Origin of the sequence: Asaia sp. SF2.1 (assembly GCF_000505765.1) — a bacterium.
Classification (GTDB): domain Bacteria; phylum Pseudomonadota; class Alphaproteobacteria; order Acetobacterales; family Acetobacteraceae; genus Asaia; species Asaia bogorensis.
The window spans coordinates 1-180,975 of sequence record NZ_AYXS01000045.1; the positions used below are offsets into that span (position 1 = coordinate 1).

The window sequence follows — 180,975 nt, forward strand, 5'->3', positions numbered from 1 at the left end:
CTGCTGGATGTTGCGCCAGCCATCCATGTCACGCCCAACGCCGATCGCATGAAAGACGGTGCCGGACACACCCATGATGGCGGTAGCGCGCAGCCACCAGCGTGTCAGACGGCGGTCCGTCCGGGCATCGCCTAACGCGGCATGTGTGATGGCCACGGCAGCGGCAGGCGGCATGGCAACAGGCAGGACCATGAACGGGTCATGGAAACTCCCGCGGAAATGGAGCAACCCGGCCTCACCCGTTGTGCCGACCATGCCAGCGCCGGTAACCGCGCCGATGACGCGCCCTGCGGGCAGACCGAACAGTTTCGGCACGTCGCCGGATTTTGTCTCGCGCACTCGTTCAGAGAAAAAACCGAGAAGGCCAGAGAGGCCTATGGCCATGGGCGCACCGAGCGGCGCCCCGTAAAAAAGGTTTTGCCAGATGAATCGTCCCGGCTTCTGGACGACATTCCAGATGTGAAACCCGGTACCTATCAGCCCCACGAGCCCTGTCAGGGCATAAACCCCGTCGCGGACCAGATGCGCATGAGCGCGTCTATCCGCCGTGCCATGCGCCGAGACGGCGAGGGCGAGGGCCGAGGTAACAAGGGGGGTGTACATCGCCTTGTTCGCAAAATCGCCCCGGTAATGCTCGACGGCACTATCGAAAAGAACCGAAGCGGCCAGCGTGCCCGCGGAACGGTTGAGGCGTCTTGCGGCGAGATTGGCGCGATCCGCCGAGGGAGGCGGCTCGGCCGCAAGGGCAGGGAGGGCGGATTTCCGGCTCATGCGCCCGCCCCGTGTTGCGGCAGCGAAGGCTGCCGCTGTGAGCGCGCCGGTCAGGCCGAGGGCCCAGCCAACCGCGCCACGCGGGCCGCTATAACCCGGCACTCAGGATTTCTTCGAAGGCAGGAACGTGGCCAGCATTTCCTTCGCTGACCCACGGATGACATCGAGCAGTTCGGGTTCGGTCGGCAGGGAGGAGAGGAAAGCCTTGGCCTGTTGAAGGGTGATGTGCGGCGGCAAGGGCGGCACGTCGGGATCGGTGCGGGCTTCGAGGATAACAGGACGATCTGCGTCCAGGGCCTCTTCCCATGCACCGGCAATCTGATCGGGGTGATCGACCAGAATACCCTTGAGGTCGAGCAATTCGGCATATTTATGATACGGAAAATCGGGAATCGACTGCGTGGCGGTCGTCTTCCCCTCGCCAAGCTGCACGCGCTCTTCCCATGTCACCTGATTGAGGTCCTGGTTGTTGAGCACGAGAACGATAAGTTTGGGGTTTTGCCACTGCTTCCAGTATTTGGAGATCGTGATCATCACGTTCAGGCCGTTCATCTGCATCGCCCCATCGCCCATACAGGCAATGACGGTCCGTTCAGGAAAAGCCATTTTCGCGGCGACAGCATAGGGTGTGCCAGCCCCAAGCGAGGCAAGGCCACCCGAGAGCGAGGCCTTCATGCCACGACGGATTTTCAGATCTCGCGCAAACCAGTTGGCGACCGAGCCTGAATCGGCGGTGATGATCGCGTTTTCAGGCAAACGGGGTGACAATTCCCAGAACACGCGCTGCGGGTTGATCGGGTTGGCATCCGTCATGGCGCGGGCTTCGAGAACCTTCCACCACGTCTCGACTTCCTTCTCGATTTTTTCGCGCCAGCTCCGGTCGCTCTTGCGCTGCAAAAGCGGGATCAGGGCGCGCAGTGTAGCGGCGCTGTCGCCTTGCAGGCAGACCTCCATCGGGTAGCGCAGAGAGAGGTTAGAGCCGTTGATGTCGATCTGGACGCCGCGTGCCTGACCCGGATTGGGCAGGAACTCGCTATACGGATAGGCCGAGCCTACCATCAGGAAGGTGTCACATTCCTTCATCAGATCCCAGGACGGTTTGGTGCCGAGCAGGCCGAGTGAGCCAGTGACGTAGGGTAGTTCGTCTGGCACGGCAGCCTTGCCCAGAAGCGCCTTGGCAATACCGGCGCCAAGCAGGTCGGCAATTGCGATCAGCTCATCCGTGGCTTCCAGCGCGCCAGCGCCAGCCAGAATGGCAACTTTCTTGCCGGAATTCAGAATTTCCGCAGCGGCCTGCAGGCCGTGCATCTCCGGCACGGGGCTGATGACTGTCTCGCCAATGCCGGTATGGGTGAAGCCATGCGCGACAGGCGCTTCCTTGTAGGGTAGCTCCTGCAGGTCGTTAGGGACGATCACGATGGTGGGGGCACGTTTGTCACGGGCGATACGCACGGCGCGATCGATGGCGTGCCTCATCTGCGAAGGTTCGGTAACGGTAACGATATATTCCGAGCCGACATCCTTGCAGAGCGATTGCAGATCGACTTCCTGCTGGTAATTCGACCCGATACAGGTGCGCGCCTGCTGGCCCATGATGGCAACGACGCCCACATGGTCGAGCTTGGCGTCATAAAGCCCGTTGAGCAGGTGAATGGCACCCGGACCCGAGGTGGCAAAGCAAAGTCCGACCTGACCTGTGAATTTGGCATGGGCGGAAGCCATGAACGCCGCCATTTCCTCATGTCGTACCTGAACGTATTCCACACGCCCGGCATCGATCTCGCGCTGAAGCGCCACATCGATCCCGCCTGCACCATCACCCGGATATCCATAGGCCCTTTTCAGGCCCCATTCCTGAAGGCGTTTCCACATGAATTCGCTGACATTCATGGACATGGCTCTGATGCTCCGGCGATTGGCTGTGTGCCAGAGCAACGTCGCGTCAAGCGGGAATGTTCATTTTCATACTTTGTAAAATTATTTTATATTCATGAACCGGAATGATCAGAATTCGCTGTTTCCTGCGTTATCCGATGCGGAAAACGGGATGAACCGGGACAGGGTCAGCGTGGTGCGCGAGATGTCACTTTAACGTGACGATGCTGCAAAAGCGCCAGAAGCCTCCGGCCCCGTTCCTGCTTCATTGCCATCGTATCAGCATGAACCTTCGGGAGATCTTTTCATGTCCATCACGGCCAAACGGCGTTTGAAAGATATCTATCAGCTTACCGATTTCGAGAAGGCCGTTAAACGCTATCTGCCCAAGGCTGTGTATGAGTATGTGCGCAATGGCGCCGGGTCGGAAATAACCCTTCGCCGCAACCGGGCCGTCTTCCAGCGCTATTTGTGGCGGCCCTATCGCCTGCGCGATGTGTCCAGTCTCAACACCAAGATCACCCTTCTGGGTGAGACCTATGACCAGCCTTTCGGGTTCGCCCCGACGGGTGGTGCTGCCATGACCCGTTATGACGCAGACCGTATCGAGGCATCGACCGCGCGTCGCCATAACCTTTTCTATGCGCTCTCGGCCAATTCGCTCACACCTCTTGAAGAGATCATACGCATCAATCCCAGGGCCTGGTTTGCGGCCTATCTGCCCAGCGATATGGGCATCATCGATGGCATGATCGATCGTGTGCAGGAGGCGGGCTATCCCGTCCTTCTCATTACCTGTGACGTGCCTGTACCCGCGCAACGTATTGCCGAGACACGGGCAGGCTACTCCATGCCAATCCGGCCCAATCTGCGCGCTACACTCGGTGGCATGGCGCATCCGGGCTGGACATTCGGCACGCTGGGCCGCACGATCCTGCGTGATCGCAACCCAAAGATCGTGAACATCCGCCCTCAGGGTGGGCCAGGCCTCTTCTCCAATGAGATTGCCGCTGTCGGCGGGTCGCCTCACTTCACCTGGGACCATATCCGCCACATCCGGTCGCGATGGAAAGGCAAGCTCGTGCTCAAGGGGCTGCTGCGTCCGGAAGATATTGCCGAAGCGGCCCGGATCGGGGCCGATGCGGTTGGCATCTCCGATCACGGTGCCCGGCTGCTCGATTCTACCATCGCCCCGCTCGAGGCTCTTGGCGACATCAGGCAGGCAGCGGGCGATATGGCCGTGATTGTTGATAGCGGCTTTCGTTGTGGCGGTGATGTGCTCAAGGCCCTCACGCTTGGCGCCGATGCGGTCATGCTGGGGCGTCCGTTCCTTCAGGCCTGTGCGCTGGCGGGCAGTGCCGGGCTCGACAAGGCCATTTCCATTCTCAGCACCGAAATCAGCCGGGATCTGGCCCTGCTGGGTGTCACGGGTCTGGAGTCACTCAAGGAGGATCTGCTCAAGGATCTGGGCGATGTCCGTTTCGCCGAACAGGCGACGGAAAAAACCTGACCGACTGGGCAGAGGGGGTATCGGAACGCGGGGCAGCTTGTGTCATGATCGCGCCCACCTCCCACCCCTGGCGTGAAAGACTGGGCTATGAATGCGACCGAACGCGGCATACGTGAGCAGTTCTCCTTCTGGCGGGCGCTGTCGTCTCCCGGTTCTTCGCCCGAGCCCGGTTTTGCCCATGTGGTGATTGGCTGTGGCACTTCGGTGCATATCGCTGACAGCATTGCCTGTGCGCTGAACGAGGCCGGGTTTGCCGCGCGCGCGGTGCCGGGCAATGAGTGGACGCGTCGTGCCTCATCCTATGTACCGGCCGGGACACCCACCCGTATGCTGGCGCTGTCGCGCAGTGGTGAGTCGACCGAGACCGTGGCAGCCGCCGCGGCCGGGCTCAGGGCAGGGCTCGATGTCTTGGGCGTTACCTGTGCGCCCGGCAGCGCCCTGACGCGCGTTTCGAGCGAATCCTTCGAGGCTGAGACCCACCCCGAGGAAGGGATCGTGATGACCGCCTCGGCCAGTCTGATGTTGATGACGGGCCTGCGCTATGCCGGGTTGTCCATTACGCCTAATACGATCGTCGCTGCCGAGGCCCTTCTGGAGGCTTCCGACCCGCATCTTGTCTCACTGATTCAGGGCCGCTCGCATTTCGTGTTTCTTGGCGGCGGCGCCTATTACGGCGTGGCCCGCGAGGGGGCGTTGAAGATGCAGGAAATGAGCCTTAGCCAGAGTGAGGCGCATCATCCGCTCGAATATCGTCATGGCCCGACCAGCCTGATCGATGAACATTCCTTCGTGGTCATGCTCTATCATCCTGATACCCGTGAGGAGGAAGAGCAGGTAGCGCGTGAGGTGGTGGAGAAGGGAGCGGTCGTGCTCGGCCTTGGCGGTCTGGGTACGGTTTCCCTTCCCGTGGGCGGCGATCAGGGCGCGGGACCGCTGGTATGTCTGCCCGTGCTGCAACTTCTGGGCGAGTACGTGGCGCGCGCCAACGGGCTCGACACGCTGGCGCCGCGTCATCTGACCAAGGTCGTCACATTCGACGCTTGACCGGTTTATCCCGAGCAAGGTGTTCTTGCCCCGTGTTGCATCCGATGGGGCAGCCATCGAGCCACAGGTGGGGCCGTGCCTCGGGTGTGTCTGACACCGATGGCACGAGCCTATGGCAACCCGGACGGTCGCCAGACGCTGGGAGCGAGGAAAAATCGAATTCCTCGCCCAGACCTGCCGGAGCCGATCGATGCGCGCACCCATCGCCTACCACCCCGACATCGAGAAAGGCTCAACAGATGAAGGGGCCACTCACGAGCAACTGCGTCGGACATTCAGGCGCATCATTACGGCGACGCATCGTGATATCGGCACGGCTTCGCGCGGGGTTCATGCCAAGAGCCATGCCCTGCTTGAAGGGACATTGCATGTGGCGGCCAATCTTCCGCCGGAGCTTGCGCAAGGGTTTTTTGCGACACCCGGCGCCTATCGCCTGACGGCACGGCTTTCAGCCATACCGGGCGATCCGCTGCGCGATGCCGTTTCAGGGCCACGTGGCTTTGCCCTGAAAATTCATGACGTGCTCGGTCCGCTGCTGGAAGACAACAAGGGGGTGGCGGTACAGGACTTCCTGTTTGCCAACGGTGCCGTTTTCGGGGCACCCGATGCCAGGGGATTTCTTAAGAATCTGCGCGTGCTGGCGCTGACAACCGATCGGGCAGGGGGCGCCAAAGCGTGGCTTTCGCGCACGCTGCGCCTGATGCAGAGACTATTGACGCGCTTCGCCAGGCCCAGTGCCACGCTTGCTGCGCTGGGTGGATTCACACCCACTCATCCGCTGGGCGACCGGTTTTACTCGCAGGTGCCGGTGCGTTTTGGTGATTATGTCGCGAAGCTCGATCTCGTGCCTGAGTCAGAGAGCTTTCGTCGGCTGACGGGCCGTTTGATCGATATCGATCATGATCCGGTTGCGATACGTCGGGCAATCAGGCGCGTCATGGCGCAGGAAGGTGGGCGCTTCAGCCTGCGTGCGCAGCTTTGCCGCGATGAACAGCGGCAACCTGTCGAGAATGCCGCAACAGAGTGGAGCGAGGCTCTCAGCCCTTTCCACACTGTGGCAACGCTCGAATTTCCGCCGCAGGATAGCTGGAACGAGGCGCGATCATACCAGATTGATGAATGTCTCTCGTTTTCACCTTGGCACGGGCTCGAGGCGCACAGACCGCTTGGCAATATCATGCGCGCCCGACGGGCGGCTTATCCTTTCTCTGCGGGATTGCGGTCCAGGCTAAACGGATGCCCGATGAAGTTATTGCCGTGAAGGACGGTTGATCGTGCGTGTGTAATCGAAGCGTGTACCATGCGAGCCTTTATCCAGGCGATAGTGGGGATCGTCTGGTATAAGTGCTTCGGTTATTGTTCTACTGATTTTTACGACATAACATTTCTTTCATTTGATTGCAAAAAGTTCACTTTGTCATAAAACAGTCATTCAACTGACTTATTGGGTCGTTTATAGCATCGCGCATACGGTCCAGAAGCAAAGTCAGTCAATTTCATGCGCGCGCGTTCCCTTACTTCCCTGCTGCTTCTTTGCGGCGTTGTCATGCCGGAAACCGGTTTTGCCGCGGGGCAATCAGATGACATCGCCGCCCTGCGCCGTGAAATGCTTGAAATGCGGGCGCAGATGCAGGGGCAGATTAGCGATCTGCGTCGCGAACTGGCGAAGGAACGCACCCTGCGCCGTCAGTCGGAACTTGCGCAAAACAAGGCGGTGTCTAACCGTCATAGTCGTGTCACCGGCGTTGTTGGAACAGCCAGCTCTCATGATGTCGCTGATGCGCGACCGGGCTTGCATGTGACATCCGATGGGCCGCAGCACACCAAGCCTCATGAAGACGCCCCTGGTGTTCTCACGGCATCAGCCGGGGTGGGCGGCGCTGCCTCGCAAACCGCTAGGGCAGTGCATACCTCGGCGTCTCCTTCCAGCCCGGGGAGCGGGGCGGGCACTGCATCGCCCGGCCCTACATCGCCCGGTCAGGCGACTGGTGCTGGAGGGGAAGGCATACAGTTGGCATCGGCCCGGTCACATGGGGAGGGCAAGCCCTCTGACCCACAGGTGGCTTATGATACCCATCTGATCCCGCCGCCCGATCATGGTCTGAACATGTCACTGGCCGATTTCCGCCGGGCCACGAAATCTGCTGAAACGGTCGATATCGGCGGAATACGGATCGGCTTTCCTGCCGGGCGTCCGACCATCGCATCCAGTGACGGGCTCTATGCCTTTTCGGTGGGGCTGGTCATGCATCTGGATATTGGCGGTTTTCCGTCAACGGGCGGTACGGCTCAGGGGCAGACCGGTCGTTTCCCCAAGATGAACGAAAATGCCCGTCGCCTGCGTCTGCCGCTGACATGGCGTTACGGCAATCTTCTGGCCAACCTTACGCCAGAATGGGGGCGCACGGTCGACGGGACGGCTGGGCTGTATGAAGCCAATATGGTCTATAGTGGCATCCACAATTCGCAGTTCACCTTTGGCTATTATCAGCCGCGCGTGACGATGCAGGATTCAGAATCGTCCAACGGCTTCATTCTGATGGAGCGTGCCTCGATTTCGGAAGTAGTGCGTCTGATTGCTGCGGGCGATACCCGTATGAGCCTTGGTGGGCGCACGCATGAAAAGCGCTGGTATCTCGGCGCTTATCTGACGGGTCAGACTTATGGTGATCGCACCAATGACCCCACGGTGTCCGACAGCCAGATGGGTGGTTTGCTGCGTGTGGCAGGTCGCCCGGTGGCAACACCCAATGTCGATCTTCACCTTGGCATGTCCTCCACCATGTCTTTCAAACGCAACCAGACATCGCAGGGACGTGTCCTCTCGCTCAGCGATCGTCCTGAGACACGCCTGACCAATGAGCGTCTCGTTTCTACCGGGACCATCGCCGATATCGGCAAGGTCTGGGCGATCGGTCCGGAAATCGCCCTGCGCTACAGGGCCGCGCTCATCCAGGCGGAATATTATCATATCGGTGTCGACCGTACCGCAGCTGCAAGGGTCAAGGGTCCCGCGCCCAATCTCGGCTTTGACGGCTATTACGTGGCGGGCAGCTACACCCTGTTCGGACAGCCGCGGCGCTACAGCCCCAAGGATGCCGCGTTTTCATCGCCCGCCCCGACAGAGGATTTCGATATCTGGAACAACAAATGGGGCGCGCTCGAACTGGTCGGACGCTGGAGTGTGCTCGACTTCAACAGCAATCTGCGCGGCGATGCGCCTGCCTCGATGACGGGCGGGGTGCGCGGCGGCACACAGACCGTCTGGTCGGGTGGGCTGAACTGGTACATCAACCGGCATTATCGCATCCAGCTGCAGTACAGTCACATCGATGCCACGCGCTCCCAGACGGTCGGCACAGTCAATAACAAGGGCCGTTCGATCAACGCTGTGGGCAGCCGTATCCAGGCCGCTTTCTGAGCCGATGCCCCAGTTCGGAACGACCCGGGGCGTCAGGGGCATCTCCCTGGTTCAGGCGGTCTTCAGCGTTGGGACAGCGTACTTGCGATGCGGTCAGCTAGTTGCTCGAACAGTTTCTGCAGCAGGGCCGCCTTGGCCGCATCATCGGCCACACTACCCTGCACGCTGAGACTGGTACGGCCCTGACGCGCCGGGCGGGCGTCGTCGCCAGGGAGATCGGTCCATGAGGCAAGCAGAATAGCCTTACCCTGCCTGGTCAGATCCATACGCTCGATCGTGATGCTCAGGCGTGACTCCGGGGTTTCCAGAGGGGAATGGGCCGTGATCGTGCGTTGCGGCCAGTCCTGCGAAAGGCGCGCCACGATCAGATCGGTCGCTGATTGCGACAGGCGGCTGGCCCAGCGCCCGTTGCTGCTGCGTATCAATCGGCTGCCATCACGGACCAGGATGTCCTGTGTATCCAGATAGTCCGGCATGACGATGCGCGGAACATAGACCACCGCCGTTCCCGTGCCTGCCGGTAAGGCCGTGCCCGGATCCGGGGCAATTGTATAGAACTGTACGGGCGCCGAGGCACAGCCCGTCAGCAGGCCCAGAGCGATGGCCGGAATAAGCTGGCGCGTTTTCATTGGCGGCGTCCTGTCAGCAGAAGTTGCGGGTTGCGCTCCACATCATTGGCAAAGCCGCGCAAAGCTGCAGCCGCCGAGGCAATATCGCGCAAGCTGGCATCCAGATTGGCGCGATCAATCGAGCGGGGTGAGGTCATGCCTTGCAGGTTCGACAGTGTCTTGTTGGCGGTCACCATGGTTTCGCGGCTGTTTTGCAGCAGCAGACGCAATTCCTGCCCGCGAGCAGTCAATTGATCAGACCCGGTCGTGGCCAGCCGGTCCACGCTGGCCAGGGTGCGCAGCAATTGCGGCTGGACGGCTGTGATCATGTCATGTGCGGCATCGAGTGTCGCGCGTGTGCTCTGCGATGTCTGTTGCAGGTTGTCGGCAAGGGCCGGCAGGCGTTCATCGAGCATTTCGGCCAGATGGTGCATGATGGCGATGGTTGCAGCCGCGTCATCGCTGAGCTTGCGCAAAGGCAGGTGGGTGATGGTATTGGTAATGGCCTGAATGGACGATTGGCGCGTCGGGATCTCGGTCTCGTTCGTGAGTTCGGGATGCAGGATTGCCGGCGTATCGGGCGAGATGTCCAGATCGATCTGCGACGTGCCCGTGACAAAGCTCTTGAGGTTCATCTCACCGCGCAGACCATGATCGACGAGGCTTTTCAGGCTCGGAAGATGGCCATGCTTCTGCCCGGCCACCAGAATGTCGTCGCGTCGCAGCGTGACATAGACCGGGATATAGGCCTCGCGGTTTTTCGGATCGTATTCGATGGCAATGCGATCGACCGCACCGACCTGAACGCCACGGAAATTGACCGGCGCACCCACAGAAAGACCGTTGGTTGACCCACGAAAGATCAGGACTGCCCGATCTGTATGGGTGAACGGATGGAAATTGCCGAAAAAGACAAAGGCCGCCACCATGAGGGCCATACCACCCAGCACGAATGCGCCGACAAGGGCTTGCCTGTTCATGAGGGGGATCCTTCTTCGTTGCGTTGCCGGTTCATGAAAGCATGGACCTGACTGTCGTCGCAGTGATCGCGCAGAAAGCGCGGCGAGCCGTGGGCGATGGGTCTTTTGGTGATGGCATCGAGAAAAATGCCATCGTCTGCGATACTGAACAGACTGGGCAGTTCATGGCTCACGATGACGATGGTCGCGCCCAGACCGTCACGCAGATTAAGGATGAGGTCATCCAGACGCGCTGAGGTGATCGGATCAAGCCCCGCAGAGGGTTCGTCGAAAAACAGGATATCGGGGTCGAGGGCCAGAGCGCGAGCAAGGCCGGCGCGCTTGCGCATGCCGCCGCTGATTTCCGACGGTGCAAGATCGATGGCGTCGAGCAGGCCCACCAGAGCGAGTTTGAGCTCCACCAGCCGTCTGATGGCCCGGGCATCGAGAGAGGTGAACATCTGCAGGGGCAGGGCGACATTCTCGCCCACAGTCATCGAGCTCCACAGGGCACCGCTCTGGAACAGCACGCCAAAGCGGTGATTGATCTGCGTGCGATCGGCATCCGTGCCTTTCCAGTAGTCCTGCTCGCCAACCATGAAGCGGCCCGTAGTGGGACGCAGCAGGCCGATCATGCTTTTGAGCAGGGTGGATTTGCCGCAGCCCGAGCCCCCCATCACCGCGAAAATGCTGCCCCGCCGCACCGATAAATCGATATGCGACTGGATGACCTTGGGGCCGAAAGCGAGGGTCACGTCCTGCATTGTCAGGATGGCGGGAGCGGGGGGCTGTGTGTCTGTCTCATGGCTCATGGCTCAGACCCCCAGACTATTGGCGATGACAGCAAAGATGGCATCGAGCGCAATGACCCCAACAATGCCAATCACCACGGCCCGCGTTGCGGCAATACCGACATCTGCCGCCGATCGCCCGGCCTTGAGGCCGATGCGGCAGCTCGTCAGCCCGATGAACGCGCCAAACACGATGCTCTTGATGACCCCGAAGATGAACTGGCCGATGCCAAAGGCAATGACGGTCTGATGAAAATAGCCAAGGCTCGTGATGTCGAGCATCGATATGGCCACCACATAGCCGCCCAGCATGCCAATCAGGCAGCCATAGAGATAGAGAAACGGCATGGTGACAACGAGCGAGAGCACGGCGGGCAGGATGAGGTAGGAAGAAACCGAGATGCCGAAAACCTTCAGCGCGTCGATTTCCTCATTGCCCTGCATGGTGGATATACGTGCGGCATAGGCCCCGCCTGTGCGTCCGGCCATGATGATGGCCGTCATGACCGCTGCCATTTCGCGTACGGTCGCAATGCCGACCAGACTGGCGACATAGATACCTGCGGCGAATTTCTGCAGCTGCACGGCACCGACAAAGGCCAGAATGGCACCCACAAGAAAATTGACCACACCGACGATCAGCAGGGCTGACGGGCCAGCACTGAACAGATCGGAAGACAGGTCACTGCGCCGCAGGCCAACACGCCGGAACAGTGAGCGGAACGCTGCCAGCGCCGTGCCTGAGGCCATACCGGCCACGATACCCGTCTCGGCAAGCACATCAATCGCTTTGCCCCCGACATGCTCGAGGAAAGGCTGGCGGGGTTTTCTCCTCGGTGTCGCGGGGCCAGCCTGATCAGGAAGCAGATCAAGCAATTGCTGCATCGGATGTGGCAGGGGCGTGGTGTCGAACATGCGCTGTGATGCATCGCACAGGCGGCGCACATCCCACAGAAACGCGATCAGCCCGGTGTCCCAGTCCGTGACGCCTGAGACATCGCAGGCCAGTGTGGTGGCCTTGCCCATCGGGGCGAGTGCCTCAACCGTGCAGTCAGGCAACGCTGAATCATGGCTGAGCCAGGATCCGGTCAGGACGAGTCGTGCCGGGAGAGATGCCACATCCCGCGTCATGCGATCAGGGGGCGGGATGATCTCGAACCGGCCGGTTGGCGTCTCACCTGTCGTGTCAGCTATTGGATGCGCGCTCGAGGCAGGCGACGTTTCACGGGTGTCGGGGGTATGACGCATCAGGCCGTCACGCTGTCCGGTTGTCTAAACAGGAGGCGTCTTGTCGGGGCCGTACCGGAGGCTTTTGGTTTGCTGCCATCATAAGAGTGTATTGTGAGGGCAAGACTGCGCCCGCGCAAGAACAGCGGGCCCCACCCGGGGGCAGGCTGCCCGATATGTGATCACTGCAGATCATTCCATGTGGCGGTGGTCAGGTCGCTTACTTGCCCTGACATCCCGGTTCGGGCCAATCGATCAGTGTTCCTCCATATAGAATTCCACAGGAACGGTAAGGCTTAGCGTTGCACCCGATATGGTATCGGGCGGGGCAGGCAAAGGCTCGGCGCGCCGGACAAGCGCGAGGGTCTCGTCATCCAGCATGGCATAGCCGGTCGGTCTGACAAGACTGGCGGAGAGCACATGGCCTTTGCGGTCCATCGTAAAGCGCAGCATCACCGTTCCTTCCTGATGCTCGGCCTGTGCCTGTGCCGGATAGCGCTTGAAGCGTTCAAGCCGCGCCAGAAGACTGCCTTGCCAGCTTGCCTTGGCCTGCGACATTTCCCGCGTCGAAGGCGCTCCCTTGGCGCTGGTGGCCGATACGGTCGAAGGGGGCGCATCCGAAGGTGGGGGTGCGGTATTCGCTGTCGACTGCGTTGGCACGAGTGGAGCGACGTGGCGCGGTACGGGCGGTGTGGGCGTTACCTTGCGGCGCACCGGCGGCACCTTGATTTTGGCAGGCACCGGCACGGGCGGCAGGGGGGCGGGCGACGGAGGAGCCATGATTTCGGGAGGTTTTTCAGGCGCGGGCAGTTCCGGCGTGGCGACCTGAGGCGGCCCGGGCGGCCGCTCCTGGGGCGGCGAAGGAATACTGGCGGGCTCGGGTGCAAGATCGATGGCGATCGCAGCAGGCGGGGGCGCATAGGGAAGGGGCGGGGTTGCGCGCAGCGTCGAGGCTGCCCAGATCCCGAGACCCGTCAAGGCAAGGATGGCGAGTGCAGAGCAGCCACCAAGACGTCTTTGCCTCTGCCCCTCAAGCTTCTGATGAAGCTGGTAGACAGCGCGAAAGGACAGCATGTCTCCTGCTGCGGGTGAAGCCGCTGCCGGGGTGGCTGGCGCCGTGCGATAACGCCTTGCGGTCACGGTTCGTCGCCCTCCTCCTGACCCTGCAGATTGACGAGCGCCACCTTCAGGAACCCTGCCTTGCGCAGCAGATCCATGGTTTTCATCAGCGTCTCGTAATCCACGGTCTTGTCTGCGCGCAGGAAGATGCGCTCATCCTTGTGGCCGTTCGTCAGGGTCACGAGGCGCAGGGGAAGCGCCTCATTGCTGATATCGTCCTCACCCAGAGCCAGGGATTTGTCGGCTTTCACCGTGACGAAAATCGGATTGGCCGGACGCGGGGCAGGTTTCTGGGTTGAGGAGGGCAGATCCACCGGAACGTTGACCGTGCTCAGCGGTGCCGTCACCATGAAGATAACCAGAAGCACGAGCATGACATCGATCAGCGGTGTCACGTTCAGCTCATGGGCATCGAGCGCCGTGTCGTCGGCATGACGCATACGCAGCGCCATGATCAGCGGCCGGCCTGCTCGGCACGCGGTGTTGCAAAGCGCAGCACCTGCCCACCGCCGCCCTGCACATGCAGGCGGCTCAGGTCGCGTGAGACGAGACGCAGGATGAGCGCGGTGAGATCACCCACCTGCGCCTTGCAGCCAAGGCACTGTCGCGACAGGAAATTATAGATCACGACGGCTGGAATGGCCGCCACGAGTCCCAGCGCAGTGGCAAGCAGGGCCTCGGCAATGCCGGGGGCGACCACAGCAAGGCTCGTGGCCTTCGTGGCGGCAATACCGGTGAACGAGGTCATGATGCCCCATACCGTGCCGAAAAGCCCGATAAACGGCGATGTCGCGCCGATCGTAGCCAGAATTCCCGTGCCGCGCATCAGGCGACGCCCTTCTGCGGCTTCCAGACGCTCAAGATGCAGCATGATGCGCTCTTTCAGTCCTTCGCGGTCTTCCAGCACATCGGCAGAGCGTGTCCATTCATTGGAGGCTGCGAGCAGCAGGGCGCGGACGATGCCGATATCAGGGCAGAGCGACTGGGACTCGGCAAGCGAGGCTGCATTTTCCAGCTTCAGTTCGGCCTGTGACAGTGCACGCCTGACACGCATGACCTCAACGACCTTGGCGACAAACACCGCCCAGCTGATCACGCAGGCCACGATCAGCAGCATCATGACGAAGCGCACGACGGGGCCGGCACCGAGGAACATTTCCCACGGGGTGAAGGGAAGTGAGGCGAGGTCGCCAGCGGGCGCAGCCATGAGGCTCTCCTGTTCGTGTGAGGTGCGTACACCCCCATTCGGGGTTTTTGTTCTTGTTACGGGGTGTAACCAACCGCTCATTCCCTGTTAATCAGATTCATTCTCAATTACAAGAAGTCGATTGCACAGGAGAGCGCCCATGCTGGTTCACATTCCCAATGTCCTGACACCTGACGAGCTGCGTCATTGCCGTCAGACGCTTGAGCAGGCGTCGTGGCTGGACGGCAAGGTGACCGCCGGGCAGCAATCGGCAAAAGCCAAGCACAATCTTCAGGTGCCACAGGATTGCGAGGCCTCGCGCGAACTGGGCGAGATCGTGTTGCGGGCGCTGGGACGAAACCCCGTGTTCAATAGTGCCGCCCTGCCGCTGCGCGTCTTCCCGCCGCTATTCAACCGCTACGATGTGGGCATGAAATTCGGCGCCCATGTCGATAACGCCATACGCCCCATTCCCGAGAGCGGCTTCAGAATTCGGACCGATGTGTCCTCAACGCTCTTCATCACCGGGCCGGATGAATATGACGGGGGTGAACTGGTGATTCAGGACACTTACGGCGAGCAGCGTGTCAAACTGCCCGCTGGTGACATGGTTCTGTATCCGTCTACCAGCCTGCATCGCGTGAGTGAGGTGACACGCGGCTCACGCTGGGCCTCGTTTTTCTGGAGCCAGTCCATGGTGCGCGACGATACGAAGCGTGCGCTTCTGTATGACTTCGACCGTTCGATCATCGAGACCCGCAAGGCTCTCCCCGATGATCATCCGGGTGTGCTCGGGCTGACCTCGACCTATCACAACCTGCTGCGTCAGTGGGCGGAGCTCTGAGCCACCACCCGCCCGCGCTGCTGTCTTGCAGAAGTAGATGAAGGGGAGGTGCTTAGCCAGCGAGGCTGACGCCCTGTCTGCTTCATTTGTCTGATTGGCAATTCAGGCGTGATATTCAGGGCTGGCCCCATGATGGCACTTGCCGTTATGTCGGGCGTTCCGGTCTCCTGAACCCGAGTGTGCCATGTCGCCCCGCTTTTCCCTTCACGGGCAACGTCTCCTGCTGGTGGGAGCCCCGTTCTGCGCGGTTCTGCTGCCCATGCCTTTTCTTTATGGGGCCTCATGGCGCCTGCTTGGCGTGCCGGTGAGCCTGTGGTGGCTGTTTGCCTGTCTGCCGTTCACGACACTCTGCCTTGCCCTTGCACTCCGGCCCATGGGGCCCCTTAACGATGATGCTGCACCTGTCAGAGGGGCAGAACGTTGAGAGTGGCGGGTTTCGTTCTCGTCCTCCTGCTCGCTTTGGGATTGGCCTGCGCGCCGCTCAAAAGCGGTGTCAGCCGTGACCCTCGCGCCTTTTTTGCCGCACGAGGGCAGTTTGGCGTTGCGCTCTTTTTCCTGCTTTCAGTGGGCGAGACCTATTCGATCGGTTCGGTTTTGGGCTTTCCCGGAGGTATCGCCGCGAGCGGTTCCATCGACGTGGCATTGTGGTTTGTCGGGTATATCCTGCTCGCCTTCCCGGTCGGGATGGTGCTGTATCCCCGGTTATGGCGGGTGGGAAATCGTTTGGGTGCCATCACCTTGCCAGACCTCCTGGGGGGGTATTTCCAGAGTACGCTTGTCGGGCGTGTGACAGGGCTTGTGCTCGTGATTCTGATGCTCCCGCTGGGGACCATGCAGTTCATAGGCCTGAATACGGTATTCTCGACCCTTGCCCTACCGGTTTCCCCTGTCATGCTCAGTGCGTTCGCAGCATTGCTGGCGTTCCTTTTTGTGGCAGGTGCCGGATTGCGTGGTGCGGCGCTGAGTGCGGCATTGAAGGATGGCCTGATCCTGCTCTCCATCATCTGCGTGGCGTTTGCAGCCCTCCTGGCCTGGCCCCATCAGGCGACGCGACCTCTGGCAGCGGCGCTGCGGGGTGCAAGTCCACATCCTTTTTCGACCTGTGTGATGATCATGAGCACGATCGTGACGCAGGCTTTCGGCTTTTGCATCGCGCCACAAACTGCTGCCGCCGTCTTTTCGGCCCGTGATCCGCAAACCATCAGACGTGCCCAGATCTGGATGCCGCTTTATATGGTGCTGTTTCCGCTGCTGGTCGTCATTGCGTGTTTCGGCCTGACCCATCCCGTCATTATGGGACGGCCCGACTCAGTCTTTCTCTCGGTAGCGTCGCATCTGCTGCCGGGTTGGGGTGTCGGGATCGTCGCAGGCGCGGTGGCCCTGACCGCGCTCGTCTGGCTTGGGGCGGTGTGTCTCAGCCTTGCGGCGATCGTCACCGGCAGTTTCACGCCCCATCTTTCTGCTCCTGCGCAAAAGCGTACGGGTCTGGCCATCATTGCGCTCTATCTTGGCCTCTCCGTGCTGACAGCTGCCCTGCATACCGCGCTGATCGTGACACTCAACCGGCTGTTCTATGTAGGGCTGGTGCAGCTCCTGCCCGCCGTGCTGCTCTGCGTGACCGGATATCGCGTTTCCCCTGCACGGCTGCTTGCTGCCCTGTTCCTCGGACTTGTATCGGGTGGCGTGGTTTTCGCCTTGGGCTGGGGGCCCTTTGGTCTTAGTTCGGCTCTTCCGGGTTTGCTGGTCAATGGTGCGATACTGTTTCAGGCCGGATTGCCGCGCAGGGATACTGTCTGCCACGGCGAAATGGGGAGGAAGGCCAAAGGCGCCTGATCTCTGAAGGGTCAGGGCCGAATGCGGGAGAACGCTATCTGGGCGGCAAGAGCCACAAGAAGGGTTGTGACGCCGAGCACCGACAGGGACAAAAGCGGGTCCAGCAGAGCGTGGCCGGTCAGAGCGCCTCTCATGCCGTCAATGCCGTAGGTCAGCGGGTTGCTGAAGGCGAGCGCCCTTATAAGATGGCTCTGCCCTTCAAGGGGAAAGACAGCGCCGGAAAGATAGAAAAGCGGCGTCAGGATAAAATTGACGATTTGTGAAAAGCTCTGGGCATCGCTCATGACGGAGCCCAGCACCGAGCCGAAAAAGGCAAAGAGCAGAGCCAGAAGCAGGGCAAAGGCGAAGGCGAGCGCCAGATGGGCGGGTGAAGGGAGAACACCTGCCAGTATTAGGCATATCACACTCACGATGATAGCCTGGATCAACGCGACACTTGCCACACCCAGCGCACGTCCGAGCAGGACCCAGTGTCGGGAAACCGGCGAGACCAGTGTTTCCTTGATGAATCCGAACTGCCTGTCCCATAGCAAATCCGCACCTGAATAGACCGTGTTGAACAGGATACCCGCGCCCACCACACCCGGTGCGAGGAACGTGAAATAATCCCCTTCGCCCGCCTTGCGAAAAACCGGCGCAAAGCCCAGGCCGAGGGCAACGAGAAACAGGAAAGGCTGCGCCAGTGCCGAAATCAGCCGGCCTCGCGCACGCAAGAAGCTCCTGATCTGCCTGAGCCACAAATTATAGATGACATCGATCATCAACGCGGCTCTTCCCCGGCTGTCAGAGAGAGGAAACTGTCCTCCAGCGAACCCTGCTGGGCGTGATCCATCACAGCGCTGACCGCGCCTTGGGTCAGGATGCGCCCCTGTTTGATCACGGCGACGCTCTGTGCAACGCGTTCGACCTCATCGAGATAATGGCTCGTCAAGAAAATGGTCGTACCCTGATGGGCCTGCAACGCCTGTAGATGATCCCACAGCACACGCCGTGATTGCGGGTCGAGCCCGAGCGTCGGCTCATCCAGAAAAATTAGGGCTGGGCGGTGCAGCAGGGATCTGGCGATCTCGACCCGCCGCTTGAGACCGCCACTCAGGGTCCTGACCATCTGCCGCGCGTGGTCCGTCATATCGAACAGGGTTAGCGCGTCTGCAATACGTGACGCTCTCTCGGCACGCGGGATGCGGTAGAAAGCGCAATGGATCCAGAGATTCTCCTGCACGGTCATGGCAGGGTCCAGGGTACATTCCTGGAATACCACGCCGAAATGACGCCTTGCTTCCATCGGGTCATTGGCCAGATCAATGCCATTCAACAGGATGCGTCCGCTATCAGGGGGAAGCAGGGTGGTCAGCATCTTGATCGTGGTGGTCTTGCCTGCGCCGTTGGGCCCCAGAAAGGCGAAAATCTCACCGCGAGCGACCGTGAAATCCAGACCCGAGACAACCTGCCGATCCCCGTAGGATTTGACCAGCTTCTCCACCCTGATCACAGCCTGTGGCGCGCCTTCCATGCCTGAAGGCGCTGAGGGCACGGCATGCTCCGCTCTGCATGAGCGATCATGAGCTTGCTCGGTAGAGGGCGTGGCTGGCGTCAACGCGGTGATATCCCTGTGGTCAGGGTGGCAGTGCCGGTTTCCTGCCTCAACAGGCCCCAGCCCTCAAGTATGTCGATGGCGCTCTCGACACCCTGCTCTGCTTCGATCAGTGGACGCAATGAGGCGGCCTTGTCGCGCGGAGCGCGTGTTGTTGCGCGCCCGATGGCCTCGGCCAGCCTTTCGGCGGTGAGTGTCCTGCGCGACAGGCGTATCGGGCTGATACCGATAACCTTCAGGCGCCAGCTCCAGAAAAACTGGTCAGCCAGAAACGGTATGATCACCTGAGGCAGGCCGGCGCGCGTGGCAGCCGCCACCGTTCCAGCGCCCCCATGATGAACCGCAAGGGATACGCGGGGGAAAAGCCAGTCATGGGGGGCGTTGTCGATGAAAAAGATATCCCCCTCCTGGTCGGGCTTGAGGTTTTTGAGTGCCCCCCAGCCTGTCGCGACGATCGCGCGTCGCCCGGTCAGGCGCAAGGCCTTGAGAATGAGCGCGGTAAATTTCTCCGGTTTGCCGGTCATCATGCTGCCAAACCCGACATAGACCGGGGCCGGACCGGCGGCGAGAAATGCTTCCAGCTCCGGTGAGGGGCGCCAGCTTGTTTTCTGGTCGTAGAACCAGCTCCCGGTTACGGCAATGCGGTCACGCGACCAGTCAGCGGGTTGGGGCTGGATGTGCCGGCTGAAGGCATAAAGCAGATAGCGCCTGTTACCCGCGCTGTCCGTTTCGGACCACGGTCCCTTCCACCCGATGGGAGGCAGGGACAGCTCGCGACGCATGATCGCCACCGGAAAAGACATGAAACGCCAGATCAGGAATCGTGCCACATGGGTCAGCGCCTTGTGCAGGATACCGGGCAAGCGCAGGGCCGGGTTCGGCCACAGGGGAGGCACCCATTTCGACGGGGTCATGGGCATGAATTGCGCCTGAACGAACGCTATGCCCCGCCTCTGGGCAATCGAGGCTCCGAGTATCGTGCCGGAGCCCGATCCGATGACGAGTTCTGCCCCTTTCGTGGCTTCCATCGCCTGCCTGACCCAGAGAGGCATCCACCGACACAGGGCACGGGCGACCTGCCATCCCATGCGCAACTGGTTTCCCTTTTCCAGCACAGCATGTTCCTGTGTCATCAGATCGGCGAAATCGGACTCGATGGGGGCAAACCCGAGACCACCACCCCTTATGAGGGATTCGTGGCGCGCTGATGTGGCAATACAGACGTCGTGGCCCCGTCTGGCGAGGCCCTGCCCAAGGGCGACGAATGGACGCGCATCGCCCTGCGTACCGATGGTGAAGATCACGATTTTCATGGCGGCATCCGGTCAGGCTGCCGAGAGGCAGGATGCGGGCGTGCGGTCCTGCGCGAGGCTGATATTGATCCAACGCGCAACGGTCTCGACATGGCCGGGCAGCAGCATATCGCCATGACGGCAGTCAAGGTCATGGGCCGTGATATGGCCAGAGCTGTACGCCCTCCAGGCATACGGGTCGTCCGAGACGATCGTCACCTCGTTCTGGTTTCCCTTGTCCGCAGCCCTGAGGAACAGGATATCGGCATCATTGGGCGTCGGAACATGGGCGAGCAGCATCTCGATATTGCGTCTGGTAATCAGGCGCAGCTTCTCGGCAAGGCTGGTCAGGGCATTGAGGTCGATTTCAGGCAGATCCGGAAGCACCGTTGTGTCCAGCGTTTCCAGAAACAGATCGGCCAGGCCATCGAGCGTATCGGGCAAAGCTGCATCCTCGACCGGAGCGATCTGCAGGAATTGCAGGACAGCGCGTATGGCCTGGGGGCTATCTGGCGCAAGGCTCTGATCCTGGAGCAGGCAGGGATAAGAATCGAGCATGGCCAGTAGGGCTATGTCCTCCCCCTCCTGTCTCAGGAGAGACGCAATTTCATGGGCAACAACGCCACCCATGGACCACCCGACCAAATGATAGGGGCCGTGCGGCTGCAGGCGCCGCAATTCGGCAACATAGAAGGCCGCCAGGGCAGCGAGCGTTGCGGGCGCATCGTCCTTCAGCAGGAGTCCGGCATCCTGCAGGCCATAGACCGGATGGGACTCAGAAAGGAGTGGGGCCAGCGTGTTGAAGTTCCAGCTCATGCCGATCACGGGATGAAAACAGAAGACCGGCGCGTTTTGTCCCTGAGCCCGTATGGCAAGGCATGGTGCAAGCGGGTCGCAGGTGACCGAGCCCCCTTCGAGCAGGGGAGCCAGAAGCACAATTGTCGGAGCGGCAAAAACCTGCCCGACAGGAAGCGCGTAACCCTCGCGTGAGAGGCAGGCGATCATCTGTACGACCATGAGGCTGTCGCCGCCGAGTTCGAAGAAGCTGGTATGGATATCGACGCGTTCGAGCTCGAGCAGTTCGCCCCATAATGCGCTGAGCCTGCGTTCCGCCGGGGTGCGGGCTTCGGTGAAGGTTGTCGTCTCCGTCTCTTCACGCAGGGAGGCCAGCGCCGCCCGGTCGAGCTTGCCGCTTGTCATGCGCGGCAGTGTCTCGACGCAGACGATACGCACCGGGATCATCTGGGGGGGAAGGAGGCCAAGAAGGGTGCGTCTGATCTGTGAAGGGTCGAGCCTTGCGCCATGGGTCGCGGGTACGAGATAGGCGGCGAGGAGAGGCGCGCCGCGTGCAGGGTCTTTCTCGATCATCACGGCGGCCTGCAGGATTTCCGGCAGGCTGAGCAACGTACTTTCGATCTCACTGGGTTCAATACGCATCCCGCGTATCTTGATCTGCTGGTCGCCGCGCCCAAGGACGGTCAACGTCCCGTCATGTCCAATCGCCGCCCGATCGCCTGTGCGATAGGCCTTGCGTCCAGGTACCCCAAGAGGGTCGGGGATGAAGCGGCTCGACGTGAGTTCCGGCTGATTGAGATAGCCTGTGGCAACCCCGTCACCCGCAATCAGCAATTCGCCGATAACGCCATCTGGCAGAGGGGTTTGATCAGGCCCGATGATGTAAAGCTGTGTATTGGCCAGAGCATGCCCAGCGGCCGGCGTATCGGTTTCCTGAGGGTCGAGATGATGCGTTGTGGACCAGATCGTGGTTTCCGTGGGGCCATACAGATTATGCACCGCCCGGCCGAGATGCAGCATCTGGCGCGCCATATGGGCTGGCATCGCCTCGCCCCCGCTCATGAGCATCATACCCTGCAGGGCGCTGCTCTCGGCTGTGCCTAGCAGGGTCTGCCACAGCGTCGGGGTCGCTTGCATGGCTGTGATGCCATGTTCCCGAACAAGGGCTGCCAGACGGCCTGGCTCGAGGATATCCTCGCGGCTGGCAATGACACAGGCACCGCCGGATGTGAGCGGCAGGAGCATTTCGAGCACGGCAATATCAAATGTCCAGGCCGTGACAGCCAGAAGTGTTTCCCGCGCGCTATAGGCCAGTCTTTCCGTGATGGCATGTAGGAAGTTTGTCAGGGCCTTGCGGGGAACAACGACCCCCTTGGGTCGCCCGGTCGTTCCCGAGGTATAGGTGACATAGGCCGTGTCATCCGGGACGGGCGAGGACGAGGCCGTTTTCCCTCGCGAAAGTCGCTGAAGCGTGGACGTCTCGCTCGTAAGAGCCCATGCGGTGTATTCTGCCGCCCAGTCGATATGGGCAGCGTCCGGCACAATGACGGCACTGGGTTCAGCATCTTCGAGGATCAGTTTTGCCCGTGCCTGGGGCGAGGCGATATCGAGGGGCAGCCATGCGGCGCCTGCCTGCAGGACAGCGGCAACAGCAAGGATCATGCGTCTGTCGCGTGGCAGGGCCAGAGCGACCAGCTTGCCCGGCCCTATGCCTTCTGCCCGAAGCTGTTCGGCCAGTGCACGGCTTTGTCGAAGAAATACCTCACGCGTCATCACGCCATAGGCATCGCTGACGAGGGGGCCGGAGCCATGACCGACCCCTTTGTCGATAAGCTTTGTCAGGGGAGTGGTCGGCCAGTCGCGGCGGGTCGTTCGGTTTCTGGCTTCCTGCGCGGCGCGTTCTTCTGGCGTGAGCAGGGACAGATGATCGAGCGTGGTATCCGGTACGTTAGCGATCTGTTCAGCCAGACGCAGGATCCGGGTCAGATGGGCATCCAGTTCATGGGTCGCGTAAAGCGCTGGATTGGCATCGCATTGAAAACACAGGCCAGCGCCGTCCTTGCGGTCGAAGACGAAGATGGTCAGGTCTTCCATCGCGCCATTGCTCAGATTTTCGTTGCGCGCGGTGATGGGACCGAAGGAGAGATTATAGTCGAAAGGCTCGATATTGATGCCGATACGGCTGATCTGGGTGGTATTGCTGAACAGCCCGAGATCACGTCGCATATCCTCGTACCGATATTGCTGGTGGCGTAACGCATTACGCATGGCCCGACGTGCCATGCCGACCAGGTCGGCAAAACTGGTTTTGGGTGCGATCCTAAAACGCAGCGCTACAGCATTGGCGACCATGCCGGGCGTTTGTCTGAGCTGACGATTGGCGCGTGCACTGACGGGCATGCCCACGACAAGGTCGGATTGTCCGGTAACGCGATAGAGATAAGCCACGAGAAGGGCTGTGAGTGTCTGGGGGAGGGTCGCCTCCAGCGCACGGCCGATCCGGGTCAGACTCTCGGCGCGCTCATCCGACATGAAGGCGGCGCGGGTTATCGCGCCGCCAGCCTCACCACTGGGCGCACGTTGGGGGCGCAGCGACAACGAGACCGGCTCGGGTGCTTCTGAAAGCGCTTCGCTCCAGTAGGCTTTGTCCTTTTCGAAGCGTGGCGACTGCCGGTAGGCCTGTTCCTGCTCATGCAGGGTCGAGAGTGGCAGGAAAGCGGCCTCCGGGGGGGATATTCCGGCGTAGCGCGCGGTGTAGTGGGCTGCGACACGCGCCGCCACCATCCCGCCTGCAAATCCGTCCAGCACGGCATGATGACAGCAGTGAAACCAGATATGATACGTGTCGCTGAGCCGCAGTAAGGCGTTCTGCCACAACGGATCATGCTCCAGATCCAACGGGGCACGCAGGCGTTCAAGCATCCAGTCACGGGCGGACTGTTCCGGATCGGGCATGTCGTGGAACGCGATGACAGGACAGGCGACGGACCCTGGTGGGCGGATCGTGTAAACCGGCCCCTCTGGTTTCCTGACGATAGCGGTCCTGAGCGTCTCGGCCTCAGCCTGTACGCAAGTGAGTGACTCAATGAAGAGGTCTGTGCGGAGTTCGCCGCGAAGATGGATCGCCTCTGCAATATTCAGGCTCGATCCTGAAGGGGCGAGAAATTGCGTCATCCACAACCCGCGTTGTGCAGTGGTTAAAGGCAGCGTTTCAGCGCGGTTTTTGTGCAGCATCGTTCGGTGCCAAGGCCTCTTTGAGGTATTATTATTTTGGTGTGGCTCCTGCGAATTCTAGAGATGCATGGAATGTTTTACAATAACCAATACTACAAATGCAGCGTCACACTGGAACTTGATCGCCACTGGTGATCATGCCGCTGATACGTGCATGGTCGCCGTATGGCCTCGGGGACCTGCAAACAGGCCAATAGTCGCTGATCATGTGAAAAAGAACGGATAGAGTCTTTCAAACCATGGCGCGGGCAGGCGGAATGGTCCGGAAGTGACACGAAATATCACATTTGTTCAGTTTGATCAGATGAATGCCGGGTGCTCGCAGCAGGCGATCCAAAGGCCCCTTAATGGACAACATATTGACAAATATACATAATAAGCACAAAGCGCCGTAATTCACATGCGAAAACAGTAATCAGGATCGTTCTGGTCCCACATAATAGGTAACGAATATCACTCTCGTTAGTGTGATTTCGTTCATAACCGCTGTTACGGTTATGGTTCTTGGGCACTTAGGGTGTTTTCCCGGCACACAGTATGGGGCCCATTATGGTTCATTCAATCGTTCACGCAGCGCATACCGGCCATGTCGATGGCGCTTCATCCCAGTCTCCCGCAGCACGGCCCAAGTTGGACCGCATCTTCAACGACCCCGATGGCGTGGTCGAAGACGGCGTGCGCGGCGCACTTCTTGCCCATCCCGACATCATTGTCGAAACGGCCAATCCGCGTGTCGTCAAGCGCGCCAAGACCACGGGCCGTCGCAAGGTCGGCGTGATCACGGGTGGCGGTTCGGGCCATGAGCCGGCTTTCCTTGGCTATGTCGGTACGGGCCTTCTGGACTCGGTTGCCATTGGCGAGATCTTCTCTTCTCCGACGGCTGTGAGCTTCCTCGACGCCATGAAGGAAGCCGATATGGGCGCTGGCGTAGCCTGCCTGTTTGGCAACTACGCGGGTGATACGATGAATGTCCGCATGGCGGCGCGTGATGCGCAGCAGGCTGGCATCAAGGTCGAGACCGTGGTCGCTACCGATGACGTTGCGTCGGCTCCGGCAAGTGAAGCCGAGCGCCGCCGCGGTGTTGCTGGCGAAATCCTGATGTGGAAAGCCGCCGGTGCGCGCGCCGAAGAAGGCGGCTCGCTGGATGAGGTGATTGCCGTGGCCCGCAAGGCCATTGCCAATACCCGCTCCATCGGTGTCGGCCTCACGCCCTGCACCATCGTTGCCAACGGTCATCCGAATTTCTCGATCGAACTCGGCACCATGGAAGTCGGTATCGGCCATCATGGCGAGCCCGGCGTGTCGGTTCAGGAGCTCGGCCGCTCGCGCGATATCGCCAAGCTGATGCTTGAGCACATCCTGCCCGACCTGCCCTTCACCAAGGGCGACCGCGTGACGGTGCTGCTCTCGGGTCTGGGTGCCACCCCGATCATCGAACTCTATGTGCTGTACGCTGATGTTGCCGATCTCCTGAAGGAGAAGGGCATTGAGGTGGCGCATCGCTTCGTTGGCAATCTCTTCACCTCGCTCGAGATGAAGGGCGCTACCCTGACGATCATGAAGACCGATGAAGAGCTGGATCGCCTGATGGCCGCTCCCGCCGAATCCATTGGTCTGGTGCGCGTCGGTGCCGGTGCGGCACAGGTTCAGGCTGCTGAAGCGCCGACGGCCAAGGCCGACCCGGTCGAAGCACTGGTCAAGACCGCGACGGGCGAGAAATACGTGCCCAAGAGCGGTATTCCCGTCGCCGAAACCACGAAGGTCATCTCGGCCCTGGTCGATGCCATCGTCAAGGCACGTGACTGGCTGAGCGAGATCGACGGCAAGATCGGCGATGGCGATCACGGCATCAACATGGCCAAGGGCTTTGCCCGCTGCGGTGATGCGCTGGGTGCCAACCCGCCGGTCATGGAAAAGGGCCTCGATGCCCTGTCTGACTCGCTGATGGCCGGTATCGGCGGCTCGATGGGCCCGCTTTATGGCCGTTTCTTCGAAGGCATGGCGATCCCGCTGCGCAATGTCGAATTCCTTGATGGCAAGCTCTTCGCCCAGATGCTCGATGGGGCGCTGGCCGGGATCAACAGCCTGGGCAATGCCCGCGTAGGTGACAAGACCCTTGTCGATACGCTGCAGCCTTCTGTTGAAGCCTTCCACAAGGCACTGGATGACGGAAAGTCGTTCGAGCAGGCCCTGATTGCGATGTCGGAAGCGGCAGAACGCGGTCGTGACTCCACAATCGATCTGGTGGCCCGTATCGGCCGCGCCAGCCGACTGGGCGAGCGTTCACGCGGCGTGCTCGATGCCGGTGCAACCTCCTGCTGCCTGATCCTTCAGACGATCGCCAAGGAACTCGTGGTTCCGGCGCGTAACCACAACGCCTGATACGCCACGAACCGAAAGACCAAGACCATGAACAAGATTGTTACGCCTGACCTGGGTGCCCTGCAGAAAGAAGCAGCCAGCGCCGCTCTGCCGGAAAAGATGATGGCCGTCGTCGCCTACGAACCCGGCGATTATCGCTGGGAAGAGGTGGATGTCCCCCGCGCCGGTCCCGATGATATCATCATCGAAGTCGAAACCGTTGGCATCTGCGCCGGTGACATCAAGTGCTTCCTGGGCGCCCCTTCCTTCTGGGGCGACAAGGAACAGCCCCGCTACGTCAAGCCGCCGATGATCCCGGGCCACGAATTCATCGGGCGCGCTGTCGAAATCGGCGAGAACCTGCGCGGGCAGTACAAGGTGGGTGACCGCCTGATCAGCGAGCAGATCGTTCCTTGCGACGATTGCCGCTACTGCAAGGGCGGTCAGTACTGGATGTGCGAGCGTCACGACCTGTACGGTTTCCAGAACAACACCAACGGCGCCATGGCGAAGTACATGCGCTTCCCCAAGACGTCGCGCACCCATCGCGTTCCCGAGGACATGCCTGCCGAGGCGGCTGCCCTGATCGAGCCCTATGCCTGCTCCGTTCACGCTGTGAACCGTGCGAACATCCAGCTCGATGACGTGGTGGTTCTGGCCGGTGCCGGTACGCTGGGTCTGGGCATGGTGGGCGCTGCCCGCCTGAAGAACCCGAGCAAGCTGATCGTGCTCGACACCAAGCAGGACCGTCTGGATCTGGCCAAGAAGTTCGGCGCGGATATCGTGATGAACCCGCTTGAAGAAGACGTGGTGGCCAAGGTCAAGGAACTGACCGGTGGCTATGGCTGCGATGTGTATATCGAAGCAACCGGCCATCCCTCGAGCGTTCGTCAGGGCCTGCACATGATCCGCAAGCTCGGCCGCTTCGTCGAGTTCAGCGTGTTCGGCGATGAAGTGACCTGCGACTGGTCCATCATCTCCGACCGTAAGGAGCTGGACGTGCTCGGCGCCCATCTGGGCCCGTATTGCTACCCCTTCACCATTGCCGCCATTGCCGATGGTCGTCTGCCGGTCGAGGGTGTGGTGACCCACTCCCTGCCGCTGGACCAGTGGAAGGAAGGCTTCGACCTGATGAAGAAGGGCGACAAGTCCATCAAGACGGTCCTGATCCCATAAGATCAAACGTGTATCAGGCGGGAAAGGCGGTTCCGAAAGGAGCCGCCTTTTCTGTTTTCAGAGTGTCAGCGTGCCCGCAATCCGTGGCGTTACAGTTCCCCCGACCCAGATCGTCTCCCCGTTCTTGACGATTGAAACACGGCCATTGCGGCCCATGGCAGTACCCTGGCTCGCGATATAGCTCTCCGGGGCTGCGCCCTTGCCAATCATCCACTGGGCCATCGCGGCATTGAGACTGCCTGTCACCGGGTCCTCAAATCCCTGGTTCTGGCCGACAAAGGCCCTGATCTCGAAGGCAGCGCCCGTCTCATCACGGTTTTCCTGCCAGGGCGCTACGATCCCGTAGAGATTGTCGCCCATTCTCGACCAGTCAGGCCTGACCGAGAGCACATCCTTGCGCTCACGAAGGGAGAGAAGCTGCCAGGGTGGGCCATTATCCCCCCAGGCAGCATCCAGAATATCATCTGGAGCAAGGCCCAGCGCCGCGCAGGCGGTGTTGCGCTCCTCGATCGTCAGGGGGGTGGCCCGTCGCCTCGGTGGGGCTGCGAAAGCAAAACGTGTTCCGTCAACCCGCACGCGCACCAGCCCCACACCACATTCCTGCACGATGATGCCATCATGGGTGTTGCCGGGGAGGGAGGCCCATACAAAGGCTGTGCCGAGTGTCGGGTGCCCCGCAAAGGGAAGCTCACCGCCGGGCGTGAAGATACGCACGCGATACGAGGCCTCGGGCGTCGTGGGGCGCAACAGGAAGGTTGTCTCGCTCAGATTGGTCCAGTTGGCGATGCGGGCCATCAGCGCATCATCAAGGCCATCGGCATCCAGAATAACCGCCAGGGGATTACCGGCGAAGGGCGTTGCGGCGAAGACATCGACCTGCCGGAAGGGATGGTCGCTCATGTTCGACCCTTTCGTAGAGCGGGTGGGACAGAACACAAGCGTAACAGACAAAACATTGCTCAGGCCAGTCCGGCCGAAAATCGCCACAAACCGCCGCTTGAACCACGGGACGATAGAGAAGACCTGAAGGCAGGAGGAGCACAACCATGAGAGGCGTGTCTAAACTGGGCGTTACGCTCGGGGTCAGCATCATCATGGGTCATGCCGGGATTGCGCGGGCCGACGCCCTTGCCACGCTCGGTAGTCTCTCGGCGTTACGCGAGCACGGCGTGATGTTTCACGTGCAGCATACCCACGAGACGCAAGCGATGATCGGCTCCCCCACGCCCAGGCTGGGGCTGGAGAAGGGCGTCGGCAATGTCGGTATCTTCACCTATGGCAGCGATATCGACTGGGAACGTCTGGCGGGCCTGCAAGGTGTCTCGACGCATATCATTCTTGCCAGTGGCTATGGCAGCCCGACGAGCCACAAATTCGGAGATTTTCTGAATCCGAGCCAAGCCACCTATGGCGGTGTCGGCAATGTCGTGATCCATCTGGTATCGGTCTATGTCGAAAAATCCATGCTGTATGATCGTGTGAGTGCGGCCGTGGGGCGCATGACGTTCCTTTCCGATTTCTCGGCCAATCCGCTCTACTGCAATTTCATGAACGGCGCTTTTTGCGGCAATCCGCGTGCAGCATCGGATAACAAGGCTCATGCGCCATTCCCCATGTCGAACTGGGCGACACGGGTGCGGGTGCAGATTAGCGATGAGATGGCCATCAAAACCGGTCTCTACCTGACTGAAACCGAGGCGATCTATACGCACCATCAGACACGCACGGGCTTCAAATTCAACGGCGCCACGATCGATGGCATGGCCCTGCCGCTTGAGTTGAGTTGGACCCCGGCCTTCGGGCCGAGGAAGGGCCTGTCGGGTCTCTACAAGCTCGGCCTTGTTTACGACACGGCCCGTCATGACAGCCGTTTCGAGGGCATGGGGGGGCAGAACCTCTATCTGGTCAGCGCATCGCCACGCCAGATCAAGGGGGCATGGTCGGCATGGGTCATGGCGGATCAGATGGTCTGGCGCTTCAAGGGACGTGGCCGCGATGCCGGACTGACCCTGCTGGGGGCGGCTTACTGGAACGCGCCACGCACAGCCTTGCGCAAGGCCCAGTATTCTCTGGGGTTGTTCATGCGTGGCATGATCGCCTCCCGCCCGAGCGATGCCATCGGGCTTGATATGACGGTCATTCAGGTCTCACGCGCTGCGCGCCGGGCGCAGCTGGCCGCCTATGCGCAGGAGGGGCATTTGCGGGGGCATACCAGGCGACCTCAGGATTGGGGGGGTATCATCGAGGTGTTCTACCAACTGCATATCTGGCGTGGTGTCTCGATTGCGCCTGACATCCAGTATTACATCAACCCGGGGCTACAGCCCGGGCTGCGGAACCAGCTCCTGATGGGCGTCAAGACTCATATAGAGTTCATCTGACTCAGCGAACTCTGGCTTGCGTGAAGCAGGCGCACCTCGTTAGGCAAGCCTGCTCGTGCTGTGCCGGTGAAATGTTGCTGAAAAAGCACATATATGGTCCGAGTTAAGAAAGATTTTAAGAATCGTTTGCATCTGAATGTAACTTGACCGAAACACAGCATCGAAGGCCGAGCGCCGCGATTCTGAGTATTGATTCCTGCATTGGCAGGTAATGAACGAACATTCTGGAATTATATCTAGGTGTGTCAAAACATTTCAGGTCGTTCTGCGCCTCGCTTTCGCTGTCAATAACGGATTTCTGGTGAGTCGTATGCCTGAAGACTGCACGTTCCCTTGTGGAACGCTGAAAAATAGCGCCCCACGCACAGTGGTGTCCGGTAGTTACTCAGGAAAACAGAAACGTCTTCTGCTGCTGGCGCTCACGGCCGGTATGGGTCTTAGTGCTGCCGAGGACGCTGAAGCGCAGGATTCCGTCACGACAGACCAGAAGGCGAGTGATGGGCAGTCCATCGCGCTGCCGGCGGTGCGCGTACATGGCAAGGAGCAGATCAACACGCTCAACACCAACACGACGACGCTCGATATTGGCCGTATGCCGGATAACGTGCGTGAAACGCCCCAGACGGTCAGCGTCGTGCCCAAGCAGCTGATCGAGGAGCAGCGTCTCTTCACGCTCGATCAGGCGCTGTCCAACGTGCCGGGCATCACCATGTCTGCCGGTGAGGGCAATGGCGGCATGAACGGCAACCAGTTCCGTATTCGTGGCCAGCAGGCACGTGGCGATATCTATGAGGACGGTCTGCGCGATTTCGGCAATTATGTGCGCGACGTCTATAACACCGAGAGCGTCGAGGTGGTGAAGGGACCGTCTGGCGAGTATTTCGGTGCGGGCAACGTGGGCGGCGTCATCAACCAGACGCTCAAGAAGGCGCATAGCGGCAACGCTTTCGGGGCTGATCAGTCCTTTGGCAGCGGCATGCAGTATCGTGGTTCGGCGGATGCCAATTACGAGATCAATGCCCATACCGCGCTGCGTGTGAACGGCATGTATAACAAGCAGATGGTGGCAGACCGCAACAATGTCCGCACCGATCGCTATGGCGCTGCTGCCGATCTGGGTGTCGGGCTGGGCACGGAGAACACCTGGCATCTGAACTATCAGTGGCTCGGCAGCCGCGGTCGTCCGGATTACGGCGTGTCGATGATCCAGATTGGCAAGACCTATCGTCCAATCACGGAATACGGCCTGCCGCGCGACACGAATTATTCGCGCAATTTCGACCGCGACATGGGCAATGTGCACATGGTCACCTCGAAATTCGCTTCCGTACTGTCCAAATGGCTGACCCTGTCGAACGACACCCGCTACTCTCATTATACCCGCAATTTTGCAGCGACGACGCCCGCAGCCTGCTCAGGAGCGTGCGCAACCTCCTTCCTGACTGGCGGCAATCCGACACTGGCTTATGGCGCCGGTGGTGGCATGGGGTATGATCAGGCGGGCTGGGGCGTGCAGAACGTCAGCATGGCCCACTCCAAGTTCCGGACCGGTTTCATGCATCACGACATCCGTGCCGGTGTGGACATCAATTATACGAAGGATGACCGTCTTTACGGCACCTGGATCAACCGGGTGAACAACCAGCAGATCCGTACGCCGCAATTCGAATATCCGGGCACCATGCTGACCTTCCCGGCAACGGGCAGCCGCACGGCGGATTTCCGTGATCTGGGCCTGTTTCTGGCAGACAAGATCCACCTGACCAAACAGATCTCGGTCTATGGCACGGTGCGCTGGGACGATTACCGCTCGACCTATTGGAGTGCGGCGCAATCCGCGATTGGTGTGCAGAAGCAGAAATCGAACAAGTTCAGCCCGTCCGCCAGCCTGATGTACGAACCGCTGGAGAACACGACCTTCTACTTCACCTTCTCGCAGTCCTATAAGCCTGTGGGTACGGATGTTTCCTCACTGACCATGAGCTCGACAAGCATCGGCGATGTGGCGGCCAATGGGCGCGACCTCAAGCCGCAGCGCAGCGACCTGTATGAACTGGGTGGCAAGGCCGATTTCTTCAACAAGCGCCTTGGCGTGACTGGCGCGATCTTCCAGATCGAGCAGAACAACTCCTTCACCTATGACGATGACGGCAACATCATCACCGGCTTCCAGGATGCAGGCTCCGGTCGTCGCATTCGCGGTCTTGAAGTCAGCGCCACAGGCAAGTTGACCCACAACTGGGAGATCTATGGCTCCTACGCCTATATGGGTGGCAAGGTGACGAACAGCGCGCTTTATGGCGGTAATCGTGCACCGCAGCTGCCTGCGAACAGCCTGTCGGTCTGGAGCACCTATGATGTGTCCAGTCTGGTCCTGAAGCCCAATAACGGCAAGCTGCAGGCTGGCGGTGGTGTGCAGTATTCGTCGGGTTACTGGTCCAACGAAGGCCGTACAGGGCGTATGCCGGATAACGTGTCGCTCAATGGCATGATTTCCTACGACATTTCGCACTACCATGTTCAATTCAACGCCAATAACCTGACCAATCATCGCAACTACGCCTCGGCCTTCTCGACCTCGCGTGCTGTCCCGCTTTCGGGTCGGACATTCCTCGGTTCGGTCGGTCTGCGCTTCTGAGCCATGCAGGCTGACGTTCCTGAGCCGGATCGGGATAATCATGAAGGGGAGGCAGGCATAACGCCTGCCTCCCCTCAGGTCATTGCGCCGCGTTTGCCGCCGCTCGACAATTCGGTGGCGGCGCAACTCTATCTCGCACAATGGAATCTCGATCGTGGGGCGATGAGCGAGGCCTTCTGCCTTTTCTCACAGGCCGCGCAGTCAGAGCATCCGACATGTCTCAATATGCTGGGGCGTGTGTTCGAGCAGGGCTGGGGGACGAAACGCGACGTGCATGAGGCGCGTCGCCTCTTTGAGCGCGCAGCATCAGGCGGTGAGGGATGGGCGTTTTATAATCTGGCCGATCTTTATCTGAACGGTGATGGTGTGGTGCAGGACCGTGTTCGCGCCTGTACCCTTTACATGGAGGCAGCCCGCCGCGGTGTGGGCAAGGCATTCAATATGCTCGGGCTGATTCACGAGGATGGCTACGGTGCCTGCCCTGCCAATCCTCTTCACGCCAGAGACTATTATCGTGCCGGGCGCGATTGTGGCGACGCGGCAGCTGCTATCAATCTTGCCCGGCTCGGCGCCCTGAATGGCGTCTGAAGGATAGCCATCGGCCCGAGGCCGGATGCGCCGGGGCGATGTGCGGCGCTTAGTTGACCGAGGCTTCCTTGCGTTCGCCCATTGCAAAGGCCTTGAGAATTGACTCTGCAAGCAACTTGGCCGCTTTGGGCGTCAGGCGCAGATGAGCGGTCGGTGCCACGACAATCTCGTTACCATAAGGGCGCTCTGCCGCGAGTGTGACCGTGATAATACCTCCGACATGACCATAGACCGGCACGTTGTCGGCAAAGATGATCGGTGCGGATTCGGCACTGAGCGATGCAATCCCCTGTGCGATCTGATGCAAGATCTTGTCTGAAGTATTATCTGCCATTTGCAGAGTGCCTTTGATTATTGATTGAACGCAGCCGGGTCGAGGCGACGTTAAGAATGTCATAACGCCTTTACCCGAACAAGCACGGTTCTTGAGGCAAAAGCGTGGCGCGTCTTGCAGGCTTGGCGTGAAGCTTCGACGTCGTGTTCTAAATACGTGACCGACATGGTCTCAAACAAGGCCAATATGAGCCCATACCCGTAATGTGAGAAATGCTGGCGCGCATCCGACTGGCCTATCAGGAGCGACGTGTCGGATGCCGTCTTTTCAAGCCAGGCGTCAGATCATGCGGCTCATGCCTGTTGCGACGGGAGCCTGTGTATCACCCGAGAGAACGATGGCCGATTTCTCGGCAAGGATATTCTCCAGCGTCAGATCAGCCCGTATCTTGCCGCTGGGTGTGCGGATCACAAAGCCCTTGCGAATGAAATAGAAGGCGAAACGGGCGATGCGATAGCTGTTCATCGTCGCGACAATCCGCTGTCGTAGGGACGGGATAGCCTCGATATTGTCGTGCTCGATGATCAGACTTGGCAGGTCGCGCTCAGGCAGGGCGGGCGGCACCACGACGCAAAGCGCGCCATCGAGTGTCTGACTGAGTGAGAGGGCAATATCATTCGTATAGTAGACACTCCCCTCATAGAGGAATTTTTCCCTCAGGCGCCCGACATGGAAAAGCTCGCCATGGTAAATAAAACCGAAATCCTGCGTGCGGAGATACCGTTTGCCTCCGCGCTCAACAAAGAACTGGGCATTGCGAAGCGGACTGTTGAAATAGCCAACACTGACGCTGGGACTATCGATCCAGATTTCACCGACCGCGCCTTCAAGCAGGAAGGTCTGATGTTCGGGCTCGACGATATGGATATGCTGGTCCTCGTGGGGCGTGCCACAGCTTGCAAGAATGGAAACGCTCTCGCGGTCAGCCTCATTGCCTGGATTGGCGAGCGGCAGCGCCTTGCCGTGACTCAGGGCTTCGCGGTCGAATGCGACAAGACTGACACCGGCGCCTTTGCGTCCGGAGGTCACGAGCAATGAGTTTTCGGCCAGACCGTAACACGGGTAGAAGGACCCGCCTCGGAAGCCCTGTTTCTCGAAGCGCGTCTTGAATTTTTCCAGCGTATCGGGACTGATATTCTCTGAGCCATTGAAGGCAATGGTCCAGCGTGAGAAGTCCCAGTCAGGCGAAATGTCCTGCTCTGGCAGGCGGGCGCAATAGCGGTACGCAAAATCGGGGCCGCCGGAAATGGTTGCTCCATATCGGCTGATCGCCTGGAGCCAGCGCGATGGCTTCTCGATGAACTTGTCAGGTCCCATGAAGTAGAAGGGATTGCCCGCAGCCAGTGCAGGAAGCACGGCGCCAACCAGACCCATATCATGAGTAAATGGCAGCCAGCTCAGCCCGGTATCATTGTCCTGGTATTGAAACGAAATGAGTTGCGCGTGAATATTGTGGCAGATGTTGCGATGGGTGAGGCAAACGCCTTTCGGGTTTTCCGTCGAGCCCGATGTGTACTGGATGACTGCCAGTGTATCGGATGTGAGCGCGACCGGCTCATCAAGCGGCACCGCCTTGAGGGCACTTTCAAGCGGAATCCACTTCAAGCCACTTTTGGCGGCCTGCCCCTGATGGAAGAGGGTCAGTGTATCGCGTTTGCCCAGTACAGCCTTTGCCTCACTATCTTGCAGAATGAAAGTAAAGCGTTCCGTAGCCCCGATGGCGCTGGGATAGACACCTGAAACAGGCACATGCCCTGCATACAGGCACGCAAAGAAAGCCACGATATACTCAATGCCGTTTTCGAAAAGGAGAACGACATGAGCGCCCTTGGGCAGGGTACGTGCGAGATGGGCACCCGCCGACGCGGCGCGCTCATGCAACTCGATAGCGCTGAGCGTGTCGGTGACATTTTCTCCATCACCGAGGAAAAGGAAAATCCGATTTTCCTTTTTCGTCAGGCGGCGGAGCCTGAGCAGATCGACGAGCGTGCGTTCCTTCCAGGCCTCTGTTCCGACAATGGCCTGTTCGTCTTCATACATCTTGCAAAGCCTGTTCGCTGTCGTCGGAGGAAGGCACTGTCACCGTGGCGTGTTGCGCATGCAGTTTGTCGCAGTAAGCGATGACATGTTCGGGCGTGATCAGTTTAGTGCATTCGAACTGCCGGGGCGTGTCCGCATGGCGTGGGCAAAAGAGGATATCGCTGTGCTCGAAGGGTGTTCTGATATCATGCCAGCAACTGTTGCAGACATGAGGATTGAACACGCGATAGGGCGTATGAAACTCGTTCGACGGATGGGTAAATCCACTGATCATGACGACCGGCGTTCTGGCCGCCCAGGCGAGCCAGGACAGGCCACTTGAGAGGCCGATAAAGAATGCCGCGTGATGGAGCCACCAGGCGCGCTCCGCAAGCGGACGGTCCCCCGTTTCGTCACGGGTGCCATGCGGAATATAGTTCCAGTGATTGCGATGACCGCCCACCGGACTTTTGTCGATGCACACGACCTCGTAGCCAAGCATGTGCAGATGATCGATCACCTTGTGCCAGCCATGCGGGTTATTCCAGTACTTGCACTGGCTTGAGGCTTGGGTAGCGATCACGACATAAGGCTTGTCGATCGGGCGCGTGGTGACGGGCCATGGCGCGATACGCGGTGGTACTTCCTGATCGTCGACGCCCAGAATATGCGCGGCTGTCCGGTGCAGGCCCACCAGACGGAAATCCGAGGGCTGCCAATTATGGTCGGCATCGCTGAAAAAGAGGCCGATATAGTACGTGGCGTAGAATTTTTCGCGTTCGGCTGCATACTCGGCGAGTGTGCAACACCGAATCCCTAGATACTGACCGGCAAATAATTTGCAGGTTTCCGGATTCATGGCGACCGTCAATCGGCAGTGATGTTTTTCCTGGAACTTGATCGCATAGGAAAACCAACCGACAGCGTCGCCCAACGTGTTGCCAGGCAGCAATATGGCCACGTCCCGGTCACGGCAGTCATATTCGTGAACGAGAACGATCTCATTGGTATCAAGCGACTGCACCTCGATACGCATGGGGATGAAGTAGCGCTTTACCCCAAGGATCGTGCAGTTGCTGGCTTCATTGTTATAAAGATATATCGAGCGCTCCATGTCCATCATTTTGACCTGCCAGCGACCCGGCGGCACGCTGATGCGCGCCCCTGCGTTGAAGTCGAAAGCAATGTCGTGCTCGGTACGTTGCGTGGGCGACGGCGCTGGTTCAGGGAAAGCGCCGCCGTCAAGCAGCGCCGGGGTGCTCGATACGTTTGAACTCGATGATGTCTTAGTCGCGTCGCTCTCTGCCTGCGGATCGGCGTTTTCGTCGCCGTCCGCTGGATGGTTTGACGCCGCACCAGAGGTATCGTTTGGGTCGAAGTTCAGGATTGAATCAATGATGGCTTCAATCTTGCTCATATCAGCCTCGGCTCTGCCGGTCGGCGATGACCTGATTGATCATCAGTTCAACCTGTTCGTATGCGATCATCTTCGTGCATTCGAAGTCACGCTCTGTGTTGGCGTGACGGGGGCACCACATATAGTTCGTACGGTCGAACTCGATCGTGACGTCATTTGAACAACCATTGCAGACATGTCGATTGATTACACGGTATGGGGTCTCAAACTCGTTATACGGCTCGGTGAATCCGCTGATCATGATGACGGGGCAGGTACTTGCCCACGCTAGCCACGACAAACCGCTCGACAAGCCGATAAAAAAATCGGCGTGCTGGAGCCATCTTGCACGCTCGCTCAGCGGGATGGCTCCGGTCATATCCTCAGCGCCGTGGGGAATATGGTGCCAGATCGTTTCGTGACCGGCAACACGATCACGATCGATACAAATCACGCGGTAGCCCTTTTCCTTCAGATAGCTGACGGTGCGGCGCCAGCCCTCGGGATTATTCCAATATTTGTTATGGCCGGTCGCTTGGGTGCCGATACAGACATAGGGCTCCTCGATAGGGCGCCCTCCATCGGCAATGCGTATCCTTGGACGTCTTTCCTTTGGAGGCATTCCCAGGATGTAGGCTCCTGATACGATCAGGCCGACTTGCCGGTAGTCGGTGGGCTGATGATCGCGGTTCAGATCGTTGAAGAAGATAAGAACCTTGTAGCGCGCGTAAAAGCCTTGCTCGAGGATCGACTGGTCCTCGGTAACAATGAGTGCATCGTTTCGTCCCGCAAATAGATCCGCGAAACCCGGGCGTACAAGGCAATGTATACGACAACGATGGCGAGCGGCAAAGGCTTCGACATGCCCCATCCAAGCCAGATGATCCCCCAGAGCGCCAAGGTGCATATCAATCAGGATATCCTTGCCGACAAGACTGAATTCATGCTCGAATACAGTCACACCCCTGCGCTGGACACGGAAGGCAAAAGGAACAAAGTATCTCTTGGTCGTGCAAACCACGCCAGCCGCGAGATCTTGTGCGAACAAAAGAGTTTGGGTGGCGGTATCCTTGATTTCTACGCGCCATTTATCAGGAGGTAGGCCGATACGGCAGCCGTCCTGAAAGTCGTACTTAATTCCCTCGGGGCCGACCTGGCTCAGCGGAAGGTCCATTTTGATGCTCTCGGCTATACGGCGCGGCAGCGCGCGCTGTGTTCAGCACATATCTCGCCGTAAACCCGAAGAACGGCCTGACGTGTAGCGCTAACTGAATATTGACGAGCGGTCTTTTCAGCATTGTCGAGCATTCTGTCAATGCGTGGCGACCTCTGCTTGAATTCAAAAATAAGTTGAGCGAGACAATCGACGACTTCCTCACATTGTTCCGGTGAGAACCAGTGGCCGTTGCGGTGCGAGGCATAGTCCTTTCCGCCTGTTCCATGGAAGCCCACGAGCGCGCAGCGGGACGCCATAGCTTCAAGTGGGGTGAGCGGAAGTGCCTCTTGTCGTGACAAAGCTAGAAATATAGCTGACTTTCCCATGATGTCCGCGACTTCGCTTTGACTGCAGTTTTCCAAGAGGTTCCAGGGGACATTGCTGGTTTCAGGATATTTGAGATGCAGCATGCACATAATGATAAAAAAAAGCGGTGAATTCACGCTTTCTGCGGGCCATTTGCGCGGATTGGTTGTGATGCAAAGCTGTTTTTCCCTGGGGTGGAAGAGCTTTGTATCAACCGAATTCGGGATGATGTGTACGTCGGGAACGCGCAAGACCGCTTTGAGAGACTGGGCTGTCTCATTTCCTGGTACGATGAAATGCCGGAAACCCATGTCATGCAGAGCTTGGCCGCTCTGTCTGTAGCTATAAAGATAAAAAGGATTTTGGCAGAATAATACCTTCGTGCCCGCGAACGGTGTCATCGCCATTTCGAGCAGCCAATCTGCTAAAATTTCAGGGAAAATCAGAATATCGTCGTCCGCCGCGCTGAAATTGTCGCAAACGGTGATGTGGTCCGAGACCTCTATCCACGTTGGCTTGCCGGCCGGCTGGTAGATCATCACATCGTAGCCTGCCTGCGCGAGAATTTCGGCATGCTGATAGGTGACCTTGACCCCGCCCGAGATGACATCTGGGCTGAACGGATTAAGAAAAATAATCTTCACTCTCAGGGTCCCTTACCGGTGTGAGAAATTGTCATGCAGCGAGGTAGAAATTCTGGGCCCGATGTTCCAGTGACGAAAATACGACCTGCTTCCCGCCTGCATTGTTGCACGACACCTTGGCATTTCTGTTCCACCAAGGCCCAGGGGTATCCTTTCCCACGGTGCAGTCACTCGCGCTTGCATGCTGCTGAAATATCCCCGACAGAGCTTTATAAAAAGTAATTCAGACCACAACCCGAATGGGACGCAGTGATTGTCATTAGTGACAACGAAATCGCAGTAGTAACAATCTCAAATCAGGATTCTAACAGGACGATTTGACGTTCGCAAAAGTTAATTGATTACATTTGATTGACTATGACGAAGTATTAATTTCATTCCTTTGACGCGCAAAGCGGCGCTCTACGCCAAGGCCATCCACTTTTTGGATAGCGCAAAAGTGATAGCATTATACAAACACTTACATGTTGCATCGCCCGCGAGTTCATGACATCGGTTGTTTGCTAATAGACAACGTGCCTCTCTTTCAGGGGAGGCGCTGTCGATGGTCGGTAAATTGAGGCGTCTAAAAAGACCTCATCGCGCCGCACGCGATGGCTGGATGCATCAGACCGTTATTTGTTGAGGGATAAAGATGGCTATCACATCCAATGTCACCGCAAGCGGTGCGAAGATTTCTAGCGCAGCCGGTGTCTACTCGGTTCTCAGTGGCGCAACACTGACCGTGCAGGGCGCCGGGTTCGTTACCAATGGCGCAATTGTCTCCGGGTTCGGTAACGGTCCGAACAATTCGGGTGCTATCCCTGGCCAATCGGGTGGCACTAACTATCCTGCGTTGTTGCTTGCATCCGCCGGTGGCGTTGTTTCCGGCTCGACTGTAGGCTTTGGCGGCGTCGCCATGGGTGTTTATGGCGGCACCGCAGCTGGCGGAACGGCTATGAACAGTGGCTCCTTTGCAGCAGCAAACGGTGGTTTCGTAAGTGGCGTGACTATCGGTTCGAACGGTGGTTTGCTGGCTTCGACTGTCTCTGGCGAAGGTGGTGGCGCTGGAACTGTGATCGATTCCCATGTCTTGGCTGGCGGTTATGCGCTGGCTGGTGGTGGCTTCACCATCAAGGGGCAGGCTTTTGCAGGGTCTGGCGTCATCTCTAGGGGCACATTTGACGTCGGCTCCACGGAGATACTCGTCTCGGGCGGCACAGATGTAGGAAGTCTCATCGGCGGCACCCAGTTCGTTTCATCTGGCGCAAGTGCTCTCAAGAGCATATTCAGCGCGGGGACCCAGCTCATCTCGGCTGGTGGCGTTGCCAGCGGGTCGATTGCTTCGGCGGGTGGTCGTATCGAGGTTTACGCTGGGGGAGTCGGCTCTTCGTTTACGATCGGGTCGGGCGGAACGCTGCATGTAAATGCCAACGGTATCGTGAACGGGGTTCAGATCCAGGCAGCGGGGGCTGCGTCGGCGGATGCGGCCGCGGTGGTAAATGCGGCAACAATATCTGGCGGTGGTACGTTGACTCTCGCTTCGGGTGCAACGCTTGTGAACGGCGTGCTCGCTGGGACCACGAAAGACGGCGGCGCTGGTGGCCTGCTGGTACTCGAGTCTGGCGCGGTACTGAGTGGTGTCACCAGAATGGGCTGGAAAAGCCGATTGGATATTGATAGCCTCCTCTACAATTCCGGTGCGAGAATCCAGACGTCAGGTAATACGGTATCAGTCCTGGGCCCAGACGGCACGGTTCTGTGGACCGGTTCATTGACCGCCGGTGTGGCGTCTGACTATCACTTGGAGGCCGATCCTACTGACGGAAGCATGGTGCTCGTCTACGACAAGTGCTTTCTAAAGGGGACCATGATTCGCACCGATCGTGGCGAGATTGCGGTTGAGAATCTGGTCGTGGGCGATCAGGTGCTTGCCATGGTCAACGGTAAAGAAGTGCTACGTGAAATTATCTGGACCGGTCACCGCTCGACTACGGTTCGCCAAGGATTGCCCGACGATGAGGCCGGTTATCCGGTACGTATCAAGCAGAATGCGCTTGGTGAGAATGTACCGCACAAGGATCTGCTTGTAACGCCTGAGCACGCCATGTTCCTGAACGGTGCCTTTGTGCCGGCTCGTATGCTGGTGAATGGAAGTAGTATCTTCTATGATCGCACTATTACCCAGTTTGATTTTTATCATGTGGAAACGGACGAACATTCGGTTATTTGGTCTGATGGTGCACTGAGCGAAAGCTATCTTGACACTGGCGATCGCAAGACCTTTTCGCTGAATAGCCCGGTTGTGCGTTTGCTGAATGCCCCCCAGCGGGATTGGGCTCTCCATGCCGCTGCGCCGCTGAAGGTCGAGCGCGATTTTGTCGAGCCTCTCTTCAATGAACTCGAAGCGCGGGCGAAGGTTCTCGGTATGGAGCGAATGGCGCTTCCTGCGGCGACGACTGAGGATTCCGACCTGCATCTGGTTGATACATCCGGGCGTGTGATCCGTGCTCTGCGCAAGACGGGTCGTGCGCACGTCTTCATGGTGCCAGCTGATGCGAGCGAATTACGTATCGTCTCTAGGACTGCCCGCCCGGTCGACATGGTTGGACCGTTTGTAGATGACCGCCGTCACCTCGGTGTGCTCGTCGGGGAAATTCAGATTTGGGAAGCGGGTGAAACTCGCGTGCTCGATACGCACCTCAAGGCAGATGCTTTGTCTGGCTGGGCTAACCGCGAGCAGGGCGCTCATCGCTGGACAACGGGGAATGCAGTTCTTCCGTTGGCGGATATGCGTTCGGGCGTTGCTGCTATGCTTTCAATCGAGATCCAGGCGGGTGGCCCGTATCTGATTGAAAAGGAAGCAGACGTTGATCAGGCCGCCGCTGGGTAAGCGATCCTGATCAGTACGGCGGGGCGGAAGGGGGTATCGACCCCTTCCGCCCTTTTCCATGTTTGATGACCGACTACCGAGCCGTTTGGGTTCGGCTGTCAGGATATGCGGTCCTGCTCCTCGTGCGGAAAATTCACGTTTTTTTTAGCGCAAGAAACCAGTTGCGATATGCCGCCTCACCATTGAGGGGACATCTGAAAACACCGGGAAAACATGGACTTAGTTATCCGCCAAAATGAATGTTTGTATAATCAAAATATTGGATAGAATGCATCTATAATAAGTTCTGATATATCAGCTCGTTGCGTGTCGATTTCTTCTATGCCAGGGATTTATGAGTTAATTAATTGTGAACGATCACATGGTGTGCCCCATCTTCTGTATTTCTGTACGGAAGATACTGCCTATGCTTGTCGCCAACATGGCAGAGCGGCGCCGATGAGACGTTCCTGGCGGGGAGGATGGCACATGGGTATTACCTCTACAGGCATGAGCGGTAACGCGTCGATTATAAAGACGGGTCCGACCACATACCGCGTATTGAGTGGCGCGACGCTGATTACGACAGCTGCGCAATATTCAACGTCGAACGTGTATGTTGACGGGTTCGGCGCCGGTGGAACTAATAACCCTGCGATGCTTATTGCGTCCGCAGCGGCCGTTGCGTATGGCGCAACAGCAGTTTCAGGGGGGGTCGTCCTGGCTGGTGGCAAAGGCGTCGTCGCAGGCGGCACAGCCTATAACAGCGGTGGCTTTGCGGCTATCAATGAGGGCGTCGTTAGTGGAGCTACGATCGGAAATCAAGGCGGCGTCCTTGCCAGCCAGATATCCAATTATGGCGGTTCTGCGGGCCTTATTGTTGATACCCATGTGCAGTCGGGTGGCGTTGGGCTGGCAGGCGGGGGCTTTACCCTTAAAGGGCAGTCCTTCGTTGGTCCGGGGGTGATTTCCGCCAGTAGATTTGACATCGGATCGACCGAGGCGATTGCCAGTGGTGGCACGGATCTTGGTAGTATTGTGGGCGGGACACAGTTCGTCTCGGCTGGCGGATCGGCCGTTGGTACGCTTTTCAGTGCAGGCACTCAGCTGTTGGGCGCAGGTGCTTGGGCCAGCGGGTGTATCGCTTCCGCTGGGGGGCTTATTTATGTTGGCGGCGGCGCACGCAGCATTGCTGCGACCCTTGGCGCAGGCGGAAGCCTGGTGGCTGACGCCTCTGCCACGGTCGACAGGCTGACGATCCAGGCTGCCGCTGCTGCCACGCTTAAGGCGCAGTCCTACATGACGACAGCTCTCATTGCAGCGGGCGGCACATTGACCGTCAATTCCGGTGCGACCCTCGTGAATGCCGTTATCTCGGGCATCAGCACAGAGGGTGAGGGTCCTGGTGGTCTGCTCGTCGTTCAGTCTGGCGCTGTTCTCAAGGGAATTACGATCGGCTGGAAGGGGCGTATTGATGTGGATACGCTGAGTTGGACCGATGGACAACGTATTGTCTACGGCAATAACTCGATCAGCATTGTCGATGCGAGCGGAAAGATTGTCTGGACGGCTGATGTCCATGGGACGAAGGGCAACGCCGCGACGGATTATCACCTCGAGCGTGATCCGACAGACGGCAGTACGATCATCGTCTATGACAAGTGCTTCCTCAAGGGCACCATGATCCTGACAGATCGCGGCGAAATTGCCGTCGAGGATCTGGCGGTAGGCGATCGCGTGGCGGCTTTCGTTGATGGCGAGACCGTTTACCGTGAGATTGTCTGGCTGGGTCATCGCTCTACAATCGTCCGCACGTGGCTCGAAGATGACGAGGCGGGTTATCCCGTGCGCATCCTTCGCAACGCGCTGGGCGAGGGTGTGCCGAGTCGGGACCTTTTGGTGACACCCGAGCATGCCATGTATCTCAATGGGGCTTTTGTACCCGCACGTATGCTCGTCAATGGCCGTAGTATCTTCTACGACCGCACCATCACACACTTTGATTATTATCACGTCGAAACAGATGAGCACTCTATTATCTGGGCTGATAACGCCCTGAGCGAGAGCTATCTCGACACGGGCGACCGCAAGCGTTTTGCTCAGCCTGGCGCTGTCGTGCACCTTCTGAATGCTCCCGAAGCAACATGGGACGGTGATGGTGCTGCTCCGCTGCGTGTTGATCGTGGTTTTGTCGAGCCTCTGCATGCCTCTCTGGCGCACCGCGCCGCGTCGCTCAACCTCGGATCAAGCCAGCAAGCGCCTGAAATTACCGAAGATCCTGACCTTCACCTCGTGGACGAAAAGGGACGCATCATGCGCAGGATGCGCGTGGTCAATCGTTCCAGCGTGTTCATGCTTCCGCCCGATGCCAAGCGCGTAAGACTGGTTTCGCGTGTTTCGCGTCCGGTTGATGTGATCGGGCCATTTCATGATGATCGTCGTCATCTCGGTGTGCTTGTTGGCGAAATCCAGATATGGGAGGCTGATAGAACACGTCATCTTGCTGACCATCTGAGTGATGAAACTCTTGAAGGTTGGGCAAATATTGAGGATGGTCGTCAGCGGTGGACAACTGGCTCTGCATTGATTGATCTCAGTGATCGACAGTCTGATGCAGTTTGTATTGTTGCAATTGAAGTCTTGGCAGGTGGGCCATATCTTACACAGGCCCCCGCCCAACTTTGCGGAGCTCAGGTGGGCTGAGTTTCATGGTTTAATCGGGCCTCTTCTGAAAGGGGGACCCAGGGCGGCCATCATGGCCGCCCCGTTTGCGTTTGGGGATTGTTATTTATGTTTCATGTTATGGCCCTGCGGCATGCCAGGCAGAACCCGCAATCCCTGGCATTCGACAGCCTCGCACAAGATTGGTCGTTTGGTCAGCTTGATCATGATGTGACGGCGGTAACACAGGCACTGATCAAACTCAGAGAGGCCGATCCGAGACTGGTCGGAATCCATTGCGGCAATCTTTACTGGCATTGGGTACTGATTCTGTCTCTGGCATCGCTGGGGCTTGCAAGCGCCTCATTCCCCGAGAGTTCCGACCCCTCCTTTCTGCGTGATGTTCGCCTCCTGGAGCCGGATATCATGATTTCCCTGGGAGGCTTATCGTTGCAGGATGTGCAGGTTCTCGAAATCAGTGACGACTGGCTGGCGCGTGTCTGTCAGGCTGATGCGAAGCCCTACAATCACGCGATTGATTATGATGCCGTGTGCCGTTACGCGATTGCCGCAGGAACGGATGCCGAGCGCCAGGTTCTTGCCATGACGTTCCGTCAGGCGGAAATGGCGATCATGCATATGGTCATGCAGGACGAGTCCCTTACTGCCGTTGCCGCCACGCATCCCCATGTGCTTTCCACAATCGGCGTCATCTCGCTGACGGGCTTCATTGTTGGTTGCACCGGGTTGTGCAGCGGCTCACCGCTCAATTTTGTCAGTCACACCGATATTGGTATTCTGATTGCAAGAAAGATCCCGACTGTCGCCGTCGTCACGCCGGGTCATCTCGCACATATTCTCGAGGTTCTGCCGCCGGGCATGAGGCCGCTCGATACGCTCAGGCTGGTAGTGACGGGCGGTCGTCTTAACCATTTGCTGCGTGACAAGGCGCTGGCCCGGCTCACGCCTCATATCCTGTCAGCCTACGGGACGGATGAATGCGGCGCTCTTGCGCTCGGCGATGCCGCAAAATTTACAGCGGACGATATGGTGGGTGTTACCCCTCCCTGGGTCACGCTGCAGATTGTCAACGAGCAGGACGAACTGGTCGCACCCGGCGAGGAAGGTATTGTCCGTATCAGGAGTTCCGGTCTGCTCGACGGTTATGTCGATCGCCTGTCAGGTCAGGCCCGTCGGTTTGCGGAGGGCTGGTTCTATCCCGGTGATCGCGGGCGGATCGATAAGGAAGGCATAATTTGTATCACCGGGCGTGTGGATGATCTTGTATCCATTGGTGGTGAAAAATTCGATCTGGGCGTCGTTGATGACATCGCGCGGGATATGCTCGAAATGCGTGAACTTGGCAGTTTTCTCTCTCTTGATGAGACCGGGCGCACACGCATCAACATCGCCATTGCCTCTTCTTCGGAGTTCGACACGGAGCGTCTCGCTCAGGCGCTCAGGGCTTTCTATCCCACTCTGCCGCCCGTTCGTGTGATGTCCGTTGATCATATTCCCTGGTCGCTCGATGGTCGCGTGGATCGCGAGAGATTGTCGGGTGCCTTCCAGCGTTCGGAAAATACGCTGGGTTGAATAACAAGAAGGGTCGGCATTGTTCGGCCCGCAACAACAGGCACAGGATGAGAAATCCTGGCAGCGCCGTATAAAAAGTAAGGTTCGAGTTCCATCATGTCGCGCAACAAAAAATCTGATATCGCCATCATCGGGATCGGATGCCGGCTGGCACCCAACATCACCAATGTTGACGAGCTCTGGTCATTTCTTTGCGCCGAGGGGGAAGCGGTTACCGACATCCCGGAGGAGCGCTGGAGCGTCAAACGCTTCTATGCCGAGGAAATCGAGTCCCCGTCGAAAACCTATATGCGCAGGGGGAGTTTTCTTAAGCGCAACATACATGAATTCGAACCGCTCTTTTTCGGAATTTCGCCACGTGAGGCGCAGATCCTTGATCCCCAGCAGCGCCTGCTGCTTGAGGTGACGTGGGAAGCCATGGAGACGGCGCGTGTCCTGCCGTCTCGTCTGTCCGGTCACAAGACGGGTGTGTTCATCGGCATTTTTGCAATTGATGCCCATGCTCACACATCGAGCCCCTATAATCTGCCGACCGTGCGTGATCATTTTGCCGCAACGGCGACGCCCTCAACCATGCTCTCTGCCCGTCTGGCGCATGTGTTCGATTTTCAGGGACCATGCATGTCGATCGACACCGCATGTTCGTCGTCTCTTGTGGCCCTGCACCAGGCCTGCCGGGCTTTGAATGAGGGCGATATCGATGTCGCCATCAGCGGCGGTGTCAGCCTTATGGGGTGCCCCCAGACGTCGATTTTCATGTCCAAGGGGCATTTCATCGCGCGCGACGGTCGCTCGAAAAGCTTCGATGCTGCAGCCGATGGTTATGGTCGTGGCGAAGGCAGCGTGGTGTTCATTCTCAAGCGTCTGGAAGACGCCGAGCGCGATGGCGATACAATTCATGCCATCGTGGGCGCAACAGGCGTCAATTCGGATGGACGCACGCAGTTTCTGACGTCGCCCGATGCTGGCGCGCAGTCGCGTCTCATGACCGAAGTTCTGGAACGCGCCGATGTCGATCCGCGCGACGTGGCCTATGTCGAGACGCATGGCACCGGAACGCCGGCAGGTGATCCGATCGAGACCTACGCGCTGTCGCAATCCATTGCGCGTTTCAAGGACGAGAAACTCGTTATCGGTGCGGTTAAGGCCAATCTTGGTCATACCGAAGCAGCGGCCGGTGCGCTTGGTACGCTCAAGGCGGCACTCTGCCTGCGTCATCAGGCGGTCCCCCCCCAGCCAGGGCTCAAGACGATCAACCCCTCGATCCATCTGGACGAGTGGAATCTGGAGATCCCGCGCGGCTCGACACGATCGCTCGGTGAGGGGAAGATCGCGCGTTTTGCAGGCGTCAACTCGTTTGGTTACGGTGGTACCAACGCCATTGCGGTCCTGCGTCGCCCTGATGACAAGGCCCCCGTTCGCAGCGGGCACAATGCTGCCCGTCGCATCAACGGCAAGATTCCGTTCCTGCTCACCGCGTTTTCCAAGACCTCGCTACCGCTCATGGCAGCAGCCTATCGGGAGCGTCTCGATGGTGAGGCACAGCCTGTTCTGGGCGATCTCGCTTTCAGTCTCGCCACGTCACGCACCCTGTTTCGCCATCGCCTGCTCGTCATGGCGCGTGACGAACAGGAACTGGCGGATAGGCTTGATGCCTATCTGAAGGACCAGCGCGAGGAAGGGATGTTCCAGGCAACGGTCGAGGCAGAGTCCGGCCGTGGCATGGTGTTTGTCTATTCCGGCGTCGGCCCGCAATGGTGGGGTATGGGTCGTTACCTGCTGCGTGAGGCGCCGCAGGCTGTTCTGGACAAGGCACGCGCATGTGACGCCTTGTTCAAGGCGTTGTCAGGTTATTCGATCTGCGAGGAAATCCTGCGTGAGGAGGCCGATAGCCGTATCGACAACACGGCCATTCTTCAACCCGCCATTTTCCTGATCCAGGTTCTCGTCACCGAATATCTGGCCTTGCAGGGTATTCTGCCGGATGCCGTGGTTGGTCACAGCATGGGCGAGGTTGCTGCCGCCTATGTCTCTGGCGGCCTCAGCCTGGAAGATGCCGTCACCGTCATCTATTACCGCAGTAACCTTCAGGGTACGCTCGACGGCACAGGCCGCATGCTTGCTGTGGGCCTGTCCGCAGAAGCGGCAGCCGAGCTGATTGCGGCGGAAGCACCGGAACTCTGCGTAGCTGCCGTCAACGCACCGACCACCTGCACACTTGCAGGGCCGGAGGAGGCGATACGCCATCTGGCCGCGCACCTCACGCAGAAGGGGCTGTTCAACCGTGTTCTGAATGTGGATGTCCCCTTCCACAGCGCCGTGATGGACCGGATCGAGGGGGATCTCAAAAAGGCTCTCTCAGGGCTCGCACCGGGTGCGGCATCGACGCCATTTTATTCGACAGTTTACGGCAAGCTTGCCGATGACGACCACCGGGCAGACTCTGGCTACTGGTTCAGCAATGCCAGACAGCCGGTCCTTTTTGCCTCCGCTATTGAATCCTGCCTGGCCGATGGCTTTACGCAGTTTGTCGAGATCGGGCCGCACCCCGTCATCGGGCGTGCGCTTAAATCTGTTGCGGACAAGCAACAGGCCAAGCTGAGTGTCATCAGCACTCTTAACCGGCAGGAAAGTGAGGCAAAATGCCTCGAGAATGCCGTTGCCAATATCATCCTGCATACGGCGCGCCTCGATTGGGCAGCCATTACAGGAGGGACGCTGATCGACCTGCCGACCTATCGTTGGTCACGCGAGGTTTTCCATGCGGAAAATGAGCGCGAGCGACGGTTCCGCCTCGGCGGCACGGGTCATCCGCTGATCGGCTTTGGTGCCATGACACCGGGGAAATCCTGGGTTGTTGATCTTACCGAACTGGGCGTGCCCTGGCTCAAGGACCACTGCATCGACAATGTTGTGCTTCTGCCTGCCGCGGGATTTATCGAGTCCGCTCTGGCGGTCGGTCACGAGATCGAGGGTCAGACAGGTGTCGTCCTTGAAAACCTCGAGATCATGGCGCCGCTCGTGGTGCAGTCAGGCGATAACCCGATCTTGTATCTCGATTATGACGAAAGCCGCCGTGCGCTTCGTTTCCATAGCGCCAAGGAAGAATTCTCCGAAATGTGGATCGACCACGGCAAGGTCGATATCCTCTCCGCAGCGCCGTGGCCCATGCCGGTCATCGACCGTGCGATGGTCGAGCAGGCGCTCGAGCAGGGGGTGGATGGGGCCGGGCTTTATGAAAGGATCCGCAATCACGGTTTCCATTACGGGCCGCGTTTCCAGACCCTGCAGCGCCTTGCTGTGCAAGATCGGGTAGCCTATGCGCGTATCGGCCTGACTGAAGACGAAATAGGTTCGGCAGAAGCCTATTATCTGCATCCGGCCCTGCTTGATGGCGCAATGCATGCGCTGATCGGGCTCGTCCCCGAGAGCTTCTCTGATCATATGTATGTGCCAGTCGGCTTTGATCGTCTGAGCTGCTTCGGCATGGGCACGACCGAGGTGCTGGCACGGGTCGAGATCACGGCGATCACCAAGAGCCAGATCGAGGCGTCACTGCGCCTCTACTCCACGACCGGTATGCCGGTAGCCGAAGTCAAGGGCATGCGCCTTGCCGAAGTGCCGCGCATCCACAAGGAGGCTGCCACACGCGTCGAAACGCAAGAATATTACACCAAATGGATCGAGTCCGAGGCGTCGATCCTGTTTGCCGAGCCCAAGACCGTGCTCCTCGTTGGGCACAAGAGCACGGCACAGAAGAAGCTCTGTGCCTTGTTCGAGGAAAATGGCGTGACGGTTCTCTCGACGCCGCGCAGCGGAGAGATCACGCCCCAGACAATCGGGCTTGAGGCGGGCCTGACGCTGGATGCCATCATTTACATGGCAGGCCCGACCCCCGACGCGGATTTCGAAAAGCTTGTCGGACAGATCGATGACATGGTGACGTTTGGCACCCGTCTTCTGATGGAGGGGCAGGACAAGCAGCCGAAATTCATCTACGTGTCCGAAAACGCGATCTTCTTCGACCCGGAAGATGTGCTGGCCCACAAGGCCAAGGTGCATCCGGATGGGGCCGCGCTGGTCGGGTTCTTCAAGGGACTGGTCGATGAGCGCCCGGACCTTCAGGGCAAGGTCGTCGATGTCGATACATCGGCCGGTCAGGAGGCGCTGACAGCGCTCGCGGCTGAAATCCTACACGAGGATAACGAGGCTGAAGTCGCCCTGCGCGAAGGTCGCCGTTTCACGCCGCGTTTCATGCTTGTCGAAGGGCAGCCGGATCGCCCGCTTGCGCAGCTTCCCGGTACGCCTGGCATCAAGTTGCAGAAGAGCCGTACGGGCACGCTCGATGGCCTGTATTACAAGGCTTTCGATGTCCGCCCACCGGGACGTGGCGAGATTACCATTCGCGTGCTGGCCACATCGCTGAACTTCAAGGACATGCTCAAGGGCATTTCGGTCCTGCCCGACAAGTTCCTGCTTGATACCTATCACACCACCGAAATGGGCATGGAGTGCTGCTTCGAGGTTGTGGCCGTTGGCAAGGGCGTCAAGAATTTCGAGGTGGGCAAGCGTTATCTGACCTGTCATCCGGGGTGCTTCACCTCGCATATGACACTGCCGGTCAAGGGCTTCCGCGTGATGGCGCTCGACCTGTTCGAGACGGCCGGTCGCCCCCTGACTGTTGCCGAGGCAACGGGTCTGCCGATTGCCATTGCGACAGCGCTTTACTGTCTGCACGACCTTGCGCGCCTCAAGAAGAACGAGATCGTCCTGATCCATTCGGCGGCAGGCGGTGTGGGTCTTGCTGCGATCGAGATTGCCAAGATTATCGGCGCACGCATCTTTGCAACGGCCAGCAGTGACGAGAAACGCCAGATCCTGCTTGATCGGGGCTGTGAAGCGGTGTGGGATTCCCGCAGCCTCGCCTTCTATGACGGTATTCTGGAAGTAACCGGTGGTCAGGGCGTCGATGTTGTCCTGAACAGTTCCCCCGGTGAAATTCAGGCTCATAGCCTTGCGCTGTTGTGCAATACTGGTCGCTTTGTCGAAATCGGCAAGAAGGATATCTGGGAAAAGCGCGACCTGTCGCAGTTCAGCTTCAACGGCAACGTGTCTTTTCACGCCTTTGATCTTGACCTGATGATGGCGCGTGATCACCGCAAGGCGGTGTCGATCTTCGACCGGATTCCCTATCTGTCACGCAAGTTCGACACGGTCATTCTGCCGCACAAGGTCTATCCCGCTTCCGAAGTGCGCGATGCCTTCAAGTTCATGTCGTCCTCCAAGCATATCGGCAAGATTCTCGTGTCGTATGAGGATCTGACGAATGTGCGCGCGCAGCGTCAGCCGGTTCGGCCGGTCGATCCGGCGGCTGCCTATCTGGTGACAGGGGGGCAGGGCGGCCTTGGTCTCGCTACGGCGGCCTGGCTGGCGGCCAGTGGCGCACGGCATCTGCATCTGATGGGGCGCAGCGTACGCCGTGACAAGGAAACGCTCGACAAGATCAAGGCCCTGGAAAAGGCCGGTGCCCGCGTTACGCTGCATTATGGCGATGTCAGCGTTTACGAGGATGTGGCCCGTATCAGATCGGCCATTCTCGAGACGGGTATCCCGCTCAAGGGTGTGTTCCACGCCGCAGGTATTCTCGATGACCGACTGATTTCAAAATACTCGGAAGAGAGCCTGCGCAATGTGCTCAAACCCAAGGTACTGGGCGGGCACCATTTGGACGTGCTGACACGCGACTGCCCGCTGGATTACTTCGTGCTCTATTCCTCCATTGTGACGGTCACGGGTAATATCGGGCAGAGCAGCTATCTCGCGGCCAATGCCTATCTCGATGCGCTGGCCAGCGCCCGCCGCAAGGCAGGTTTCCCTGCGGTTTCTGTCCAGTGGGGCCCGATTGCCGAGGTTGGCATGCTGGCCCAGGAAGGCAGTGTCGTGCAGTTCTTCGAGAATGCAGGGTTCCGTCTGCTCGAAAGCAACGAGGCGCTCTCGCTGCTACCCACGCTCATCAATCGTGACCGCGATACCGTAGCGGCCATGGCGATCGATTGGGAGACATGCTTTGGTCAGCATGGCGCGATCGAGCGTAATCCCAAATTCGCTCTTATCCGGCGCGAGAAGAGCATCAAGAACACCTCGGCGCAGAAGCTGGCCCATCTCCAGAGTCTGTCACCCGAGGAGCGTTACGAGTTCGTGCTGGATAACGTGAAGTCGATCCTCGGCAATGTTCTCAAGCTCGAACCAGACAGCATCGATCCGGGTGCACGGCCAAACGAGCTGGGAGTCGATTCACTGGCTGGTGTGGAAATCCAGACGGCGATCAAGACAGAATTCAATGTCGAGATCTCTCTGCTTGTCCTGTCGCGCAATGAGCCGATACGTGAAATTGCCCGTAACGTGCTGCGTCAGATCAGTCTGAACATGGCGTCTGCCTGAGGCGGGACGGCATCGGGTGGGTTTGGTAAAAAGGCTGGTGGACGAGAGTCCACCAGCCTTTTCCGATATCTGACCGTATGAGGGCAGGGCGCTACGCTATTCGTTTTCCATCGTTTCGCCCGGAAGCTCGTCCGGCTCTGCCCACGCAATGGCGCCCACGATCACGCTGGACCCAATGACAAAAAGCTGTGCCGACAGCGGAAGGCCAAGGTTGCGCCCGAATACCGGAACAAGCTTGCCTGCAAGCCCCTGCCCAAGCGAGCCAATGGCATAGCTCAGCCCCATGCCGAAGCTGCGCGTGTCTGAAGGGAAGCGCTTGGCGAGATAATGCGGCACAAGGGCAAAGACGCCCGAGGCAGCAAGCCCCATGATCACGGCCGATACCAGCAGAACGGGATAGGTCTCCGCACTGAGGAAAGGATAGATTGTAAGGATCACCACAAGCAATGTGCCGATAATCACGCGCAGATCACCAAAGCGGCTGGCCAGGGCCCCACAGGACAGCTTGCCCACCAGCGAGCCGATACAGAAACAGCCGATTGGCCAAAACACGAGCGCCGGCGTCAGGTGATGAACATTGCGCAGGATCGTTGGATACAGGCTGTAGATGGCAGCCTTCTGAAACTCCAGAAACGACATGAGCGCAATGGCCTGCACGGCCGCCAGCGTCAGGATGAATTTGGCCTTGGGCTGGGGTGCCGCGCCATTGAGCCCCTTCTGGCGCTCCTGCTTGAGCGTCCATACCGGGCTTTCCTGAACGCCCCAGCGTATGAAGAGGGCGAGCACGGCGGGCGCCAGCCCGATAAAGAACAACAGGCGCCATGAGTAATGCGGCAGAATGACCGCCTGGGCTGCGGTTGCAGCCAGAAACCCGAGTTCATAACCCGACATCATGATGGCCGAGGCCATGGCGCGGCTTTTGCCGGGTACGCTCTCCATCAGAAGTGCTGCGGAAGCCGTCCACTCACCGCCAAAGCCGATGCCGAAAAGGAACTGGATGACAATCAGGCTGATCAGGCTGTGAGAGAATCCTGTGGCCGCAGAAAACACGCCAAACCACAAGACACCCAGCAGAAACGCCAGACGGCGCCCGTAACGGTCTGCCAGCCATCCCCACCCGGTATTGCCAACGGCACGCCCGATGCTTTGCGCCAGAAGTACCGTGCCCATGGCGCTGATGGTGACCCCGAAATCATGGGAAATGTCGGGCAGGGTGAGCAGCAGCGCTGTCTGGTCGAAGGCGTCGAGAAACCAGCCGAGGAAGGCGGCAAAGGTGACGCGCCAGAAGGGTTTGAGCGCGACCAGCGGGGGGTAAGTGAGGATCTGGGACAGGTAGGATTGGCGGGCGGAGGCCGACATGGTCTCGTCCTTGAAATGGGGGAGCGAAAGGAAGCAGGGGGATGGGAACGTCTGGAGAGAGAAGGAGTAAAATCGGTTGGGAGCGAAACGGTTCCATTTCGCCAATGGGCCGGCGAGACAGAGAGGGATGTTTTGAAGGGGCGTCAGGGGGTGTTGATAGAGGACCGATTCACTCCTCATTCTGCCCTGACAGCGGCGGGAAATCGAGTCCCGTTTGTCACCCGACCCTGATTATGCTGCACACTCTGAAGCAGGACGCGCGCGGGGCAGGTGCAAAGCGTTAAGAACATATTATCATTCTCACTTTAGCATCACCTCCTCCTACCCTTGCCGCGAGGAGCTGTGCCGCTTTGCCACGAGATAGCAGCCCGATCGACGATCCTGGCGTGGCAGGGCAAAGCCGTGTCGTCCTTTCGAAAGCGGCCCTCGAAGGGCGCGCGTTGTCAGGAGGGCCGGGTATCAGTGCTCTGGCCGTGCAGCCCGGCCTTTCGACCATGACGATGCCTGACAGAAATTTTCCGGAGAGTGATCGTGCCGGGGTGCGGGTGTCGTGCGTCACGCTCTCAAGCATCATGCTTCCCGATATCACGCGGCCCGACCTTGCCGAGCCGCGTCTTACGCCGGAATGCTGTCACGTGGCTGCCCTTCCGGCATCGGGAATGCCGACGCAGGGGGGCGGGTCGGAAGGCGAGGGGCGTACACGACGTCGTGTCCAGCCTGCCCGACGTTCCGGAGCGGGGGCAGGGTCGCCTGAGCTGCGCTGGACCGGTCGCTATGGGCGCAAGGGCGACTATATCAGGCTCATTGGCTGGGATGTCGCGCCTTCGGGCCTCCAGGGTTTTCGGCGTTCACTGCAGGACGGGCAGGACAGTGCGAAGGCAGATATCACTGTGCTGCGTGAGATCTGTCGTCGTATGGCACCCGTTGGAGGGCATTACAGGGCAAGCCTGACCCTGACGGACCCTCTGTCGCCTGACGAGCCCTTCGTACTGGCCATGCAGGCGGTCTTCGCGGAGACCGGCTTTTCGCCTCAGGCCCTGCGCCTCGTGCTGGATGAACGTCGTTTTACGCTCGCAGGGCGTGACGAGGCCTTGTGTCTGGCGGTTCTGGTCGATTGGGGGGTCGAGTTATGGGTCGGGCGTTTCGGTCAGGGGGTGTCGAGCCTTACCCTGCTGCGTGAGCGTGCCGGTACGGGATTGATCGCGGGCGTCAGTCTCGAAGCCGGACTGGTTTCTGCGCCATCAGGGCTATGGCGGCTGGCTCATCACAAGGAGCGGCAGTCCGAGGAGCGCCTCGATCCGATCGCCGCCAGATTTTTCTCTACCACATGCGAAGCTCTGCAAGCGCTTGGAATCAGGACTCACTTCGCCCGGATCTCCAGTTCTGCGCATTACGGTTTTGCGCTTGCTGCCGGGTTCGATGAAATGAGTGGCTTGTGTCCGGAACTGGAAGGCATTGCGATGGAAGCAGAGCCGCCCTGCGCCTGAAGCAGGGCTGGACGAAACGGCCTACTTGCGACAGGTTCCGCCCGTGTCTCCCTTCGCGTGGGTGCGCACCCATAACGTGAGTTTAACTTGCCCTGCAACGCGGTTAGCTGTTCTGCGCTATGGTCAGACAAGAGGGAATAACGAGATGGCGCAAGTGGATACAGTCTACGACAAGTATTTCCAGACAGCTCTGGACGGCCTCAAGGCCGATGGCAGCTACCGGCATTTTGCCGAGCTCGAGCGTCATGCCGGACAGTTTCCCCACGCCTACCATCACGGTCTGAAGCGCGATATCACCGTCTGGTGCTCGAATGACTACCTCGGCATGGGCCAGCACCCGGACGTGCTCAAGGCAATGCATGAGAGCCTCGCCCGTAGCGGTGCCGGTGCGGGTGGCACGCGAAACATCTCTGGCACCAATCACGAGCATGTAGCGCTTGAAAAGGAGCTCGCAGCCCTTCACGGCAAGGAAGCAGCGTTACTGTTCAATTCAGGTTATCTTTCCAACTGGGCGACACTGGGTACGATCGCAGCGCGGCTCAAGGGCTGCGTCGTGCTTTCTGATGCCGCCAACCATGCCTCGATGATCGAGGGCATACGCCACTCACGCGCCGAAAAGATGATTTTCCGTCATAACGACGTCGAGGATCTTGAGGCAAAGCTCAAGACGATCCCGCTCGATACACCCAAGATTGTCGCCTTTGAATCGGTCTATTCGATGGATGGCGATATCGCCCCGATCGAGGCGATCTGCGACCTTGCCGATCGTTACAACGCCCTGACCTATCTGGATGAGGTTCACGCTGTTGGTCTTTATGGCCATCAGGGCGGTGGCGTTGCCGAGGAACGCGGTCTGGCGCATCGTCTCTCGGTCATCGAGGGGACCCTGGGGAAGGGCTTTGGCGTGGTCGGTGGCTACATTACCGGTAGTGCTGCGTTGTGCGATTTTGTGCGCTCTTTCGCCTCAGGCTTCATTTTCTCGACCGCGCTCCCCCCGATGGTGGCGGCAGGAGCACTGGCAAGCATCCGTCATCTGCGCAACAGCCAGAGCGAGCGGGCGGCGCATCGTCAGGCCGTGGCATGGCTGCGTGAAAGCCTCGACCGTGCCGGTATCCCCCATCTGGACAACCCGTCGCATATTGTGCCGGTCATGGTAGGCGATGCGACGCGGTGCCGTGCGCTTTCTGACGCTCTGCTTCAACGCTTTGGCCATTACATCCAGCCGATTAACTACCCGACCGTCCCGCGGGGCACCGAGCGCCTGCGTATCACGCCGGGGCCCCTGCACACCAAGGAAGATATCGACTCCCTCGTCACTGCGCTGGCCGCACTGTGGCGCGAGCATCGTCTGGCCAACGCCGCCTGAGAGACACAACGCATCCCCGCGACAACTCAGATACATGTCGAGGTTGTTGCGGGCAGATGATGTGATACGCCGTGCTTCGCGGCCTGGCCTGCTACGGGAAACTCCTGCCTCACACTCCGGGGGCAAGCGTGAGGTCGATGACCCCGCTGCAAAGAGCGATACCCGGGCGCGTGTGTCACCCGTCAGGTGATTTATTGACTGATCCGCCATTGTTCGGATCCGTCGGGACGATATAGGCAGGTCATACATTACCGAACTTCTGTTTCCGCAAGGATATGCCTGATGTTGTCCCTTTCGCGAGCGCCCAATCCGGGTGCCACGGTCCTGACACTCGAAAACAGGTATTCCGCGCGACGGCCGTTTTCATGGTGTCTGCTGATCTGTCTCCTGGTCGGCAGTCTGTGCCTGCAATCAGGGAGCGCGCGCGCCCAGACGCAAGCCACTGCGGCAGTGCCCGATGCGCCGCGCATCACAGCCGATCAGGCGCGGCAACTCGCTTCGGTGCTCAATAACGATGCCAAGCGCCGCGAATTCCTGACGACACTGCAAAATCTCAGTCAGGCCCAGCAGGCGGCCAATCCGACCGATACAGGTGAGAAAACCGGTCCGAAGCTCAAACCCGATGGGCTGGGGGCAGAATTGCTTGGCAGTGCCTCCGACTGGACCCACGCTGCCAGTGTTCAGGCGCATAGCCTGCTGCGCACCGTCGTGGACGTGCGCGCCATCGGGCCGTGGTGGCGCCACATGCGCAACGATCCGGCAGATCGTCAGGAATCGCTCAAACTGTTGCTTCGCGCCCTGATTCTGGCTGCAGTGAGCACCTGTCTCTTCTATGCGTTGCGGCTTTTGTTACGGGGGGTGCGCAACCGCGTTGAGGCGCTGGCTCGCATCAAGGGGCGTTCTGCGCTGGCGCGTGAAATCGATGATCGTCAGGCCGCAGAAGAGGCGGCTGACGAGGCTGCTCGGGGAGACGCTGAGAGGAAGGCGGGCGACGGAAGCTCCACCACTGACCAGACCACTCTTTCCGACATTACGCCGCCTTTGGCGCAGGATCACGGCGATGCCTATCAGCAATCCGCTGACGAAGCCTCGCCTCCTGAACAGGAGCGCCCAATCGTTCAGACGGAAGGCCCCTCCGGCGGCGCGAAGTCCATTCCCGATACGCAGGATCGCGAGCGTCTGTCGCGTTTGCGGCATCAAGGCGCACTTGCCCGGCTGACGCTTGTTCTCAAGCGACTTCCCTACAGCTTCCTCTGTCTGTTGCTCGACTGTCTGCCGGTGCTGGTTGTGCCGTTTATTGCCTTGCTGATCGTCATTGCCGATCCGGCGGCTGACGAGTTCACAACAGCCTTGCTGCGCGCGCTGAGCCTGACGGCTCTGGTGGCTGGAGGGCTGATCATTGCCATACGCACCATTCTCGCGCCGCAGCGTCCCTGGTTGCGCCTTGCCCTGCTCTCAGATTCCGCGGCGAGCTTCCTGTTCGACTGGCTGCGTCTGCTGATCCTCACCACAGGAATTTCTGCTGCTGCGCTCGAAACGCTTGATGATTGCGGCTTGCCCGACAGGGTGATCGAGGCATTGCTCAAGATCCTGACGCTTGTGCTGCATTTGATGGTGGCGGTCATGATCATCCGCAGCCGCCCCAAGGTCATGCGTTTTTGCGAGCGCAGGGAACGGCGTGGTTTTGGCGCAAGCATGTTGCATCTTTTCGGTCGCACCTGGTGGGTGGTCGCGCTCTTCTTCGACATGGGCCTCTGGCTCGTCTGGGCGGCGGAAATCCATCACGGCTATGCGGCAATCTGGAAGCTCTTTCTGCGCAGTGCTGTGGCACTGGTGGTCATGCGCTGCGTCAGCATCGTGCTGTACGGGTTGCTGGAGCGCGTGTTCCGCTCGGCTCCAGGCTGGGTCACGCTGAGCGAGGATGCACAGACACGCTTCAGCCGCTATTACGCCCCGGCGCAGCGGGTTACGTCCGTCATTATCATTGCCCTGACTGTTCTTGCTCTGGCCAGCGCCTGGGGCGCGCCTATCAAGGCTCTGTTTGGTGCCGGGGGGCTTGGCTATCGTCTGGCCTCGTCATCCATGACAGTGCTCATCGCCTGCCTGCTCGGGGTTGTGGTCTGGGAGGCGAGCAACATCATGCTTGAGCGCTACGCCCGCAAGGTCGGCGGGCTTGATGACGGTGCGGCCAGGGTGGCCCGTGTGCGCACATTGCAGCCCATGATCCGTATCGTCCTCATGGTCATTCTGGTGGCCGTCATCGGGCTGACCGTGCTGAGCGAGATCGGCGTGAATGTTGCTCCGCTTCTGGCAGGGGCCTCGATTTTTGGTGTCGCGCTGGGTTTCGGCTCGCAAAAGCTCGTGCAGGATTTCATCAACGGGATTTTCCTGCTCATGGAAAATGCCCTGACGGTGGGTGATGCCGTCACACTTAACGGTACCTATGGCGTGGTCGAGCATCTCTCGCTTCGTACGGTTCATGTGCGTGCCAATGATGGCTCCATGAACATCTTTCCGTTCAGTTCGCTTGGTCAGATCATCAATTACAACCGCGATTTTGCCCGTGCCATTATCGTGGCCGAAGTCGGATATGAGACGGATACCGATGAGGTTGTGCAGGTCATCAACGATATCACGGCCGAGATGCGTGCCGATGAGAATTTCAAGGCCCTGATCATCGACGATTTCCAGATGTGGGGTGTGGACGCGCTCAATCAGACCTCTGTCACGGTGCGCGGTACGTTGCCGACAATCACCTCCGGGCGCTGGCCTGTGCAGCGTGAATTCTATCGCCGCCTGAAAAAGACGTTCGAGGCGCGGAATATCCATCTCCCTTATCCAACGCGCTATGTGGAGGTTACGGGGCTGGCAGGTATGGGAGGCAGCGACGGGCCAGAACACGACCGGCGATCAGGCGAAGAAGGTGTCACATTGCGAGAGGGACGCGTCCCAACCTCCCGACCCGAATGACGGGTTGCGGCCTCAGGCTTACTCAGAATTGCCTTGAGGCCACGCGGCCCGTGTCACATGACGGACGCCGAGACGTCACGCTGTAACGACGGGGCCGTGTGACGACGGACGCAAAAGAGCCTCGCCGTAGGGGCTTTTTCGCAGGGGCTCTGGCCGCTCCAAGCCGATCGGCCCGAAGGGCAAAACCGATCGGCTTCGTATGTGAGGCTAGCCGCGCCTGAGGGCGTTTCTCAGTTTCTCGTCAAGCATGGCCGTGGTGAAGGGTTTGGGCAGGATATGGATTTTCTCATCCTGTCCACTCCGGTCAAATATGGCCTGTTCCGCGTAGCCCGTGATGAACAGCACCGAGAGTGATGGCCGCAGCACAAGCGCCGCATCGGCAAGTTGCCGCCCATTCAGACCACCCGGCAGGCCGACATCGGTAATCAGTACATCATACAGGCGTTCCCGGTCATTGAGCAGGGCGAGGGCTGCCGTGCCGTCGCTTGCCTCCTGAACAATGGCGCCCCAGTCTTCGAGCGTTTCACGAACGGTAAAGCGCAGCGTCTCCTCATCATCGACCAGCAGTACGCGCAGGTTACGCAGGGCGTCGCCATCCGGCGAGAGGTCAGGCGCGACGACAGGCGAGGGCAGGGCGGCGGCATGGCTGGGCAGCCAGATATGGACCGAGGTTCCTGCACCGGGGATCGAGGCAATGCTGACCCGTCCCCCCGATTGTCTGGCAAAGCCATAGATCATGCTCAGCCCCAGCCCGGTCCCCTTGCCCAAGGGCTTGGTGGTAAAGAAGGGATCGAAAGCACGCGCCATGACATCGGCGCTCATGCCCACACCCGTATCTGTCACCGAGAGCACCTGATAGATCCCGGGGCGCACCCCCCATTCTTCGGCCTGAAGGGCCCCCAGCGTGGCGCGTGACGTGGCAATCGTCAGATGCCCGCCCTCGGGCATGGCATCACGGGCGTTGATCGACAGATTGAGCAACGCATTTTCAAGCTGGTTGGTATCGACCAGGGCCGGCCCAATGGTTTCGTCCAGGCAGAGTTCGAGCACAACGGCCGGCCCGACCGTGCCGGCAATAAGGTCCTGAAGCCCGAGGATGAGAATATTGATGTCGGCGGGTTGCGGGTCGAGTGTCTGACGGCGTGAGAAGGCCAGAAGGCGATGCGTCAGGGCGGCGGCGCGATCCGTGGCCCCTTGCGCCGCTGTGATATAACGGTCCAGCCCCTCTGTACGTCCCTGGGCAATACGACGCGTCAGGAGCGAGAGTGCGCCCCCGATCCCGGCCAGGATATTGTTGAAATCATGGGCGAGGCCGCCTGTCAGCTGTCCGACCGCTTCCATCTTCTGCGACTGGCGAAGCTGATCCTCCAGAGCGATACGATCGGTCACGTCACGTCCGATCAGATAGATGTCTTCTCCCTCAGTCGAGCCGGACCAGTTGAATGTGTGCCATTCCCCATCCTGATGCAGGAATCGCAGATCAACGCCATGATCGAGCTTGCCCTCGCGCAGCAGGGCCAAGGCCTCGGTCGCGCGTGCCATATCGGCTGGATGCACCAGCTGCTCGGCCTTGCTGCCAATCCAGTCACGCGCCTTGTCACCAAAGCAGGTCTGCCAGCTCGGATTGAGGTAGCGCAGCCTGCCGTCACGATCGGTAAGGGCCAGCAGGTCGGCGCTGATGGCCCACAACCTGTCGCGTTCACGCGTACGGCGTAGCACCTGCTCTTCGAGGGTTTCGTTCATGCGGCGCAGGGCTTCCTGTGCGCGCATCTGGCGTATGGCGGCCCAGCTTCTGTCAGCAATCGTACGAACGAAGGAGAGCGTGATGTCGTCCCAGCAATGGGCATGGGCAAAATGGACGATGGCGACAGCCTGCAGAACACCGTTATCCATGATCGGCACATTGAGCAGGGCGCAGATCTGGAGCGGGGCAAACTGCGCAGCCTGCGCAGCGGTCAGAGGATCAGTCCTGACATCATCGATGGCAACAACTTCACCGGCCTTGAGCAGATCGATATAGGAGCCAAAGGACCGGAAGGCATAGAGCCCGGAAACATCGGGGGTTTCAGGGTCCCTGCGCCAGCAATCTGTAACCTGCGCCAGTTCGCGCTCATGATCCACATCGGCAAAACCGGAACGGTCTGCCTCGATGGTCATGCCCAGCGTCCGCGCTGTAAGCGCCAGAATGTCAGCCTCACTCGTCAGCGCGCGCAGTTCGTCACCGAAAGTCACCAGCGCCTCACGCTTGAGCGTCTGGCGTTTGGGCGCGTCGATATCGAGCAGAATGCCGGGGAAATGACTGATCTGGCCGTTATGGTCGTAGGTGCACGAGCCATTGGCCTCGATCCACCGGCTGGCACGCGAGCCGTCGTCGCATAGACGAAACTCGCAGCGGAACGGCTTGCGCTCCTGTAAGGCCATGTCGAGCGCTGCCTGAAGAACCGGACGATCTTCAGGGGTGATGCAATCCAGCAATTGCGTGAGCGCCACCCCCTCGGCAAGTCGGGCCGGGGAGAGACGGAGCGTCTCCGCCATGCGCAGATCGCCCGTCACAAGCTGACGTTTGGCGTCCCACAGCCACATGCCGATGATGGTACCGGCCGCAAGTGCAAGCTCAAGGCGCTCGTGCTCCTGATTGGCCACGGTCATGTCACGCGAGACACCGAGGATACGCTCTGGCCTGCCCCCGGGCCCAAGTATGGGTGTCACCACGACATCCCACAGGCGTTTGCGCCCGTCGGTCGTCTCGACATATTCCTGGAAATGGCTGGTGAGCCCGTCCCTGGCAGCATCAATCGCGTTCAGCGAGAGCTTGCGCCCGCGCTCCTGCCACACATCGGGCCAGTAGACCCCCAGCATGTCGGCGGGCGAGCAAAGACCAAGCACCAGAACAGCGCCGTGATTGACGAAGGTGATCTTGCCGTCGAGATCAAGGATCTTCACGCAGTCACTGGCGCTGACGAGCAGCGAATTGACGAAAGACTGGCTGGCGCGCAGTGCAGCCCGTTCATCCGGATCGATCGTGGTGTCGATGACCGTCCCGGTGCAGCCATCAGGATGGGGATGCACACTGATATGAACGGCTCTCGGCGGTCCGTCCGTCTGCCGGAAGGCTACATAGCCTGTTTCAGCCCTCGTCAGCCATGCGACAGGATCGGTTTCCGGCAGGATTTCAGCATCTTCATGGAAACAGGCCAGAAAAACCGGCCATTCGACACCGAGACGCAAGGCTTCAGGATCGAGGCCACAAAGCGACGCGAGATAGGGATCGCCCGTTAGCAGACCACTCTTGGCATTCCAGAGCAGAAAGCCGAGCATGGCCTCGCGTGAACCGTTCTCGCCGGGAGGGGGCGCCGCATCCGGTGTGACGACAGGTGCCTTATGCAATGGGGCATTGAGGGTGCCATTCCGCCCTGCCACAGCGAGGGCACGCGCGTCCCTTTGGCCCATGGTGCCAAGAAGGGTGGCATGAGCCTGAACGATGCGCTTTTGCTGCGGGGATAAAGGGTTTTGCCGAGCGGCTGCTGCAATCAGCCCTGCGACTGGGGTGCCGAAGGGAAAGAAATCCCAGCCGGCAAACTCACCCTCTCCTGAGAAGGATGACTCGCGGGTCCAGTCCTGTCCCGTCGCGCGTGAGAGGTCAGGCAATACCGGTATCGCGTCGCGGGTTGCAGCCCCACTCTGTGCCGTTGCGACAAGATGCGCATGACCGCTGATGACAGCAATGAGTGCGAAACCGATCTCGGGGAAGGTTTCGCACAGGGGGTGCAACGCCGGATGGGTTGCGGTGACCCGTGAGCTCGTCAGGTTATCCGGACCGGGACGCTCCCAAAGCAACATGTGATACGCCCCCGGATGTTCAGGCTGCCCCCGGGTTGCGAGGGCAGGACAGGCGTCTCAGGCACCATACGATGAGCCCGCTTGATCCGGTTCAGTCATAGCCCCCTGAACGTGAAAGCGTAAATACAGAATCCGGGGCCGATTACACGGATGCCGTCAAACCCCCGTCAACAGTCAGTATATGCCCATTAACGAAGCTCGAGGCCTCGGAGGCGAGAAACACAGCAGCGCCTACCAGTTCCTCGCTCTTGCCCCATCGTGCCGCGGGGGTGCGCTGGCACAACCATGAGGAGAAGGCCGGATCGGCAACAAGGGCTGCGTTCATCTCTGTTTCGAAATACCCCGGGGCGAGCCCGTTGATCTGCAGCCCGTGCCGTGCCCAGTCGGTCGCCATGCCCTTGGTGAGCATTTTCACGGCCCCTTTGGCTGCGGTGTAGGGGGCGATGCCGGGACGCGCCAGCTCGCTCTGCACAGAACAGATGTTGATGATCTTGCCGCGCCCACGCGTGATCATGCCTTTCGAGACCGCCTGGGCGACAAAAAACACCGAGCTGAGATTAGTGGAAATCAGGCGGTCCCACTCGGCACGTGGAAACTGGTCGAGAGGCGAGCGGAACTGGATGCCGGCGTTGTTGATCAGGATATCGATCGGACCTTCGGCCTCGATCGCCTCGACACCTGCAATGACCTGATCCTGATTGGTGACATCGAAAACGCTGCCGCGTGTCACAATGCCCTCGCCCTCCAGGCGGGCCCGTGCAGAATCGAGATGTGCCGGATCACGCCCGTTGAGAATGATTTCAGCCCCGTAGCGCCCCAGACCCTGCGCGAGCGTAAAGCCGATGCCGCGCGAGGCGCCAGTGATGAGGGCGCGCTTGCCCTTGAGGGAAAAAAGGGCGGGCTCGGACATGGCTGGATCCTTCTCTGGACAGTCCGGCCCGTGACTGTCGGGGCGGACATGATCTGGCGGCTCGCTGAACACATTATCGTTTCGAGCCGCTCATATGCTGGGCATGGTATCAGGGATGCTCAGACTGCCCAGCCGACATTTTCGTGTGGTTTCTTTCAGCCATCCTTTGCCTGCACCGTCGTCACATCACGGGAGGGGATGACAGGGGCGTATGTCCGAAGGGTTTTCGGGTGCCCGTGTCGGGGCCAGCAAGCGGGCCTGTGTCGCGGCCGATCTTGGCGCGGCGCATAGGGCACGCCATACAGGAGAAATGACCAAGGAAGCGACCTATCTCCCTATCGCCCTGCGCCTCGATGATGGCCGCGCTCTCGTAATCGGGGGCGGGCAGGTGGCCGCCAACAAGCTGCGCCTGCTTCTTGGGCGCTGTGATGATATCGCCCAGATCGGTCCGGTTCATGACATCGAAATCCGCCAGGCGATCGACAGCGGCAAGGTCACCCATCTCGGCGGGGCGCTGGAAGCGCATCGTATCAGTGCGTTGTTGAGGGAGATGCGCATTGTTTTCGCAGCCACCGAGGATGCTGCGTTCAATCGCGTCATTGCAGCACAGGCGCGCGAACAGGGGGTGAATATCTGCGTCGTTGACGATCCTGAGCCATCCACTTTCATCACCCCTGCCATTATTGACCGGACCCCGGTCCAGATTGCGATCTCGACCAATGGCGCGGCGCCCGTACTGGCCCGGCGCCTGCGCACCCAGATCGAGTCGCTGCTTCCCGAAGGGCTCTCGCGCCTAGCGCGCTTCATGCAGGCGCAGCGCGTTTGGATACGCCGCGCTCAGCCCGACACCATGATCCGGCGACGGGCATGGGAGGATTTTGTCGATGGCACGGGTGCCGAGCAGGCCCTTAGGGGAGAGGATGAGGCTGCAAGAGCCAGTCTCGAACGCAGCCTGGGTGGCGTGCCGAGAGAAGGCGAGGTCTGGCTGGTCGGTGCCGGGCCGGGTGATCCGGACCTTCTCACGCTGGCGGCCCTGCGCCTGATGCAGAATGCCGACACCGTCCTGTATGACCAGTTGATCCCGCCCGCGATCATGGACCGTGTACGGCGTGACGCAGAGCGTGTGTTCGTTGGCAAGAAGCGCAGCCACCACACCCTGCCGCAGGAAGGGATCAATGACGAGCTGATACGTCGCGCCAGAGCGGGTGAACGCGTTCTGCGCCTGAAGGGAGGCGATCCGTTCATTTTCGGGCGTGGTGGTGAGGAAATGGAGGCGCTGGTGGATGCCGGCGTCACTGTGCGCGTCATCCCCGGCATCACGGCAGCCAGTGGGTGTGGCGCGGCGGCGGGAATCCCGCTGACGCATCGGGACTGCGCACAGAGCTGTGTGTTTGTCACCGGTCACGCCCGCGCCGATGGAACGCTCAATCTGGATTGGTCGAGTCTGGCCAAGAAAGGGCAGACACTCGCCATCTATATGGGGCTCGCGCCGATGGCGGATCTCTGCGCCCAGCTTCAGGCCCATGGCCTGCCCGCCGACTGGCCCGCCGCTGTAATCGAGCATGGCACGCGTCATGACCAGCGCGTGCATGTGGCAACGCTTGCGACGCTGCCTGCGTTGGTTATCGAGCGCAATGTGGCGAGCCCGGCGCTCACCCTCGTGGGGGAGGTGGTGAACCACCGCCGCTCGGGGCATGGGAAAGCAATTCACCATAAAGAAGCGTGAGTTCGTAGTTTACCCATTGCACGGTGTTGTCTGAGGTATTATGTCGAGCGTAATGGCGCAATAAGCGATTTTTCAGTGTGGATTTAACCAGTCATGGCCCTGACCCAGACCGAACGGCAGATCCTTGAAACGACCGGCGAGGAAGCAATCCTAGAGCGCTCCATGGAGGTGCTTTCAGGGCGTATGGCGCTTGTCTCGTCCTTTGGGGCCGAATCCGCGCTGCTTCTTGCTCTGGTAGCCGATATCGACCGCGATTTTCCGATATTCTTTCTCGATACCAAGCGCCATTTCCCCGAGACGCTGAGCTATCGTGATGCCCTGATCGATCACCTTGGACTGACCGGGGTTGTGAATATCGCGCCCTCGGCCAAGGCTCTGCATGATCGTGATCCACAGGACATGCTGGCCGATTTCGACCCGGATGCCTGCTGCGCCTTGCGCAAGGTCGAGCCTATGGATGACGCATTGAACGATTTCGATGCGTGGATAACCGGGCGCAAACGCGGTCAGGCAGCGACACGCGCCTCGATGGCCGTCTTCGAGCCGCTTGCGGACGGGCGAGCCAAGATCAATCCGCTTGCCTCCTGGACGCGCGAGCGCATCGCAAGCGAAATGACCCGGCGTGATTTGCCGCGTCACCCCCTGACGGCCCTCGGTTTCAAATCCATCGGCTGTGCGCCCTGCACACGGGCCGTGGCTGAAGGTGAGGACCCCAGAGCCGGACGCTGGGCCGGCCAGACCAAAACCGAATGCGGCATTCACCTGCCAGCGCGATAACGGAGCATAAAATGAGTTTGGCGTCCCCCACCCTCGCCACGCCGCGTGCCATGGATGACCTCGATCAGCTTGAGGCGCAGAGCATCTTCATTCTGCGCGAGGCCTATCGCAAGCTGCGTCCGCTCTCCCTGCTCTGGTCTCTGGGCAAGGACAGCAATGTCATGGTCTGGCTGGCGCGCAAGGCGTTCATGGGCCGCGTGCCGTTTCCGGTCATGCATGTCGATACGGGCAAGAAATTCCCTGAGATGTATGCCTTTCGCGAGGAATACACCAAGAAATGGAACCTCGACCTGATGCTCGGCGATTGCCCGCCGGTTGAGGAAATCGATCCGTCCCTGCCGCCTGCGGCGCGCTCTGCAGCGCGCAAGACCGCCGGTCTGGCCAGCCTGATTGAAAAGCACAAGCTGCGCGGCGTCATTGCCGGTATCCGCCGTGACGAGCAGGCGACCCGCGCCAAGGAGCGCGTGTTCAGCCCGCGTGGGGCGGGTCATCGCTGGGATGTACGCAATCAGCCGCCGGAATTCTGGGACCAGTACGCCACTCCCTATGAGGACGGGATGCATATCCGTGTGCATCCGCTGCTGTCGTGGCGCGAAATCGATATCTGGCGCTATATCGAGCGCGAGAACATCCCGCTGGTCGATCTGTATTTTGCGAAGAATGGCAAGCGTTACCGCTCGCTGGGTGACCAGGACATCACGAGCCCCATCGACAGCAATGCCTCGACTCTCGCCGAGGTGATTGCCGAGCTTGAAAACAGCAAGACATCCGAGCGTGCCGGTCGCGCGATGGATCATGAATCGGAAGACGCGTTCGAGCGTCTGCGTGTTGCGGGTTATCTCTGAGCCATGGGCGAAATCATGAAAAACAACGACCTCCCTGCCTCGCTGCGCGCAGCTGCCACGCCGATCGTTATTGTTGGCCATGTCGATCACGGCAAATCGACGCTTATCGGCCGTCTGCTTTACGACACGGACAGCCTGCAGGACGGCAAGCTCGCTCAGATTGTCGAGAGCAGTCGCAAGCGCGGCCTTGCTGTCGAATGGAGCTTCCTGCTCGACTCGCTTCAGATCGAGCGCGATCAGGGCGTAACCGTCGATTCCACCCGTATTCCTTTTCATCTGGGCGGGCGCGAGTTCGTTATTGTCGATGCGCCCGGCCATCGCCAGTTTCTGCGTAACATGATCACCGGTGCCGCTGACGCCGAGGCCGCCGTGCTGGTGGTGGATGCGCTTGAAGGCGCTCAGGAGCAGACGCGTCGTCATGCGATGCTCCTGCGCCTGATCGGCATCCGTCATGTGATCGTGCTGCTCAACAAATCCGATCTGCTGGATTTCGATCAGGCGAAGATTGCCCAGGCCGAAGCCGATGTGCGCGACTTGCTGGGTCGTCTCGAAATCACGGTTGAGGCCTTCGTACCGGCCTCCGCTCGGGATGGTGATAACATTGCCAGCCGCTCGGAGCGTGCGCCCTGGTATACGGGGCCGACGCTGGTTGAGGCTCTGGCAGCCGTACCGGCACCGGCATCACGCCTGGCTCTCGATTTCCGTATGCCTGTGCAGGATGTCTATCGCTTTGACGATGTGCGCTATGTCGCCGGGCGGATCGAACGCGGTGTCATACGCGCAGGCGATCGCATCATGATCGGCTCACAGGGTCAGCAGGCTACAGTTGCAGAAATCTGCCGCTGGCATGCGCCGGAAAATCCTGTCGCGGGAGCAGGAGAGTCCATCGCGTTGCGTCTGGAGCCCGATCTGGTGCCGGATCGTGGGGATCTGCTTTATCCGGCGCAGGAAAATGGGGCGGCACCGATCCGCACAGCGCGCGTGCGCACGCGTCTCTTCTGGCTGCGTGGTGAGCCCCTGCGTGTGGGTGAGAGCTTCACCCTGCGTCTGGCCACAGCCGAACATGATGTGACGGTCGCCTCGATCGATGCCGTGGTGAACCTTGATGATCTCACGCTCTCGCCCGGTGACGAGGTGCCGCCGGATGGTTTTGCCGAGATCACCCTGGTGGCCTCTCATGCCATCCTGTTCGATCCGTTCTCACCAGGTTACAGCGATGGGCGTGGTGTGCTGGTGGATCGTTTCCAGCGCATCGTGGGCGGTGCGCCATTGCTTGGGGCTGCTGAACTGCCGGATGGTGTTCATGCCATTCACCCGACAGCCAGCAAGGTGACTGCTGCTCAGCGCGAGTCTCTGCATGGTCACAAGGGCGCTGTGTTCTGGCTGACTGGCCTGCCGGGTTCGGGCAAGAGCACAATTGCCCGGGCGGTCGAGACCGATCTGGTCGCGGCTGGAATTCGTACGACAGTGCTCGATGGCGACACGCTGCGCGCCGGTCTGTGCAGCGATCTCGGCTTCTCGCCAGAAGATCGGCGCGAGAATATCCGTCGCGCTGCCCATGTGGCGCGTATTCTGGCAGAGAGTGGGCAGGCTGTTATCGTGGCTCTTGTCTCCCCTCTGATCGAGGACCGTGCGCTTGCGGCGCAGATCGTGGGTGAGGGCTTCCACGAGATCCATGTGGATACGGCGGTGGAAATCTGTGAGTCCCGTGACCCGAAAGGGCTCTATGCCGCAGCGAGAGCCGGGAAGATTGCAGATTTCACGGGCGTCAGTGCGCCTTATGAAACACCGGCTAACCCGGCAATGCGCCTTGAAACGCTCGGGGCCCTGGACGGAACGGTGCAGGGTTTCGCGTCCTTCGTGTGCGGTGTGATCATCGCGTAAAGAGCGGATCAGGCGATTTTTCGGGTCGCCTGATCTTTTCTTTTGTCCATAAGGCGGTTCGCTCAATCATCCGTAAACGGCGAGTGGGTGGCCGCTTCAGCTTCCAGAGCGCAGCGTGCCTCGTCCGGGCGGGTTTTCTCCGCCTGCATGGCAAGGAGCTCTTCACGGGCCTTTGGCATCAGGGCCCGAATAGCCGGATTTTCAAGAGTGGCAACGGCAAAGGCCCCGGCCGCCTGATAGCCCGCAGCGACATCCGACGCCCAATGCACGCCGCATATGATGCGGCTTTCTCCAACGACACGGCCACGTTGCAGTAGTTCTGCGCTGCGTTCCGGCAGAAGTGCGGAGAGGACAAGTGCGGTGGAATAGCCGGCGATGGTATGACCCGACGGGTAAGACGGGCTTTTCGCCAGTCTCTCATCACGCGCAACGCAGATGGGCGCATCATTGCCGATGAAGGGACGCTTGCGCTTCCAGTAACGCTTTTCTTCCGACGTTCTGCCGCTTTCGGCCTTGGCCATCATATCGAGGATGCGCGCCAGAGTCGGGGCCTGGAAAATATCGATCGTAAAGCCTGCCGCACAGGAAAAGCCCTTGAGGAAGGGGGCAGGGCGCAAATCAGCATCGCTTTGCGCGAGTGCCCAGCGTGGCGAGCCCTTCAGCGCGCGTGTGCGTGCGAAAATGCGGTCGTCATCACCTTGCGAGGCCAGCCCGACCGATGGCGGGGTTGCAAGGGCCAGACGCTCATCCGGCAGATGGGCGGTATCGAGAGGCTGGGTGGGTGCCGTGGTGCACGAAGCGAGAAGGCAGAGCAGAAAACCGCCCCGGACAAAGGAATTCCGACCGGATATGGGAGGGGTCATGTCGAGCCTGTTCGTTTCATATGAGATACGAATGGCTGTTATCAGGATTGGAAGATTCGCGAAACTGTCTCAGCGGGCAGGATGTGTTGTGACGCTCTCCTGCAACGTCACCAGAGAGGCATTCAAGGCAAAATCGACGCGAAATGAGCCCCATAGCGCGGCGGTTCGGCGGTAGCTGGAGCGAGTGAGGGTGTTTCCCTGTCCTCAAGCAATCCGAGGACGGTTGCAGTCCGAATGCGCTCTGCTGGTGAGGCAAAATCGTAGATCACCTCGCGGGCAGCGCGGCTGGAGGCGATGATACCGGCGCGACGCAATTCGCCCAACTGTTGCGACAGGGCGGGCTGGCCGATTCCGGTACGGGCCTCAATTTCAGCCACGGTATAGGGAGCCTCGCTCAGGACGGACAGGATCGACAGGCGCTGAGCCTGCCCATAAAGGCGAAGGCGCTCGACAAGTTGAGCCATATGCTGGCCGTTCATGACCTTCATCGCCCGTCATCTTTCTGCAGGCAGTGAAACCAGGGCTGCTCGCATGGTGCGTTCATTTCCGCCACGGTGAGCGAGGGGGGGCGGAAGATGGCACCCCCTGGCTGCCAGTTCTCCGGCGTCAGGGCATCGCCATGCGCGGCGCGCTGCAGCGCCGTTACTGTGCGAAGAATCTCGCTCACCGAGCGACCCACGCAGAGCGGATAAACCAGAATGGCCTGTATCCGTCCATCGGGGTCGATGATGTAGGTCGAACGCACTGTACTGCTGTCCTGAGCAGTCGCATCAAGCATGCCGTAGGCTCGCGCAACGGCCATGGAGGGATCCTCCACCACCGGGAAGCCGATTTCGGTATCGAGATCGCGCCCGATGGCGTTGATCCAGGCCAGATGGGACGACAGCGAGTCGACGGAAAGGCCGATCAGCTGACAGCCGAGCTGATCGAATTGTGGCTGGGCCTTTGCAAAGGCGACGAACTCACTGGTGCAGACCGGCGTGAAATCGGCGGGGTGCGAAAAAAGCACAACCCATCGTCCCCTGAAATCACTGAGTGTGAGGGGGCCCAATGTCGTGCGGGCGCGGAAATTTGGGGCGAGGGTACCGAGACGCGGGGGTGTCTGTGCCTGTTCTTGCATCATCATTCATCTCCTGCGTCGTTAATCGGCATCGGTGCCAGCCGATTCACGATTTAACGTTGGGTGCCTGTGTTGTCCTTGACGGGAGCAACTATCACAATTACATAAATCGAGAAATATCATATTCAGCAAATATGTAATTCACGATCAGTTCAGCGGAGCGCGCATGATGGATGACGCAACGATTGCCCAGGCAGCCAGTCAGATCGAGGCCACCAGAGCGGGCCAGTCGCCGTGCCCGGTGGTGCGCAGCTTCTTCGACGAAACAACTTTCACGGCCTCGCACGTCGTGCACGACCCCCGTACCCGCGAAGCGGCGATTATCGACAGCGTGCTCGATTATGACCCCGCTTCCGGTCGTACCGGGTCATCAAGCGCTCAGGCCATTCTTGAGTATATCCGCGCTGAGTCCCTGACCGTGACCTGGCAGCTCGAGACCCACGCCCATGCCGATCACCTGTCGGCAGCGCCGTGGCTGCAGGAGCAGTTGGGAGGCAAGCTCGCCATAGGTGCCGAGATCACCCATGTTCAGGAGGTGTTCGGCAAGATCTTCAATGCCGGTACGCGCTTTGCACGGGATGGCTCACAGTTCGATCATCTGTTCCGTGATGGTGAGCGTTTCAGAATTGGTGGAATCGAGGCGATTGCGCTGCACGTGCCGGGGCACACCCCAGCCGATATGGCGTTCGTGATCGGTGACTGCGCCTTCATCGGTGATACGCTCTTCATGCCCGATTTCGGAACAGCCCGCGCTGATTTCCCCGGTGGCGATGCGAGGCAGCTTTATCGCTCCATCCGTCGCCTGCTTTCCCTGCCGCGTGAGACGCGCCTCTTCCTGTGTCATGATTACAAGGCGCCCGGACGTGACTGGTTTGCCTGGGAAACCACCATTGGAGCACAGCGCGACAGCAACCTGCACGTGCATGACGGTGTGACCGAGGACGAATTCGTCGAGATGCGCACGAAACGTGATGCGACTTTGAGCCTGCCCAATCTCATTATGCCCTCGGTCCAGATCAATATGCGCGGGGGGCGACTGCCGGAGCCGGAAGAGAACGGTACGCGTTATATCAAGATACCGCTCGACAAGCTTTGAGAGGGCGTTGTGCGGTATCCAGCCTGAATGGCCTGCACAGCACCTTGTTGAACCCCGTCCGTTACAGAACGCAGCACCCTGCCGACGCGCATCAACCCGGCTCGGCACTTAGCCCCAGAAGAGAAAGGCAAACTCATGTCCCTTCGTTTCCTGACGGCCCATTTCGCCGTATCGCCCCAGATCAGGGTGGAAGATCTGCCCGCGCTCAAGGAGCAGGGCTTCAGCGGCATTATCTGCACCCGTCCCGATGGTGAGGAAAAGGATCAGCCCGGCGTGGCCGATCTGGGTGTGGCGGCGGAGAAATGCGGACTGGCTTTTGCCTATATCCCGGTGCGTATGGGGGCTACGCCCGATGCGCATAGTGTCTCGGTCATGCGTCAGACCCTGGCCGAGATGACCGGGCCTGACAACACGGGCAAGGTTCTTGCCTATTGCCGCTCTGGCCGACGTGCGGCTGATCTTTACGAGTTGGCTTCGACCCAGAAAGAAGAGAAGCCCGCTGGCGCCCAGCGCTTCGATGTTGTTGTGGTCGGTGGTGGCGCGGGTGGTCTCGCCTGCGCAGCAAGCCTGCTGCGTCGTCGGCCGGGGCTGCTGGTCGCTGTTGTCGAACCCTCGACCGAGCATTACTACCAGCCGGGCTGGACGCTTGTGGGCGGGGGTGTCTTCACGGCTCAGCAGACGCGTCGTTCCGAAGTCGGGCTCATCCCGGCGCGCGCCAACTGGATCCGTCAGGCCGTCACGGCCTTCCTGCCGGAGCAGAACCGTATCGAGCTGGGTGATGGGACCCAGATTGCCTATGAGGCGCTTGTTGTGGCGACCGGGCTCAAACTCGACTGGGCTGCTATTCCTGGGCTTGCCGAGACACTGGGCAAGAATGGCGTCACGTCGAATTATCGCTACGATCTCGCCCCCTATACCTGGGAGCTGGTGAGCAAGCTTGAAGAGGGCAAGGCGCTGTTCACCCAGCCGCCCATGCCGATCAAATGTGCAGGGGCGCCCCAAAAGGCCATGTATCTCGCCTGCGATGCCTGGCGTCGTCGTGGGGTGCTGGGTCGTGTGCAGGTCGAGTTCGATACAGCGACGCCCAGCCTGTTTGGCGTGGCTGATTTCGTACCGGCCCTGATGGATTACATCAAGGGCTACAGCATTGACCTCAACCTCAAGTCACGACTGGTAGCGGTCGATGGCGAGCGCAAGGTTGCAACCTTCGAGCGCGTTACGGAAGCCGGCACGGAGCGTGTCGAACGCGCATTCGACATGCTGCATGTCGTGCCCCCCCAGACCGCGCCCGATGTCATTCGTTCCTCGTCGCTTGCTGGCGCTGATGGCTTTGTGTCGGTTCATCCGGATACGATGCAGCACACGCAATATGCGAATGTTTTCGCTGTGGGTGACGTGGCCGGCACAAGCAACGCCAAGACGGCTGCCGCTGCGCGCAAACAGGCACCTGTGGTGGTCGAGAACCTGATTGCCCAGCTTTCCGGACGCAAGCCGGATGCGTTGTATGACGGTTACGGCGGCTGTCCGCTGACGGTTGAGCGCGGCAAGATTGTACTGGCCGAGTTCGGCTATGGCGGCAAGCTGCTCCCGACCCTGCCGGGCTGGCTGCTTGATGGCAAGAAGCCCACACGCCTGGCGTGGTTTCTCAAGGAAAAGATCATGCCGCGCCTGTATTGGGATTTCATGCTGAAGGGACGCGAGTTTCTGGTGCGACCCGCCCGCAAGACCGGGGGCTGATCTCAACCAATGCTGTCGACCCCGTTCATGCCTGACGCGTTCATGTGTGCCTCGTCTGTCCCTGCTCTGGCATGCGGGAGTCTGGTTGGTCTGGTTCTGGGCCTTATCGGCGGCGGTGGGTCCATTCTGGCTGTCCCGCTGCTGATCTATGTTGTGGGGGTGCGTAACCCCCATATCGCGATTGGCACGAGCGCTTTTGCTGTCGCGATCAACGCGCTGGCAGGTCTGCTCAGCCATGCGCGTGAGCACACGGTTAAATGGCGCTGCGCCGGTTTCTTCGCGCCTGCCGGGATGATTGGCGCGGCGCTTGGGGCGCAGCTCGGCAAGGCGATGGATGGACAGCGACTTCTGATGCTGTTTGCAGGACTCATGGTGCTTGTCGGGATCGCGATGATCCGTGGCCGTCACGACGAGGGCATACCGGGGGCAGCGTGCAATCGTGACAATGTCTGGAAGGTTGGCCTGTTTGGCCTGTGTACGGGCGGGCTGTCCGGATTTTTTGGTATCGGCGGCGGGTTCCTGATTGTACCGGCACTGATGGCGGCAACGCATATGCCTGTCCTCAATGCCGTGGGCACCTCACTTGTGGCTGTTGCGGCTTTTGGTGTGACGACGTCTGCCAGCTATGCGCTTTCGGGCCTTGTGGACTGGCCTTTGGCCCTGTGGTTCATCATGGGGGGCGTTGTCGGATGCCTGGTGGGGACGAAACTGGCCAGCCGCCTCGGTAAAGGGTCCGGTGCCACGTTGAAACTTCTCTTCGCTGGCCTCATCTTTGTCGTGGCGGCCTATATCGCCTATCGCACACTCTGAAAGCGCAGGCATTTTGTTCTGTGCGCGCCTTCAGAGGGTCTCGCCCCTACCCTGAGGCGCCATGCGGCGTCTTTGAAATATGCCCGGAAAGATGAACCCCCATGAGCGCGCCTGATACCAGACTGACGCAAGACGATATCCTATCGGCAGTGGAGGGGCTGGTGGCGGCCGAAAGCGACATGATCGCGAATATGGCCAATATTGCAGCAGTTCTCTTTGAGGCACTCCCGCGCATCAACTGGGCAGGGTTCTATCTGCGGCGTAAGGGCGAACTGGTTCTGGGGCCGTTTCAGGGGCGTGTAGCCTGTACCCGCATTGCGCTGGGCCGCGGGGTATGTGGCAAGGCTGCCAGCGAACGCAGTATCCAGCGTATCGATGATGTCCACAGCTTCCCCGGGCATATTGCTTGCGATGCGGCATCTGCGTCGGAAATCGTTCTGCCTCTGGTCAGAGACGGTGAATTGCTGGGCGTACTCGACATCGACAGCCCCGAACAGGCGCGTTTTGGCGATGCCGAGCAGGCTGTGCTGGAGCGCGTTGTTACTCTTCTGCTCAAAGCCTGACGCGGGATTGCGCGCGCGGCCTGATCTTGAGGGAAAGGTCATGTGCGCAGTCCGGCAGGGGTATTGCTGAGGATGAGAGAGGCGGGCGAGGGGGCTTTCTATGGCTTTCAGCCGTGGCTCTACCCTGCCGAGAGGGCCAATCCCGATCGTGTGCCTGTCAGCCTCGACCCCGTCACCGCCGCGCCGCTCAGCTGAGGCCATATGAGCGCGGCTGCGGCGGCATCGCATCCTCCTGTTGATTGAACGTCTCCTGCGCTTCCATTCGGATCGCGTGTTGCAAGACAATCGCCATCCGGCTCAGGCGCTCGGACGGTTCCAAACGACAATGGAAATCGGAAAGCTGAAAACAATCCCGCCTTTTGTCTGGCGTGGCACCATGTCCGATCTGTCCTCACCGCTCGCAATCTCCTGCATGAAAAAGGACGCGAGAGCCTCGCGATCTTCTTCGGCAACCTGATCGTTCAGGCGGGATTCCAGACGGTAGCGGCTGGTCTCTCTGTGGTGCAGACCTGCCTCATCACCCAATGCCATGATCTGACTGAGCGTAAGAGCCGTTGTGTGCGAGGGGTCACGCAGTTTCTCGGCATGATCGTATTGGCTCTGGCAGGCTGGAGCGGGTGTCGCATCGATGACGACAATCCGACCGCCGAGACGACAGACACGGATCATTTCTGCAAGGCAGGTTTGCGGTGTCTCCATGTGATGGAAGCTGTAACGCGTCACCACCAGATCAAATTGTGCGTCCTCAAAAGGCAGCGCCATTGCGTTCCCGGTCTGGAAAGAGGCTTTGACGCCCAGCCGATCGGCACGCGCGCTCGCCTGTGCGATCATCGCGGGGGTCAGATCCAACCCGGTCACCTCGGCCCCTGCCTCTGCCAGCGCGCAGCTGACGATGCCGGGCCCACAGGCGACATCCAGCGCCTTCACGGCTGGGCCGGGCGCACAGGCCTTCATGGTCTGGGCCATGCTTTCCGCCTCGGCATGAATGGGGAGGTCAGCGAAAGGGGCTGCCCATCGGGTAAATTGCCGTATGACGGTGGTATTGTGCGGGTCAGGGGCGCCGCCGCTCGGGGGCGGGGTTACAGGCAATGAAGACATGGTGATTTCCTCTCCTTGCCTGACAGGATAGGAGGATTGCTTATGGCCGACTAACGTGCTTCGGCCAGAAAATGACGGGAACCGGCCAGATGAAAATTCTGAGCAGCACAGAGACCATGACTGTTCTGGTCGAAGCAGGCCTCGACAGGCCGCAGCAGAAATCCTTTGCTCTGCGGCAATCCACCGATGCGATTTTCTATGACTGGCACGCGCATTCTTATCACCAGATCATCTGCGCTCGTGCCGGTACCACGCAGATAGAAGGGCCAGACGGGCGCTATCTCCTGCCTGCCGCCCACGCCTTGTGGATTCCAGCCAGGACGCGCCATCGCACCATGATCCGCAATCATGACGGCATGTCCTTCTTTCTTGCGCCGGACGATGCGCAGACTGTTATCGAGGCGATGACGACATTTCCTCTGACACCGATCTTGACCGAGATGATGTTCTACGCGCTGCGCTGGCCGGATGGACCACAATCGGCCGATGCGCTTGCGCAGAGCTTCTTCAATACCCTCGCGCTGCTTTGCCATGAGCGGATCAAGGCAGCGCCTGCCGCTGGGCTCGCCTTGCCCATGCCAAGGCACCCACGATTGATACGGGCTGTCGATGCGGCATTGCTTGACCCGGCATCGGCCACGATGACCCGGATTTGCGCCTGTGCTGCCATGTCGGAGCGCAGTTTCCGGCGCCATTTTCAGGCTGAAACCGGGATGGGCTGGCAAAGCTGGATGACCCAGGCGCGCCTGTTTCATGCGGCCCTGCAACTGGGGCAGGGGCAGCGTGTGACGGATGTTGCCGCAGAGTGCGGTTATGCGTCATTGAGCGCCTTCGCCAAGGCCTTCAATCAACGTTTTGGTCTGACTCCTGCACGGTTCAGGGCACATGCGATGCAAGAACGCTAGGCAGAGTTGCTCAACGGCACGGAGGTAATCCCACCCGGTCCTGCTGAAACAGGTTTCCCGCAGGCGTTTCCGAAGGACGACGACCCTCCGGTGGTGCGTGGGGGAAACTTATGGTCACGGCCTCGCCTGAATCCTGACCGGACCCACTCTAATGTGCCGCGCCCGGTGGTGTGCTCTCGTAGCGGTCCCAGTGCGTGGCGAGGTCGCGCACGACAATGCTGCCAATCTGATAGGCTGCGTTCACCGACGGGATGAAGGCCGAGTAGCCTTTCTCATTGGCTTCGTCCGAGAGAAGCTGCGCGGCCGTCTGGCCCGGTGGGGGCATGTCGAAATTGCTGGCAGTGCGCAGGATGAGCGCGCGTTCGGGATCGACGCGCCCAGCCTTCGCCTGAAGGGCGAGAGCCTGACAGAAGGCCACATCTTCCTCGGCGGTAGTCGCCATCACACCCTGATTATCGGTCCAGTAGCGCACCCAGCGCTCGGCCCAGCGATTCATGAGCTTGCCCACCCAGAAGGTCTCACCCGAAATGGTATCACCCATCATGACAGAAGGCGGCTTTTGCGCTGCGGCATAGCCGTGATAGCGGGCGCGGCTCTGCTTCATGCCCTCGCTGTCGGGCAGGGAAACGGAACGGGTCAGCTCATAGGCCCAGCGGGTGAGACCGGGATTGAGGGTGTAGAGCATATCGCCTGAGAGGGAATGCAGGGGTGGGCGTGGTGTCTCGTCGGGGCGACTGCCCTGTACGGGCGTGAAACCGTCAGGCCAGTCCTTGGGAATTTCACGCGGGTCGATTAGATGGGAGAGCCCGCCATTGATGACGCGGGGTGCCCAGACGGCGGAGCCGATCGTACCAAAATTGGGATCGATCCCCGCGATGCCAGCCAGCACGAAATAGCTGTGGCGCAGGTCGAAACGTGGGTCGAGCAGCAGCGCCGTCATGGCAGAGGCCATATGCTCGGGGCCTTCGCCAGAAGCGATGGCAAGCACCTGCAACTCCGGGTTGTAATGCATGACCTCATGGTCAGTGCCCGGGGCGGGAAGCGTCTGGCTGAGCGGGAATTTCTCGATCCAGTTCTGATATTCGCCCGGTGTGTCGCCCGTGTCCTTGCCGATTTCAAAGGTCGTCACAACCACAACGCGCACAGGGATGGTGGCAGCAGAGGCATGACCCGCGACCAGTGCTGTCGGCCCGGCAGCATGGGCGGGAGCTGCGGTCAGGCCCGCGGGAACACTGCACAGGAAGAGGGAGAGGGCGAGGCGGTGGCGAAGGCCTTTGGGGCGTGTCATCATAGGAAAAGGGGCTCGTGGCTGACGATGTTTTCGAAGGCTGCGAAGTTCTGTTCGAGCTGAAGCTGAAGGCGCGCCTTGGGGCTTTTCTTCAGGAAATCGGCGCAGGCAAAGCTCTGCGGAGCCTTGCACAGGGTGATGACGTGATCTCCGTCCCACAGGCTGGTGCCGGGTATGAAGGCATAGGTCAGGCTGTTGCGCGAGATGGTCTTGAGGTCGGCATAGGTCAGGGGGGTGGTTGAAAGCGCCCTGACATAGGCCTCTGTGAGATTGCTGCGGGACACGCCCTCATCATCGGTCGAGAGCACGACCGGCACATGGGCGCGTCGATACAGCCCCATCGGGTGGGCGGCACCGCTCACCCCGAGGATCTGGTCATTGCTGGTCAGGTTGATTTCCACCGCGACGCGGCGCTGGGCCATTTCACCCAGCAGGCGCACAGCGTCTTTTTCCCATGTGATGTCCACGCCGTGGCCGATACGGTCTGCGCCAGCAATCTCGACAGCATCACGAATATGGCTCTGCAGCCCGGTGACAGGCACCAGCGCGGGGGTGAGTTCGCCAGCGTGGAGACTCAGGCGCACATCGGGATAGAGCGCGCCAAGTTTTGCGAACATCTGCATGTGCAGGGCGTAATCAGCCATTGCCACGGCATCGTCTTCAGGGGCGACGAAGTTCAGGCCGACAAAGCGCGGGTCTTCATGGGCAAGTGCATAACCCGTATCGAGCTGCGCAAACACCTCGGGAGGGGTCATGGTCCTGATGGCCTGAAACAGATAGCGCACCGTCACAGCACAACCCGGATGGGCAGCAGGCGTATCGCATTGCAGGATGTCGCGCGCCTGATGCTCCATCTCATCCGTCTCATGGCGCGCTTCGGCCACGAGGCGGGGGCGTTCATCATGAAGCGCCTCATGGGCGGCATCGAGGTCGAGGTCGTGCAGGGGATGCTGGCCGCCAGCTTTCACCATGCTGCCCAGTGCGGGTGAGATCATCAGTTCCAGATAGACCACGTGATCGGCCGCAGCCTGATCGCGCGCCTGTGCAAGCATGGCGCCCTGGTGGGCCGAAAGCACCGGCGCAAAGCGCCCGAAAGTCGAGAAAAAGTGATCGTGCCCGGAGCGGTCTGCTGGCGTGGGAACGAAATCATGCATCGAAAGAGAATCGATCATGAGCTCGCGCGCGTCCTGTCGGGTGCGAAGCTGGGAAGCGGGCATATCGCCCGGCGTGGCCAGACGGCACTTGGTGGGCAGGATTCGTCCCTGCGCCAGAGAAACGCACAGGCCGTCCTGACCGGCCCAGTCAAGGAAGCTTTCAGCCGGAATGGCACCAGCCAGATGGTTGTGAAGATCGCCCCCCTTGGGAAAGCCGCGCAGAAACACGGTCAGGCGCGCTGGGTCATTACGCAGATGATCGAAAATGCGCGAGGTTGCCTGCGTGTCGGCTGTCTCGGCGCGGGCAGAGGCAGACGAAAAGACGAGCGGAACGGCAAGGGCGAAAGCGGGCAGGATGCGGGGCAACATGCCGCGAAACGTGACGAAACCTTTTGGGTTTTGCAAGCACGCGAACACACGGGATGTCGCTTTTATCGGCATGACGGCAGCACGAGGCTGAGGGAGCCACCCGACAAGGCTTCGAAGAAATCGTCTGAAATCAGGGATGTCTGTGCGGGATCAGTCGATTTGCAGCAGGCTGCACCGGAACAGGGCCCGGACAGAAGCCGGGAGGCACCCTGCCTGCTGCACGGGGCAGAAGAGGCAGGAGATGCCTGGGTGCCGGATCGGGCGGCGTCGAGACGCTACCCATGACATCCGGCACGGTAGAGCGGCTTACTTGCCGGCCAGAGCGTCCTTGACGTTCTTGGCGGGGGAGTAGCTGAGCTTCTTGGACGCTGCGATCTCGATCGTCTCGCCGGTCTTGGGGTTACGGCCCTGACGTGCTGCGGTCGAACGGACCTGGAACTTGCCGAAGCCCGGGATGGACACTTCGTCGCCCTTGGTGGCGGCTTCGATGATGCTGGCCCAGACGGTGTCGAGGGCGGTCTTGGCGTCGGCCTTGGTGCCACCGGTAGCAGCGGCGATGCGGTCGATCAGATCAGTGGACTTCATAGTGATCCTCTTGCGTTTGAAATGGCCGTGGAGCCTTAGGCGCAGTTCGATGAGAGAACAAGGCAGGAAATGCAATATTCCTGATTGTTCTCTGCCGTCGAATCTTTCAATCATACAAGAGTTTCCGGAAATGGCGAAGGGGCCGCCCTCGTTCAATCAACCAGTTTTCACCTTTGAGGGGGGGTAATCCATGCGTCAGACGATACGCTTCTATCTGGGGGAACGCCTCGTCAGCCTGAGTGATATTGCCCCCGACACAACCTTGCTGGACTGGCTGCGCCATGAGGGGCGTACCGGTACGAAGGAAGGATGCAACGAGGGCGATTGCGGGGCCTGCATGGTGATCGTGGCGCGGCTGCGTCAGGGCAGGCTTGCGGTGAAGGCCGTCAATGCCTGCATCCAGCTGCTGCCCATGCTGGACGGTGCCGCTGTTTTTACAATCGAGGATATCGGGACACCGGGAGCGCTCCACCCCGTGCAGGAGGCTATGGTAGCCCTCAACGGCGCCCAGTGCGGCTTCTGCACGCCGGGTTTTGTGATGTCGATGGTGGCCTATCGTCAGGCCGAAGGCGCATCGGATGACGATGCCGCGATCGATGCCGCGCTTTCGGGCAATCTGTGTCGCTGCACGGGTTACGCGCCCATCGTCAAGGCAATGAAGCAGGCGCTTCTGGCCCCTCCTGCCGCCTTCGAGCAGAGGGTGGCAGAGATGACAGAGCGCCTCCACGCGTTGGCAGACGGTCAGGATGTGCTGATCGAGCATGAGGGCAGCAGTCTTTTCGTGCCCGCCACGGCGGAATCCCTGGCGCAACGGCTGACCTCGTTCCCGGATACAGTGATCGTGGCCGGGGCGACGGATGTGGGGCTCTGGGTGACCAAAGCCATGCGCCCTCTGCCGCGCGTCGCGTTCATCGGGCAATGCGCGGATCTGTTGCGTCTGGAGACGGGCGCCCAAGGCCCCTATGCCAAGGGTTTTTATGTGGGCGCCGCCGTCACCTACGAGGAGGCGCGCGAGGCGCTCTCGCGGATTCTACCCGATTTTGGCGTGCTGATTGGTCGAATCGGTTCCACACCGATCCGGAACAGCGCGACGCTCTGCGGCAATATTGCCAATGGTTCACCGATTGGCGATGGGCCACCCGCGCTGATTGCCGCCGGGGCAATCCTGCATCTGCATTGCGGCGATGAGAGACGGGATATGCCGCTTGAGGCGTTCTTTCTGGCCTATGGCAAGCAGGACCGCCGACCGGGCGAGTTTGTCGAGGGTGTGAGCGTACCAGCACCGCTGCCGGCAACATTCTATCGTAGCTACAAGATATCCAAACGCTTCGATCAGGATATCTCTGCGGTTCTGGGCGCGTTCGCCCTGCGATGCGACGCGCAGGGGCGTGTAATCGATGTGCGACTGGCTTTTGGTGGCATGGCAGCCATACCATGCCGCGCCCATCATGCCGAAAAGGCCCTGATGGGTTCCCTGTGGAACGAGGACGCTCTGGAAGCCGCCCGCGAGGCCCTGTCGCTGGATTTCAAACCGCTGAGCGATATGCGCGCCAGTGCCTGGTATCGCCAGACGGTCGCTGCCAATCTTCTGACGCGGTTTTTCGAAGAGAGTCGGGGTGAGACCATGCGTCTCGCCAAGGCAGGGAGCCTGGCCCATGTCTGATGTTCAGGGTCTCATGGACACGCCAATCGCCGGGTCAGGCAAACACTCTGCCGCCGAAGGCGCAGGCCCGGGTTCGATGAAGCATGAAAGCGCCATTCTGCATGTGACCGGGCAGGCGCAGTATATCGACGACCTCCCCGAGCCCAAGGGGCTGCTGCATGTCGTGGCGGGGCTGAGCGAAAAGGCCCATGCCCGTCTTGTGTCGGTCGATCTGTCAGCGGTGCGCGATTATCCGGGTGTGGTGCGCGTCATAACGGCGGCAGACATACCGGGAGACAATCAGACCAGCCCGGTTCACGCCAATGACGAGCCCCTGCTGGCGGTGGATCTGGTTCAGCATGTTGGTCAGCCCATCTTTGCCGTGGTGGCGACTGATCGTGCCATTGCACGCCGTGCGGTGCGTCTGGCGCGTATCGACTATGATGAACTGCCAGCACTGCTCGATATCGACGCTGCGCGGGCCAATGGAAGCCCTCTGGTCTGGCGCCCGCTGACGATGGAGCGCGGTGTCGTTGGTCCCGCTCTGGAAAGCGCACCGTGCAGGTTGAATGGCTGCGTGACGATTGGCGGGCAGGAGCATTTCTATCTCGAGGGGCAGGTGGCTCTGGCGCAGCCGGGTGAGGCTGGCGAGATGCGGGTCTGGTCCTCCACCCAGCACCCCTCTGAAACGCAGCATCTCGTGGCAAGCGTTCTGGGCCGCCCTCACCACTTGGTCACAACTGAGATCCGCCGCATGGGGGGCGGGTTTGGTGGCAAGGAGTCTCAGGCCAATGGATGCGCCTGCCTGGCTGCGCTTGCGGCAGAGCTGACCGGCCAGGCGGCCAAGATGCGCCTTGATCGTGATGATGACATGATGATTACGGGCAAGCGTCACGATTTTCAGGTGCGATACGATGTCGGCTTTACCAGCCAGGGTGATATTCTTGCCGTGGATATGGTACTGGCGGCCCGTTGTGGCTGGTCAGCTGATCTCTCAGGGCCGGTGACGGACCGCGCCCTGTTTCACGCTGATAACGCCTATTATTACCCCGATGTGCGTTTCCGCTCACAGGCACTCAAGACCAACACGCAGTCCAATACGGCTTTTCGCGGGTTTGGCGGCCCGCAGGGGATCGTGGCTGCCGAGCGTGTGATTGAGGAAATCGCGTTTGCCACCGGGCAGGACCCGCTCGATATCCGTCTGCGCAACGTCTATGGCACTGGTGAGCGCAATCTGACGCCCTACCATATGGTCGTTGAGGACTCGATCAGCGATCTCGTCATGACGCAGCTGGCAGAGCGCTGCGATTATCGTCGTCGCAAGGCGGCCCTCAGAGCGTTCAATGCAACCAGCCGCACGCTGCGCAAGGGGATCGCCCTGGTGCCAGTGAAGTTCGGCATCTCGTTCACGGCAACGCATTACAATCAGGCGGGTGCTCTGGTTCATGTCTATACCGACGGGTCGGTGCAGGTGAATCACGGTGGGACCGAAATGGGGCAGGGTCTGCACACCAAGATGGTGCAGATCGTCATGCAGGAATTTGCTCTGCCTGCTGACTCAGTGCGCATCACCGCCACGACGACCGGCAAGGTGCCCAACACGTCTGCCACGGCGGCATCATCTGGCGCAGATCTGAACGGTATGGCGGTGCTCGATGCTGTAAGCCAGATCAAGGGCCGCATGATCGCGTTTGCTGCTGAAAAATGGCAGGTTGCGCCCGAGGCGATTTCTTTTACGCCCGAGGGTGTCAGCATCGGGCAGGAATGTGTCAGCTTTCGTGATCTGGTGTGGCAGGTCTATTTCGCCCGTATCTCGCTGTCAGCCAACGGATTTTACAAAACGCCCAAGATTTCGTGGGATGCCGCCACGGGGCGCGGGCGACCATTCTACTATTTCGCCTATGGTGCGGCCTGCGCTGAAGTCACGCTTGACCTGCTGACAGGTGAGAACACGATAGACCGTGTGGATATTCTTCATGACGCGGGGCAATCCCTCAATCCGGCCATTGATATCGGCCAGATCGAGGGGGCTTTCGTTCAGGGAGCGGGATGGCTCACCACGGAAGAACTGGTCTGGGACGAGAAGGGGCGCCTGCGCACCCACGCGCCAAGCACCTATAAGATTCCAGCCTGCTCGGACCGACCGCATATCTTCAACGTGATGCTGCTGGAAGATGCCCCCAACCGTGAGGAGACGATCTACCGCTCGAAGGCCGTGGGCGAGCCTCCTCTGGTCCATGGCGTTGCGGTTTTGCATGCGCTGTCCGACGCGATTGCCAGCCTGGGCGATTACCGGCACTGTCCGGGGCTGGATGCACCCGCGACACCCGAGCGGCTGTTGCGCACCATCATGGCCATGACGTCATCTGTCGCCCAATCGTCCGCCATCCGGCCGTCATCTGCTGCCGTGGACGCCCCGACGGGAGAGAGCGTCTGATCGACCTTGACCTGATCCGGCGCTGGCAACGCGAGGCGGTTGCCGTGCTCCGGATCCTCGTGGCCGACGCTGCGGGCTCGACCCCGCGTGAGGCCGGGGCATTCATGTTGGTGTCCCACAACGCCCAGACAGGCACAATCGGTGGTGGAACGCTGGAATGGGAATGTCTGGCCCAGGCGCGCCGGATTCTGAGCGGTGCCACCCTTGCGCAGGAACACCGCTATCGTCTCGGACCCGAGGCCGATCAATGCTGTGGCGGGGCCGTGACGATACGCTACGAACCGGTTTTCGATCTCGATCATGAATTGTCCTGCCTCGAGGCGGAACAGGCGTCATGGCCTGTGGTGAGCCTGTTTGGCGCAGGCCATGTTGGCCGCGCTCTTGTCCGTGCGCTTTCCCCTCTGCCTCTGGCCTTGCGCTGGATTGATTCACGAGCCGATGAATTCGGGCTCGTGCCCGAGGGGGTGACAGTGAGCGTGACGCAGGATTGGGAGGCCGAACTCGCCTTGCTGCGCCCCGGTGATGGTGTGGTGATCATGACGCCCAGCCATACGCTGGATGCACTCATCACGGCTGCCGCCCTCGATCGTGCCGATCTGGCCTATGTCGGCCTGATTGGCTCGCGCACCAAGCGACGCCGGTTCGAGGCCGGATTTCGTGCGCTGGGGATGGCACAGCACAGGATTGATGCGCTGGTCTGTCCTATCGGGCATCACGACGGTCCGTACAGGATCCGTGACAAGCGTCCTTCGGTCATCGCTGCCCTCGTTGCGGCGGAGCTGGTCGTCAAACTCGTTCATGGTGACCAGGCGAGCGATGGGAGTGGTTCGTCATAAGCAACGGAACGGCGGGAGGCCGGCCATTGCCAGCCCACTGGCCCGACAAGCTGTGATCGGCCATCTGGCAACATCTGCGCGGCCTGGCCCGTTGAACGCACATCAGTAACTTGTACCAAAGGAGACATTCATGACCGGCCCTGGCCCCATACGCGGCGTATTATTCGATATGGACGGGCTTCTGCTCGATAGCGAAACCCTGTCTCTCGATGCCTTTACCCTCGGCGCGCGTGATCTGGGCTATGACATGGATCATGAATTTGCGTGCCAGATGATCGGCCTGCCCGGTGATGCCTGTGCCCAGCTGGTGATTGACAGCTTTGGCCCCGACATTGATCTGGCTGCATTGTTCAGGAGGCAGAATATCCGGCTGCATGAACTGGTTCAGGCAGGTAAACTCGTGCTGAAAAAGGGCGTGCTTCCGTTGCTGGAAATGCTCGATGCCCGCCAGCTGCCTCGCGCCATTGCCACATCCTCGGGGCGTGAGCGTACCGAGGCGCATCTGCGCCATGTGGGGATCTATGACCGGTTCGATGCCATCATCACGCGTGACGATGTGACGCGCGGCAAGCCTGACCCGGAGCCCTATCTGCGCGCCGCTGAGGCGATTGGGGTCGAGCCTGCCTATTGTCTGGCACTCGAGGATTCCCACAACGGTGCCCGCGCGGCCCATGCTGCCGGGATAAGGGTTATTGTTGTGCCTGACCTGATGGCCCCGAATGAGGAAATCACGGAGAAGGCCCACGCAATCATGAATGATCTTCATGAGGTGCGCGACTTCATCGATCGCGCAGGCTGATTCTTCGCAGTGGAAGGGGCGGGCGAGGGATACTTACCTGTCCCTTGTCTGCCGTATCCGATTGAAGCTTGTCAGGGGGAGCGCGTTGCCCCCTCAGCCGCTTCTAGTGACAGCCACCGCCCTTGCAGCCGGAGCATCCCCCGCAGGACTTGCCCTCCTTGGGTGTCGGGGCACCTGCCGCGTGAGGGACATGCAGGCCAAGTGCGCTTTTGATGCGGCGCGCATGGGCAGGAAACAGCTGGTTCAGCCAGAAAACCACGGCGACCACGATAACGGCGATGACGATGAGAGTCTGGATCATGGGCCTTATCCGCTAAGGGCGACAGTCACGTGATAGGTAAGAAACGACGCGAGATAAGCAAGGCCGAAAAGATAGGCCGCAGCACCGGCGACGACTTTCCATGAACGCGTCTCACGCCGCATGACTGCGAGGGTGGAGATGCATTGCGGGGCATAGACATACCATGCCAGCAGCGAAAATGCCGTGGCCATGCTCCAATGGGCGCTGAGTAACGGCAGCAGGGCACTTGCTGCACTGTCTTCATTGGCACCCAGCGCATAGACGGTGGCCAGCGCACTCACCGCCACCTCGCGCGCAGCCAGGCCAGGTATGAGCGAGACGCAGATCTGCCAGTTGAAACCGAGCGGGGCGAAAATCGGTAGCATCCAGTGCCCGATATGGCCAGCGAGGCTGTAATCGATGGCGGCCCCGGTGGCATTGGCGGGCGGGGCAGGGAAGCTTGAGAGCGCCCAGAGAAGCACGTTCAGGGAGACAATGATCGTGCCTACGCGGGAGAGGAACATCACCGCACGCTGCCATAGGCCCAGGGCCACGCTTTTCAGATTGGGCGAGCGATAGGGGGGCAGCTCGAGCATCAACGGATGCTCATCGGATGCCACACCGCGTGTCATGAGACGCGCGGCAACAATACCGCTGAGAATGGCCACAAGGTAGAGCGCAAACAGCACAAGGCCTTGAAGGCCGAGAAAGCCAAGAACCGTTCGATGCGGCACGAAAGCGCCGATCAGAAGTGTGTAGACCGGCAGGCGCGCTGAACAGGTCATGAGAGGCGCGATCAGGATTGTCACCAGACGGTCGCGCGGGTTCTGTATCGTACGCGCTGCCATGATGCCCGGAATGGCGCAGGCAAAGCTGGAAAGCAGCGGAATGAAGGAGCGTCCACTCAACCCGGCCAGAGCCATTACGCGGTCGAGCAGGAAAGCGGCTCTTGGCAGATAGCCGGTCTCTTCCAGGGTCAGGATCCAGAGGAACAGGATCAGGATCTGGGGGAGAAAAACGATGACGGTTCCTGCCCCGGCAAAAATACCATCCGCCAAAAGGCTGCGTAAAAGCCCGGGCGGCAGGGGTGAGACCACCATCTGTCCCAGAGAGGCGATGCCGGCTTCCAGCGCATCCATGAGCGGCTGTGCCCAGGCAAAGACCGTCTGGAACATGAAAAACAGCACGACCAGCAGAATGATCGGCCCCCAGACGGGATGCAGGAACCAGCGGTCGAGCCTGTCAGCCAGCCGGTCGCCACGCAAACTCCCTTCATTGGTGTAACGGGCGATAAGCTCGCCCGCCCGGGCATGCAGGTCGATCTCTTTGCCGGGTGTGGGCGGGGTCAGGGTCTCGGTCAGATCCAGTGCCGCAAGAAGATGGCTCACACCGCTCTTGCGCAGGCTGATGGTCGGGATGATGGGCAGATCGAGCGCTGCCGCGAGGCCCGGTACGTCGATTTTCAGCCCGAGACGCTCGGCCTCATCCATCATGTTGAGCACGACCAGCATGGGGCGGCCCAGCTGCATGAGTTCGAGCAGAAAGCGCAGATGCAGCCGCAGATTGCTGGCTGAGACGACGCAGATGATCAGGTCGGGCTGTTTTTCGGAAGGGTGACGACCCATGCAGACATCACGCGTGACATCCTCATCCGGGCTGGTGGCACTTAGGCTGTAGGCGCCCGGCAGATCGAGCAGGCGTACCGACCGGCCATTGGGGGTCGTGAAATACCCTTCCTTGCGCTCGACCGTGACGCCTGCGTAATTCGCGACCTTCTGTTTGCTGCCGGTCAGCTGGTTGAACAGCGAGGTCTTGCCGCAATTGGGATTGCCGACGAGGGCGGCACGCAACGGAGCGGTCTCCGTTACGGTCGAGGTCACGGCATCCATCAGGGATCAGTGGTCGCGCTTGAGCGAGACGCGTGCAGCTTCGCCACGACGCAGGGCGAAGCAGGTGGAACCAAGACGAACGGCAATGGGGTCATGGCCGACCGGGCCGGTGGCGACGATCTCGACAGGTGCGCCCGGAATGAAGCCAAGCTCCCCAAGGCGCAGGGCGATCGGGTCATTTTCCGTGCGGGAAACGACCTGACTGATCACCGCGTGGGCGCCTTTGGGAAGGGAGTCGAGAGTCATGGGTCAATACACCTGTAATCTGGGGCGAGACGCCCTGAGAACGCTTCTCAATTGCCTAGATAGTCCTTCATGTTTTCTTAGGGAAGGGGGAAGGGGTGAAATCCTTTGATACGAGCGTGACATCGGCCTCTGTCCCGGCAATGACATGACGTGCGGCGTTGATGACTCTGACGAGTGCCGCGCGGGCCTGCGGGTTGTTTCGCCAGCAAGTGCTACCAAGCTGATGGGCTATAGTGTGGCAGAGCTCATCCGCAGAGGCGAGCGAGCGCGTAGAAAATTTTGTTATTCCGGCGTCCTTGAGGCGTTTTATTGCGGCGGGTCTAACAATTATTCACGATATCAATATATAGTGTTCACAAATGGCAAAACGCTCGGTATTATCGATGAAGCAACTATTTATAATTTCGTAATCATGTTATGATTAATATTTTAACTCATAAAATCAATAAGTAATCTCATCAAATTTTTTCCAAGTATTGCTAAAATTCTTCAATCTATTGATCTCGCTATTTTGATCGGGTTTCGTGGTTGATTCCGCATGAGGCAGAGCCTAACTGAATACCAAATGAGTTCGTCCAAGCGGGGCGAAATATAAAGTCACAATTCAGCCTGTATCGAGCACGCGAAATGTCTACAGATAACTCACGACCTATTCATGACGTCCTGATCATAGGTGCGGGTCTGGCTGGCCTTACTCTAGCTAAACAATTGCTTGACCGTGACTCATCGCTCGATATCTGCATCGTGCATAATCGCCGGTTTCCCTACCCGGAACGTATCCACAAAGTCGGTGAGTCGACGATCGAAATCGGTGCCTATTACTTGGCTGATACGATCGGATGCTCTGATCATTTGCAACGAGGCCATGTGCGCAAAATGGCGATGCGTTTTATCGAGACGCAGGGGAGTGCTCATGACGGGACATACAGGGAGGTCGGTATAGATAAGTACCCTGAGCATCATACATTCCAACTCGATCGTGGAAAAATCGAGAATCATATACGCGGCCTGGTTGGTGATCGGGTTACATTGATTGAACACTCGCGTGTGCTCGATATCGACAAAGTCGAGGACGGTCATCTCATCTCTGTTCGCGACCATGAAGGCGTTGTGAGTAAGCGCAAGACGCGCTGGGTGGTTGACGCATCAGGGCGAGGACGCGTCCTGATGAAGAAATTTGGTCTCCAGAGAGAGTCGGCGCTAAATCGTTCGGCGGTCTGGTTCAGAGTGGCAGGTAAAATCGATATCAATGAGTTTCTGAACGAACAAGGTGAGAATAATCCGTTCCGTTTCAGTGAAGAGCGCGGCCACAGCACGACCCATTTAACCGGGAAAGGATACTGGGTCTGGATTATACCCATCAGTGGCGAAACGACTAGCGTCGGTATTGTATTTGATAATGAAGTTCATAGTCTGGCGGACGTGAGTTCATATCAATTGGCCTGTGAGTGGTTCAGGAAATACGAACCGTCATTTCTTCGCTACCTAGAAATGAAAAACTTCCCGGTTATTGATTTTGTTATGTCTAAAAATTATTCTTATCTGTCCAGTAAGTTTATATCCAGCGATGGTTGGGCGCTCACCGGTGAGGCCGGCGGTTTTGTGGATCCCTTATATTCCAATGGTACCGATTTCATTGCGATTTCCAACACCATGATCACCAATGCGATCACGCGCCCGAATGGCGAAAGGCAAATCGATCTGATAAACAAGGTATTGACCGAGACATACGAAAATTTCATTGAGACGCATAGAGGGGCGTTGCTCAATTTTGGAGACTGGAATTACGTATTTGTAAAAACAAGCTGGGATACTTGTTTTTACTTCATGTTCCTTCCAGTGCTGTATCTCAATGGAAAAGTCGATGAGCTGGATTTCTTCGATACATATATGAGTGATCTAGCCGAGTTTTATAATCTTCACAGGAGAGTTACTGATTATCTGCGTAAACCGGGTGCGTTACAGCATCTTCGAGACCTACCTAGATTTATAAATTTGGCAGGGTCAATGGTGCAATACGCGCATGCTTGCATGATCCTGCCCGATAAATCTGACGAGGTCGTATTGGCGCGACTCCGTGAAAACGTGAAGATTCTCGGGCAACTTGCTGATGCCATCACCGTGCATGGGGATTTTGAGAAGCAATTTCGTGATTTGCCCAACCACCTCCCGTGCCCTTGGCTTTTACCCAATGAGCACTCTGGGGGCGTCACGCTGTAAGCAAAATTGCCATCCCTCTTTTGCGGATCCGCTTTGATAGCTCGATATCGTAGAATGTGCTGTAAGGGCATCAATATTTAGTTCTGGAAAAAAGGGGAGATGATGCTCGGTAAACTCACTGCACGAATCATGCAGGGGGCGGGGGCAGAGCCAGCCGATCTCGTCATACGCAATGTAAGGCTGTTCGATCTGGTCACGGGTGACCTGCTGCCGACCGATATCGCGATCTGCGGTGATCGTGTCGTGGGTATTCTCGATACCTATGAAGGGGTACGTGAGATCGATGGGCAGGGACGCATTGCCGTTCCGGGTTTTATCGATACGCATCTGCATGTTGAATCGTCGTTGATCACGCCATTCGAGTTTGATCGCTGTGTGCTGCCCTATGGCGTGACAACGGCGATCTGCGATCCGCATGAAATGGCGAATGTGCTGGGCGGCGACGCCTTCGCGTATTTTCTCGAATGCGCTACCCGCACCGTGATGGATCTGCGCGTCAATCTGTCGAGCTGCGTGCCAGCCACACCGTTCGAAACCTCGGGGGCTGTTCTCGATGCGGATGCCCTCACGCACTACCGGTCCCATCCCAAGGTGATCGGGCTCGCTGAATTCATGAATTTCCCGGGCGTGCTTTCATGCCAGCCCAATTGCATCGACAAGCTCGTGGCTTTTGCGGGTGAGCATATCGACGGTCATGCGCCTCTTTTGCGTGGGCGCAAACTCAACGGCTATCTGTCTGCTGGTATTCTGACGGACCATGAGGCCACGCTGGCTGATGAGGCACTGGAGAAGATCCGCAAGGGTATAACCATCCTCATCCGCGAGGGGTCGGTTTGCAAGGATCTGGCAGCGCTGGCGCCTCTGCTAACCCCTGAGACCTCGCAGTTTTTCGCTTTCTGCACCGATGACCGCAATCCGCTCGAAATTGCACATGAAGGCCATATCGACTTCCTTATACGCAAGGCCATTGCGCTTGGCGTCGCCCCGCTCGCGGCCTACCGCGCGGCGTCCCTTTCGGCGGCGCGTGCTTTCGGCTTGCGCGATCGCGGGCAGATTGCTCCGGGACAGCGTGCCGATATCGTTCTGCTTGATGACCTCGAGACCTGTCAGGTCGCACGGGTCTTTTCGGCGGGGCGTCTGGTTGACGAGGCGTTGTTTGCAGCGCGTGAGACAATCGACCCACAGGGATATGGCACGATGCGCCTCGCCGCGCCGATCACTGCCGAAGATCTGGTTATCGCTGCACCGGGGGAAAACAGGCCTGTCATCGGTATCGTGCCGGGGCAGATCATAACGGACTTCCTGCATTTCGATCTGCCCGTGCAGGGTGGGGCGGTTCAGCCGGATCCGGCACGTGATATCGCGAAGATCTGTGTCATCGCGCGGCATGGCAAGAATGACAATATCGGCCGCGGCTTCGTCAAAGGCTTTGGCCTGAGCACCGGGGCGCTCGCCTCATCGGTGGGACATGACAGCCATAATCTCTGTGTCGTTGGGATGAATGACAGCGATATGGCGCTGGCTGTTGCGCGACTGGCCGAACTCGGTGGTGGCTTCGTGGCGGTCAGGGAGGGTCATGTCGTGGCTGAATTGTCCCTGCCATTGGCTGGACTTATGAGCGACAGACCCTTCGAGGTCGTACGGGCCGATCTGGAAAAACTGCGTGCGGCAGTCGGCGCCATGGGGGGCACGCTGGAGGAGCCCTTCCTGCAACTGGCGTTCCTGCCGCTGCCGGTCATTCCCCATCTCAAGATCACAGATCTCGGGATGATCGATGTGGATACCATGTCACTGCTATCCTGAACGTCGGACAAACAAGGTTGATCAGGGCTGCGCCGGCGTGCACCGGCGCAGCCTCTTGCTCAGAAGTTGGTGGTGAACTGGCCGCCAATCACAGCGGCGTCGTTGAATGTGGTTGTGGCACCGGGATGCTGAAGATACTGGAAGTCAAACTGCAGCGCCGTAGCCCGTGCCAGATGCACGCTGTAGAAAGCTTCCCAGACCTGTTCCCAGTTCTGCACGCCGTAAACGTTGCCCCACTGATTGGACACGAAAGGCAGCCCCAGAGCGACTGAGGATTCCTGCTGCAAGCGCACCGAGCGGCTCATGTTCATATGCTGGAACATGACACCGATCTGGTCGAGCGGGCGATGCCACGGCGTGCCGCTTTGAAGGAGGCCAATCCATTCATGGTCTCGCATGGCCACCACATTGCCCTGGGCGTAACCAACACCGCCGATCACGATCAGACCATCGGCCAAGCCTTTACCACTGCGCATGAGCATCTGGTCGAACATGAACCAGCTGGACCACATACCCGATTGCTGGCGCGCGCCCAGGCCGCTGGCCTGATAGGAGCCGCCGTAACGATCCTCATAAAGATGCGGGTAGCGTGAATTGTCGTAATAAAACCCGACCTTGTAGTGACCCAGCAGCTTGTCCTTGCCGAAAGCGGGATCCCAGCCAGCTTCGAACTGAGAGCTGAGCTTGCCCAGACCATCCTGGGCAAGGGCCCATCCTGATACACCGCCATTGAAGGCGTGCGGGCTGACGGCAAACAACCCGCCCATAAGATAGGTGCGCTCCGTCGGGCGCACGCGCAGCACGGCGCCAATATTGGCAGAGGGCCAGTCGCGTCCGCCCGGCGCATATTTGCCCGGCGCAAAATTGCCGCACACGCTGACATTCATGAAGTTACAGGCAAGTGCATCAAAGTCGAAAAACGTCCCGGTAGGGATCACACCGGCGGAAAGAATGACTCTGTCATGCAAAAAGGTCTTGTCAGCGTACATCGAGACAAGATGGGCGACGACATTGCCGCGCGCGCCGTAGATCTGCTCGGGGTTGGAGACATAATCGCCCAGCGAGTAGCTGAAATTGCGGCCATGACCGTTCACGACCAGCATATGTGTCCAGAATCCCTTGAACCCTGCCAGCTTCTGCCAGTCGATGTCGAGTTCGGCTGCAACCTGACCGGCAAAGACATTATCACGCGTACGCCCACCCGTGAGATTGCCCATATATTCCTCGTTAAGCGCTATGTTGAGGAAGATACCGCGCTTTTGCATCCAGCTTTGCGCCCCGCCCCAGTCACCCAGAAGATGCGGATTACCATAGAGGGAAGGAACAAGGGGCCCGATGGGCACAGCGCCCTGACCGGCAATGGGAAAACCCATCGCAACGTAATCGTCGCTCTCGAGGGTCTTGGCCGTCTGCGCCTGAGCGTGAACCTGTGTGGCCGAGACCGCACCGCAGGCGAGCGTCAGTGACAGGGCGAGAGAGGCTCGCCATCGCCTTGCGGGACGTCTTTTATGGCCCGCAGAGGGGCACGCGCCAGATGGGCTGGAAGGGGTGTGCGGGATCAGTTCTGTTCTGCTCATCACTCTGACTGGTCTGAGTTGGCCGCTGCCTTCAAGCGGCAGCGTGATTGCACAAGGCATTAACAGAAAGACATGTTCGCGCAACACCAAGAAAAAATACAAGATTTCGTGTGATATTGTTACAAACCCGTGAGAGGATTGAGGGATTTCTCACGCCTGTCCCCATCTCCACTCATGCCTCGTAGGTTTTGCGTCCGCCAACCCAGATCTCCCGCATGGTAAGCGCGGCATCCATCACCACCATATCGGACAGCTTTTCGCAGTCGAGCGTGCCACGGTCGTGAAGGCCGAGATAACGCGCCGGGTTGCTGCTCACCAGTGCGCTCGCCTCGGGCAGGGAGGCCCCATGAGCCACGGCGTTGCGCAAGGCCTGATCGAGCGTCAGCACGCTGCCGGCCAGCGAACCGTTTGGCAGGCGGACCACGCCATCCTTGATGACCACATCCTGACCACCTAGTGAACTCGGACCATCAGGCTGACCCGCGCCACGCATGGCATCGGTCACGAAAACCAGACGATCGCGCATGACGCGTGAGGCAAGCCGGAAATTGGCCGGATGCACGTGATGCGTGTCGAAAATCATTTCCGCATAGCTGGCGTCATGACACATCAAGGCGGTGACCGGGCCCGGATGGCGGCCCTCCACAGGCGACATGGCATTGAACAGATGGGTCCCGCCGCCGACCCCGCCTGCCGTACAGATACGGCAAAGGGCGGTCACGCTCGTTTCGTAATCTGCCGTGGTATGGCCGAGACTGACACGGATACCAGCAGCAGCGAGGCGATCTATGGCCTCATCGGCGTGCTCTATCTCGGGTGCAAGAGTCACCACGCGCACGCATCGGGCTGCCAGCACATCATCGAGCTTGTCGGAGGTGGGGGCGATGGTGAAAGGCGGCTGAGCCCCGAGCTTGTGAGGGCTGACAAAAGGGCCCTCCAGATGGACACCATGGATGCGTGGCTCATCGGAACCGGGATTTTCCATGATGCCGGCCACATCATGCAGTGCGCGCATCACATCGTCCCAGGGACGGGTGATTGTGGTTGGCAGGATTGTGGTCGTGCCATGCTGCATATGAAATCGTGCGAGCGTTCTAATGGCCTCGGGGCCATCCATCGTGTCAGCGCCGCCCCCGCCATGTACGTGCCCATCAATGAAGCCGGGCAGGATGTAACGATCGGTCGCCCCGGTAGCCGGCTCGATGGATCGGATCACATCATCGAAGGAAATGGTACCGGGCATGATACGATCTGGCAGGACGATCTGTCCGGTAAGCTGAGTAAGCACGATCCTATTCTCCCTGTGAGAGCCCGACGCGGCCATAGCGGCGGGCGTATCCGAGAATGATGAGATAGGCCGGAATGACGATCATGGCGAACATGCCCTGAAAGCCGAAGACCGGTTTAAGCCAGACATAGAACTGGGGCACGACCGCACCGCCGCTATACGACATGACCATGATGGCCGAGGCCATGGCCGTGAGATGACCGGCGCCACGTATGGCAATCGGGAAAAGGGTGGGCATGATCATGGCATTGGTCACACCCAGCAGTGCGACGCAGAAAACGGAGGTATAGCCTTGGGTCAGTACCGCCAGAACGGTAAGCACACAGCCGGCAAGGCAGGATAGCTGCACATAGACTTCCTGCCGTATGAACCGCGGTACGATGATGAAGCCCATGATATAGCCGACCAGCATCCCCGTCAGCGTCAGGGCCGTGAAGAATTTGGTCTCATCCAGAGGCAGGCCAAAGCTTTGCCCATAGGTGCCAATCGCATCGCCCGCCATTACTTCGATGCCGACATAAAGGAACATCGCAATGAAACCGAATACCAGATGCGGCTTGAAGAAGCTCGGGCTTGCGCCGTCGCCTGTCTGGATCGGGGGGGCCTCGAGATTGGGGAGGGGGGCGAAAGCCACGATGGCGGCAATAATCACCAGAATGCCGGCCATACCCAAATAGGGTAGATAAAGCGCCTGCACGAAATTGTTGAGCAAGGCTTCACGGACAGCAGGGTCGGTAGCAGATTGAGCTTTCTCTGCGACGGCACCGATATTGCGCATGACCAGGAGGCCAAGCACCAGAGGCGCTAATATCCCTGCGGTCTTGTTGCAGATTCCCATGATCGAGATGCGTTGTGCCGCGCGATCGGCAGGCCCTAGCAGGCTGACCAGCGGGTTGATTACCACCTGCATGAGCGAAATACCCGCCCCGAGGATCAAGAGGCCAGTCAGAGCACCCGGATAGATTCGCCACGCGACAAATTGTCCGAAAACCGCGACGCCAAGAGCCGAGACGAGCACCGAAAGGGTAAGCCCTGTCTTGAGGCCGAGGCGCTGGGCGATCAACGACGTTGGAATGGAGAACAGGAAAAAGGAAAAATAAAACGCTAGCGGAATGAAAAAGCTGCTGAACTCGCTCAGCGAGAAGGCCACGCGTACAAACGAGATGAGCGGACCGTTGAGCCAGGTGACGAATCCCATGGCGAAGAAAATCAGCGCAGCGATAGCCAGGGCGCTGTAGCCATAAGGGCCAACCAGCCGGTTATCATGTGAAGTGAGTTGGGACATTTTTCGGTAGATCCTCAACTTGAACGAGAAACTATTTATTTTACAAAATGAACTATGCGGATTATAGGTAAGATGCGCCAATCTAGCCAGCATCATTTGCAAGTTTCGGTTTCACAATAATCGGAAGTGCGCGAAGGCGCTGAATCTCTCGCCCCTCCTGTTGGGCGCCCACGGGCAGGAGAATGGAGCTGGCTCTGCGTCGGTGGGGCTGAGGAAATTCAGACTTGAGGATGACGCGTCAGGCAGGTCCAAGGTATCGCGATCCAGGCGTCGTCACGAGGTCTCACTCGGGAGCTGTATTGCCTGCGTGCGATAACCAGGAGGACATGGGCGATCGGGTCGGCGAAACAGGGCGATTCGGGCTGGTTACCGCGATTTTGCTCACCATATTCATGAATGGCAGTGGGACGCATGGCTGAACGCTGTGCGGCTCCATCACATCGTACCGATATGCCCTCCGGCGCGTCTCAACATGAAGGTCGGGGTAGGTGGAATATCCGGGTACGCATGGAGGCGCTCGGCAGACAAGGTTTGAATCTCACCTGATATAATTCCCTACATAAAACAATGTTTGAACAAACGATCGGTATATAAACAATAATAACTGTAAAAAAATTATGCCTTGTATAATCACGGTGAATCAAAGGATAAGTATGTCCTAGGGTGATGGGTTATAGTTGGGTTTTATCTTACGGTTCTGGACGGAGGTATGACTATTTAGGTGGATTCAAATTTGACTTCCGGTTCGGATTGTATCACGCCTTCTTCAGGGGCAATGCTTCGGCGTCCTGGGATGTGGAAGATAGAAGACAAACAATTACTTTAGCAGATGAAATAAGAGATGTTCTCGACAGGCCATCATCGTATCCTGAGTGTGCTCAGCCGTTCCGGGCCGCAAAGTCGCACTGACCTCGCGCGTGTCCTCAATCTGAGCAAGGCGAGTGTGACCGCTCTGGTGCGTGAATTGATAGAGCGTAACATTCTGGATGAGAGAGAACGGGTCTTCGGTTTTGGTCGTCCGTCGGTCATGCTCGGCCTCAGGCAGGATGCGGCGAGTTTTATCGGGATATCGCTGCAGAGTGACCCTGCCCACGTGGTGCTGACAGACCCTCATGGGCGCATTCATGCCCAGCTGGCTTTTCCGCTCCTGTTCGATGTCGAGCCCTGTCTTGCTGCCATGGCCGAGGCCGTTGGAACGGTACTCGGCCTGGCCCCGCCGGATATCGGCAAGGTTGCAGGTGTCGGCGTCGTCATTGCGGGGATTGTCTCGTCTGATAGCCAGACGTGCCTCGCCTCGGAAACACTGGGGTGGCATGATGTCGAGATTGGTTCGCGTCTGTCCGCCATGACAGGTTTGCCGGTCTTCGTTGAGAACGATGCGAATGCTCTCATTGTCGCGGAACAGCTTTTCGGTAATTCCGGCGATTTACAGGATTTCAGTCTCGTCTTTGTCAGCGAGGGCATTGGCGGTGCGCATATCGTCAATGGGCGGCTTCATAGGGGGCGGCATGGGGGTGCCGGTGAGATGTCACACGCCCCGATTGCCATTGATGGCGAAGCGCTTCCATGCCGCTGCGGGAACAAGGGGTGTCTCGAAACTCTGGCTGCGCTCCCTGCCATTCTGGGAGCAGCGCGCCGTGTAGGCTTGCCGGATGATATTGAGGGTATCGATCAGATGGCGACGGATGGCCATCCCGAAGCCCTGACGATATTGCACAGGGCTGGTACGGCGCTGGGCGTGGCACTGTCTCAGGTAATCCAGTTTGTCGATCCTGCCCGTATCGTTGTCCGCCTCGACCCTCATCTGGTTGAAAGCGTTTTTGCCCGCGCGCTACGTCAGGCGGTGGAAGCTCATGTTCTGCGTCGTGACAGTTACCTTACCGAGCTGCACCTGGCGCCGCTTCAGCCACTGGATTTTGCCACGGGTGCAGCCAGTCTGGCGGCTCAGCACTTCCTGTTCGGCAACGCCAATCTTTAATCGCGCTGCGCCTCAGGGGCGTTTGTGAGCGGCTTCGCCTGAGGGTTTCGGGTTGCGACGGGCCAGTTCCCTGTGCTTGGTCTTTCGAGGGCTGCTCGTCTCCTTGCCGGGTTCTAGACGTGCGGGGTGGGCGGGTCAGTCTGCTGCGAGGAGACCGGAAGGGGAAGCGAGATGACACGTGAAGCGTGAACAGGGTGTCGTGCCAAGGCTGCGCGGCAAGTTCCATGAGGTCGACCGATTGCGGACCCTTGCCGGAACGACGAGTCTGGAGATCTGCGTTGACGATATGGCGGGGCTTGAAGCGGCCCAGCTTGATCAGGTCGATCGCATCGAACTCTGCGCCGCGCTAGATCTTGGAGGCCTTACGCCCTCTGGCGGGTTTTTGGCACAGGCGCGGCGCTCCCGCGTGCCGGTCTTTGTGATGATCAGACCGCGAGCGGGCAATTTCATGTTTTCTCCCGTAGATATTGCCCAGATGGAGAACGATATCGCGCTCGTACGGGAGGCGGGTATGGATGGTGTTGTGTTGGGCGCTTCTCTGGAAGATGGAACGCTCGATCATGCGCTGCTCGAGCGGCTATCTCTCGCCTGTGGTAGTCTGCACAGACAATTGCATCGTGTTTTCGACCTCACACCTGACCCGATTGCGGCACTTGATATGGCGATGGATCTGGGGTTCGATCGCGTACTGACATCCGGGCAGGCCATTCGTGCGCCTGATGGTGCGGCCTGTTTGCGCAGGCTGAATGATCATGCGCGTGGTCGTATCGACATCATGGCTGGCAGTGCAGTGCGCCCCGACAATGTGGGAGACCTGATTGCGTCAAGCGGTGTGAAATCGTTCCATGCCTCTTGCCGGATAAAATCAGCAGTGCAGGATGGGCGACTGGATCATTTCGGATTCGCAGCGTCTCACGCTGTGACATCTTCTGCGGAGATCCTTCGGCTGCACGAGGCGATACGCACGGCATGCCCGGAGTGACCTGCTTCTCAAAAAGGATTGGGCCTGATGTTTCTCCCGAAAAGGGTAATCCACTCCGGGGTTGGGCTTGGCGTATTGCTCGCTGGCTGTGCCGCGATCCGTCCTGCCTTGGCTGCGCCGCTGACCCCGGTCTTCATGCCCCAGCCTGCCAGCGTTGCACTGGATGCACAGAGCCTTGCGCTCACGGCGCTGCCGGATATTCGCTGGTCACACGCGCCCACCCCCTTGCTGAAACGGGCGGCTGCGCGCTTCAGCGCACGTCTTGCAGCGGCTGGCGTTCGCCCTGCGACGGGTCATGGACCCACGTTCACGATCGACGTCGGGCGAGACCCTGCCTATCTGACGCTCGACGCGCATGAGGCCTACAAGCTGGATATCTCTGCCACGGGTATCAGGCTGATTGCCGATGGCCCTGCCGGTGTAATCCATGGTTTTGCCACGCTGCTGCAGATGCTGGACACGAGAGGCGCTGCACCAGTGATTGCACAGGGGCGTATTGTCGATGCACCACGCTTCAAATGGCGCGGTCTCATGTTCGATGTTTCGCGTCATTTCCAGTCAACCGACACCATCAAACGCCAGCTGGATGCGATGGAACTGACCAAACTCAATGTCATGCACTGGCATCTGAGCGATGGAACCGGCTTCCGGGTGGAGAGCAAGCGCCTGCCACGCCTTCAGGAACTCGGCGGCCATAGCCGTTACTACACGCAGGATCAGATACGCGAGATCATCGCCTATGCCGCCGACCGGGGCATACGGATCGTGCCGGAATTCGACGTGCCGGGGCATACGCTTTCCATTCTCGCGGCCTATCCTGAGCTTGCTGCGCAGCAGCCCGTCGTGACGATGAAGGACTGGGTGAAGGATTGCGATGTCGCTTCGGGTAATGGCGAGACAACGACCCATTGCGCGAAGCACCCCAACCTCAACACGCCGGCAATGGACCCGACGAGCCCCAAAGTGCTCGAATTTGCCCGTATCCTGTTTGCCGAAATGGCGCGGCTTTTCCCGGATCGCTATTTTCATACCGGGGGTGATGAGGTCGCATCCAGCCAGTGGACCACCAACCCGCAGATCACGGCCTATATGCAGGCGCACGGCTACAAGGATGCGCCTGCCATGCAGGCGGCCTTTACCGCAGAGATCGAGAAGCTCCTCGCTGCGGATGGCAAGATCATGATGGGCTGGGATGAGGTAAGCGAGGCCCCCATACCCAAAAACGTCGTTGTCGAAGCCTGGCGCGGCTCCAAATGGATTGGGTCCGCCACGCGTGTCGGTCACCCGGTGGTCGTGTCATCGGGATATTATCTCGATCTGCTCAATCCCTCGACCACACATTATGCCGTCGACCCGTTTGATACGCGTGCCGATGGTCTCGCACCCAATCCACCGGGGCAGAAACCCCGTCCGCTTGACGATGCCTTTACGCTCGACCCCAATGCGCCGCCGTTGGACGAGGCTCAGAAGAAACTGGTGCTGGGTGGTGAGGCACCGCTCTGGACGGAAGTCGTATCTGATGAAATGGTCGATGCGCGTCTTTGGCCGCGCTCCGCCGCCCTTGCCGAGCGTTACTGGTCCGATCAGTCGGTAAGAGACCCGCAGGCCCTTACAGAACGGCTCCCGCTGGTCATGAATATGCTCGAGACATTCGGCTTGCAGGCGAATGATCATCAGGCCCGGATGATTGCCCGTCTGACCCCGCAGAATATCACGCCATTGACGCAGCTGGTCGCGATTACCGTGCCGGTGCGCAATTATGCAATCAACCGGCTTGCGAGCCATAAGGGTGATGAAATCCTGAGTTCTCCTGCAGCAATTGCAGGGCCGGACAGCTTTGAAGGAAACGAATTCAACGCGCTTGCCGCGCGCTACAAGGCAGGAGATCGTAGCGTTATCGCTGCGGTGCAGGGCCATCTTTTGCGCTATATCGGCAACGACAAGGCGTTTCAGGCTTTGCCCGCGCAGCCAGTCATTGATGAGGTCAAGCCTGTCTCGGCTCAGATCGCGGCATTGTCGCAGCTTGGCCTGGACGCCATGCAGCCGGGCCGGAAGGACAAGGCCTGGCATGAGCATGCTCAGGCACTCCTTGCCGAGCAGGATGCCGCTTACGCCGCGAGTGCTGACCACGAAGCCTCGAACCATACGAACCAACCCCCGGGAGGGCTGTTGATTGCCATTGTGCCCGGCATAAAGGCGCTAATCGCCAGCGCCGACTGAGAAAAGGGGCTCCGGATGATTAGTCCGGAGCCCCTTTTCCATTCAGGAGAATATCCTGGGCACTGATATGGAAGGGGCAGCGCCCCTAGGATACGCCGCGCCACGACGCCTACCTGTAAAACAGGCTTAAAAATGCGACGCAGCACACGGGATTTTCAGCGCGGCCGGAAGTCTGCATCGCGTCTCGTCTGCTCTGTCAGGGCAGAGGCGCTGGCCTCGTCCAGAATGACCGTGCAACGGTCATGAAGCCGAATGGCCGACGCGCTGACCTGCGGCGTGACATCACCTTCAAGGGCGCACGCCACGATATCTGCCTTGGCAGAACCAAGCGCAAGAAGCAGAAGATGTTTCGCTTCGAGAATGGTCCCGACGCCCATCGTCAGGGCCCGATCAGGCACCTTTTGAGGGTCACCACCGAACATGGCGGCGTTCTGCTCGCGGGTGCGCTCATTGAGCGTGACACAGCGCGTGCGCGTGTCGAATGGCGAGGGCGGCTCGTTGAAGCCGATATGCCCTGTATCGCCGATGCCGAGTAATTGCAGATCAATCCCGCCCGCATTGCGTATCGATTGCTCGTAATCCGCACATTCCTGCGCAAGATCAGCGGCGACCCCGTTTGGGAGGTGGACGTTTGCAGGAGAAATATTGACGTGACGAAAAAGCAGATCGTTCATGTAGTAATGGTAGGACCTGCGGTCATCGGCAGAGAGGCCAACATATTCATCAAGATTGAAGCTGGTCGTGCATGAAAAATCGAGCCCTTGTTTCTGATGAAGTCTGACCAGATCCCCATAGACGCCTTCCATGGTCCTCCCTGTTGCCAAGCCGAGCACAGGCGATGCGCAGGAGGTCATCACTGAGGCAATTTCGGCAGCGGCGAGTCGCATGGCGGAGCTGGACTCTGGCATAATAATAAGGCGCATGGACGGTCATGATCCTGTGTTGTGAAGCCCCTGATACATCCGGGGCGATACCGATTCCATCTCCTGATAAGATCTCCCCCTTTGTTTATCGACATAAATTAAGTGAAAATCTCGGGATCGACACTCAAACGTGACGAAATGGTGGTTTTCTGGCGCTAATTTTATAGAAAACTGGCAAATCACTTAGTTTTTCCACTAAACAATTGCAGGGCGAAAATCAGCCGTCTAACGTTTTGCAAGAACGCGGAACGATCCGGACGAACAACAAACTGTTCTTCCCATCGCGGCCGATTTATTTTGAATCCTCCACGCAGACGGGAGTGGACCATGCGCCATCTAAGACGTGATCTCCTTGTTTTCTGTTCCGCTATCGTAATGAATTCGGTAGTTGGCGCAATCGCCGCACAGGCAGCGGAAACGCCCGATGGAAGCGGACAGTCCGGCAAGGCGCCGGTTGCCGCTCCGGCGCATAAGGCAGGCACTGCGCATCGCCGGGCGGGGAATGCGACTGAGGGTTCTGTTCTGGGGCCCAACCCGCAGGCAGAGGAAATCTCGGTCAGATCATCCAGCCGTCATGCAGATGGGACGACCAATACCACGCCGGGCGGCGGGTTGATGCCAAAGCAGACTGCGCCGCGCTCACAAAGCGGGGTGACGCGCGATTTCATCGCCAAGCAGGCGCCCACGGGCAATATCTCGTCGATGATCGCCAATCTGCCGGGCGTGGTCTATGCCAATCAAAGTCCGCTTGCGACGGCGGGTGACAATATCACCATGCGTGGCATGAACCAGAGCCAGATCGGTTACCTGTTTGAAGGTGCACCGCTGGCTGATCCGATCAATTACGAGCCTTACACGGCGATGCTTGTCGATACGGAAAATCTGGGCTCCGTGACGGTTTCACAAGGCTCGCCCGATCTCAATGCGCCGACATTCAACGCGGTTGGTGGGCAAATTTCAGCGACAGCGCTGAACCCGTCGCACAAATATGGTGGCTTCATCAATCTGATGGGAGGCAACAAGAGCGCCAACAAGGAATTCCTCCGTCTGGATACGGGTGATATCGGCCAGACTGGCATTCGTGGTTTCGTATCGTTTTCGCACCAATCGAACAATAACTGGCGTGGTCCCGGCGGGCTGAAGCGCTACCATGTGGATGCGAAGTTCGTGAAGGAATGGGGTGATGGTAACTCGATCAGCGCCATTTTCGGCTTCAACAAACAGGAGCAGACGCCTTTCCGGTCGCCAACGGCGGCCCAGTGGAAGCAATGGGGCGAGGGGCTGACCTACAGTGATCACTACACGCCAGGGGATGCCAGCTACTACAAGCTTCAGTTGAGCAATCTGAACTCGCAGGATGTGGTGGTGCCCATGCATTTCACGCTGGCACGCGGGCTCAAGCTGAGTGTCACGCCTTATTATGTTCATCAGTTCGGCCCCGCTGTTGGTGGCGAGAATATTCCGGCATCCGGAGGTACTTTCGGGACGCAGGTCTATGGCAATCTGAACCAGCCTTACGTCACCAACGGCAAGATTGCGACAGTTGCGGTCGATCCGTGGAACCAGAAAGTCGGTGCCATCAATACGTCTCTGGACTGGACCTCCGGGCACAACACGCTGTCTGGCGGTTACTGGTATTCCTATGCAACGCATGAGGAGCACTCGACCTTCGCGACCGTGGATTTCTCGGGCAAGGCTGCCAATTCTTATGGAGCGTATGGCATCCGCGTGCCGGGCGGCGATCTGCTGAGCGGCTACAACCTCAATTTCATGCAGCAGATCAACGCGCTGTTCATTGCCGACACACTCAAACTGCTCAATGACAAGCTGACACTGAGCGCGGGCTTTCGTACGGTCATGGTGTCACGTCAGGGGACGAATGACGTGCCCGGGGCCGATCCCTACAAGACAGTGCGCAATTACTTCGCACCCCTGCCACAAATTGCCATCAGCTATGCCCTGACGTCCAAGGACCAGATCTATATCAATGGCACGACCTCATTACGTGCGCCGGCTTCGGTGCAGGCCTATAGCCAGATTTTCGATCCCAACTCGGTGGGTGCCACGTCACAGCCAGGCAGCCTGAAGGGCGAATACGGTATTGGTGAGGAAATCGGTTATCGTCATAACGGCACGCTGATCCATTTTCAGGTTTCGGCGTTCAACATGAACCTGACCAATCATCAGGTAAGCTCCACCTCCTATATTCCTGGCACCAATACGCTCGTTTCCATGCCCATCAATGTGGGTGGCGAGACGATCCGCGGTATTCAAGGTGAGCTGGGGCTCAAGCCCTGGCATCATTTCAGCCCTTATGTCTCGGCCCAGTACCTGCACGCGACAACGGATAATAATCTGCCTGTCTCGGCGACCAACGCAGCGGGTCAGTCTGTCATCGATTATCTGCCAACGGCGGGCAAGACGATGGTGGCCACACCGCATGTGACAGCGTCCGTTGGTCTGGCCTATGACGACAACAGACAGTTTTTCGGGAATTTCAGCCTGCGTTATATCAGCTCGCAATATTCCACGTTCATGAATGACCAGCGCATGCCGGGCTATGTCGTGTCAGACATCACGCTTGGTTATCGCCTGCCTCATGTCGCGCATTTGAACGGCCCGAAAATCCAGCTCAATCTGGTCAATATCGGTAACAACATCTATCGTTCCGCACCAGCCAGTTTCGTCACCAGCGCCCAGAGCCGCACAGGGATTTACGGCAATCAGACCAAGGCTGGCTCACCGATCTATCTCGTTGGTGGCAACTTCGCGGCTCTGGTTTCACTCTCGACCGGGTTCTGATCCGGGGGGATGAATAACCGGATCGACTTGACTCATCGCCCCTGCCCGGAGAATGTCCGGGCGCGTTTCAATGGCCTAGAGACGGGAAACACGTGCGGAACAACGATATTGTCGCCATTGATGGCGGCGGCACGAAAACACTCCTTCTGCGCGTCAGACCCGACGCCTCCCTTGCCGACATACGCAAGGCCGGTGGGTCCAACCCGTTTGACGTGCCAGAGTGGCGGAGCGTGATTACAGGGCTACTGGAGGGTCAGCAGCCCTATATTCGTGCCGCAGCTTTCGGCATGGCTGGATTTGGCGAGAGCGGGCGTCTCAGCCGCGAACTGGCGCAGACACTTGGTGCAGCCTGTCCCGCGCCTCATGTCATCCATAATGATGTCGATATGGCCTGCCGGGGTGCCTTTCTGAATGGGCCGGGCGTGCTGCTGCTTTCCGGCACGGGGTCGATGGCCTGGGGGCAGGATGAGCAGGGGCGGACAGCCCGTGTGGGTGGCTGGGGCAGTCTTTTCGGTGATGAGGGAAGTGCCTACTGGATCGGGCGTCTGGCCCTTGCGCATCTGGCGCAGGTTCTGGATGGGCGCCTCCCTGACGAAACCGGCTTTCAGGCGCGCTTTGCGAGGATGCAGGGCTGGCCGGAGGAAACTACCGGGTGCACGAGCGCTCTTCAGGAATGGTATGCAGGGCTGCACGAGGCCCGACCGGCCGTGGCAGCCCTCACAGCAGGGCTGGGGCGACTGGCAGAGCAGGGATGTGTCGTCTCGCATGACCTGTTTGCGCAGGCGGCAGAGCACCTTGCGCGGCATGTTCATGCCCTGCGTCACAGGCTCGGCGCGCCGCATCTGGCATGGAGCTATGCCGGGGGAACCATGCGCAGTCCTGTTCTGCGCGAGCGTATCACGCAGCAATGTGGCGTACCTGTCGCGCCGGGTTTGCCCCCCATAGGAGGAGCCGTGCTCGTTGCCGCTCAGCTGGCGGGCTGGGTTACGGACAGCGCCTTTGTCGCGCGCCTGGGTGAGGCGCTGGAGGCTGCCGGGATCAGCTAGGGCGCTTCGGCAATTTCGCAGCCTCTATCGCGTCACAACGGTGACGACGTGATGGCAAGGCGTGCCTCGCCAGTCTAGGGTGGCGAGATCACGCACCGGAATGGAGCTTGCGATGCGCGTCGCGCTTGGACAATTCATCGTTTCGGCCCAATGGGAAGAAAACCTTGCCATAGCGAGCGGAATGATCGCGGAGGCCCGAGCGGGTGGCGCAAAGCTGCTTGTTCTGCCCGAAGGGATCCTGGCGCGCGATCCGGCAGACCCGGATCATGTTCTGCGCACGGCGCAGAAGCTGGATGGGCCGTTTGTCACCGGGTTGCTGGCGGTCACGCAGGATATTACGGTCGCGTTTTGCGTGAACGTGCCTGATGGGGCAGGGCGGTTTCATAATACGCTCGTTGTCATGGCCGATGGTGCTATCCTGACCTGCTACAGAAAGCTGCATCTCTACGATGCCTTTGCCATGCAGGAATCACGCCTGATTGCCCCCGGCCATGACCTGCCACCTGTTCTCGATATCGGTGGCGTGCGGATCGGGTTCATGACCTGCTACGATGTGCGCTTTCCGGAAATTGCACGTCATCTGGCGCTCTCGGGTGCGGAGGCAATTGTTGTGCCTGCCGCATGGTTGCGCGGGCCCGGCAAGGAGCGGCACTGGGAAATCATGCTGGCGGCCAGAGCGCTCGAAAACACCTGTTATGTGCTGGGGGCGGGGGAGTGCGGTCCGCAGAATATCGGCAACAGCATGGTGATCGACCCGCTTGGCGTGGTGGTGTCCGCGCAGGGCGCCCGACCGGGGCTGATCATGGCGACACTCGACCAGAGCCATGTGCAGGAGGTCAGGCGCATATTGCCCGTGCTCGAAAACCGGCGCTTCGCTGCGCCTGTTCTGCGCGACGATCTTTGAGAGTGCAGCGAAGATGCAGGGCGTGGTCGCCTCTTTCTGGCGACAGTGCTGCCCTTCTTGCGCTCTCACGAAGCGGTGACCTCTCGCGAGCTTGAGTAAACCCGACCGGCTTTTTCATGTTTATCTCATGAATAACGTTAAACGGCACAGTAATTCTGTTGCTGATAACGGGTATATTAAGTTCGGGTGGTTAGGCTCAGACATCCCCCAAAGATGTCGTCCTACAGCCTGCTGAAAAGGTAGATAAAATGTCGGGAAACAAGGCAGCCTCTCCATTTCGCGAACGCTATGGCAATTTCATCGGCGGACAGTGGCGTGAGCCAGTTTCCGGCCAGTATGTTGATAATCACTCGCCAGTTGATGGTCGCGTGCTGTGCCAGGTTCCCCATTCCACCCCTGCTGATATCGACATGGCGCTCGATGCCGCCGAGCAGGCGCGTGAGTCATGGGGCCGGACCTCGGTGGCTGACCGGGCGCTTCTTCTGCTTAAGGCAGCGGACCGCATGGAGGCCAATCTCGACCTCATTGCCCGTGCCGAAACCTGGGATAACGGCAAACCGGTGCGTGAGACGCTCAACGCCGATATTCCGCTGGCGATTGACCATTTCCGCTATTTTGCCGGGTGCATTCGGGCGCAGGAAGGTAGTCTGGGCGAAATCAACGACACCACCGTGGCCTACCATTTTCATGAGCCGCTGGGTGTTGTCGCGCAGATCATTCCCTGGAATTTCCCGATCCTGATGGCTGCATGGAAGCTGGCGCCTGCGCTTGCCGCCGGTAATTGCGTGGTCATGAAGCCCGCCCAGACGACGCCCGCCAGTATTCTGGTGGTGATGGATATTATTGGTGATCTGTTTCCGCCGGGCGTGCTTAATATCGTCAATGGCAGCGGGCGCGATGTGGGGGATTACCTCGCTAAAAGTTCACGCATTGCCAAAGTGGCCTTCACGGGTTCGACCGGCGTGGGCAAGACCATTGCTCATGCCGCGGCAGAAAACCTCATTCCTGCGACGCTCGAACTGGGTGGCAAATCCTCCAATATCTTCTTTGCCGATGTGATGGATCGTGATGATTCCTATCTCGATAAGGCCATTGAGGGTTTTGCCATGTTCGCGCTCAATCAGGGGCAGATCTGCTCCTGCCCGAGCCGTGCGCTGGTGCATGAATCCATCTATGAGCGCTTCATGGAGAAAGTGCTGCCGCGCGTGCGGGCCATCAAACAGGGCGACCCGCTCGATCCCGCTACCATGATGGGGGCCCAGAACTCGCAGATGCAGCAGGACAAGATCCTGTCCTATATCGCTATCGGCAAGGAAGAAGGGGCCGAGCTTCTGACGGGTGGCAAGGCGGCAAAACTTGGCGGAACGCTGGCTGACGGCTTTTACATCGAGCCGACTGTGTTCCGTGGTAATAACAAGATGCGTATTTTCCAGGAGGAAATCTTCGGCCCCGTTCTGGCAGTCACGACCTTCAAGACCGAGGAAGAAGCCCTGGCCATTGCCAATGATACCGAGTTCGGTCTGGGTGCGGGCGTATGGAGCCGTGACGCGAACACCTGCTATCGCATGGGGCGTGGGCTACAGGCCGGGCGCGTATGGGTGAATTGCTACCACGCCTATCCCGCCCATGCGGCCTTCGGTGGCTACAAGAAATCCGGTATCGGCCGCGAGACGCACAAGATGCTGCTCGACCACTACCAGCAAACCAAGAACCTACTGGTCAGCTATAGCGAGACGAAACTCGGTTTCTTCTGAAACGGGAGGGGAGGGGGCCGTTGCCCCTCTCCTGGCACGGGGCGTTAAACCCCGTGCCCGACAGTCTTACTTGGACGTGTCGTTATAAAATGCCGAAACGTCATGCGTGAGCGCGGCGCGGCTGGCAGGGCGGGTGTAGAGCATATGCCCGCCTTCATAGAGATGCAGTGCAATACGATCGGCCCCGACCGGGATATGGTCCTTGGTCCAGCGCGTAGTGCCGAACGGGCACGCCATGTCGAAATAGCCATTGGCGATGAAGATATGCAGGCTGGGGTCGAGCGCCAGCATCTTGCGCAGGATACCGACCTGATCGGTCAGTTGTGAGCCGGAGCTGGTGAATTTCCAGGCGCCGTTCACTTCCATGCTCAGCAGATCATAGGTGAGGTCGGTCTTGTAGCCGAGCTCATTGGCCAGATAGCCGCTATAGGCATTGCCATAGGCACGACCGAAGCCGGACAGCGTCATTTCCGGGCTCTGGCCGTTCTCGATGCCATCGGCATAGGGATCGGGTATCGACTGGGTGAAGTCGTAAATGCCGTACAGGCGGCCATCACGGCTGCGCACGTCATGCGCAAACGGGTTGGGCTCGCCCATTTCCTTGGTGATGACATCCACCGGCAGGCCGGTGCGAGCGGCTAGATCGGTATAGAATTTCTTCGCGTCATCCCCCTTCGGCGGGGCATTGGCGATGGTGGTCAGATACGGCCCGAGTGCATAGTGATAGGCTTCATCCACCGCCTGCGGCGTCAGCTTGCCGGTTTGCGACAGGTGCGAGGCAATGAAGGTGGGCAGCGCCATGGCCGAGGCCATCGGGTTATTCGTGTTGTCCAGAAACTGCATCTGGATGGCCGGTGAGATCATCACGATGCCATTGACGATAAGGTTCTGCTGCTGCTGCAACGCATCGGCCACCTGTGCCGAGCGGATGCCGCCATAGCTCTCGCCCACCAGATAATGCGGCGAGCCCTGACGTCCGTTTTCACCCACCCAGAGCGCAATGGCCTTGGCGAAAGCCTCGCCATCCTTGGTGACGCTGTAGAACTGCTCGGCAGCCTTTTTCGGGTCGGTCGGCTGCGAATAGCCTGTGCCTACGGCATCGATGAACACCATGTCGGTGGCGGGCAGCCAGCTATCCGGGTTGTCGGCCAGATGGGCGCGCGCGCCATCTTCCGGATGATCTGTCGGGAATTGCAGCACGCGCGGGCCAGCCGCACCGAGATTCAGATAGGCCGTCCCTGCGCCGGGGCCGCCATTGAAGAAGAACGATACCGGGCGCGTCTGGGCGTTCGCCCCGTCCTTCGTATAGGCCACATAAAAGACCTTGGCGGAGGGCTTGCCCTCCTTGTCACGCAGCGTGACCGTGCCCGCATGGGCAGTATAGGCAATGCTCTGGCCGCCTGCGGTCAGATGATGCTTGGTGATGGAATCCGCAGGCAGCAGCGCCGCCAATCCCTCCTTCGGTGCCTCGCTTTTGGCGGGCTCTGCCGCGTGGCCAGCGGGAAGGCGGGGCAGGGCGAAGCAGGCCGAAGCCAGCAACGCCACAACAAGAGTCTTGCGCGACATGCAAAGTCCTTTCGAGTTTGGAACAGTATAACAATCTCGGAAAGGGGTGCAATGTGGGAGGAGAGGATCAGGGCGCTGCCCTGAAACCCGCCAAAGGGCCGTCGCCCTTTGGAAACCCGTTAATGAGCTCAGCCTAATATGGTGACGTTTGACCTTGCGTCGGACAATTATTTTTCGCCGAAAGCTGACATCACCGGGAAAGCAATCAAGAGGCATGTTTGGTACTTGAATGCAATCAAGGAAGGCGAAGATTGATACCTTCCTCGGGATCGAAGTTGTTCGTTTTTTATCCGGCGAAATGCCAATTCTGCAATTCCGGCCCGGTTGCAGCATTAGCGCTACCCTGAAGTTAACTGAAAACCTCTAAGGCGCTTTCTATTGCAGGATGTGGTGCATCTAACACTCCTGATTGACGCTGCATTTCCTTACGTACAGTTTGATGTGGCGCGCGGCGCAATTCGAGAAGTCGATGGTCGAGTTGCGGTTGTCCTTCGCCACTCAGCTTGCAATCGACATAACGGTGCATACGATCACAAAAGCCAGTATAGGCGTTTTTACGTGCCTCAACTAAGTCCTCTTTATTCAATCGAAGTACGTTGATCGTATAGTCGGCGCGCTCATACTCCAAGGTGCCGGGGTCATGTATCGGGACAATCATGAATGTCCCTGCCAAGATGTCGAGCCAAAGGAAATCTAGCGGATCTTCAGAAAGTGGGTCTATGAAGCGTGATTCTGTACTCAAAGGATCAACAAAGCCGACTACCTTTCTCTGAGTGGGGAGGTCGAGCCATTCACCCTCGCACCTAACGCTGAACTTGTCGTTTTTGGCGGGGTTGCAGATTCCACATACAAACATATAGTTCGAATGATCGAATGTGCGACCAGGGTAGAAATTTTTGGGCCAGACATGTTCAACCTCGTCAGCGCAAGAATCTTCACAATAGCCGCATCTCACCAAATCACCTGAAGCGACCGCCAATGCAGCCCTGACCCTGCTAAATAGAACGCGAGACTTGTCGTTAAACAGCTGTTTCGCGAGCCCGACCCGCGTTTTGAAATCTAGTACTCTATCTATCTCGTCCTGCTTTGTTCGGAGTGCCATTTTGTCTTGATCGACAAGTTCGCAGACAGCAGTAGTGAGCATCAGTCTATCTTCGATGCAACTGTGGGACGCGCGGCTTGTAGGCTTCTAAGTATCTCGTCCTGTTCGGGAGAGATGCGTCCTTGCACCTTAAGCATTGATAGCCGTGCTATGTTCTGTTCTGCTACTTTAGATGCTTCAGGGACGTCCACGTCTTTACCAAAATAATCGGTCCCATACGCTTCCAAAATGTTACCTTTAACCAAACGATCAAGCTCCTGCCCTTGCACCCGGACAGCATTCCCGTTCGAACCTGGAGTTGGCAAACGCCAGATCGACCCTCGCCTTGCCGCGCGGCAGACGAGAGGGCTGTGAGTAGTGATGACGAACTGGATCTTTGGGAAATGGTCGACGAACCAGTCGCCAATACGCGTTTGCCATGTCGGATGTAGATGGGCATCTATTTCATCGATCGCGACAACGCCGGGAACCTCAACCGTTCCCGGATTGACTGTCAGCGCCTTGAGCATAATGTCCTCGCCAAACGAGAGAAACATCTGCCTTAGAAGCTCAAATGTTAGACTTAGAACCGACCGATAACCATCACTCATCTGGTCGACATTCACAGAGGCCCCAGCTGCGTCTTTCAATGTGATAGCCTTCGTCGTAATATCGGCGATCTGGCTGTTGTGAGGCAGGAGTTGCGAAGAATTTACAAAATTTTTCACAGCTTCCAGTATCTGACCGTCCTTACTTGATGGGCTCTCAAGGGACGTGACTTTAAGTTGCTGCAGCCAGTACAAGGCCTCGGTGAACGCTACATCTTCTCCGAATGCAGATAGGTGGGCTGCAATCCTTCGATATTCTGGCGAAACGAACAGACGTTCCCAATCACGGTCGCCACCGCTGAACCGTCGAAAAGGGCCGAATGACGAACTAAACCAGCCGTTACCATTTGCCCAAATCGTTCTTTCTGCAGTTCTCGAGTTCTGGCTGCTGAATAGGATTGTTACCTCTGCACGAGTTCCAGGCGTGAGGTCCATTTGTTTGCGCTCTATCGTCGCACGCATAGTGAAGGTTTTCGGCTGACGCCCTCTTAACGCGTACTGGTCGAATGGTTCGTTGCGGTTGATAACTACTGCTATCTCTCCAGTACTAGAACCTTGGGAAAGCCAATCCTCCCAAATCTGGCGGGAGGCGCTTACTTTTGGTCCGCCTGCGAAAATTATGGCTAAGGATTTGATAAGGCTCGACTTTCCAGAAGCATTATCACCTAAAATTACGTGCCAACCAGCGCATTCTGCAGGTTTTACTTCGAACCGGAAGTCCGAAATCGCTCGTATGTTTCTTATAGAAAGTGAGGATACGTACATCTTGGATCCGGAAGATAGATATGGACGTCACCCGTAGCGCGCAAGGCCAGGCTCATATTAATGGCGTGTCATAGAGGAATTGGCAAGTCGCGTAACGTTGGTCGCTCGGTAAGAAGCGGCATCTTAAACACCCGCGATGCTGCAAATCTGACCGAAACTGAGGACAATTACTAACAGTAGGCTTATACGGAGCACTCCAGCTCAACTCTGCCGCAACTGCGTCCCGATAAAATAGAATAGAGACTATGAAAACCTCCGCGATGAAAGGGGCTTCTGCCCCTTTCCGGGGGGCGGGGCAGAGCCCCGCTTTCTCTTACTTCCCCTTCAAATTCGGTGCCAGCATGGTGCGCGGGTCGACCAGTCGGTCGAAATCGGCTTCACTGACGGCATTCAGGGCCAAGGCGGCCTCTTTCAGCGTGCAGTCATGGTCCATGGCGTGATGCGCGACTTTTGAGGCTGTGTCGTAGCCGATGGTGGGGGCGAGGGCCGTCACCAGCATGACGGACTCCGCCACATAGCGCTCGATGCGGGCGAGGTTCGGCTTGGTGCCTTCAATCAGGAAGGTGCGGAAGTTCTCGCTGCCGTCATGCAGTAGGGTGATGCTCTGCATGATGTTCTGGATGATGAGCGGCTTGTAGACGTTCATTTCAAGCAGACCACCGGCACCGCCGAACCCAACCGCCACGTCGTTGGCCATCACCTGCACGGCCAGCATGGCCAGCGCTTCGGCCTGGGTCGGGTTGACCTTGCCGGGCATGATGGACGAGCCGGGCTCGTTTTCGGGCAGATGAAGCTCGGCAAAACCGGCGCGCGGGCCGCAGGAGAGCAGGCGGATATCGTTCGCGATCTTGTAAAGCGCGCCTGCCGTGGTGCGCAGCGCGCCCGAGAAATGCACGAGCGCATCATGCGCGCCCTGCAGGGCGAACTTGTTTTCGCCGCTGATGAAGGCGGCGTCGCTCAGCCGGGCAATTTCGGCGCAGGCGCGACCAGCAAAGGGGGCATCGGTGTTGATGCCGGTGCCAAGTGCTGTGCCGCCAAGGGCGAGGGGGTAGAGACCCTTCTCGGCTTCCTGAATACGGGCGATGTTCTCGCGCAACATTCCGGCATAGCCGTGGAATTCCTGACCCAGCGTGACCGGCACGGCATCCTGCATATGGGTGCGACCAATCTTGACGATGTCCTTCCACTCTTCGGCCTTGGCCTCGATGGATTCCGCCAGACGGGTCAGGGCCGGGATCAGCCTGCGACGGCTGCCCAGAACGACGGCCACATGCATGGCGGTTGGGAAGTTGTCGTTGGAGGACTGCGACATGTTGACGTGGTCATTAGGATGAACCGGGCGCTTGCTGCCCAAAGCTTCGCCGGAAAGCTGGCAGGCGCGGTTCGAGATGACCTCGTTGATGTTCATGTTGAACTGGGTACCAGAGCCGGTCATCCAGACATGAAGCGGGAACATGTCGGCGTGCTGACCGGCAAGGATTTCATCGCAAACACTGGTGATCAGCTTGTACTGCGTCTCGCCCAGACGGCCGCTCTGATGGTTGGCGCTCGCACAGGCACGCTTGACGATGGCATAGGCCTCGATCATCTCGCGTGGCATCAGCTCGCGGCCGATGCTGAAATAATGAAGCGAGCGCTGCGTCTGCGCGCCCCAGAGCTTGTCGGCCTGGATTTCGATTTCGCCGAGGCCGTCGCTTTCAATGCGTGTGTCGGTCATGTCAGATCTTCTCATAAGCACAATATTCGGGCGTCCAGACCAGAGACTGGATGCGTTCAAGCAATTCTTCATCGCTGAAAGAGGGGCAAACGCCATCTTCACGCGCCTGACGGGCGGCGGCTTCGGCCACGGCCAGAGCCACCTTGCGCAGCTGCGTGACGGGCGGCAGCAGATTGCCATCGGGGTTGCTGCGCAGCGGCGAAAGCGAGGCAAGCCCGCGGGCTGCGGCCATGAACATGGAATCCGTCACGCGGGTCGCGCCGGTGGCCAGCAGGCAGAGCCCGAGACCGGGGAAGATATAGGCGTTGTTGGTCTGGTCCACGCGATGGGTGCGGCCATGCAGGTCGAGCGGCGGGAAGGGGCTGCCCGTACTGACCAGTGCGCGCTCATCCGACCAGGCCATGATATCCTCAGGGGTCGCTTCGGAATGAGAGGTCGGGTTGGAGAGGGGGAAGATGATCGGGCGTTTGCAGGTCTTGCTCATCTCGCGCACGATGGTCTCGGTAAACAGCCCCTTCACGCCGGACACGCCAATCAGGATGCTGGCCTTGCATTCGCGCATGACGCTTTCGAAATCGGTGGGGCGGTCTTTCCAGTCCTTGCGGGCAAAAAGCGCCTGACCGTCGGTCAGCCCTTCGCGCCCGTCCAGCAACAGCCCGTCCTGATCGAGCATGTAGAAGCGGGCCAGCGCGTCTTCCTCGCTCGCGCCTTCATCGAGCATGACCTGAAGCAGCAGCTTGGCGATGCCCACACCCGCCGAGCCCGCGCCGAGCATGACGATGGTTTCGTCTTTCAGCTTGCCGTCATGGGCCGCATTGGCGCTCAGAATGGCAGCAGTGGTGACGGCCGCCGTACCCTGAATGTCGTCATTGAAGGTGCAAAGCCGGTCGCGATAGCGATCGAGGATGGGGGCCGCATTGGCGCCGCTGAAATCTTCCCAGTGCAGGGCTACATGGGGCCAGCGTGTCTGAACGGCGGTCACAAAGCGCTCTATGAAGGCGTCATATTCTGCGCCGCGTACGCGCTCGTGACGCCAGCCGATATAGGCCGGGTTCTGCAGCAGATCCTGATTATTGGTGCCGGTATCGAGCACGATCGGCAGGGTCTGGTCAGGCGAGATACCCGCGCAGGTCGTGTAGAGCGACAGCTTGCCAATGGGGATGCCCATGCCGCCTGCGCCCTGATCACCAAGACCAAGGATACGCTCGCCGTCTGTCACGACAATCACACGCACATCGTCATAGGCCGGGTTGTCGAGGATATCTTCCATCGACTCGCGCTCGGGGTAGCTCAGGAACAGGCCACGCGGACGACGCCAGATCTCGGAGAAACGCTGGCAGGCTTCACCCACGGTGGGGGTATAGACCAGCGGCAGCATGGCATCGATCTTGCGGGTCAACAGCGCGTAGAACAGCGTTTCGTTCGTATCCTGCAATTCGCGCAGATGCACATGGCGTGCAAAAGGCGAGGGCAGGGCATCGAGGAATTTCAGCGCTGCCTCAACCTGTTGGTCCAGCGTCTGGACGGCTTTTGGCAGGAGGCCATGCAGCTCGAAAGCATCGCGCTCCTCGCTGGAAAAGGCGAGGCCCTTGTTGAGGAAGGGATGGTTGAGCAGATCCTGCCCCGAGAGCGCAACAGACAGCGTTCTGGTCATGGGCTTGTCTCCGGAAAAAATGGTCGGGGCGGTTTCGCCAGAAATCGCGGGCAGGAAGAAAAACATATGCTGAGTCATGTGGCGAGCCCTGATAGAGCTAACGTGATCGCAGCGTTATTATCCCGGCATTATTTTCCTGCCCCGCCCTCTGTGTTGTCGGCCCGCTGGGGTGGCTGTCGCGCCGGGGTGGAATTACCGGTGCGTGATTATTGGCGCGTGATTACCGGCGCGACGGTATGTCCGACCACAGGTCGATGTTCATGCCCGGTGGGCGCGTTGCGGTGTAAACCCCTCTCGCGACGGCGCGGGCCAGCACATCGGCGGCAATACTGCCCAGACGAGCCACCATCAGAGCCCGCCCTTCGTCTTTTATTGTGCGGCGCTGCGTCGAGAGCGCGAAGATCGTATCGCCATCGAAAGGCGAGTGGACGGGGTGAACGGCCCGGGCGAGCCCATCCTGTGCCATCATGGCAATGCGCTTGAGGTCGTCCTGATCAAGGGTCGCATCCGTGGCGATGCAGGCCAGGGTCGTGTTGGCACGTGGGGCGGGGTCGAGTTTCGTGCCGGTCCAGTCATCGGGGGCGACCGTAGCGGTGGAGACTCCAAGGCCACCGAACTCCCGCCCCTGCTCGAAAGGGGCGGCCCAGAACTGACGCTGATGCGGTGGTGTCACGGCACCAAGGCTGTTAACGGCGACAAGGGCTGCAACTGTGATTCCATCCTCCGTGACCCAGGAGGCTGAACCAATACCCCCCTTGAGCCGGCCCGATGTCGCACCGTATCCCGCGCCAATTGTGCCAAGTTCGAGGTTGGGCTGCGCATCGCGCACGGCCTGCATACCGAGGGCCCGATAGGGTGGGGTTTCGCCCCAGTTCTTGTCTCCGCCATTATCGAGGTCATACAGGATTGCGGCTGGAACGATGGGCGAGACGGGCACACCCGCAACACGGCGCATGGCAAAGCCACGCCCCTGCGCGCCGAGCCATGCGGCCACCCCATCGGCAGCGGCCAGGCCGTAAACCGACCCGCCCGAGAGGGTGAGGGCATCGATACGATGCACGAGATTCCAGCCATTCAGCGCGTCAGTTTCACGTGTGCCGGGACCGCCGCCGCGCACATCGACAGCACAGGGTACGGGCTGGTCCGGCAAAATAACGGTCACACCAGTGCGGCGAGCGCTATCCTGCGCCTGCCCGATCTTGAGGCCCGCAACATCAGCAAGTGTGTTGGATTGCCCCACATGGCCGTGTGACGCGGCCCGGGTCTTGCGTGTGCTCGCAAGCGCTGTCGCTGCCAGGCTGGCGAGGCAGAAAGCACGGCGTTTCATGGCGGGGGTCCTTTGGGCATATGCTGGTTCGGGCGGGCCAAACTAGAGCGATTACACGCAAGGGAGCAATGAAGCACCTGCACTGGCCCGCGGTGAGTTAGCCAGCGGCACAAGGCGGTGCGCTTCCGGACAAGCATCATCCAGCCCAAAAGAAAAAAGCGCCTCTCGATCCCGTTGGGGATCGAGAGGCGCTTTCTCCGTTTCGCAACAGATCGGGTCCTGAAAGCTTTAGGCAGGAAGCTGATGGTGGTCAGCGTGCATGACCGCCGCGAGCCAGGGCCAGATTAAGCGCTCAAATATAATGCTCGCTCAGTGGGGCAAAGCCGTTGAAGCCGGTGGAGCAGTAGGTGGTGACATAGGCGCCGGTGGTCAGCAGCTCGATACGATCACCCGAATTTAGGGCGTGTGGCAGCTGGACGCGGTTCTTCTCATACATGATATCGACGCCATCGCAGCTCGGGCCGGCAACGACTGTCTCACCCGTGGGCAGACCGTCATGCGGGGTGCGGAAACGATAGCGAATGGCCTCGCCTTCGGTCTCGGCCAGACCGCCGAAACGACCGATATCGAGGTAGACCCAGCGCGGATCGCTTTCCTTGCCACCACGGCGGCTGACAAGCACGACTTCGGTCGAGACAACCCCGGCTTCAGCCACCATGAATCGGCCCGGCTCGATCAGCATCTGCGGCAGGGCATTGCCGAAATGCTCGGTCATGGCGCGACCAATGGCCAGACCGAACTGTTCGATCTCGGGAATGTCGTCGCGGTAACGTACGGGGAACCCGCCACCGAGATTGACCATCTTGAGATCGATGCCAGCCGCCGAGAGATCGGTGAAAAGCATGGCGACCTTGGCAATAGCCGCCTCATAGGCAGCCGTGCTGGTCTGCTGGCTGCCCACGTGGAAGGACAGGCCGTAGGGTTCGAGGCCGAGCTCGACCGACTTCAGCAGCAGATCCCTGGCATGATTGACCGTGGTGCCGAACTTGCGCGACAGCGGCCAGTCAGCGCCCTCATTCTCGACGGCAAGGCGGCAGAAAACGCGCGAGCCGGGGGCGTGTTCAGCCAGCTTTGCCAGCTCTTCCTCGCTGTCGAAAACGAACAGGTCGACGCCAAGACCGAACGCCTCCCGAATGGACGAGACCTTCTTGACGGTGTTGCCGAACGAAATCTGGCTGGGCTGTGCGCCAGCGGTAAGGCACTGGTGGATTTCACCGATGGAGGCCGCATCGAAAGACGAGCCCAGACGCACGAGGCGCTCAAGGATCGGGGCAGCCGGGTTGGCTTTGACGGCGTAATAGATCTGCGCAAGCGGCAGGGCATCACGCAGGGCATGATAGCGTGCCTCGACATGATCGACATCGACCACGAGGCAGGGAGTTGCCGGTTGCTGCTCGGCAAGATAGCGGACGATTTTCGGAGTCATGAGTCACTCCTCCCGAAATCCGCCCGGAACTGCACGGGCGGAATTGTTGCGAAACGGTCGAACGGACCGGCGATCAGGACGAGGCTGAGTGCCCGTGAAAGTGAGCAGGATCAGCCCGATTGCCAGAACGCTTGACGTCGTTGCGTAACCTACAGAGGGCCAGTGGCACGTGCGTTGCTGCGTGCGGCGCATATGGGACCAAAGTCCCCCTGTTGCAACTAAAAAATGGGCCGGACTTGTATTTTTCACATGGGGGCCGCAGTTGTCGCGTTTCAACGTCGGTGGGCCTGCAACGTTTCTCGTGCCGGGGCGTCATTCCGACAGTAAATCTGTGCCGCGCGCCGGGTGACATATGCTGTGTTCATCAGGCGGAACGGGGCTGCTTTGGTAGAAGGAAGTGTTTGTGGACGAGTCACCGACCCAGAAAACTCAGTTGTCGCGAGCTGCTGCAGAATCGGGCGGTGCCCTTGGGGAGGCACGACCGACCGAGATTGATACGACTGCAACGCGCAACGCGACGCCGGACCAGCGGGAGGAGGACACCTCAGTAGGGGAAGTCGACATCCCGGAAGAGGCCTTGGGTCGCGAAGCACCCGGCACGGGGGCACGAAGCCCCATCCACATGCCGCTGGGCGGCTGGAAACTGGTCATGCGCCAGACATTCAGCAATCTGGGATCGAGCCAGACCAGTCTCTCGGCTGCAGGCTGCGCCTTCTACGCCACGCTCTCGCTTTTCCCGGCCATATCCTCTTTGATTTCAGTCTATGGGCTGATTTTCGATCTGCAGACGGTCGAGCCTCAGCTCAATGTGCTGCGTAATCTGCTTCCGCCGACTGCGTTCGAACTGATTGCCTCACAGATCCATACGCTGATCGCCCAGCCTCATGCGTCACTGACTGTCGGCCTGATTTTCTCCACCGTGATCGCTTTGTGGTCCGCGTCTGCAAGCACGAAATCGGTGCTGTCTGCGCTCAACCTCGCTTATGACGTTCTGGAAACACGCGGTTTCTTCCGGTTCCAGTTTCTCGCTCTGGGGGTGACTTTCGGCGCGGTCGTGGGCGCCTGCCTTACGCTGGCCCTGATGGTGGCGTTCCCGGCGCTGATCGATTACCTGCCGGACCTGCTCAACAGGTTCGGTCTGCGCAACCTGCCGCCGGAAATCCTGTATCTCACGGATTACCTCATGAGCTACAGCACGCGCTACATCGTCCATTTCGGTGCGCCGGCTCTCATGCTGCTTTTTGTGTTCATGGCGGTGACGTTGCTGTTCCGCTACGGCCCCTGCCGCGACAAACCGGACTGGCGCTGGATCGTGCCAGGCTCGCTGGTCGCAACGCTCCTCTGGGTTCTGACCTCGCTCGCCTTCTCCTATTATGTGAGCCATTTCGCGAGCTACGGCTCAACTTACGGTCCCCTGGGCGCCGTCGCTGCCATCATGATGTGGTTCTTCGTTGGCACCTATGTCGTGCTGTTTGGCGCAGAACTGAATGCCGGGCTCGAGGACCGGATGCGAGGCTTCAACCCCAAGATGCCCGGTATGACCCGTGTGCAGGAGGAACCTGAGCCTGCGGCGGTACAAAGCGGGGATTAACGAGCGGGCGTAGGCGCGCAAGGGCCTGAAAACAGAAAAGGCACCGGATCATACCGGTGCCTTTTTCTATTGGAATCGTAAGCCCCAGAATTTTCGCTTAGAGGCGCATCAGGCATATGAGTGGCCCCGCGGCCTCTTACTTATGGTGATGGCGGGCGTGATGAACCGGTGCGTGCGAGGCTGAGGCCGTTTTAGCCTCATGCGGTGTCATGACCGGGGTCACAGCGTCCATCGCTTGGGCATTCGTGTCGTCGGCCTCTGCCTCGGCCACTTCGATCGGCTCGTCTTCCTTGATCGGCGCGCCGGCCGGGATTGGAGCAATCTTCACATGGGCTGTACCGCTACCCAACATGCCGATCTCTGCGGCGGCTGCATGGGAGAGATCGATGATGCGGCTGTTGAACGGTCCGCGATCGTTCACCGTGACGATAACAGAGCGTCCCGTGTCCTCGTTCTGGACGAGAACCTTGGATCCCATGGGCAGGGTCGGATGGGCTGCGGTTAGAGCATGACTGTCTAGGCGCTCACCGCTGCTTGTGCGATGGCCGGCAAGGCGACGACCGTACCAGCTGGCGACGCCATGTTCCGACCAGGCGAGGACATTATGGCTCGCAAGAGCAATGCGATGGGCCCGCTTGGCGAGGGCAAGCCGCACTGAAGAAGCCCAGGGCGCATGATCGGCGGGGGCTTCGGTCAGCTGGTCCGGCTGGGAGGTTGTTGCGGCATGAGCGCCGTGTTTTGGCGCGAGCACTGTGCAAAGCAGAGCGATGCCACCGATTCGAGCGCGGAGACGCTTCTTGCAGCGTTCCGTGGAACTGTATGCGCGTTTTCTGCTTTTCATAGATGTCACGACAGCGTGCAGCCTTTTGCCCAGTTACTCCGAACGAACGATTGCCCCGACAAGCCAAGGCGGCGAACGACGTGTGTATCACAGACCGGCCCGATCACGAAATCCTGAGGCGGGGCAAGGTTTTTTGCACCGCATCATCACCGTGAAACTGCCACCTGTCTGTCTCCTGTGTGGCAAGTGAGCCTATAAACAGGGCAGGAATGAGGCGTAATCCTGCGGTGCGGTGCAGGGAGGCTTTTACGCAAGTTGTGAAAGTGCTACGGGCTCCTCTCATGATTCGCCCGATGATTGCCGTGCTTAACGGCCCCAACCTCAACATGCTCGGAATGCGGCAGCCGGAAATATACGGCCATGCGACCCTGGATGACCTCGAACAGGTCTGCATCCAGGCTGCCGAGCAGCTCGATGTTGCCATCGATTTTCGTCAGACGAATATCGAGGGCGAACTGGTTTCCTGGATCCAGGAATGCCGGGGGAGGGCGCGTGGCATCGTGATCAATCCGGCGGCCTATGGCCACACCTCCATCGCTTTGCTCGATGCGCTGCTGGCCACCGGTCTGCCGACGGTGGAGGTTCATATCTCCAATATCCATCGCCGCGACGCCTTTCGCCATCATACCTATACCTCCCAGGCCGCTATTGGCGTAATCTGCGGGTTTGGTGTGCGTGGCTATGCCATGGCATTGCGTGCACTCTATGACATGATTGAAGACGAGGACGAACGATGAGCCGTATGCTCGTGGACGCGGATGCCATCCGGGCATTGGCTGATATTCTGACCGAAACCGGACTGACCGAAATCGAGGTCGCGGAAAAGGACAGCCGCATTCGTGTGGCCCGCAATGCCGGTGGTCAGGTTGTGCACGCTGTGGGCGCGGCCCCTGTTGCCGCAGCGCCGGTTGCAGCGCCTGCTCCGGCTGCTGCGCCGGTCGATGCAGCAAGCCACCCTGGCGCTGTCAACAGCCCGATGGTCGGCATTGCCTATCTGGCGCCCGATCCGTCGGCACCGCCTTTCGTGCAGGAAGGTCAGGCCGTTGCAGCCGGTCAGACCCTGATGCTGATCGAGGCCATGAAGACCTTCAATCAGATCAAGGCGCCGCGTGGCGGCACATTGAAGCGTATCCTGGTTTCCAGCGGTGACCCGGTTGAATTCGGCGAAGCGCTCGCCATCATAGAATAAGCATTATTGACTGAGTCTGGGGCCTGATGTTTTCCAAGATCCTGATCGCCAATCGCGGCGAAATCGCGCTTCGCATCCTGCGCGCCTGCCGTGAACTGGGCATTGCAACGGTTGCCGTGCATTCCACGGCCGATGCCGATGCCATGCATGTCCGACTGGCGGATGAGGCGGTCTGCATCGGCCCGCCTTCGTCGCGCGAATCCTATCTGAACGTGGCGGCCATTCTCTCCGCCGCGACCATTACCGGGGCAGAAGCCATTCATCCGGGTTATGGCTTCCTGTCCGAGAATGCCGATTTTGCTGAGACGGTCGAGGAGCACGGCTTCGTGTTCATTGGCCCGACCGCCCATCATATCCGTACGATGGGTGATAAGATTATGGCCAAGACCACCATGCGTGAGCTTGGTGTACCGCTTGTGCCGGGCTCTGATGGTGCCTTGCGCGATCTGGCAGCAGCGCGTGAAGTTGCTGCCAAGGTCGGCTATCCTGTGCTGATCAAGGCTGCCGCCGGTGGCGGTGGTCGCGGCATGAAGGTCGCTCAGACCGAGGATGAGATCGAGGAAGCCTGGTCGGTCGCTCGTACCGAAGCACGCGCAGCGTTTGGTAATGACGAGGTCTATCTCGAGAAATATCTCGACAAGCCGCGTCATATCGAGCTGCAGATCATGGCCGACACGCATGGCAATGTCGTGCATTTCGGCGAGCGTGACTGCTCGCTGCAGCGTCGCCACCAGAAGCTTCTGGAAGAGGCTGGCTCACCCGTCCTGACCGCCGAAGAGCGTGACGCGATCGGCGCCACCGCAACGTCAGCGTTGAAGAAGATGGGCTATCGCAATGCCGGTACGCTCGAATTCCTGTATCAGGACGGTCAGTTCTGCTTCATCGAGATGAACACGCGTCTGCAGGTCGAGCATCCGGTGACCGAGATGGTGTGCGACGTCGATCTGGTACGTGAGCAGATCCGTGTCGCGGCCGGTGAAGCCCTTGGATACGAGCAGTCGGACATCACGTTCAGCGGTCATGCCATCGAGTGCCGCATCAATGCTGAAGACCCCGAGACGTTCATGCCCAACCCCGGCACGATCAAGGTGTTCCATGCACCAGGCGGGCTGGGTGTGCGCATCGATAGCGCCATCTATGCGGGTTATCGCGTGCCCCCTTACTACGACAGCATGATTGCCAAGCTCATTGTCCATGCGCCGACCCGTGCAGAAGCCATTGCCCGCATGATGCGTGCGCTGGATGAATGTGTGGTCGATGGCGTGAAAACGGTCATTCCGCTGCATCGCAAGATTCTGGCGGACCCGCAGTTCCAGAAGGGTGACTACACGATTCACTGGCTGGAAAAATTCGTCGAATCACTCAAGAAGTAAGAAGCGCGAGGAAAAGCCCCGATGTCGGTATGTGTTGAAACCTTTGTTCTCACCTGCCGCTCGGGCAGCGTTCCTCAGGTTGTCGCCGCGCTTGAGGCGCCACTTGTGGGGCGTGCCGGTTTCCTTGGATGCTGGACAACCGAACTGGGCATCCTGAATCAGGTTGTCGTCATGTTCGAGAAGCTGCCGGACGACATCGTGTGGCCCGGTTCTGATCACGGCGTGCAGGGCATTGTGCAGCAGGAATGGACGCTCCACGCTGGAACGTCCCCGCAGCCCGGCACGTATGGCGGTGCCTATGAGTGGCGTCTCTATGATATCCTGGACGGGTGCGAGGCACAGGTCGTCGGTCTGATGGAGGCCTCGACTCCCGCGCGGGCCGAGATCTCCCCCGCCTACGCCGTTATGACCGCCTCCCAGGGCGCATCACGCCTCCTTCACATCTGGCCTTATGCCGATCTCGCGGACCGTGCTGCCAAGCGGAAGCTGGCGGTGGAAAGTGGTGCGTGGCCGCCAAAAAATATCCTGCCCCTGCTCGGCACCATGCAAAGCAGTATCCTGACGCCAGTGGCTTTCTCGCCCAGCCGTTAAAGGCAACGCTGTCGGGCTTCGCGCCCTGCGCATCGGATGACCGAAGCTCGGGAAGGAATGTCGTCCTATCCCGGGTACAGACCAATGGTGACGGGTCCGTTCGGCTGAGTGGCCAGATTGTTGCGCCGGCAAGCCCCTCGAATCGAAGCATACGTGCCAAGGGCACAGACTGGGTGTCGGTCAAATGCGTCCGTTCCCTCGATCCGGCTTGTCCGGTCTCCTCTAGCACCGGGGGCGATATCGCTCTGCGAAAACATATCGCCCGACCGCCGGGATCAGGCTGTCTGCATGACCGGCGTCGGCAGGCCAGTATCCTGTCCCCCGCTCGAAGGTGGGAGACAGGATCGCAGTCAGTGCGGCAAAGCTTCCGCGGCGCCCGATAAGCCCTCAGCCGCCATTGGGGTAATGGGCTGCTTTTGCAGCAGCCCGTTCAGGGTTTCCAACGCCTTGTCGAGTTGCTGGTCCTGACCGTTGGAGGTCGCGACCGGCATGTTCTCGACGGCAATGTCGGGCTCCACGCCGTGGTTTTCGACAAGCCAATGGCCCTTCATGTCGAAATAGGGATGCTGTGCCGTCCGGGGCAGGCCGTTATCGGCCAGGCGATCGGAGTCTGAAAGCCATACGCCTGCTCCGGCTGTGCGCATGCCAATCAACGGTCCTATGCCGAGCGCCTTCACGCCTTGCGAGAAGGTCTCGCCATCCGAGTAGGTGAATTCATCGCACAGGACGACGATATGCCCCCTGAAGGCCTGTTGCATATTGCCTTGCGATGCCTTGCCATGGTCGGACCAGAACATCCAGACCTTGCGTAACAGCTGCGAAAGCACCCAGGAATCGATATTGCCACCCAGATTGCGACGAACATCGATAATCAGCCCGTCCTTATCGGTCTGGGCATAGAAGTCGCGTGTGAACGCTGCAATATCGTCCGGGCCCATGGCGCGCAGGTGCAGGTAGCCTATCCGCCCGTGGCTGTCCTTTTCGACGCGTTCGGCGCGCTCGCTTTCCCAGGCACGCAGACGCAGACTGGCCTCCTGTTTGGCAGATACCGGCGTGACGATGGTCTGAAATTGCCTGTCCTTGCGTTTGAGCGTCAGAAGCACCTGTTTGCCTGCCTGATTGGCAAGCAGCGAAGACAGATCCGGCAGGTCGGCCAGGCTTTGCCCGTTGAGGGAGACAATCAGATCACCCGGCTGCGCATCGACATCCGGTGCCGCCAGCGGCGCGCGATCCTGCGGGAGATCCGGGTTGCCTGTGTAGATGCGATCAATCAGAAAGCCGCCCGGCTGGCGTGTCAGATGGGCACCAAGGCCGGCAATCAGGGTTTCATTGTCGCGGGTTGTGGTTTCGGCAGGGCGAAGCTGCGAGTGAAGGGCATTGAGTTCACCCATCATCTGGCCGAGCAGATCATCCAGATCCGGGCGGTCGCCTATGCGGGCCAGAAGCGGCCGGTAGCGTTCGCGGATGCTGTTCCAGTCCACGCCATGCAGTGCAGGGTCATAAAAATGGTCGCGATGCAGACGCCACGCATCGGTGAACATGTCCTGCCATTCCGCACCGGGGTCAATGCGCAGTCGCAGGCCATCGAGACTGACCTGTGACTCCGGCCCTCCAGCATCACCCAGCGTCGCGCCCGCCGGGACAAGCTGGATCTTGGGTCGCTGCTTTTCCTTGCCGGAGACAAGCATGAGTGTCTTGCCATCCGGTGTCAGGCTGAAATCCCTGAGATCTGCTGCAAAGACCTTGGGCTTGATCTCGTCGCGGGTCACCTTGACGGAATACAGCGTCATTCCGTCGTTCTTGGCTGTCAGGTCGTCCGGCTTTTTTGCCAGCAGATAGAGATAGTCAGGCGCGATCTCGATCTGGCTGTAATCCGCCGCCGGGACGGGCAGTTGATACAGGCGTGCGGCCAGACCGTCGGGGTCGAAAACCGGGGTTTTGGCGTTCGACGGCGCGGCTGGCTTCTCGGTAGGCTTGGCCGGGGCTGCCGGTTCGAGCTCATTGTGCGGCGCGAAGGGGAAACGCGCGCTCTTGTGCAGGGCAAGCGCGAAAATTCCCGTACGAGGCCCGAACACGGGTGCGGGGTTGCGGTCCCCCCAGGGGCTGCCATTGCTCAGCTTGAAAAGTCTGTCGGACAGGAACCACAGGAAGTGACCATCCGGGCTGAAGCGCGGTGCATAGGAATCGTAGTCCGGCGTCGTGGCCCAGAGCGTGGCCCCTGTCTCAAGAGGATAAAGTGCGATCTGGCGCCGGACATTATCCCCCCGCGCCCGTGTAAAGGCCAGCGCCCGGCCATCATGGGACCAGACCACCGATTCATAATCGCTCTGCCCGTCGAGACGAGCATCGTCGATGAGTTTGTCGGTGCGTGTCGCAACGTCCAGAATATACAGATGCCCGGCAAGATCGGTATGAGCGATATGGGTGCCATCGGGCGACACCCAGAGCCCGGTAGGCTCGCTCTTGCTGGCATGGGTCAGGGCCGTACCTTCGGCGCCTCCCGTGGCCGGAAAAGCCCAGAGCTCGGATTCCCCGCCCTTGTCGCTGAATGCATAAAGCGTCTTGCCGTCAGGGGAGAGGCTGGCATGACGCAACCGTGTGCTCGCTGCGGTTGCCAGCGTGATGCGTCTTTGCGGCCCCGCGCTGGCGAGCGCCACGTGACCACGCAGGGTCAGGGCGACCTGCTTGCCGTTGGGCGCGAGATCGATATCGGTCAGATAGGGGAAAGGATTATCAAGCCACTGAGGGCGCCGCGCAGCATTGTCACTGACAACATCAACGGGAATGAGCGTCTCGGCGCCGGTATCGAGGTCGAAGTGATAGAGATCGGCTCCGCGCTGATAAACCACATCGTGGCCGCTCAGGCTGGCCTGTCTGATGCCGAAATCATCATGTTGCGTGAGCGGATGGCCATCCGTGCCATCCAGCGCATAGCTCCAGAGATTGTCGCGGCCGCTCTGGTCGCTGATGACGATCAGCCGGTCTTTCCAGAGCATCGGGCGGCGCAGATTGACGTTTTGCGGCCCCAGACGTTCGGCTTCACCGCCGCCCTTGAGGCGATAGCGCCAAAGTTGCGCCACAGCCCCGCCGCGATACAGCCTGAGGTGATCATGGGAGACGGCCGTGCCGAAACGGACAAAATAAAGCCATTGTCCGTCAGCGCTCAGGGCAGCGTCATTGGCATCGGCTAAAGGGTAGGTGCGCTTCGTGCCGCTTACGGGAAGGATCGCGCTTACCACGCGGCTCAGTCCCGGGCCCGTCGCGGGAGCAGAACTGTAAAGAATACCCGCCTTTCTGTCCCAGCCAATGGGCATGACATTCTGGTTCTCGAAGGTGACGCGCCTGGCCGTCCCCCCTTCGACCGGCATGACATAGATTTCCTGCGGGCCGTCATAATTGGCCAGAAAGGCGACCTGCTTGCCATCCGGTGAGAGAATGGGATGCGGATCCGAGCCGATTGGTGCGGTCAGGCGCGTTGCGTTGCCGCCCTGCAAGGGGGCGCTCCACACCGATTGCTCGTCATCAAAGACAAGGGTCGTGCCTGACAGGGCGGGATCACGCAGATAGCCGGGCGCAGCCTGGGCAGGAGGCGAGGCAAGGCCAAGCAGGGTCAGGCTGGCAATAGCGGTACTGGCGAGAAGGGAGGAGAGACGCATAAACACCTTCTGGAGCAACGAAATTCTGTGATGCGGGAGAGCGGCGCGGAAGCCTCACCTCGACGGGGTTGCAAATAGAAACTGTGAAGTGTCCTCAAACGCAAGCCTCATGGCCTGTATTCGGGTGCTGAGAGGGGGCCGAATGGCACAGGAAACGGCACCGGGAAGGGCCTTAGCTGGTAGCGGCGCGTAATCCGTACCCCGCGGCGAGGGGGCACAGAGGCAGTGCCAGCGCCAGAAAGGCGCCGAGTATGCTCAGCTCCACCCTGTTGCTTTGACCATTGGTCGCCGCATCGGCGGCTGCTGCGCCAAAGATCAGCACAGGTGAGGCGAGGGGCAGAGTCAGAAGCGGCAGCAGGATGCTGCCACGTCGCGCGCCCAGCACGAGCCCCGCCGCCATTCCCCCCAGAAGCGAAAGCAGCGCCGTGCCCGGCACGAGCCCGGCCAGCAGTGGCAGGATATCGCCCGGCGTGCCCCCCAGCATGAGTGTAAGAGGGCCGGCCGCAACGAGCAGGGGCACGCCGGTTGTCAGCCAGTGCGCGATGATCTTGGCAAGCGCCACCAGCGAAGGGGGTAGGCCCAGAAGCAGAAGGTGATCGAGGCCGCCATCATCAAGCTCGGCACCAAAAAGCCGGTCGAGCGGCAACAGGCTGGCCAGCAGCGCGCAGACCCAGATAATGCCTGGGGCCATGCGGTGAAGCAGAACCGGCGATGGTCCAAGCGCCAGCGGAAAGAGGCTGGCACAGAGCACGAAGAAAAGAACAGCCGCGAGCGTGTCGGCCCCAAAGCGCACGGCAAGAGACAGGTCGCGCCGGATGAGGGAGAGGAAAGCGCTCACCAGCATGGGTCACTCCCCTGAAAAGCCGTGGGAGTGAGAGCGAGGATCATGGCATCGGTCAGGGGCAGGGGAACATGGGTTGTGGCGATGATCATGCCACCCCGGGCACGATGCCGGGCCATCACATGCCCGAGTGTTTCGATTGCGTGCGCATCCAGCCCGAGGCTCGGTTCATCCAGCAACCAGACGGGCGCGTGGCGCAGAAGGAGGCGGGCGAAAGCGCCGCGTCTTTTCTGGCCTGCCGAAAGAAGGCGCGTCGGCAGATCAGCCAGCGTTATCAGGCCAAGGAGGTCGAGAGCCTGATCCAGCGCTGCACCCTTGTCCCCTTTTGTTGTTCGTGTCCCAAATAACCCGGCCTCAAGGCTCAGGTTCTGACGCAGGGTAAGAGCAGGCTTGAGCGCATCCTGATGGCCAAGATACGCGATATCCAGAGCCTGTGTCGGATCGAGCCTGTCGGCTGACCTCGTCTCGCCATTCCAGGTGACCTGACCACCCTGTGCGGGGCAGAGCCCGGCCAGAAAACGGAGCAGGGTCGATTTGCCCGCACCATTCGGACCCGTGAGCAGGATGGCCTCGCCGGGCGCGAGCGACAGGCTGAGTCCATCCAGCACCAGACGATCGCCGCGTATCACGGTTACGTCATGCAAACTGAGCCAGGGCGCTGGAGGCGAGGGAAAGCCTGACATTGTGCGGAAATAACATCTTCCTGAGAGAGTTTTATTCGACTCTGTGCGAATAAGGGTCGAGACTGTATAGAAGGCTCAGCCCTTGAGGGCCAGTTGACAAGGCAGGAGGACAAGCCATGAGAACCGTTGGACGGGATTCCCTGGGCGTGATGCGGGATCTGGAGGTTGATGGCCGAAAGTACCACATCTTCTCCCTGCCAGAGGCGGCGGCCAAGCTGGGCAATCTGTCCCGCCTGCCGGTCAGCCTCAAGGTTCTTCTCGAGAACGTTCTGCGTTTCGAGGACGGGCTGAGCTATCGCACTGAAGATGCGCAGGCCATTGTCGACTGGACGGCAAAGGGCCATTCGGATCAGGAAGTGCCCTTCAAACCGGCGCGTATCCTCATGCAGGATTTCACCGGCGTTCCGGCCGTGGTCGATCTCGCTGCCATGCGCGACGGCATCATTGCCCTTGATGGTGACCCGGAGAAGGTGAACCCGCTGGTGCCGGTCGACCTCGTGATCGATCACTCGGTCATGGTGGATGTGGCGGGCAGCGCCGATGCGCTGGAACGCAATGTCGAGATCGAGTTCGAGCGCAATGGCGAGCGTTATGCCTTCCTGCGCTGGGGCCAGGGCGCATTCGAGAACTTCCGTGTTGTGCCGCCGGGTGCAGGCATCTGCCATCAGGTCAATCTCGAATATCTGGCGCAGGCCGTCTGGACCGGAAAGGTCGATGGCAAGGACTACGCCTATCCCGATACCCTCTATGGTACGGACAGCCACACCACCATGGTGAACGGTATGGGCGTGCTCGGCTGGGGTGTGGGCGGCATTGAGGCCGAGGCCGCGATGCTTGGCCAGCCTATTGCCATGCTGATCCCGGACGTGATCGGTGTGCGCCTGGAAGGCGTTCTGCCTGAAGGCGCAACCGCGACCGATCTCGTGCTGACCATTACCGAAATGCTGCGCGCCGAAGGCGTGGTTGGCAAATTCGTGGAATTCTTCGGTCCCGCCCTTGATCATCTGCCGGTGGCCGATCGTTCGACCATCGCCAATATGGCGCCGGAATATGGTGCAACCTGCGGGTTCTTCCCGGTGGATGCGCTGACGCTGGATTATCTGCACCAGACAGGACGCGACGAGCATCGCATCCGTCTCACCGAGGCTTATCTGCGCGCCCAGGGCATGTTCCGCGACGCCGATACGCCTGAGCCTGTGTTCTCGAAGGTTCTGTCGCTCGATCTTTCGACCATCATCCCCTCACTGGCTGGCCCGAAGCGTCCGCAGGATCGCGTGGCCCTGACCAATGCGACGGCGGCTTTCGAGGACGCGCTGACGACCACGCTGGGCGTGAAGCCGGACGACGTGCGCAAGCGCGCCATCGTGGCCGGGTCGGATTACGACATCGGTCATGGTGATGTGGTGATTGCGGCCATTACCTCGTGCACCAACACCTCCAACCCGGCGGTTCTGGTGGCGGCTGGTCTGGTGGCACGCAAGGCCCGTGCGCTCGGTCTCAAGCCCAAGCCCTGGGTCAAGACGTCGCTCGCCCCCGGCTCACAGGTGGTGACGGATTATCTCGACAAGGCGGGCCTCAGCGCTGATCTCGATGCGCTTGGTTTCGAGACGGTCGGTTATGGCTGCACGACCTGCATCGGCAATTCGGGCCCTATCGCCCAGCCGATCGTGGATGCGATCGAAGGCAATGGTCTGGTGGCCACGTCGGTACTTTCGGGTAACCGCAACTTTGAAGGGCGCATCTCGCCCAACGTGCGCGCCAACTACCTCGCCAGCCCGCCGCTGGTGGTGGCCTATGCCCTGCTTGGCACCCTGCGCAAGGACATCACGAAAGAGCCCCTCGGCATCTCGAAGGATGGCAAGGAAATCTTCCTGCGCGATATCTGGCCGAGCAATGAAGAGATCGCAGCGCTCATCAAGTCCTCAGTCACGCGTGAGAGCTTTGTCGAGCGTTATGGCAGCATCTCGAAGGGCACGAAGCAATGGCAGGCTCTGGCCGTTGCCAGCGATGCCCGGACCTTTGCGTGGTCGGACAGTTCGACCTACATCCAGAAGCCGCCCTATTTCGAAGGGCTGACCAAGGAGCCGGGCGAGACGCATGACATCGAGAATGCGCGTATTCTTGCACTGCTGGGCGACAACATCACGACCGACCACATCTCACCGGCAGGCGCGATCAAGCCGTCTTCCCCGGCGGGCAAGTTCCTGAGCGAGCATCAGGTGGCGGTTGCGGATTACAACTCCTACGGGTCCCGCCGTGGCAATGACCGCGTGATGGTGCGTGGCACCTTTGCCAATATCCGTATCCGCAACGAGATGCTTCCGGGCGTCGAGGGCGGCATGTCGAAATACCTGCCTGATGGTACGGTGGCGTCGATCTATGACGTTGCGCATCGCTACCAGCAGGATGGCACGCCGCTGGTCGTGATTGGCGGGCGTGAATACGGCATGGGCTCCTCGCGTGACTGGGCCGCCAAGGGCACGAATCTGCTGGGCATCAAGGCCGTGATTGCAGAGAGCTTCGAGCGTATCCATCGTTCCAATCTCGTGGGCATGGGCGTTCTGCCTCTGACGTTCCGTGAGGGCACGACGCGCAAGACGCTCGGGCTGGATGGCACCGAAACGATCTCACTGGGTGGGCTCGAGTCCATTACCCCGCGTATGACCGTACCCATGACCATCACCCGCGCCAGCGGCGAGACCGAGCAGGTCGAACTTCTTTGCCGCATCGATACGCTTGATGAAGTCGCCTATTACAGGCATGGAGGGATTCTCCCTTATGTCCTGCGCGGGATGACCGAAACTGACTGATCACGCCGAGACCGTTCTCGACGCCAGAAACATCACCAAAAGCTTCGGGCGACATGTCGTGCTGCACGACATGTCGCTTCGCGTTAGGCGTGGTGACCTGATTTCCATCATCGGGCCTTCGGGCTGCGGGAAATCGACTTTTCTTCGCTGTCTTAATTTTCTGGAGATACCCGATTCCGGAACGATCCGGATACGGGATATCGAGATCGACACGGTCGCCGGTCAGGGCTGGAACCGCGCCCAGGAGCGTCGTGCCCATAAGCTGCGTGCCCATGTCGGCATGGTTTTCCAGTCGTTCAACCTGTTTCCCCATCGCACTGTTCTGGACAATGTCATGCTGGCGCCACGGGCGGTTAAAGGCATGGCAACTGGCGATATCGCGCCGCTGGCGCGTGGTCTGTTGGCGAAGGTCGGGCTCGATGGTCTGGCTGACCGTTATCCCTCGACACTGTCTGGCGGTCAGCAGCAGCGTGCGGCCATTGCCCGCGCCCTGGCCATGAAACCGGCCATCATGCTCTATGACGAGCCGACCTCTGCGCTGGACCCCGAACTGGCTGAAGAAGTTTTGCAGGTCATGCGCAGACTGGACGAGGAAGGCATGACCCAGATCGTCGTGACGCACGATATGCGCTTTGCCCGTGCGGCATCGAACCGCGTGCTGTATGTCGAGGGGGGCCGCATCATCGAGAGCGGCGACCCTGAAGAAGTCTTTGCGGCTCCCGAAGATGCCAGAACGCGCCGCTTCCTGAGGTCGCTGCTGTGATGGCCCGCATTGTGTCAGGGCGGGTCCTCGCCGGCGCCCTGATGGGGGTGATGCTTCTGATCGGTGGCCATTCTGTCCATGCCCAGACATCTTCACCCCCACCAGCGATAAGCAACACGGCTTCATCGTCGGTTCTGAACTGGGCCTCGGATGGTGAGGCCAATGTTCCCTATGTCTTTCACGACCCGGCGGACACGAATCGTCTTGAGGGATTCGAGTTCGACATGGTGCAGGAGATCGCCCGGCGCCTGAAGCGTACACCGCATTTCGTGCAGAATGATTGGGATGGTCTGATCCCCGGCCTCCAGCGCGGCATGTATGACATGGTGGTGGACGGCATCGAGATGACGCCCGACCATGTGAAGGCGGCGCTCTTCTCACGGCCCTACTATGTGACCGGCGATCGCATTGTGGTGCGTCGCGACCGTCAGGACCTTGCCAGTTTCGCGGCCCTCAAGGGGCATGTGGTCGGAACGATCAAGGAGACGCTAGCCGAGCGGCTGTTGCAGAACGAGCCGAGCATTACCACGCGCTCTTACGAAGAGGAAACCTATGCCTTTTCGGACCTGCGCAACGGGCGTCTGGATGCGCTCCTGCTCGACGGGCCCATCGCGCTTTTCTATGCCGGGGTGACCGATGATCTGGTGATCGTTGGCGAGCCGGTGGGACAGACCCGCTATGGCATTGCCTTCAAGCCGGGCAATGTCGCGCTTCATGATTCCGTCGATCGTGCGCTGGGCGACATGATGAGCGATGGGACGCTTCAGACCATTCTTCGGCGCTGGAGTCTCTGGACACCCGAGATGGCGGCCATGACGGGCGACCACACGGTGCGTGAGGTGCCTCCTGTCGCGTGGCTGCGCTATCGTGACGCCATGCGCAGTCAGCTTGGCTGGCTGGGGCTGCTCCACCGTTATCTCGGATTTCTGCCCATCATCGGCAAGGCGGCCGTGCTGACCCTCGTGGTGTCGGCCCTTTCCATGATCCTTGCCGTCAGTCTGGGGCTCGTGCTTGCCTTGTGCCGCCACTACGGGGCACGCCCCCTGCAATGGCTGAGCGGTCTCTACATCGAAATTGTGCGCGGCACGCCTCTGCTTATTCAGGTGCTCTTCATTTTCTATGGTCTGCCGGGCATAGGGATCAAACTGTCGCCTTTCTTCGCGGGCGTGCTGGCTTTGGGCCTGAACTATGCGGCCTATGAAGCCGAAAATTATCGGGCTGGCCTCTCCTCTGTACCGCGAGGGCAAATGGAGGCGGCCATTGCGCTCAACATGACGCGCGCCAAGGCTGTGCGACTGGTGATCGTGCCGCAGGCTTTCCGCACTGTCCTGCCGGTTATGACCAACGACTTCATTGCCCTGCTCAAGGATTCTTCGCTGGTGAGTGTGATCACGCTGACCGAGCTGACAAAGACCTATATCCGGCTTTCATCGACCTATTATGACTATATCGGCACCGGGCTTCTGATCGGTGCGGCCTATCTGCTGCTCGGACTGCCTTTCGTCCGTTTTGCCCGCCATGTGGAACGCCGACTTGGGCAAAGCTTCACACGCTCGGGACACCACTGAAAACTCTGTTACAAAACTTCTGAGTCCGATGCAGAGGTAAGCGTGTCGTTCGCCGCAAGATTGTGCAGAGCGGGGTTCTTGTCCGGCTGACCCATTCCTCCCCCTCATGGCGGTTGCGAGTGGGCGCAATGCGATCAGAGCTCGGCCCGAGTGTTCGCCTCATAGGTCTCCGCATGGCGGCGATTGCGTAAAGATAGCTGAGAGCGGCGGCCCCCGCGATGGCCGCGTCACGCACGGCGGGGCGCGCGAGCAGATAGGCGAGATAGGCTAGAACGCTACGCAGTAAAAAATGTCTGAAGCCAGCAGGATCATTTGCACCCCACCCGTGAGGTACCCAGACAATACCAGAAAAAATGGTGATTCCCAGAAACAGTATAGCCGGGTCGTGAGCCGTGCGCGCTGCAATGATGGCAAAGGGAACCAAAACACTGGTGACGGTGATGAAACGCATGAAAAGTTGAGTGATCGGGTTGTGCCGGTTCACCACTCTCAATCCAACCTGACCTCGCAGTTTGTCGATCAATAGAGCCAAGGGAAACGGAATGGCCGCAGCCATGAAAACGGAGAAGAGCGGTAGCTTGTCACCCATCCAGACACCCGCCAGCGCCAATGATGACCAGGAGATGAGGCCGCCGAGCGGCATGGCCGACATGCATTACGCCAGGTAGGATTCGCGCAAGGTGTTGAGTGAGTCTTTGGACTAGTTATGCAAATATAGATTGTACTTGTATGGCACTAATGCCCTGAGTTTTAATCAATTTTCTAAATATGATCGATATGAAAGCGATATATTGGTGTGCGTGCTGATTGAGGAGCGTATTCGCGGATCAATGCGGCGATCGCAGCGACACTATGAAGCGAAAAATGATGTGGCACTGCCAACATGCGAACGCCTGCCTTCCCGCTCTTCAATCAAAAGCAGTTTCGATCAGGCAATGCTCAGATGGCTTTGACGCGCTTTAGGCGACGTCCTTCTTAAGGCACGCCGCCTGCACGACTCAGGGAGCCGATGGGTCGTGGGCAAGGTCCGGCGAAAATGTCGGGCTACCCGCATCATGCGTCATGGCCTGCCGGAGGAGCGGCACCCAGCGAGAGAACCAGCGATCGGTCTTTTGTATGAATTCGTCGGCTGTAGGAACCTGCGACAACGTCGTTTTGTCCCAATAGGGAAGGGGGGCCAGCAACTGGACCGTGCCGGTCTTGGTGGGGGCAAGAAGATAGGTGATGCCTGAGCTGCCCTTGGTCGCATCGGTGGCACCACTGCTTAGAATCCAGTTGGCGACCACAAAAAGGGAGGGCATGGGAAAGCCCAAAGCGCTCAGTCTCTTGAACGCAAGCTGAATCAGCTCATCAGACGAAATGGCACCATTCGGCCCCATGACGGCATTGGCGATAAAAGCGCATTCATTGCGACCATCGGGCCGATCGGCATAGATATGGGCGCGATAATTACGATCGTCGTGACAATGCGAGGCCGCTGACTGAACGACATCGAGAGGTAATTGCTCCGTGGCTGTCCGTGCAATCATGACGCCTGTGACAACACCACGATCGGTGCGCACTAGAATATTGATCAGCATAAGGCCGCCCGGACCGAATTGCCCGGTGAGCACCGGATGCCAGACTCCGGCCGGCAGGGGCAATGTATGCCCACCGAACGGTATCGTTCCTGTAAGTGACGCAGTGATATCGGGTGTCATCAGGCGATTGGTGTCGTCCGGCGCGTCTGCTTGTGCCTGAGAGCCTTGCCCGTTATTGACGGCCTGATCCCTCGCAGTGGATGCGGTGGCAGCGCCATTCGGGGGCTGCATGCCGGGCAGCCGCTGAAGCCATGGCGCATGGGCAAGCATCCAGGGCAAGGGGAAGAAGAGGCTCATGATCGTGAAAAAGATCATGATATAGATCATGAGGCGCCATGCAGGGGCACGACGCCACAAGCGGGTGAAAGCTGACACTGACTATCGTTCCGGCAGGGTTCAGGGTGTCAGTCGCGCATTGAGCGAGACCGAGTCGTCAGCTATTTCGGCTTTGACACCGTCGTTGCTCATGACGAGACGAACGAGCTTCGCATTATTCTGGCGCGCCAGGATCAGGCTTTCACTGACCATGTCTTCGATCGAGCGAACCAGATCACGTGCCGAGGCCCCGGCACCCAACTTCTGCTGACGCTGCATGAGTTGGAAGAGCAGGTAGGCATCGATACCACCAGCTTCGACATTAAGCCCATAACCCTTGATCATCGCCTCGATTTCCAGCGCTGCTACCCGCGCAAGATCGAGGTCGCGCAGCTGACGGAAGACAAAGATACGATCCAGACGGTTCAGGACTTCGGGTGCAAAACCGGCCTTGCGCAGGGCTTCCGTCGACTCCGCACGCATCCTGTCTGCGTCGTCATGGAGACGATCGGCAATTTCGGTCAGTGCTTCTGTGGCAATATTGGAGGTGAGCATGAAGATGGCGCGCGTTGTAGATACCTGAGCGCCAGTTGAGGCCTCGGTCACGTGACCGTCATTCCATGCTGTCAGAAATTTTTTGAAAACGTCTGGATGCGCTTTCTCGATCTCGTCCAGCAACACGATCGCATCCGGCTTCTCCTGAAGGCCGCCCGTGAGCTTGCCGAAACTATCGGATCCTACATATCCCTTTGGCGAGCCGAAGAGCATGGTTGCAGCGTGTGGGCTGGACATCTGGGTCATGTCGAAATGAAGCAGGGGCCGGTCCATCTGCCGGGCGATCTGTTTTGCCAGATAGGTTTTTCCCGTGCCCGGAGGGCCGGCGAGGAGAAAGATTCCGACCGGCTTGTTACGCACAGTAAGAGCGAGACGGCGTCTCAACTGCTGGGCAATATCCTCGCAAACCTGATCCTGACCGACGACCTTGGCGCGCAGTCCGGCGGCCAATTCCTCGGCATTGATCGCGACTTCCTTCTGCTCTTGGGCGAGTAGCTCTTCGAGCGCAACGCGGTTTGTCAGGCGGGCGAGAATATCCATAACGAAACCTTTGCGACGGCGAAGCCCCTTGCGGGCTAGTTTTGTGGAGCGCACCTCATAGAGGAGGCCGGATATCGAGAGCAGAGCGGCGAGACCAGCAATGGGAGGATAGGCGTCCCTTGCCCAGGAGAGGAAATGAAGCAGCATTCCCCCTGAAAGGTGAAGCGAAACAGCAGCCTGAATGCTCGCAAGGATCAGAAAAATCACCATCATGACGGGCATGAGGCGATTGAGGGCGGGCATCAGGGCTTTCATTGTACGATCACGTCCAGAACAATCTGCTGATCAAGGCTGGCGAGGGGCGGGAGAACCTGAGCGCCAAGCGCCGTAAGTATGCCGGTCTCCAGCCCCCCAGCTGGAGGCTGAGTCAGGGGGGATATCGTGACCTCGCCAGCCAGATAGATAGGTAGAACCACAGCCTGCAATTCGGGTTTGAGAGTAAGTCGCTGCGTTAAACCACCCGAGGTGATGGCAATAGACTGGCCGGGTAGCCCCGCTATCTGAGCGATAGGCATGCGCACCAACCGCATGCGGCGATTTTTCACAGCGGCGAGTATGTTTGCCCTCTGCTGGGTATCGAAGCCTGAATGCGCCAGAGCTGACGAAGCCTGCCCGGGGGCAATCAGGGCAAACTGTGCACCCAGATGTCTGGCATCTGCCCGGATCTGGGGTTCACGGTCTAGCGAAGAGGTTGAAGCTTGCGGTGCGCGAGCCGCTGTCACGCCGCCATGAGCCGTGTTTTGCCAGTAGGCACCCCCCATGCATGCCATGACAACGGCAGACGCCAGGACGAGCTTCGAGGTCAACCCGCCGCTCTCGCGAGGGGAGTGATGGCCGCTGCCAACTGTCCCATGGGAGAGCGGCTTGAGTTGTGGCTCGGGCGTATCGTTCATCGCTGCGACTGTGGCAGGATAAAAACCATGACTGCAAGAGCCCTGTTACACGGGGAGTGTAATCAAAAGTTACGCATCACGCTTCCTGCCATGCACGAGTCTTGCATCAACGGCCGTCTTGGCCTAAACAGCCCGTATTCCTTTCATCTTTCGTCTTATCGGGGGGTGGCCTTGACGGGCCGCCTTTTTTGTCTTGGCCAATGAAATTCCCAGCCTGAACGGTCTTGAAGCGCGTATCGCGCAGCAGATCGAGCCGACCCTGACCGATCTCGGTTACGAGCTCGTGCGCCTGAGCGTGCTGGGCCGCGAAACGCCGACCATCCAGATCATGGCTGATCGCGCCGATGGGTCCCTGATCGGAATCGAGGATTGTGAGCAGATCAGCCACGCCGTTGGCGCCGTGCTGGATGTGGATGATCCGATCCCCGGCGCATGGACGCTTGAGGTTTCCTCTGCTGGAATCGATCGCCCGCTGACGCGCCTAAAGGACTGGGACCGTTTTGCGGGTCATCTGGTCAAGGCTGAGCTCGATCTGCCGCTCAATGGTCGCAAGCGCTTTTCGGGTATCATCACCGGAACGCGTGATAGTGCAGCCGTGATCCGTCTGGATGACGGCGAGGAAGCCGTTCTGCCCATCGACACGATCCGCAAGGCCCGTCTTGTGCTGACCGATGCGCTGATCGAGGCGAGTGCCGCGATGCTGGGCATTGCATCCGAGGATGAAGGGGCAGAAGAAGAGGAAGCGCCGCGTCGCAAGACGCCGAAGCTCAATCCTGCCAAGCCGGGCAAGGGATCGCGGCCCGGACGAAAGACACATTGAAGTTAGCGTTACTGGGTTTATCGCCTTTCCCGTTTCTGATGGTCCGCGCCGCACCGGCGCGCCGCATTTGAGGATTTCGTCTGATGGACACCTCCGTTACCCGTCCTGAGCTGCTTCTGGTGGCAGACGCTGTTTCGCGTGAAAAGAACATCGATCGTGAAGAAGTGCTGGAGGCGATGGAGCAGGCCATCCAGAAGGCCGGGCGCGCCAAGTATGGCCACGAAAAGGATATCCGGGCGACAATCGATCGCCGCTCCGGTGAAGTTCGTCTGTCACGCTGGACCGAAGTGGTCGAGACTGTTGAAAACGAGGACACCCAGATTCCGCTCGCCATTGCGGTGAAGTTCCAGCCTGAGATCAAGCTGGGCGAGCATTTGGTCGACCCGCTGCCGCCCATCGATTTCGGCCGTATCGCTGCCCAGACTGCCAAGCAGGTTATCGTACAGCGTGTTCGCGAATATGAGCGCAAGAAGCAGTATAACGAGTTCAAGGATCGCGTGGGCGAGATCGTCAACGGTACGGTCAAGCGTACGGAATACGGCAACCTCATGGTCGAGATCGGTCATACGGAAGCGCTGCTCCGTCGTGACGAACTGATCCCCCGCGAGTCGTTCCGCAACTCCGATCGCGTACGCGCCTACATCTATGACGTGCGTGACGAAACGCGTGGCCCGCAGATCTTCCTGAGCCGCACCCATCCTGCTTTCCTTGCCAAGCTGTTTGCGCAGGAAGTGCCGGAAATCTATGACGGCATCATCGAGATCAAGGCCGTGGCCCGTGATCCAGGATCGCGCGCCAAGATGGCCGTTGTCTCCAAGGATGCATCCATCGACCCGGTTGGTGCCTGCGTTGGTATGCGCGGCTCACGCGTTCAGGCCGTTGTAGCCGAGTTGCAGGGCGAGAAGATCGACATCATCCCCTGGAGCCCTCAGGCCGCAACCTTTGTGGTGAATGCTCTGGCTCCCGCCGAAGTGACCAAGGTGGTCATGGATGAGGAAGCCGGTCGCGTGGAAGTTGTCGTGCCGAACGAGCAGCTTTCGCTTGCCATCGGTCGCCGTGGTCAGAACGTGCGTCTGGCAAGCCAGCTCACGCGCTGGGACATCGACATTCTAACCGAGGCCGAAGAATCCGAGCGTCGGCAGGAAGAATTCCGCAAGCGTACCCAGCTCTTCGTCGATGCGCTCGATGTCGATGACGTGATCGCTGGCCTGCTGGTGACCGAAGGTTTCCACACTATCGAAGAGCTGGCTTATGCCGATCCGGATGAGCTGCATGCCATTGAGGGCTTCGATGAAAGCGTGGCCGAAGAGCTGATGCGCCGCGCCGAGGAATTCCTCGTGCAGAAGGAGCAGGAGCTGGACGACAAGCGTCGGGGCCTTGGCGTTGAGGATTCGATTGCCGAGCTGGGCGTGTTTACCAACGCCATGCTGGTGACGTTGGGTGAGAAGGGTGTAAAATCACTCGATGATCTGGCCGATCTCGCAGGCGACGAGCTTGTCGAAATGCTCGGCAGTGACAATATAGATGAAGACGCTGCCAATGAGATTATCATGGCAGCCCGTGCCCACTGGTTTGATGGTGAGCAGGCAGAAGCATCCCTCGAGGAAGGGGAGGCTTCCGACGTCTGAGATCCACCAAACACAGGCACCGAGTCCCGACTCCGATATCGAGCTTGACCTGATCGAACTCGATGATGAGAAGGGGCCGCAGCGGCGCTGCATCGTCTCTCGCGAGAGCGGGAACCCTGAAGTCATGCTGCGTTTTGTCGTCGCGCCCGATGGTACGGTCGTTCCCGATCTGGCGGCTAAGCTGCCAGGGCGGGGAATCTGGTTGAGTGCCAAGCGGGATGTGCTAGAAACCGCGCGGACGCGTCACCTGTTTTCTCGGGCAGCGCGTCAGCCGGTAAAGGTGCCTGAGGATATTGCGCAGGTGCTGGTTTCAGGAATAGAAGCGCGGCTGGTGCAGGGCCTTGGGCTCGCGCGTCGGGCCGGGCAGGCTCTCTGTGGGTTTGTTAAGTGTCGCGAATGGATTGCTGCCGGAAAGGCCGGCTTGGTGATCCAGGGATCGGGCGGAAGCCCGGATGAGTTGCGGCGTCTGATATCGGGAAACAACAAGGTTCCGGTACGGACGTTACCGGCCCAGATGCTCGCGACGGCATTCGGGCGGGAACATGCGGTCTATGTTGTGATAGCGCCCGGTGCGCTCGCGCAGCGTCTGATGGCTGAGCATGAACGATTTTTGGGGCTGACCGATGGGTTGGTTCCTGAGCCGCGCAATGAGCGGCTCGGACGGGAACAGGCAGGTATATGAGCGAAGGCAACGAACGGAACCAGGGCACTCAGGCTCAGGGCGGTCAGACAGATGGCCAGAATGTCCAGGATCAGGGCGCCCAGGCTCAGGGTGACCAGGGTAAGGGACGTCTGTCCCTGCGTCCGGGCGGGCGCATGGAACTCGGGCGCACGGTAGATGCGGGCTCTGTCCGACAGAGCTTCAGCCACGGCCGCTCCAAGGTGGTGCAGGTTGAAGTGCGCAAGAAGCGCGAGACGAATGAGCGCAAGGACGGCCGCGGTGCTGCCGGCGGCCGTGGTGGCCGCGCCGGTGCAGGACGTGCGCTGACTCCTGCGGAACTCGCCATCCGCCAGCGCGTGCTTGAAGAGCAGCGCAAGGAAGCGGCTCGCGAGGCTGCGCGTCTCGAAGAAGAAAAGATCCGTATCCTCTCCGCAGCCGAAGAGGCGAAGCGTGAGGAAGAGGCACGTGCCGAGGCAGCAGCCCGCGAGGTTGAGGCCCAGCGTGAAGCTGAAGAGCATGACCGCCAGATGGCAGCCGCGGCTGAAGATCAGGCGAAGCAGGAAGCTCTCGAGGAGCAGCGCAAGGCGCGTGCCGCTGAGCGCGAGCGCGAGGAAGCTGCACGCCGTGCGCCGCTCGAGGCGACTGAGTCGGCCCGTCGTACTGGTGGCGTGCAGCTTGCTGCCCCGATGGAACGTCTGCGTCCGCTGGCCGAACGTGCCGTCATGGCGCCGCGTCCTGTCACGCCCAAGCCTGCGCCTGCCGCGGCCGGTGGTGCATCGGCTGCAGCGCCTCGCAATGAAACCCTGCATCTGCGTCGCGGTGGCGCTGGTGGCGAAACCGAGGACGATCGTCGCGCTGGTCCGCGCCGTGCCCCGGCCGCGCCGCCGCGCCGTGGTGCGCCAGCTGCGCCCAAGAAGAGCGGTGATTCGCGTCGTTCGGGCCGTATCGACGTCCGCGCCGCGATCGAAGGTGATGACGACAAGACGCGTTCGCTCGCTTCGGTTCGTCGCCAGCGCGACCGCGAGCGCCGTCAGGCCGAACTTGAGCGTCTCCGCGCCGATCAGGTCCGCGTGGTGCGTGACGTGATCCTGCCAGAATCCATCACGGTGGCCGAGTTGGCGAATCGTATGGCGCTGCGCCAGGCTGAAGTCGTCAAGGCACTCATGAAGATGGGTGTGATGGCCACGGCCACGCAGCTGATCGACGCCGATACGGCCGAACTGGTCATTAGCGAATTCGGCCATCGCGTCCGTCGCGTTGCCGAGAGCGACGTGGAACTGGGCATCGAGGGTGTGGAAGACCGCGAGGAAGACCTCGTGACACGCGCTCCGGTCGTGACCGTCATGGGCCATGTCGACCACGGCAAGACCTCGCTGCTCGATGCGCTGCGCACAACTGATGTGGCAGCTGGCGAAGCCGGCGGCATCACCCAGCATATCGGCGCCTATCAGGTGACGGTGCCCAGCGGCGCGAAGATCACCTTCGTCGACACGCCTGGCCATGAAGCGTTTACCTCGATGCGTGCCCGCGGTGCTTCGGTCACTGACGTGGTTGTGTTGGTTGTGGCAGCCGATGACGGCGTGATGCCGCAGACGATTGAGGCCATCAAGCACGCCAAGGCTGCCGATGCCCCGATCATTGTGGCGATCAACAAGATCGACAAGCCGGGTGCAAACCCCGACCGGGTACGTCAGGCCCTGCTGAGTCACGAAATCGTGGTGGAAGCCCTCGGCGGTGACGTGCAGGATGTCGAGGTTTCGGCGCTCAAGCGTACGGGTCTGGACAAGCTGGAAGAGGCCATTCTGCTGCAGGCAGAAGTGCTCGACCTGAAGGCGAATCCGAACCGCGTGGCTGAAGGTTCGGTCATCGAAAGCCGTCTGGATCGCGGTCGCGGTCCGGTGGCAACGGTTCTGGTGCAGAAGGGCACACTCAAACGCTCCGACATCGTCGTGGCTGGTGCCGAGTGGGGTCGCGTTCGCGCCATGCTGGATGACAAGGGACGCCAGCTCAAGGATGCTGGTCCGTCCATGCCCGTCGAGCTTCTGGGTATCACAGGCGTTCCCGGTGCCGGTGAACCGTTCGTGGTCGTCGAGAACGAGAACCGTGCCCGTGAGATTTGCGAGTTCCGTCAGCGCAAGCAGAAGGACAAGATGGCAGCCGGTCGTGCCGCAGCCCGCGGTACGCTTGACCAGATGCTGGCCCGTATCCAGGCGGGTGAGCAGAAGGAAGTGGCTCTGCTCATCAAGGCAGACGTGCAGGGTTCTGCCGAGGCCATTGAGGCTTCAGTGCTCAAGCTCGAGCATGAGGAAGTTCGTATCCGCGTGCTGAATGCCTCTGTCGGTCAGATCACCGAGAGCGACATCCAGCTGGCCAAGGCATCGAACGCCATCATCGTGGCATTCAATGTTCGCGCTACCACGCAGGCCCGTGAAATGGCCCAGCGTGAGGATGTGGATATCCGCTACTACTCGATCATCTATCAGGTGACCGACGATGTGGAGCAACTGGTCAAGGGCAAGGTTGCGCCCAAGCATCGCGAGAAGTTCCTCGGTTACGCCGAGATCCGTCAGGTCTTCAACATCACGAAGGTCGGCAAGGTCGCGGGTTGCTATGTCACCGAGGGCGTGGTCAAGCGTGGCTGTGGCGTGCGTCTGCTGCGTGACAACGTGGTGATCCATGAAGGCGAGCTGAGCCAGCTCAAGCGTTTCAAGGATGACGTCAAGGAAGTGGCTCGCAACTACGAGTGCGGTCTCTCCTTCGCTGGCTACAACGACCTGCGCGAAGGCGACATGGTTGAGTGCTACGAGATGGAAGTGATCCCTGCATGAGGGGTTCGCGTTCCAAGGTGCCGGGCTTTTCAGGGCCCGGCGACGCCGGTGGCCCTTCACAGCGCCAGCTGAGAATGTCCGAGGAGGTCCGTCGTGTTCTTTCGGATCTCTTCGCCCGCACCGAGTTCCGTGATCCAGAACTTTCGGGCGTACATGTGACGGTCAATGAAGTGCGCATCTCTCCCGATTTTCGCCACGCCACGGCTTTTGTTAGCCGTCTGGGGCGTAGCGATATCGAGGAAGTGCTGCCTGCACTCAAGCGCGTGGCGCCGTTTCTGCGTACAGGACTCTCCAAAACCCTGCGCTCGCGGATCGTGCCGGAAATCCATTTCCAGCCCGATACCGCGCTCGAACATGCGATGGAAATGGATGCGCTGATGCGCACACCGGAAGTCCGTCGTGATCTTGATTCTGAAGACTGAGTGGAGCGACCCGTCATGGGACGCAAGAAAGGGCAGGATATCGATGGCTGGCTGGTCGTCGACAAGAGCCTGAAAATCGGTTCGACCGATGTGGTGAACAAGGCGCGCCGCCTGTTCGATGCCAAAAAGGCCGGACATGGCGGCACGCTGGACCCCTTGGCGACGGGCATCCTGCCGGTCGCTTTCGGTCAGGCCACCAAGACGATCCCCTATATCATGGACGCCACCAAGCGTTATCGCTTCACGCTGTTCCTTGGTGAGTCGCGCACGACCGATGACCGTGAAGGCGAGGTCGTGCTGACAAGCGAGCATCGCCCCAGTGATGCCGAATTGCGCGCGGCTCTCCCTGCGCTCACCGGTGATATCATGCAGGTGCCGCCGGTCTATTCGGCGCTCAAGGTGGATGGCGAGCGATCCTATGACCTCGCACGGGCCGGGCGACCGCCCGATCTGCCGCCCCGACCTGCGCGCGTTGACTTCGTCACGCTCGTCGACCGTCCTGATCGTGACCATGCCGTGTTCGAGGTTCAGTCGGGCAAGGGCGTGTATATGCGCAGCCTTGCACGTGACATCGCTTTGGCCTGCGGGACAGTCGGGCATATTGCCGTATTGCGCAGGACCAAATGCGGCCCGTTTGACGAGACCCATGCGATAACACTGGACAAGCTGGTTCAAAATGACGACAAGGCCGATGCACTTTCAGCGCTTTTGCGCCCGGTCTCGACCGCGCTGGCCGACATCCCGGCTCTGGCCGTGACCGACGCAGAAGCACAGGCCTTGCGCTTTGGACAGAGCCTATCTCTGGCCGATTGCGCCGCTCTGATGCTGACACCGCAGGAGGGTGACGTCCTGCAGGCCCAGGAGGGGAAGTGTCTTGTCGGTTTGTGCCGCGTCCAGGAGGGCCGTCTCAAGCCGATACGGATATTCGAGTCGTTTAAATACGGAGACAGAGATGTCGATTACAGCTGAACGCCGCACGGCGCTGATCGAAGAATTCAAGACCAACCCGACCGACACCGGGTCGCCGGAAGTGCAGGTTGCACTGCTGAGCGAGCGTATCGTCAACCTGACGGGCCATCTGCAGACGCACAAGAAGGACTTCCACTCACGTCGTGGTCTTCTGATGCTCGTTGGCCAGCGTCGTGGCCTGCTTGACTATCTCAAGCGCAAGGATCAGGGCCGCTACCAGACCCTTATCGAGCGTCTCGGCCTGCGCCGCTAATATGCTCGGGCGGAGGGTCATGCCTCCGCCGCCTCCCGTCGTCATTCTGGCGGCGGGATACCAGGCTTCGTCACTGAACGTTGAAGCTGGAGACAGAACCGGCCTTCGGCGTTTCAGGCCACATGGTGACATGCCGGTCCGATCCCGGCCTTTCTTGCCATGCCGTCCGAAACGCTGCCAGCCAGTCAGGGCCCGTTCCCTTCAGATCACCGTAACCGGTGCCAAAGCCCCCTAATCAGGACAGAATGATGTTCAACTACTTCCGCAAGGAAATCGACTGGGCCGGACGCCCGCTCGTTCTGGAAACCGGCAAGATTGCCCGTCAGGCTGATGGTGCTGTTGTCGCCACCTATGGCGATACGGTTGTGCTCTGCACCGCCGTTGGCGCCAAGTCGGTCAAGCCGGGCCAGGACTTCTTCCCGATGACCGTCAACTATCAGGAAAAGGCCTATGCAGCTGGCCGTATTCCTGGCGGCTTCTTCAAGCGTGAGGGCCGTCCGTCCGAGAGCGAGACCCTGATCTCGCGTCTGATCGACCGTCCGATCCGCCCGCTCTTCCCTGAGAACTTCCGCAATGAAGTGCAGGTCACGGCGACCGTTCTCAGCCATGACATGGAAAACGACCCCGCACTGGTTGCGCTGATCGGCTGCTCGGCCGCGCTCACCCTTTCGGGTATTCCCTTCTATGGTCCGGTTGGCGTGGCTCGCGTGGCCCGCATCAATGACCAACTCGTCATCAACCCGACCATTGCGGAGATGAAGGAGAGCGCGCTCGATCTCGTCGTCGCCGGGACGAGCGAAGGCGTGCTGATGGTTGAATCCGAAGCTTCCGAGCTTTCGGAAGAGATCATGCTCGAAGCCGTGACCGCAGGCCATGCCTCCTTCCAGCCTGTGATCGATGCGATCATTGATCTGGCCGAGCACGCCGCCAAGCAGCCTTGGGACCTCGAAGGCCCCACCAAGGAGCAGATCGCCCTGCGCAAGCGCGTGGAGAAGATCGGCACCAAGCTGATGGCCGACGCCTATAAGGAAAAGGCCAAGCAGGCACGCTACGAGAAGATCGCGACCGCCAAGGCGCGCATCATCGAAGGCTTGACCGAGGAAGGTCTGGACGTCGATATGGCCAAGCCGATGCTCAAGGAGCTCGAGGCCCAGGTCGTTCGCGGCGCCATCCTGAAGACCGGCATCCGTATCGACGGTCGCGACACCAAGACGGTGCGCCCAATCGTGTCTGAGGTCGGCATCCTGCCGCGCGCCCATGGTTCCTCGCTCTTCACGCGTGGTGAGACGCAGGCTCTGGTCGTTGCCACGCTGGGCACCACCCAGGACGAGCAGATCATTGACGCCCTTGAAGGCGAGTACCGCTCGAACTTCATGCTGCATTACAACTTCCCACCCTATTCGGTTGGTGAGTGCGGCCGCATGGGAAGCCCGGGCCGTCGCGAGATCGGCCATGGCAAGCTGGCTTGGCGCGCGCTACACCCGCTGCTGCCGGGCAAGGACCGCTTCCCCTACACGGTGCGTATCGTTTCCGAGATCACCGAGAGCAACGGGTCGTCCTCGATGGCCACCGTTTGCGGTTCCTCGCTGGCGCTGATGGATGCCGGCGTGCCGCTGCCGCGCCCCGTTGCCGGTATCGCCATGGGCCTGATCAAGGAAGATCGTGGCTACGCCGTGCTGTCCGACATCCTGGGTGACGAAGATCATCTTGGTGACATGGACTTCAAGGTGGCCGGTACTGAATCCGGTATCACTGCGCTCCAGATGGACATCAAGATCACCTCGATCACGCCGGAAATCATGAAGGTGGCGCTCGAGCAGGCCCGTGACGGTCGTATCCACATCCTCGGCGAGATGGCCAAGGCGATCGATGAAGGTCGCGAGGGGGTCTCGCGCAATGCACCGAAGATCACCACCATGAACATCGCCAAGGAGAAGATCCGCGATGTGATCGGTTCGGGTGGCAAGGTCATTCGCGAGATCGTCGAGTTCTCGGGTGCCAAGGTGGATATCAACGACGAAGGTGTCATCACCATCGCTGCCTCGAATGACGAGCAGGCCCAGAAGGCCATCTCGCGCATTGAGGGCATCGTGGCTGAGCCGGAAATCGGCCGCATCTACGATGGCAAGGTCGTCAAGACTGCCGATTTCGGTGCGTTCGTGAACTTCCTCGGGCCGCGCGACGGTCTGGTGCATATTTCCGAGCTGACCGATGGTCGCGTTGCCAAGACCACCGATGTCGTGAAGCAGGGCGACGCTGTGAAGGTGAAGGTTGTCGGTTTCGACGACCGCGGCAAGGTCAAGCTGTCGATGCGCGTTGTCGATCAGCAGACCGGCGCCGATATCTCGGAGAGCGTCGGTGCAAAGGCCGCTCGTCCGACCAGGCAGCGTGACGCTGACTGATCTCCCGTTTCAGGAGGAGGGCCATGAATGGGCCTCCTCCCTCGGAGTACAACACAGATTATGATGTCGATTGATACCGTCCGCATGTCTGGCCGGGAAGTTCTCCCCCTCGTTGAGGGTGGTAAGGGCGTCTCGGTTTCGACCGGTATATCAGCAGGCCACTGGGCTGCTGCTGGTGGCGTGGGCACTGTCTCTGCCGTCAATGCCGACAGCTATGATGCAGATGGCAACCGTATCCCCCAGATCTATTCGGGCCGTACGCGCCGTGAGCGTCATGAGGAACTGATCCGCTACGCGATCGAGGGCGGTATCACCCAGGTTCGCATTGCCCGCGAAATTGCAGGCAGCAAGGGCATGATCAACGCCAATCTCCTGTGGGAGATGGGCGGTGCCGAGCAGGTGATCGAAGGTATCCTCGAGGGTGCCCCCGGGATGATCGACGGGCTGACCTGCGGCGCAGGCATGCCGTATCGTCTGTCGGAAATCGCCGCACGTCATAGAGTGCATTATTATCCGATCGTCTCTTCGGCGCGCGCTTTCAACGCGCTGTGGAAGCGTTCGTACAGCAAGACATCCGAATTGCTGGGCGGCGTGGTTTACGAGGATCCCTGGCGGGCGGGCGGCCATAACGGGCTGTCGAACACCGAGAACCCGCTTAAGCCGGAAGACCCCTATCCCCGCGTTGCCGCGCTGCGCAAGTCCATGAACCAGTTCGGTCTCGAGACCGTGCCGATCATCATGGCTGGCGGTGTCTGGTGGCTCGAGGAATGGGCGCACTGGTTCAATAATCCCGAGGTCGGCCCGATCGTGTTCCAGTTCGGCACACGCCCGTTGCTGACTCAGGAGAGCCCTATCCCTGACGCATGGAAGCGTCGCCTGCGCCGACTGCATGAAGGCGATGTGTATCTCAATCGCTTCTCGCCCACCGGCTTCTATTCATCGGCTGTGAACAACAGCTTCATGCGGAACCTGCGCGGGCGTTCCGAGCGTCAGGTGGCCTATAGCAGCGAACCTGTGGGCGAGCATGATACGGCTCATGGGATCGGTGCACGCAAGCGCGAGGTCTGGATGACCGCAACGGATCGCGAGCATGTTCTGGTATGGGAGGCTGCAGGCTATACCGAGGCTATGCGCACACCGGATTCGACACTTGTTTTCGTCACGCCTGAAGAAAGCCGCGTGATCGTGGCCGATCAGGTGGCCTGCATGGGCTGTCTTTCGGAATGTCGCTTCTCCAACTGGAGCCAGCGCGGCCCGAACTATACCAACGGGGCGAAGTCCGATCCACGTTCCTTCTGCATCCAGAAGAGCCTGCAGGACATTGCTCATGCCGATGACAGCATGGGGATCGAGGCCGCCGACCAGTTGGTTGATCATAACCTGATGTTTGGTGGGACGAACGCATGGCGTTTCGGTTCCGATCCGTTCTATGCTGATGGCTTCACGCCGACAGTCGGTCAGCTTGTCGAACAGATCATGACGGGGCGCTGAGCGCCCTCAAACAGCGGAGGTGCGAAACGGCATGATGAAGGGCAAGACCCGGCTTTCTGCCTCTCGCCCTCTGGCTGCCTTTCTGACAACCTCCACAAACCATCTCGCGCGTTATGCCATCACGCTCACGCCCGAGCAGCTGAGCCTGTACGAAGGCGCGCGAGCGGGCCTTGTCACGGCGCTCGCCCTGACCCCCTCCCTTTTCTTCGACCAACCCGTTCTCGCATGGATTGCCTTTGCCTGTTTTTGGGCCTGTCTGATTGATCCGGGCGGCCCCAATCGCGAGCGCTTTCAAGTTCTGGGCGGGTTCACGCTGGCCGGCACCCTTCTTGTGTTCGGGGTTTCCAGCCTGAGCCTGTTCGGTCCCTGGGCCACCGTGCCGCTTGTGGCGCTCATCGGTCTGGGTTGCGGTCTGGCGCGCATGTTTTCTCCGGCGGTCATGCAGCTTTGGGCGCTGGCCGGATGTGCCGCCGTTGCAGCTACCGGTTTTCCATCGCCTCCGCGTCAGGCGGCTGAGATTGCGGGTCTGTTCTTCGCGGGGGGTGCCCTGGCGACGCTGTTCTGCCTGGTGCTTTGGCGGCAGCAGCCTTATGCTCCGGCGCGTCGTAGCCTTTCGGCAACGTTCTATATTCTGGATCTGATGGCGCGCGAGTTGTCAGCCGGCCGCCTGCGTGAGGCCGTGCATCGTCAGGCGGCGCGAAACGCGATCGAACGTGCCCGAACCTTGCTGCTGATGCTCGATGCGCGTCATGGCAATGTGCGCCTGCGCCGGCGTATGGAAGCGACACTCATGGCGGCCGAGCGCGTCTTTACCGCTCTATTGGCGCTGGAGCATCTCTCACAGAATGGGCCTTTATCACCTGAGCTGCGCGTCCTCCTCGGGCGGCTTGGTATGGCCTGCCACGAGTGCATGCGGCAGGTGGCGCGGCCTGAGCCCGATTTTCGTATTCTTGGGCAACTCGCACAGCGCCTCGACAGGGAGTCGCGCAACGGTGGTGTGGTGAACGCCATGCCTGTCATCGCCTGCGCCGCGGCTTTCCAGCAAATGATCGCCGCGTTTTCACGCCGCCATCGTGAGGAAGGTGAGGGACAATCCGGGCGCGGGCGCGCTTTGACTCCTTTGATATGGCGCCATGCACTTCGTCTTTCTCTGGCGCTTACCCTGACCCAGATCGTCTGTCTGTATGGCGGCGAAGGGTTTTCCTACTGGGCGCTGATCGCGGCACTGCTGGTCATGCAGCCAGCTGGCAACCTGACCATTGTGCGCAGCATGGAGCGTGTTGTGGGCAGCATCGGGGGCAGTCTGCTCGCGGCGCTTTGCGCTCTGATGCTGCCCGGCAAAATCCCCCTCCTGATCGCAGCGGTTTTTCTCTCTCTCGCTGCGATTGCGACCCGTGCTGTCAATTACACCATGCTGGTGTTCTTCCTGACCGGATTGGTGGTCGTTATTGCCGAGGCGCTGATGCCGGGAGGCGGCATCGTGTGGGCGCGCGTGCTGGACAATCTGATCGGCAGCGGGATCGCTCTGCTTTGCGTCCTGCTGCTCTGGCCCCAGCGCGGCGATTCCGACCGGGAGACGCTGGTCAGGCGTGCGATACTGGCCCATTGCCGTTATGCCAGCCTTGTTCTCTCGGGCGATACGGATCAGGGCCAGACCGACAAGGCGCAGCGTGAGGCCGGGATGACAACCATTGCTGCCGAGTTCTCTCGTGGGGGACTGCCTCTGTTCGGCGGGCTCGCGACGCAACTGCGCGATGGGGAGTCACGGGATGTGCAGGCCGTCCTGCGGGCGCTGCGTCGCCTGAGCGGCGAACTGACCCTCTATCGCTTCGATATGCAGAACGGGCTGCGAAGCCCTGACCTGCAGGAAGCGGAACGCTTCGAGCGGTGGGCGCAGGCGATCGCGTCTGAGGGAAAGTCCCGTGGCGTGAAGATCGTGCCGCAAGATGCCGAAAGGAAGGGCCCTCTCGCCATGCAGGAAGTACTCACTTGGCTCAATGACGAGACAGCTTTGATGCGGCTGGGGCAGAGGGCCGGGCTTCAGAACAAGGCGGCAGGAGATGCCGTGACTTGAGGCCGTCCCCACGTGCTCGGCAATAAGAGCAGCGAGAAATCAGATCAGGCAGAGTTCGGACAGGCTGCGTCTGAGCGCCGGGGGGAGGTTTTCGATCCCCGTCGCTGCGGGTGACGAGCCCAGATCGATGGGCGCGTCCTCGGGCTTCAGATAACGCCAGCCTTGGAATGGACGCATGGCGCGCGGCTGAACCGGAATGATCTCGTCAGTAACGAGGATATGGGTGCCTAACTGGCCATCAGGGCGCGTAAAGGGTCGGAACCCTATAATTGGCTGACGGCAGAGCACCAGCCCGCCCATCACCCGGAAAAGCGAGCCCTGCCCACTGATCTCATCGGCCTGTTTGGGCATTGTGCGCGTGCGTATGACACCGCACCCCTCGACACGCTCGCCGCGCTGCATCCAGGCGGCGAGTTCATCAAGGGTCGTGCAACCGACGACCAGTTTGATCATGTGCAGCAAGGATCAGTGCTTTCCCATGAAGCCCTGCGCCCAGCCGGCATAGAGCTTCTTGAAGCGATCGACATCGATAGTCTGTACGATGCTGACCTTGCGGACGCCCATTGCTTTGGGTGCCAGGGCATCAGGCCACACATAGGCGTGGCCATAGCCAATGCCCTTGCCGATCTCGACATCCATATAGGCATCCTGCTTCCTGGTAATGAGGGAGGGATCGGCCACGATGGCGCTCGTGACTTCATCCCACATGGCCAACGGGACATAGTAGCGCACGAGATAATCGGTGGCGGCCGAGCGATGATCTTTCGCAATGGCCTCGACCTCAGCCTTGCTGAGCACCACGTCATTGGAGACATTGGCAACAGAGGTGATATGGGCCCAGGGTGCGGTCAGGGTGATATGGGCGGCCTCGGGATCGAAAATCAGATTGAAATCCGATCCGTTATCCGCATTGCCGGTGACAGACATCATTGCTAGGTCAAGATAGCCGCCCATAAAGACAAGCTGCTTCGCCGTGCTCGCAAAGCTTGGATCCAGCCGAATGGCCAGTGCCAGGTTGGTCATCGGGCCAGCTTCGATGATCGTCACCTCATGGGGGTGAGCATGGACCTGCTGGATCATGAACAGCGCAGCAGGGATGCCCTGAGGCTGAAGCGCGGGTTTGCCATCGGGGGTCGGGGCAACAGCGGGCTGCGTGTCAGGGGTCTTGTCCATAGACCCCATGCCACCCCACGCCCCTTTCCAGGGCAGGCTGCCATATTGCTGCTCGCGCAGGCGCGTGAGCGCCACTGTGTTGATCAGGGGTTGGGTTGCCCCGTCATAAACCGGCACATCACGATGCCCCGAAATTTCCAGAAAGCGGCGGATACGCGCGCTTTCGGCATTTTCCCAATCATCGCCAGCCACGACCGTCAGGCCAAGAACCTTCAGTTTCGGGTTGTTCAGCAGGGGGATGACGGATTGGATGTTCGAGCCGCCCGGGCCCAGATAGTCATTATCGGCAATCACAAGCTCCGGACCGTTCCGGGTTTCGGCGGAGGCTGTGCCGATGGTGAGGGCGGCAAGCGCCAGACTGGCAAGGAAACAACGCATAAGCTGGTTTGACTCCGGAAAAGCGGGACGGTTCCCTGTGTCTCATACTGTGAGCAATAAAGTCTTAAGGGAAGGGGTGATGAACGTCATCTCGTGGCGTGCAGGGTGTTCATGCAGTCTGAATAATCACAAGGCTGAGGGGCGGTGACTCGCGGGTGATCAGAGGACCAGAGCACCCAGCAGGGCTTCGAGCCTCACACGACCTTCGTCCGTGGCAATGAGCCGGTTGTCCTGAAGGCTGAGATAATTCTCTTCCTGCGCCGCCTCGAAAATCATCGGGTCCACACACTCGGCCAGTTGGCGCCCTGTACGCTTTGCGAACCAGTCCAGATCGATCCCTTCGCGCAGGCGTAACCCCATCAGGAGCGCCTCGCGCCCGCGTTCCTCGGATGACAGAGGCGTTTCCTCGGTCGACCCGCTTCCTCGCTGTTCGACACGGTCTGCCCAGATTTCCGGAGCACGATGCCGCCGTGTGGCCAGAAGTGTGTCGTCCAGCGTCAGCCTGCCATGCGCTCCCGGCCCGATGCCGATATAATCCTGATAGCGCCAGTAGGTGAGGTTGTGACGGCTCTCGGCACCGGGGCGGGCATAATTCGAGATTTCGTAATCCCGCATTCCGAAAAGGCCTGCGATTTCGGCAGTCTTTTCATACAGGCGAGCGGCTTCATCTCCCTCAGGCAGGGTGAACCGCCCCTGTCGATAGAGCGCCTCGAACTTCGTGCCTTGTTCGATGGTGAGCTGATAGAGGGACAGGTGATCGGAGGCGAGGGCAAGGGCCTCGCGCAGCTCTGCCTCCCACGCGCCCAGGCTCTGGCCGGGGCGGGCATAGATCAGGTCGAAGGAAAGCCGCGGGAAGAGGGTGCGCGCTGTCTCCAGAGCCTGCACGGCCTGTCCAGCCGAATGTTCACGGCCCAGAAAACGCAGGGAGTCCTCGTTCAGACTCTGGATGCCGAGCGATATCCGATTGACCCCCGCCTGAGCAAAGCCGGCGAGTTTCTCGCGCTCCACACTGGTCGGATTGGCTTCGAGCGTGATTTCGAGATCAGGCGCGGCGTCGAAATGGTGCAGGGCATCCTGAATGATCAGGGCGACAGTTTCAGGGCGCATGAGCGACGGTGTGCCGCCACCGAAAAAGATCGAGCGCAGGCTGCGCCGCCCCGTGCGGGCAGCATCATGGGCGAGCTCCTGACGCAGCGCCGCTGTGAAGCGCTCATGCGGGATGACGTCGCGCACATGCGAGTTGAAGTCGCAATAGGGGCATTTGGCCAGACAGAAGGGCCAGTGCACATAGAGCGAGAGCGGCGGTGCTACGCTCAGATTGCGATCCTCACACCAAGCTCGACCACACGATCAGGCGGAATACGGAAGAATTCGGTGCTGGGCACAGCATTGCGTACCATCAGCAGGAACAGCCACATGCGCCAGATTGAAAGCTTGGGCAGGGTGGAGCGTACGACGAGCTCACGCGAGACGAAATACGACGCCTGGATGGCATCGAACTCAACCCCGGTCGCATTCAGTTCCTCCAGGGCCTTGGGCAGATTGGGCATTTCCATGAAGCCGTAGCGCACAATCACACGGTGAATATTCGGCGCCAGCTCCTGCACCATCGCACGATGGCCGCGCTCTGCTTCGGGCTGATCGAGGTTCTGCACCGTCACGAACAGAACGTGGTCGTGCAGCACCTTGTTATGCTTGAGATTGTGCAGGAGGCAGGTGGGGACGGTATCGGGATTGGCCGTCAGGAACACGGCCATGCCGGGCACCCTGACGGTGCGTGACTGCGGCAGACGCGCCAGAAAGGACGCCATGGGCAGTGAATCTGCCATCTGGCGGGTGCGGATCAGGCTGCGACCGCGCGCCCATGTGGTCATGAGAATGGTGGCAGAAACACCGATCGCCAGAGGCACCCAGCCGCCATCGGGGATCTTAAGCACATTCGCTGCAAAGAAGGTTCCATCGCTGAGCAGGAAGAACCCAAAGACGAGACCTGCCAGAGGAGCGCTCCAGTTGAACACGCGACGGAACACCACCATGGCCAGAACGGCCGTGCACATGAAGGTGCCTGTGACGGCAATGCCGTAAGCCGCTGCCAGAGCCGAGGAAGAGCGGAAGGAGAGAACGAGCAGGATCGACCCCAGGGCAAGCACCCAGTTGAACACGGGAAGATAGATCTGTGCCTCTTCCTCCGCGTTGGTGTGGGTGATGCGCATACGGGGCAGATAGCCCAGCTGGATAAGCTGGCGGCAGAGCGAGAAGCCACCGGAAATGCCGGCCTGGCTGGCAATCACGGTTGCCATGGTGGCAAGGAGCAGAAGCGGAATCTGGGCCCAGCCGGGGGCCAGATGGTAAAACGGATTTTGCAGCGCCGCCGGGTTGCGCAGAAGCAGGGCACCCTGACCCAGATAATTCAGCGTCAGGGACGGCAGGACGAAAAACAGCCACGCATAGCGGATGGGTGTCCGACCGAAATGCCCCATATCGGCATAAAGCGCCTCGGCACCTGTCACGGAGAGAACGACAGAGCCCAGGGCGATGAAGGCCAGCCATCCGTGATAGAGCACGAACTGCGCGGCGTAATAAGGCGACAGCGCCATCAGGATATGGGGCGTCTGGGCGATGGAATGGATGCCCATGACGGCCAGCGTCAGAAACCAGACCATCATGATCGGACCAAAGGCACGACCGATCTTGCCAGTGCCAAGTGCCTGCGCGCTGAACAGGGCGATCAGGATGATGATCGCCACCGGTATGATGATGTGGGAGGCTGATGGCACCGAGACCTCGATACCTTCAATGGCCGAGAGAACCGAAACCGCTGGGGTGATGATACCATCACCAAAGAAGAGGCAGGCCCCGCCAATACCTACAATGCCGAAGAACCAGCGATATTTCGGCGATTTGCAGACACGCTGTGCCAAAGACATGAGCGCGATGATACCGCCTTCGCCATCATGATCGGCACGCATGACGAGCATGACGTATTTGATGGTGACGACCAGCATGAGCGCCCAGAAAATCAGGCTCTCGATACCCATGATCTCCCAGCTTTCCGCCGGATGACGGATCGAGCCGACGATCTGGACAGAGGCCTGAAAGGCGTATAGCGGGCTGGTGCCGATATCGCCATAAACCACCCCCAGAACGCCCAGAAGACCGGCCAGACCGACAGGGGCTTTCTTGTGCAGGCCGTCATTCGCGCCGAACTCGCGGATGGAGCCCTGCCCGTCGGTTGCGTTTCTGACAACGGACCCTGGTTCTGCAGTGGTGGAACCTGGCTGTCCGGCAGGCCTGTCTGTCATTTCTGTTCCATCTCATGGCAAGCGCGAGGCAAGCACGGGGGCAAATACGATGCGTGATACACATAGATGTGAGCGATCACTGACATAAAGCCTGCCATACGATCATTCGTCCTGTCGCCGCAAGCATGGCGTGGCCGAAATCAGATGGTGGGACGGCTGCCGAAGATAGCGGTGCCAACGCGCACGAGTGTTGCGCCATGGGCGATGGCGGTTTCGAAATCGGCTGACATGCCCATGGAGCACTCTGCCAGACCATGAGCCTGCGCCAGCTGTGCAAGGTATGCGAAGTGGGGGGCTGGTGCCTCATCCTCGGGAGGGATGCACATCAGTCCCTTCACAGCGTTGCCAAAACGCGTCCGGCACAGCGTGATGAATGTATCGGCCTCCTCGCGCGGGATACCCGATTTCTGAGGCTCATCACCTGTGTTGACCTGCACGAACAGGTCAGGCAGGCGGCCAAGGCGGTCACCTGCCCGGGCGATCGCATCCGCCAGGCCAGGTCGATCGAGGGATTCAATGCAATCGGCCACGCGACATGCGTCCAGGGCCTTGTTGGTTTGCAGGCCACCGATGATGTGCAGGCGCAAATCAGGCCAGGTTTCGCGCAGGGCGGGGAACTTCTCTCTGGCTTCCTGCACGCGGTTTTCGCCGAACAGGCGTTGCCCGGCCTCAAGGGCCTGCTCGATGGCGGCAGCCGGATGAAACTTGCTGACGGCAACGAGTTGAACGCTTTCCCTTGGGCGCTGGGCTGTCAGGCAGGCGGCATCGATACGCGCACGAATCCGGTCGAGACGGGAGGAGAGCGTGTCGTTTGTCATGGCCATATCCGCAAGTTGTTGCTGTTAAGATGCACGAAGGGGTAGCGCGGCGCTTCGCGAAATGCCATTGGCAAGGCAATGTCCAAAGCACCTTCTCAGATTCCCGCCGATCCGACCCGCGATCTGGCCTTCGATATTGTCTGCGGTGTCGTCGAGCATCGACGTATGCTGGAGACGACGCTCGACCGCAGCCCGCTGACCGACCCAAGGGATCGTGCAAGCGCTCACCGGCTTGCGGCGACCGTGCTGCGGCATATGGGCAGCATGACCGAATTGCTGCAACCGCTCCTTCGTCGCGAGCCGCCGGCACCCGTGCGCTGTGCGTTGCTGATGGGCGTGGCCCAGCTGCGTCATCTCGAGACCCCCCCTCATGCTGCCGTGGGTACGATCGTCTCCCTGCTGCGTCGTCGTGGGCTGGCGCCCTTTGCCGGGCTTGCCAATGCCGTGCTGCGGCGTGTGGCGCGCGATGGTGACGAACTGGCCGAGGGCCTTGATGCCGATCGGCTTGATGTTCCGGCCTGGCTCTGGACGGCCTGGGGGCACCGGGCTCGCGATATTGCGGCCGGCCTGCATCGCGAGGCGCCGATCGATCTGACCCTGAAACCGGGCGCTGCGGCGCCGGAAGGCGGGGAGATGATGCCCAATGGCAGTGTTCGTTTCGCACCGGGGACGCGGGTGACGGAGCTTGAGGGCTTCGAGGAAGGCGCGTTCTGGGTTCAGGATGCGGCTGCCACCATGCCAGCGCGACTGCTGAATATCTCGCCGGGACAGAGCGTTGTCGATCTTTGCGCGGCACCGGGTGGCAAGACGGCCCAGCTGGCTGTGGCCGGGGCCAAGGTCTATGCAGTCGAACGCGAGGAAACCCGCGCCAGGCGCCTCAAGCAGAATCTCGAGCGCCTAAGGCTCGATGCCGAAGTGGTTGTCGCCGATGCCTTGCAATGGCAGCCAGAAGAGAAAGTTGACGCGGTTCTGCTCGATGCGCCGTGCTCTGCGACGGGAACATTGCGTCGTCATCCGGACGTCCTGTGGGTCAAGCGCCCGCGTGATGTGCTGGCGCTTGCAAAGGATCAGGATCGCCTGATCGATGCCGCTGGCGCCATGCTCAAGCCGGGCGGCATCCTGCTTTACGCCGTGTGCTCCCTTCAGGATGAGGAAGGTCCTCAGCGCGTGGCAGCAGCGGTCAAACGCGGCTGGGTGCTTGAGCCTTTTACGGCTGAAGAGCTCGCGACCATGCCCGAGGCACTCACAAAACAGGGAACATTCCGCACTCATCCCGGCATGTGGGCCGAGCAGGGCGGTATGGATGGCTTTTTCGCTGCAAGGCTGCGCAAGACGGCCTGAGAAGGTTTGTTCAGAGAGCGCCGCCCGATGGGGCCGTGCCTGATGAGCAGCCCGATACGGAACGATCGACACAGAGAGAAGGTAGAACGATGCCCCAGTTGAAAACGCCCCTGATTGCACCGAGCATTCTCAGCGCCGATTTTGCGCGCATGGGCGAGGAAGTCGAAGCCGTGGTGCGCGATGGGGCCGACTGGCTGCATCTGGATGTGATGGACGGGCATTTCGTGCCCAACATGACATTCGGCCCTGGCATGGTGGCAGCACTGCGCAATCGTACCGACAAGCCCTTTGACGTGCATCTGATGATCGAACCGGCCGATGCCTTCATTGAGGCCTTCGCCAAGGCCGGTGCGGACCATATTCATGTCCACGTGGAAAATAACCCGCATGTGCATCGCACGCTTCAGCATATTCGCGCCCTTGGCAAGAAGCCCGGCATTGCCATCTGCCCCGGCACGCCGCCCGAAGCGCTCGAATATCTGCTCGACCTCGTCGACATCATTCTGGTCATGACCGTCAATCCCGGTTTCGGGGGGCAGAAATTCCTTGAGAGCCAGGTGCCCAAGATCCGCAAGCTGCGCCAGATGGCCGATGCGACGGGGCGCGACATCCGTATTGGCGTCGATGGCGGCATTGATCTCGCGACAGCGCCTCTCGCGACGGGTGCCGGTGCGGATATGATGGTCGCAGGGACTTCCATCTATGGTCAGGATGATTATGCTGCAGCAATCAACTCTTTGAGACAGGTTGGCAGCCTGTCCTGATAACCTGATCTGGGGGAACATACCGGCATGCTCGGACGCTGGGCGCGTGAAGCTCGTCTTTCATTTGCCCGGCTTCCATCGAGTGTGCCGGGGCTTGCGCGTGCGCCAGACCGGCCTGTCCATGCCATAAGGGATATCTGGCCCGGTAACCCGGATCATGGTGCCCTGCTCGTTAGCGGCACGGCCCGATTCGAGGGGCGGTCCATACCCCTGCGTGTGACAGATTGGGAATATGCCGATGTTTCCCCGGCAACACGTGACTGGCTGCAAGGCTTTACCTGGTTGCGCGATCTGCGCGCACTTGGGAGCGACGAAGCCCGGCTCTATGCCCGTTCGATCGTCAGCAGCTGGCTCGATCAGCCGCCAATTGATCCCCTTGTGCTCAATGCTACGGCGACAGGTGCCCGTTTGGCCTCCTGGCTTGGCCATTTTGATTTCTTCGCGGCGTCTGCCAGTGAGGGGTTCAGGCAGAGATTGATGGATCGCCTCCTTGTAGAGGGGCGGCTGGTTTCCATCATGCTGCCTCTCGCAGAACAGGGGTGGCGCAATTTCACGGCGCTCAAGGGGCTGCTTTCCGTCGCAGTGGCCATACCTTCGCAAACTGGGTTTCTGCAGCGCTTTCATCGCTTCCTGGATCAGGAAATCGAGCGGCAGATTCTGCCTGATGGTACGCTGCGCGAGCGCAGTCCGCTGGCGCAGATGGAAGCGACGCGGGAACTGGCCGAGATCAGTGTGTTCATGCGCATGGCGCAGCTCTCTCCGTCGGAGTCCGTTCAGAACGCCCTCGCACGGCTCTGCCCCGTTTTGCGTGCGCTCAGGCACGGTGATGGTGGATTGGCCCTGTTTCATGGCAGCAAGGAACAGGATGATCGCCAGATAGACAGGATCATCCAGTATGGTGCGCGTCAGACGCTTCTGGCCTCAGCGATGCCGGATGGCGGGTTCTGGCGCATTGCGGCGGGCAAGGCCCTTCTTTTTGTCGATGGTGGTGCGCCCCCTCCGGTCAACTACGACCGCAATGCCCACGCGGCCCCGCTGTCTCTAGAGTTTTCGTTCGGTCGCCAGCGCCTTTTTGTGAATTGCGGTGGCGCTGCCGGCGGCTCTTGGAAGCATGCGCTGCGTCAGACCGCGGCTCATTCATCTCTCGTGGTCGAGAATACCTCATGCTGTGATATTGGGGCTGATGGCGCGATCATTCGCCGTCCTGCCCATGTCACCCTGGCTCATCAAAGTCAGGACGGCGCCCATTGGGTCGATGCCCAGCATGATGGCTGGTATCCCGGTTTTGGTGTGCATTGGCGCCGGCGCCTCTATCTTGGCCCGACAGGGGAGGATCTGCGGGGCGAGGAATGTGTAGATGGCGAACGTCGCGTTGCCTTCGCCCTGCGCTTTCACCTGCATCCTTCCGTAACGGCCGAACTCGCGCCGGATGGCGATGAGGTGCTGATGCATGCAGGTGGCATGATCTGGCGTTTCCGCCAGGAAGGCGGGGCCCTGTCGCTGGAGAAGAGCGTTTATGCCGGTGGCGAGAAACCGGTTTCGGCCTTCCAGATTGTCGTGAGACCCGTCGCTCAGCCGGGCCAGGTTCCACAGGATCAGGCTCTTCAGGCGGATGCGCAGCTCGATGGTCTCGCATCGGCAGGGCAGGCGTTACCAGTCGAGCAAGGGCAGGAATCTCCCGATGCACAGACGGCGCCCGACTCTGCTTCTTGTGAACACCTCTCTGGTGACGCGATCCCTGACGGAAACAACGCGCCCCCCGAGCGTGTCGTGCCGGTCGTTGAGGCGCTACCTTCCCGTCAGGTGCTTCAGTGGGTCATGGAGCGTGTCCCGGAATGAAAAAGAGGCGCTCGAAAGCCAACATCCCGCCAGGCAGCGGAACGGCATTGCGTATTCTCGAAATCACCAATGTCGATTTCGCCATGTGGCAGTTCATCCACCCGCTGATGCGGGCCTTGCGTGAAGCCGGACATGAGGTCGAGGGCGGCTGTGCCGAGGGGGATCATCTCGTCCCCGTTCGGGATGATGGTTTTGTCGTGCATGCCCTCCCCATGGCACGGTCCTACTCACCGGTTGCGCAATGGCGCGCGCTCAGAGCGATCATCCGGCTCATCAGGCACACCCGACCTGATCTTGTGCATGGTCATATGCCGATCAGCGGTTTTCTGGCGCGTATTGCCGCCTGGTGGTGCGATGTGCCGCTCATCGCCTATACCTGCCACGGTTATTTGTTCAACCAGCCGGGGTCCTGGCGGCGTCGGGTTCTGTCCTTCGTGATGGAGTGGCTGGCGGGACAAGTGACCGACCGCTACATGACCGTATCGCATGCCGAAGCGCGCGATGCCCGGAGGTTGCGTATCCACCCCTGGCCAAAAGCCGTCGGAAATGGTCGTGATCCGCAGCTCTACCGGCCTGATCAGACAATCCGGCGCGCGTATCGCGAGGCGCTTGGTCTGGATGACACGTCAATCGTGGTTATCGCAGTATCGCGCATCGTGCGCCACAAGGGGTATCCCGAATTATTGCGGGCGATGGAGGCCGTGCCTGGCGCTATACTCGTGATCGTGGGAGAGCGTCTTGCCTCTGATCATGGCGACAGCATGACCGCCGAGTTCGCCGCTGCCGCGTCCGTGCTTGGAAATCGTTTGCGCTTGCTGGGTTACCGCGAGGATACGTCAAGGCTGCTGGCTGCAGCGGATATTTTTGCACTGCCGAGCCATTTTGAAGGTCTCCCCATGTCGGTCATCGAGGCCATGCTGAGTGGTCTGCCAGTTGTGGCAACCGATATTCGCGGGCCCAATGAGCAGGTTGTGCATGGTGAAACCGGATTTCTGGTGCCGCCGGGTCTGGCGGCGCCCCTTGCCGATGTACTGAACCAGCTTGTGCGGGATCCGGCCTTGCGGACCGCCATGGGGCAGGCCGGGCGGGATCGAGCCACGCAGCTTTATGACGAGAAGAAGGTTCTGAGCCGTGTGGTGACGCTGCTGAGTTGATCAGAGCCAGCCATTCTGCCTTGCAATACGGCTCGCCTCGACACGGTTACGGGCACCTATCTTCTGGATGATATCTGAAAAGCAGTTACGCAACGTACCGGGCGAGAGCTCGAAGAATGTTGCGATCTGTTCGCTGGAGCGCCCGGATTCCACCAGGCGCAATATCGCGCGGTCGCGGGAATTCAGGGGATCATGTGCGGCGTCCCAGACCTGCTGCGCGAGACCAGGATCGATGGCGCGTCCTCCTCGCCCGACATTACGTAACGCGCCAGCCAGTTCGCTCAACGGCGCATCCTTGAGCAGATAACCCCGGACCCCGGCATTGAGTGCACGTTTCATATAGCCAGCGCGGGCGAAGGTCGTAACAATCACCACCACGGTTCGGGCTTTCTCAGCCTGAAGGGTTTCCGCCAGTTCGATGCCGCTCATTCCCGGCATTTCAATGTCGGTGAGGAGAATATCGGGGCGCTCCGACCGCGACAGGGTCAGGGCTTCAAGCCCATTGGCTGCCTTACCCACGATTTCGAAATCGGATTCCATCGACAAAAGCGCCGCGAAGGCATCGCGCAGCATGACCTGATCTTCGGCAAGAACGAGGCGCAGCTTCTGCCTCATGACAGGTCTCCAAGCGTGATGATGAGGGTCAGGCCGTCTGGTCGCGGGGTCAAGTCAAGTCGTCCATCGATCTCGGCCAGGCGGCGACGCATTCCGCTTATACCATTCCCTTCTCGGAATGATAACAAAATATTGCTGTCATGGCGGGGCCTGGTCTGATCACGGACCATAAGCTCGAACACCGCCGTCGCGCGTTGCCGGAATGCGATATGACAGGTCGCGGCGTTGGCGTGGCGCAGGATATTGGTCAGCGCCTCACGCAGGGCAAAGGCGAGGACCGCCTCGGCGTATGCGGGCATCAGCCCCGGTTCGCCCGATGACTCCGTGGATATTCCTGCGTCATTCAATGCGGCGACACCAGAGGCGAGTTCATCCCGCAGAGAGGTCACGCGCATATCCGATACGACCTGACGCGTTTCAGCCAGAGCGTTGCGCGCTCGCTGACCAATCTCGTCCAGTTCGTCCTGCGCCTTGCTGGTGTCGTGCGGCAGATGACGATGGGCAAGTTCGGATTTCAGCGCGATGATCGTCAGAGATTGACCGAGTGTATCGTGGAGGTCACGTGCGAGACGTTCTCGCTCTGCGATGAGGGTGAGGGAGCGTATCTCCTCCTGCGCCGCGGCAAGCGCCTCGTTTCTCTGATGCAGATCCATCGACAGCACCATGGTGGCGAAAGTCCCGATGGCGACAATAATCGTGATCAGGCATCCAATGAGATCCTCATAGGCGAGCCATGTCAGCGACGCACAGACGCACAATATGACGGCGAGCATCGTGAGACCGAGGCGCCGGTTCGTGATGGCGCCGCATGTCGCTGCGGCCGAGATGAAGAATACCCCCCAATAGCCGTGAAACGGTATGAGAAGGATACCTATGAAGGCATAGATCAGGGCCCTGACTGCAATCGGCACGGCAAGTCGACCTGGCAGAAAAGGTAGCGCCAGAAATACGGCCGCCCCCGCGATGAAAGCGACGATTCCTGCCAAACTTCCGCCACGCGTGAGCCAGGGAAGGGGAAAGAGAAGCAGGTAGATGCCCGAGATACTGCGGCGAAAGGCGATGCGGGAACGGGGGCCGAGGGTGATAGGCATGACAGGGCCTTGGTCTGACGCAGGGAGGGAAGATATGGAATCAGGCGATGGTACGGATTGGGGCCTCGGCTTCAGGGGAGCCTATCAGCCTGCTGCGCATAAGCCGACATAACGCACCCACCCAGCAGGCACTGGCTGTCCCGAGCCCGGCGACGACACTGTGAAGCGGCTGATTCAGGAAGAGAGAGGCCGCAGTTACGAAGAGAATGCCAACTCCTGTAAAGATATGCACAGGCTCATGCATGGCACGTCCCAGAGGCAGGTAGGAGGCGCCGATAACGAGGCCTGCGACAACAAGCATCAGGTCAGGCCGATGGACGGCCGACAGAACCATACCTGCCGCAACGAGAAGAACGACTCGCGCCCGGCGCGTGCGGCGAGCCAGCTTATGATCGTGAACGATCTCGGGGTCATGATGTGTGATGTCTCTTCTGAGGAACCCCCAAGCCAGCGGCAGGGAGATTGAGACTGTGATGATCAGTCCATGAGACGGGGCAATTCCAAGGGCGGCAAGACCTCTCATACTCCAGAGCGCGGCAAACAGCAGTCCGGTGAGATCGGTCAGGGCGTAACGCCAAGGTCTTTGAGCGGGAGTGGTGGGCATGATGCATTCTCTCACTGTCGGGATATCGAACCTGAGGATCGCAAGGCTCTGACCTGTGCGACAGTGTGCAGCGTCATGCGGGAGAGATGACCTGAGATGATAACGGCTTCATGTTGGTCAGGAGGGGTCAACTCCCAACAATCGGGCGGTGCGAGCGGTGGGCTGATTGCGTGTCGGGGCGATGATGTCCGATTTCATAAATAATATGTTGATATACAAGTAAAAACTTAACATAAAACCAGAATAGATGTTGTTGACTATATAACTATTTTTCGGAGTCCAGAAATGACGTCCATAATTGTCTTCGATAGTGATGATATCGTCGTTCATTTCAACGAAGGTCGTTCCGATTACGTTCTTGTAACGTTCATGGGCATTGGACATGAGGCTAATGCCACGGCATCTTATTTTGGTAAGCCGATCGTCGAGCGCGAGAACATCTCATGTATTGGTATCACAACTAAGGTCAGAAACTGGTACACTTCGCAGAATATGCATACGGCTCTGCGTCTTATCTGTAGTCTAATCAAGGAGAGATACCGCAGCGTCATTACGATCGGTCTTTCAGCCGGGGCCTATGCCGCTATAAAATATTCACGAATTCTTGGTGCCAGACGCACTTTGGCTTTGGGGCCGCAATTGACGATCGATGATCGGGAGGGGAATGTTCTGCCTGAATGGGCGGCGCTATGCACGCCATCCATGAGAGGTATGGGCATCAAACCGCAGGATCTGCACGGTACGATCTTCACCCTATTCGATCGCCGTCACGTCGATGATAACGCGACCGTACAGCATCTTCTGGATTACGTGGATCAGGGCGCTCAAGCCGAGATCGTTCCGATCAACGTGCCGAGCGCCGGGCATATCGTCTATGAGAGCCTGAAGGGCAGCGCCAACCTGGTTGCGTTGATCGCTATGTTAAACGAGCAGGATGCGACCATGTCCTGTGCCCGGAATCTAAGGATCGCAACGTCCCGGTTTCGCCGATCCAACACAACGAACCTGTATAACAAGATCCAGAGCGGATACCGGAAATTTCCAAAGCTCGTCTATGATATATTATCCAGCGAGAGGTTCTGCCGCGATTTCCGGTATGATGATATCCTGCGCGACGAGACGCTTCTATTCAGGGTCTGTGCTGCGCTGAATGAGAAAGGCTATGTGCCGCAGTCACGTGCTCTATTGCGGGGGTTGATCGATTACTATGCATCGGGTGAATTCTCACCTGGTGGCGATGACCACGTCATTGTAGGGATGCCCGTCATGCTCGATCATCGTGGCCGGACATTGGGGTACTCATCACGCGAACGGCGTTTTACGAGCTCCAACATAGTCTGGATGGAAGGCGATGCGATTCCCGTCAGCCTCACCCATATCAACAGGGTCGCCTACCCCAGCATTTCGCTTTTCGGTAGGCGTTTTTTTCTCGATCTTGATGGCCATGATATACGGGCGTCTGTATCGCCGGGGCGTATTCACGCACAGTGCCGGGGAACAACCTGTGGCATCAGAAACCACGAAGAACGCTATCTGACCGTCGTGGGCGACCGTGAAATGGTGTGGTCCGCCCACCAGCTATCCTATGAAACGTTTTCCGTGGTCACGGTCTGATTGTCTGCTGACAGGAAACCACGTTCTTTTTGGGGGGGGCTGCCCTAACGCGGGTGAGCGCAAGGAGCAGTGCTTACCCCGAGCATCTATGGGCGAACATGCAAATTGAAACGCTGCGGCAGGAAAGCTCCTCAGGACGCATGGACGTCCTGAGAGCGGTGGTCAGACGATACGCAGCAGCAGATGACGCTTCTTGCCAGAGGAGAGCTTGAGCACCCCTTCTACAAGATCGTCCGGACCGATTACCCGGTTCTCGTCCTGAATGGGCTGATCGTTCAGCCTTGCGCCGCCTCCCCTGATCAGACGGCGCGCTTCGCTGTTTGTCGCTACCAGCCCCGACTCGCCGAACAGACGGAACGCCGGAATACCAGCTTCGAGTTCTGCGCGCGGCAGGTCGCGCGAGGGCAGATCGGCGGCAACGGCACCGGCCTCGAAAGTCTGCCGTGCGGTCTCGGCGGCAGCTTGCGCAGCGTCGCGGCCGTGGCAGATGGCCGTGGCTTCCGTGGCAAGGATTTTCTTCGCCTCGTTGATCTCGGCCCCTTCAAGCGCGCCGAGACGATCGCATTCCTCAACGGGGAGATCCGTGAAGAACTTCAGGAAGCGACCAACATCGGCATCTTCCGTGTTGCGCCAGAACTGCCAGTATTCAAAGACCGGCAGTTTTTCAGCGCTCACCCAGGTGGCACCCTTAGCCGATTTGCCCATTTTTACACCGGATGATGTCGTCACCAGCGGTGTCGTCAGGCCAAAGACCTGCTTGCCATCCGTGCGACGCGCCAGATCGATGCCGGCAACGATATTGCCCCACTGGTCGGAGCCGCCCATCTGGAGCACGGCCCCAAAGCGCCGGTTCAGTTCGCGGAAGTCATAGGATTGCAGGATGGAATAGTTGAACTCGAGGAATGTCAGGCCCTGCTCGCGGTCCAGGCGCTGCTTGACGCTCTCGAACGACAGCATGCGGCTGATCGAGAAATGCACGCCGACATCCTGCAGCAATTCAATATAGGACAGGCGATCGAGCCAGTCGGCATTATTGACCAGCATGGCGTCGCTCGATCCGGTGCCGAAATTCAGGAACTGGCGCAGACTGATCTCGATACCGGACAGATTATGCGCCAGTTTTTCCGGGCTCATCAGCGCTCTTGCCTCGTCTCGAAACGAGGGATCGCCGATCTTGGCTGTGCCGCCACCCATGAGGGCAATCGGGCGATGGCCGTGTTTCTGCATCAGGCGCAGCATCATGATGGAGAGGGCATTGCCCACATGCAGCGAGTCCGCTGTTGGGTCGAAGCCGATATAGCCTGCCACCGGGCCCTTGCTCATCGCTTCATCAAGCGCGGCAAGGTCGGTGCACTGGAAAATATAGCCCCGAGCCTGAGCCTCTTTCAGGAAAGGACTTTTCAGCGCGTGCTCTGCCATATCGGGTCATCCATCAGTATAGGGTCAAGGCTGGGGGTCCTAGCATGAAACTGCCCGGAAGCCGACCGGGCACGTCGATCTGCCCCCCGAAAAAGTAAAGCGCCAATAAAAAAGGCGGGGTATGCCCCGCCTTTTTAACAGATCCGATGCTTTTCAGGCGTCAGTCGGCGGCGATTGCCAGAACGCGACGGTTGCGCATGACAGTCACATGGTCTTCCAGCGCGTGGGCGACCTTGTCGGCCTCGCTGGCAAAGATGTGGTTGGCGCCCTCGAATACGCGGTAATCAACCTCGACATTCTTCTGCGTGTTCAGCTTGTCAACCAGCTTGCGGATGCCCGGCTCCGGGGCCATGTCGTCCTTGTCGCCAGCGATCATCAGGCCACCGCAGGGGCAGGGGGCCAGAAAGCCGAAATCATAGTCATTGGCGGGTGGTGCCACGCTGATCCAGCCGCTGATTTCAGGGCGGCGCATCAGAAGCTGCATGCCCACGAACGCACCAAAGGAGTAGCCGGCAATCCACAACTCGCTTGAGTTCGGATTGACCATCTGCATCCAGTCCAGCGCGGCTGCGGCGTCTGAAATTTCTCCGATACCGCCATCATAGCGGCCTTGCGAACGCCCCACGCCACGCGAGTTGTAGCGCATGACGGAAAAACCCATTTTCTCGAACGACCGGTACATCGTGTAGGTAATGCGGTTGTTCATGGTCCCGCCATGAAGCGGGTGCGGATGCAGAACCAGAGCGAGCGGCGCGTTGGGCTCGTCAGAATGGTGGTAACGACCCTCCAACCGGCCATCAGGGCCGGCGAACATGACTTCTGGCATCAAAATGCTTCCGAATTATGCCCCTGTCTGAGGGCGTGCCCTGCAGGGGATATGTGTTTTTTATGGGAGATGAGGCTATGCCTGAAGACCCGGAGGCTTGTTGCTCCAGACCTGTTCAGGGACAGGTCATGATGACTGACGCGGATCTCTCAGCGAAGCGGCACCGTGGCGACACGTACCGAAGGGAAGGCTGGTCGGGCGTGAAAACCATGTAGGGATTCGGCAGGCGTTGAAACGCGCATGGACTAGCTCCTCAACGGTAAGGGAATATCAAGCGGATATTCCCTGAAGCGGCGCGGGCCCCGTGGGAGGGATTTCTCTCTCAGGGGCAGATCACCACGCCATCATTGGCGCAGTGTATAACGATGCTGACAGGTAAAATTCCACAGAAATCGTCATACCACGCCATTTCCCTCTCCTGCGCTTTTGACTTGCACTCGGCGAGCGCAAGCCGATCTATAGAAAGATGACCGTTTATCTTGATGCCAATGCTACTGACGTTTTGCGTGATGAAGCCAGATTGGCGATGCTTGAGGCACTGTCGCTTAAGGGCAATCCCTCCTCGGTGCATGGGCCGGGACGCGCTGCGCGCCGGGTCCTCGAAGAGGCTCGAGACCGCATGGGTCGCTATTGCGGCGTAGGGCCGGAGCAGGTCGTTTTCACCTCGGGCGGAACCGAGGCGAACATGCTGGCCATACACGCCCTGACGCAGGGCGATGGCCTGCCCGGCGGGACGACGCGACGGCTGCTGATTGGTGCGACGGAGCATGACGCCGTAAGAATGGCACGTCCTGATGCCGTGATCCTGCCCGTGCTGGCAGATGGGACACTCTGCCTCGACGCGCTTGAAAAGGTGCTTGCTGATGGCGCACCGGCGCTTGTCTGCTGCATGGCCGCCAATAACGAGACAGGAATTATTCATCCGACGCAGGAAATCGCTGCGCTCTGCGCACGCTACGGGGCTCTGCTCCATGTCGACGCGGTGCAGGTGGCGGGGCGTATGGCGTTACCCCTTGGTTCGGTTACAACCCTCGCACTATCCGGGCACAAGGCGGGTGGCATCATGGGGGCGGGCGCCTTGATTCTGGGGGCCGAGGGACACATCACTCCGCTCATCCGTGGCGGCGGCCAGGAGCGTGGCAGGCGCGGAGGCACTCCGCCACTCCCCGCAATCCTCGGCATGATGGCCGCGCTTGAAGCATCCCGCCAACAGGACTGGCGCGAGATTGCGAGGCTTCGTGACAAGGTGGATGAGGCGGCGCTCGCCTGCGGTGCACGTGTAACCGGAGATCGCAAGGCACCGCGCCTGCCTAATACGACCTCGCTGATCCTGTGGGGTGTGCCGGCTCAGACGCAACTCATGATGCTGGACCTGCAGGGCTTTGCCGTTTCAACAGGGTCGGCCTGCTCCTCCGGCAAGGTATCGGCCTCGCATGTCCTTCAGGCCATGGGGCTGGGTGAGGCGGCTGCCAATGCCATCCGAGTCTCATTGCCCTGGAACATCACCGAGGAGCAGATTGACCGTTTTATCGAGGCCTATACGTCCATGGCGCTTCGTCTGGGGGCCAAGGCAGCGTGATCTATCTCGATAATCAGGCAACGACGCGTTGTGATCCCGAGGTCGTGGCGGCCATGCTGCCCTGGTTCAGCGAGCATTATGGCAATCCACATAGCGAAGGCCATGCAGCAGGTGAGGCGGCAGCCCATGCCGTTGAAGAGGCACGCACTGCAATTGCGGCGCTGATCGGGGCGCAGTCACGCGAGATTATCTTTACCTCAGGTGCCACCGAGGCAAATAATCTGGCGATCAAGGGCGCGGCCCGGTTTCTGGCCCGCCAGAACAGTCCGAAGCGTCGCGTCATTACTGTCGCGACCGAGCATAAATGCGTTCTGGAGTCGGTGCGCGATCTGGCGGCAGAAGGGTTCGAGCCCGTCATCTTGCCTGTCGGACCCGACGGCTTGCTGGCGCCTGAAACCTTGGCCGCTGCGCTGTCGCAACCGACGGCTCTGGTCAGTGTCATGACAGTCAATAACGAGACAGGCATCGTTCAGGATATTCCGCGCCTGTCTGCCATGGCCCGTGAGGCAGACGCGCTGTTCCACACCGATGCCGCACAGGCCGCTGGCAAGATGGTGCTTGATTCCAGTCTGGTCGACCTGATGTCGCTTTCGGCCCACAAATTCTACGGGCCCAAAGGGATAGGGGCGCTTTATGTGCGCCATCGTCCAAGGGCACGCCTTCTTCCCCTGTTCTCCGGGGGCGGGCAGGAACGGGGATTGCGCTCGGGCACCTTGCCGACACCCCTGATCGCCGGATTTGGAAAGGCTGCAACGCTGGCCCAGGCGCTGATGCCGCAGGAGCAGCTGCGCCTTGCCGGTCTGCGCGACCACCTTCTGGCTGGGCTTGAGGAGATCTTTCCCGGGGTGCACATCAATGGTGCTTCGTCGCCTCGAATTGGTGGTGCTCTCAACCTCATCTTCCCCGAAGGGGTCGAGGCGAGGGCCCTCATGGCAGCGCTGCCAGATGTGGCCTTGTCCACCGGATCGGCCTGTACCTCGGCTGATGTCACGCCTTCTTATGTTCTGACGGCAATGGGGCTTGATGCAAAAGACGCGGCACGATGCTTGCGTCTGTCGGTCGGACGCTTTACCTCCACGCCCGAGATCGTGCAGGCGCTGGAATATTTCCGTCAGGCAGCCTGCGAAGTCTATCGCACATCGTAACGAAGAAGCAGGGTAGAAACACTATGCCACACATGATTTTCGTCGAGCAGGACGGCACCCGCAGGGAAGTCGATGCGCCGGTCGGCCTCTCCGTACTAGAAGTTGCCCACAAGCACGACATCGAGCTCGAAGGCGCCTGCGAGGGCTCGCTGGCCTGCGCCACCTGTCATGTGATTGTCGATCCTGAGTGGGCCGACAAGCTTTCGGCGCCGACAGACGACGAGGAAGACATGCTCGATCTCGCCTTCGGGCTCGAAAAGACTTCCCGTCTTGGCTGTCAGATCGTTATGACCGATGCGCTGGACGGTCTGGTTGTGCGTCTACCTAAGGCTTCTTGAAGCCTGAAATTCCGTTTTTTGAAAAGTAGAGAGATCTCATGCGTATCCTAGTTGCCATGTCGGGAGGCGTGGACAGTTCCGTAGTGGCCGCGCTCCTGAAACAGGAAGGGCATGAGGTCATTGGCGCCACGTTGCAGCTTTATGATCATGGTCAGGCCGTGTCCAAGCCCGGTGCCTGCTGTGCGGGCCGTGATATTCTCGATGCGCGTGCCGTGGCCGATCGGCTTGATATCCCGCACTACGTCATCAATGCTGAAGATCGTTTTCGCAGCAGCGTGATGGCCAGTTTTGCCGACAGCTATGCTCGCGGTGAAACGCCCGTGCCCTGCGTTGCGTGCAATCAGGGCGTCAAATTCACCGATCTGTTGAGCATGGCCCGTGATCTGGGCTGCGAGGCGATGGCGACCGGTCACTATGTGCGGCGTATCGAGGGCGAGGAGCGGTCGGAACTGCATCGCCCATCAGATAGCTCGCGTGACCAGTCATGGTTCCTGTTCGCGACCACGCAGGACCAACTCGACTATCTGCGCTTTCCGCTTGGCGATATGCCGAACAAGGATGCAGTGCGTCAGAAAGCCGAGGAATTCGGACTGGCAATCGCCGCCAAGCCCGATAGTCAGGATATATGCTTCGTCCCCACTGGCACCTATGCCGAAGTGGTTGAGAAGCTGCGCCCCGAAACCAGCGGGACTGGCGAGATCGTCGATGAGACCGGGCGTATTCTGGGGCAGCATGAGGGCATCGCGCGCTACACGGTCGGGCAGAGCAAACGCCTGGGTGACATCCACACGAAGGATGGCCGCCGCCAGATTGTCAAACGCATTGACGCCACGACGCGCCGTATCATCGTGGGCCCCAAGGAAAATGCCGGGCGGAGCGAATTTGCCCTGCGCGACATGAACTGGCTGATCGATGCGCCAGAAGCCGGCGTGCGCTGCCAGGTGCAGATCCGGGCCCGCGAGGTGACGCGTGACGCCTGGGTCTATCCTCTTGCGGGTGGCGCACGTGTCGTGCTGGATGAGGCAGCCATGCCTGCGCCCGGACAGGCCTGCGTTCTTTATCGGGACAGCAGGGTTCTGGGCGGAGGCTTCATTCTCGCCTGAACAGGACCATCGTCATGGATCGCCTCGTCATCGGAACGCGCCGCTACTCCTCCTGGTCTCTGAGAGGGTGGCTCGCCGTGCGTTGCGCCGGGCTGGACGTGCCGGATGAGGTCATCGCCCTGCGCGGGGGCGGACAGACGAGCGAGATCCATGCGATCTCCCCCAATGGGATGGTGCCCTATCTGGTGCATCAGGGTGCTCGGATATGGGAAAGCCTCGCGATCTGCGAATACTGCGCTGAGGTCGCGCCCGCATTGTGGCCGGCGGATCGCGTGGCGCGCGCGGTGGCCCGCAGCGTGGCCAGTGAGATGCATGCAGGCTTTCGTGCCTTGCGTATCGCTATGCCCATGAATCTTGGTCGGACAAACCGTCCTTTGCTCGAAACAGGCGATGACGTGCTGGCGGACATTGCCAGAATCGATCGGATATGGTGCGAGACACGCGAGCGCTTCGGTGCAACCGGCCCCTATCTTTTCGGCGCCCATTTCTGCGCTGCTGATATCATGTTCGCACCGGTGGTCTCGCGTTTCACCTCCTATGGAGTAACGCTTTCGGCTGTTGGTGAAGCTTATCGGCTCGCTGTACTCGATCATCCCCTCATGCGGGAATGGGCGCATCTCGCCGCGTTGGAGCCCGTTTCCTGGCAGCTTGAGCGTTACGAGGCACTCACCTGACTCCGCGTGTCGCAGCCGCGTATAGTTGGTGGCCGTATAGGAATAGAAACCGTCGTGAGGAAGCTTGGTATCGCTGATGTGGCGACCCATTGGTCGTTACGGAAAAGTTCGAGATTTTCTCTATTCCGACGCCAGTGATCTTGTTCATTACCTGTTGTAATAGGGTGCTTAAATGTCGGTCTGCGGTAGTAGATGCCGCTGTTTAAATAAAAGATAAGCCATATCTATATGTATCTTTTATTACGAATGATGGATTCTGGCTGTTATATCGCTTGTTCATTGCACCGTTGCGAGTTTTTGACAGTTCGGGCTTGGCGATCCTGGCCGGGCCGGGTATAAGCCGCGCCAAACCAGCCATGCCGTTTTGCTCAGGATACGGGTTTGGGCCCTCCTTTCCTGCAATGCACAAGACGGAACGGCGGGCCTCAAGCGACTTGCGTTAAGGACAGACGTGCATGATCACGCTCCCACCGGATTATCGGCCCTCCGACGACGAAGAGTTCATGAATCCGCTTCAGGTGGAGTTCTTCCGGCAGAAATTGCTGCGTTGGCGCAATGACCTTCTCAAGGAAGCCAATCTGACGCTCGCCAGCCTGTCCGAAGGCGGAATTCACGAGGCCGATGTCACTGATCGTGCAAGCGTCGAGACAGACAGGGCCCTCGAGTTGAGAACGCGTGACCGCGCCCGCAAGCTGATTGGCAAGATCAACCTTGCCCTGCAGCGTGTCGAAAACGGCTCGTATGGCTTTTGCGAAGAAACGGGCGAGCCTATCGGTCTGCGTCGCCTTGAGGCCCGCCCCATCGCAACGATGTCGATCGAGGCGCAGGAGCGCCACGAGCGTATGGAAAAAATTCATCGCGACGACTGATTCTTTTTACAAAAAAGCGCATTCGGGGCTTGCAGCTTTCAGGTTGAGAAGCTACGAAGCGCTCCAGTTGCTGCTGTAGCTCAGTGGTAGAGCACTCCCTTGGTAAGGGAGAGGTCGCGAGTTCAATCCTCGCTAGCAGCACCATGATTTTCCTGACAATTTGTCCTTGGCGGTCCAGCCAACTCTCGGCCATTTGGACGAGAAATGATGTGCGTATCGCTCCATCTCCAGCTTTGGTTGCCGGAGATGACGAACGCACGGTAGAGAAACCGTCCACGAATTGTAAAAGCTTAGAAGCTTTACAGTCACGTTATAGAGCCGCCAGGCGGCATTCAATTTAATTGACTCGTCCCAAGAGTTCCTATTTCGTTCACGCTATGGAACGGCGAATCATCTCTCACCCCGCGCTTAATCGGCACCTGGCCAAAATGCCCGCGCGCCTGGCGGCCGATTGGGAAATATGGCTCCATTCGAGATGCAGCTGCGGTGCTTCCTCCGTGTCGGGGGTTCCGGTTGCTCCTGTAGAAGCGCCCCGATATCGCGTATTGCCGGGTCAATGAGATTGACGAGCGGTCGCGGTGCAAAACCTGTACAAAACCGTTCGATATCGTCGCCCTGTCCGATGGTGGCCGTATCGGTCCCTGTGAAACGGACTGGCAGCTTGAACTTGTCCGGCGGATCAAGCCGGATTACGGGCCGTTTTCGTCCGTGTAAGCGGGGAGTGACCCGCTCTCGCGCCTAACGCCTGGACCTTGGGTGTCATCGGCATTCGCCGCGTGCTTGCTGTTCATGGCGATACGATTGACCAGCGCATAAAGCCCGAGCCATTTCGAGCCGCTGGCGGGCCGGGGCCAGAAACGCGCCGCGATGGCGCAAGCCGCCACAAGGAACGTCCCTAACAAGGTCAGGTCACTGGCGATTTCGGCGGGAATGAAGGACAGGATTGATTCGAAAACCTGTTGCCAGTCGTTTTGCATGGTGGATCTGCCTCGATGCTGAGATGAAAAGGTCGAGGCGGTCAGGCCCCGAAGGTGACGCCCTCGACGGGCCGCCCGGAATAGATCGCCAGTTCCAGTTGCCTGCGCTTCTGGAGCCCCGGCAGGACGACAAGACGCCCGTTCACCGTGGCCTTGTCCCAGCGCAAGAGCTGCTGCCCCGCCGAGGCGTAAAGCTTTCGGTTCAGAAGGCTGATCAGCGTTGAGGTGCACATCGCGGCGCTGCCAATGTTGAACTGCCAGGAGAGAAGCGCCCCCTCCTGCCAAGGCGTGAGCGGCACTTGCACCACGTCACGCAAGGTGAGGCGCAGCGCCTCGAGGGTATTGCGGGCAAGCGCCACCGCCTCGGCCTCGGTGAGGGGGCGTGTGGTCGCCGTGACGGGCGAGCCGTCTGCGAGCGCACGGTTGCCGATGCCGATGGTCCAGTAACCGGCAGGGCAGAGATAGGGCACGAGACGCAGGCCCTCGATGTCGTCCCGGCGTATGAGCGTCAGGGCGATTTGCAGTGAACTGGTCATGGATTTATCCTCCAGAACGAAAAAAGCCGCCCAGATGGGCGGCTTGGATATCAAAATTCAGTGGGGGTCATGGTCGGCTTTCGCCTCGAGGCGGACGGGAACCACTTCCGCGTCAGGATCGTCATCTAACGGTGATTAGACAAGATCAAACTCGAGGGCCGCAGCATCGGTCTCTAGGGGGCCCTCAGCTTCTATCTCGCCTCCCTTGTCGAGAGCAGCGGGGAGGGCGAGCACGAGAACGCGATACTGCTGCTCGCCGAGCCTGACCTCTCGCACCACCCACAGGCGCAATACGACTCGTCCAGATTTTCGACACCCTAGCCATCCTGAAGCAGCACCTTTCCACCAAGGGCATGGCCATTGTGAGGAAGGAATACGTAGAGCAATGGCAGCCGTTGTTCGACACTCCAGGTCCGACCAGCGCTCCAGTCTAACCGCGCGCCCCATCGGCTGCACTCGAAGGCTGTTGCCCGCAGCGCGCGGCGGATCTCGGAGCGGGAGGTTTGTTCGAAGATTGTCTCTCCCTAGGTACCGCCACTCCCGCCCGTCTGCCCGTCGAAGGAGGCGCTTGCGCTTGCCACCGCGTCGTCCGGTCCCGTCCTTGCCGGATCCTGCGTCGCCGTGCTTTCAGGCGGCAGGGCCTGTGCCTCCTGCGGCCTAGCAGGGAGAACGCCCCAGCCGCGGAGCTTTTCCTCGCGCATAGGCGAGCGGGCGGCGATCCTCAAAAAGGCATCGCCGAGGCGCTCCCTCAGGGTCTCAGCACCCGGTTGTCCGGCGAGCCGCCAGGCCCACTGCATCATACCCTTCACATCGTCCGTCTCATGATCATCGAAAAGCTGAACCAGGTCGTCGACGCTCAGACGGGAAAGCCTAGCGGCATCCTCGTCGGGATTAAACCCTCTCGACGTCACCATGCCCATCAGCATGTCGGCGGGATCCCGCGCATCGACGATCTCGGCGCGCCCGGTATCCATGGCGGCTAAAAGCTCAGGATCGACCGGCTCGTTCGTGAAGAAGTGGTTCCGTCGATCGAAAAAGTCCTTCTCGCCGCGGTGCGCGTCGATCCACTTCGCGAGAATGTTCGACGCCTGCGCGTCGCGGCCAAAACGCCGCAGAAAACGCAGTGTGGCGCTCATATCGACCGGCGTGATCTTTGTCAGGTTCTCCAGAGCTCCCGTCTGTAATGCGTCCAGGATTACGGCATCGTCTGTTGTCAGGCTGTGGTGATAGAGGCGCCATGCGTGGGAGTAGCTGTTATCCTGCCGCTCCCGCCTGCGACGTTCCTCGACGGAATGCGCAGCCTCCCGCAGTGAGTCGCCCTGGAAATAGCCCAATGAGATGCCATCGAGAATCAAGTTATCCAGCTCGTCCGTCGAGACATAGCCAAACCTTTCGAGCAGCTCGCGCCACTTCTTCTCGTTCTCTGGTGCTTCCTTACGTCCTAAAAGGTCACTCAACGAATCAAGCTGCTTCACGAAGTCGAGGCTTGGGGCGCGATCGCACTGGAGAAAGCACCAGCCTCCGAGCGCCACCGCGGTAATCGCCTGCTCTAGTGTCGCGGCATCGAAACCCTGGAGCTCCGCCTCAACCAGCCGTGCCCATCGCTCAACCTTCTTCATCACCCGCATGTTGGTCACGTTCAACGCGCCCAAGCGGTCGCGCAGCGTCACCGCTACGGGGTCGTCGCCCGCAATCGCGATGTCAGCGGCCTCCGCGCTAGTCGGCTCGAAAAACAGAAATGTGTCCACCACCTTCTCGAGTTGGCGGTCGAGCTCCTTCGCTTGCTCCGCTTCCACCTGCTCCTTGTTGAGGAGGAGCACAACCTTGCAGCCCCTCTGCTCCCGCAACATCGATGCAAGCCCCAGCACATCGCGCATCTCGAGCAACTTGCCGGCGCGCTCCAGGTCGTCGAAGCACACGAGCTGCCCGCGAACCGTCAGGAAGGCGGCACGATATAACGCATCGCCCGCATCCTTCATCCGGAAGAACCCGGCGGCGACCTCAAGCGCGGGCCGGTTTTTTCGCGCGAACTGCTCACCCCCGCGGAGCATCCTGTGTAGGTTCCACGCGTCGGGCAGCGCGGATCTGCCCGCCATTACCGTGTTCTCCACTATGGCGCTGCGGAGTTCGCCGAGGCTATTCAAGCCGAAGAGCGACACGTAGGCGTGGCGGTCCACGCCGAGACGACTCTCGCTCTCCTCCTCCCGCAAGAGCGTTTGCCAGAGGTGGGTCTTGCCCACCCCCCACCGACCAGAGATGCAGAGCACCTCAGGAGACGGTGATCTCAGAAAACGTGCGATCTCGGCACGTACGGTTGCTGTGGACATGAGCAGGTTCTCGCATCGTTTTCGATCACTATTGAGTCCGTCGGCGGCCCTCTCTAGCGCCTGTGAAATACTTTCCAGCGCACCGTGATCGTTGTCAAACCGGGGTCGAGGGTGCTCTCGTCGACTTCATCGGGCATGTTTCGGCTCTTGGAGGAGTTGACGTCGAGCCGGACAAGATTAACGGTGGTAGTCTGTTTGAACGAACGTCCGCTCACACGGCATGGCTAGCAGAAAGCGGCCTTTCCGTTCTTCCCCTCATCTGGCTGAGCTGGGCTTTCAGGCACCCCGATCGCCAAGAGCCTCTCGCAATATCGCATTCTGCTTCCGCAATTCCTCGATCAACGCGAGATATTCCTTTTCGCGTTCCTCCAGCCTGTCCACGCGCGCATTCAGCCGGTCCAGATCCTGACGCTGTGATTCAATGGTCGCTTTCGCGCTCGAAGCCCCGAAGCCGATCAGCCATCGGATGGTAAAGAGTAGGCCACCGAGTACCGCAACCCACCAGGGCTGCGGGGTGAGGTTTTCAGGCATGATCGGCCCCGGTTCAGTTGTGGTGCAGGTGCCCGCGCCATGGCGAGCGGGCATTACTGGCCGCGCTCGACGGTCACAAGATTGGCGGTCTTGGCCTCGATCACGA

136 protein-coding genes, 1 tRNA gene and 2 pseudogenes are annotated in these 180,975 nt (G+C 59.7%); 73 read left to right on the forward strand and 66 right to left on the reverse strand.

Features of this window, described 5'->3' with window-relative positions:
• Together P792_RS32255 and P792_RS32260 are read right to left on the reverse strand one after the other, a co-directional pair.
• Positions 1 to 873: hypothetical protein (locus tag P792_RS32255; protein WP_023979470.1), on the reverse strand; the 873-nt coding region annotated here is incomplete at its 3' end.
• Positions 874 to 2,661 carry a thiamine pyrophosphate-requiring protein gene (locus P792_RS32260; protein WP_031241286.1) on the reverse strand — a complete coding sequence of 596 codons (1,788 nt, stop codon included), beginning with the start codon at positions 2,659 to 2,661 and terminating at the stop codon, positions 874 to 876.
• Between the two features lie 292 nt (positions 2,662 to 2,953).
• Between P792_RS32260 and P792_RS32265 the strand changes: the two genes are divergently transcribed.
• From P792_RS32265 to P792_RS32280, 4 genes are all read left to right on the forward strand, one after another.
• Positions 2,954 to 4,156 carry an alpha-hydroxy acid oxidase gene (locus tag P792_RS32265; protein ID WP_023979472.1) on the forward strand — a complete coding sequence of 401 codons (1,203 nt, stop codon included), beginning with the start codon at positions 2,954 to 2,956 and terminating at the stop codon, positions 4,154 to 4,156.
• Between the two features lie 87 nt (positions 4,157 to 4,243).
• Positions 4,244 to 5,200 carry an SIS domain-containing protein gene (locus P792_RS32270; protein WP_023979473.1) on the forward strand — a complete coding sequence of 319 codons (957 nt, stop codon included), beginning with the start codon at positions 4,244 to 4,246 and terminating at the stop codon, positions 5,198 to 5,200.
• Between the two features lie 190 nt (positions 5,201 to 5,390).
• Positions 5,391 to 6,461, forward strand: coding sequence for a catalase family protein (locus P792_RS32275; RefSeq protein ID WP_023979474.1), 1,071 nt, complete (start codon positions 5,391 to 5,393; stop codon positions 6,459 to 6,461).
• A gap of 237 nt (positions 6,462 to 6,698) precedes the next feature.
• Entirely contained in the window at positions 6,699 to 8,621 is a 1,923-nt protein-coding gene (locus P792_RS32280) for an OprO/OprP family phosphate-selective porin (protein ID WP_023979475.1), read from the forward strand.
• A gap of 62 nt (positions 8,622 to 8,683) precedes the next feature.
• Here the strand turns inward: P792_RS32280 and P792_RS32285 are convergent, their stop codons facing one another.
• The 7 genes from P792_RS32285 to exbB all read right to left on the reverse strand — a co-directional run bounded on the left by P792_RS32285 (position 8,684) and on the right by exbB (position 14,532).
• A complete protein-coding gene (locus P792_RS32285; RefSeq protein WP_023979476.1) occupies positions 8,684 to 9,250 on the reverse strand; it encodes a membrane integrity-associated transporter subunit PqiC in 567 nt (188 codons plus the stop codon).
• Positions 9,247 to 10,209, reverse strand: coding sequence for an MlaD family protein (locus P792_RS32290; RefSeq protein ID WP_023979477.1), 963 nt, complete (start codon positions 10,207 to 10,209; stop codon positions 9,247 to 9,249). The genes P792_RS32285 and P792_RS32290 overlap by 4 nt, the downstream gene beginning before the upstream one ends.
• Positions 10,206 to 11,000: an ABC transporter ATP-binding protein gene (locus P792_RS32295; RefSeq protein WP_031241291.1), complete on the reverse strand. Its 795-nt coding sequence runs from the start codon at positions 10,998 to 11,000 to the stop codon at positions 10,206 to 10,208. Before P792_RS32295 ends, P792_RS32290 begins: the two co-directional genes overlap by 4 nt.
• 3 nt (positions 11,001 to 11,003) lie before the next feature.
• A complete protein-coding gene (locus P792_RS32300; RefSeq protein WP_031241292.1) occupies positions 11,004 to 12,110 on the reverse strand; it encodes an ABC transporter permease in 1,107 nt (368 codons plus the stop codon).
• A 351-nt stretch (positions 12,111 to 12,461) separates the two neighbouring features.
• Positions 12,462 to 13,346, reverse strand: coding sequence for an energy transducer TonB (locus P792_RS32305; RefSeq protein WP_235075504.1), 885 nt, complete (start codon positions 13,344 to 13,346; stop codon positions 12,462 to 12,464).
• On the reverse strand, positions 13,343 to 13,777 hold the full coding sequence (gene exbD / locus P792_RS32310) for a TonB system transport protein ExbD (protein ID WP_023979481.1): 435 nt from the start codon (positions 13,775 to 13,777) through the stop codon (positions 13,343 to 13,345). Before exbD ends, P792_RS32305 begins: the two co-directional genes overlap by 4 nt.
• A gap of 2 nt (positions 13,778 to 13,779) precedes the next feature.
• Positions 13,780 to 14,532: a tonB-system energizer ExbB gene (exbB, locus tag P792_RS32315; RefSeq protein WP_023979482.1), complete on the reverse strand. Its 753-nt coding sequence runs from the start codon at positions 14,530 to 14,532 to the stop codon at positions 13,780 to 13,782.
• 139 nt (positions 14,533 to 14,671) lie between these two features.
• On the opposite strand from exbB, the gene P792_RS32320 reads away from it, so the two are divergent.
• The 3 genes from P792_RS32320 (at position 14,672) to P792_RS32330 (ending at position 17,188) form a co-directional block, all read left to right on the forward strand.
• Positions 14,672 to 15,355 (forward strand): Fe2+-dependent dioxygenase, encoded by a 684-nt coding sequence (locus P792_RS32320; protein WP_023979483.1) that lies wholly within the window; start codon positions 14,672 to 14,674, stop codon positions 15,353 to 15,355.
• A gap of 184 nt (positions 15,356 to 15,539) precedes the next feature.
• Positions 15,540 to 15,779 carry a hypothetical protein gene (locus P792_RS32325; RefSeq protein WP_035440434.1) on the forward strand — a complete coding sequence of 80 codons (240 nt, stop codon included), beginning with the start codon at positions 15,540 to 15,542 and terminating at the stop codon, positions 15,777 to 15,779.
• Positions 15,780 to 15,781: 2 nt separating this feature from the next.
• The gene (locus P792_RS32330; protein ID WP_023979485.1) at positions 15,782 to 17,188 is read left to right on the forward strand and encodes a sodium:solute symporter; all 1,407 of its coding nucleotides are present in this window, start codon (positions 15,782 to 15,784) and stop codon (positions 17,186 to 17,188) included.
• A gap of 11 nt (positions 17,189 to 17,199) precedes the next feature.
• Here the strand turns inward: P792_RS32330 and P792_RS32335 are convergent, their stop codons facing one another.
• Genes P792_RS32335 through P792_RS32350 form a run of 4 tightly spaced genes read right to left on the reverse strand, consistent with a single transcriptional unit; the run spans position 17,200 to position 24,103 of the window.
• Positions 17,200 to 17,949, reverse strand: coding sequence for an ABC transporter permease (locus P792_RS32335; RefSeq protein WP_023979486.1), 750 nt, complete (start codon positions 17,947 to 17,949; stop codon positions 17,200 to 17,202).
• Entirely contained in the window at positions 17,949 to 18,722 is a 774-nt protein-coding gene (locus P792_RS32340; RefSeq protein ID WP_152530253.1) for an ABC transporter ATP-binding protein, read from the reverse strand. Before P792_RS32340 ends, P792_RS32335 begins: the two co-directional genes overlap by 1 nt.
• 59 nt (positions 18,723 to 18,781) lie before the next feature.
• Positions 18,782 to 20,095, reverse strand: a complete 1,314-nt coding sequence (locus tag P792_RS32345; protein WP_023979488.1) for a glycosyltransferase — start codon at positions 20,093 to 20,095, stop codon at positions 18,782 to 18,784.
• 12 nt (positions 20,096 to 20,107) lie between these two features.
• Positions 20,108 to 24,103 carry a non-ribosomal peptide synthetase gene (locus tag P792_RS32350; RefSeq protein WP_023979489.1) on the reverse strand — a complete coding sequence of 1,332 codons (3,996 nt, stop codon included), beginning with the start codon at positions 24,101 to 24,103 and terminating at the stop codon, positions 20,108 to 20,110.
• A gap of 549 nt (positions 24,104 to 24,652) precedes the next feature.
• Between P792_RS32350 and dhaL the strand changes: the two genes are divergently transcribed.
• Entirely contained in the window at positions 24,653 to 26,485 is a 1,833-nt protein-coding gene (gene dhaL, locus P792_RS32355; protein ID WP_081866936.1) for a dihydroxyacetone kinase subunit DhaL, read from the forward strand.
• A gap of 27 nt (positions 26,486 to 26,512) precedes the next feature.
• The gene (locus P792_RS32360; protein ID WP_023979491.1) at positions 26,513 to 27,640 is read left to right on the forward strand and encodes a zinc-binding dehydrogenase; all 1,128 of its coding nucleotides are present in this window, start codon (positions 26,513 to 26,515) and stop codon (positions 27,638 to 27,640) included.
• A gap of 57 nt (positions 27,641 to 27,697) precedes the next feature.
• Here P792_RS32360 and P792_RS32365 read toward each other — a convergent pair whose 3' ends face one another.
• Complete coding sequence (locus P792_RS32365; RefSeq protein ID WP_023979492.1) at positions 27,698 to 28,540, reverse strand: PhzF family phenazine biosynthesis protein; 843 nt, start codon at positions 28,538 to 28,540, stop codon at positions 27,698 to 27,700.
• Positions 28,541 to 28,686: 146 nt separating this feature from the next.
• Between P792_RS32365 and P792_RS32370 the strand changes: the two genes are divergently transcribed.
• The 3 genes from P792_RS32370 to P792_RS0119725 all read left to right on the forward strand — a co-directional run bounded on the left by P792_RS32370 (position 28,687) and on the right by P792_RS0119725 (position 33,247).
• Positions 28,687 to 30,021 (forward strand): carbohydrate porin, encoded by a 1,335-nt coding sequence (locus tag P792_RS32370; RefSeq protein WP_023979493.1) that lies wholly within the window; start codon positions 28,687 to 28,689, stop codon positions 30,019 to 30,021.
• 430 nt (positions 30,022 to 30,451) lie between these two features.
• Positions 30,452 to 32,659, forward strand: a complete 2,208-nt coding sequence (locus tag P792_RS32375) for a TonB-dependent siderophore receptor (protein WP_235075509.1) — start codon at positions 30,452 to 30,454, stop codon at positions 32,657 to 32,659.
• 3 nt (positions 32,660 to 32,662) lie between these two features.
• Positions 32,663 to 33,247, forward strand: a complete 585-nt coding sequence (locus P792_RS0119725) for a tetratricopeptide repeat protein (RefSeq protein WP_023979495.1) — start codon at positions 32,663 to 32,665, stop codon at positions 33,245 to 33,247.
• A 49-nt stretch (positions 33,248 to 33,296) separates the two neighbouring features.
• Here the strand turns inward: P792_RS0119725 and P792_RS32380 are convergent, their stop codons facing one another.
• From P792_RS32380 to P792_RS32400, 5 genes are all read right to left on the reverse strand, one after another.
• Positions 33,297 to 33,581 carry a hypothetical protein gene (locus P792_RS32380; protein WP_031241304.1) on the reverse strand — a complete coding sequence of 95 codons (285 nt, stop codon included), beginning with the start codon at positions 33,579 to 33,581 and terminating at the stop codon, positions 33,297 to 33,299.
• A gap of 279 nt (positions 33,582 to 33,860) precedes the next feature.
• On the reverse strand, positions 33,861 to 35,621 hold the full coding sequence (locus tag P792_RS32385; RefSeq protein WP_023979497.1) for an AMP-binding protein: 1,761 nt from the start codon (positions 35,619 to 35,621) through the stop codon (positions 33,861 to 33,863).
• Positions 35,614 to 37,017, reverse strand: coding sequence for an autotransporter strand-loop-strand O-heptosyltransferase (locus tag P792_RS32390; RefSeq protein ID WP_023979498.1), 1,404 nt, complete (start codon positions 37,015 to 37,017; stop codon positions 35,614 to 35,616). Before P792_RS32390 ends, P792_RS32385 begins: the two co-directional genes overlap by 8 nt.
• 1 nt (position 37,018) lies before the next feature.
• The gene (locus P792_RS32395; protein WP_023979499.1) at positions 37,019 to 38,170 is read right to left on the reverse strand and encodes an autotransporter strand-loop-strand O-heptosyltransferase; all 1,152 of its coding nucleotides are present in this window, start codon (positions 38,168 to 38,170) and stop codon (positions 37,019 to 37,021) included.
• A 14-nt stretch (positions 38,171 to 38,184) separates the two neighbouring features.
• Complete coding sequence (locus P792_RS32400; RefSeq protein WP_023979500.1) at positions 38,185 to 39,162, reverse strand: glycosyltransferase family 4 protein; 978 nt, start codon at positions 39,160 to 39,162, stop codon at positions 38,185 to 38,187.
• Positions 39,163 to 39,796: 634 nt separating this feature from the next.
• Between P792_RS32400 and P792_RS32405 the strand changes: the two genes are divergently transcribed.
• From P792_RS32405 to P792_RS32415, 4 genes are all read left to right on the forward strand, one after another.
• Entirely contained in the window at positions 39,797 to 42,034 is a 2,238-nt protein-coding gene (locus P792_RS32405) for a Hint domain-containing protein (RefSeq protein ID WP_023979501.1), read from the forward strand.
• Positions 42,035 to 42,502: 468 nt separating this feature from the next.
• On the forward strand, positions 42,503 to 44,716 hold the full coding sequence (locus P792_RS0119730) for a Hint domain-containing protein (protein ID WP_161630855.1): 2,214 nt from the start codon (positions 42,503 to 42,505) through the stop codon (positions 44,714 to 44,716).
• A gap of 87 nt (positions 44,717 to 44,803) precedes the next feature.
• Positions 44,804 to 46,267 (forward strand): class I adenylate-forming enzyme family protein, encoded by a 1,464-nt coding sequence (locus P792_RS32410; protein ID WP_023979503.1) that lies wholly within the window; start codon positions 44,804 to 44,806, stop codon positions 46,265 to 46,267.
• A 96-nt stretch (positions 46,268 to 46,363) separates the two neighbouring features.
• The gene (locus P792_RS32415; protein ID WP_023979504.1) at positions 46,364 to 52,708 is read left to right on the forward strand and encodes a type I polyketide synthase; all 6,345 of its coding nucleotides are present in this window, start codon (positions 46,364 to 46,366) and stop codon (positions 52,706 to 52,708) included.
• Between the two features lie 96 nt (positions 52,709 to 52,804).
• Here the strand turns inward: P792_RS32415 and P792_RS0119735 are convergent, their stop codons facing one another.
• On the reverse strand, positions 52,805 to 54,067 hold the full coding sequence (locus tag P792_RS0119735) for an MFS transporter (RefSeq protein ID WP_051395935.1): 1,263 nt from the start codon (positions 54,065 to 54,067) through the stop codon (positions 52,805 to 52,807).
• Positions 54,068 to 54,417: 350 nt separating this feature from the next.
• Here P792_RS0119735 and P792_RS32420 point away from each other — a divergent pair, with 350 nt between their 5' ends.
• From P792_RS32420 to P792_RS32430, 3 genes are all read left to right on the forward strand, one after another.
• Complete coding sequence (locus tag P792_RS32420) at positions 54,418 to 55,554, forward strand: hypothetical protein (RefSeq protein WP_152530254.1); 1,137 nt, start codon at positions 54,418 to 54,420, stop codon at positions 55,552 to 55,554.
• Positions 55,555 to 55,699: 145 nt separating this feature from the next.
• Complete coding sequence (gene hemA / locus P792_RS32425) at positions 55,700 to 56,920, forward strand: 5-aminolevulinate synthase (protein ID WP_023979506.1); 1,221 nt, start codon at positions 55,700 to 55,702, stop codon at positions 56,918 to 56,920.
• 282 nt (positions 56,921 to 57,202) lie between these two features.
• A complete protein-coding gene (locus tag P792_RS32430; RefSeq protein WP_023979507.1) occupies positions 57,203 to 59,890 on the forward strand; it encodes a mechanosensitive ion channel family protein in 2,688 nt (895 codons plus the stop codon).
• 207 nt (positions 59,891 to 60,097) lie between these two features.
• Here P792_RS32430 and P792_RS32435 read toward each other — a convergent pair whose 3' ends face one another.
• Together P792_RS32435 and P792_RS32440 are read right to left on the reverse strand one after the other, a co-directional pair.
• Complete coding sequence (locus P792_RS32435) at positions 60,098 to 63,730, reverse strand: PAS domain-containing protein (protein ID WP_023979508.1); 3,633 nt, start codon at positions 63,728 to 63,730, stop codon at positions 60,098 to 60,100.
• A 142-nt stretch (positions 63,731 to 63,872) separates the two neighbouring features.
• On the reverse strand, positions 63,873 to 64,640 hold the full coding sequence (locus P792_RS32440) for an SDR family oxidoreductase (RefSeq protein ID WP_023979509.1): 768 nt from the start codon (positions 64,638 to 64,640) through the stop codon (positions 63,873 to 63,875).
• Between the two features lie 310 nt (positions 64,641 to 64,950).
• Here P792_RS32440 and cysG point away from each other — a divergent pair, with 310 nt between their 5' ends.
• The 4 genes from cysG (at position 64,951) to cysC (ending at position 69,872) form a co-directional block, all read left to right on the forward strand.
• Positions 64,951 to 66,366 carry a siroheme synthase CysG gene (gene cysG, locus P792_RS32445; RefSeq protein ID WP_023979510.1) on the forward strand — a complete coding sequence of 472 codons (1,416 nt, stop codon included), beginning with the start codon at positions 64,951 to 64,953 and terminating at the stop codon, positions 66,364 to 66,366.
• A 93-nt stretch (positions 66,367 to 66,459) separates the two neighbouring features.
• Positions 66,460 to 67,143, forward strand: a complete 684-nt coding sequence (locus P792_RS32450) for a phosphoadenylyl-sulfate reductase (RefSeq protein WP_023979511.1) — start codon at positions 66,460 to 66,462, stop codon at positions 67,141 to 67,143.
• A 50-nt stretch (positions 67,144 to 67,193) separates the two neighbouring features.
• On the forward strand, positions 67,194 to 67,988 hold the full coding sequence (gene cysD, locus P792_RS32455) for a sulfate adenylyltransferase subunit CysD (protein WP_023979512.1): 795 nt from the start codon (positions 67,194 to 67,196) through the stop codon (positions 67,986 to 67,988).
• Positions 67,989 to 68,003: 15 nt separating this feature from the next.
• Complete coding sequence (cysC, locus tag P792_RS32460) at positions 68,004 to 69,872, forward strand: adenylyl-sulfate kinase (RefSeq protein ID WP_181950285.1); 1,869 nt, start codon at positions 68,004 to 68,006, stop codon at positions 69,870 to 69,872.
• A gap of 62 nt (positions 69,873 to 69,934) precedes the next feature.
• On the opposite strand, the gene P792_RS32465 is transcribed toward cysC, so the two are convergent.
• From P792_RS32465 to P792_RS32475, 3 genes are all read right to left on the reverse strand, one after another.
• Positions 69,935 to 70,735 carry a phosphatase PAP2 family protein gene (locus P792_RS32465; protein WP_023979514.1) on the reverse strand — a complete coding sequence of 267 codons (801 nt, stop codon included), beginning with the start codon at positions 70,733 to 70,735 and terminating at the stop codon, positions 69,935 to 69,937.
• A 122-nt stretch (positions 70,736 to 70,857) separates the two neighbouring features.
• The gene (locus tag P792_RS32470; protein ID WP_023979515.1) at positions 70,858 to 71,223 is read right to left on the reverse strand and encodes a helix-turn-helix transcriptional regulator; all 366 of its coding nucleotides are present in this window, start codon (positions 71,221 to 71,223) and stop codon (positions 70,858 to 70,860) included.
• Positions 71,220 to 71,861: a peroxiredoxin gene (locus P792_RS32475; protein WP_035440436.1), complete on the reverse strand. Its 642-nt coding sequence runs from the start codon at positions 71,859 to 71,861 to the stop codon at positions 71,220 to 71,222. The genes P792_RS32470 and P792_RS32475 overlap by 4 nt, the downstream gene beginning before the upstream one ends.
• A 163-nt stretch (positions 71,862 to 72,024) precedes the next feature.
• Between P792_RS32475 and P792_RS32480 the strand changes: the two genes are divergently transcribed.
• The 5 genes from P792_RS32480 to P792_RS37710 all read left to right on the forward strand — a co-directional run bounded on the left by P792_RS32480 (position 72,025) and on the right by P792_RS37710 (position 76,256).
• A complete protein-coding gene (locus tag P792_RS32480; protein WP_023979517.1) occupies positions 72,025 to 72,951 on the forward strand; it encodes an MBL fold metallo-hydrolase in 927 nt (308 codons plus the stop codon).
• Between the two features lie 135 nt (positions 72,952 to 73,086).
• Complete coding sequence (locus tag P792_RS32485; RefSeq protein ID WP_023979518.1) at positions 73,087 to 74,688, forward strand: bifunctional protein tyrosine phosphatase family protein/NAD(P)/FAD-dependent oxidoreductase; 1,602 nt, start codon at positions 73,087 to 73,089, stop codon at positions 74,686 to 74,688.
• 27 nt (positions 74,689 to 74,715) lie between these two features.
• The gene (locus tag P792_RS32490; protein ID WP_235075505.1) at positions 74,716 to 75,498 is read left to right on the forward strand and encodes a sulfite exporter TauE/SafE family protein; all 783 of its coding nucleotides are present in this window, start codon (positions 74,716 to 74,718) and stop codon (positions 75,496 to 75,498) included.
• Positions 75,499 to 75,599: 101 nt separating this feature from the next.
• The gene (locus P792_RS32495) at positions 75,600 to 76,061 is read left to right on the forward strand and encodes a GAF domain-containing protein (protein WP_023979520.1); all 462 of its coding nucleotides are present in this window, start codon (positions 75,600 to 75,602) and stop codon (positions 76,059 to 76,061) included.
• Between the two features lie 42 nt (positions 76,062 to 76,103).
• Positions 76,104 to 76,256 carry a hypothetical protein gene (locus P792_RS37710; protein WP_161630856.1) on the forward strand — a complete coding sequence of 51 codons (153 nt, stop codon included), beginning with the start codon at positions 76,104 to 76,106 and terminating at the stop codon, positions 76,254 to 76,256.
• 102 nt (positions 76,257 to 76,358) lie between these two features.
• Here P792_RS37710 and P792_RS32500 read toward each other — a convergent pair whose 3' ends face one another.
• Entirely contained in the window at positions 76,359 to 77,159 is an 801-nt protein-coding gene (locus P792_RS32500) for a class I SAM-dependent methyltransferase (RefSeq protein WP_051395936.1), read from the reverse strand.
• Between the two features lie 89 nt (positions 77,160 to 77,248).
• Here P792_RS32500 and P792_RS32505 point away from each other — a divergent pair, with 89 nt between their 5' ends.
• Positions 77,249 to 78,064, forward strand: coding sequence for an AraC family transcriptional regulator (locus P792_RS32505; protein ID WP_023979524.1), 816 nt, complete (start codon positions 77,249 to 77,251; stop codon positions 78,062 to 78,064).
• Between the two features lie 148 nt (positions 78,065 to 78,212).
• Here the strand turns inward: P792_RS32505 and P792_RS32510 are convergent, their stop codons facing one another.
• From P792_RS32510 to P792_RS32520, 3 genes are all read right to left on the reverse strand, one after another.
• Complete coding sequence (locus P792_RS32510; RefSeq protein ID WP_035440464.1) at positions 78,213 to 79,352, reverse strand: purine nucleoside permease; 1,140 nt, start codon at positions 79,350 to 79,352, stop codon at positions 78,213 to 78,215.
• Positions 79,352 to 80,875, reverse strand: coding sequence for an adenosine deaminase (locus P792_RS32515; RefSeq protein ID WP_023979526.1), 1,524 nt, complete (start codon positions 80,873 to 80,875; stop codon positions 79,352 to 79,354). The genes P792_RS32510 and P792_RS32515 overlap by 1 nt, the downstream gene beginning before the upstream one ends.
• A gap of 306 nt (positions 80,876 to 81,181) precedes the next feature.
• Entirely contained in the window at positions 81,182 to 81,460 is a 279-nt protein-coding gene (locus tag P792_RS32520) for an HU family DNA-binding protein (RefSeq protein ID WP_023979527.1), read from the reverse strand.
• A gap of 190 nt (positions 81,461 to 81,650) precedes the next feature.
• Here P792_RS32520 and xdhA point away from each other — a divergent pair, with 190 nt between their 5' ends.
• The 4 genes from xdhA to P792_RS32540 all read left to right on the forward strand — a co-directional run bounded on the left by xdhA (position 81,651) and on the right by P792_RS32540 (position 87,174).
• Positions 81,651 to 83,123, forward strand: coding sequence for a xanthine dehydrogenase small subunit (xdhA, locus tag P792_RS32525; RefSeq protein ID WP_023979528.1), 1,473 nt, complete (start codon positions 81,651 to 81,653; stop codon positions 83,121 to 83,123).
• A 13-nt stretch (positions 83,124 to 83,136) separates the two neighbouring features.
• Complete coding sequence (gene xdhB / locus P792_RS32530; RefSeq protein WP_235075510.1) at positions 83,137 to 85,539, forward strand: xanthine dehydrogenase molybdopterin binding subunit; 2,403 nt, start codon at positions 83,137 to 83,139, stop codon at positions 85,537 to 85,539.
• Positions 85,536 to 86,375 (forward strand): xanthine dehydrogenase accessory protein XdhC, encoded by an 840-nt coding sequence (xdhC, locus tag P792_RS32535; protein WP_081866926.1) that lies wholly within the window; start codon positions 85,536 to 85,538, stop codon positions 86,373 to 86,375. The genes xdhB and xdhC overlap by 4 nt, the downstream gene beginning before the upstream one ends.
• Positions 86,376 to 86,505: 130 nt before the next feature.
• On the forward strand, positions 86,506 to 87,174 hold the full coding sequence (locus tag P792_RS32540) for an HAD family phosphatase (RefSeq protein ID WP_023979531.1): 669 nt from the start codon (positions 86,506 to 86,508) through the stop codon (positions 87,172 to 87,174).
• A gap of 103 nt (positions 87,175 to 87,277) precedes the next feature.
• Here the strand turns inward: P792_RS32540 and P792_RS32545 are convergent, their stop codons facing one another.
• Genes P792_RS32545 through P792_RS32555 form a run of 3 tightly spaced genes read right to left on the reverse strand, consistent with a single transcriptional unit; the run spans position 87,278 to position 89,589 of the window.
• Positions 87,278 to 87,475 (reverse strand): hypothetical protein, encoded by a 198-nt coding sequence (locus P792_RS32545; protein WP_023979532.1) that lies wholly within the window; start codon positions 87,473 to 87,475, stop codon positions 87,278 to 87,280.
• Between the two features lie 5 nt (positions 87,476 to 87,480).
• Positions 87,481 to 89,343, reverse strand: a complete 1,863-nt coding sequence (locus P792_RS32550) for a ferrous iron transporter B (protein WP_023979533.1) — start codon at positions 89,341 to 89,343, stop codon at positions 87,481 to 87,483.
• 6 nt (positions 89,344 to 89,349) lie between these two features.
• Positions 89,350 to 89,589, reverse strand: coding sequence for a FeoA family protein (locus P792_RS32555; RefSeq protein ID WP_023979534.1), 240 nt, complete (start codon positions 89,587 to 89,589; stop codon positions 89,350 to 89,352).
• A gap of 627 nt (positions 89,590 to 90,216) precedes the next feature.
• Here P792_RS32555 and P792_RS32565 point away from each other — a divergent pair.
• Together P792_RS32565 and ade are read left to right on the forward strand one after the other, a co-directional pair.
• The gene (locus P792_RS32565; protein WP_084331113.1) at positions 90,217 to 91,809 is read left to right on the forward strand and encodes an NAD(P)/FAD-dependent oxidoreductase; all 1,593 of its coding nucleotides are present in this window, start codon (positions 90,217 to 90,219) and stop codon (positions 91,807 to 91,809) included.
• A gap of 102 nt (positions 91,810 to 91,911) precedes the next feature.
• Complete coding sequence (ade, locus tag P792_RS32570; RefSeq protein WP_023979537.1) at positions 91,912 to 93,612, forward strand: adenine deaminase; 1,701 nt, start codon at positions 91,912 to 91,914, stop codon at positions 93,610 to 93,612.
• A 59-nt stretch (positions 93,613 to 93,671) separates the two neighbouring features.
• Here ade and P792_RS32575 read toward each other — a convergent pair whose 3' ends face one another.
• The 3 genes from P792_RS32575 to gluP form a co-directional block, all read right to left on the reverse strand.
• Entirely contained in the window at positions 93,672 to 95,189 is a 1,518-nt protein-coding gene (locus P792_RS32575) for a carbohydrate porin (protein WP_081866927.1), read from the reverse strand.
• A 172-nt stretch (positions 95,190 to 95,361) separates the two neighbouring features.
• The gene (gene nagA / locus P792_RS32580; RefSeq protein ID WP_235075511.1) at positions 95,362 to 96,432 is read right to left on the reverse strand and encodes an N-acetylglucosamine-6-phosphate deacetylase; all 1,071 of its coding nucleotides are present in this window, start codon (positions 96,430 to 96,432) and stop codon (positions 95,362 to 95,364) included.
• 49 nt (positions 96,433 to 96,481) lie between these two features.
• The gene (gene gluP, locus P792_RS32585; protein WP_023979540.1) at positions 96,482 to 97,762 is read right to left on the reverse strand and encodes a glucose/galactose MFS transporter; all 1,281 of its coding nucleotides are present in this window, start codon (positions 97,760 to 97,762) and stop codon (positions 96,482 to 96,484) included.
• Positions 97,763 to 98,603: 841 nt separating this feature from the next.
• Here gluP and P792_RS32590 point away from each other — a divergent pair.
• The 3 genes from P792_RS32590 to P792_RS32600 all read left to right on the forward strand — a co-directional run bounded on the left by P792_RS32590 (position 98,604) and on the right by P792_RS32600 (position 102,942).
• On the forward strand, positions 98,604 to 99,740 hold the full coding sequence (locus P792_RS32590) for an ROK family transcriptional regulator (protein ID WP_023979542.1): 1,137 nt from the start codon (positions 98,604 to 98,606) through the stop codon (positions 99,738 to 99,740).
• Between the two features lie 178 nt (positions 99,741 to 99,918).
• The gene (locus P792_RS32595) at positions 99,919 to 100,722 is read left to right on the forward strand and encodes a copper homeostasis protein CutC (protein WP_200863487.1); all 804 of its coding nucleotides are present in this window, start codon (positions 99,919 to 99,921) and stop codon (positions 100,720 to 100,722) included.
• 27 nt (positions 100,723 to 100,749) lie between these two features.
• Positions 100,750 to 102,942: a beta-N-acetylhexosaminidase gene (locus P792_RS32600; RefSeq protein WP_023979544.1), complete on the forward strand. Its 2,193-nt coding sequence runs from the start codon at positions 100,750 to 100,752 to the stop codon at positions 102,940 to 102,942.
• Positions 102,943 to 103,097: 155 nt separating this feature from the next.
• Here the strand turns inward: P792_RS32600 and nagB are convergent, their stop codons facing one another.
• Positions 103,098 to 103,865 carry a glucosamine-6-phosphate deaminase gene (gene nagB / locus P792_RS32605; protein WP_023979545.1) on the reverse strand — a complete coding sequence of 256 codons (768 nt, stop codon included), beginning with the start codon at positions 103,863 to 103,865 and terminating at the stop codon, positions 103,098 to 103,100.
• A gap of 327 nt (positions 103,866 to 104,192) precedes the next feature.
• On the opposite strand from nagB, the gene P792_RS32610 reads away from it, so the two are divergent.
• The 4 genes from P792_RS32610 (at position 104,193) to P792_RS32625 (ending at position 110,371) form a co-directional block, all read left to right on the forward strand.
• A complete protein-coding gene (locus P792_RS32610) occupies positions 104,193 to 106,667 on the forward strand; it encodes a TonB-dependent receptor (protein WP_031241330.1) in 2,475 nt (824 codons plus the stop codon).
• A 92-nt stretch (positions 106,668 to 106,759) separates the two neighbouring features.
• Positions 106,760 to 107,713 carry an N-acetylglucosamine kinase gene (locus tag P792_RS32615; protein ID WP_023979547.1) on the forward strand — a complete coding sequence of 318 codons (954 nt, stop codon included), beginning with the start codon at positions 106,760 to 106,762 and terminating at the stop codon, positions 107,711 to 107,713.
• Between the two features lie 112 nt (positions 107,714 to 107,825).
• Positions 107,826 to 108,617 carry a deaminated glutathione amidase gene (locus P792_RS32620; RefSeq protein WP_023979548.1) on the forward strand — a complete coding sequence of 264 codons (792 nt, stop codon included), beginning with the start codon at positions 107,826 to 107,828 and terminating at the stop codon, positions 108,615 to 108,617.
• 248 nt (positions 108,618 to 108,865) lie between these two features.
• Positions 108,866 to 110,371 (forward strand): aldehyde dehydrogenase family protein, encoded by a 1,506-nt coding sequence (locus tag P792_RS32625; protein WP_023979549.1) that lies wholly within the window; start codon positions 108,866 to 108,868, stop codon positions 110,369 to 110,371.
• A gap of 66 nt (positions 110,372 to 110,437) precedes the next feature.
• Here the strand turns inward: P792_RS32625 and P792_RS32630 are convergent, their stop codons facing one another.
• The 7 genes from P792_RS32630 to P792_RS32660 form a co-directional block, all read right to left on the reverse strand.
• Positions 110,438 to 111,937: a S10 family peptidase gene (locus tag P792_RS32630; protein ID WP_023979550.1), complete on the reverse strand. Its 1,500-nt coding sequence runs from the start codon at positions 111,935 to 111,937 to the stop codon at positions 110,438 to 110,440.
• 349 nt (positions 111,938 to 112,286) lie between these two features.
• Positions 112,287 to 113,081, reverse strand: a complete 795-nt coding sequence (locus tag P792_RS36130; RefSeq protein ID WP_023979552.1) for a hypothetical protein — start codon at positions 113,079 to 113,081, stop codon at positions 112,287 to 112,289.
• Positions 113,081 to 114,391, reverse strand: coding sequence for an AAA family ATPase (locus tag P792_RS36700; RefSeq protein WP_023979553.1), 1,311 nt, complete (start codon positions 114,389 to 114,391; stop codon positions 113,081 to 113,083). Before P792_RS36700 ends, P792_RS36130 begins: the two co-directional genes overlap by 1 nt.
• Positions 114,392 to 114,704: 313 nt before the next feature.
• Positions 114,705 to 116,108, reverse strand: coding sequence for a lyase family protein (locus tag P792_RS32645; protein WP_023979554.1), 1,404 nt, complete (start codon positions 116,106 to 116,108; stop codon positions 114,705 to 114,707).
• A 1-nt stretch (position 116,109) separates the two neighbouring features.
• The gene (locus P792_RS32650; RefSeq protein ID WP_031241334.1) at positions 116,110 to 117,762 is read right to left on the reverse strand and encodes an NAD-dependent malic enzyme; all 1,653 of its coding nucleotides are present in this window, start codon (positions 117,760 to 117,762) and stop codon (positions 116,110 to 116,112) included.
• 220 nt (positions 117,763 to 117,982) lie between these two features.
• A complete protein-coding gene (locus P792_RS32655; protein WP_023979556.1) occupies positions 117,983 to 119,089 on the reverse strand; it encodes a P1 family peptidase in 1,107 nt (368 codons plus the stop codon).
• Positions 119,090 to 119,381: 292 nt separating this feature from the next.
• Positions 119,382 to 120,515, reverse strand: coding sequence for a type III PLP-dependent enzyme (locus P792_RS32660; RefSeq protein ID WP_023979557.1), 1,134 nt, complete (start codon positions 120,513 to 120,515; stop codon positions 119,382 to 119,384).
• Positions 120,516 to 121,137: 622 nt separating this feature from the next.
• On the opposite strand from P792_RS32660, the gene P792_RS32665 reads away from it, so the two are divergent.
• Positions 121,138 to 122,106, forward strand: coding sequence for a YihY/virulence factor BrkB family protein (locus P792_RS32665; RefSeq protein WP_081866937.1), 969 nt, complete (start codon positions 121,138 to 121,140; stop codon positions 122,104 to 122,106).
• Positions 122,107 to 122,242: 136 nt separating this feature from the next.
• On the opposite strand, the gene P792_RS0119745 is transcribed toward P792_RS32665, so the two are convergent.
• The gene (locus P792_RS0119745) at positions 122,243 to 122,947 is read right to left on the reverse strand and encodes a septal ring lytic transglycosylase RlpA family protein (protein WP_023979559.1); all 705 of its coding nucleotides are present in this window, start codon (positions 122,945 to 122,947) and stop codon (positions 122,243 to 122,245) included.
• Positions 122,948 to 123,228: 281 nt separating this feature from the next.
• Here P792_RS0119745 and aroQ point away from each other — a divergent pair, with 281 nt between their 5' ends.
• The 4 genes from aroQ to P792_RS36140 are packed head-to-tail and all read left to right on the forward strand — an operon-like array spanning position 123,229 to position 126,100.
• Positions 123,229 to 123,684, forward strand: a complete 456-nt coding sequence (gene aroQ, locus P792_RS32670; protein ID WP_023979560.1) for a type II 3-dehydroquinate dehydratase — start codon at positions 123,229 to 123,231, stop codon at positions 123,682 to 123,684.
• A complete protein-coding gene (locus P792_RS32675) occupies positions 123,681 to 124,136 on the forward strand; it encodes an acetyl-CoA carboxylase biotin carboxyl carrier protein subunit (protein ID WP_023979561.1) in 456 nt (151 codons plus the stop codon). Before aroQ ends, P792_RS32675 begins: the two co-directional genes overlap by 4 nt.
• Before the next feature lie 26 nt (positions 124,137 to 124,162).
• Positions 124,163 to 125,509 carry an acetyl-CoA carboxylase biotin carboxylase subunit gene (gene accC / locus P792_RS32680; protein ID WP_023979562.1) on the forward strand — a complete coding sequence of 449 codons (1,347 nt, stop codon included), beginning with the start codon at positions 124,163 to 124,165 and terminating at the stop codon, positions 125,507 to 125,509.
• Between the two features lie 21 nt (positions 125,510 to 125,530).
• Entirely contained in the window at positions 125,531 to 126,100 is a 570-nt protein-coding gene (locus P792_RS36140) for an NIPSNAP family protein (protein ID WP_023979563.1), read from the forward strand.
• 350 nt (positions 126,101 to 126,450) lie between these two features.
• Here P792_RS36140 and P792_RS32685 read toward each other — a convergent pair whose 3' ends face one another.
• The 3 genes from P792_RS32685 to ccmA all read right to left on the reverse strand — a co-directional run bounded on the left by P792_RS32685 (position 126,451) and on the right by ccmA (position 131,280).
• Positions 126,451 to 129,756, reverse strand: coding sequence for a S41 family peptidase (locus P792_RS32685; protein ID WP_023979564.1), 3,306 nt, complete (start codon positions 129,754 to 129,756; stop codon positions 126,451 to 126,453).
• 172 nt (positions 129,757 to 129,928) lie between these two features.
• Positions 129,929 to 130,600: a heme exporter protein CcmB gene (gene ccmB, locus P792_RS32690; RefSeq protein ID WP_031241344.1), complete on the reverse strand. Its 672-nt coding sequence runs from the start codon at positions 130,598 to 130,600 to the stop codon at positions 129,929 to 129,931.
• Positions 130,591 to 131,280: a heme ABC exporter ATP-binding protein CcmA gene (gene ccmA, locus P792_RS32695; protein WP_051395939.1), complete on the reverse strand. Its 690-nt coding sequence runs from the start codon at positions 131,278 to 131,280 to the stop codon at positions 130,591 to 130,593. Before ccmA ends, ccmB begins: the two co-directional genes overlap by 10 nt.
• Before the next feature lie 116 nt (positions 131,281 to 131,396).
• Between ccmA and acnA the strand changes: the two genes are divergently transcribed.
• The 3 genes from acnA to P792_RS32710 all read left to right on the forward strand — a co-directional run bounded on the left by acnA (position 131,397) and on the right by P792_RS32710 (position 136,421).
• Positions 131,397 to 134,090, forward strand: coding sequence for an aconitate hydratase AcnA (gene acnA / locus P792_RS32700; RefSeq protein WP_023979567.1), 2,694 nt, complete (start codon positions 131,397 to 131,399; stop codon positions 134,088 to 134,090).
• Between the two features lie 70 nt (positions 134,091 to 134,160).
• Positions 134,161 to 134,853: an amino acid ABC transporter ATP-binding protein gene (locus tag P792_RS32705; RefSeq protein ID WP_081866928.1), complete on the forward strand. Its 693-nt coding sequence runs from the start codon at positions 134,161 to 134,163 to the stop codon at positions 134,851 to 134,853.
• Positions 134,854 to 134,894: 41 nt separating this feature from the next.
• Positions 134,895 to 136,421 carry an ABC transporter substrate-binding protein/permease gene (locus P792_RS32710; RefSeq protein ID WP_031241350.1) on the forward strand — a complete coding sequence of 509 codons (1,527 nt, stop codon included), beginning with the start codon at positions 134,895 to 134,897 and terminating at the stop codon, positions 136,419 to 136,421.
• Here P792_RS32710 and P792_RS32715 read toward each other — a convergent pair.
• The 4 genes from P792_RS32715 to P792_RS36145 form a co-directional block, all read right to left on the reverse strand.
• Positions 136,399 to 137,073, reverse strand: coding sequence for a DUF7010 family protein (locus P792_RS32715; protein WP_023979570.1), 675 nt, complete (start codon positions 137,071 to 137,073; stop codon positions 136,399 to 136,401). The two genes, P792_RS32710 and P792_RS32715, sit on opposite strands and share 23 nt — an antisense overlap.
• Positions 137,074 to 137,419: 346 nt before the next feature.
• Positions 137,420 to 138,376 carry a hypothetical protein gene (locus tag P792_RS0119755; RefSeq protein ID WP_023979571.1) on the reverse strand — a complete coding sequence of 319 codons (957 nt, stop codon included), beginning with the start codon at positions 138,374 to 138,376 and terminating at the stop codon, positions 137,420 to 137,422.
• A gap of 21 nt (positions 138,377 to 138,397) precedes the next feature.
• Positions 138,398 to 139,666: an AAA family ATPase gene (locus P792_RS32720; protein WP_023979572.1), complete on the reverse strand. Its 1,269-nt coding sequence runs from the start codon at positions 139,664 to 139,666 to the stop codon at positions 138,398 to 138,400.
• Positions 139,663 to 140,304 carry a hypothetical protein gene (locus P792_RS36145; RefSeq protein WP_023979573.1) on the reverse strand — a complete coding sequence of 214 codons (642 nt, stop codon included), beginning with the start codon at positions 140,302 to 140,304 and terminating at the stop codon, positions 139,663 to 139,665. Before P792_RS36145 ends, P792_RS32720 begins: the two co-directional genes overlap by 4 nt.
• Before the next feature lie 193 nt (positions 140,305 to 140,497).
• Here P792_RS36145 and rimP point away from each other — a divergent pair, with 193 nt between their 5' ends.
• The 11 genes and pseudogenes from rimP to P792_RS32765 all read left to right on the forward strand — a co-directional run bounded on the left by rimP (position 140,498) and on the right by P792_RS32765 (position 153,852).
• Positions 140,498 to 141,124 carry a ribosome maturation factor RimP gene (gene rimP, locus P792_RS0119765; RefSeq protein ID WP_031241356.1) on the forward strand — a complete coding sequence of 209 codons (627 nt, stop codon included), beginning with the start codon at positions 140,498 to 140,500 and terminating at the stop codon, positions 141,122 to 141,124.
• 83 nt (positions 141,125 to 141,207) lie between these two features.
• Positions 141,208 to 142,752 (forward strand): transcription termination factor NusA, encoded by a 1,545-nt coding sequence (gene nusA / locus P792_RS32725; protein WP_023979574.1) that lies wholly within the window; start codon positions 141,208 to 141,210, stop codon positions 142,750 to 142,752.
• 52 nt (positions 142,753 to 142,804) lie between these two features.
• Positions 142,805 to 143,434 (forward strand): RNA-binding protein, encoded by a 630-nt coding sequence (locus P792_RS32730; RefSeq protein WP_255345471.1) that lies wholly within the window; start codon positions 142,805 to 142,807, stop codon positions 143,432 to 143,434.
• Positions 143,431 to 143,869 (forward strand): annotated as a pseudogene (locus tag P792_RS39695) (translation initiation factor IF-2 associated domain-containing protein); the annotation flags it as partial. The gene P792_RS32730 and the pseudogene P792_RS39695, both read left to right, overlap by 4 nt.
• A 206-nt stretch (positions 143,870 to 144,075) precedes the next feature.
• A pseudogene (gene infB / locus P792_RS32735) lies at positions 144,076 to 146,241 on the forward strand (translation initiation factor IF-2); the annotation flags it as partial.
• Positions 146,238 to 146,663, forward strand: coding sequence for a 30S ribosome-binding factor RbfA (gene rbfA / locus P792_RS32740; RefSeq protein WP_023979577.1), 426 nt, complete (start codon positions 146,238 to 146,240; stop codon positions 146,661 to 146,663). The pseudogene infB and the gene rbfA, both read left to right, overlap by 4 nt.
• Positions 146,664 to 146,678: 15 nt before the next feature.
• Positions 146,679 to 147,632 carry a tRNA pseudouridine(55) synthase TruB gene (truB, locus tag P792_RS32745; protein WP_023979578.1) on the forward strand — a complete coding sequence of 318 codons (954 nt, stop codon included), beginning with the start codon at positions 146,679 to 146,681 and terminating at the stop codon, positions 147,630 to 147,632.
• Positions 147,616 to 147,885, forward strand: coding sequence for a 30S ribosomal protein S15 (rpsO, locus tag P792_RS32750; protein WP_023979579.1), 270 nt, complete (start codon positions 147,616 to 147,618; stop codon positions 147,883 to 147,885). Before truB ends, rpsO begins: the two co-directional genes overlap by 17 nt.
• 248 nt (positions 147,886 to 148,133) lie before the next feature.
• Positions 148,134 to 150,287 (forward strand): polyribonucleotide nucleotidyltransferase, encoded by a 2,154-nt coding sequence (gene pnp, locus P792_RS32755; protein ID WP_023979580.1) that lies wholly within the window; start codon positions 148,134 to 148,136, stop codon positions 150,285 to 150,287.
• 60 nt (positions 150,288 to 150,347) lie between these two features.
• Positions 150,348 to 151,778, forward strand: coding sequence for a nitronate monooxygenase family protein (locus P792_RS32760; protein WP_023979581.1), 1,431 nt, complete (start codon positions 150,348 to 150,350; stop codon positions 151,776 to 151,778).
• 31 nt (positions 151,779 to 151,809) lie between these two features.
• Positions 151,810 to 153,852: an FUSC family protein gene (locus P792_RS32765; RefSeq protein WP_023979582.1), complete on the forward strand. Its 2,043-nt coding sequence runs from the start codon at positions 151,810 to 151,812 to the stop codon at positions 153,850 to 153,852.
• Positions 153,853 to 153,891: 39 nt separating this feature from the next.
• Here P792_RS32765 and P792_RS32770 read toward each other — a convergent pair whose 3' ends face one another.
• From P792_RS32770 to P792_RS32790, 5 genes are all read right to left on the reverse strand, one after another.
• The gene (locus P792_RS32770; protein WP_023979583.1) at positions 153,892 to 154,314 is read right to left on the reverse strand and encodes a DUF1489 family protein; all 423 of its coding nucleotides are present in this window, start codon (positions 154,312 to 154,314) and stop codon (positions 153,892 to 153,894) included.
• A 3-nt stretch (positions 154,315 to 154,317) separates the two neighbouring features.
• On the reverse strand, positions 154,318 to 155,403 hold the full coding sequence (locus P792_RS32775; RefSeq protein WP_023979584.1) for a nucleoside hydrolase: 1,086 nt from the start codon (positions 155,401 to 155,403) through the stop codon (positions 154,318 to 154,320).
• A gap of 159 nt (positions 155,404 to 155,562) precedes the next feature.
• Entirely contained in the window at positions 155,563 to 156,720 is a 1,158-nt protein-coding gene (gene hemW / locus P792_RS32780; RefSeq protein WP_031241361.1) for a radical SAM family heme chaperone HemW, read from the reverse strand.
• Positions 156,717 to 158,705 carry a potassium transporter Kup gene (locus P792_RS32785; RefSeq protein ID WP_023979586.1) on the reverse strand — a complete coding sequence of 663 codons (1,989 nt, stop codon included), beginning with the start codon at positions 158,703 to 158,705 and terminating at the stop codon, positions 156,717 to 156,719. Before P792_RS32785 ends, hemW begins: the two co-directional genes overlap by 4 nt.
• A 140-nt stretch (positions 158,706 to 158,845) precedes the next feature.
• Positions 158,846 to 159,529: a YggS family pyridoxal phosphate-dependent enzyme gene (locus P792_RS32790; RefSeq protein ID WP_023979587.1), complete on the reverse strand. Its 684-nt coding sequence runs from the start codon at positions 159,527 to 159,529 to the stop codon at positions 158,846 to 158,848.
• 72 nt (positions 159,530 to 159,601) lie between these two features.
• Here P792_RS32790 and P792_RS32795 point away from each other — a divergent pair, with 72 nt between their 5' ends.
• From P792_RS32795 to P792_RS32810, 4 genes are all read left to right on the forward strand, one after another.
• A complete protein-coding gene (locus P792_RS32795) occupies positions 159,602 to 160,864 on the forward strand; it encodes an RsmB/NOP family class I SAM-dependent RNA methyltransferase (RefSeq protein ID WP_023979588.1) in 1,263 nt (420 codons plus the stop codon).
• A gap of 89 nt (positions 160,865 to 160,953) precedes the next feature.
• Positions 160,954 to 161,628 carry a ribulose-phosphate 3-epimerase gene (rpe, locus tag P792_RS32800; RefSeq protein WP_023979589.1) on the forward strand — a complete coding sequence of 225 codons (675 nt, stop codon included), beginning with the start codon at positions 160,954 to 160,956 and terminating at the stop codon, positions 161,626 to 161,628.
• A 27-nt stretch (positions 161,629 to 161,655) separates the two neighbouring features.
• Positions 161,656 to 163,467, forward strand: a complete 1,812-nt coding sequence (locus P792_RS32805) for a heparinase II/III family protein (protein ID WP_023979590.1) — start codon at positions 161,656 to 161,658, stop codon at positions 163,465 to 163,467.
• Between the two features lie 47 nt (positions 163,468 to 163,514).
• Positions 163,515 to 164,621, forward strand: coding sequence for a glycosyltransferase family 4 protein (locus P792_RS32810; protein ID WP_023979591.1), 1,107 nt, complete (start codon positions 163,515 to 163,517; stop codon positions 164,619 to 164,621).
• On the opposite strand, the gene P792_RS32815 is transcribed toward P792_RS32810, so the two are convergent.
• Genes P792_RS32815 through P792_RS32825 form a run of 3 tightly spaced genes read right to left on the reverse strand, consistent with a single transcriptional unit; the run spans position 164,622 to position 166,931 of the window.
• Positions 164,622 to 165,236 carry a response regulator transcription factor gene (locus P792_RS32815; RefSeq protein ID WP_031241364.1) on the reverse strand — a complete coding sequence of 205 codons (615 nt, stop codon included), beginning with the start codon at positions 165,234 to 165,236 and terminating at the stop codon, positions 164,622 to 164,624.
• Complete coding sequence (locus P792_RS36150; protein ID WP_051395942.1) at positions 165,233 to 166,327, reverse strand: sensor histidine kinase; 1,095 nt, start codon at positions 166,325 to 166,327, stop codon at positions 165,233 to 165,235. The genes P792_RS32815 and P792_RS36150 overlap by 4 nt, the downstream gene beginning before the upstream one ends.
• A gap of 40 nt (positions 166,328 to 166,367) precedes the next feature.
• Positions 166,368 to 166,931, reverse strand: a complete 564-nt coding sequence (locus P792_RS32825; protein ID WP_023979594.1) for a hypothetical protein — start codon at positions 166,929 to 166,931, stop codon at positions 166,368 to 166,370.
• A gap of 285 nt (positions 166,932 to 167,216) precedes the next feature.
• On the opposite strand from P792_RS32825, the gene P792_RS32830 reads away from it, so the two are divergent.
• On the forward strand, positions 167,217 to 168,545 hold the full coding sequence (locus P792_RS32830) for a hypothetical protein (protein ID WP_023979595.1): 1,329 nt from the start codon (positions 167,217 to 167,219) through the stop codon (positions 168,543 to 168,545).
• A 162-nt stretch (positions 168,546 to 168,707) separates the two neighbouring features.
• Here the strand turns inward: P792_RS32830 and tyrS are convergent, their stop codons facing one another.
• Both tyrS and P792_RS32840 read right to left on the reverse strand, forming a co-directional pair.
• Positions 168,708 to 169,964 carry a tyrosine--tRNA ligase gene (gene tyrS, locus P792_RS32835; protein ID WP_023979596.1) on the reverse strand — a complete coding sequence of 419 codons (1,257 nt, stop codon included), beginning with the start codon at positions 169,962 to 169,964 and terminating at the stop codon, positions 168,708 to 168,710.
• A gap of 160 nt (positions 169,965 to 170,124) precedes the next feature.
• Positions 170,125 to 170,790 (reverse strand): alpha/beta hydrolase, encoded by a 666-nt coding sequence (locus tag P792_RS32840; protein WP_023979597.1) that lies wholly within the window; start codon positions 170,788 to 170,790, stop codon positions 170,125 to 170,127.
• A 466-nt stretch (positions 170,791 to 171,256) separates the two neighbouring features.
• Between P792_RS32840 and P792_RS32850 the strand changes: the two genes are divergently transcribed.
• From P792_RS32850 to P792_RS32880, 7 genes are all read left to right on the forward strand, one after another.
• The gene (locus P792_RS32850; protein WP_023979599.1) at positions 171,257 to 172,369 is read left to right on the forward strand and encodes a cysteine desulfurase family protein; all 1,113 of its coding nucleotides are present in this window, start codon (positions 171,257 to 171,259) and stop codon (positions 172,367 to 172,369) included.
• Positions 172,366 to 173,514, forward strand: a complete 1,149-nt coding sequence (locus P792_RS32855; protein ID WP_023979600.1) for a cysteine desulfurase family protein — start codon at positions 172,366 to 172,368, stop codon at positions 173,512 to 173,514. Before P792_RS32850 ends, P792_RS32855 begins: the two co-directional genes overlap by 4 nt.
• 23 nt (positions 173,515 to 173,537) lie before the next feature.
• Positions 173,538 to 173,852, forward strand: a complete 315-nt coding sequence (locus tag P792_RS32860; RefSeq protein ID WP_023979601.1) for a ferredoxin family 2Fe-2S iron-sulfur cluster binding protein — start codon at positions 173,538 to 173,540, stop codon at positions 173,850 to 173,852.
• Between the two features lie 38 nt (positions 173,853 to 173,890).
• Positions 173,891 to 174,955, forward strand: a complete 1,065-nt coding sequence (gene mnmA / locus P792_RS32865; protein ID WP_023979602.1) for a tRNA 2-thiouridine(34) synthase MnmA — start codon at positions 173,891 to 173,893, stop codon at positions 174,953 to 174,955.
• Between the two features lie 14 nt (positions 174,956 to 174,969).
• The gene (locus tag P792_RS32870; protein ID WP_023979603.1) at positions 174,970 to 175,629 is read left to right on the forward strand and encodes a glutathione S-transferase family protein; all 660 of its coding nucleotides are present in this window, start codon (positions 174,970 to 174,972) and stop codon (positions 175,627 to 175,629) included.
• Positions 175,630 to 176,084: 455 nt separating this feature from the next.
• Entirely contained in the window at positions 176,085 to 176,498 is a 414-nt protein-coding gene (dksA, locus tag P792_RS32875; protein WP_023979604.1) for an RNA polymerase-binding protein DksA, read from the forward strand.
• Positions 176,499 to 176,567: 69 nt separating this feature from the next.
• Positions 176,568 to 176,642: transfer RNA gene (locus P792_RS32880), tRNA-Thr, on the forward strand.
• Positions 176,643 to 177,187: 545 nt separating this feature from the next.
• Here P792_RS32880 and P792_RS36155 read toward each other — a convergent pair.
• From P792_RS36155 to P792_RS32895, 5 genes are all read right to left on the reverse strand, one after another.
• A complete protein-coding gene (locus P792_RS36155) occupies positions 177,188 to 177,475 on the reverse strand; it encodes a hypothetical protein (RefSeq protein WP_023979605.1) in 288 nt (95 codons plus the stop codon).
• 41 nt (positions 177,476 to 177,516) lie between these two features.
• Complete coding sequence (locus tag P792_RS32885; protein WP_023979606.1) at positions 177,517 to 178,011, reverse strand: lysozyme; 495 nt, start codon at positions 178,009 to 178,011, stop codon at positions 177,517 to 177,519.
• Positions 178,012 to 178,146: 135 nt separating this feature from the next.
• Positions 178,147 to 178,302, reverse strand: coding sequence for a hypothetical protein (locus tag P792_RS37715; RefSeq protein WP_023979607.1), 156 nt, complete (start codon positions 178,300 to 178,302; stop codon positions 178,147 to 178,149).
• A gap of 233 nt (positions 178,303 to 178,535) precedes the next feature.
• Positions 178,536 to 180,251 carry a hypothetical protein gene (locus tag P792_RS32890; protein WP_031241372.1) on the reverse strand — a complete coding sequence of 572 codons (1,716 nt, stop codon included), beginning with the start codon at positions 180,249 to 180,251 and terminating at the stop codon, positions 178,536 to 178,538.
• A 363-nt stretch (positions 180,252 to 180,614) separates the two neighbouring features.
• The coding region (locus P792_RS32895) for a hypothetical protein (protein WP_235075508.1) at positions 180,615 to 180,975 on the reverse strand (361 nt) is incomplete at its 5' end.

Bases quoted from the DNA above. Each gene is read 5' to 3' on its own strand.
- xdhB (WP_235075510.1), top strand. From the start codon at position 83,137: ATGGACACGCCAATCGCCGGGTCAGGCAAACACTCTGCCGCCGAAGGC.
- P792_RS0119735 (WP_051395935.1), bottom strand. From the start codon at position 54,067: ATGTCGGCCTCCGCCCGCCAATCCTACCTGTCCCAGATCCTCACTTAC.
- P792_RS32380 (WP_031241304.1), bottom strand. From the start codon at position 33,581: ATGGCAGATAATACTTCAGACAAGATCTTGCATCAGATCGCACAGGGG.
- ccmA (WP_051395939.1), bottom strand. From the start codon at position 131,280: ATGTCAGGCTTTCCCTCGCCTCCAGCGCCCTGGCTCAGTTTGCATGAC.
- accC (WP_023979562.1), top strand. From the start codon at position 124,163: ATGTTTTCCAAGATCCTGATCGCCAATCGCGGCGAAATCGCGCTTCGC.
- P792_RS32395 (WP_023979499.1), bottom strand. From the start codon at position 38,170: ATGGACCTTCCGCTGAGCCAGGTCGGCCCCGAGGGAATTAAGTACGAC.
- P792_RS32885 (WP_023979606.1), bottom strand. From the start codon at position 178,011: ATGACCAGTTCACTGCAAATCGCCCTGACGCTCATACGCCGGGACGAC.
- P792_RS32325 (WP_035440434.1), top strand. From the start codon at position 15,540: ATGTCGCCCCGCTTTTCCCTTCACGGGCAACGTCTCCTGCTGGTGGGA.
- rpsO (WP_023979579.1), top strand. From the start codon at position 147,616: ATGTCGATTACAGCTGAACGCCGCACGGCGCTGATCGAAGAATTCAAG.
- P792_RS32575 (WP_081866927.1), bottom strand. From the start codon at position 95,189: ATGAGCAGAACAGAACTGATCCCGCACACCCCTTCCAGCCCATCTGGC.
- P792_RS32450 (WP_023979511.1), top strand. From the start codon at position 66,460: ATGGCCCTGACCCAGACCGAACGGCAGATCCTTGAAACGACCGGCGAG.
- P792_RS36150 (WP_051395942.1), bottom strand. From the start codon at position 166,327: ATGCCTATCACCCTCGGCCCCCGTTCCCGCATCGCCTTTCGCCGCAGT.
- P792_RS32625 (WP_023979549.1), top strand. From the start codon at position 108,866: ATGTCGGGAAACAAGGCAGCCTCTCCATTTCGCGAACGCTATGGCAAT.
- P792_RS32375 (WP_235075509.1), top strand. From the start codon at position 30,452: ATGGGTCTTAGTGCTGCCGAGGACGCTGAAGCGCAGGATTCCGTCACG.
- P792_RS32295 (WP_031241291.1), bottom strand. From the start codon at position 11,000: ATGAGCCATGAGACAGACACACAGCCCCCCGCTCCCGCCATCCTGACA.
- P792_RS32280 (WP_023979475.1), top strand. From the start codon at position 6,699: ATGCGCGCGCGTTCCCTTACTTCCCTGCTGCTTCTTTGCGGCGTTGTC.
- P792_RS32600 (WP_023979544.1), top strand. From the start codon at position 100,750: ATGTTTCTCCCGAAAAGGGTAATCCACTCCGGGGTTGGGCTTGGCGTA.
- xdhA (WP_023979528.1), top strand. From the start codon at position 81,651: ATGCGTCAGACGATACGCTTCTATCTGGGGGAACGCCTCGTCAGCCTG.
- P792_RS32805 (WP_023979590.1), top strand. From the start codon at position 161,656: ATGCTCGGACGCTGGGCGCGTGAAGCTCGTCTTTCATTTGCCCGGCTT.
- tyrS (WP_023979596.1), bottom strand. From the start codon at position 169,964: ATGGCAGAGCACGCGCTGAAAAGTCCTTTCCTGAAAGAGGCTCAGGCT.
- P792_RS32675 (WP_023979561.1), top strand. From the start codon at position 123,681: ATGAGCCGTATGCTCGTGGACGCGGATGCCATCCGGGCATTGGCTGAT.
- P792_RS32465 (WP_023979514.1), bottom strand. From the start codon at position 70,735: ATGACCCCTCCCATATCCGGTCGGAATTCCTTTGTCCGGGGCGGTTTT.
- P792_RS32485 (WP_023979518.1), top strand. From the start codon at position 73,087: ATGTCCCTTCGTTTCCTGACGGCCCATTTCGCCGTATCGCCCCAGATC.
- P792_RS0119745 (WP_023979559.1), bottom strand. From the start codon at position 122,947: ATGAAAAGCAGAAAACGCGCATACAGTTCCACGGAACGCTGCAAGAAG.
- P792_RS32630 (WP_023979550.1), bottom strand. From the start codon at position 111,937: ATGTCGCGCAAGACTCTTGTTGTGGCGTTGCTGGCTTCGGCCTGCTTC.
- truB (WP_023979578.1), top strand. From the start codon at position 146,679: ATGGGACGCAAGAAAGGGCAGGATATCGATGGCTGGCTGGTCGTCGAC.
- P792_RS32405 (WP_023979501.1), top strand. From the start codon at position 39,797: ATGGCTATCACATCCAATGTCACCGCAAGCGGTGCGAAGATTTCTAGC.
- P792_RS36700 (WP_023979553.1), bottom strand. From the start codon at position 114,391: ATGTACGTATCCTCACTTTCTATAAGAAACATACGAGCGATTTCGGAC.
- P792_RS32665 (WP_081866937.1), top strand. From the start codon at position 121,138: ATGCCGCTGGGCGGCTGGAAACTGGTCATGCGCCAGACATTCAGCAAT.
- P792_RS32505 (WP_023979524.1), top strand. From the start codon at position 77,249: ATGAAAATTCTGAGCAGCACAGAGACCATGACTGTTCTGGTCGAAGCA.
- nusA (WP_023979574.1), top strand. From the start codon at position 141,208: ATGGACACCTCCGTTACCCGTCCTGAGCTGCTTCTGGTGGCAGACGCT.
- P792_RS32260 (WP_031241286.1), bottom strand. From the start codon at position 2,661: ATGAATGTCAGCGAATTCATGTGGAAACGCCTTCAGGAATGGGGCCTG.
- P792_RS32345 (WP_023979488.1), bottom strand. From the start codon at position 20,095: ATGAAAATCGTGATCTTCACCATCGGTACGCAGGGCGATGCGCGTCCA.
- P792_RS32520 (WP_023979527.1), bottom strand. From the start codon at position 81,460: ATGAAGTCCACTGATCTGATCGACCGCATCGCCGCTGCTACCGGTGGC.
- P792_RS32270 (WP_023979473.1), top strand. From the start codon at position 4,244: ATGAATGCGACCGAACGCGGCATACGTGAGCAGTTCTCCTTCTGGCGG.
- P792_RS32550 (WP_023979533.1), bottom strand. From the start codon at position 89,343: ATGGATGCCGTGACCTCGACCGTAACGGAGACCGCTCCGTTGCGTGCC.
- P792_RS32555 (WP_023979534.1), bottom strand. From the start codon at position 89,589: ATGACTCTCGACTCCCTTCCCAAAGGCGCCCACGCGGTGATCAGTCAG.
- P792_RS32765 (WP_023979582.1), top strand. From the start codon at position 151,810: ATGATGAAGGGCAAGACCCGGCTTTCTGCCTCTCGCCCTCTGGCTGCC.
- acnA (WP_023979567.1), top strand. From the start codon at position 131,397: ATGAGAACCGTTGGACGGGATTCCCTGGGCGTGATGCGGGATCTGGAG.
- P792_RS36140 (WP_023979563.1), top strand. From the start codon at position 125,531: ATGTCGGTATGTGTTGAAACCTTTGTTCTCACCTGCCGCTCGGGCAGC.
- P792_RS32645 (WP_023979554.1), bottom strand. From the start codon at position 116,108: ATGACCGACACACGCATTGAAAGCGACGGCCTCGGCGAAATCGAAATC.
- pnp (WP_023979580.1), top strand. From the start codon at position 148,134: ATGTTCAACTACTTCCGCAAGGAAATCGACTGGGCCGGACGCCCGCTC.
- P792_RS32500 (WP_051395936.1), bottom strand. From the start codon at position 77,159: ATGTCTTCATTGCCTGTAACCCCGCCCCCGAGCGGCGGCGCCCCTGAC.
- P792_RS32515 (WP_023979526.1), bottom strand. From the start codon at position 80,875: ATGTTGCCCCGCATCCTGCCCGCTTTCGCCCTTGCCGTTCCGCTCGTC.
- P792_RS36130 (WP_023979552.1), bottom strand. From the start codon at position 113,081: ATGCTCACTACTGCTGTCTGCGAACTTGTCGATCAAGACAAAATGGCA.
- P792_RS32785 (WP_023979586.1), bottom strand. From the start codon at position 158,705: ATGACAGACAGGCCTGCCGGACAGCCAGGTTCCACCACTGCAGAACCA.
- P792_RS0119730 (WP_161630855.1), top strand. From the start codon at position 42,503: ATGGGTATTACCTCTACAGGCATGAGCGGTAACGCGTCGATTATAAAG.
- P792_RS32415 (WP_023979504.1), top strand. From the start codon at position 46,364: ATGTCGCGCAACAAAAAATCTGATATCGCCATCATCGGGATCGGATGC.
- P792_RS32495 (WP_023979520.1), top strand. From the start codon at position 75,600: ATGAGCGCGCCTGATACCAGACTGACGCAAGACGATATCCTATCGGCA.
- P792_RS32620 (WP_023979548.1), top strand. From the start codon at position 107,826: ATGCGCGTCGCGCTTGGACAATTCATCGTTTCGGCCCAATGGGAAGAA.
- P792_RS32860 (WP_023979601.1), top strand. From the start codon at position 173,538: ATGCCACACATGATTTTCGTCGAGCAGGACGGCACCCGCAGGGAAGTC.
- P792_RS32320 (WP_023979483.1), top strand. From the start codon at position 14,672: ATGCTGGTTCACATTCCCAATGTCCTGACACCTGACGAGCTGCGTCAT.
- cysC (WP_181950285.1), top strand. From the start codon at position 68,004: ATGAAAAACAACGACCTCCCTGCCTCGCTGCGCGCAGCTGCCACGCCG.
- P792_RS32815 (WP_031241364.1), bottom strand. From the start codon at position 165,236: ATGAGGCAGAAGCTGCGCCTCGTTCTTGCCGAAGATCAGGTCATGCTG.
- ade (WP_023979537.1), top strand. From the start codon at position 91,912: ATGCTCGGTAAACTCACTGCACGAATCATGCAGGGGGCGGGGGCAGAG.
- P792_RS32265 (WP_023979472.1), top strand. From the start codon at position 2,954: ATGTCCATCACGGCCAAACGGCGTTTGAAAGATATCTATCAGCTTACC.
- P792_RS32370 (WP_023979493.1), top strand. From the start codon at position 28,687: ATGAGAGGCGTGTCTAAACTGGGCGTTACGCTCGGGGTCAGCATCATC.
- ccmB (WP_031241344.1), bottom strand. From the start codon at position 130,600: ATGCTGGTGAGCGCTTTCCTCTCCCTCATCCGGCGCGACCTGTCTCTT.
- P792_RS32490 (WP_235075505.1), top strand. From the start codon at position 74,716: ATGCCTGACGCGTTCATGTGTGCCTCGTCTGTCCCTGCTCTGGCATGC.
- P792_RS32830 (WP_023979595.1), top strand. From the start codon at position 167,217: ATGACGTCCATAATTGTCTTCGATAGTGATGATATCGTCGTTCATTTC.
- P792_RS32545 (WP_023979532.1), bottom strand. From the start codon at position 87,475: ATGATCCAGACTCTCATCGTCATCGCCGTTATCGTGGTCGCCGTGGTT.
- P792_RS32870 (WP_023979603.1), top strand. From the start codon at position 174,970: ATGGATCGCCTCGTCATCGGAACGCGCCGCTACTCCTCCTGGTCTCTG.
- P792_RS32435 (WP_023979508.1), bottom strand. From the start codon at position 63,730: ATGTTGCTTTGGGAGCGTCCCGGTCCGGATAACCTGACGAGCTCACGG.
- P792_RS0119725 (WP_023979495.1), top strand. From the start codon at position 32,663: ATGCAGGCTGACGTTCCTGAGCCGGATCGGGATAATCATGAAGGGGAG.
- P792_RS32825 (WP_023979594.1), bottom strand. From the start codon at position 166,931: ATGCCCACCACTCCCGCTCAAAGACCTTGGCGTTACGCCCTGACCGAT.
- P792_RS32285 (WP_023979476.1), bottom strand. From the start codon at position 9,250: ATGAAAACGCGCCAGCTTATTCCGGCCATCGCTCTGGGCCTGCTGACG.
- mnmA (WP_023979602.1), top strand. From the start codon at position 173,891: ATGCGTATCCTAGTTGCCATGTCGGGAGGCGTGGACAGTTCCGTAGTG.
- rpe (WP_023979589.1), top strand. From the start codon at position 160,954: ATGCCCCAGTTGAAAACGCCCCTGATTGCACCGAGCATTCTCAGCGCC.
- cysD (WP_023979512.1), top strand. From the start codon at position 67,194: ATGGATGACCTCGATCAGCTTGAGGCGCAGAGCATCTTCATTCTGCGC.
- dhaL (WP_081866936.1), top strand. From the start codon at position 24,653: ATGGTTCATTCAATCGTTCACGCAGCGCATACCGGCCATGTCGATGGC.
- P792_RS32335 (WP_023979486.1), bottom strand. From the start codon at position 17,949: ATGATCGATGTCATCTATAATTTGTGGCTCAGGCAGATCAGGAGCTTC.
- P792_RS32795 (WP_023979588.1), top strand. From the start codon at position 159,602: ATGTCCAAAGCACCTTCTCAGATTCCCGCCGATCCGACCCGCGATCTG.
- nagA (WP_235075511.1), bottom strand. From the start codon at position 96,432: ATGCCCGGTACCATTTCCTTCGATGATGTGATCCGATCCATCGAGCCG.
- P792_RS32410 (WP_023979503.1), top strand. From the start codon at position 44,804: ATGTTTCATGTTATGGCCCTGCGGCATGCCAGGCAGAACCCGCAATCC.
- P792_RS32365 (WP_023979492.1), bottom strand. From the start codon at position 28,540: ATGAGCGACCATCCCTTCCGGCAGGTCGATGTCTTCGCCGCAACGCCC.
- P792_RS32510 (WP_035440464.1), bottom strand. From the start codon at position 79,352: ATGACACGCCCCAAAGGCCTTCGCCACCGCCTCGCCCTCTCCCTCTTC.
- P792_RS32655 (WP_023979556.1), bottom strand. From the start codon at position 119,089: ATGAAACGCCGTGCTTTCTGCCTCGCCAGCCTGGCAGCGACAGCGCTT.
- P792_RS32540 (WP_023979531.1), top strand. From the start codon at position 86,506: ATGACCGGCCCTGGCCCCATACGCGGCGTATTATTCGATATGGACGGG.
- P792_RS32790 (WP_023979587.1), bottom strand. From the start codon at position 159,529: ATGGCCATGACAAACGACACGCTCTCCTCCCGTCTCGACCGGATTCGT.
- P792_RS32610 (WP_031241330.1), top strand. From the start codon at position 104,193: ATGCGCCATCTAAGACGTGATCTCCTTGTTTTCTGTTCCGCTATCGTA.
- P792_RS32710 (WP_031241350.1), top strand. From the start codon at position 134,895: ATGGGGGTGATGCTTCTGATCGGTGGCCATTCTGTCCATGCCCAGACA.
- P792_RS32840 (WP_023979597.1), bottom strand. From the start codon at position 170,790: ATGCCAGAAGTCATGTTCGCCGGCCCTGATGGCCGGTTGGAGGGTCGT.
- P792_RS32650 (WP_031241334.1), bottom strand. From the start codon at position 117,762: ATGACCAGAACGCTGTCTGTTGCGCTCTCGGGGCAGGATCTGCTCAAC.
- P792_RS32715 (WP_023979570.1), bottom strand. From the start codon at position 137,073: ATGTCGGCCATGCCGCTCGGCGGCCTCATCTCCTGGTCATCATTGGCG.
- P792_RS32475 (WP_035440436.1), bottom strand. From the start codon at position 71,861: ATGATGATGCAAGAACAGGCACAGACACCCCCGCGTCTCGGTACCCTC.
- P792_RS32290 (WP_023979477.1), bottom strand. From the start codon at position 10,209: ATGAACAGGCAAGCCCTTGTCGGCGCATTCGTGCTGGGTGGTATGGCC.
- P792_RS36145 (WP_023979573.1), bottom strand. From the start codon at position 140,304: ATGAACGATACGCCCGAGCCACAACTCAAGCCGCTCTCCCATGGGACA.
- P792_RS32360 (WP_023979491.1), top strand. From the start codon at position 26,513: ATGAACAAGATTGTTACGCCTGACCTGGGTGCCCTGCAGAAAGAAGCA.
- cysG (WP_023979510.1), top strand. From the start codon at position 64,951: ATGACCAAGGAAGCGACCTATCTCCCTATCGCCCTGCGCCTCGATGAT.
- P792_RS32685 (WP_023979564.1), bottom strand. From the start codon at position 129,756: ATGCGTCTCTCCTCCCTTCTCGCCAGTACCGCTATTGCCAGCCTGACC.
- exbD (WP_023979481.1), bottom strand. From the start codon at position 13,777: ATGGCGCTGCGTATGCGTCATGCCGACGACACGGCGCTCGATGCCCAT.
- dksA (WP_023979604.1), top strand. From the start codon at position 176,085: ATGATCACGCTCCCACCGGATTATCGGCCCTCCGACGACGAAGAGTTC.
- P792_RS32850 (WP_023979599.1), top strand. From the start codon at position 171,257: ATGACCGTTTATCTTGATGCCAATGCTACTGACGTTTTGCGTGATGAA.
- P792_RS32705 (WP_081866928.1), top strand. From the start codon at position 134,161: ATGTCGCTTCGCGTTAGGCGTGGTGACCTGATTTCCATCATCGGGCCT.
- hemA (WP_023979506.1), top strand. From the start codon at position 55,700: ATGGCGCAAGTGGATACAGTCTACGACAAGTATTTCCAGACAGCTCTG.
- rbfA (WP_023979577.1), top strand. From the start codon at position 146,238: ATGAGGGGTTCGCGTTCCAAGGTGCCGGGCTTTTCAGGGCCCGGCGAC.
- P792_RS32385 (WP_023979497.1), bottom strand. From the start codon at position 35,621: ATGTATGAAGACGAACAGGCCATTGTCGGAACAGAGGCCTGGAAGGAA.
- nagB (WP_023979545.1), bottom strand. From the start codon at position 103,865: ATGCGCCTTATTATTATGCCAGAGTCCAGCTCCGCCATGCGACTCGCC.
- P792_RS32350 (WP_023979489.1), bottom strand. From the start codon at position 24,103: ATGCTGCACAAAAACCGCGCTGAAACGCTGCCTTTAACCACTGCACAA.
- aroQ (WP_023979560.1), top strand. From the start codon at position 123,229: ATGATTCGCCCGATGATTGCCGTGCTTAACGGCCCCAACCTCAACATG.
- P792_RS32590 (WP_023979542.1), top strand. From the start codon at position 98,604: ATGTTCTCGACAGGCCATCATCGTATCCTGAGTGTGCTCAGCCGTTCC.
- P792_RS32720 (WP_023979572.1), bottom strand. From the start codon at position 139,666: ATGAAAGCCCTGATGCCCGCCCTCAATCGCCTCATGCCCGTCATGATG.
- gluP (WP_023979540.1), bottom strand. From the start codon at position 97,762: ATGTCCCAACTCACTTCACATGATAACCGGCTGGTTGGCCCTTATGGC.
- P792_RS36155 (WP_023979605.1), bottom strand. From the start codon at position 177,475: ATGCAAAACGACTGGCAACAGGTTTTCGAATCAATCCTGTCCTTCATT.
- P792_RS32470 (WP_023979515.1), bottom strand. From the start codon at position 71,223: ATGAAGGTCATGAACGGCCAGCATATGGCTCAACTTGTCGAGCGCCTT.
- P792_RS32390 (WP_023979498.1), bottom strand. From the start codon at position 37,017: ATGAGCAAGATTGAAGCCATCATTGATTCAATCCTGAACTTCGACCCA.
- P792_RS32440 (WP_023979509.1), bottom strand. From the start codon at position 64,640: ATGTCCGAGCCCGCCCTTTTTTCCCTCAAGGGCAAGCGCGCCCTCATC.
- P792_RS32775 (WP_023979584.1), bottom strand. From the start codon at position 155,403: ATGCGTTGTTTCCTTGCCAGTCTGGCGCTTGCCGCCCTCACCATCGGC.
- exbB (WP_023979482.1), bottom strand. From the start codon at position 14,532: ATGGCTGCGCCCGCTGGCGACCTCGCCTCACTTCCCTTCACCCCGTGG.
- P792_RS32275 (WP_023979474.1), top strand. From the start codon at position 5,391: ATGCGCGCACCCATCGCCTACCACCCCGACATCGAGAAAGGCTCAACA.
- P792_RS32660 (WP_023979557.1), bottom strand. From the start codon at position 120,515: ATGACTCCGAAAATCGTCCGCTATCTTGCCGAGCAGCAACCGGCAACT.
- P792_RS32480 (WP_023979517.1), top strand. From the start codon at position 72,025: ATGGATGACGCAACGATTGCCCAGGCAGCCAGTCAGATCGAGGCCACC.
- P792_RS32565 (WP_084331113.1), top strand. From the start codon at position 90,217: ATGTCTACAGATAACTCACGACCTATTCATGACGTCCTGATCATAGGT.
- P792_RS32760 (WP_023979581.1), top strand. From the start codon at position 150,348: ATGATGTCGATTGATACCGTCCGCATGTCTGGCCGGGAAGTTCTCCCC.
- P792_RS32430 (WP_023979507.1), top strand. From the start codon at position 57,203: ATGTTGTCCCTTTCGCGAGCGCCCAATCCGGGTGCCACGGTCCTGACA.
- P792_RS32300 (WP_031241292.1), bottom strand. From the start codon at position 12,110: ATGACGCGGGATGTGGCATCTCTCCCGGCACGACTCGTCCTGACCGGA.